At 47.7% G+C, this 230686-nt stretch carries 205 protein-coding genes, 3 tRNA genes, 1 other RNA gene, 4 pseudogenes, 2 riboswitches and 1 other annotated feature (2 of these 216 running past the window's edge); of the genes and pseudogenes, 174 read left to right on the plus strand and 39 right to left on the minus strand.

Features of this window, described 5'->3' with window-relative positions:
* The 6 genes from AC0THY_RS12065 to AC0THY_RS12090 all read left to right on the plus strand — a co-directional run.
* Positions 1–1095, plus strand: the 3' end of a protein-coding gene (locus AC0THY_RS12065) for an HAD-IC family P-type ATPase (protein WP_489990849.1). 1332 nt of this gene lie to the left of the window's left edge; 1095 of the gene's 2427 nt are visible here — the last part of the coding sequence; its start codon lies off the left edge, out of view; the stop codon is at positions 1093–1095.
* A gap of 69 nt (positions 1096–1164) precedes the next feature.
* The gene (locus AC0THY_RS12070; RefSeq protein WP_489990850.1) at positions 1165–1947 is read left to right on the plus strand and encodes an N-acetylmuramoyl-L-alanine amidase; all 783 of its coding nucleotides are present in this window, start codon (positions 1165–1167) and stop codon (positions 1945–1947) included.
* A 286-nt stretch (positions 1948–2233) separates the two neighbouring features.
* Positions 2234–4333, plus strand: coding sequence for a peptidoglycan binding domain-containing protein (locus tag AC0THY_RS12075; protein ID WP_489990851.1), 2100 nt, complete (start codon positions 2234–2236; stop codon positions 4331–4333).
* A gap of 10 nt (positions 4334–4343) precedes the next feature.
* Entirely contained in the window at positions 4344–5027 is a 684-nt protein-coding gene (gene sfsA, locus AC0THY_RS12080; protein WP_489990852.1) for a DNA/RNA nuclease SfsA, read from the plus strand.
* A gap of 1 nt (position 5028) precedes the next feature.
* A complete protein-coding gene (gene mutY / locus AC0THY_RS12085; RefSeq protein ID WP_489990853.1) occupies positions 5029–6123 on the plus strand; it encodes an A/G-specific adenine glycosylase in 1095 nt (364 codons plus the stop codon).
* On the plus strand, positions 6120–7136 hold the full coding sequence (locus AC0THY_RS12090; protein WP_489990854.1) for a glycosyltransferase family 2 protein: 1017 nt from the start codon (positions 6120–6122) through the stop codon (positions 7134–7136). The genes mutY and AC0THY_RS12090 overlap by 4 nt, the downstream gene beginning before the upstream one ends.
* On the opposite strand, the gene AC0THY_RS12095 is transcribed toward AC0THY_RS12090, so the two are convergent.
* The gene (locus tag AC0THY_RS12095) at positions 7133–8047 is read right to left on the minus strand and encodes a diacylglycerol/lipid kinase family protein (protein WP_489990855.1); all 915 of its coding nucleotides are present in this window, start codon (positions 8045–8047) and stop codon (positions 7133–7135) included. The two genes, AC0THY_RS12090 and AC0THY_RS12095, sit on opposite strands and share 4 nt — an antisense overlap.
* A 317-nt stretch (positions 8048–8364) precedes the next feature.
* Here AC0THY_RS12095 and AC0THY_RS12100 point away from each other — a divergent pair, with 317 nt between their 5' ends.
* The 3 genes from AC0THY_RS12100 (at position 8365) to AC0THY_RS12110 (ending at position 12486) form a co-directional block, all read left to right on the plus strand.
* Entirely contained in the window at positions 8365–10026 is a 1662-nt protein-coding gene (locus AC0THY_RS12100) for a glutamine--tRNA ligase/YqeY domain fusion protein (RefSeq protein WP_489990856.1), read from the plus strand.
* Between the two features lie 7 nt (positions 10027–10033).
* Complete coding sequence (pdxR, locus tag AC0THY_RS12105; RefSeq protein ID WP_489990857.1) at positions 10034–11443, plus strand: MocR-like pyridoxine biosynthesis transcription factor PdxR; 1410 nt, start codon at positions 10034–10036, stop codon at positions 11441–11443.
* 149 nt (positions 11444–11592) lie between these two features.
* Entirely contained in the window at positions 11593–12486 is an 894-nt protein-coding gene (locus AC0THY_RS12110; protein WP_489990858.1) for a C-type lectin domain-containing protein, read from the plus strand.
* A 406-nt stretch (positions 12487–12892) separates the two neighbouring features.
* Here AC0THY_RS12110 and AC0THY_RS12115 read toward each other — a convergent pair whose 3' ends face one another.
* From AC0THY_RS12115 to AC0THY_RS12130, 4 genes are all read right to left on the minus strand, one after another.
* Positions 12893–13252 (minus strand): hypothetical protein, encoded by a 360-nt coding sequence (locus AC0THY_RS12115; RefSeq protein WP_489990859.1) that lies wholly within the window; start codon positions 13250–13252, stop codon positions 12893–12895.
* A gap of 69 nt (positions 13253–13321) precedes the next feature.
* A complete protein-coding gene (locus tag AC0THY_RS12120; RefSeq protein WP_489990860.1) occupies positions 13322–13657 on the minus strand; it encodes a branched-chain amino acid transporter permease in 336 nt (111 codons plus the stop codon).
* Positions 13644–14348 (minus strand): AzlC family ABC transporter permease, encoded by a 705-nt coding sequence (locus tag AC0THY_RS12125; RefSeq protein WP_489990861.1) that lies wholly within the window; start codon positions 14346–14348, stop codon positions 13644–13646. Before AC0THY_RS12125 ends, AC0THY_RS12120 begins: the two co-directional genes overlap by 14 nt.
* A gap of 14 nt (positions 14349–14362) precedes the next feature.
* Positions 14363–14956, minus strand: a complete 594-nt coding sequence (locus tag AC0THY_RS12130; RefSeq protein ID WP_489990862.1) for a YdcF family protein — start codon at positions 14954–14956, stop codon at positions 14363–14365.
* A gap of 150 nt (positions 14957–15106) precedes the next feature.
* On the opposite strand from AC0THY_RS12130, the gene AC0THY_RS12135 reads away from it, so the two are divergent.
* From AC0THY_RS12135 to AC0THY_RS12150, 4 genes are read left to right on the plus strand one after another with little or no spacing between them, the layout of a single operon-like run.
* Complete coding sequence (locus AC0THY_RS12135; protein ID WP_489990863.1) at positions 15107–15832, plus strand: HAD family hydrolase; 726 nt, start codon at positions 15107–15109, stop codon at positions 15830–15832.
* Positions 15825–16610 carry an HAD family hydrolase gene (locus tag AC0THY_RS12140; protein ID WP_489990864.1) on the plus strand — a complete coding sequence of 262 codons (786 nt, stop codon included), beginning with the start codon at positions 15825–15827 and terminating at the stop codon, positions 16608–16610. The genes AC0THY_RS12135 and AC0THY_RS12140 overlap by 8 nt, the downstream gene beginning before the upstream one ends.
* Positions 16603–17400, plus strand: coding sequence for a Cof-type HAD-IIB family hydrolase (locus AC0THY_RS12145; protein WP_489990865.1), 798 nt, complete (start codon positions 16603–16605; stop codon positions 17398–17400). The genes AC0THY_RS12140 and AC0THY_RS12145 overlap by 8 nt, the downstream gene beginning before the upstream one ends.
* Before the next feature lie 11 nt (positions 17401–17411).
* A complete protein-coding gene (locus AC0THY_RS12150; protein WP_489990866.1) occupies positions 17412–17669 on the plus strand; it encodes a glyoxalase in 258 nt (85 codons plus the stop codon).
* Here AC0THY_RS12150 and AC0THY_RS12155 read toward each other — a convergent pair.
* Positions 17666–18394 carry a TraX family protein gene (locus tag AC0THY_RS12155; RefSeq protein WP_489990867.1) on the minus strand — a complete coding sequence of 243 codons (729 nt, stop codon included), beginning with the start codon at positions 18392–18394 and terminating at the stop codon, positions 17666–17668. The two genes, AC0THY_RS12150 and AC0THY_RS12155, sit on opposite strands and share 4 nt — an antisense overlap.
* A 211-nt stretch (positions 18395–18605) precedes the next feature.
* Between AC0THY_RS12155 and htpG the strand changes: the two genes are divergently transcribed.
* Positions 18606–20690: a molecular chaperone HtpG gene (gene htpG / locus AC0THY_RS12160; protein ID WP_489990868.1), complete on the plus strand. Its 2085-nt coding sequence runs from the start codon at positions 18606–18608 to the stop codon at positions 20688–20690.
* A gap of 69 nt (positions 20691–20759) precedes the next feature.
* Here the strand turns inward: htpG and AC0THY_RS12165 are convergent, their stop codons facing one another.
* Positions 20760–21260: a DUF5721 family protein gene (locus AC0THY_RS12165; protein WP_489990869.1), complete on the minus strand. Its 501-nt coding sequence runs from the start codon at positions 21258–21260 to the stop codon at positions 20760–20762.
* Between the two features lie 248 nt (positions 21261–21508).
* Between AC0THY_RS12165 and AC0THY_RS12170 the strand changes: the two genes are divergently transcribed.
* Both AC0THY_RS12170 and AC0THY_RS12175 read left to right on the plus strand, forming a co-directional pair.
* Positions 21509–22348: a DegV family protein gene (locus AC0THY_RS12170; protein ID WP_489990870.1), complete on the plus strand. Its 840-nt coding sequence runs from the start codon at positions 21509–21511 to the stop codon at positions 22346–22348.
* A gap of 92 nt (positions 22349–22440) precedes the next feature.
* Positions 22441–22839, plus strand: coding sequence for a hypothetical protein (locus AC0THY_RS12175; RefSeq protein WP_489990871.1), 399 nt, complete (start codon positions 22441–22443; stop codon positions 22837–22839).
* A 98-nt stretch (positions 22840–22937) separates the two neighbouring features.
* Here the strand turns inward: AC0THY_RS12175 and AC0THY_RS12180 are convergent, their stop codons facing one another.
* Entirely contained in the window at positions 22938–24161 is a 1224-nt protein-coding gene (locus AC0THY_RS12180; protein WP_489990872.1) for an argininosuccinate synthase, read from the minus strand.
* Positions 24162–24461: 300 nt separating this feature from the next.
* On the opposite strand from AC0THY_RS12180, the gene argC reads away from it, so the two are divergent.
* From argC to rnpB, 17 genes are all read left to right on the plus strand, one after another.
* On the plus strand, positions 24462–25502 hold the full coding sequence (gene argC / locus AC0THY_RS12185) for an N-acetyl-gamma-glutamyl-phosphate reductase (RefSeq protein WP_489990873.1): 1041 nt from the start codon (positions 24462–24464) through the stop codon (positions 25500–25502).
* A gap of 17 nt (positions 25503–25519) precedes the next feature.
* Positions 25520–26740, plus strand: coding sequence for a bifunctional glutamate N-acetyltransferase/amino-acid acetyltransferase ArgJ (gene argJ, locus AC0THY_RS12190; protein WP_489990874.1), 1221 nt, complete (start codon positions 25520–25522; stop codon positions 26738–26740).
* A 14-nt stretch (positions 26741–26754) separates the two neighbouring features.
* Positions 26755–27654 (plus strand): acetylglutamate kinase, encoded by a 900-nt coding sequence (gene argB / locus AC0THY_RS12195; RefSeq protein WP_489990875.1) that lies wholly within the window; start codon positions 26755–26757, stop codon positions 27652–27654.
* Positions 27647–28828, plus strand: coding sequence for an aspartate aminotransferase family protein (locus AC0THY_RS12200; RefSeq protein WP_489994191.1), 1182 nt, complete (start codon positions 27647–27649; stop codon positions 28826–28828). Before argB ends, AC0THY_RS12200 begins: the two co-directional genes overlap by 8 nt.
* A gap of 70 nt (positions 28829–28898) precedes the next feature.
* Complete coding sequence (locus tag AC0THY_RS12205; protein WP_489990876.1) at positions 28899–29327, plus strand: DMT family transporter; 429 nt, start codon at positions 28899–28901, stop codon at positions 29325–29327.
* Between the two features lie 106 nt (positions 29328–29433).
* Positions 29434–30063: a helix-hairpin-helix domain-containing protein gene (locus AC0THY_RS12210; protein ID WP_489990877.1), complete on the plus strand. Its 630-nt coding sequence runs from the start codon at positions 29434–29436 to the stop codon at positions 30061–30063.
* Positions 30064–30078: 15 nt separating this feature from the next.
* Positions 30079–30768: a response regulator transcription factor gene (locus tag AC0THY_RS12215; RefSeq protein ID WP_489990878.1), complete on the plus strand. Its 690-nt coding sequence runs from the start codon at positions 30079–30081 to the stop codon at positions 30766–30768.
* 9 nt (positions 30769–30777) lie between these two features.
* Positions 30778–32217: a sensor histidine kinase gene (locus tag AC0THY_RS12220; protein WP_489990879.1), complete on the plus strand. Its 1440-nt coding sequence runs from the start codon at positions 30778–30780 to the stop codon at positions 32215–32217.
* Between the two features lie 14 nt (positions 32218–32231).
* Positions 32232–33209, plus strand: coding sequence for a GerMN domain-containing protein (locus AC0THY_RS12225; RefSeq protein WP_489990880.1), 978 nt, complete (start codon positions 32232–32234; stop codon positions 33207–33209).
* 29 nt (positions 33210–33238) lie between these two features.
* Entirely contained in the window at positions 33239–35410 is a 2172-nt protein-coding gene (locus AC0THY_RS12230; protein WP_489990881.1) for a DNA internalization-related competence protein ComEC/Rec2, read from the plus strand.
* 85 nt (positions 35411–35495) lie between these two features.
* Complete coding sequence (locus AC0THY_RS12235) at positions 35496–36503, plus strand: deoxyguanosinetriphosphate triphosphohydrolase (protein WP_489990882.1); 1008 nt, start codon at positions 35496–35498, stop codon at positions 36501–36503.
* Positions 36504–36522: 19 nt separating this feature from the next.
* Complete coding sequence (gene dnaG, locus AC0THY_RS12240) at positions 36523–38289, plus strand: DNA primase (protein ID WP_489990883.1); 1767 nt, start codon at positions 36523–36525, stop codon at positions 38287–38289.
* 72 nt (positions 38290–38361) lie between these two features.
* Positions 38362–39486: an RNA polymerase sigma factor RpoD gene (gene rpoD / locus AC0THY_RS12245; protein WP_489990884.1), complete on the plus strand. Its 1125-nt coding sequence runs from the start codon at positions 38362–38364 to the stop codon at positions 39484–39486.
* Positions 39487–39501: 15 nt separating this feature from the next.
* Entirely contained in the window at positions 39502–40194 is a 693-nt protein-coding gene (locus AC0THY_RS12250) for a tRNA (adenine(22)-N(1))-methyltransferase (protein ID WP_489990885.1), read from the plus strand.
* The gene (locus AC0THY_RS12255) at positions 40191–40973 is read left to right on the plus strand and encodes a Nif3-like dinuclear metal center hexameric protein (RefSeq protein WP_489990886.1); all 783 of its coding nucleotides are present in this window, start codon (positions 40191–40193) and stop codon (positions 40971–40973) included. Before AC0THY_RS12250 ends, AC0THY_RS12255 begins: the two co-directional genes overlap by 4 nt.
* Before the next feature lie 97 nt (positions 40974–41070).
* Complete coding sequence (locus AC0THY_RS12260) at positions 41071–42726, plus strand: uridine kinase family protein (protein WP_489990887.1); 1656 nt, start codon at positions 41071–41073, stop codon at positions 42724–42726.
* Between the two features lie 59 nt (positions 42727–42785).
* An RNA gene (gene rnpB, locus AC0THY_RS12265) (RNase P RNA component class A) lies at positions 42786–43132 on the plus strand.
* A 109-nt stretch (positions 43133–43241) separates the two neighbouring features.
* On the opposite strand, the gene AC0THY_RS12270 is transcribed toward rnpB, so the two are convergent.
* Positions 43242–43454 (minus strand): CopG family transcriptional regulator, encoded by a 213-nt coding sequence (locus AC0THY_RS12270; protein WP_489990888.1) that lies wholly within the window; start codon positions 43452–43454, stop codon positions 43242–43244.
* A gap of 134 nt (positions 43455–43588) precedes the next feature.
* On the opposite strand from AC0THY_RS12270, the gene AC0THY_RS12275 reads away from it, so the two are divergent.
* Positions 43589–43864, plus strand: coding sequence for a DUF6809 family protein (locus AC0THY_RS12275; protein WP_489990889.1), 276 nt, complete (start codon positions 43589–43591; stop codon positions 43862–43864).
* Positions 43865–43905: 41 nt separating this feature from the next.
* Here AC0THY_RS12275 and AC0THY_RS12280 read toward each other — a convergent pair whose 3' ends face one another.
* On the minus strand, positions 43906–44340 hold the full coding sequence (locus AC0THY_RS12280; protein WP_489990890.1) for an aspartate carbamoyltransferase regulatory subunit: 435 nt from the start codon (positions 44338–44340) through the stop codon (positions 43906–43908).
* Positions 44334–45254 (minus strand): aspartate carbamoyltransferase, encoded by a 921-nt coding sequence (gene pyrB / locus AC0THY_RS12285; RefSeq protein ID WP_489990891.1) that lies wholly within the window; start codon positions 45252–45254, stop codon positions 44334–44336. Before pyrB ends, AC0THY_RS12280 begins: the two co-directional genes overlap by 7 nt.
* A 253-nt stretch (positions 45255–45507) precedes the next feature.
* Here pyrB and AC0THY_RS12290 point away from each other — a divergent pair, with 253 nt between their 5' ends.
* Complete coding sequence (locus AC0THY_RS12290) at positions 45508–45918, plus strand: PH domain-containing protein (RefSeq protein ID WP_489990892.1); 411 nt, start codon at positions 45508–45510, stop codon at positions 45916–45918.
* A gap of 86 nt (positions 45919–46004) precedes the next feature.
* Here the strand turns inward: AC0THY_RS12290 and AC0THY_RS12295 are convergent, their stop codons facing one another.
* On the minus strand, positions 46005–46394 hold the full coding sequence (locus tag AC0THY_RS12295; protein ID WP_489990893.1) for a putative ABC transporter permease: 390 nt from the start codon (positions 46392–46394) through the stop codon (positions 46005–46007).
* A gap of 62 nt (positions 46395–46456) precedes the next feature.
* Between AC0THY_RS12295 and AC0THY_RS12300 the strand changes: the two genes are divergently transcribed.
* The 17 genes from AC0THY_RS12300 to AC0THY_RS12380 all read left to right on the plus strand — a co-directional run bounded on the left by AC0THY_RS12300 (position 46457) and on the right by AC0THY_RS12380 (position 63753).
* Positions 46457–47269, plus strand: coding sequence for an HAD-IIA family hydrolase (locus tag AC0THY_RS12300; protein WP_489990894.1), 813 nt, complete (start codon positions 46457–46459; stop codon positions 47267–47269).
* Between the two features lie 66 nt (positions 47270–47335).
* Complete coding sequence (locus AC0THY_RS12305) at positions 47336–48070, plus strand: GntR family transcriptional regulator (RefSeq protein WP_489990895.1); 735 nt, start codon at positions 47336–47338, stop codon at positions 48068–48070.
* Between the two features lie 256 nt (positions 48071–48326).
* The gene (locus AC0THY_RS12310; protein ID WP_489990896.1) at positions 48327–48977 is read left to right on the plus strand and encodes a cobalamin-dependent protein; all 651 of its coding nucleotides are present in this window, start codon (positions 48327–48329) and stop codon (positions 48975–48977) included.
* A 46-nt stretch (positions 48978–49023) separates the two neighbouring features.
* On the plus strand, positions 49024–50160 hold the full coding sequence (locus AC0THY_RS12315; RefSeq protein WP_489990897.1) for a uroporphyrinogen decarboxylase family protein: 1137 nt from the start codon (positions 49024–49026) through the stop codon (positions 50158–50160).
* Positions 50161–50204: 44 nt separating this feature from the next.
* Positions 50205–51140, plus strand: a complete 936-nt coding sequence (locus tag AC0THY_RS12320) for a hypothetical protein (protein ID WP_489990898.1) — start codon at positions 50205–50207, stop codon at positions 51138–51140.
* Positions 51141–51159: 19 nt separating this feature from the next.
* The gene (locus AC0THY_RS12325; RefSeq protein WP_489990899.1) at positions 51160–51906 is read left to right on the plus strand and encodes a sulfite exporter TauE/SafE family protein; all 747 of its coding nucleotides are present in this window, start codon (positions 51160–51162) and stop codon (positions 51904–51906) included.
* A 41-nt stretch (positions 51907–51947) separates the two neighbouring features.
* Positions 51948–52685: a sulfite exporter TauE/SafE family protein gene (locus tag AC0THY_RS12330; protein ID WP_489990900.1), complete on the plus strand. Its 738-nt coding sequence runs from the start codon at positions 51948–51950 to the stop codon at positions 52683–52685.
* Between the two features lie 76 nt (positions 52686–52761).
* Positions 52762–53400, plus strand: coding sequence for a hypothetical protein (locus tag AC0THY_RS12335; RefSeq protein ID WP_489990901.1), 639 nt, complete (start codon positions 52762–52764; stop codon positions 53398–53400).
* A gap of 230 nt (positions 53401–53630) precedes the next feature.
* Complete coding sequence (locus AC0THY_RS12340; RefSeq protein WP_489990902.1) at positions 53631–54929, plus strand: bifunctional folylpolyglutamate synthase/dihydrofolate synthase; 1299 nt, start codon at positions 53631–53633, stop codon at positions 54927–54929.
* On the plus strand, positions 54929–55480 hold the full coding sequence (folE, locus tag AC0THY_RS12345) for a GTP cyclohydrolase I FolE (RefSeq protein ID WP_489994192.1): 552 nt from the start codon (positions 54929–54931) through the stop codon (positions 55478–55480). Before AC0THY_RS12340 ends, folE begins: the two co-directional genes overlap by 1 nt.
* Before the next feature lie 5 nt (positions 55481–55485).
* A complete protein-coding gene (locus AC0THY_RS12350; RefSeq protein WP_489990903.1) occupies positions 55486–55968 on the plus strand; it encodes an HD domain-containing protein in 483 nt (160 codons plus the stop codon).
* A gap of 17 nt (positions 55969–55985) precedes the next feature.
* Positions 55986–56798, plus strand: coding sequence for a dihydropteroate synthase (gene folP / locus AC0THY_RS12355; protein ID WP_489990904.1), 813 nt, complete (start codon positions 55986–55988; stop codon positions 56796–56798).
* A 3-nt stretch (positions 56799–56801) separates the two neighbouring features.
* Positions 56802–57617 (plus strand): 2-amino-4-hydroxy-6-hydroxymethyldihydropteridine diphosphokinase, encoded by an 816-nt coding sequence (folK, locus tag AC0THY_RS12360; protein WP_489990905.1) that lies wholly within the window; start codon positions 56802–56804, stop codon positions 57615–57617.
* Positions 57610–58740, plus strand: coding sequence for a prephenate dehydratase (gene pheA, locus AC0THY_RS12365; RefSeq protein WP_489990906.1), 1131 nt, complete (start codon positions 57610–57612; stop codon positions 58738–58740). The genes folK and pheA overlap by 8 nt, the downstream gene beginning before the upstream one ends.
* Before the next feature lie 12 nt (positions 58741–58752).
* Entirely contained in the window at positions 58753–60048 is a 1296-nt protein-coding gene (locus AC0THY_RS12370) for an ATP-binding protein (RefSeq protein WP_489990907.1), read from the plus strand.
* 33 nt (positions 60049–60081) lie between these two features.
* Positions 60082–61602: a Ppx/GppA phosphatase family protein gene (locus AC0THY_RS12375; RefSeq protein ID WP_489990908.1), complete on the plus strand. Its 1521-nt coding sequence runs from the start codon at positions 60082–60084 to the stop codon at positions 61600–61602.
* A gap of 12 nt (positions 61603–61614) precedes the next feature.
* Positions 61615–63753, plus strand: coding sequence for an RNA degradosome polyphosphate kinase (locus AC0THY_RS12380; protein WP_489990909.1), 2139 nt, complete (start codon positions 61615–61617; stop codon positions 63751–63753).
* Between the two features lie 213 nt (positions 63754–63966).
* On the opposite strand, the gene AC0THY_RS12385 is transcribed toward AC0THY_RS12380, so the two are convergent.
* From AC0THY_RS12385 to AC0THY_RS12400, 4 genes are all read right to left on the minus strand, one after another.
* Complete coding sequence (locus tag AC0THY_RS12385) at positions 63967–64434, minus strand: CPBP family glutamic-type intramembrane protease (RefSeq protein WP_489990910.1); 468 nt, start codon at positions 64432–64434, stop codon at positions 63967–63969.
* A gap of 1 nt (position 64435) precedes the next feature.
* Complete coding sequence (locus AC0THY_RS12390; protein WP_489990911.1) at positions 64436–64828, minus strand: hypothetical protein; 393 nt, start codon at positions 64826–64828, stop codon at positions 64436–64438.
* A 75-nt stretch (positions 64829–64903) separates the two neighbouring features.
* Entirely contained in the window at positions 64904–65902 is a 999-nt protein-coding gene (locus AC0THY_RS12395; RefSeq protein ID WP_489990912.1) for a Cof-type HAD-IIB family hydrolase, read from the minus strand.
* A gap of 9 nt (positions 65903–65911) precedes the next feature.
* Positions 65912–66751, minus strand: a complete 840-nt coding sequence (locus tag AC0THY_RS12400) for a PHP domain-containing protein (RefSeq protein WP_489990913.1) — start codon at positions 66749–66751, stop codon at positions 65912–65914.
* A gap of 375 nt (positions 66752–67126) precedes the next feature.
* Between AC0THY_RS12400 and AC0THY_RS12405 the strand changes: the two genes are divergently transcribed.
* From AC0THY_RS12405 to AC0THY_RS12560, 32 genes are all read left to right on the plus strand, one after another.
* On the plus strand, positions 67127–68047 hold the full coding sequence (locus AC0THY_RS12405; protein ID WP_489990914.1) for an AAA family ATPase: 921 nt from the start codon (positions 67127–67129) through the stop codon (positions 68045–68047).
* 11 nt (positions 68048–68058) lie between these two features.
* Positions 68059–69801, plus strand: coding sequence for a cobaltochelatase CobT-related protein (locus tag AC0THY_RS12410; protein ID WP_489990915.1), 1743 nt, complete (start codon positions 68059–68061; stop codon positions 69799–69801).
* Positions 69802–70240: 439 nt separating this feature from the next.
* Entirely contained in the window at positions 70241–72469 is a 2229-nt protein-coding gene (locus AC0THY_RS12415) for a heavy metal translocating P-type ATPase (RefSeq protein WP_489990916.1), read from the plus strand.
* A gap of 42 nt (positions 72470–72511) precedes the next feature.
* Positions 72512–72808: a metal-sensing transcriptional repressor gene (locus AC0THY_RS12420; RefSeq protein WP_489990917.1), complete on the plus strand. Its 297-nt coding sequence runs from the start codon at positions 72512–72514 to the stop codon at positions 72806–72808.
* Between the two features lie 12 nt (positions 72809–72820).
* The gene (locus AC0THY_RS12425) at positions 72821–73000 is read left to right on the plus strand and encodes a heavy-metal-associated domain-containing protein (protein WP_489990918.1); all 180 of its coding nucleotides are present in this window, start codon (positions 72821–72823) and stop codon (positions 72998–73000) included.
* Between the two features lie 177 nt (positions 73001–73177).
* Positions 73178–78229, plus strand: a complete 5052-nt coding sequence (locus tag AC0THY_RS12430; protein ID WP_489990919.1) for a leucine-rich repeat protein — start codon at positions 73178–73180, stop codon at positions 78227–78229.
* A gap of 151 nt (positions 78230–78380) precedes the next feature.
* A riboswitch (cyclic di-GMP riboswitch) is annotated at positions 78381–78465 on the plus strand.
* Between the two features lie 144 nt (positions 78466–78609).
* The gene (locus AC0THY_RS12435; RefSeq protein WP_489990920.1) at positions 78610–82818 is read left to right on the plus strand and encodes an NPCBM/NEW2 domain-containing protein; all 4209 of its coding nucleotides are present in this window, start codon (positions 78610–78612) and stop codon (positions 82816–82818) included.
* Between the two features lie 157 nt (positions 82819–82975).
* Positions 82976–83047 (plus strand) — tRNA-Glu (locus AC0THY_RS12440).
* Between the two features lie 172 nt (positions 83048–83219).
* Positions 83220–83291, plus strand: a tRNA-Glu gene (locus AC0THY_RS12445).
* Between the two features lie 150 nt (positions 83292–83441).
* Positions 83442–85364 carry a DNA gyrase/topoisomerase IV subunit B gene (locus AC0THY_RS12450; protein WP_489990921.1) on the plus strand — a complete coding sequence of 641 codons (1923 nt, stop codon included), beginning with the start codon at positions 83442–83444 and terminating at the stop codon, positions 85362–85364.
* A gap of 11 nt (positions 85365–85375) precedes the next feature.
* Positions 85376–87622: a DNA gyrase/topoisomerase IV subunit A gene (locus AC0THY_RS12455; RefSeq protein ID WP_489990922.1), complete on the plus strand. Its 2247-nt coding sequence runs from the start codon at positions 85376–85378 to the stop codon at positions 87620–87622.
* 535 nt (positions 87623–88157) lie between these two features.
* Entirely contained in the window at positions 88158–88625 is a 468-nt protein-coding gene (gene rimP / locus AC0THY_RS12460) for a ribosome maturation factor RimP (RefSeq protein WP_489990923.1), read from the plus strand.
* A 17-nt stretch (positions 88626–88642) separates the two neighbouring features.
* The gene (gene nusA, locus AC0THY_RS12465; protein ID WP_489990924.1) at positions 88643–89860 is read left to right on the plus strand and encodes a transcription termination factor NusA; all 1218 of its coding nucleotides are present in this window, start codon (positions 88643–88645) and stop codon (positions 89858–89860) included.
* Between the two features lie 4 nt (positions 89861–89864).
* Positions 89865–90143, plus strand: coding sequence for an RNase P modulator RnpM (rnpM, locus tag AC0THY_RS12470; protein ID WP_489990925.1), 279 nt, complete (start codon positions 89865–89867; stop codon positions 90141–90143).
* Positions 90130–90450: a L7Ae/L30e/S12e/Gadd45 family ribosomal protein gene (locus AC0THY_RS12475; RefSeq protein ID WP_489990926.1), complete on the plus strand. Its 321-nt coding sequence runs from the start codon at positions 90130–90132 to the stop codon at positions 90448–90450. The genes rnpM and AC0THY_RS12475 overlap by 14 nt, the downstream gene beginning before the upstream one ends.
* A 5-nt stretch (positions 90451–90455) precedes the next feature.
* On the plus strand, positions 90456–93575 hold the full coding sequence (gene infB, locus AC0THY_RS12480) for a translation initiation factor IF-2 (protein ID WP_489990927.1): 3120 nt from the start codon (positions 90456–90458) through the stop codon (positions 93573–93575).
* A gap of 17 nt (positions 93576–93592) precedes the next feature.
* Positions 93593–93967 (plus strand): 30S ribosome-binding factor RbfA, encoded by a 375-nt coding sequence (gene rbfA, locus AC0THY_RS12485; protein ID WP_489990928.1) that lies wholly within the window; start codon positions 93593–93595, stop codon positions 93965–93967.
* Complete coding sequence (locus AC0THY_RS12490) at positions 93960–94928, plus strand: DHH family phosphoesterase (RefSeq protein ID WP_489990929.1); 969 nt, start codon at positions 93960–93962, stop codon at positions 94926–94928. Before rbfA ends, AC0THY_RS12490 begins: the two co-directional genes overlap by 8 nt.
* 29 nt (positions 94929–94957) lie before the next feature.
* Positions 94958–95863 (plus strand): tRNA pseudouridine(55) synthase TruB, encoded by a 906-nt coding sequence (truB, locus tag AC0THY_RS12495; RefSeq protein WP_489990930.1) that lies wholly within the window; start codon positions 94958–94960, stop codon positions 95861–95863.
* Between the two features lie 20 nt (positions 95864–95883).
* Positions 95884–96777 carry a riboflavin biosynthesis protein RibF gene (gene ribF / locus AC0THY_RS12500; protein ID WP_489990931.1) on the plus strand — a complete coding sequence of 298 codons (894 nt, stop codon included), beginning with the start codon at positions 95884–95886 and terminating at the stop codon, positions 96775–96777.
* Positions 96770–97225: a DUF3592 domain-containing protein gene (locus AC0THY_RS12505; protein ID WP_489990932.1), complete on the plus strand. Its 456-nt coding sequence runs from the start codon at positions 96770–96772 to the stop codon at positions 97223–97225. The genes ribF and AC0THY_RS12505 overlap by 8 nt, the downstream gene beginning before the upstream one ends.
* Before the next feature lie 118 nt (positions 97226–97343).
* Positions 97344–97610, plus strand: a complete 267-nt coding sequence (gene rpsO, locus AC0THY_RS12510; RefSeq protein ID WP_489990933.1) for a 30S ribosomal protein S15 — start codon at positions 97344–97346, stop codon at positions 97608–97610.
* 207 nt (positions 97611–97817) lie between these two features.
* On the plus strand, positions 97818–99920 hold the full coding sequence (locus AC0THY_RS12515) for a polyribonucleotide nucleotidyltransferase (RefSeq protein WP_489990934.1): 2103 nt from the start codon (positions 97818–97820) through the stop codon (positions 99918–99920).
* A gap of 263 nt (positions 99921–100183) precedes the next feature.
* Complete coding sequence (locus tag AC0THY_RS12520; RefSeq protein WP_489990935.1) at positions 100184–100618, plus strand: hypothetical protein; 435 nt, start codon at positions 100184–100186, stop codon at positions 100616–100618.
* 887 nt (positions 100619–101505) lie between these two features.
* Positions 101506–102048, plus strand: a complete 543-nt coding sequence (locus AC0THY_RS12525; RefSeq protein WP_489990936.1) for an Ig-like domain-containing protein — start codon at positions 101506–101508, stop codon at positions 102046–102048.
* A 15-nt stretch (positions 102049–102063) separates the two neighbouring features.
* Positions 102064–102657, plus strand: coding sequence for a hypothetical protein (locus AC0THY_RS12530; protein WP_489990937.1), 594 nt, complete (start codon positions 102064–102066; stop codon positions 102655–102657).
* A 46-nt stretch (positions 102658–102703) separates the two neighbouring features.
* Positions 102704–102946, plus strand: a binding site (T-box leader).
* Positions 102947–103225: 279 nt separating this feature from the next.
* Positions 103226–104317, plus strand: a complete 1092-nt coding sequence (locus AC0THY_RS12535) for an ABC transporter substrate-binding protein (RefSeq protein ID WP_489990938.1) — start codon at positions 103226–103228, stop codon at positions 104315–104317.
* A gap of 12 nt (positions 104318–104329) precedes the next feature.
* Complete coding sequence (locus AC0THY_RS12540) at positions 104330–105214, plus strand: ABC transporter permease (RefSeq protein ID WP_489990939.1); 885 nt, start codon at positions 104330–104332, stop codon at positions 105212–105214.
* The gene (locus tag AC0THY_RS12545; protein WP_489990940.1) at positions 105207–105980 is read left to right on the plus strand and encodes an ABC transporter ATP-binding protein; all 774 of its coding nucleotides are present in this window, start codon (positions 105207–105209) and stop codon (positions 105978–105980) included. Before AC0THY_RS12540 ends, AC0THY_RS12545 begins: the two co-directional genes overlap by 8 nt.
* Before the next feature lie 234 nt (positions 105981–106214).
* On the plus strand, positions 106215–106706 hold the full coding sequence (gene nrdG, locus AC0THY_RS12550; RefSeq protein ID WP_489990941.1) for an anaerobic ribonucleoside-triphosphate reductase activating protein: 492 nt from the start codon (positions 106215–106217) through the stop codon (positions 106704–106706).
* A gap of 12 nt (positions 106707–106718) precedes the next feature.
* Positions 106719–107234 carry a dCTP deaminase/dUTPase family protein gene (locus tag AC0THY_RS12555; RefSeq protein WP_489990942.1) on the plus strand — a complete coding sequence of 172 codons (516 nt, stop codon included), beginning with the start codon at positions 106719–106721 and terminating at the stop codon, positions 107232–107234.
* 17 nt (positions 107235–107251) lie between these two features.
* Positions 107252–108382, plus strand: coding sequence for a hypothetical protein (locus AC0THY_RS12560; RefSeq protein ID WP_489990943.1), 1131 nt, complete (start codon positions 107252–107254; stop codon positions 108380–108382).
* Between the two features lie 82 nt (positions 108383–108464).
* Here AC0THY_RS12560 and AC0THY_RS12565 read toward each other — a convergent pair whose 3' ends face one another.
* The 7 genes and pseudogenes from AC0THY_RS12565 to AC0THY_RS12595 all read right to left on the minus strand — a co-directional run bounded on the left by AC0THY_RS12565 (position 108465) and on the right by AC0THY_RS12595 (position 116586).
* Positions 108465–110105, minus strand: coding sequence for a Na+/H+ antiporter NhaC family protein (locus AC0THY_RS12565; protein WP_489990944.1), 1641 nt, complete (start codon positions 110103–110105; stop codon positions 108465–108467).
* Positions 110106–110275: 170 nt separating this feature from the next.
* Positions 110276–110443: riboswitch (Lysine riboswitch) on the minus strand.
* Positions 110444–110531: 88 nt separating this feature from the next.
* Entirely contained in the window at positions 110532–111032 is a 501-nt protein-coding gene (locus AC0THY_RS12570; RefSeq protein ID WP_489990945.1) for a superoxide dismutase family protein, read from the minus strand.
* Positions 111033–111037: 5 nt separating this feature from the next.
* Positions 111038–111484: pseudogene (locus tag AC0THY_RS12575) on the minus strand (manganese catalase family protein); the annotation flags it as partial.
* A 164-nt stretch (positions 111485–111648) separates the two neighbouring features.
* Entirely contained in the window at positions 111649–113280 is a 1632-nt protein-coding gene (locus tag AC0THY_RS12580) for a recombinase family protein (RefSeq protein ID WP_489990946.1), read from the minus strand.
* 348 nt (positions 113281–113628) lie between these two features.
* Positions 113629–114489 (minus strand): M48 family metalloprotease, encoded by an 861-nt coding sequence (locus AC0THY_RS12585; protein WP_489990947.1) that lies wholly within the window; start codon positions 114487–114489, stop codon positions 113629–113631.
* Between the two features lie 46 nt (positions 114490–114535).
* Entirely contained in the window at positions 114536–115951 is a 1416-nt protein-coding gene (locus AC0THY_RS12590) for a type IV secretory system conjugative DNA transfer family protein (protein ID WP_489990948.1), read from the minus strand.
* On the minus strand, positions 115948–116586 hold the full coding sequence (locus tag AC0THY_RS12595) for a replication-relaxation family protein (protein WP_489990949.1): 639 nt from the start codon (positions 116584–116586) through the stop codon (positions 115948–115950). The genes AC0THY_RS12590 and AC0THY_RS12595 overlap by 4 nt, the downstream gene beginning before the upstream one ends.
* Positions 116587–116995: 409 nt before the next feature.
* On the opposite strand from AC0THY_RS12595, the gene AC0THY_RS12600 reads away from it, so the two are divergent.
* Positions 116996–117166 (plus strand): DUF5348 domain-containing protein, encoded by a 171-nt coding sequence (locus AC0THY_RS12600; RefSeq protein ID WP_489994193.1) that lies wholly within the window; start codon positions 116996–116998, stop codon positions 117164–117166.
* A gap of 366 nt (positions 117167–117532) precedes the next feature.
* Here the strand turns inward: AC0THY_RS12600 and AC0THY_RS12605 are convergent, their stop codons facing one another.
* Positions 117533–118594, minus strand: coding sequence for a tyrosine-type recombinase/integrase (locus AC0THY_RS12605; RefSeq protein ID WP_489990950.1), 1062 nt, complete (start codon positions 118592–118594; stop codon positions 117533–117535).
* A 309-nt stretch (positions 118595–118903) separates the two neighbouring features.
* On the opposite strand from AC0THY_RS12605, the gene AC0THY_RS12610 reads away from it, so the two are divergent.
* Positions 118904–119074, plus strand: a complete 171-nt coding sequence (locus tag AC0THY_RS12610; RefSeq protein ID WP_489990951.1) for a hypothetical protein — start codon at positions 118904–118906, stop codon at positions 119072–119074.
* Between the two features lie 254 nt (positions 119075–119328).
* On the opposite strand, the gene AC0THY_RS12615 is transcribed toward AC0THY_RS12610, so the two are convergent.
* The 3 genes from AC0THY_RS12615 to AC0THY_RS12625 are packed head-to-tail and all read right to left on the minus strand — an operon-like array spanning position 119329 to position 120388.
* Positions 119329–119577 carry a manganese catalase family protein gene (locus AC0THY_RS12615; RefSeq protein ID WP_489990952.1) on the minus strand — a complete coding sequence of 83 codons (249 nt, stop codon included), beginning with the start codon at positions 119575–119577 and terminating at the stop codon, positions 119329–119331.
* 2 nt (positions 119578–119579) lie between these two features.
* On the minus strand, positions 119580–120197 hold the full coding sequence (locus AC0THY_RS12620) for a spore coat protein CotJB (RefSeq protein WP_489990953.1): 618 nt from the start codon (positions 120195–120197) through the stop codon (positions 119580–119582).
* Complete coding sequence (locus tag AC0THY_RS12625; protein ID WP_489990954.1) at positions 120197–120388, minus strand: spore coat associated protein CotJA; 192 nt, start codon at positions 120386–120388, stop codon at positions 120197–120199. The genes AC0THY_RS12620 and AC0THY_RS12625 overlap by 1 nt, the downstream gene beginning before the upstream one ends.
* Before the next feature lie 325 nt (positions 120389–120713).
* Between AC0THY_RS12625 and AC0THY_RS12630 the strand changes: the two genes are divergently transcribed.
* The 20 genes from AC0THY_RS12630 to AC0THY_RS12725 all read left to right on the plus strand — a co-directional run bounded on the left by AC0THY_RS12630 (position 120714) and on the right by AC0THY_RS12725 (position 143221).
* Complete coding sequence (locus AC0THY_RS12630) at positions 120714–121304, plus strand: hypothetical protein (protein ID WP_489990955.1); 591 nt, start codon at positions 120714–120716, stop codon at positions 121302–121304.
* Positions 121301–122950 (plus strand): GH3 family acyl-acid amido synthetase, encoded by a 1650-nt coding sequence (locus tag AC0THY_RS12635; protein WP_489990956.1) that lies wholly within the window; start codon positions 121301–121303, stop codon positions 122948–122950. The genes AC0THY_RS12630 and AC0THY_RS12635 overlap by 4 nt, the downstream gene beginning before the upstream one ends.
* Complete coding sequence (locus tag AC0THY_RS12640) at positions 122943–125483, plus strand: histidine kinase N-terminal 7TM domain-containing diguanylate cyclase/phosphohydrolase (protein WP_489990957.1); 2541 nt, start codon at positions 122943–122945, stop codon at positions 125481–125483. The genes AC0THY_RS12635 and AC0THY_RS12640 overlap by 8 nt, the downstream gene beginning before the upstream one ends.
* 132 nt (positions 125484–125615) lie before the next feature.
* Positions 125616–126848 (plus strand): FtsW/RodA/SpoVE family cell cycle protein, encoded by a 1233-nt coding sequence (locus tag AC0THY_RS12645; RefSeq protein ID WP_489990958.1) that lies wholly within the window; start codon positions 125616–125618, stop codon positions 126846–126848.
* Positions 126845–127084, plus strand: a complete 240-nt coding sequence (locus tag AC0THY_RS12650; protein ID WP_489990959.1) for a FeoA family protein — start codon at positions 126845–126847, stop codon at positions 127082–127084. Before AC0THY_RS12645 ends, AC0THY_RS12650 begins: the two co-directional genes overlap by 4 nt.
* Positions 127068–129056 carry a ferrous iron transport protein B gene (gene feoB, locus AC0THY_RS12655; RefSeq protein ID WP_489990960.1) on the plus strand — a complete coding sequence of 663 codons (1989 nt, stop codon included), beginning with the start codon at positions 127068–127070 and terminating at the stop codon, positions 129054–129056. The genes AC0THY_RS12650 and feoB overlap by 17 nt, the downstream gene beginning before the upstream one ends.
* Positions 129057–129108: 52 nt before the next feature.
* Complete coding sequence (locus AC0THY_RS12660; protein WP_489994194.1) at positions 129109–129243, plus strand: FeoB-associated Cys-rich membrane protein; 135 nt, start codon at positions 129109–129111, stop codon at positions 129241–129243.
* 205 nt (positions 129244–129448) lie between these two features.
* The gene (gene acpP, locus AC0THY_RS12665) at positions 129449–129682 is read left to right on the plus strand and encodes an acyl carrier protein (protein ID WP_489990961.1); all 234 of its coding nucleotides are present in this window, start codon (positions 129449–129451) and stop codon (positions 129680–129682) included.
* A 67-nt stretch (positions 129683–129749) separates the two neighbouring features.
* Positions 129750–130676, plus strand: a complete 927-nt coding sequence (gene fabK, locus AC0THY_RS12670) for an enoyl-[acyl-carrier-protein] reductase FabK (protein ID WP_489990962.1) — start codon at positions 129750–129752, stop codon at positions 130674–130676.
* A 10-nt stretch (positions 130677–130686) separates the two neighbouring features.
* Entirely contained in the window at positions 130687–131616 is a 930-nt protein-coding gene (fabD, locus tag AC0THY_RS12675) for an ACP S-malonyltransferase (RefSeq protein WP_489990963.1), read from the plus strand.
* Between the two features lie 4 nt (positions 131617–131620).
* On the plus strand, positions 131621–132361 hold the full coding sequence (fabG, locus tag AC0THY_RS12680; RefSeq protein ID WP_489990964.1) for a 3-oxoacyl-[acyl-carrier-protein] reductase: 741 nt from the start codon (positions 131621–131623) through the stop codon (positions 132359–132361).
* An 11-nt stretch (positions 132362–132372) separates the two neighbouring features.
* Positions 132373–133614, plus strand: coding sequence for a beta-ketoacyl-ACP synthase II (gene fabF, locus AC0THY_RS12685; RefSeq protein WP_489990965.1), 1242 nt, complete (start codon positions 132373–132375; stop codon positions 133612–133614).
* Entirely contained in the window at positions 133611–134054 is a 444-nt protein-coding gene (accB, locus tag AC0THY_RS12690) for an acetyl-CoA carboxylase biotin carboxyl carrier protein (protein WP_489990966.1), read from the plus strand. Before fabF ends, accB begins: the two co-directional genes overlap by 4 nt.
* 10 nt (positions 134055–134064) lie before the next feature.
* Complete coding sequence (gene fabZ / locus AC0THY_RS12695) at positions 134065–134493, plus strand: 3-hydroxyacyl-ACP dehydratase FabZ (protein WP_489990967.1); 429 nt, start codon at positions 134065–134067, stop codon at positions 134491–134493.
* A gap of 12 nt (positions 134494–134505) precedes the next feature.
* The gene (locus AC0THY_RS12700; protein ID WP_489990968.1) at positions 134506–135843 is read left to right on the plus strand and encodes an acetyl-CoA carboxylase biotin carboxylase subunit; all 1338 of its coding nucleotides are present in this window, start codon (positions 134506–134508) and stop codon (positions 135841–135843) included.
* A 15-nt stretch (positions 135844–135858) separates the two neighbouring features.
* Positions 135859–137595: an acetyl-CoA carboxylase carboxyltransferase subunit alpha gene (locus tag AC0THY_RS12705; RefSeq protein WP_489990969.1), complete on the plus strand. Its 1737-nt coding sequence runs from the start codon at positions 135859–135861 to the stop codon at positions 137593–137595.
* Positions 137596–137605: 10 nt separating this feature from the next.
* The gene (locus AC0THY_RS12710; protein WP_489990970.1) at positions 137606–138655 is read left to right on the plus strand and encodes an NAD(P)H-dependent flavin oxidoreductase; all 1050 of its coding nucleotides are present in this window, start codon (positions 137606–137608) and stop codon (positions 138653–138655) included.
* 314 nt (positions 138656–138969) lie between these two features.
* The gene (locus tag AC0THY_RS12715; RefSeq protein ID WP_489990971.1) at positions 138970–139617 is read left to right on the plus strand and encodes a glucosaminidase domain-containing protein; all 648 of its coding nucleotides are present in this window, start codon (positions 138970–138972) and stop codon (positions 139615–139617) included.
* A 259-nt stretch (positions 139618–139876) separates the two neighbouring features.
* Positions 139877–141334, plus strand: a complete 1458-nt coding sequence (gene gltX / locus AC0THY_RS12720) for a glutamate--tRNA ligase (RefSeq protein ID WP_489990972.1) — start codon at positions 139877–139879, stop codon at positions 141332–141334.
* Positions 141335–141346: 12 nt separating this feature from the next.
* Positions 141347–143221, plus strand: a complete 1875-nt coding sequence (locus AC0THY_RS12725) for an ATP-dependent helicase (protein WP_489990973.1) — start codon at positions 141347–141349, stop codon at positions 143219–143221.
* Positions 143222–143313: 92 nt separating this feature from the next.
* Here AC0THY_RS12725 and AC0THY_RS12730 read toward each other — a convergent pair whose 3' ends face one another.
* Positions 143314–143676 (minus strand): DUF1292 domain-containing protein, encoded by a 363-nt coding sequence (locus tag AC0THY_RS12730; protein ID WP_489990974.1) that lies wholly within the window; start codon positions 143674–143676, stop codon positions 143314–143316.
* A 201-nt stretch (positions 143677–143877) separates the two neighbouring features.
* On the opposite strand from AC0THY_RS12730, the gene AC0THY_RS12735 reads away from it, so the two are divergent.
* Genes AC0THY_RS12735 through AC0THY_RS12750 form a run of 4 tightly spaced genes read left to right on the plus strand, consistent with a single transcriptional unit; the run spans position 143878 to position 148908 of the window.
* Complete coding sequence (locus AC0THY_RS12735) at positions 143878–144639, plus strand: exodeoxyribonuclease III (RefSeq protein ID WP_489990975.1); 762 nt, start codon at positions 143878–143880, stop codon at positions 144637–144639.
* A 38-nt stretch (positions 144640–144677) separates the two neighbouring features.
* Positions 144678–146486 carry an ABC-F family ATP-binding cassette domain-containing protein gene (locus AC0THY_RS12740; RefSeq protein WP_489990976.1) on the plus strand — a complete coding sequence of 603 codons (1809 nt, stop codon included), beginning with the start codon at positions 144678–144680 and terminating at the stop codon, positions 146484–146486.
* Between the two features lies 1 nt (position 146487).
* Positions 146488–148347, plus strand: coding sequence for an alpha-amylase (locus AC0THY_RS12745; protein ID WP_489990977.1), 1860 nt, complete (start codon positions 146488–146490; stop codon positions 148345–148347).
* Between the two features lie 9 nt (positions 148348–148356).
* Positions 148357–148908, plus strand: a complete 552-nt coding sequence (locus AC0THY_RS12750) for a DUF5662 family protein (RefSeq protein ID WP_489990978.1) — start codon at positions 148357–148359, stop codon at positions 148906–148908.
* Between the two features lie 6 nt (positions 148909–148914).
* Here AC0THY_RS12750 and AC0THY_RS12755 read toward each other — a convergent pair whose 3' ends face one another.
* Positions 148915–149394: an S-ribosylhomocysteine lyase gene (locus tag AC0THY_RS12755; protein ID WP_489990979.1), complete on the minus strand. Its 480-nt coding sequence runs from the start codon at positions 149392–149394 to the stop codon at positions 148915–148917.
* A 296-nt stretch (positions 149395–149690) separates the two neighbouring features.
* On the opposite strand from AC0THY_RS12755, the gene trpS reads away from it, so the two are divergent.
* The 19 genes from trpS (at position 149691) to AC0THY_RS12850 (ending at position 176299) form a co-directional block, all read left to right on the plus strand.
* Complete coding sequence (gene trpS / locus AC0THY_RS12760; RefSeq protein WP_489990980.1) at positions 149691–150695, plus strand: tryptophan--tRNA ligase; 1005 nt, start codon at positions 149691–149693, stop codon at positions 150693–150695.
* A gap of 95 nt (positions 150696–150790) precedes the next feature.
* The gene (locus AC0THY_RS12765; protein WP_489990981.1) at positions 150791–152080 is read left to right on the plus strand and encodes a Na+/H+ antiporter NhaC family protein; all 1290 of its coding nucleotides are present in this window, start codon (positions 150791–150793) and stop codon (positions 152078–152080) included.
* Positions 152081–152295: 215 nt separating this feature from the next.
* Positions 152296–153963 (plus strand): two-component system response regulator, encoded by a 1668-nt coding sequence (locus tag AC0THY_RS12770; protein ID WP_489990982.1) that lies wholly within the window; start codon positions 152296–152298, stop codon positions 153961–153963.
* Between the two features lie 3 nt (positions 153964–153966).
* A complete protein-coding gene (locus AC0THY_RS12775; protein WP_489990983.1) occupies positions 153967–157557 on the plus strand; it encodes a response regulator in 3591 nt (1196 codons plus the stop codon).
* 211 nt (positions 157558–157768) lie between these two features.
* A complete protein-coding gene (locus tag AC0THY_RS12780) occupies positions 157769–158263 on the plus strand; it encodes a hypothetical protein (RefSeq protein WP_489990984.1) in 495 nt (164 codons plus the stop codon).
* Positions 158241–159587 (plus strand): TrkH family potassium uptake protein, encoded by a 1347-nt coding sequence (locus AC0THY_RS12785; RefSeq protein ID WP_489990985.1) that lies wholly within the window; start codon positions 158241–158243, stop codon positions 159585–159587. The genes AC0THY_RS12780 and AC0THY_RS12785 overlap by 23 nt, the downstream gene beginning before the upstream one ends.
* Positions 159588–159632: 45 nt before the next feature.
* Entirely contained in the window at positions 159633–160283 is a 651-nt protein-coding gene (locus tag AC0THY_RS12790) for a potassium channel family protein (RefSeq protein ID WP_489990986.1), read from the plus strand.
* A 10-nt stretch (positions 160284–160293) separates the two neighbouring features.
* Positions 160294–161412, plus strand: a complete 1119-nt coding sequence (locus tag AC0THY_RS12795) for a sensor histidine kinase (RefSeq protein ID WP_489990987.1) — start codon at positions 160294–160296, stop codon at positions 161410–161412.
* A gap of 24 nt (positions 161413–161436) precedes the next feature.
* Complete coding sequence (locus tag AC0THY_RS12800) at positions 161437–162129, plus strand: response regulator (protein ID WP_489990988.1); 693 nt, start codon at positions 161437–161439, stop codon at positions 162127–162129.
* Between the two features lie 289 nt (positions 162130–162418).
* Positions 162419–164236 (plus strand): potassium-transporting ATPase subunit KdpA, encoded by a 1818-nt coding sequence (gene kdpA, locus AC0THY_RS12805; RefSeq protein WP_489990989.1) that lies wholly within the window; start codon positions 162419–162421, stop codon positions 164234–164236.
* A 13-nt stretch (positions 164237–164249) separates the two neighbouring features.
* Positions 164250–166325: a potassium-transporting ATPase subunit KdpB gene (kdpB, locus tag AC0THY_RS12810; protein WP_489990990.1), complete on the plus strand. Its 2076-nt coding sequence runs from the start codon at positions 164250–164252 to the stop codon at positions 166323–166325.
* Between the two features lie 19 nt (positions 166326–166344).
* Positions 166345–166953, plus strand: coding sequence for a potassium-transporting ATPase subunit KdpC (gene kdpC / locus AC0THY_RS12815; RefSeq protein WP_489990991.1), 609 nt, complete (start codon positions 166345–166347; stop codon positions 166951–166953).
* Between the two features lie 14 nt (positions 166954–166967).
* Complete coding sequence (locus AC0THY_RS12820) at positions 166968–169685, plus strand: ATP-binding protein (RefSeq protein ID WP_489990992.1); 2718 nt, start codon at positions 166968–166970, stop codon at positions 169683–169685.
* The gene (locus AC0THY_RS12825; RefSeq protein ID WP_489990993.1) at positions 169669–170391 is read left to right on the plus strand and encodes a response regulator; all 723 of its coding nucleotides are present in this window, start codon (positions 169669–169671) and stop codon (positions 170389–170391) included. The genes AC0THY_RS12820 and AC0THY_RS12825 overlap by 17 nt, the downstream gene beginning before the upstream one ends.
* Positions 170381–171928: a DUF4118 domain-containing protein gene (locus AC0THY_RS12830; protein ID WP_489990994.1), complete on the plus strand. Its 1548-nt coding sequence runs from the start codon at positions 170381–170383 to the stop codon at positions 171926–171928. Before AC0THY_RS12825 ends, AC0THY_RS12830 begins: the two co-directional genes overlap by 11 nt.
* Entirely contained in the window at positions 171903–172610 is a 708-nt protein-coding gene (locus tag AC0THY_RS12835; protein WP_489990995.1) for a response regulator, read from the plus strand. The genes AC0THY_RS12830 and AC0THY_RS12835 overlap by 26 nt, the downstream gene beginning before the upstream one ends.
* A gap of 127 nt (positions 172611–172737) precedes the next feature.
* A complete protein-coding gene (locus AC0THY_RS12840) occupies positions 172738–173082 on the plus strand; it encodes a hypothetical protein (RefSeq protein WP_489990996.1) in 345 nt (114 codons plus the stop codon).
* A 72-nt stretch (positions 173083–173154) separates the two neighbouring features.
* Positions 173155–173652, plus strand: coding sequence for a heme-degrading domain-containing protein (locus AC0THY_RS12845; protein WP_489990997.1), 498 nt, complete (start codon positions 173155–173157; stop codon positions 173650–173652).
* A gap of 241 nt (positions 173653–173893) precedes the next feature.
* The gene (locus tag AC0THY_RS12850) at positions 173894–176299 is read left to right on the plus strand and encodes a COG1361 family protein (protein WP_489990998.1); all 2406 of its coding nucleotides are present in this window, start codon (positions 173894–173896) and stop codon (positions 176297–176299) included.
* Here the strand turns inward: AC0THY_RS12850 and AC0THY_RS12855 are convergent, their stop codons facing one another.
* The gene (locus AC0THY_RS12855) at positions 176300–177181 is read right to left on the minus strand and encodes an RluA family pseudouridine synthase (protein ID WP_489990999.1); all 882 of its coding nucleotides are present in this window, start codon (positions 177179–177181) and stop codon (positions 176300–176302) included.
* A gap of 307 nt (positions 177182–177488) precedes the next feature.
* On the opposite strand from AC0THY_RS12855, the gene AC0THY_RS12860 reads away from it, so the two are divergent.
* Complete coding sequence (locus AC0THY_RS12860) at positions 177489–178856, plus strand: sodium-dependent transporter (protein WP_489991000.1); 1368 nt, start codon at positions 177489–177491, stop codon at positions 178854–178856.
* An 80-nt stretch (positions 178857–178936) separates the two neighbouring features.
* Here AC0THY_RS12860 and AC0THY_RS12865 read toward each other — a convergent pair whose 3' ends face one another.
* The 5 genes from AC0THY_RS12865 to AC0THY_RS12885 all read right to left on the minus strand — a co-directional run bounded on the left by AC0THY_RS12865 (position 178937) and on the right by AC0THY_RS12885 (position 183901).
* Positions 178937–179443 carry a flavin reductase family protein gene (locus AC0THY_RS12865; protein WP_489991001.1) on the minus strand — a complete coding sequence of 169 codons (507 nt, stop codon included), beginning with the start codon at positions 179441–179443 and terminating at the stop codon, positions 178937–178939.
* Between the two features lie 87 nt (positions 179444–179530).
* Positions 179531–181414: an extracellular solute-binding protein gene (locus AC0THY_RS12870; RefSeq protein WP_489991002.1), complete on the minus strand. Its 1884-nt coding sequence runs from the start codon at positions 181412–181414 to the stop codon at positions 179531–179533.
* The gene (locus AC0THY_RS12875; protein ID WP_489991003.1) at positions 181411–182226 is read right to left on the minus strand and encodes an ABC transporter permease; all 816 of its coding nucleotides are present in this window, start codon (positions 182224–182226) and stop codon (positions 181411–181413) included. Before AC0THY_RS12875 ends, AC0THY_RS12870 begins: the two co-directional genes overlap by 4 nt.
* A complete protein-coding gene (gene potA / locus AC0THY_RS12880; RefSeq protein WP_489991004.1) occupies positions 182216–183289 on the minus strand; it encodes a spermidine/putrescine ABC transporter ATP-binding protein in 1074 nt (357 codons plus the stop codon). Before potA ends, AC0THY_RS12875 begins: the two co-directional genes overlap by 11 nt.
* A 72-nt stretch (positions 183290–183361) precedes the next feature.
* Positions 183362–183901, minus strand: coding sequence for a helix-turn-helix domain-containing protein (locus tag AC0THY_RS12885; RefSeq protein ID WP_489991005.1), 540 nt, complete (start codon positions 183899–183901; stop codon positions 183362–183364).
* Between the two features lie 294 nt (positions 183902–184195).
* Here AC0THY_RS12885 and AC0THY_RS12890 point away from each other — a divergent pair, with 294 nt between their 5' ends.
* Positions 184196–185257 carry a lactonase family protein gene (locus AC0THY_RS12890; protein WP_489991006.1) on the plus strand — a complete coding sequence of 354 codons (1062 nt, stop codon included), beginning with the start codon at positions 184196–184198 and terminating at the stop codon, positions 185255–185257.
* 197 nt (positions 185258–185454) lie between these two features.
* Here AC0THY_RS12890 and aroC read toward each other — a convergent pair whose 3' ends face one another.
* Positions 185455–186555 carry a chorismate synthase gene (gene aroC / locus AC0THY_RS12895; RefSeq protein ID WP_489991007.1) on the minus strand — a complete coding sequence of 367 codons (1101 nt, stop codon included), beginning with the start codon at positions 186553–186555 and terminating at the stop codon, positions 185455–185457.
* Between the two features lie 170 nt (positions 186556–186725).
* Between aroC and AC0THY_RS12900 the strand changes: the two genes are divergently transcribed.
* The 13 genes from AC0THY_RS12900 to AC0THY_RS12960 all read left to right on the plus strand — a co-directional run bounded on the left by AC0THY_RS12900 (position 186726) and on the right by AC0THY_RS12960 (position 200934).
* Positions 186726–186935, plus strand: coding sequence for a LysM peptidoglycan-binding domain-containing protein (locus tag AC0THY_RS12900; protein ID WP_489991008.1), 210 nt, complete (start codon positions 186726–186728; stop codon positions 186933–186935).
* A gap of 255 nt (positions 186936–187190) precedes the next feature.
* On the plus strand, positions 187191–188132 hold the full coding sequence (locus AC0THY_RS12905) for a magnesium transporter CorA family protein (protein ID WP_489991009.1): 942 nt from the start codon (positions 187191–187193) through the stop codon (positions 188130–188132).
* A 13-nt stretch (positions 188133–188145) separates the two neighbouring features.
* Positions 188146–188970 carry a rhomboid family intramembrane serine protease gene (locus tag AC0THY_RS12910; RefSeq protein ID WP_489991010.1) on the plus strand — a complete coding sequence of 275 codons (825 nt, stop codon included), beginning with the start codon at positions 188146–188148 and terminating at the stop codon, positions 188968–188970.
* A 31-nt stretch (positions 188971–189001) separates the two neighbouring features.
* Positions 189002–191020, plus strand: a complete 2019-nt coding sequence (locus tag AC0THY_RS12915; protein ID WP_489991011.1) for a sulfatase-like hydrolase/transferase — start codon at positions 189002–189004, stop codon at positions 191018–191020.
* Between the two features lie 67 nt (positions 191021–191087).
* Positions 191088–192410 carry a diaminopimelate decarboxylase gene (locus AC0THY_RS12920; protein WP_489991012.1) on the plus strand — a complete coding sequence of 441 codons (1323 nt, stop codon included), beginning with the start codon at positions 191088–191090 and terminating at the stop codon, positions 192408–192410.
* Between the two features lie 20 nt (positions 192411–192430).
* Positions 192431–192512 (plus strand) — tRNA-Leu (locus tag AC0THY_RS12925).
* Positions 192513–192842: 330 nt separating this feature from the next.
* Positions 192843–193694: a helix-turn-helix domain-containing protein gene (locus tag AC0THY_RS12930; protein WP_489991013.1), complete on the plus strand. Its 852-nt coding sequence runs from the start codon at positions 192843–192845 to the stop codon at positions 193692–193694.
* Entirely contained in the window at positions 193684–195753 is a 2070-nt protein-coding gene (locus tag AC0THY_RS12935) for a HelD family protein (protein WP_489991014.1), read from the plus strand. Before AC0THY_RS12930 ends, AC0THY_RS12935 begins: the two co-directional genes overlap by 11 nt.
* Positions 195754–195918: 165 nt before the next feature.
* Positions 195919–196371: a hypothetical protein gene (locus AC0THY_RS12940; RefSeq protein WP_489991015.1), complete on the plus strand. Its 453-nt coding sequence runs from the start codon at positions 195919–195921 to the stop codon at positions 196369–196371.
* 8 nt (positions 196372–196379) lie between these two features.
* Positions 196380–197099, plus strand: coding sequence for an ABC transporter ATP-binding protein (locus AC0THY_RS12945; protein WP_489991016.1), 720 nt, complete (start codon positions 196380–196382; stop codon positions 197097–197099).
* The gene (locus AC0THY_RS12950; protein WP_489991017.1) at positions 197096–198859 is read left to right on the plus strand and encodes an efflux RND transporter periplasmic adaptor subunit; all 1764 of its coding nucleotides are present in this window, start codon (positions 197096–197098) and stop codon (positions 198857–198859) included. Before AC0THY_RS12945 ends, AC0THY_RS12950 begins: the two co-directional genes overlap by 4 nt.
* A gap of 26 nt (positions 198860–198885) precedes the next feature.
* Positions 198886–200121: an ABC transporter permease gene (locus AC0THY_RS12955; protein ID WP_489991018.1), complete on the plus strand. Its 1236-nt coding sequence runs from the start codon at positions 198886–198888 to the stop codon at positions 200119–200121.
* Positions 200122–200493: 372 nt separating this feature from the next.
* The gene (locus tag AC0THY_RS12960; protein WP_489991019.1) at positions 200494–200934 is read left to right on the plus strand and encodes a hypothetical protein; all 441 of its coding nucleotides are present in this window, start codon (positions 200494–200496) and stop codon (positions 200932–200934) included.
* A gap of 65 nt (positions 200935–200999) precedes the next feature.
* Here AC0THY_RS12960 and AC0THY_RS12965 read toward each other — a convergent pair.
* Both AC0THY_RS12965 and AC0THY_RS12970 read right to left on the minus strand, forming a co-directional pair.
* Positions 201000–201347 (minus strand): annotated as a pseudogene (locus tag AC0THY_RS12965) (recombinase family protein); the annotation flags it as partial.
* 8 nt (positions 201348–201355) lie between these two features.
* Positions 201356–201607 (minus strand): annotated as a pseudogene (locus tag AC0THY_RS12970) (MobV family relaxase); the annotation flags it as partial.
* Position 201608: 1 nt separating this feature from the next.
* Here AC0THY_RS12970 and AC0THY_RS12975 point away from each other — a divergent pair.
* The 13 genes and pseudogenes from AC0THY_RS12975 to AC0THY_RS13035 all read left to right on the plus strand — a co-directional run bounded on the left by AC0THY_RS12975 (position 201609) and on the right by AC0THY_RS13035 (position 213305).
* A complete protein-coding gene (locus AC0THY_RS12975; RefSeq protein WP_489991020.1) occupies positions 201609–201836 on the plus strand; it encodes a transposase in 228 nt (75 codons plus the stop codon).
* Positions 201837–201845: 9 nt separating this feature from the next.
* Complete coding sequence (locus tag AC0THY_RS12980; protein ID WP_489991021.1) at positions 201846–202100, plus strand: hypothetical protein; 255 nt, start codon at positions 201846–201848, stop codon at positions 202098–202100.
* 100 nt (positions 202101–202200) lie between these two features.
* Positions 202201–202370: pseudogene (locus tag AC0THY_RS12985) on the plus strand (helix-turn-helix domain-containing protein); the annotation flags it as partial.
* Between the two features lie 306 nt (positions 202371–202676).
* Entirely contained in the window at positions 202677–203288 is a 612-nt protein-coding gene (locus AC0THY_RS12990; RefSeq protein WP_489991022.1) for a GNAT family N-acetyltransferase, read from the plus strand.
* A 788-nt stretch (positions 203289–204076) separates the two neighbouring features.
* Positions 204077–204490 (plus strand): DUF3788 domain-containing protein, encoded by a 414-nt coding sequence (locus AC0THY_RS12995; protein ID WP_489991023.1) that lies wholly within the window; start codon positions 204077–204079, stop codon positions 204488–204490.
* 192 nt (positions 204491–204682) lie between these two features.
* On the plus strand, positions 204683–204958 hold the full coding sequence (locus AC0THY_RS13000) for a GNAT family N-acetyltransferase (RefSeq protein ID WP_489991024.1): 276 nt from the start codon (positions 204683–204685) through the stop codon (positions 204956–204958).
* Between the two features lie 705 nt (positions 204959–205663).
* Positions 205664–206242: a zf-HC2 domain-containing protein gene (locus tag AC0THY_RS13005; RefSeq protein WP_489991025.1), complete on the plus strand. Its 579-nt coding sequence runs from the start codon at positions 205664–205666 to the stop codon at positions 206240–206242.
* A 21-nt stretch (positions 206243–206263) separates the two neighbouring features.
* The gene (polA, locus tag AC0THY_RS13010; protein WP_489991026.1) at positions 206264–208891 is read left to right on the plus strand and encodes a DNA polymerase I; all 2628 of its coding nucleotides are present in this window, start codon (positions 206264–206266) and stop codon (positions 208889–208891) included.
* A 1-nt stretch (position 208892) separates the two neighbouring features.
* Positions 208893–209498 (plus strand): dephospho-CoA kinase, encoded by a 606-nt coding sequence (coaE, locus tag AC0THY_RS13015; protein WP_489991027.1) that lies wholly within the window; start codon positions 208893–208895, stop codon positions 209496–209498.
* Positions 209485–210282, plus strand: coding sequence for an MBL fold metallo-hydrolase (locus AC0THY_RS13020; RefSeq protein WP_489994195.1), 798 nt, complete (start codon positions 209485–209487; stop codon positions 210280–210282). The genes coaE and AC0THY_RS13020 overlap by 14 nt, the downstream gene beginning before the upstream one ends.
* Before the next feature lie 15 nt (positions 210283–210297).
* Positions 210298–210570 carry an ACT domain-containing protein gene (locus AC0THY_RS13025; protein ID WP_489991028.1) on the plus strand — a complete coding sequence of 91 codons (273 nt, stop codon included), beginning with the start codon at positions 210298–210300 and terminating at the stop codon, positions 210568–210570.
* A gap of 22 nt (positions 210571–210592) precedes the next feature.
* Positions 210593–211957 carry a PFL family protein gene (locus AC0THY_RS13030; RefSeq protein ID WP_489991029.1) on the plus strand — a complete coding sequence of 455 codons (1365 nt, stop codon included), beginning with the start codon at positions 210593–210595 and terminating at the stop codon, positions 211955–211957.
* Between the two features lie 10 nt (positions 211958–211967).
* Complete coding sequence (locus tag AC0THY_RS13035; protein WP_489991030.1) at positions 211968–213305, plus strand: MATE family efflux transporter; 1338 nt, start codon at positions 211968–211970, stop codon at positions 213303–213305.
* A 14-nt stretch (positions 213306–213319) separates the two neighbouring features.
* On the opposite strand, the gene AC0THY_RS13040 is transcribed toward AC0THY_RS13035, so the two are convergent.
* On the minus strand, positions 213320–214612 hold the full coding sequence (locus tag AC0THY_RS13040) for a nucleotidyltransferase (protein ID WP_489991031.1): 1293 nt from the start codon (positions 214610–214612) through the stop codon (positions 213320–213322).
* Between the two features lie 451 nt (positions 214613–215063).
* Here AC0THY_RS13040 and pta point away from each other — a divergent pair, with 451 nt between their 5' ends.
* The 17 genes from pta to ffh form a co-directional block, all read left to right on the plus strand.
* Positions 215064–216059 carry a phosphate acetyltransferase gene (pta, locus tag AC0THY_RS13045; protein ID WP_489991032.1) on the plus strand — a complete coding sequence of 332 codons (996 nt, stop codon included), beginning with the start codon at positions 215064–215066 and terminating at the stop codon, positions 216057–216059.
* 38 nt (positions 216060–216097) lie between these two features.
* Positions 216098–217288 carry an acetate kinase gene (locus AC0THY_RS13050; protein ID WP_489991033.1) on the plus strand — a complete coding sequence of 397 codons (1191 nt, stop codon included), beginning with the start codon at positions 216098–216100 and terminating at the stop codon, positions 217286–217288.
* Between the two features lie 615 nt (positions 217289–217903).
* Entirely contained in the window at positions 217904–218431 is a 528-nt protein-coding gene (locus tag AC0THY_RS13055) for a YceD family protein (RefSeq protein ID WP_489991034.1), read from the plus strand.
* 3 nt (positions 218432–218434) lie between these two features.
* Positions 218435–218614: a 50S ribosomal protein L32 gene (rpmF, locus tag AC0THY_RS13060; RefSeq protein ID WP_489991035.1), complete on the plus strand. Its 180-nt coding sequence runs from the start codon at positions 218435–218437 to the stop codon at positions 218612–218614.
* A 159-nt stretch (positions 218615–218773) separates the two neighbouring features.
* The gene (gene plsX / locus AC0THY_RS13065) at positions 218774–219784 is read left to right on the plus strand and encodes a phosphate acyltransferase PlsX (protein WP_489991036.1); all 1011 of its coding nucleotides are present in this window, start codon (positions 218774–218776) and stop codon (positions 219782–219784) included.
* A 148-nt stretch (positions 219785–219932) separates the two neighbouring features.
* The gene (gene acpP, locus AC0THY_RS13070) at positions 219933–220163 is read left to right on the plus strand and encodes an acyl carrier protein (RefSeq protein WP_489991037.1); all 231 of its coding nucleotides are present in this window, start codon (positions 219933–219935) and stop codon (positions 220161–220163) included.
* Positions 220164–220262: 99 nt separating this feature from the next.
* Positions 220263–220976 (plus strand): ribonuclease III, encoded by a 714-nt coding sequence (rnc, locus tag AC0THY_RS13075; RefSeq protein ID WP_489991038.1) that lies wholly within the window; start codon positions 220263–220265, stop codon positions 220974–220976.
* The gene (gene smc, locus AC0THY_RS13080; RefSeq protein ID WP_489991039.1) at positions 220967–224524 is read left to right on the plus strand and encodes a chromosome segregation protein SMC; all 3558 of its coding nucleotides are present in this window, start codon (positions 220967–220969) and stop codon (positions 224522–224524) included. Before rnc ends, smc begins: the two co-directional genes overlap by 10 nt.
* A 12-nt stretch (positions 224525–224536) precedes the next feature.
* A complete protein-coding gene (gene ftsY / locus AC0THY_RS13085; protein WP_489991040.1) occupies positions 224537–225475 on the plus strand; it encodes a signal recognition particle-docking protein FtsY in 939 nt (312 codons plus the stop codon).
* A 15-nt stretch (positions 225476–225490) separates the two neighbouring features.
* The gene (gene ilvA / locus AC0THY_RS13090; RefSeq protein WP_489991041.1) at positions 225491–226702 is read left to right on the plus strand and encodes a threonine ammonia-lyase; all 1212 of its coding nucleotides are present in this window, start codon (positions 225491–225493) and stop codon (positions 226700–226702) included.
* Between the two features lie 10 nt (positions 226703–226712).
* On the plus strand, positions 226713–227411 hold the full coding sequence (locus AC0THY_RS13095; protein ID WP_489991042.1) for a phosphatase PAP2 family protein: 699 nt from the start codon (positions 226713–226715) through the stop codon (positions 227409–227411).
* A 54-nt stretch (positions 227412–227465) separates the two neighbouring features.
* Entirely contained in the window at positions 227466–228548 is a 1083-nt protein-coding gene (locus AC0THY_RS13100) for a lysylphosphatidylglycerol synthase transmembrane domain-containing protein (protein ID WP_489991043.1), read from the plus strand.
* Positions 228542–229162, plus strand: coding sequence for a CDP-alcohol phosphatidyltransferase family protein (locus AC0THY_RS13105; protein WP_489991044.1), 621 nt, complete (start codon positions 228542–228544; stop codon positions 229160–229162). Before AC0THY_RS13100 ends, AC0THY_RS13105 begins: the two co-directional genes overlap by 7 nt.
* Positions 229163–229171: 9 nt before the next feature.
* On the plus strand, positions 229172–230035 hold the full coding sequence (locus AC0THY_RS13110) for a phosphatidylserine decarboxylase (protein WP_489991045.1): 864 nt from the start codon (positions 229172–229174) through the stop codon (positions 230033–230035).
* Complete coding sequence (locus AC0THY_RS13115; protein WP_489991046.1) at positions 230019–230165, plus strand: hypothetical protein; 147 nt, start codon at positions 230019–230021, stop codon at positions 230163–230165. Before AC0THY_RS13110 ends, AC0THY_RS13115 begins: the two co-directional genes overlap by 17 nt.
* Positions 230166–230245: 80 nt before the next feature.
* Positions 230246–230563 carry a YlxM family DNA-binding protein gene (ylxM, locus tag AC0THY_RS13120; RefSeq protein ID WP_489991047.1) on the plus strand — a complete coding sequence of 106 codons (318 nt, stop codon included), beginning with the start codon at positions 230246–230248 and terminating at the stop codon, positions 230561–230563.
* A 3-nt stretch (positions 230564–230566) separates the two neighbouring features.
* Positions 230567–230686: the beginning of a signal recognition particle protein gene (ffh, locus tag AC0THY_RS13125; protein WP_489991048.1), read on the plus strand. 1227 nt of this gene lie beyond the right edge of the window; 120 of the gene's 1347 nt are visible here — the first part of the coding sequence; it begins with the start codon at positions 230567–230569; its stop codon lies beyond the right edge, outside the window.

The following is a 230686-nucleotide window of genomic DNA, read 5'->3' on the forward strand; positions in this document are numbered from 1 at the left end:
GGTTTGATCGTAATTTCAGACTGTATCCGTCCGGAGGCCATGCCCACTTTTGCCTATTTCAGAGAGCAGAATGTGGACATCAAGGTGATCTCAGGGGATAATCCTGTGACGGTCTCCAAGATTGCCGTAAAGGCCGGCCTGGAGGGAGGGGAGCATTATGTGGATGCCAATACCCTGCCCGAGGACTTCGGGGAGCTTTGCAAGGCAGTGGAGAATTATTCTGTTTACGGCCGCGTGAAACCGGAGCAAAAGCAGAGAATTGTACAGGCATACCAAGCCAACAAAAAGGTGGTCGGAATGGTTGGAGACGGTGTCAATGACGTGCTTGCCCTAAAGGACTCAGACTGTGGAATCGCCATGGCAGCCGGCAGCGATGCAGCCAAGCAGGTGGCCCACATTGTTTTGCTGGACTCTAACTTTGCCTGCCTGAAAAATATTGTCAGTGAGGGGCGTACCATTATCACTAACATTGAGAGGGTGAGCTCCCTGTATCTGACGAAAACCATATACTCAGCGCTGCTCTGTGTGATATTTATTTTTTTGGAGAGGTCCTATCCCTTTATTCCTATTCAGCTCTCCTGGATCAGCGCTACGGCCATAGGTATCCCAAGCTTTGTGCTGGCACTGGAGCACACCGAGTCTGTAAACAGCAGCGGATTTTTGCGCCATGTGCTGAGGACTGCGCTGCCGTCGGCGATTACTATGGTCCTGAGTCTTCTGGTGATTCAGGGGTTGGCACCTTTCTGGGGAGTGGATGACACCATGACATATACCTTTGACCTCCTGGTTGGAGGCATGGTGGGGATGATGGTTGTAGTCAAGGTATGTATGCCTATGAACTGGCTGAGGAGGACCTTGAGCATCAGTCTGATTGCCATATTCAGCGCTGGAATCGTGTTAGTGCCGGGACTTCTGGGAATTTATGAAATCTTCCGCTGGGAGATGCTGCTGATGATTCCCATGGTGTGTATGGTAATGGTATTCTTTAAAATCTTTACAGATTTTGCAGAGCTTTGCTTTAAAGTCAGGCCATGGCTGAGGAAAAAGATTGCAAAATGGAAAGGCGAGGAGGAGACAGCGGAACTTAGGGCCTGAACATGCAGAAGGAACATATGGGGTGCTCTTTGCATATCCTGATATAGAAAGGATATATGAGGAGACTTTATGGCTAGAATCGTAGTAGATGCCGGACACGGGGGCAGCGATCCCGGAGCTGTGTTCGAGGGGCGTCAGGAAAAGGACGATACCCTGAGACTGGCGCTGGCAGTTGGGGAAATTCTCCAGAATCGTGGACAGGATGTTATTTTTACAAGAACGGAAGATATCTATCAGACTCCGTTTCAGAAGGCTACAATCGCAAATGAGGAAGACGCGGACTTTTTTATATCCATACACCGCAATTCCAGTCCGGTTCCGAACCAGTACAATGGGGTGGAGACACTGGTTTATGATGACAGCGGGCTTAAATCTGAGGTTGCGCAGAACATAAACAGTGAGCTGGAGCAGGTGGGATTTCGCAATATCGGTGTGAAGGAAAGACCGGGCCTGGTGGTATTGCGCAGGACAAATATGCCGGCAGTGCTGGTGGAGGCGGGATTCATCAACAGCGATGTGGACAACAGACTCTTTGACGATGAGTTTGATGCAATTGCAGAGGGGATTGCAAACGGTCTGCTACAGGCTCTTGAGGAGAACAACAGTGCCCAGGAAGTCACATATATGGAGGAAGAAGAGATCGTTTATAAGGTCCAGACCGGTGCCTTCCGGGAGCCGGAGAATGCGGAGGGGCTTCTCTATCAGTTGCAGCAGCAGGGGTTTCCTGCCTATACAGTGGAAGAGGAGGGACTTTATAAAGTTCTTGTGGGAGCATTCGGAAGGCTGGACAATGCAGCACGGATGGAGACAGTACTCAGAAGGTATGGATACAACACTTATATTACAACTTAGTAAACAGCAGCGTGAAGGCTTTGGCATCACGCTGCTGTTTGTGACAGTTCAGCCAAGCTGCCCTGTTACTGCATAAATCCATTAAAATCGCCTGGGGCAATGGGATTTATGCACTTTTGCATCATGTTCTTACGGTATGCGCAGTAAATGCGCACACCTGCTAGAACTGCTGCTGCTGTTTCTTAAAAATTTTTAAGAATCCCAAAAAATACTTTCTCATTTATTCATATAATGTTATTATAAAGGGTAAAAATAGCATTAAGAAGATGAAGCTGAGAGGGAAAAAATGGGCAGCAGAAAAAAGAAAAAAATGACAGCCAGGTATTCGAAAGAGAGGATTGAAAATACAAAAGAGGCAAAAAGTCATCCGAAAAAGCCAGAGGCACCTGTGCATCCGGAGCCAGAGGATACCGGCATTGAAATACAGTCAAAGATAAATGGGAAAGAAGAGATAGCAAAGGGTTCGGAGCCGGTTAAAATAGAGATGGACACAGAGGCCCGGGCTGATGTTTCAGACCAGGCAAGGCCTGAGAATGAGTTAGATACAGCTGAAGTTGAGCTTTTGACACAGGGATCGGCAGAACAGGAAGAACAGGACAAACAGCCAGCTAAAGAACAGGAAGAGCAGGACAAACAGCCAGCTAAAGAACAGGAAGAGCAGGACAAACAGCCAGCTAAAGAACAGGAAGAGCAGGACAAACAGCCAGCTAAAGAACAGGAAGAGCAGGACAAACAGCCTGTCACAGAACAGGAAGTACAGAATCAACAGCCATCCGCGGATCAGGAAGTACAGGGCGAACAGCCAGCCACGGATCAGGAAGTACAGGGGGAACAGCCGTCCAGGGATCAGGAAGTACAGGGGGAACAGCCGTCCGCGGATCAGGAAGTACAGGGCGAACAGCCAGCCACAGATCATGAAAAGAAAGAGGAATTCCAGAACCAGGAAGCATTTTCTCAGAAGTCAGAAGATAGTATGGAGACACAAAAAAAGTTCCCATGGAAAAAGGCTGGCCTGATCGCAGGGGGCAGTATTGTGGGAATTGCTGCAGTAGTCTATATAAGCGGGATGATTTATCTGAGGGATAAATTTTTTGTGAATACCACCATCAATGGCATCGATGCTTCCTATAGTACGGTTGAGGAGATTGAGCAGAAGATTGCGGATATGGTAAAGAAATATTCTATCACACTAAGTGAGCGAGGAAATGCCAGGGAGACTATTTCGGCGGATCAGATCGGTTACCACTATGTGACGAAAGGTGAGGTGGAAGGATTTAAGAGTCAGCAGAAGATGTATGCTTGGCCGGCCTCTTTCTTTCAGCAGGCGGATTATTATTTTGAGTCCAGCACTGCCTTTGACCAGGACATGCTTTATGAAGCCATTGACGCACTGAAGTGCTTCAGCAAAGGGGTGGAGGTGGCGCCCAAAAACGCCTACATGAAGTTTAACGGCACTACCTATGAAGTGGCTGAGGAAAAGCAGGGGAAAAAGGTCAGCAAGAAAAAACTTCGCAAAACACTTAGCCAGGCCATTGAAAAGAGTGAGCCATCCTTTTCACTTGAGGAGGAGGGCTGTTATGTAAAACCCAAAGTGACAACAAAAGACAGAGACTTAAATCAGCTTGTGGAGAATATGAATAGGTTTGCCGAGGTGAAAATTTCCTACAATTTCGGAGACCAGGAGGAGGTCTTGGACGGCAGCATAATCAGCAAATGGCTCAGCTATGACAAAGATGGAAATGTCTCCCTGGATGATAACAGGATCGCGCTATATGTGGATTATCTGGCTGAGAGGTATGACACATACGGAAAACCCAGGGAATTCCGCACTCACGATGGATCTTATGTGACTGTGGAGGGTGGTAAATATGGCTGGCTCATAGACCGGGAGGCCGAAACAGCGGAGCTGACTTCTCTGATTTACGATGGGGCTCAGGTGCCAGGAAGGGACCCGGTATACGCCCAGACGGCAGTAAGCCGCCACAACAGTGACTTGGGGGATGACTACGTGGAGGTGGATCTCACACGGCAGCATCTGTGGATGTACATTGGAGGGAGGATGGTAGTGTCCTCGGATTTTGTGTCCGGAACATACACCAATTACGGTAGGAGAACACCACCGGGTACCTTTACACTTTACTACAAGAAATCTCCGGCTGTTTTAAAGAGTAACACACCTGGTGATAGCTATGAGAATCCGGTTACCTACTGGATGCCCTTTAACGGAGGAATTGGTCTGCACGATGCTAATTGGAGAGGCAGCTTCGGAGGAGAGATATACCGCTACAGCGGCTCTCACGGATGTATCAATCTGCCCACCGGGGCTGCAGGGGAGATTTATGAGCAGATCTATGCGGGCATGCCCGTTATCTGTTTCTATCGGTAGGAGCAGGAAGATGAGATACCACAATATAGAGAAGGCAGTATTTCTGGAGCGGCCCAACCGCTTTGTAGCGGTAGTTGACAGGAGCGGTCAGCGGGAAACCTGCCATGTAAAGAATACAGGGCGATGCAGGGAACTGCTGGTGCCCGGAGCCAGGGTTTATTTGGAGAAGTCTAACAATCCGGCCAGAAAAACAAAATATGACCTGGTGTGTGTGAAAAAGGGGAATACTATGGTAAACATGGATTCCCAGATCCCCAATGCTGCAGTCAGAGAGTGGATCGAAAACGGTGGCCTTTTTCGGAAATTGACCCTGGTTAAGCCTGAGACAAAGTATGGCAGCTCCAGATTTGATCTCTACCTGGAGGCAGATGGGAAAAAGATTTTTATGGAGGTCAAAGGTGTGACACTGGAGGAGGGCGGCATTGCCAGGTTTCCCGATGCCCCCACTATGAGGGGGATCAAGCATATTCAGGAGTTGGTGAAGTGTGTGGAGGAGGGCTACGAAGCCTATATTCTCTTTGTTATACAGATGAAAGGTGTGACTGCTTTTGAACCGAATGACAGGACGCACAGGGAGTTCGGAGAAGCCCTGCGTTTTGCCGCGGAAAGAGGGGTTCATATTATGGCCTATGATTGTACTGTGACGGAGGATTCCATAACCATTGATTCTGAAATAGAAGTGAGGTTACAGTAGGATGCTGGAAGAAATCGCAGAGCCACTTCTCAGGTGGTACAATAAAAATGCCAGGGTGTTGCCCTGGAGAGAGGATGCCTCTCCTTACCGGGTCTGGGTGTCAGAGATTATGTTGCAGCAGACCAGGGTGGAGGCAGTGAAGCCTTTTTTCGAGCGTTTTACACAAGCACTGCCCGGGATTGAGGAGCTGGCCAGTTGTCCGGAGGACAGATTGCTGAAGCTCTGGGAGGGGCTGGGATATTACAACCGTGTAAAAAATATGCAGAAAGCAGCCAGGCTGGTGCTAGACCAGTATGACGGATGTATGCCAGGAGATTATGAAAGCCTTTTGAAACTGCCTGGAATCGGTCCCTACACAGCAGGGGCAGTGGCCTCCATTGCCTTTGGAATACCGGTTCCGGCTGTGGACGGCAATGTGCTCAGAGTGATAACCAGACTCACAGCCAGTGAGGCGGATATTGCGAGCACGGCTGTGCGCAGGGAGATGGAGGGACAGATCAGAAAGGTTATGCCAGCGGACCGGTCCGGGGACTTTAATCAGGCTTTGATGGAGCTGGGGGCTGTGGTCTGCGTTCCAAACGGGGAGGCAAAATGCTCATGCTGTCCTCTGCGCCACCTGTGCAGGGCAAGGGCTGAGGGACGGGTGGAGGATTTACCCAGAAAAACCCCCAAAAAACCCAGACGCATGGAGGAGAGGACAGTTCTGGTGATTCGGGACGGCAGCCGCTCTGCAATTCGAAAGAGGCCGAAAAAAGGTCTTCTCGCCGGCTTGTATGAATTGCCTAATCTGGCAGGGCACTTGGGGGAAGAGGCTGTTCTTGAGGAAATAAAAAAGAAGGGCCTGGCTCCTCTGCACATCACCCGTCTTCCGGAGGCCAAGCATATATTCAGCCACATTGAATGGAGGATGATTGGGTATGCTGTCAGAGTAGCCCAGTTGGAGGAGGAAATGGCAGGCGACCTGATATTTGTGGAACCGGAAAAGACAGAGAGAGAATACCCGATTCCGGCGGCATTTGCCGCATATACGGATTATTTACAGATACGGCTGGGGCAGGAAAAGTACCAGCGTTCAGAACAGGAGGAGAAACAGTGAAAATATTATCCATAGCAATCCCATGCTACAATTCTGAGGCCTATATGGCAAAATGTATTGAATCCCTGCTGCCCGGGGGAGATGACGTGGAGATTTTAGTGGTCAATGATGGGTCCAGTGATGAGACAGGGGTGATTGCGGATGAGTATGCCCGCAGATATCCGGGAATTGTCAGGGCTATCCACCAGGAGAACGGCGGACACGGGGAGGCAGTCAATGCAGGACTTAAAAATGCCACAGGGCTTTATTATAAAGTGGTGGACAGTGATGACTGGGTGGACAGGGAGGCTTACCTGAAGATTTTAAACACCTTGAAGGAGCTGTTGGGAGGGCCACAGACGGTAGATATGTTTATCAGCAACTTTATCTATGACAAAGTGGGTGTGAGAAGAAAGAAGATCATGCAGTACCGCTCAGCATTTCCACAGGAGGAGATCTTTGGCTGGGAGCAGGTAAAGCGCCTGAGAAAGGGGCATTATATCCTGATGCACTCTGTGATCTACAGGACAAAGCTGCTTAGGGAATGTGGCCTGGAGCTGCCAAAGCATACCTTTTACGTAGACAACCTGTTCGTTTTCCAGCCTCTGCCTTATGTAAAGAATATGTACTACCTGGATGTAAACTTTTACCACTACTTTATCGGCCGTGAAGACCAGTCCGTAAACGAAGAAGTCATGATCCGCAGAATTGACCAGCAGCTCAGGGTAAACAAGATTATGATTGATACCATGGCGGGGCGGAGGCTGTCAGATAAGAAGTTAAAAACCTATATGGTAAATTATCTGGATATTATCATGACGGTTTCATCCATTATGCTGATCCGTTCCGGTACGGAGGAGAATTTTCAGAAGAAACAGGAGCTATGGCAGTACCTGAAAAAAGCAGACCGAAAGCTGTACTACAAGATCAGGACGGGAATCCTGGGCCGCACAGTCAACCTGCCGGGCAAGGGCGGAAGGCAGGTTTCCGTGGCAGCGTACAAAGTAACCCAGAAGTTTTTCGGATTTAATTAGTTGAGAAAAAGCAGTGATTCCCGGTAAAGCGAAACCGTGATATCTGTTTGGAAGTTAAAGGACTCTCCATCCGCATGGACAGGCAGCGGGTGGGGAGTTTTTAGCTGGGCTTTTTTGCAGCGGTAGATATGTACTCCACGGTAGTTCACGTGCTTTCCGCGAAAGGCTGTGGGGAGGAGCATCAGCACCTTGAGTTTGGGCATCTGTTCAATGACGCAGACATCCAGCCAGCCGTCCCCACACTTTGCCTCAGGGCAGAACATGAATCCTCCTCCCTCATATTTCTGATTCATCACTGTTGCGAAAAAAACGCGGTCAAAGCGCAGTTCCTTTTCGTTATCCAGGGTGAGCAGAAGAGGCGAAGGTTTTAACAGCAACAGCTGCCTCAGGGCAATGCCCATATACGTCAGCTTTCCAAGATGAAACCGGTTGAGGATTCTTTTTATGCCGGAGTGCAGGGCCTCATGGCAGACAGCGGCATCATAGCCGATACCTGTACTGACCGCAAAGCTCCGGCTCTGTGTTCCATTTGTAATGTACCCCACATCCATGGGTATGGAGGATTTGGGATACAGGATTCTATCCAGCGCTTTTAGGGGATCGGAGGGGATGCCCAAAGAGCGTGCCAGATCATTGCTGGAGCCTGTGGGAATATAGCCGAAGGATACATCAGACAGGCAGGGGATTCCGGAGATTACCTCGTTTGCAGTGCCGTCACCGCCTACGGCAACCAGTGTGGGATTTTGGTGTTTCCGGCAGATGGTATCTGCAAGCGCAGTAGCATGCCCCCCGTGCTTTGTGAAAAAGACCTGGTGTTGGATAGATTCTCGGTTAAGCTGGGCTTCTATAAGCTGCCATCTGCGGATACCTCTGTTGGAGCTGGATTTGGGATTGACGATAAAATAGTACATAGTGGTTCCCTCGAGATTGGATTTATAGTAATGTAACAGTTCTGACGGAGGAAGCTGTTTCCCAAAGGCGGATGATGGTGCTGTCCAGACGATTTCCTAACAAGCTTTGGGGTAACTCCGAGTGGTAACGCAGTAACATACCTGACCCGTCTGAAATGTTACATAGTAACTTCATTTTAGCAGTTTTTAGAAGGAGAATCAATTCTCAATTGTCATTTGGAATATTTTATGCTAAGATGTTAACTATCCATATATGGGAGATTTGGAAGCTCCTGTATAATAAAGAAAAGAAGAACAAATGAGGCAGGAGGCAGGTTATGGAAAATGAAGTAGTTTCCAAAAATTTTATTGAACAGATCATTGAGAAGGATCTGGCGGAGGGACACTGTAAGCAGGTGTGTACCCGGTTTCCGCCGGAACCCAACGGTTATCTTCATATAGGGCATGCAAAAGCGATTCTGTTAAACTATGGCTTGGCAAAGAAGTATAACGGCAAGTTCAATATGCGCTTTGACGATACCAACCCCACAAAGGAGAAATCTGAGTTTGTAGAGTCCATCAAGGCGGATATCCAGTGGCTGGGGGCAGACTGGGAGGACAGACTGTACTTTGCGTCTGACTACTTTGAGCAGATGTATGAGGCTGCGGTCAAGCTGATTAAAAAGGGAAAGGCCTATGTGTGTGATCTGACGCCGGAGGAGATCCGGGAGTACAGGGGAACCCTGACAGAGCCGGGAAAGAACAGTCCGTACCGGGACAGAAGCGTTGAGGAAAACTTGGAACTGTTTGAGGCCATGAAGAATGGTAAATATGCGGACGGGGAGAAGGTGCTGAGAGCGAAGATTGATATGGCTTCCCCCAACATTAATATGAGAGATCCGATTATTTACCGTGTAGCCCGTATGCATCACCACAGGACTGGGGATGCGTGGTGTATTTATCCCATGTACGATTTTGCGCATCCCATTGAGGATGCCATTGAGGGGGTAACCCACTCTATCTGTACTCTGGAGTTTGAGGATCACAGGCCTCTCTACGACTGGGTAGTGAAAGAAGTGGAGTACGAAAATCCGCCAAAGCAGATTGAGTTTGCTAAGCTGTATCTGACTAATGTGGTCACCGGAAAGAGATATATCAAAAAGCTGGTGGAGGAGGGCATTGTGGACGGCTGGGATGATCCCAGGCTGGTATCCATAGCAGCCCTAAAGCGCAGGGGATTTACCCCGGAGTCCATCAAAATGTTCGTGGATCTCTGCGGAGTCAGCAAGAGCCAGAGCTCTGTGGATTATGCGATGCTGGAATACTGTATCCGGGAGGACCTGAAGCTGAAAAAGCCCAGGGTGATGGCAGTGCTGGACCCTGTAAAGCTGGTAATCGACAATTATCCGGAGGATCAGATCGAGTATCTGGAGGTGGACAACAATCTGGAAAATGAGTCCCTGGGAAAGCGCCAGGTTCCATTTTGCAGGGAGCTGTACATTGACCGTGAGGACTTTATGGAGAATCCTCCTAAAAAGTATTTCCGCCTCTTCCCGGGAAATGAAGTGCGCCTGATGGGGGCTTATTTCGTGAAATGCAATAGCTTTAAGAAAGACGAGCAGGGAAATGTGACGGAAATCCACTGTACCTATGATCCTGAGACAAAGTGTGGAAGCGGTTTTACAGGCCGTAAGGTAAAGGGAACGATCCACTGGGTAGCGGTTCCCACAGCGCTGAAGGCTGAGGTGCGGCTGTATGAGAACATCATTGATGAAGAAAAAGGCGTCTACAATGAGGATGGGAGCCTGAACCTGAACCCAAATTCGCTGACTGTTCGCACCTGCTATGTGGAGCCAAGCCTTGCACAGGCAGAGGCATATGACAGCTTTCAATTCGTGCGGCAGGGATATTTCTGCGTGGATTCCAAGGATTCCAGGCCTGAAGCTCTGGTGTTTAATCGTATTGTATCCTTAAAGAGCTCCTTCCGATTACCAAAATAGGAGAATTATGAATGAATTGACCATCAGCCTGGAGACGCATTCCTCCAGGCCCCTGTATGAACAGATCTATGATTATATAAAAAAAGAAATCCAAAGTGGAGGGCTGCCTTTTGAAGAGAGGCTGCCCTCTACTAGAAAGCTGGCAAAGCACCTCCAGGTGAGCCGCAGCACCGTTGAGCTGGCCTATGAACAGCTGCTCTCCGAGGGGTACATTCAGGCGGAGCCCTGCAGGGGCTATTTTGTCAGTGAGCTGGACGGGCTGTTTCACCTCAAGCCGGAAAAGGTTTCCGGACAGGCGGGGGATGCTCAGGAGGAAGAACCGTACGAGTATGATTTTTCACCCAGCGGAATTGACTTAAACAGTTTTCCGCACAGCGCATGGAGAAAGATTTCCAGAAACATTCTGAATGAAGAAAATAAAGAGTTTTTCCAGTTGGGAGAGCCGCAGGGGGAGGAAGCCCTCAGAATTACCATTGCCTCCTATCTTCATCAGGCCAGGGGAGTAAACTGTACCCCGGACCAGGTGGTTGTGGGGGCCGGAAATGACTATCTTCTTATGCTGCTATGCACTTTGCTGGGGAGAGGATACACGGCGGCCATGGAAAATCCCACCTACAAGAAGGCGTACCGGGTACTGGAAACTCTCTGCGCTGAAATAGTGGCGGTACATTCCGACTCATATGGGATGGATGTGGAGGAACTCAGGAAGTCCGGTGCCCAGCTCGCCTATGTGATGCCCTCCCATCAGTATCCCATGGGAACCGTCATGCCCATAAAGCGCCGGATGCAGCTGCTGGAATGGGCCGGGGAGGATGCATCGCACTATATTATTGAGGATGACTATGACAGTGAGTTCAGGTATAAGGGAAAGCCCATACCAGCCCTTCAGGGATTCGATGCCGGGGGGAAAGTCATATACCTGGGTACCTTTTCCAGGTCCATTGCACCCTCTATCCGCATCAGTTATATGGTGCTGCCGGGCCGGCTGATGGGCGTTTACCGGGAAAAAGGACGGATATTTTCCTCCACTGTGTCCAGGGTGGATCAGCTGATCATCTCCAGATTTCTGAGTGAAGGCTATTACGAACGCCATTTGAACAGGATGAGGGCGATCTATAAGAGCAGGCATGACGTCCTGCTTGCATATCTTCAAAGTCTGGAGGGCATCTGCCGGATTTCCGGGGAGCATGCGGGAGTACATCTGCTGATTCATTTTCAAAACGGCATGACAGAGTTGAGGGCAGTGGAGCTGGCAAAGCGAGAGGGAATCAAAGTTTACGGGCTTTCCGGCTGCGCCATAGGGCCGCTGCGGCAGGTGGAGACCGGGACCGTGATTTTGGGGTATGCCACCCTGGGGGAGGAGGAGATTGCACGGGCGGCAGAGCGGTTATGCCGCGCTTGGCTAAAGGAAAGTTGACATACAAGATGACCAGAAACAGAAAAAATTGTCAGATATTTCTGCCTTTGGCCATCTTTTTGTATTTACTATTTACTTTTTATAAGTATCCGGGCTATAATTACAAATGTAAACAGTGGTGAAAGAGAGCTTTAGAGGGAGGAGTTAGATTGAGTAAAAAAAGTAATATTTTAGCACTTTGTGGATCTTTCTGTATTTTTGCAGGGGTCCTATTGTTTTCAGAAACAGTGTACGCGGATACGGTTACATTTAATGGGAGCACGTATGAAGTATTTGAAGAAGGAATAACATGGACGGAGGCAGAAGAATATTGCGAGAATCTGGGAGGACATTTGGTTGTGATATCTTCCGAGGAGGAGCAGAAGTTTGTGAGTGGGCTGCTTTCAAGCAGACTGGAATATTATTGGATAGGCGGGCAATATTATCGCAATATAGATGAATGGCTATGGGTAACAGGAGAAGACTTTCAGTACACCAACTGGGCGCCAGGGCAGCCGGATGATGGATTTTCCGGGGGAGAGGGATATCTGGGAATCACTGCCCGTAATACGAGCTATGCAGGTCAATATAAATGGAATGATTATTCAAATACAGGAAGCGCTTCAAGTCTTTCGGACTGTGGTTTCATTTGTGAGTGGGATGAACTGCAGGTAAGCGTATATAATACTCCTACGAAAGCAACAACGCTGGCAATCTATGAAAATAAAGGGAATCCAAAAGAGTATACCTCTGACTATAAGTTGGCGGAAGGTGTTCAGGTATCTGATGGGACAAATATGACCATTACCGGAGTGGACGGACTTGCAGAAATAATTGGGGATGAATGGAAGGAAATCACAGTTTTCAAGAATGGATTTTCCAGCAGGAAGATTTCCAAGGAGAGAGCAAAGGCTTGTAAAAGAATATATCTGCAGCCTGTCTCTGATACGCCGGTGATCAATGGTGTCTGGATCGGTAATTTGGATGCATTGAATGAAGACTATGCAGTTGATCTTACGGATACTGCTGCTGTAACATTAGAAGCGGAAATTCAAAAAAAATAACGGTTAAAACGATAAAGAAGAGCAAAATAAAGATTTCATTAAGTAAAAAGCTTTTAAAAAAGGGGAAAAAGAGAGTAAAAAGCATTACTGTTTTGGCAGCCTTGAATAAAAAAGGAAAGAAGGTATTTAAGCTGGCCGCGAGACTTCCAAAAAGAACGATCATAAAGGTAAGAGTACAGAAAAAGGGATATCTTCCACGGAAAGTAAAACTTAAAGTAAAATAATTTTTAAGGCCTTTGAAGCACTGACAATACGTATAGGTTATACCGAAAGAGTGAGTAATACAGAATGTACGCTCACTCTTTTTATGAAATAAAAGGGATAGCTTTAAAGTACAGAAACGGAGCCATTGCTCCCATAGAAAAAATATTCTTGTTTGCAACAGCCCCTCATTCATTTACCATGTTTAGTTCTCTTCCATATTCTCTGCCACCCGCTGTGCGGTCTCGGAAACAGCATCCGCCACATTCTCTGCCACAGACTTGGCAGCGTCTTTGACATCCTCGGCGGTGTCCTTCACAGTCTGTGCAGACTCCTTGGCGGCTTCCTTCACCGGCTCGGTGGGGATAGTCACGTATTCTCTTGAGGAAGGCTTTTCCTCATCCTCATCCAGATCCTCGTCAAAGTCATCATGGAATTCGTCAAAATCGTCATCCCAGGATTCCTCTTCTTTTTTATATTTATTATTGAAATAAGCGATTCCTCCTGCCACTGCCGCACCGACGAGTGCAGTGCCCACTAAGAATTTCCCAAACTTCTTTGCCATATTTTTGCTCCTTTCATATGGTGGTTAGACCTATTGTAATACTTTTTCTGAAAAAAGAAAAGGGGTAAATTACCGAAAGATTGCCTGCACCAGGAACATATAGAGCAGTGTTCCACTGCCGATGCTGATCAGGGTATTGCGTTTCCACACATGTAAAACTACGACAGCAACCCCAGCGATCAGTTCCGGAAGTCCAAAGGGCGCCCGGATCAGGGATACCGCTTTGAAACAGTAAACCACCAGCATGCCGATAATGGCGTAAGGCAGCACTTTGCCTAAATAGAGTATGTAGGACGGCGTTTTTTTATTACCCGGAAAGAGAAGAAATGGCAGCGCGCGGATAAAAAATGTGATGCCTGCCATAATTAAAACCATAATTAACGCGCGGCTGTCAGGAATTCTCATGGATTTCACCTCCCTTTTCCAGTTTATTCCGGAATATGGTCAGAATCACAAGGATTGAGATCATAGCTGGAAGAATAAAATTGTCTGCACCAAACAGGATCAGGCAGATTACTGAGCACACCACACCGATCATGGCGGCGGCATGGTCTTTGGTACTCAGCCATTGGTCTGTAAATATGACAAGAAAGAGAGCGGTCATTACAAAGTCCACGCCCTTAGTGTTGAAGGATACCACGGAACCGAATATACCGCCCAGAGTACAGCCTGTGATCCAATACAGGTGGTCTAAGACAGAGATAAAAAAATAAAACCAGCCTTCATCTACATCGCTGGGAGGAGTGGAGGATGCCACCAGAGAATACGTCTCATCTGTCAGCTCAAAAATCATTAGCGGTTTCTTGTGCCCCATATCTCTGTACCTGTCTATCAGTGACAGGCCGTAAAAGAGGTGGCGGATCTGAAGCATAACTGTCATTACAGCGGTTGCTATGAGTGTTGCACCTCCGGAGAGGAGGTCGATGGCAACGTACTGCATGGAACCGGCGTAGACAATCACAGCCATAAAGAAAGCCCAGAGAAATGAGAATCCCTTGCTCTCAAGCAGAATGCCAAACCCAAGTCCCAAAAAGAGATAACCGGCCATAACGGGAATGGTTACCGGAAGGGCGGCTCTCAGTGCTTTGCGTTTCATATGGTATCTCCCTTCTAAAGTGTATTTTTTAAGATTTGATGGAACTGACTTCCACAGCGCTCTACCTCACCGAGCACAAGATCAATGTATTCGGGATTTTTATACCAATTGCTCCGTGTAATACCCCTGGTGACAGCCGGACAAACGAAAAAACGGGTATCCGGATAGAGGAGCTGGTAGTAAAGCAGGCAGCGCCTGGCATGGTAGGCCTGACAGGATAGGATGGCAGTTTGCACATCAATGCACATCTGGTCCGTAAGCCTTCTGGAGTAAATGGCATTTTCATAGGTATAGGAAGCCTGTCGTTCTTGTAAAATAGCCTCCAAGGGTACCTGGTGATCTGTTAAAACCCGGGTTAAGAAGGCACATTCATCCGAAAAAGAGGAGCCAATGTATTCTTTCGGTGAGGCAGGGCCGTCAAAGTGTCCGGTGAGGATGCTGTATTTACCGGATACCAGTATCCGGGGGGCGAGTCCTCTGTGATACAGGACAGCAGCGTTTTCGGCAATCTCCCCACAGGAACCTCCGGGGATAAAGATGATATCTGAGTGCTTTGGTATATCCTCTACAAAAATAAAATCTGTGAGAGCCTGATGAAACAGCGGCATATCAGAGACCTCCTGACATAAAAGTTGTGTGTTCTGATTATATCATCTTTATGCGGCCGGGGCAAATTCAAAATGGCTCCCTTGTCTTTCACGGAAAATCATGGTATTCTAGTCCCGTATCAATTAGAGTGACAGGAAATGAGGTATTGTATGTACAGACTTTGTATTTTTGACCTGGATGGAACTCTTGCGGACACGGTGGAATCCATGGCTTACAGTGCTAATCTGGCATTGAAAGAGCTGGGACTGCCCAAACAGCCCGCAGAAGCTTTCCGCTATTTCGCCGGGGATGGAGCCAGGGAACTGGTGAGGCGGTGCCTTGAGGCCGCCGGGGATGACCAGTGTCATTATTTTGAGCGGATGTACGCTCTGTACCGAACGTATTTTGGGGAACACTGCATGTACCATGTGGAGCCTTATCCGGGAATACGCACTCTTCTGGAAAAACTAAAGGGGGCAGGGGTGAGAACCGCTGTGCTCTCCAACAAGCCGCATGCTCAGGCAGTGAATGTGGTGGAGCGCATATTTGGAGATGGCTGCTTTGACTATATACAGGGGCAGAAGGAAGGTATTCCGAGAAAGCCGGACCCCGCCGGGGCCATGAGCGTGGCCGCAAGGTTTGGGGTAAGCCCCAGTGAATGTCTCTATATCGGGGATACCAATACGGATATGCAGACTGGAAGGGCAGCAGGGATGTTTACCGTGGGGGTGCTGTGGGGGTTCCGTGACCGAAAAGAACTGGAAGATAATCAGGCCAGCGTAATTGTCCATTCCCCACAGGAGATTTGGAGATTTATCCTGGAATCGGATGAACTAAAATCAGAGTGGACTTTGGACTCTGAGGAGGAGGAAATGGAGGCATTGTCGGATGATTAAGCTGATTGCGTGCGATTTAGATGGGACGCTTCTTCTGAATGGGGCCCAGGAACTGCGCCCTGAGACGTCAGATCTGATCCTGAAATTGAGGAAACAGGGAAGGCTCTTTGTGGCAGCCAGCGGCAGGCAGTATCCAAATCTTCGAAGGCTCTTTGAGCCTGTGGAGGATGAGATTGCTTACATCTGTGAGAATGGCGCGCTGGTAAAATACCAGGAAAAAACCCTTTTTCGCCACGAAATCCCCAGGAGGCTGGGACAGCAGATTTTGCGGGCGATCATGGAGAAGGAGGGCGCTGAGGCTCTTCTGTCCGGAACAGACACCTGCTATATCCAGCCAAAGGACAGCTCCTATGCAGATCACATGATAAATGTAGTGAAAAATAATGTGACAGTGGTGCAGGATATCTTTGCCACCCCGGAACCCTACCTTAAAATTGCTATCTATGAAAAGGAGGGGGTGGAGCGAGCACTTTCCTACTGGCAGGAGCGGTTTCAGGGAGCGGCCAATGTGGTTACCTCCGGAAACGCCTGGATCGATGTGGTGCCTGAGGGAGTACATAAGGGAAGCGCCATCCGGGTACTGGGACTGGAACTGGGGATAGGCAGGGAGGAAATGCTGGCTGTTGGGGACAATTACAATGACCGGGAGATGCTGGAAAGCGTGGGCAGCAGTGTGGCCATGAAGTCGGGCAAGGAAGGCATCCGGAAAATGTGCAGATATGAGACAGATCTGGTGGAGGATTTGCTTAAAGAGATACTGGAGGGAAAATATGATTAAACTGATAGCTTCTGATATTGACGGAACTCTTCTGGTGGAGGGCAGCGATGCCTTAAACCCGGAGATATTCCAGGTGATCCGGGGACTGAAAGAAAAAGACGTAATCTTTGCGGCAGCCAGCGGCAGACAGTATGCCAGTATCCGACATCTGTTTGACCCAGTAGCAAATGATATGATTTTTATTGCAGACAATGGATCAAATATTATCTGTCGTGGATATGAGATGCATGCTTCCCTGATGGAGAGAGAGGTTCTCTGTGAACTGGTGGAGGAAGTGCGGGGAATGGCGGATTGCTACCTGGTGTTGTCCTCCAGACAGGGGGAATCTTACCTGGAGAGCTATACAGAGGAACTTATGGAGCTTTTAGTAAACGGGTACCACAACAAGGTCAATCTGGTGGAGGACCTATTAAAGGAGCCGGTGGAATATATCAAATGTTCCATTTACAAAAAAGAGAACATCAGGCAGCTGGCCCACGGACTGATTGAAAAGTACCGGGACCGTCTAAATGTGGCAGTGGCTGGGGAAATATGGCTGGATTTTATGGACCGGGACGCGGATAAGGGAAATGCCATACGTACCATCCAGAAATCTCTTCGCATACGTCCGGAAGAAACCATGGTTTTTGGGGACAATATGAATGATATCGGAATGATGCGGGCAGCTGGAGAGAGCTATGCGGTGGCAAATGCCCAGCAGGCAGTAAAGGAAGCGGCAAAGCATATTGCCCAGGCCAACATCCATGACGGTGTATTAAAAGTGATGAAAAAAGTATTGGATGAACAGTAGGAGGAACAGGGATGTACAAAAGGGAATATTTAGAAGTATTTTTAAACGACCAGCTGCAGTTGTTTGACGAAAAGGTGGCGGATACGCCCAAGGAGGCAGAGGAGTTTCTGGAGGACTGTATGGCAGTGGTTGTGGAGTCTCTGGAGGAAGTGAGAGAGTATTTCGAGGAGAGCGGTATGGACGCATCTGAGCTGTCGGATGACGAACTGGCAGATGCGTCTGAGGTGTTTGCGCTGCCGGATGGCAGATTTCTGGTGGTGGAGGCTTAAAAGAGCTGCATGAAGAAAGGCCTGAGTGCGCAGAGAATCAGCAGGTGCACGGGATAAAACCAGTAGAAAAAGTAGCGCATCGAAAGCCCGCGTTTTCCGTTGTAGGCCAGGATGGGCAGAAAAGCCAGGGGCGCCGTCAACTCCCAGGAGATGGTGAGCGCTCCTGCCAGCGCCTGTGTCTTGCGCTCATAGCGGAAAATATACAGTATAATGATCAGCAGAACCCCCTTGTAGCCGTAGTCCGTTTGAAGCAGAAGACCTGCGGCCATGCCGGCTGCATAGATTACTACCTGGACCCAGACTTTTTCCCGGAAGCGGTCAGCAGCAATCATGACCAAAAGACCGATCAGAAGGGTGAAAAATACATTCTGGTGTTTAGGGTCAAAGAGTGTCCCAAAGACAGCCAGGTCAAAGGGAACCTCAGAGACCAGCGCAAAGAGGGCAAGACGCAGCGCATACTTTTTGACATTGCTGGTGTGAAGAAAGCCTTCCACCAGAAGAAAGCAAAAGATGGGAAAGGCCAGGCGTCCGATCTGGCGAATGATCTGGTCAGCCAGATAGACCTGGTCCCACAATCCGGGGTTGGCGTTTAGGGGCTGGGAATTTCGCAGGGCATATTCCAGGACAGCTGCCCCGATATGGTCAATGAACATTGTGACAATTGCAATTATTTTTAGGGTACTGCCGGTTATGCCGGCATATTTTTTTTGCTCTACAGCTTCCATGTTTTTCTCCTGTTAGATAGATTCTTACGATTACATCTTATTCACGGTACCAGTATAAAAGAAAAAGGAGCTCAGGGGAAGGGGAAAATGTAAAAATACAGATTGTTAGCACTCGACTGAAACGAGTGCTAATTTTCTCTTGACATTTTGCACCAGGCGTATTAAACTACATTTTAGATATCAAGAAAAAAATACAAAGGAGTGTTTGCAAATGAGCAGTAAGACAGGAAGCTTATCCATTAACAGTGAGAATATTTTCCCGATTATAAAAAAATGGTTGTATTCCGACCATGACATCTTTGCCAGGGAGTTGGTGTCCAACGGATGTGACGCGATCACTAAGCTGAAGAAACTGGATGTGATGGGAGAGTATACCCTTCCGGAGAAGTATAAGGCAAAGGTAGAGGTGGTGGTCAGCCCCAAGGAAAAGACCCTGAAGTTTATTGATTCCGGCCTTGGAATGGATGCGGATGAGGTGGAGGAGTACATTACCCAGATTGCCTTTTCCGGAGCCACCGATTTTCTGGAGAAATACAAGGACAAGACTAATGACGATGAGATGATCGGACATTTTGGTCTGGGATTCTACTCTGCTTTTATGGTTGCAGATGAAGTGCACATTGACACCCTTGCCTACAAAGAAGGGGCAAAACCAGTACACTGGGAGTGTGACGGAGGCACAGAGTACACCTTGGCAGAGGGCGGCAGGACAGAAGTGGGAACAGAAATCACCCTCTTTCTGAATGAGGAGAGCGTGGAATTTGCCAATGAGTACCGCATGCGCGAAGTGCTGGAAAAATACTGCTCCTTTATGCCCATTGAGATCTTCCTCTCCAACGCGGATGCAGAACAGCAGTATGAGACCATTGAGGAGAACGAGCTGACAGAGGATGACGTGGTGGTTGAGCGCATCCATGAGGAGGCGAAGACAGAGGAGCAGGAGAACGAAAATGGTGAGAAAGAGATGGTAGAGGTCTCTCCCGCCAGAGATATGGTAAAAATAAATAAGCGCCCTGCATCCATCAGCGATATTGCTCCCCTGTGGACAAAGCATCCCAATGAGTGCACGGATGAGGAGTACCGGGCCTTTTACCGCAAGGTATTTATGGATTACAAGGAGCCTCTGTTCTGGATTCACCTGAATATGGATTACCCGTTTAACTTAAAAGGAATCCTGTATTTCCCGAAAATCAATACAGAGTACGATTCCATTGAGGGAACCATCAAGCTGTACAATAACCAGGTGTTTATCGCGGACAATATCAAAGAAGTGATTCCGGAGTTTCTAATGCTCTTAAAAGGGGTAATCGACTGTCCGGACCTGCCTCTGAATGTGTCCAGAAGTGCACTCCAGAACGACGGATTTGTAAAGAAAATCTCTGACTATATAAGCAAAAAGGTGGCTGACAAGCTGTCCGGAATGTGCAAGACAGACAGGGAAAACTATGAGAAATACTGGGACGACATCAGCCCGTTTATCAAGTTCGGCTGTCTGAAGGATTCCAAATTCAGCGACAAGATGATGGACTATATCCTCTACAAAAACCTGGACGGCAAGTACTTGACTTTCACGGACTTTGTGGCTGAGAATAAGAAAGAGGATGCCAATGAAACAGAGGCCGTAAAAGAAGAGAATGCAAAAGAGGATACGGCAAAGGAAGAGACAGACCAGTCTTCAGACGCTGAAGAGAAAGAGAAAACAACACTCTTTTATGTGACCGATGAAGTTCAGCAGAGCCAGTACATCAATATGTTTAAGGAACACGGAATGGATGCGGTCATCCTGAAGCACAATATCGACTCTGCTTTTATCAGCCATGTGGAGCAGAAGCATGAGGACGTAAAATTTATGCGCATTGATGCGGATGTGACCGATAGCTTAAAAGAGGACGTTTCCGAGGAGGATTTGAAGGAAACAAAAGAGACTTTGACAGAGGTGTTCCGCAAAGCCCTTGGAAAAGAGAAGCTGGAAGTGAAGGTAGAGAAGCTGAAGAATGAGAATATCTCCTCCGTGATGATCCTCTCTGAGGAGAGCAGGCGTATGCAGGATATGATGAAGATGTACGGTATGCCAGGAATGGACCCCACTATGTTCGGCGGAGATCAGACTCTGGTGCTCAACGCCAACAACCAGCTGGTACAGTACATCTGTCAGAACAAGGAGTCAGAGAATGTTCCTGTGATCTGCGAGCAGCTCTATGATCTGGCCATGCTGAGCCACAAGCAGCTCTCACCGGATGAGATGACCAAATTTATCACCAGAAGCAATGAGATCCTGGCAATGATTGCAAAATAGTAACTATTCAGCAGGTTTGTGCATGTACTGAACAGTTACGCAAGATAAAAATGAAATTCCCTCTGAACATTAGTGTTCAAAGGGAATTTCTATTTTCTTAAAGAATTTTTCCACCATCTCATCCCAGGTGCGCTCCAGGGATTTATCAAGGGTAAAGAGGTTTAAAGAGGTCCCGGTGATACAGGAAAGACGCTGCCCGTCGTACCTTAAGTTTAGGAAGAGGCCTTCCACGTCACTTAGATTCAGGGAGGCCGCAGACTGGCTGAGGAGCTTTTCTGTATTGGACGGGGACAGGGCAAAGACGATCTTAAATCCCAGAGGGGTGCGCTTTCCCTTGATCAGGTCCAGGCAAAATGGGCGGACCTGGCTCCAAAAGGCAAATGGCGCCTGAGGCCCGCCGGACGCCTCCAGCTCCTCTTGGGTAAAATAATCCTTTTTCAAACGGCCGTCAATGGAAAAGGAGGCAAATGTGGTGATGTCCGCCTCCACTGTGAGAAAATGGTCAAAGGTGTCTTTTAACAGTAACCGGGACATAAATCCCTTGATATCTAAGATTTGAAATGATGTCATAATTTCCTCCCCGATGCGGTAAGTTTAATATATTTATAATATAACTTATTTTACCCCCTTTGCAAAGTAAAATATATGTGTTATTATTTTATGTAGTATTTGAAACTACATATAGGAGTTTGAAAAATCGGAAGATAAAGCTGCTAAATTGCGGGTATAATCGGTGAAGAGGCAGATATATGAAATTGAAGGTAACTGTGAAGGTACTGAACAGTTACAATTAAAGTGAGAAAACGGAGGAATGTTTCATGAGTTTTAAGGTTGTAATTGATAGTTGCGGAGAATTGACGGAGGAGATGAGGGCTAGCGGTCATTTTGAGACGGCATCACTTACAATGCAGATAGACGAATATACGATCGTAGATGATGAAACATTTGACCAGGCAGATTTTTTGGCTAAGGTAGCGGCCAGCCCCAACTGCCCCAAGTCATCCTGCCCTTCCCCTGAGGCCTATATGAAGTCCTTTGACTGCGGTGCAGACCATGTCTACGCGGTAACTCTGTCCGCAGAGCTGAGTGGTTCCTACAACAGCGCTATGCTGGGGCGCAATCTGTTTATGGAAAAGCATCCAGATGCCAAAGTGTATGTGTTTAACTCCCGTTCCGCATCTGTGGGAGAGACACTGATCGGGATGAAAATTCAGGAGTGCGAGGAGGCAGGTCTGGAATTTGAGGAGACTGTGGAGGCTGTGGAGGCCTACATAGCGGAACAGACCACTTGGTTTGTGCTGGAAAATCTGGACACCCTGCGCAAAAACGGGCGTCTGAGCAAGGTGAAGGCGTTCGTGGCCACAGCACTGAAGATCAAGCCGGTTATGAGTGCTACCAACGAGGGGGTCATTGTACAGCTGGATCAGGCCAGGGGTATGAACAAGGCAATGGTCAAGATGGCAGACTATATTGTAGAGAAGGTGGACCACCCGGAGGAGCGGATTTTAGCTATCTCTCACTGCAATTGCCTGGAGCGAGCCCAGATGCTGAAGGAGGCATTGCTAAAGCGGCTGAATTTGAAGAACGTAATTATACTGGATACAGCAGGAATCAGCAGTATGTACGCCAACGACGGCGGAATTATTGTAGTTGCCTGAGAAAAAATGTAGAAATTGTAAAAAAATCATGCAAAGTTCACGTTTATGTTGTATAATAACAAAAGAAATTAAAACAAGGAGTGAATAGAGTCATGAGTCAGGAAAAAGTTGACCGCTATAAAGAGGAAAAACGCAACAGAGAAAAGATCCTGAAAAAGGAGAAACGTCAGACACTGCTGATGAAAATCGGAGGAGCTGTCGTAGGCATCGCCCTGGTGGGGTGGATTGGATTTTCCGTTTACCATCAGGCCGCAAATACCGCAAATGCATCAGGAAAGACCTACAGCGTGGACACTGCGGCTCTGGACAATTATATGAACAATATGTCCGCAGCGGAATCAGAGGATGGTTCAACGGCTGAGACGGAGGCTGTTACAGAAGGCGGCACAGAAGCTGCCACGGAGAGCAGTTCAGAGACGGAAGCTGCCACAGAAGCCCCCACCGAAGCTGTTACGGAGGCTGCCACAGAGGGCGGTACAGCGGCGGAGTAACGAATGTTACTGTTCATTCCGTGAACAGGTTGTTTTGGAATTAAAGTGAAATAAAGACCGGCCGGAGAGAATCTCCCGGCCGGTCTTTTTCTTAAATACTACTGATTTTTTTCAACTTCAGCCATCTTCATGGCGCGGACTTTTAAGGGAAGTCCGAACAGGGTGATGAATCCGCTTGCATCGTGGTGGTCATACAGATCACCGGTGGTGAAACTTGCCAGGGACTCGCTGTACAGGCTGTAAGGAGAAGTAGTTCCGGCTTTGATAATATTGCCTTTGTAGAGCTTGAACTTCACCTCTCCGGTTACATACTCCTGGGTCACATCCATGAAAGCCTGGATGGACTCCCTAAGCGGAGTAAACCATTTGCCCTCGTATACAATCTGTGCAAATCTATTGCCAAGGTCTTTCTTCACTTCCATGGTAGCGCGGTCCAGTACCAGCTCCTCAAGCTGCGCATGAGCTTCCATCAAAATGGTTCCGCCCGGAGTCTCATACACACCGCGGGATTTCATGCCTACCACACGGTTTTCTACGATATCTACAATGCCCACACCGTGTTTTCCGCCCAGCTCATTGAGTTTAGTGATAATGTCGGAAACTTTCATCTTTTCTCCGTTGATACTTGTGGGAACACCTTTTTCAAAGGTCATGGTCACATACTCGCCTTCCTCCGGAGCTTTCTCGGGGGAGACGCCCAGAACCAGAAGGTGGTCATAGCTGGGCTCATTGGCAGGGTCCTCAAGTTCCAGTCCCTCATGACTGATATGCCACAGATTGCGGTCACGGCTGTAGCTGGAGTCAGCGGAAAAAGGCAGGTCAATGCCATGCTGGCGGCAGTACTCGATCTCATCCTCTCTGGACTGCATGGTCCACACATCTGTCATTCTCCATGGAGCAATGATTTTTAAATCCGGTGCAAGGGCTTTGATGCCCAGCTCAAAGCGGATCTGGTCATTTCCTTTTCCGGTTGCGCCGTGGCAGATGGCGGTTGCACCTTCCTTGCGGGCAATTTCAACCAGTCTCTTGGCGATGACGGGGCGGGCCATGGAGGTTCCCAGCAGGTATTTGTTCTCATATACAGCACCTGCCTTTACGCAGGGCATGATATAGTCATCGCAGAACTCATCGATGATATTTTCAATATATAATTTAGAAGCGCCTGAGAGTTGTGCTCTCTCCTCAAGACCGTCCAGTTCATTTCCCTGTCCGCAGTCAATGCAGCAGCAGATGACTTCATAATCAAAATTTTCTTTTAACCAGGGTATGATGGCAGTGGTATCCAGGCCGCCTGAATATGCCAGAATTACTTTTTCTTTCATGGTTCGTTCCTCCTAAAAATAGATATGTATTTACGCTATTCATTACTATACATCATTGATCATAAATATGCAAGCACTATTTTAAAAACATTCTTGAATACACACATATAATGAAGAAAAGCGGGGGAATAAGTGCATTGATAAAAAATAGGGCTTGCATATTATACATATTAGATGTATAATTATGCAATCTAAATGAATAGAAAAAATAGGGAAAGCACTTTACTTTGAAAGATTCTTATTATATATTAGAAACAATAGTGTTTTTACCTATGAAAAACCGGAAGGAGTTGTATATTCATGATAAAAGTTGGTATTATCGGAGCCACCGGCTATGCCGGGGGGGAACTGGTGAGATTGCTGATGGGACATCCGGAGGCAGAGATCGTCTGGTATGGCTCCAGAAGCTACATAGACAAAAAGTATTATGAGGTCTTTCAGAATATGTTTCAGATCGTGGACGCGCGGTGTCTGGACGATGATATGGAGAAGCTGGCAAAGCAGGCGGACGTGATTTTTACCGCCACACCCCAGGGACTCTGTGCTTCCTTAGTCAGTGAAGAGATCCTCTCCCAGACAAAGATCGTAGATCTGAGTGCTGATTTTCGAATCAAGGATGTAAAGATTTATGAGGAGTGGTACAAAATCGAACACAAATCCTCCCAGTTTATCGGGGAAGCGGTTTATGGTCTCTGTGAGATAAACAGGGAGCTCGTAAAAAAAGCGAGACTTGTGGCCAATCCCGGCTGCTATCCCACCTGCAGTACCCTGGCGGTCTATCCTTTGCTGAAGGAGGGGATTATTGATCCGTCCACTCTTATCATAGATGCCAAATCCGGAACCTCCGGAGCTGGAAGGGGAGCCAAGGTGGATAATCTTTACTGTGAGGTTAACGAGAACATCAAAGCTTACGGCGTGGCAAGCCACAGGCACACCCCGGAGATTGAAGAACAGTTAAGCTACGCGGCCGGGGAGAAGGTAGTTCTCAACTTTACCCCCCATCTGGTTCCCATGAACAGGGGAATCCTTGTAACGGCCTATGCGTCTCTGCGCAGGGAGGTTTCCTGTGAGGAGGTGAGGGCAGCTTATGAAAAGTACTATCAGAGCGAAAAATTTGTCCGCGTGCTGGAGGGGGATGCATGTCCCCAGACAAAATGGGTGGAAGGCAGCAATTACGTGGATGTCAACTTTAAGATTGATCCCAGAACCAACCGTGTGATCATGATGGGGGCTATGGATAATCTGGTCAAGGGGGCAGCAGGGCAGGCTGTCCAGAATATGAACCTGATGTTTGGGCTTGAGGAGAGCATGGGACTTTGCCTGGTGCCCATGTTTCCGTAAATGAGGAGGAGCAGAGAGTGAAAATCATTGAGGGCGGCGTAGCCGCGGCGCTGGGATTTCAGGCGATTGGAATTCAGGCTGGAATTAAAAAAGACAAAAAGGATATGGCTATGGTGTACAGTGAGACACCCTGTGTGGCAGCAGGGACCTTTACCACAAATGTGGTCAAAGCAGCTCCCGTTAAGTGGGATCAGAATGTAGTTTACAACTATTCCACAGCCAGAGGCATTGTGGTAAACAGCGGGGTGGCAAATGCCTGTACCGGTGAGGAGGGCTATAGCTACTGTGTGCAGACTGCTGAGACAGCGGCTAAGTTGTTAGGTATTCCGATGACGGAGGTCCTGGTGGCCTCCACAGGGGTCATTGGACAGCAGATTCCTATTGAAAAAATTAAGGAGGGGGTTAAGGCCATGGTTCCCATCCTGGAGCACAGCTCACAAGCCGGGGGGCTGGCGGCTGAGGCCATCATGACTACGGATACGGTAAAGAAGGAAGTGGCAGCGACCGTGGAGCTGGGCGGGAAAACCGTGACCATTGGCGGCATGTGTAAGGGCTCGGGAATGATTCATCCCAACATGTGTACCATGCTCAGTTTTGTGACCACAGACGCCGCCATCTCTAAGGAGATGCTTCAGAAAGCACTGAGCCAGGATGTGATGGACACCTACAACATGGTTTCCGTGGATGGCGACACCTCCACAAACGATACGGTACTGCTCCTGGCAAACGGACAGGCGGGAAATCCTGTGATTGAACAGGAGGGGGAGGACTATGAAACCTTCTGCAGAGCCCTCAATTATGTTAACACGGAGCTGGCAAAAAAGATTGCCGGGGACGGAGAGGGGGCTACAGCGCTCTTTGAGGTAAAAGTTGTGGGCGCTCTGTCCAAGGAACAGGCTGTTGTTTTGAGCAAGTCCATTGTCACCTCAAGCCTGACCAAAGCAGCCATCTATGGGCATGATGCCAACTGGGGAAGGATTTTGTGTGCAATGGGGTACTCCGGAGTACAGTTTGACCCTGAGCAGGTAGATCTCTATTTTGAGAGTGCTGCCGGAAAACTGAAAATTATAGAAAACGGGGTGTCCACAGGTTACAGCGAGGAGGAAGCCACGAAAATCCTCTCAGAGCCAGCTGTGACTGCCATTGCAGATATTAAGATGGGGAAATCCTCAGCGACTGCCTGGGGATGCGATCTGACTTACGACTATGTAAAAATAAACGCGGATTACCGCTCATAAGGAGAACAGGAAACATGGAAACAATGGAAAATTGGCTTCAAAAAGCCAGTGTCTTAAATGAAGCATTACCCTATATTCAGAGATTTCACGGAAAGACGATTGTGGTTAAATACGGCGGAAGCGCTATGGTGGATCATGAGTTGAAGAAAAATGTGATCCGTGATGTGGCCCTCTTAAAGCTGGTGGGCTTTCGTCCCATCATCGTTCACGGTGGCGGCAAGGAAATTACAAAGTGGACGAAAAAGCTGGGGATTGAGACAAATTTTGTCAATGGACTGCGGGTGACGGATAAAGCTACCATGGAAGTGGCGGAGATGGTTCTGAATAAGGTGAACAAAGGCCTGGCGTCCATGATGGAAAAAGTGGGTGTCAGGGCTGTTGGAATCAGCGGAAAGGATGGTTCCATCCTCAGAGTGGATAAAAAGCTTTCAAATGGGGAGGATATCGGGTTTGTCGGGGAAGTAAAATCTGTGAACACTCAGCTCTTAAACACCCTGCTGGACAATGATTTTATCCCCGTGATTTGTCCCATAGGATCTGATGATAATTACCACTCCTACAATATCAATGCGGATGACGCTGCCTGTGCCATCGCCACTGCTGTGGGGGCTGCAAAGCTGGCCTTTTTGACAGATATCGAGGGCGTGTACAGAGACCCCCTGGACAAGGGCAGCCTGATTTCAGAGCTGACAGTGCCTGAGGCGGAGGAACTGCTGGGAAGCGGAAATGTGGGAGGCGGTATGCTGCCCAAGATCCGCAACTGTGTGGATGCCATCAAGTCAGGTGTCTCCAGAGTACATATCCTGGACGGCAGGATCGAGCATTGCCTGCTTCTGGAGTTTTTTACCAATAGAGGTGTGGGAACAGCAATCATTGGTGATGAGGAGGAGCGTTATTTTGAAGAGCATGAGTAGTTGTATGGAACTTGCAGAAGAATATGTACTGCACACCTACAATCGCTTTCCGGTAGTGCTGGAGAGAGGAGAGGATGTGTATCTTTACGACATGGAGGGGAAGCAGTATCTGGATTTTGGGGCCGGTATTGCTGTATTTGGACTGGGTTACCACTACCCGGGTTACGATGAGGCCCTCAAAACACAGATCGACAAGCTAATCCACACCTCAAACCTTTACTACAATGCGCCTATGGCTGAAGCAGCTGAGAAGCTGGTAAAGGCCAGCGGCCTGGATAAAGTGTTTTTTACCAACAGTGGTACTGAGGCTGTGGAGGGCGCCATTAAAGCGGCCAGAAAATATGCCTACACAAAGGACGGCTGCACAGACCATGAGATCATTGCCATGAACCACTCGTTTCATGGGAGAAGCGTGGGTGCTCTTTCGGTAACGGGAAATCCTCATTACCAGGAAGCCTTCAAGCCATTGATGGGCGGTGTGAGGTTTGCTGAATTTAATAATCTGGACAGTGTAAAGGAGCAGGTGACAGATAAGACCTGTGCCATAATCATGGAGACAGTACAGGGGGAAGGGGGCATTTACCCTGCCAAACAATCCTTTCTGGAGGGAGTCAAGGCCATTTGTGAGGAGCGTGATATCCTGCTGGTGCTGGACGAAATTCAGTGTGGAATGGGCAGGACGGGATCTATGTTTGCCTGGCAGGCATACGGGGTGGAGCCGGATATCATGACCTGCGCCAAAGCGTTGGGCTGCGGTGTGCCTGTGGGGGCCTTTGTGCTCAACAAAAAGACGGCAAAGGCATCCCTGGTGCCTGGGGACCACGGGACAACCTATGGCGGAAACCCGTTTGCCTGCGCAGCGGTGAGCAAGGTGTTGGATATTTTTGAACAGGACCATATCACAGAACATGTAAAGGAGACAGCGCCCTATCTGGAGCAGAAACTGGATGCACTGGTGGAAAAGTATGATTTTCTGACAGCCCGCCGAGGCAGAGGGCTGATGCAGGGACTGGTGGTTTCGGGAAGGCCTGTGGGGGAGATTGTCGCAAAATGCCTGGAAAACGGACTGATCCTGATTTCCGCCGGAAGTGATGTGCTGCGCCTTGTACCGCCTTTGATTATCACAAAAGAGCATATTGATGAAATGATCGAAAAGCTAACGGCCAGTTTTTGATTGATATGGCTGTAGCATAAAAAAACTTCCTTTGCACATAATAAACCAAAAAGCAAAGGGAGTTTTTTCTATGTTTGGTATATTAATTGCATTGTTGTCAGGAGCCCTAATGAGTGTGCAGGGTGTGTTTAACACGGAAGTGACGAAGAATACCAGCCTTTGGGTGTCCACATGCTTTGTTCAGTTCTCGGCTCTGGCGGTCTGTCTGGTGGCCTGGTTTTTTGCGGACAGGCAGAGCTTTTCCACCCTGCTTGAGGTGCCGAACAAGTACGCGCTTCTGGGGGGCGTAATCGGAGCCTTCATTACGATTACAGTGATCAAGAGCATGGGCAGCTTAGGACCTGCCAGAGCAGCCATGCTCATTGTCATTGCCCAGCTGATTGTGGCCTATGTCATTGAGCTGCTCGGAATTTTCGGGGTGGACAAGCAGCCTCTGGAGTGGAGAAAGGTGATAGGTATGCTGGTGGCAATTGGAGGTATCGTTATTTTTAAGTGGTGAAAAAGGGTTAAATTTTAAAAAGCTATTGTAATAAAAAGGAATTTCCGATAGAATAGATATGACTGTATCGGGGGCCTTTCTCTTAAAATAGGGAAAGGAGCGTTACATGATGAAAAAAATTTATTTGTATCTGAGCGCCTGTTTACTGGCAGGCTTATTTTTCGTAGGCGGTTGCCGAAAGGGGGAAACGGTTTCCCTCTATACGGAAGAAGATTGGCAGTCAGAGAGTAGCGGCATGTCCGCTTCGGAGCCTCAGACAGGGGATCGAATGGTCCAGTCTGAGGGGCAGACTTCAGGGGAAATCTGTGTGTACGTCTGCGGCGCAGTGCAAAAGCCCGGAGTTTTCCGGCTTCCGGCTGGTTCCAGAGTGTTTGAGGCCATAGAGCAGGCAGGGGGACTTAGGGAAGATGCCGCCTTCTCAGCGGTAAATCAGGCAGCAGTTCTGGAGGATGGAACGCAGGTGACGGTTCCCACCCAGGAGGAAGTAAAGGCAGGCGCGGCAGATGGTGCCTGGAACCCGTCTGAGAATGGGGAAACCAAGGAGCAGAAGGTGAATATCAACACAGCGACGGCGGAAGAGCTGAAGACACTTCCTGGAATCGGGGATGCAAAGGCGGCGGATATCATTGAATATCGCCAGAGTTCAGGAGGCTTTCAGACCATTGAGGAGATCAAGAACATCAGCGGAATCAAAGATGCCGTGTTTGAGAAGATAAAGGACAAAATAGTGGTATAGTGAGGAGAATAGATTATGGCAAAGAAAGTTTTAGTGGTGGATGACGAAAAATTGATCGTGAAGGGAATACGTTTCAGCCTGGAGCAGGATGGCATGGAGGTGGACTGTGCCTATGACGGAGAGGATGCCCTCCGTATGGCCAAGGAAAAGGAATACGATATTATACTTTTGGATGTGATGCTTCCAAAGCTGACCGGATTTGAAGTCTGCCAACAGATCCGCGACTTTTCTAATGTGCCGGTGGTGATGCTGACGGCTAAGGGAGATGACATGGACAAAATTCTGGGACTGGAATACGGGGCGGATGATTATATCACGAAACCTTTTAATATCCTGGAGGTTAAGGCCAGAATTAAAGCAATCATGAGAAGGACCACCAGAAAGGCACAGGCTGAGACAAAGAGCAAGGTGATTGAGGCCGGTGATCTGGTTCTGGACTGCGAGGGAAGACGGGTAAGCATTGGCGGAAAGGAAATCAACCTGACGGCCAAGGAGTTCGATGTGCTGGAGCTCTTGGTGCTGAATCCCAACAAGGTTTACAGCAGGGAGAATCTGCTGAACATTGTCTGGGGATATGAGTATCTGGGAGATGTGCGCACCGTGGATGTACATATCAGAAGACTGAGGGAGAAGATAGAGGCAAACCCCAGTGAACCGAAATATGTGCACACAAAATGGGGCGTTGGATACTATTTTCAGCATTAGGGGACAGAAGTGAAAAGAATTATTAAGAATGACCATATCAAAAAATATGCAAAGAGCCTGCAGTTCCGCATTTTTCTGGTGTTCATTCTGGTGGGGATCATACCGATTATGCTGGTCAAGCAGGGGATACTGGTCAGCTATGAGGAACAGGCCATCAGCCAGAGAGGCACTATGGTGCAGAATCAGTGCAGGCTTATTGCCGGGCAGCTTGGAAGCGCATCTTACATAGGGGAAAATGATGCGGAAACTGTGAACACAGAGCTGTCCCAGCTGGCTAATTTGTACAATGGCAGGATTGTGATTGTGAACAGCCAGTTTCGCGTGGTAAAGGATACGTATGATCTGGATGAGGGAAAGTTTATCATTTCGGAGGATGTACTCAAGTGTTTTCGGGGAGAAGACACTCTGAACTATGACAAAAAGGGCGGATTTATTGAGATGACCCTTCCGGTGGTGTCCTCGGTCAGCCAGGAGAAGATTGGCATGATGATTGTCAGTACGCCTACTGAGGATATTTTGGCAAGCAGAGATACCTTGAGCCGTAAGGTGTTCATTTTGCAGGTGGGAATGGCTCTGGCTATCCTGGCCATCGCCTTTTACGTGTCCAGAATGCTGGTAAAGCCCTTTGGAAAGGTAACACGTTCCCTGGAGGAGATGACAGGGGGAATCTTGGAGGAGGACCTTTCGATTCTGGACTATACGGAGACACAGTTACTCTCAGAGGCCTACAACCGGATGCTTAAGCGCATGAAGACCCTGGATGATTCCAGGCAGGAATTTGTCTCAAATGTGTCCCATGAGCTTAAAACCCCAATCACTTCAATGAAGGTGCTGGCGGACTCCCTGCTGATGCAGGAGGATGTGCCTGTGGAACTGTACAAGGAATTTATGGGAGACATCGCTGAGGAGATTGACCGTGAAGATAAGATTATAAATGATCTGCTCTCACTGGTGAAGATGGACCGCAAGGCTGCAGATGTGAATATTCAGGAGACTAACATCAATGAACTGCTGGAGTTGATTGTAAAGAGGTTAAAGCCTATTGCAGGTAAACAAAACATTGATTTGGTACTGGAGAGCTTTAAGCCTGTGATGGCTGAGATAGACGAGACCAAGCTCACCCTCGCCATCTCCAACCTGGTGGAGAATGCCATCAAGTACAATAAAGAGGACGGCTGGGTGCATCTGTCCCTGAACTCGGATCACAAGTATTTTTATGTAAAGGTGGAGGACTCCGGGATCGGTATTCCTGAGGATGCCCAGGAGCATATCTTTGAGCGCTTCTACCGGGTAGACAAATCCCACTCCAGAGAGATTGGGGGAACAGGACTTGGCCTTGCGATAACCAGAAGCGCGGTGCTGATGCACAGGGGCGCTATCAAGGTCTACAGTAAAGAAGGGGAGGGGACAACCTTTACGGTGCGGATTCCCCTGACTTATATGGCATAAGGAGGCAGAAGTAGGTGAAAAAAGGAATTTTGGGTCTCTTGCTTTTGCTGGCAGTGTATTGCCTGGCCGGATGTGAGGAGGTCAAGCAGGAGACTTCAGAATATGTGGTTTACCGGATCAATGGGGAGGGAACCAAGCTGGTGCAGGACCCCTATAAGCCCCAGTCGGAAAAAAGCGGAGAAATGATACAGGAGTTGATCGGGAAGCTTATGGAAACGCCCGAGAGGGTGGAGGAAAAGTCTGCAATCCCCAAGAGTGTTCAGATTACAGGGGCCGTGGTGCAGGACAAAAACCTTCAGGTGGAGTTTAGCGCATCCTACGCCGCCATGGGAAATATAGAAGAGATTCTCTGCCGCTGTGCAGTAGTGAAGACCTTGGTTCAGGTTCCGGATGTGGATACAGTCACTTTCTCGGTTGGAGGGGATGAACTCAAAGATGCACAGGGCACTGTCGTGGGGCCAATGGGAGCAGACTCTTTTATTGACGCCGGGGGAGAGGGGATCAACTCGTACCAGTATGCTGCCCTGACGCTCTACTTTGCAGACGAGAGCGGTAAAAAGCTGGTGAAGGAGATGCGCAATGTGCACTATTCCAGCAACAACACCCTTGAGAAGGTGGTGGTGGAACAAATCCTGGAGGGGCCGGCCAACACAAAGCTTTTGCCTGTTGTCAATGCAGGGGCAAAGATTCTAAGTGTCATAAAAGAACAGGGGCTGTGTACGATTAACTTTGATTCCACCTTTAACCAGGCAGTATCCCAAAGCCCGGTGGACCCCACTGCGGCGGTTTATTCCATTGTGGATGCCGTCTGCGACACCACAGGGGTAAAGCAGGTGCAGATACAGATTGACGGGAAAACAGATGTAAAGTATCTGGATACTGTGGACATCAGCCAGCCTTTTGAGCCCAGCCGGGAGATGCTTTCCAAAACGGACAGAGAGACGGAAAAGCTTGCGCCCTCTGTAGGGGTTGACCAGATGCTTCCCAAATAGGGTGTGTGGATTCAGTATGAGGAGGTTTTATGGGAAGAAGGCCGCTTTGCCTGGCGGCCCTGCTTCTGGTATTATGGACTGCCGTTTCAGGGCAGACTGGGGCCAGGAAAGAGCCCTTACCTCTGCAGGAACTGCAGGGATGCACGGTGGCTGTACAGGGGCAGGTCTACAGGCTGGAAAAGAAAAAGGAAAAGAATCTGATTTATCTCAAAAACATTTCTGTTTCACATTATAAAAAATCAAAAGCATTATCTGAGTATTATTCCAAAACAATTGTTTACACAACAGAAGAAAACACCTTCCAAATCGGAAATGTTGTTCAGGCGCAGGGCAAATGTACGATTCCGGAAGCACCCACAAATCCGGGCCAATTTGACATGCCGGCCTATTACAGGGCACAGGGAATCGGCTTTACCCTTCAGAGGGCCACAGCCTTACTGACAGATGACCACGTTCATCTACTTTTGCAGACCCTCCATGAGATCAGAGGGAGGCTGGCTGAAAGTATCCGTTCGATTGCGAATGAGCAGGATGCGGCCCTGATGTGCGCAGTGCTGCTGGGGGACCGGACTGGGCTGGATGAGGAGACGCTTAGCCTGTATCGGGATGGGGGCATATCACATATTTTTAGTATATCGGGGTTGCATATTTCCATGTTGGGAATGCTGCTGTTTGGTCTGTTCCGGAAAGCGGGAATGAAGTATGGAGTATCTGCCCTGGCAAGCATGTCTGTCATGCTAAGCTACTGTTTGATGACCGGAGCCTCATCTTCCGCTGTGCGGGCCTTTCTCATGTACCTGGTTTACCTGGGGGCTCAGGCGGCGGGGCGGACCTATGACATGAAGAATGGTCTGGCTCTGGCTGTGCTCTGCCTGCTTATGGGCAACGGGGAATTGCTCTCTCAGGGGGGATTCCAGCTCTCTGTTCTGGCGGTCTTCGGCATTGCCTGGATCTCTCCCTTGCTCCAAAGGGTATGTGGGGGAGGCAGGAAGAGGAGGGAAGCATTTCTGGTGAGTCTTGGCGTTCAACTGGCCATTCTTCCCTGTCTGCTCTACCATTTCTTTGAATTTCCTCCCTTTGGGATTGTTCTCAATCTGCTGGTTCTGCCCTTCATGTCTCTGGCAGTTATGATGGGCCTTGCAGCGTGCCTGGGGGGACTCCTGTTTGCGCCAGCCGGCGTGCTGCTGTTTGCGCCGTGCCACTATATCCTGGCCTGGTATGAAGTTCTGTGCGCAAGAAGCAGGGAGATTCCCGGATGGATGCAGACCTGGGGAAGGCCTCAGACGGCTTCCATACTGCTGTATGTGGTGTGCCTTGCAGGGTTTTGCTGGCTGTTGGGAAGGAAGCGGCGAGCGGCTCTTGCGGGACCGGGCGCTGTTTTGCTGCTGGCAGCGGGGGTGTGGATGCTGAGCTTTCACTACAGGGAAGCGTTTGAAATCACCTTTTTGGACGTGGGGCAGGGGGATGGGATTTTCTGGGAGACAGACGGTGGGACTGCGTTTCTATGCGACGGTGGAAGCAGCAGTGTAACGGAGGTGGGGAAATACCGGATCATCCCCTTTCTGAAGTACAGGGGGAGAAATGTGTTGGACTATGTTTTTATAACGCATATGGACGAGGACCATGTCAATGGGATAGAGGAGTTGCTGGGTCAAGAGATTGGGGGAATTGACATCGGGCATCTGGTTCTGCCGGATTTGGAAACACGGGATGAGCGGTTCGGGAAGATCGAAAAAATGGCCCAAAGGAGAGGAATCCCTTTGATTTATCTCAGACGGGGGATGGTGATTCAGGCAGGGGATCTGTCGGTTAAGTGCCTGTACCCTGAGAAGGGGAATGCGGGAGAGGAAAAAAACGAGAGCTCTGTGGTGCTGAGACTGGAATATCAAAAGTTTTCTGCTCTGCTCACTGGTGATCTGGAAGGCAGAGGGGAGGAGACTGTAATGAAGACGGGGGGAGACTCTGTAACACTTCTGAAGGTGGCCCATCACGGCTCCTCAAACTCTTCAGGGGAGGAATTTCTGAGAACATTCCGGCCCGGCATATCTGTGATATCCTGCGGAAGGGGAAATACTTACGGCCATCCCCACGCAGAGGTTTTGGAGAGGCTGGCGGGGAGCATGATACTGCGCACAGACCAGGATGGGGCGGTTACAGTGTCCACAGACGGAGAAAATTATTTTGTGGAGAAATTTGAATAAAATAAAAGGAAATTGAAGGTTTGCGCAGAATATACCTATTAGAGAAGTTATGTACATGGTAAAACAGGCAAAAGGAGGGACTGCCATGACAATACGTGAAAAAGCAGAGCTGCGTGAGGAACAGTTTTTTAGTCCTTACGCCTCTTTTAGCACAAAAACCAGGGGGCGCCAGAGTGAGGAGGCCCAGTGTGACATTCGAACCGTATATCAGCGGGACCGTGACCGGATTCTTCATTCCAAGTCCTTTCGGAGACTGAAACATAAGACTCAGGTGTTTCTGCGGCCCCAGGGGGATCACTACAGAACCAGGCTGACACATACCCTGGAGGTGGCTCAGATTGCCAGGACCGTAGCCAGGGCACTGTGCCTGAATGAGGATTTGACAGAGGCAATTGCCCTGGGGCATGATCTGGGTCACACTCCCTTTGGACATGCCGGTGAGCGGGCGCTGAATGAGATATGTCCTCTGGGATTTGCGCATTATAAACAGAGCGTGCGTGTGGTGGAACTGTTGGAGAAGAAGGGGAAAGGGTTGAATCTGACCTGGGAAGTGCGTGATGGAATCCAGAATCACCGCACATCGGGAAATCCCTGCACTCTGGAGGGGAAAATTGTGCGCCTCTCGGATAAGATTGCCTATATCAACCACGATATCGACGATGCGGAGAGGGCGGGAATTCTGCTTGAGTCGGAGATACCGCTTCAATACAGAGAAGCTTTGGGATTTACCACCAGGGAACGGCTGAATTCCCTGATCCACGATATTGTAAAGCACAGTGAGGGAAAGCCTGATATCATCATGTCCCCCCATATGGAACAGGCCATGAAGGAACTGCGCGTATTTATGTTTGAGCATGTCTACCGCAACCCAAGGGCCAAGGGGGAAGAGCGCAAGGCCAGAAATATGATTCAGGCCCTCTACACATACTACAGTAAGCATCCGGATGAAATGCCTATGGAATATCTGGCCCTGATCGACAGAGGAGAACAGAAGGAGCGGGTGATCTGTGACTATATTTCCGGAATGACAGACCAGTATTCTATGGACAAGTTTTCAGAGCTTTATATTCCAAAATCATGGCAGGTGCAGTGACAGGCGAGGAGACAGTGAGATGTATTATCCAGAGGAATTAGTAGAAGAGATCAGAGAGAGAAATGATATAGTGGATGTGATTTCAGGATATGTGAAATTGCAGAGAAAGGGGAGCTCCTATTTTGGCCTCTGCCCTTTTCACAACGAGAAGTCCCCCTCCTTTTCCGTAAGTCCGGGAAAACAGATGTATTACTGCTTCGGCTGCGGGGCAGGGGGAAATGTGTTTACCTTTGTTATGGAATATGAGAATTATACCTTTCCGGAGGCGCTGAAGGTGCTGGCAGACCGGGCGGGAGTGTCCCTGCCGGAGCAGGAGTACTCGGAGGAGGCCAGAAAGCAGCAGGACCTCAGATCCAGAATCCTGGAGTTGAATAAGATGGCTGCAAAATATTTTTATTACCAGCTGCGCACTGAGAGCGGAAAGCAGGCCATGGCTTACCTGAAAGGAAGAGAGCTGACGGACGATACCATCAAGAGTTTCGGACTGGGCTATGCTAATAAATACAGCGATGATTTATACCGTTATATGAAAGGCAAGGGGGTTCCGGATGGACTCTTGAAAGAATCAGGGCTGATGAGTGTGGATGAGAAGCGGGGGATGAACGACAAGTTCTGGAACCGTGTGATTTTTCCAATCATGGATGTGAACAACCGGGTAATTGGCTTTGGGGGAAGGGTGATGGGGGATGGAAAGCCCAAATATCTGAACTCACCGGAGACGAAGGTGTTTGACAAGAGCCGGAACCTGTATGGATTAAACGTGGCCAGGACGTCCAGAAAGAAAAATCTTCTGGTCTGCGAGGGGTATATGGACGTGATCTCCTTGCATCAGGCAGGCTTTACCAATGCGGTGGCCTCGCTTGGAACCGCGCTCACTACCCAGCACGCCAGCCTTTTGAAACGGTATACAGGGGAAGTTATCCTCACTTACGACAGCGACGAGGCCGGAACCAGAGCGGCGCTGCGGGCAATTCCGATCTTGAAGGATGCTGGGATCACTGCGAAAGTGCTGCATATGGACCCCTATAAAGATCCGGATGAGTTTATCAAAGCACTGGGACCCGAGGCTTTTCAGGAGCGCATTGACCAGGCGGAGAATAGCTTTTTGTTTGAGCTTATGGCCCTGGAGAAAGAGTATGATTTAAAAGATCCGGAGAGCAAGACCGCGTTTTTTAACAGAACAGCAGCCAAGCTTGTGGAGTTTGAAGAGGAGCTGGAGCGGGAAAACTATATAGAGGCAGTGGCCGCAAAGTATCGTATTGGATTTGATAGTCTGCGCAGACTGGTAAACCGGACTGCACTAAAGGGAGTTTCAAGGGCGGAGGCAAAGCCTGTGAGGGAGAGAAAGACTCCCGAAAAAGAGGATGGAATGAAAAAGTCCCAGAAGCTGCTTTTGACCTGGCTGATAGAGTGCAGAGGATTGTATGACAAGATCAAAGACTATATCGGTCCGGAGGACTTTACAACAGATCTCTACCGCCAGGTGGCCGGACTTCTCTTTGAACAGCTAAAGCAGGGACAGGTGATGCCCGCAAAGATCATAAATCACTTTATGGATCAGGAACAGCAGAGAGAGGCAGCCTCCCTATTTAACACTACAATTCCGGTAAAGACTAAGGAGGAGATGGAGAAGGCAGTCCACGAAACCATATGCCGCGTCATGGAGAACAGTATTGAATACAAAACAACCAACTTAGATCCCACGGATATAGCAGGGCTGCAGCAGGTGGTAACCGGGAAAAGACAGCTGGAGGCGCTTAGGAGACTGCATATTTCCCTGGATTAGGGATAGAATACTAACAACTTCGACAGAGTGCGTAAGCATCTAAGACAGCAGTTATGAAAGGACGGTATGCGGATGGAAGGACAGGCAGTGAGCTTTGAACAGAGAATAAAAGAGCTTAAGGAATATGCAAAGAAGAAAAAGAATGTTCTGGAATATCAGGAACTGATGGATTTCTTTCATGACATTTCGTTGACAGAAGAACAGTGCGACACCATTTTTGAGGAGATGGAGAATGCTGGGGTGGATATCCTGAAGATCTCGGAAAAGGAAGAGGATGTACTTCTGCCAGGCGAAGAGGAAGAGCCCCTGATGCTGGAGGAAGAGGAAATTGATCTGAGCAAGGAGGATCTCACAGTCCCCGAAGGAATTGGGACAGATGACCCCGTGCGCATGTATCTCAAGGAAATCGGAAAAATCCCCCTTCTCTCCCCAGAGGAGGAGATTGAACTATCCAAAAGGATGGAGGAGGGGGATGAACAAGCCAAACAGAAGCTGGCGGAGGCAAATCTGCGTCTGGTGGTAAGTATCGCAAAGCGCTATGTGGGCAGAGGCATGGTGCTGCTGGATCTGATACAGGAGGGGAACCTGGGACTGATCAAAGCAGTGGACAAGTTTGATTACCAGAAGGGTTTTAAGTTCAGCACCTACGCAACCTGGTGGATTCGTCAGGCGATCACCAGATCCATAGCGGACCAGGCTCGCACGATCCGGATACCGGTACACATGGTGGAGACCATCAATCGGACTATCCGCGTATCCCGTCAGCTCACACAGGAAATGGGGAGGGAACCTCAGCCTGAAGAAATCGCCAAGGTCATGGGGATTCCCACGGAGAGAGTAAGAGAGATTCTAAAGGTTTCCCAGGAACCGGTTTCCCTGGAAACACCCATCGGTGAGGAGGATGACAGCCATCTCGGGGATTTTATCCAGGATGACAATATTCCAGTACCTGCGGAGGAGGCTGCCTACACACTGCTGCGGGAGCAGTTGGGGGAGGTCATGGAGACTCTGACTGACCGGGAACAGAAAGTGCTGAGGCTGCGTTTCGGACTGGATGACGGCAGGGCCAGGACCCTGGAGGAAGTGGGACAGCAGTTCAATGTTACCAGGGAGCGAATCCGCCAGATTGAGGCCAAGGCCCTCAGAAAACTGCGCCATCCCAGCCGCAGCCGGAAGCTGAAAGACTATTTGGATTAAGTGAGGAGTATAAGGATGCAGTTATCAGAGAGATTACAAGCAGTTTCCCAGATGGTAACTTCCGGCAGCCGTCTGGCGGATGTCGGAACAGACCATGGGTACATACCGCTTTCACTGGTGATGGAAGGGCGGGTTCCTGGGGCGATAGCGATGGATATCAATCAGGGGCCTCTTCTTAGGGCCAAGGAGAACATCGCGCGCTATGGCCTGGAGGACAGGATACAGACAAGGATTTCGGACGGCGTGAAATCCCTGGGTGATGGAGAAGCGGACAGCGTGGTGGTGGCCGGCATGGGCGGCTGGCTGGTGATACATATATTGACAGAGGGAAGGAAGGCGCTTAAGACAGTACAGGAGCTGATTCTTCAGCCCCAGTCGGATCTGGAACAGGTGCGCCGGTTTCTGCAGAGGGAGGGATATCAGATCCAGGAGGAAGACATGGTGCTGGAGGATGGCAAATTTTATCCCATGATGCGTGTGGTTCATGGATATATGGAAGAACTCACAGACATAGAATATAAGTATGGCCCCCATCTGCTGGCCATGCGACATCCCTGCCTCAAAAAATATCTGGAGCGGGAGGAGACAGCCTATGAAAATATACGCAGAACCCTCCAAAAAAGCGGCAGTGAGCATTCAGGGCGAAGGCTTTTGGAGATAGAGAAAGAGCTGGAACAGGTCAGACGTGCAAAGGAGGAATTTAGATGAAATGCAGAGACATTATTGAGCGATTGGAAGAGACATATCCCAGATATCTGGCGGCACCCTGGGACAATCCGGGACTTTTGGCAGGCAGGAGGGACAAAGAAATTGAAAACGTATACATTGCACTGGACGCCACAAAGAAAGTGATCAGGGATGCCATAGCTGTGGGAACAGACCTGCTTTTAACCCATCATCCCATGCTGATGGGCCCAGTGAAGTCGGTCAATACAGATGATTTCACAGGGCAGCGTCTGGTGGAGCTGATTCAAAAAGACATCTCCTATTATGCCATGCACACCAACCACGATGTGGTTACCATGGCTCCCCTGGCAGCCGGGATGCTGAAGCTTCAGGATACGGCGGTGCTGGAGGTGACCTATCGGGAAGAAGGCCGGGAGGAAGGATTTGGAAGAGTCGGGAAACTTCCACGGGCCATGACTCTGAGGGAATGCGGGGAGTATGTAAAAGAGATCTTTGGGTTGGAGACAGTAAAGATCTTTGGAAATCTGGAGGATCGGGTGAGCCTTGCGGCAGTCTCGCCGGGATCAGGCAAGAGCATGGTGGAATCATCCGTAAAGGCGGGCGTGGATGTTCTGATCAGCGGTGACTTTGGACATCACGACGGGATAGACGCAGTGATGCAGGGGGTGTCTGTGATTGACGCGGGGCATTATGGCCTGGAGCATATTTTTATTGGACAGATGTCAGAATTCATAAGGGCAGAGTTTCCCCAGCTTCAGGTATATTGTGAGGAGACAGAGAACCCTTTTAAAGTGATTTAGAGGTAACTATTCTTGAGCAAAAAGTGCGGAGAAATCCGTAGGCATCAGGGGTCAAATACTTTTAACCCCAACATCTTATAAAAGGAGGCAGAAGGATATGGCTCAGGTGAGAATTGGCAGTGAAGTGAGGGAGTATCCCATAGGCACGCGGTTTGAGGAGATTGCCAAGGAATATCAGCATACAATGGAGAATGACATCGTACTGGTGTGGGAGAACAATAGGCTTCGGGAGCTTCACAAATGTGTGACAGAGGACTGCAGCCTAGCCTTTCTAACCACAGGCGACAAGATGGGATTTAACGCATACCGCAGAAGTATGAGCATGTTGATGGTAAAAGCAGTGTATCACGAGGGCGGTCACGACCACATTGAAAAGGTGGGCGTGCATTTTGCGGTGAGTGGGGGCCTTTACTGTACCATACAGGGAGATATCTGTCTGGATCAGACCTTTCTGGATAAAGTAAAGGCATACATGATGAGGATTGTCAGAGAAGGGTTGCCCATAGACAAGAAGAGCGTCAACACAGATGAGGCGATCAGTCTGTTTCAAAAATATGGGATGAGGGATAAAGAAAAGCTTTTCCACTATCGCAGAGTGTCTAAAGTAAACATCTACAGCATTGACGATTTTGAGGATTACAATTACGGATTTATGGTTCCGAATACCTGCTATCTGAAATACTTTGACCTGAAGCTCTATGGCGGAGGATTTGTGCTTTTACTGCCCACCATAAAAGCCCCCAAGATCGTTCCGGCTTTTAAGCCTCAGCGTAAGATTTTTCAGGTTCAAAAGGAATCTCTGGAATGGGGGGAGAAGCTGGAAGTTCCCACAGTGGGTGCGCTCAATGACTATATTGTACACAAGAATATCCATGAACTGATTCTGATTCAGGAAGCACTCCAGGAGCGGAAAATCTCAGACATTGCAGTGAAAATTGCACAGGACCCTGGCAGGAAGCTGGTGCTCATCGCAGGTCCCTCCTCCTCGGGAAAGACTACCTTTTCCCACAGACTCTCAATTCAGCTGGCAGCACATGGGCTGACGCCCCATCCCATTGCGGTGGATGATTATTTTGTGGACCGGGACAGAACCCCCCTGGATGAGGATGGAAAGCATAACTTCGAATGCCTGGAGGCCATTGATGTGGAGCTGTTTAACCGGGACATGAACGCCCTGCTGGCAGGGGAGGAGGTGGAACTGCCCACCTACAATTTCAAGACCGGAAAGCAGGAGTACAGGGGGCGCAGAAAAAAACTGGGCGGTGGAGATATCCTGGTAATTGAGGGGATACATGGCCTGAATGAGCGTCTCACCTACAGTCTGCCGGCGAAAAATAAGTTTAAGATCTACATCAGCGCCCTGACCCAGCTCAACATCGATGAGCATAACCGCATCCCCACCACGGACGGACGTCTGCTGCGCAGAATTGTGAGGGATGCCAGGACCAGGGGAACCATAGCAAAGGATACCATAGCCATGTGGTACTCTGTGCGCAGGGGTGAGGAGTCCTACATCTTCCCCTACCAGGAGGAGGCGGATGTGATGTTTAACTCTGCTCTGATTTATGAGCTGGCTGCCCTGAAGATCTATGCAGAGCCTCTTCTTTTTAGCATCGGAAAGAATGAACCCGAGTATCAGGAGGCCAAGAGGCTGCTAAAATTCTTGGATTATTTTGTGGGAATTCCGGATGACAGCATACCAACCAATTCGATTTTAAGGGAATTTGTAGGGGGAGGGTGCTTTCAATTATAAATTATAAATTATAAATTGACAGGCTTCCCGGGAAGTGATAGAGTTATACTGGTACAGCGTTAGTAGAACAGATGAGCGCGGCTGGCAGGCCGAAAGGTGCCAGGCGAGGAAAGTCCGGGCTTCACAGGGCAGGATGCCGGATAACGTCCGGTGGAGGCGACTCCAAGGAAAGTGCAACAGAAATGAACCGCCGCATAGAAACGCGGTAAGGGTGGAAGGGCAGTGTAAGAGACTACCGCCTTCCTGGTAACAGGAGGGGCATATGTAAACCCCATCCGAAGCAAGACCGAATAAAAGCATATGGCGGCCCGTCAGCTTTAGGTAGGTTGCTTGAGCCTGCTGGCAACAGCAGGCCTAGATAGATGCTCATCCACGACATAACCCGGCTTACCGTTCTGCTTACATTCATGGTGGTGTCCGCGTTAGCGGGCACGGCCGTTTACGATACAGGGGGTATGGCAAAAATAGCTTATATTTAACTATTTTGCCATACCCCCTGTATCTATAAAATATCCCTATTGGGAACTCTCTTTACCCGGAACAAACTCCAGATTGTCCAGCGCATACTGAAGTGCCATATTTATCAATTCATTGCGTGAACGGCCGCTGTCGCTGGCTAATACATCGTATTGTGCCTGCAAGCTTTCACTGATACGAATGGTCATAGTAACCGATGAACTATCCTTTGCCTCCCGGTTTTTTGGACGGACAATAAACTTCTCTCCCATTTTGCACCTCCTGTACTACAAAGTATAATGGCTTTTTGTTGACATTCCTATACCACAAGTTTATAATTCATTAACGAATACATTTAAAACACATAGTAGAATACAAATATGTAACACAAAATGGAGGAGATGTTATGAAGAGTATTATTGAAGAATTGTACAACGGTGACCTGTATCCAGGAGAACGGTATAAATCCATTCATCGGCGTTACTACCAGAATAAGGAGGAGGCGTTCCGGGGTTATGAGGCCTTTTCAAAAAAATTGGATGAGGAGAGGGCAGAAGAGTTTAAGGCTATTATGGACAGGCATTTGGAAGTGCTGACGCTGGAGATGGAAAAGAACTTTTCAGATGGTTTCCGGCTGGGGGTCAGGCTAATGTGTGAAGTATTTATGCAGGAGGGCAGATAACTATGTTTTCATAACTTACCGGGGCTTTTGGCCCCGGCTTTTTATACCCCTCTTTTACCGTATCTCTCTTCACAGTATTTACAGCGATAGACCTCTTTGTCAGGGTCTGTCAACACAAATACATGGTCCAACTCCTGTTCAATGGAAGTGATACAGCGTGGGTTTTTGCATTTGATAATATTTGTGAGCTTCTCAGGAAGCTTCAGCACCTTTTTATCCACAATTTTGGCATCCTTAATAATATTTACCGTAATGTTGTGATCGATAAAGCCCAAAACATCCAGATCCAGCATATCGATAGGGCATTCTACCTTGATAATATCTTTCTTTCCCATCTTGTTGCTGCGGGCATTTTTGATGATGGCTACACAACAGTCCAGCTTGTCCAGCTTTAAGTAGTGATAGATGGACATGCTCTTTCCAGCCTCAATATGATCCAGCACCACACCTTCATTTAACTGACCGACGTTTAACATACTTTCACCTCCAGCAATGTGAGAATCAGCGCCATACGCACATAGACGCCGTACTGTACCTGTTTAAAGTAAGCGGCTCTGGGATCTTCATCCACCTCCACAGAGATTTCATTGACACGGGGAAGGGGGTGGAGAACCAGCATGTCGGGACGGGCCAGGTTCATCTTTTCTTTGTCCAGTATATAGAAATCCTTCATGCGGACGTAGTCCTCCTCATTGAAGAAGCGTTCCTTCTGTACTCTGGTCATGTAGAGCAGATCCAGTTCAGGCATGACTTCCTCCAGTCGCTCCACCTCCTTGTAAGCATTGCCATTTTTCTCAAGAACATCCTCGCGGATATAGTCAGGTACCTTAAGCTCCTCAGGGGAGATTAGGACAAATCTTACATTTTCGTAGCGGACCAGGGCGTGGATGAGAGAGTGTACCGTGCGGCCGAACTTCAGGTCTCCGCATAGGCCAATGGTGATGTTTCCAAGGCGTCCCTTCAGGGAACGGATGGTAAGCAGGTCCGTCAGAGTCTGGGTAGGATGCTGATGTCCGCCATCTCCCGCGTTTATCACAGGAATGGAGGATTTCATGGAAGCTACCATGGGGGCCCCCTCTTTTGGATGTCGCATTGCGCAGATATCTGAGTAGCAGGATACCATGCGGATGGTATCGGAGACGCTCTCGCCCTTTGCGGCGGAGCTGGAAGCGGCAGAAGAAAAACCAAGTACATTGCCGCCCAGATTCATCATAGCAGCTTCAAAGCTGAGTCTGGTGCGTGTGCTTGGTTCATAAAATAAAGTGGCCAGTTTTTTTCCGGCACATGCATGAGCATATTTTTCGGGATTTGCCTCAATGTCATTGGCGAGATCCAAAATCTTATCCAATTCTCCCACACTGAGATCCAGGGGACTCATTAAATGTCTCATAGTCTTCTCCTTCTGTTGTTGATTCATAACTGTACAGTATCTTAACAGTTACGTTGACTCCATACTATTTATGGCTTTTTCCTATCATATACCAAATGGAAGAGAAATTCAAGATGACTTTTGCGTATTCATATTTCTTTTGCAATTGTGAAGGGAATCGTATATAATGATGCCAGGAGCACAAAGTGCGGAGAAATCTGTAGGCATCAGGGAAGACTCCCACCAATCGCAACTGATTTAGGGGAAAGACAGTATGAAACAGGGCGTAACTGCCCCAAATGGAGGAATGGACATGAAATACGTGGAGAAAAAAAGATGGGCCTTTCTGGGGCTTCCTCTCACCTTTACCACCTACACCATATCCGAGGAGTATGTGACCGTGGACTCGGGTTTTTTAAACAAAAAACAGAACGACTGCTATATGTATAAGATCGTGGATACCAGGCTGTGCCGGAGTTTTCTGGAGCGCATTTTCGGACTTGGAACAGTACACTGCTATGGAGGGGACGTGACAGATCCCACACTGACACTGACTCACATAAAAAATGCACAGGAGATCAAGAACTATATTCTGGAGGCTTCCGAGGAGGCAAGGCTGCGCAGAAGAACCATGAACACCCAGGATATTGCGGGACACGAGTATATTGATGATATGGAGCTGTAGAGATTTGCACAGAGAAGGGACGCTGCGATTCGCAACGTTCTTTTTCCTTGCAGAAAAATACTGCACAGGAAAGCTATTAAACTGACCTATGCAGCATCTCTTTTCAGCAGTTTTTCAAAAAAGAGTCCCACGGAGAACCACAGTGGGGCATAATCCAAACGAATCAGCCCTTTGTAATTAAATTTGCAGTCTGAGTAATTCCAGGGACAACGGTTTTTTTTCTTTAAGTAGCTGCCTGTTAAAAATTCTACCGCAAAAATGCAGAGGGCATAGATGGTGCCGCGCAGCACAAGGCCCTTGTCCTTTATGCGGCGGTAGAGAGGACCGATAAAAGCCGCCATTCCATAGATAGGAAACATCCAGAGGGAGGAGCGGCCAAATAGTTTCATTTCCCGTCTGCGGAAGGCCAGAAACCCGGTCCAGAGCAGTTCCATACACCATCCGCAGATGCCGCATTTTATAAAATTCCATTTCATAGGAAGAGTATGTGCCTTCCGACATGAAAATATACCTAAAAAGAGCAGGAGGAGAAATCAAAATGTTTGGTCTTGAAAATAAGAGACTTTTTCTGTTTGATATAGACGGCACATTGGCCGTCGGGGAGGATTTGTTTGAGGGAACAAGAAGGCTTTTGGAGTATATAGACCACATTGGCGGAAAAGCCTTTTATATTACAAATAACTCTACAAAAAGCGGGAAGGACTATGTAAAAAAATTTGAAAAATGGGGAATCAGGACAGAGGAGGAACAGTTTGTCACCTCAGGATACATGGCGAAAGATTATTTAAAAAAGCATTGTGCTGACAGGCAGATTTTTGTGCTGGGAACCGCCTCCTTTGTCCAGGAACTGAGGTCATGCGGACTGGACATCACGGAGGAGGTGACTCCGTGCGTCTCCTGTGTGCTCGCGGCCTATGACAGTGAATTGACCTACCGTAAGCTGGAACGAGCCTGTGAACTATTGGTGCGTCCCGATGTAGAGTACCTGGCCACCAATCCGGATCTCTGCTGTCCGGCGCCCTTTGGCTTTATACCTGACTGCGGTGCCATCTGCAATATGCTGGAGGCGTCCACAGGCCGCGTACCCCGTTATCTTGGAAAACCGAGTGCACAAGTGGTAGAACTCTGTCTGGAGCGCAGTGGAATTTCTAAGGAGGAGACCCTGGTGGTGGGAGACCGTTTATACACAGACATAGCATGCGGAATTGCAGCGGGGGTGGAGACATGTGTGGTGTTTACCGGGGAAGCGGACCGGAAGGACATTGTGCACACGCCCTATTTTCCGGATTACTGCGTAGAAAATGTGGGAGAACTTCTGGATAAATGTATTGACGTCTATACAATTGTATGATATGATAAAAATATATTGAAAAATGATAATAAACTATGCAAAATATACAAAAAGGAGGCGCTTGAATTGGACATTATTTTAGACAGAAAGAGTGTCGTGCCTTTATACTACCAACTAAAAGAACAACTTTATGATAAAATAAAATCAGGGGAGTTGCCCTCAGGCAGTCTGCTTCCCTCGGAGACGGAGTTATGTGATACCTATGGATTGAGCCGGGGAACCGTGCGTCAGGCCATCAATATGCTGGCTGAAAAGGGATATGTGACCAGAGAGCGTGGAAAAGGAACCTGTGTGCGCAGGCCGACTTTAAATCATGACCTTCTGGGAGATTACAGCTTTGGATTAGGCATTCGGAAGTTGGGCCTGAAATTGAAAAACATACCGCTGGTAGTTGAGGTAGTGCCGGGAAAAAGAAGAATTGCCGACCGGCTGGAGATTCCTCAGAAGGCTGACATTTTACATATTGCCAGAATCAGGGGAGCTGGAGATGAACCGTGGATTTATGAGGAGACTTATCTGGAATCAGCGGCTTTTCCGGGATTGGAGGAGAGCGATTTTGCAAATGAGCTGCTCACAGAGATTTTAGTTGAGAGATATCATGCCAGTATGGGCAGGATCGCAGCCTATGTGGAGCCCACGCTGATAAACGAAAAGTATGCCAAACTTCTCAATATGGAGGAAAAGCAGGCAGCACTGGTGATGGACCGGGTGATTTTTGGAGACAACAATAAGCCTTTGTTTTACAGTTATGCTGTGATTCGGGGGGACAGGTGCAGGTATTACTTTAATGTTACTAGATAGAATAAGGACAGATAAAGTTAGAATACTTTCTGTCCTGATTTAAAACATTTAAATGTATATACATTTAAAGGAAATTCGAAAGTTTTAGACAAGATTAGGGGAGAAATACACCACGTTGTAAGAGTTATGTTTATAGAGTTATTTATTTAGGAAGTAAATGTATAAACATTTAGATAAAGCAATACTGAGGCGGGAAATAAATATAGCAATATATTTATGATAGAAAACGCAAAAACAAGGAGAAGGAGGTAGTAGTATGGAGAATTATGATTTTCAGGAAATCATCGATGTAATCGTGGACGGGGAAAGCGATGACGCGGTGGAGCTGGTGGAAAAGGCATTGGATGCGGGGGTGCCTGCCACGGACATCATTGAGAGGGGCCTGGTAGTGGGAATGGGAATCGTATCCCGAAAGTACGATGAGAAGGAGTACTTTGTTCCAGATCTTGCAGCATCAGCAGATGCCATGTCCGAGGCATTGGAGATTTTAAAACCGCTGCTTGACCAATCGGCGGAAAAAGACAAGGGAACCATTGTGATCGGAGTTATCAAAGAGTGCAGCCAGGAGATTGGAAAGAATATCGTATCCGCTATGCTGAGCGGAGCGGGTTTCAAGGTGTATGACTTGGGGACAAATGTGGCTCCGGAAACATTTGTGGCTAAGGCAAAAGAGGTCAATGCAGACATCATTGCCATGTCCAATCCAATGCTTCAGACTACCAAATATCTAAAGGATACGGCGGATCTTCTGGTGAAGGAAGGACTTCGTGACAAGATTAAGATTACTGTGGGAGGAGCTTCCACCAATCCGGGCACAAAAGATCAGGTATGTGCGGATGCCTGGTCCAAGGACGGCAACGGATGTATCAAAGAGTGTGAGAGACTTATGGCAGAGTTGAGAGCGTAACCAGAGCGTCAGGCGTTCGATTATGCGAGTGAAGGGGGAAATTTACATGAAATCAAATGAGAGAATAGACCAGCTGGCTGAGCAGCTGCATGAAAACGTCAAGAATTCAGGGGACCAGATGACGCCTCTGGAGAGGTTTAACTGTGTGAATGTATGTCATGCAAAGCCAGACAGGCTGATGACTTGGGCGTTTTACAGAGAATATCCCAGATATCTGGTAAACTATACAGTGCGTGATTTGGAAACAGACTATCTGAAAGAATGTGAGTCCATGCTGTCAGGCTTGGTGGAGTTTGGATACGATACCATTTGGACAAACGTGGATGTATACTCTGTGATTCCGGAGATTCTGGGTGTTCAGATCGATATGATTGAGGATGCGGTATCTGTGCCCCAGGTGCCTGTGATAAAGAAACCGGAGGACTTGGAGAAGCTGAAGATGGTCGACCCGGAAAAGGATGGACGCCTTCCAGTGGTAATGAATACAGTAGCTCTGCTTAGAGAAAAAATCGGTGATATCTATCCCATTATAGGTCATCTGAGCGGACCAATATCCCTGGCATCTACTTTAAGAGGAGCCAGCAAATTTGTCATTGATATGAAGAGGCGCCCGGATTTTGTAAAAGATCTGCTGGATTACTGCGCGGATGTTATTATTGTAGTGGGAAAGGCTTTGCTGGACCGCGGTGCGATCGGCATCTCCATGGCGGATGCGACAGGTTCACCTTCCCTGTGCAGCCCGCAGCAGTACAATGATCTCTTTATGCCCGCATATGAAAAGATTCAGAAGGCATTGGCACACATGACACCTCCGGGAGTCCGCTGGCATTCACAGTCGGGTATCGACGAAGTAGCGGATATTGAGAACTTTGTAAAAGAGTCCTGCCAGGCGGGAAATACTGTGTTCCATGTGGCTACTCCCTGGTCCTTGAACTGCGATATCAAAGGAATCCTGGAAATTTTGAAGGAGTATGGAGCCTGCCTATGGTTTGGCATTGCTCCTGCAGCATTTGCAACTCTGACACCGGAAGAGATGGATAGTCTTGTGAAAGAATATATTGAGAAATATGCAAGAGGATATGAAGGCTATTTCCTGATGGGACCCAACATGCTCAATGACACTTCCAAGCCAGAGCTGGTTAAGGCGTGGATGGAGGCTATGAGAAAATACGGAAAGTGCTAGTGTTTCTCAGTGTCTGAAAAATGCAAAAGGAGGGTAGTAGATATATGGAAGCGCACAAAGACTATGATTGCTTTGAGAAAAAGTTTACCATCGGTAATGTATCGGTAGGAGGAAACTTTGGAGAGATTCCAACTGTTTTGATCGGCAGTATTTTTTATATGCACCACAGGCTGGTGAAGGATGCTGAGGAGGGAATCTTTGACGAAGAGAAAGTGACTTCGATTGTAAAAAACTGTGAGGAGCTGAGTGAAAAACTGGGCAACCGCTTTATGCTGGACGTAATCGGAAATACTCCAAAGGCGTTGGTGAGGTACATAACTTTTCTAAGAAGCATCACAAAAGCACCGCTTCTGGTCAATGCAACTCTGCCTGAGGTGCGGATACAGGCATTGCAGGAACTGAATCGCATGGGGCAGCTGGATGGTATTATATACAACTCCATCAATGCCTTCAGTACGGAGGAGGAGCTGCAGGCATTGGCCAAACTGCCCATTGATGCAACTATTATTCAGGCATACAATACGGGCAGTAAAAAACCGGATGGGCCGTTAAAAACACTCACGGGGACATCCAAAAAAGAAGGATTCCTGGAAAAGGCAAAGAGAGCAGGGATGACAAAAGTCATGGTGGATATTCCCACATTGGATATGTCCAGTATCGGAATGATACCGCATGCAGGTGTGTGCATAAAAGAGGAACTGGGGCTTCCAGTGGGAACAGCTCCATCCAACGCTACCTATGCCAGCCCCTGGTTTCGGAATAAAGAAAATATCAGCACAGAGCAGTTTCGAGCAGTAGATGCGACGGTCAGTTCGTATCTCGCGGCGATGGGATGTAACTTTTTGTTTATCGGACCTGTTGAGGGCTATCGGTGGATTCTGCCTGCTACAGCGGCAGTGAATGCATTTCATGTATACGGTATGCGGTCGCAGGGCGTGAAGCCGGAGACGGAGGACCATCCGATGTTCAGGGTGCTGTAGAGCGCAGGAGGTGTAGACAGTGTCGACAGTATTGGTAGTTATTTTTGTTTTTATTATTGCATTTGCGGGGGCTTTTGTACAGGGGATTACAGGCTTTGGTTCGGCTATGGTATGGATGTCATTCCTTCCCCTGGTAATTGATTTAGGAGATGCATCGGCCATTGTACCGATCATGCTGACTATTATTGGTATTCAGATGACCATTCAGCTTCACAAACACATTAACTGGAAAATGAGTGTGGTTCCTTTGATTGTTTCCATGATCAGTACAGGTATCGGTGCCTGGATCATGAGCTTTACAACAACAAAAACCATGCAGATTATTTTGGGCATCTTCCTGATCATTGTGGGCATCTACTTTTTTGCCACGAGAAAGAAAAAAATTGTGATCAAGCCGACTCCGGTAAACGGAGGGATCGCAGGACTTGTTGCCGGAGTTTTTACCGGCCTGCTGAACATCGGTGGTCCTCCTCTGGCGATCTATTACAATGCTGCTGCGGAGTCACCGCTTCAGTATAAGGCATGTATTGAATTTAACTTTTTCATCATGTACGGTTGGGCGGCCATCTTAAAAGCTACCCAGGGTGCATACACCGCTCAGACTTTGGAGTACTGCATACCTGGAATCATTGCAGTTCTGCTGAGCAGTTTCCTGGGGCTGAAACTGTTCTCCAAGTTTGACAAGAAAAAAGTATCTTATCTGGTATGGGGAATGCTTATTATTATGGGGGCTTTCCAGCTGTGTAAGGCATTCCAGCTTTTCTAAAGTAAAGACCGGAAAGAAGTTTGGAGGGAAGTGGGTACACTATGATATATTTACTGTTAGCCATAGCTGCCACTACCATCGGAACGCTTGTAGGAGTGGGCGGCGGATTTATCATCCGCCCACTCCTTAATCTGTTAGATGTTTCAAAGGGACTGGCATCCTTTACCTCATCCATCACAGTGTTCAGCATGGCGGTGACCAATTTGATACTATACAAAAAGCAGGGGAATAAGCTTCAGCTGAACAACATTGTCTATATGGGAATCGGAGGTATTATTGGAGGACTGGTGGGAGGCTCCCTGATGGCCTATGTGCCGGAACAAATCATCAATTCCCTTTACCTGGCAGCCATACTGGTAATGCTGGGATCTGTGATTGCAAGAGAACACATGGACCTAAAGCCCGTAACCAATCCGGCGGTCAAGGTGATCTTGGGAGCCTGCTGTGGTATGCTCTCCAGCTTCTTTGGAATCGGAGGCGGCCCGTTTTTGATGACGGTGCTTTTGGTGTTCCTGGCTCTGGACCCCAAGGAGGCTGCGATTCAGAGTATTTTGATTACCCTGCTGACAACCTCCAGCTCCATGGTCAGGTATACAATCAGCGGTTATATGGATTTCAGTTTGGCTATTTACTGTATCCCCGGAGGAATACTGGGAGGATTTTTGGGCAGAGCCGTTACAAAGCGCGTGAGCAGCAAAACGGTGCGGGCAATGTTTTACATTGTGTTGGTAGCGATTATGGCGGTGCAGATCTACACCGTATTTACAGGAGGGAAATAATAGTTACTGCTCAGACCGTGAGAAAATGATTCATGTGTGAACAGTAACCAATAATATCCGGAGAGGAAACGAGAGCATGGATCTTATCAAATCAACAGAATTTATACCTGATTTTGATCAGAGGAGGATATTGGAGGGAATCCAATGTGCCAGTGGCTCACCTTCCTATAGAAAAGCATCTGAAATGTACCATGTGGTTTTATCCGAACTGCTGGAGCGGGCGAATCCGCAAATCTGGATTAAGTATTGCGAGGACTGGACCATGCCTATTCTAAAGGAGAATGCGCAGCCTCATTCATCGGTCGCTTTATGCCTCATGACAATGGGCTGTAAAGTGGAGGAGTACCTCAACGAGTGTTTTATGGCGAGGAAGAGTCTGAAAGGTATCCTTGCAGACTTTATGGCATCCACCTATATGTTTCAATTAGACAGCCGGTGTCTGGAACTGGTGAGGGCTGAGTGCGCCATGAGAAAACAGGGCGTCAGGGAACGTCTGGAAGCTCCGGATCAGCTTCCCTGGGAAGCAGCGGGCAGGATTCTGGAAGAAATCGAGATGGAAGAGACAACGGGAATCACGGTCTCCCCCAGCGGTATTTTCACCCCACCCAGAACCCAGGCCTACATGCTGCTTCTGTCGGAAGATTCCGGGTGCTTTCACGCAGAGCACGACTGCACCAGATGCAGAGCCAGAGATTGCAGGTGGAGAAACCAGTAGTATATTTTGGATTTTTGCTTTTATAAATAAAAGTCCCGGTTTTTATTGAGAAATCAATAGAAACCGGGGATTTTCTTTGTGTCATAAAAGGTAACAGTTCAGACAGAAATTTACTGTTGATTCGATTTTTCTAATACTTGAAAAAATCAGGGGATTATACTATAATTAATTGTTAATCGAGATGGTATAATATATTTGAAAAATCAGCCATCAACTTAGATTGGAGTAACATGGATTACAGAAAGGCAAGAGTCTATTTAGATGAAATGGCTAAATACGGAAGTGTGCTTGGTCTTGACAATATGAAAGAGATGCTCAGGAGGCTGGGAAATCCCCAGGATGAGCTGAGATTTATCCATATTTCCGGTACAAACGGTAAGGGATCTGTCCTGGCCTACTTATCTACGATTCTGAAAGAGGCAGGATACCTGGTGGGAAGATACATTTCCCCAACCCTGTTCGCGTACAGGGAACGTATCCAGGTGAATGAGGAGTACATAGAAAAAGAACCTCTGGCCAGGCTGACAGGCCGGATTGCAGAGGCGGTGGAGAGCATGGTCTTGGAGGGATTGCCCCACCCTACCGCGTTTGAGATAGAGACAGCCCTGGGGTTTCTCTATTTTAGAGAGAGCCAGTGTGATGTGGTAGTTTTGGAGACAGGGCTTGGAGGCCTTGAGGACGCCACCAATGTGGTGCAAACCACGATTTTGGAGGTGATTACCTCCATCAGTATGGATCACATGGGGTTTTTAGGCAGCACATTGTCTGAGATCGCCGCAAATAAGGCAGGGATCATCAAGCCCCACACCACAGTCGTATCAGTAAAACAAAAGACTGAGGCAATGCGTGTCATTGAACGGACATGCAAGGAAAAGAACTGTACACTGCGCACAGCAAGCGCGGATGAGGCAACGGATATTGTCTTTGGATATGAGAGTCAGCGTTTCTCCTACAAGGGAGACAGCGGATTTGAAATTTCCCTGGCAGGTTCCTGCCAGATAGAAAATGCAGTGCTGGCCGTTGAGGCGGTTAAGGGATTGCGCAGCCTGGGATACGAGATAAGCGATGCCCAACTGAGAAACGGATTGAAAAAGACGAAATGGAAAGGGCGGTTCAGTGTGATCGCAAAGGAGCCGCTGTTTATCATTGATGGGGCTCACAACAGGGAAGCTGCGGAAGTTTTGGTGAAGTCCATAGAAATGTATTTTACAAACCGGAGAATATTCTATATAATGGGGGTATTCAGGGATAAAGAGTATGAGGAGATTGTAAAAAAAACAGTGCCGCTGGCTTCTCATATTATAACAATACAGACACCGGGAAATGACAGGGCGCTACCGGCAGAAGAACTAACCCGTGTGGTGAAAAAGTACAACCGTTCAGTGGAGACAGCGGAGAACATTGAAGATGCAGTACAAAAAAGCCTGTATAGGGCAAATAAGGAGGATGTGATCATTGCGTTCGGTTCCCTCTCCTTTTTAGGTGAGATCACGAGGGCAGTGACCATGGTGAGGAGCACAGAATTATGATAGATCAGGAAAAAATAAAAGAGGGTGTCAGACTAATCCTGGAAGGTATCGGGGAGGACACAGGCAGGGAGGGACTGGTGGAGACTCCGGACCGCATTGCCAGGATGTACACAGAACTGATGGGCGGCATGGAAGAGGATGCCGGAGTGCATTTGAATAAGAGATTTCATGTGGACAAGAATGAGATTGTAGTGGAAAAAGATATCGTCTTTTATTCCATGTGCGAGCACCATATGCTGCCTTTCTATGGGAAGGCTCATGTGGCCTATGTGCCAAACGGCACGGTTGTGGGTCTCAGCAAGATAGCCAGAACAGTGGAGGTTTTTGCAAGAAGGCTGCAGCTTCAGGAACAGCTGACGGCACAGATAGCAGATGCCTTTATGGATCATTTAAAGCCACAGGGCGTTATGGTTATGATTGAAGCCGAACATCTGTGCATGACCATGCGAGGTGTCAAAAAGCCCGGTTCCCAGACTGTGACAATGACCACAAGAGGTATTTTTGAGGGCAATACAGCTCTGCAGAATACTTTTTACCAAATGGTCAGGTGACAGCTATGGAGAGAGTGGAGCGTATTTTGGAGCACCCTACATATAGAGCCTGCCTTCAGAGGATTGAGGAGCTGGAGGCAGAGCGTATTTTTTGCGGCCATGACATGGCACATTTTCTGGATGTGGCACGTTTGGCCTATATTTTTAACCTGGAAGAGCACCTGGGAATTGATAGAGAGCGGATCTATGCGGCCGCTCTTCTTCATGATATAGGCAGGCACGTGCAGTATCTGGATGGCACACCCCACCAGGAGGCGGGGCTTCCCATCGCGGGAGAGATCCTTAGGGATTGCGGCTTTAGCGAAGGGGAAGAGGAGGAGATACTGGAAGCAATTGCCAGGCACAGGGACGGCTCGGTAGAGGGGGAGGCCTCCCTGGCCGGGATTCTCTACCGGGGTGACAAGATGTCCAGAAGCTGTTTTGGCTGCAGAGCCAGGGAGCAGTGCAATTGGAGCCAGGAGAAGAAAAATCTGAGAATAAGGTATTAGAAGGACGGCGAGCGAGTATGAAGATTGGAAACAGAATATTTGAAACAGACAAACACACCTACATTATGGGTATCCTGAATGTGACACCGGATTCCTTTTCCGATGGGGGAAGGTGGAATGATATGGAGGCAGCCAGGAGGCATACGGAGGAGATGCTCCGGGACGGAGCGGATATCATTGATATAGGCGGGGAATCCACGAGACCGGGATACCAGCTGCTCTCAGATGAGGAGGAGATTGCCAGGGTTTTGCCTGCCATTCAGATGGTAAAGGAAAACTTTGATGTACCCATATCTGTGGACACGTATAAAAGCAGAGTGGCGGCCGCAGCTCTGGCGGCTGGGGCTGACATGGTCAATGATATCTGGGGTCTGAAGTACGATCCGGCTTTGGCGGGCGTTATCGCCAAAGCCAAGGCGCCCTGCTGCCTGATGCACAACCGGGACAATACGGACTATGAGGATTTCATTCCGGATATGCTGGAAGATTTGAGGGATACAGTGCGAATTGCCGATGAGGCGGGAATCAGCAGGGACAGAGTGATTCTGGACCCCGGTGTGGGATTTGGGAAGGCTTATGCGAATAATCTGGAGGCCATCAACCGTCTGGAGGAGATGCACAGCTTAGGCTTTCCTATTTTGCTGGGGACATCCAGAAAGTCGGTGGTGGGCCTCACTTTGAACCTTCCGGCTGATCAGCGGGTGGAGGGCACCCTTGCCACCACGGTGATGGGCGTGATCAAAGGAGCAGCCTTTGTGCGTGTCCATGATGTGAAGGAAAATTACAGAGTGATCCGGATGACAGAGGCCATTCTGGGAAGGGGAGTCTGAACAATGGATAAAATTAAGATAAAAGATTTAGAGGTATACGGACATCATGGAGTGTATCCGGAGGAAACGGCTCTTGGACAGAAGTTTTTACTGTCCGCGGTTCTGCATGTGAGTGTCAGGGAAGCCGGCCAGACAGACGATTTGGCAAAATCCATCAATTATGGGGAGGTCAGCCATTTTGCAAAAGAGTTTATGGAGAACCACACCTATAGACTGCTGGAGGCTGTGGTGGAACGGCTGGCAAGGGCGATTCTTCTAAAATGGCCGCAGATCATTAGGGCAGACCTTGAGCTGAAGAAGCCATGGGCCCCTATAGGGCTTCCTCTGGATACGGTCTCTGTGGAAATCGAGCGGGAATGGCATACGGCCTATCTGGCGCTGGGATCAAATATGGGCGATCGGAGGGCGCATCTGGAACATGCGGTCAGGGCACTGGAAGCATGTGAAGACTGCCGGGTTTTGAAGGTTTCAGATTTTATAGAGACTGAGCCCTATGGCGTCACGGAACAGGATGCATTTCTAAACGGAGCATTGGCGCTGCGCACCCTTAAAACTCCCTGGGAATTGCTTGAGGAGATCCATCGGATCGAAGCAGAGGAGGGAAGAGTGCGCACCCTGCGCTGGGGTCCCAGGACACTGGATTTGGATATCCTGCTGTACGATGGCTTGGTGTTGGATTCGGAGGACTTACATATTCCCCATATAGAAATGCACAAGCGGGACTTTGTGTTGGCCCCCCTGGCCCAGATTGCACCTTATCTGCGCCACCCAATTTTACACAAGACCGTAGAGGAGCTAAGAGGAGAGAGAAATGGTTGATTTAAAGGAATTGCGAGAGCAGATTGACGGGATTGATTCACAAATTGTAGAGCTTTTTGAGAAGCGGATGGATGTCAGCCGCCAGGTGGCTGAGTATAAGATCGGAGCGGGGAAAAAAGTCTTTGACAGGGAGAGAGAGAAAGCCAAAATCAGCGCAGTGAAGGGGAAGGCACACAATGAATTTAACCAGCACGGCGTGGAGGAGCTGTTTTTGCAGATCATGGCTATGAGCCGTAAACTTCAGTACCAGCTATTGGAGGAAAATGGGGTGGTGGGGCGCCTCCCCTTCATAGCGGTGGACCGCATTGAGAGGGAGAATGTGCGTGTGGTTTACCAGGGCGTGGAGGGAGCGTACAGCCAGGCGGCCATGAAACAGTTTTTTGGAGAAAAGATTTCTTCCTTCCATGTGGAGCAGTGGCGGGATGCCATGGAAGCGATTGCGGAGGGCTCGGCGGACTATGCGGTTCTCCCCATTGAAAACTCCACAGCGGGAAGTGTTAACGATATGTACGATCTGCTGGTGGAGTTTGAGAACTACATTGTGGGAGAGCAGATTATCCGGTGTCAGCACAGACTTTTGGGACTTCCGGGGACAGAGCTTTCGGATATCAGGAGAGTGTACTCCCATCCCCAGGGACTGATGCAGTGCAAGCCCTTTTTGGAGGAGCACAGGGATTGGAAGCAGATTCCCCTGGAGAATACCGCAGTGGCAGCAAAAAAGGTGGCGCAGGATCAGGACTGCGCACAGGCAGCCATAGCCAGCGCATTTGCGGGAGATCTCTTTGGACTTGAGGTGCTGGCTGAGAATATTTTCAGCAATGAGGCCAATTCCACCCGGTTTATCATTGTGACAAACCAGAGAATTTTTCGCCGGGATGCGGGGAAGATCAGTATTTGTTTTGAGCTGCCCCACACCAGCGGTTCGCTGTACAATATGCTGTCCCACTTCATTTACAATAATATCAATATGAGCAATATTGAGTCCCGCCCTATCCCCCGCAGAAACTGGGAATACCGATTCTTTGTGGACTTTGAGGGAAACTTAAATGACAGCGCTGTGAAGAATGCGCTGAGGGGTATCCGGGAGGAAGCCATCAATCTGAAAATATTGGGAAATTACTAGAGAGGCATAGCTATGACGAGAATCAGTGAGTTAATTGTTTATAGAGAGTTTGAACAGGGACAGCTGCTGGAGGACATGACCTGGATCATGGATCACTACGATAGCGAGTATTATAATTTGGAGGATGTGAGGGCACTCTATTATGAGTGTGTTCATGGTTTGGTGGATTTGGCGGGCACCTACGGGTTTGACCGGAATCTGTGGCACGCGTACCTCACATACCTGCTGGTGAATAACGAGAATGTTTTCAGTACCGCCTGTGAGATCCACGGACCAGTGGAGGGCAGTATCAATGAGCTGGCCCGCCATGATTTTGAGATATTTAAAGAACTGTATGACTGTGACTTTGGGCCCATTGAGGAACATTTGGGTGCCTGCTGCTATGAATTGATATCCAGCTACCGGAATGTGAATGAACATAGTAAGATGTTCAACAAGCGCATCCGGGATCGGATCTGCGATCTGAGCGTAAAACTGGGACAGGCTGGATCTATTGAGGAGTTCACAGAGGATATGGTTGCCTTCTACAAGGATTTCGGGGTGGGGAAGCTGGGGCTTCACAAAGCTTTCCGCGTGGTTCACGACGAGGAGGGAGTCCATATTGTTCCCATTACCAATATTGCCCATGTGCATCTGGATGATCTGGTGGGTTATGAGATTGCCAAAAAGAAGCTGGTGGACAATACAGAGGCGTTTGTGGAGGGCAGAAAGGCAAACAACTGTCTGCTCTTTGGGGATGCGGGAACCGGAAAATCCTCCAGTGTGAAGGCGATTTTAAATCAATATTATGACAAGGGGCTGCGCATTATTGAGATCTACAAGCATCAGTTCCAGGATTTAAATGATGTGATTGCCCAGATTAAGAACAGAAATTATCGGTTTATTATCTACATGGATGACCTTTCCTTTGAAGATTTTGAGATTGAGTATAAATATCTGAAAGCGGTTATTGAGGGTGGACTGGAGAAAAAGCCGGAGAATATCCTGATCTATGCCACTTCCAACAGGCGCCATCTGGTCCGTGAGAAATTCAGCGACAAGGAGGAGCGCAGGGATGACCTGCACGCATCTGACACGGTACAGGAGAAACTGTCTCTGGTCTACCGGTTTGGGGTAAAGATCTTTTTCTGCGCGCCAGGCAAAAAGGAGTTTCAAAATATTGTCAGGGTACTGGCAGAGCGTTACGGTGTGACTATGCCTGAGGAGGAGCTGCTCCTTGAGGCAAACAGATGGGAACTGCAGCACGGAGGTCTGTCGGGCCGAACTGCGCAGCAATTTATAGATTATCTGTTGGGGCAGGTGGATTAGCCGTACCTGTTCAGCGGGAAAGGAGATGGTGAAATGGCCTATACTACATTTGCAGCAATTGACGTGGGGTCCTATGAGATCGGTATGAAAATTTTCGAGCTTTCCAAAAACAGGGGAATGCGGGAGATTGACAGCATCCGGCACAGGCTGGAACTGGGGAGGGAGGCATACACCACAGGCAAAATCAGCATGGAGAAGGTGGAGAATCTCTGCCAGCTGCTCATGTCTTACAAAACAATTATGGAGGGGTACCAGGTGGATGACTACAGGGCCTGCGCCACCAGTGCTGTGAGAGAGGCAAAGAACAGCCTGATCCTCCTGGATTACATTGAAAAGCGAACGGGAGTCCATATTGAGGTGCTCAGCAATTCGGAGCAGCGTTTTCTGGACTACAAGTCCATTGCATCCAGGGAAAATGAGTTCAATAAGATTATTCAAAAGGGAACCGCTATCATTGATGTGGGGGGAGGGAGTGTGCAGTTCTCCCTGTTCGACAAGGACAGTCTGGTAACCACCCAGAATATCCGGATCGGTAATCTGAGAATCAGGGAAAAGCTGGCTGGGGTGGAGAAAAACGCCGCCCATGTTGAGAACCTCATCGAGGAGCTGGTAAACAATGATCTGGTAAGCTTTAAAAAGATGTACTTAAAGGAGCGGGAGATCACAAATCTGGTCATTGTGGGGGATAATATCCGGGAGGTAGCCAGGGCTGCTTCTATTACCAGGGAGGAGTTCCTGCAGTTGTACGAACAGATTGTGCACTATACCATTGATGAGGTGACGGACCGGTTTGAGGTCTCAGCGGATCATATCTATATGCTGATCCCCTCACTGATTATTCACAGACGTTTTATCGAGGAATTTGGCATTGAGACCATCTGGATGCCGGGACTGGATCTGAGCGATGGGATGGCATATGAGTATGCCCAGAAAAATAAAATTATCCGGGCAGGACACAACTTTGACGAGGATATCATTGCAGCCGCCAGAAATATCGCGAAGCGCTATATGTGCAGCAAGTCCCATATCCGGGCACTGGAGGAGCTGGCATTGGTGATCTTTGACAAGACGAAAAAGCTGCACGGACTGGACAGGCGCAAGCGTCTGCTTTTGCAGATTGCGGTGATCCTGCACGGGTGCGGCAAGTACATCAGCCTTTCAAACGTGGCGGAGTGCTCCTACCGGATCATCATGGCCACGGAGATCATTGGCCTTTCCCATTCGGAGCGGGAGGTGATTGCCAATGTGGTACGTTTTAATACCCAGGAGTTTGACTACTACGAAAGCCTGAGCACCCACACGGCAGTGACCGAGGAGGAGTACCTGATCACAGCTAAGCTGACGGCCATTCTGAGAGTCGCCAATGCCCTGGACCGCAGCCACAAGCAGAAGTTCAAGAGCGCAAAGGTTCTCCTGAAGGAGGAGGAACTTTTGATCACAGTGGATACTCAGGAAGATATCACGCTGGAAAAGAGCCTGTTTCCGGAAAAGGCCGAGTTTTTTGAAGAGGTATTCGGCATCCGTCCGGTAATCCGGCAGAAGAAGCACCTGTAAAGGAGGGAGTTCATGGAAGTAAAGGATTTTACAAAGGCAGAGTATTATACTAACCGGGAGATCAGCTGGCTTGGATTTGACAAGAGAGTGCTCAGTGAGGCCAGGGATAAATCCCTTCCTCTGTTCGAGCGGCTGAAGTTTTTGAGTATTACCTCATCGAACCTGGATGAGTTCTTTATGGTGCGCGTGGCTTCTTTAAAGGACATGGTCCATGCCAAATATACCAAGAAGGATATTGCGGGCCTGACAGCATCCCAGCAGCTGGAGCTGATACTGAAGGAGGCGCACGACCTGGTGAGCCTGCAGTATTCCACCTACAACCGGTCCCTGCTGCCCGCATTAAAGCAGAGAGGACTTAAACTGGTCACAGAACACGAGAAGCTCACCAAGGAGCAGAAGGCATATGTGGATCAGTATTTTGAGGACAATATCTATCCGGTGCTGACCCCCATGGCAGTGGACTCCTCCCGTCCATTTCCGCTGATCCGCAACAAGTCTCTGAACATAGGGGCTCTGATCTCGGAGAAAGGGGAGGAACAGGAGTTTGACTTTGCAACCGTACAGGTTCCCTCCGTGCTTCCGAGAGTCGTGCCGCTTCCGGAAGGCAGGGATGGTGAGCGCAGGGCAATCCTTTTGGAGGAGGTCATTGAACGGAATATCGGTAAGCTGTTCCTGAATTATGATGTAATTTGTGCACATCCCTACCGAATTATGCGTAACGCGGATCTGACCATTGATGAGGATGAGGCGGAAGATCTGTTAAAGGAGATCCAGAAGCAGCTGAAAAAGCGCCAGTGGGGGGAGGTCATCCGGCTGGAGATTCAGGATACCATGGACGAGCGGCTTTTGAAGATTCTGAAAAAGGAATTTTCCATCAAAGATACTGACATTTTTAAGATCAATGGGCCCCTGGATCTGACCTTTCTGATGAAGATGTACGGAATGGAGGGATTTGAGGACTGCAAATACCAGCCTTACCAGCCGCAGCCGGTTCCCGCCATGAACACAGAGGAGGATCTCTTCACCCAGATACGAAGGGGAGATATTCTGCTCCACCACCCGTATATGACCTTTGATCCTGTAGTCAACTTTGTCAAACAGGCTGCAAAAGACCCCAATGTGCTTGCCATCAAGCAGACACTTTACCGGGTAAGCGGCAATTCCCCGATTATCGCAGCCCTGGCCCAGGCCGCAGAGAACGGAAAGCAGGTCTCTGTGCTGGTGGAGCTAAAAGCACGTTTTGATGAGGAGAACAATATTATATGGGCAAAAATGCTTGAGAAAGCGGGATGCCATGTGATCTATGGTCTGGTGGGCCTTAAGACCCACAGCAAGATCACGCTGGTGGTGCGCAGGGAGGAGGACGGAATCCGGCGTTATGTGCATCTGGGCACCGGAAACTACAATGACTCCACTGCAAAGCTGTACACTGACTGTGGGCTTTTGACCTGCTCAGAACCCATTGGCGAGGATGCAACGGCTGTGTTCAATATGCTTTCCGGGTACTCAGAGCCAAAGAACTGGAATAAACTGGTGGTGGCGCCCATCTGGCTGAGAAACCGTTTCCTGCGTCTGATTGGGAGGGAGACGAAAAATGCGCTGGAGGGCAAGGAAGCCCGCATTATCGCGAAGATGAACTCCCTGTGCGATAAGGATATCATAGCTGCGCTGTATGAAGCCTCGGCGGCCGGTGTGAAGATAGAGCTCATTGTAAGGGGAATCTGCTGCCTGAAAGTAGGGATTCCGGGAGTGAGCGACAATATATTCGTGCGCTCAATAGTGGGAAACTTCCTGGAGCATGCCAGGATCTTCTACTTCTGCAACGGAGGCCAGGAGGAGATTTACATGGGAAGCGCGGACTGGATGCCCAGAAACCTGGACCGCAGGGTGGAGATTCTTTTCCCGGTGGAGAGCGAGGAGTTAAAGAGAGAGGTGTGCCATATTTTAGATATCCAGCTGGAGGACAACGTAAAAGCACATATTCTGCAGCCGGACGGAAACTATGAGAAGATTGATAAACGTGGAAAAGTACTCATTAACTCTCAGGAGTATTTCTGTCAGGAGGCGTTAGAGCGGGGGAAGCAGATATCTGATCCGGTGGCTGACCGGGTGTTTATACCAGCAGAGCCTTTGGAGGATATCGAAAAGTAGTAAGGTGATATTGAACTGTGAAAAAAGGGGCGGTTAAACGTGAACCGCCCCCATTTCATAAGCCCCTCCGCGTTCAGAGCGCAGACCTCCTTTCTGATTTTTCAGCTTTTTTCAATATCCATAACGCATATCCGAGAGAAATAATGCATAATACAATGGAGGAGATGATACTGATTATTTGCGTTCTTTGAACAGAAAAGATAGCTAGTGAATTTATAATGCCATGTGTAATGATACACGGCAAAAGGTAATACTTGAAACAAAAATGGCCAACTTTATATTGTCCCTGCACATCGCTTTGAAAAGAAAACCTCGGAAGATAACTTCCTCAATAAATCCTACACAAAGCATATTCAGAATAAATAGAACGGTTTCCAAAGCAGAGACATTTATTGTTACGCCATTCCACAAATTAACGCTCATAATCAAAACAAGCGGAATAAAGTATAGATAATTTTTGGGGCTGCCCATGAGAGAACATAATCCGTATTGTTCTGATAAGTCATGCTTTTTAATAAAACCGAAAATAAGCAGAGCAAATACTATACTCACAGGTGCGGTGATTATCTTTTCAAAGCCAAGCGAAGAGGAAAAGCTGTCAGCAGCACTAAGTAAAACAACATAGGCAATTATCCACATCAAAGAAAAGTTCAATTTATTTTTCTTATATAAACCATACACTTTATAGTCCTCCTTTTAACGAATATAGCGTACCATCAAATATCAAATCTAAATCCGATAAAATGGATTCTTCATCGTATTCCATATTGTTGTTTGCGAACATACTGGCATATCCATGAGCAAACAAAAATAAGGATTTGAAGACAACTCGCGCTTGCTCAATGGGGATATTTCTTGTTTTTGCTATGACAGCAAAAATGGGTTCGGCTTCTTCGGCACTTGTCAAATCAGAAACACTTTTTCCCGAAAATTCATTAGTTTGAAACAGAAACCGAAATAGGTGCTTTTCTTTTGCTCCAAATCGGATATACTGCAGCCCGATACTTTTCCCTCTATTGTTTTGAAATGATACATAACAGGTTGAGTGGAGCAATTTCCATGTCTCGCCTTGCACGAAAAAACACCGTCCATTATCTCCAATGGCGGCGTTTTGTTGTAGGTTTGCCCTAGACAAGAACCTTTAAGGAATCTAAAGCATAAATTTTTCTATAATCTCTGCCACTCCGTCGTGATTATTATCGTTTTTGGTTACATAGTCGGCAATATCTTTCACACAATTTTCTGCATTTGCCATGGCAGCGGAAACGGCAGCGGCACGGAGCATGGAAATGTCATTTTCAGCGTCCCCGGCGGCAATTGTGTTGCTGTGGGGGATACCCAGATAGCTGCAGAGAAAGTCCATAGCAGCTCCTTTGGAGATTCCGGGCGCAATGTGTTCCAGATAATCCACACTTGAAAAGACACGATCCAGCTTTCCGTGGGCCCACTGGTCAGTTGCCTCCGAAAAGCGTACCAGTTTCTCATGGTCATCCAGGTCAATGACAATCATCTTTACGGGTTCCTCGCGAAGATGGTCGAGGAGGTCTGGGTCCACAAGGTATGGCATTTTTGTGCGGGCCACATAAGTCTTCAATTCCCTGTTCTCAGACAAAGCCAGAAGTTGTCGGCTGTCGTAGGTCTGGCAGTGAAGTCCCCACTCTGAAGCGCACTCGAAGATATGGCGCACATATGGAAGGGGTATGGTTTTTCGGTATAAGGACTTTTGGCGGTAAAGATCATAGATTTCACCGCCGTTATAGGCTATGGCGAAACAGCCCTCCTGGGTAAGGCCCAGCTCTTTCGCGATTGCTGCAGCACTGGTTAAGGGGCGTCCGGTGGAGATGACCACCTTGTGTCCACACATGAGAGCCCTGTGGATTGCCTGTTGATTTTCAGGGGTAAATTCTTTATCGTCGTTTAAAAGGGTTCCGTCCAGATCCAAAAAAAGTACTTTTGTCTTGCGTTCCCGTTCCATCAGCTCCTCCAGGGCTTCATCGCTCTCACAGACCCACACATCCTCTTCCTTGGGAGTAAGACCCAGAAATTCCCTCAGTGTACAGGTCTCGTCACTGAAACTCCACCTGTCTGTCTCATCAAAGATCTCGTCAAAGTCAATTTCCCCGTTCATAAAACGTTCTCTGAATGTCATATAATCCTCCTATTTTGCAGAACGAAGCTCTTCCAATATTTCGTAGGGGATCTTTAAGTTTCCCTTTCCGCATCCCAGATCAATGTCCGGCTTGTTGCTGCCGTGAAAGTCGGAACCGCCTGATATGAGCAGTCCGTTTGCGGCTGCCAGGCGGCGGACCAAGTCTTCCTCCTCCTGTGTATAGGTGGAGTAGAGGGCTTCGATGCCGATCAGCCCTGCCTGCTTGAGTTCTGTGATAAGAATCTGCAGCTCTTCCCCGGAGAGGTGATACAGCATGGGGTGGGCCAGAACAGGGATTCCATTGAAGCGGTGTATCAAGCGTACAGCCTGTACGGGAGTCACCTTTTCCCTGGGTACAAAACAGGGGGCATCGTCTGCTAAATAGAGCGAAAAGGCATCCTTCATTTCCGGAACATACCCCTGGTCTGTGAGATAACGGGCGAAATGGGCCCTGGTCCACACCGCGGCGCCGAAGCGCTCCTCCATGGCTTCCCAGGTTATGTCGATCCCCTCCTCCTGCATGCGCTTGATCATTTTTCGGTTCCTAATGTTTCTGGAATCCTGAAAGCGGAACAGCTCTGTCTGAAACTCCTGATCCTTAAAGTCAAAATCCAGCCCTACGATATGCACGTCCCTTCCCAGATATTCGGTAGAAAATTCAATTCCGGAGATGAGTTCCACATCTGCTCTGCGCGCTGCGTCAGCGGCTTCGGGAAGTCCGGCTATGGTATCGTGGTCAGTTAGGGCAAAGGCAGCCAGGCCCTTTTGACGGGCATGGTCAACCAGCTGAGAGGGGGTATAAGTTCCGTCGGAACAGTTGGAATGTACGTGTAAATCAATGTATTTCATCTTTTTGCCTTTCTTGTTTCAATCCACGCTCGGTAATTTAACAAAGTACGACCACATCTTTCGATGCGTTGATTGACTTCATGTCAGTGTGGGATACCTCACGTATTCTTGTTGAAGCACCTGTGCCCGAAAGCACAGATGAGAATAATTGTTTTGTCGTAAAAGCGCAAACTTGTTAATTGGTTACGTTTTGTCAAATATAGTATACTAATATCTGCGGATAGTTTCAAGTGGTATCTTTTTCAGCGGGGCTGCTGATTTCTCTGAGCAGTAAATGCTCAGATCTGAGTGAACAGTAACCTCTGACCACCGGGGGTGGCAAAACGGAAACGCCTGTGATAGAATAAGAGAAGCAATTGTAAGGAGAAGAAGACAATGCAGATATACAGTGATGAATTTTTGATAGAGCAGGGCATCAGTCCGAAGCTGGCAGGGGAGGTCAGAAAATTCAGGGAGTCCTATCAGGTGGAAGAGAAGGTGAAAAACAGGCTGGCTTGCCCTGAGATGCCGTTTTTTGGCAAAGAGATTCTGGAGATGGGGATTGTATCCATTTTACAGGGGGAAAATCTTCTGCTCTGCGGCTCCAAAGCCACAGGGAAGAATATTCTGGCGGAAAACCTGGCCTGTATTTTTGGAAGGCCCCTGTACAATATATCTTTTCATGTAAATACGGACAGCAGCACCCTGATCGGGACAGATACCTTTCAGGACAATGAGGTGAAACTGCGCAAAGGACCTGTTTACCAGTGCGCATACTACGGCGGATTTGGTGTTCTCGATGAGATCAACATGGCAAAGAATGACGCAGTATCCGTGCTGCACGCCACCTTAGATTACCGGAAGGTGATTGATGTACCGGGATATGACAGGATCGAGCTGCACCCCGCATGCCGTTTTATTGGAACCATGAACTACGGGTATGCCGGCACGAAGGAGCTAAATGAAGCATTGGTGTCCAGGTTTCTGGTTATCAATATGCCGCCTTTGACGGAGGAGCTGCTGGTTCAGATTCTCCAGGCCTCCTTCCCCGACGCAAAAGCTGGGGCAATGGAGCAGTTTGCGGGCTTGTTTCTGGATATGCAGACAAAAGCCCTGAATGGTGAGATTTCCACAAAGGCCATGGACCTGCGGGGAATGCTGGCAGCTCTGAAGGTCATGCGGGGAGGCCTTGCGCCCCTGCCCGCTGTGACTATGGGGATAACGAATAAGAGCTTTGATCTGTTTGAGCGGGAGATGATAGAGGATATTGTGGCAACCCGAATCCCCTCCTCCTGGACAAGTCAAGATGTTTTTTAGAGGTGATTAATGTGGAAGAATACGAGCAGGCGGAGATGGAAAACAGGGTCCGGAATCTGATGTGGACCGTGAGCGGAGATTACAATCTGGATACAAAGCTGGACACAGGGGCTTTTACCAAGTCCAAATACATTTCCATATATGATGCCATTAAGCAGGGGGCGTTTGCCAGGTTTTTTGATAAGGATCTGTTTGGGATGTATCTGATGAAAAAAGTCTTTCTGGGAGCGGAGGAGTCATCCCTTTCAGCCATAGGACAGCTCTGTGTGGACAGTGCGGTTTTTCGGAAAGTGTCAAGAGAGCGTCCAGGTGTGCCGGAAATAAGGAGAAAGGCCTTTGAGGATATTTTGGACTTTGACTTTGGGAAGATGACGGCGTCTCTGCCGGGGCAGGTAAAACTTATGCTGCTGCGCGGTTATCTGACAGGCCGTCTGGAGGGAGAGAGGCGTCTTTTGGATGTTGCCCTCAGGATCAGGAGTCTGGAGGAGTCTGGTGATACCATGGATCTGATCCGCACAGTGGATGAGATCTACAATGCAGTTCTGGACAAAACCTTCGAAAAAAAGAAGGGCACTCTGGATCAGGTGATGTCAGTCTCTGCACAGCAGCTCAAACAATTTGACTGGCAGGACTATTTGAACGAGGAGATGCAGCAGGATCAAATGGAAAGGTATATGAACCAGCTGCTAAGTACCATGTCGAATCTCTCCGAGGAGGAGGAAAAGCCAAAGGGCAGCGGAGGGGCAGTCTATCTCACCCAGGAGGCGGTGGATAAGATGTACTCCTACATTGAGCTAAATTACGGCACGTCTTATCTTAGCCCTCTGGAGCAAAAAAGGCTGAATCATAAAGTGTGCAGGGGAGCCCATGCGGACTGCAGCCTTTATTTTACGGATGGGATTCTTGCGGGAATGGTTAAGGTAAACTCACAGTCTGAGTACGCCCGAAAGACAAAGGAGATCAATCAGCGCGTATTCAGGCAGAACCAGAGGATGACCAGAAGAAATATTGAAATGCTCTCAGATATCCTGAAGCGGGCTTTGATGCTGCGCTCCCAGCAGGAGTCCTGCGCTGCAGAGAATGGACAGGTGGTGCCTGCAAAACTTTGGAATGTGGGTAGAACCGGAAACAAAATGCTCTTTGAAAAAGTGATTAAAAGAGACAGTTCCGATTTTGTGGTGGACGTGCTTATAGACGCCAGCGGCTCCCAGCGCTTAAGGCAGAGCCAGGTGGCGCTCCAGGCGTATATTATCAGCGAGGCTCTGAGCAATGTGGGTATTCCCCACAGGGTGATGGGATTTTGTACTTTTTGGGATTATACGGTGATGCGCCGGTTTAGGGAATACGATGAAGGGCGTGAGGCGAATGACAGGATTTTTGAATTTTACGGCTCATCCAACAACCGGGACGGGCTGGCTGTGCGCGCTGCTGCCCTGTCTTTGCAGGAGAGAGGCGAGGAGCACAAGATTCTCATAGTGCTAAGCGACGGGAGGCCAAATGACATCATTGTCAACAGGCCGAATAGCAAAAATCCCGCTCCTTATTTTGGGGATTATGCGGTGCGGGATACGGCCTATGAAGTGCGAAAGCTGAGAAATGCCGGTATAGCGGTGCTGGGTGTATTCGCGGGGGAGGAACAGGACCTGTACGCAGAGCGCAGGATATTTGGAAAGGACTTCGCCTATATCAGGGATATCGCCAATTTTTCGCATGTGGTTGGGCGATATCTAAAAAAACAGGTGTCGGATGAGTAAATTTCCCCGGCTTGGATAAACGCTGAAGAATAGATCATAATATATAATAAGAGCCATTAGTTTTATTCTTTCATGAAATAAAGCTAATGGCTCTTATTAAAATCATTTTCCATTGGAGTTTACCTTTCTGGTGGTCCATACCTTCCTTTCTGTAATATTATGAGGTAAATCTTTAAGTCTTCGGTGGTCCGTCCTCCTTTTGATTTCTTTTTATTTGATGTGTTAAGTATACTAAAAAGTGTGCAATATGTCAAGATATAAATTGATAAAATAAGTTAAAAATATATATAAACAAATTATAAAGATGAAATTATTGAAATAGACAGAAAACAATTTTACTGGCTGAAAGGTTGACAGGGAGAATGGAATAGAGTAATATATACATATACCCCCTATGGGTATATAGATTGCGCAAAATAGGGGAAAGGAGAACAGTCTTATGACAAAAGAAATTTATTTGATCAATGGAATGACCTGCGCTTCCTGCAGCAGTGCAGTGGAGCGTGTTACCAGGAAAATGGATGGAGTGATCCGCAGCGAGGTCAATCTGGCAACCAATAAGATGACCATAGAGTACGATGAGACAAAGGTCACGCCGGAGTCTATCATAGAGAGAGTGGACCGGGCGGGATTTGAGGCAAAACCGTTTGTGGAGGCAAAGCCCCAGGACAAAGAGGAGAAGGAGGAGGCGCTCCACGTGATGAGGAGGCGACTCATTGTGAGTATCTGCTTTGCGGTTCCTCTTTTGTATATTTCTATGGGGCATATGCTGCCCTTTCACCTTCCGCTTCCTGCTTTTTTGGGAATGCATACCAGCCCAATGAACCATGCGCTGGCACAGATGATTTTAACCATTGTGGTGTTAATCTGCGGAAGAAAATTTTACATTGTAGGGTTTAAAACACTGTTCAAAGGGCATCCGAATATGGATTCTCTGGTGGCAATTGGTACGGGCAGCGCTTTCCTCTACAGCCTTGTGAATACGTTCCTGATTTTATCAGACCACATGTATGTGGAGAATCTCTACTATGAGTCTGCGGCAGTGGTAGTCACGCTTGTGATGCTGGGGAAGTACATGGAGGCGAGAAGCAAGGGAAAAACTTCAGAGGCAATACAGAAGCTGATGGAACTGGCTCCGGATACAGCTTTGCTGGTGGAGAACGGACAGGAGAGGGAAGTGAGAGCTTCGGATGTGAAAAAAGGGGATGTGCTTCTCATCAGGCCTGGCAGCCGGATTCCACTGGATGGCACTGTAGTGAAGGGAAACAGCAGTGTGGATGAGTCCATGCTCACCGGGGAGAGTATTCCCGTGGAAAAAGAAGCAGGGGACGAAGTGATTGGGGGAAGCATGAACTATAACGGCGCAATGCAGATCCAGGTAACCCATACGGGAAGTGACACCACACTGGCTAAGATTATTCAGTTAATGGAGGAGGCCCAAGGGAAAAAAGCTCCGATCTCCAAACTGGCGGACACGGTGGCAGGGTATTTTGTCCCTGCTGTGATTGCCATTGCGGTGGTGGCTGCCCTGATCTGGGCCCTGACGGGGCATGACCTGGCGTTTGTGCTCACTGTATTTGTGTCTGTACTTGTGATTGCGTGTCCCTGCGCCCTGGGCTTGGCTACGCCCACGGCAATCATGGTGGGAACGGGACTGGGAGCCGGGAACGGTATCTTGATCAAGAGCGGCGAGGCGCTGGAGACGACACACCTGATCGATGCTGTGGTGCTGGATAAGACGGGGACGGTCACAGAGGGCAGGCCCAGGGTGGTCCAGATTGTGAGCAGGGGTATGAAGGAGGAGGAACTGCTGGCTTTGGCCGCCTCCTGTGAGGTATCCTCAGAGCATCCTTTGGCTGCCGCTATAGTGGAGGAGGCCAGGGAGAGGGGACTTTCCTTACAGGAAACGGAGGAATTTGAGAGTATCACCGGAAAGGGAATCCGGGCCCGGCTGAGGGGACAGGAGATCTTTATCGGAAATGAGCGGATGGTTCAGGAGATGGATACAGATCTGGGGGATCTGAAAGAGTACGCGGATGAAATAGCGGACAAAGGGCAGACGCCTATGTTCATCTTGACGGACAGGAAACCAGAAGGTATCATAAGTGTAGCGGACACGGTTAAGCCAACTAGTAAAAAGGCGATCGAGGCTATCCGAAAGCAAGGTATCAAGGTCTATATGCTGACCGGAGACAACAGGCGCACTGCTGAGTATATCGGAAAGCAGGTGCAAGTGGATGAAGTGATTGCGGAAGTGCTGCCCGGGGACAAAGCCCAGGTGGTGAAATCCTTGCAGGAAGATGGGAACAAGGTGATGATGGTGGGAGACGGCATCAACGATGCACCTGCTTTGGCGCAGGCTGACATCGGCACAGCCATCGGAAGCGGCAGTGACATTGCCATGGAATCCAGTGACATTGTGCTTATGAAATCTGATTTGCAGGACGTTTCTAAGGCCATTCATCTGAGCCGTGCTACGATACGAAACATTAAGGAAAACCTTTTCTGGGCATTTATATTCAACAGTCTGGGAATCCCTGTGGCTGCAGGCGTACTCTATGCCTTTGGTGGACCGCTGTTAAACCCCATGATTGCCGGTCTGGCGATGTCCTTTAGCTCTGTCTTTGTGGTGAGCAATGCCCTGCGCCTGAAGAGGCTGAAACTGTAGGGACATTTTAGAAAGTGGGAAATGTATGCGAGGAGGATGAATATGAGTGATAACTGCTGTGAGAAACACAAACACAGGGAGAGTGAAGAATATAAGAGTCTAATGAGCCGGTTAAACCGCATTGAGGGACAGATACGGGGGATTAAAGGCATGGTGGAGGAGGAACGCTACTGCGTGGATATCTTAAACCAGGTGGCTGCCGTTCAGTCTGCCCTCAATGGATTTAATAAAGTGCTTCTGGCAAACCATATCCACACCTGCGTGGTGGAGGATATCCGTGCCGGGAGAGAGGAAGCAGTGGATGAACTGTGTGAAACAATCAAAAAAATCATGAAATAGGAGGAAAAGAAGATGACTGTACTGAAAGTGGAAGAGATGCACTGTGAGAAGTGTGTGGAGCGTATCAGCAAAGCTTTTGATAAGGCTGGCCTTACCTATGAGGTGAGTCTGGCGGACAAAACCGTGTCCGTGGATGGATGCGACAGCTGTGTGTCAAAGGCGAAAGAGATTCTGGAAGATTTGGGGTTTTAAAAAGGAACCAAAAGTACCCAGCGAAAGCGAGTTAACAATATCCAAAAATTTTATACATTTTCCATAAAATATCGGTAGTTCCCTCCTTCCTTTCCCGATAAAATACTGATTAAATGGGAGAGTTTGCGAAAAGCCTGTCGCTCCCAATTTAGTATAAAAAAGAAAGGATGGAAAAGAATGAAGAAGAAAAAACAATTAGGAAAACGTCTCTTGTCGGCATTCTTGAGTACAGGTATGGTCCTCTCCATGATGCCCACTACCCTGAGCTTTGCTGCAGATACCGGAATTACGATTTACGCAGCTGCTTATCAATATGCTGACACTCTCCAGGAAACCAGCCTCCCTGAAACCATTTCGGTGGGTGACAGAGAACAGACGGTATCCTGGGCCTTGCGAAGCTCCAAGTTTGCGGTTCCCTACGAGACCGTAGAGATCACCGGAACAATAGCAAACGGAGACACGGTAACTGCCAAAGTGGAGGTCCTTCCGGATGCCGCCAATCCCCTGGTCTATTTCGTAGACGCAGGACGGGACGGCGAAGAATCCAAAGCCTACGAAGCGGTAAAGACGCTCAGCAGCGATACCCTCAAAAACGCTGTGGCCGATCAGGTTTATGACACAGGCAGCGGCTGGGGGAAAAGCTCCTCGAATTTCAGTTTAAAAAGCGTCGGCAGCCTGGACGCCACGGACAAATATCAGACGGGCTATTACAGCGACAGCAAGACGTCCAGCCTGGAATACACCTTTTATCTGGACTCCGGAACCTATACGCTGGACGCCGGTTTTTATGAATGGTGGAACAATCGCAGCATGAAGATCAACGTTTCCGGTGAACAGACTGAGTCTGTCACGTCCGAGGCAGCCGCCGTTTCCGGCATCGGTAGCAGGGACAAGGAGCGGCTTACCTTCACGGTCAGGGAGGGCAGCAATGTAACCATGAAGATCCAGAATGCCACCGGTGGAGAGGCTCCTGTGATCAGCTGGTTTGCTGTGGCCAAGGGCACCATAACCTCTCCGGAATACGAGGCGGAGAAGGAGATTGTGATCAAGGGAGCGGATGTGGATACCGCCGCCCAGAATAAAAATGGACTGACCTGGAAAGGCTACGGCGTACTCAGCGGAAACAGCACCAGCGACCTGCTGATGGATTACAAGACCGAATCCCCGAAAGCTTATCAGGAATTACTTGAGACGCTCTTTGGCGGGGAGTATCCGCTGATGACCCACGTAAAAATCGAGATGGGGAATGACGGCAACAACTCCACCGGAGCTGACTCCTGCACCATGCGCTTTGAGGATGAAGAGGCGGACGCCTCCAGAAGTCCCGGATTCCAACTTGCAGCCGATGCAAAAACCATTAACCCGGATGTGAAGGTCAGCTTCCTGCGCTGGGAGATGCCTGTCTGGGTTCAGAGCAAATGGAACAGTGACAGGACCGGAGCCGGATACGAGGCCGTGTACAAATGGTACAAGGAAACTATTTTTGATGCTTATGAAAAATACGGCTATGTGGTGGACTATGTAAGCCCTGACAAGAATGAGACGACCTCTCCGGATTCCGGTTTTATCAAATGGTTCCGCCAGCGGGTTTCCAATGAGACCGACTTCCCCTCCTATATGGGGGCAGACTCTCAGGAGGCTTACCACAATATCAAGATTATCGCCTCTGATGAGAATACTTCTCTGGAAATTGTTCCTGCCATGAAAGGCGATATTGATCTCTACAACGCCGTGGACGCCATTGGATTTCATTATTCCACCGGAACCGCCGGCACCACCGGCGATTACCGCAACATGGCGGACAAGGATGATAAAGAAGTATGGTACAGCGAAGGCTGCGCCACCTTCAGCTACACCGAGTATCAGGAAAATAAAAACTTTGAGGAATACGGAGCCGGGTCCATCGGCGGATACCAGAGTCCTCTGGCTCTGGCTGACAATGTGATCGCCAGCTTTATCTATTCCCGCAAGAGCCATTATATCTTCCAGCCTGCCATCGGTTCCTTCTATGAGGGCGCGCAGTATGACCACAAAGAGCTGGTCAGCGCCAGAGATCCCTGGTCTGGTTACATACATTATGATCCGGCTATCTATATGATGGAGCATTTTACGAAGTTTGCAAAGACCGGCTGGGAAAATGAGGACAATACCGCCGGCATCTGGCGCATGATCGCAAACGCCAGCGGAAATACCTCCGGAAACCGGGGTGATCTGGGCCACATTACCAATGAAAACGGAAATCCAAGCTACCTGACTCTGGCTGCGCCGGATAAATCCGCTTTCTCCGTTGTGATCGTTAACAACAGCGCAAAGACTTTGCCCTTCGCCATCAAAGCGGAGGATATGAATCTCAAAGCAGGCACTCCCGCAGAGGTATGGGAAACCAAGACTGACAGCTATCTGCAGTATGCAGGGGAGGCTGACTACAAAGACGGCTACTACACCGTAGTTGTGGAGCCTTACTCCATGGTGACGGTAACCACACTGGACTGCAATGGCAAGGAAGAGTACATTCGCCGTCTGCCGGAGTCCGGTGAGAAGACCGTGCTGGACACCAACGCAGACGGTTCCGCATTGGATTCCTCAGACAACACCCTTTATGCCGATGACTTCGCGTATGCAGACTATGACGAAGACTATCTGGCAAGCCGTGGAAACGAACCGCGCTACGCCGTTGATTTCACAGGCGCTTTCACTGTGGTGGACGGAGCCTTAAAACAAGTGCTGAGCACATCCGTAGGTCAGTGGAACAATAATGAGCCAAACACAGTAATCGGTGATTTCCGCTGGATGAACTACAAGGCCGGTGTGGATGCGGTGCCAGCCGCAGACAGCTACGCGGGACTGGCCATCCGCCAGCAGACCGGCATGGGCTTTGAGGGCAGCGGTTACAACCTGCGTATCACAGCAAACGGAAACTGGACCTTGAAGAAACGCAGCTCCACCGTTGCCACCGGAAAGGTGGGCGCAAGCGGCGACGGATCCTACCGTCTGGAGCTGGAAGGCCGCGGATGCTTTATCACCGCCTGGGTGAACGGCAAGACCGTAGCCACCTACTGTGACTCCACACCGGAGTATTTCGGACGAATTCGTCTGGGCTGCGGATGGGCCGAGACTTCCTTTGACAACGTGAAAGTAGAAAAGATCAAGGAATATGAGCCTTACGCTCTCTCCCTCACCGACAATGCAGACGATGTCCTCTCTTATGAAGGCTCCTGGAAAATTATTGCCGGGGCAGGCGGCGGAAACAACGATTGGTACCGCTCCACCAGCACCAGCTCTACAGCCGGAGATTCGGTTGCTTTCCCGGTGACGGGAGGCGGATTTGCCCTGGTGGGCGTCAATGACGGCTCTGCTATCCTGGATATTACCGTGGACGGCGAACCGGTTGCCACAGGTGTAAAGACCATATCAAGCAGCAACCACTGCGCCACCTATCTGCAGTATGGCCTGGAGGATGGCACCCATGAAGTGACCGTTACCCTCAAGTCCGGAACTCTGGTACTGGATGCCGTGATGGCGCTTCCTTACAGCACACTCAGCAGCCAGGATCGAATCATCGGCGTAGAAAGCCTCTACGGGGCAATCTCTGAGGACGGGGAAGCAAGCCTTCCGGAGACGGCTACATTGATTAAGGCAGACGGCTCCACTTCTGACGAAAATGTCATCTGGGATATCAGCGCATTTACCGGAACGGCTTACGCCACTTCCTTAGCAGCCGGGGTAACCGAGACCACAAAGACTCCTGTCAGTGCAACCGTGGAAGTCATTCCTTCTTCTGAGAAAGAGCTAATTTACTTTATCGATGCCAGCCGGGATGTGGGAAAGGCTTCTCTGGCTTATGACCTGATCTCAGCTCTGTCCGGCGATACCTTGAGAAATGCCGTGGCTGACCAGGAGTACGATGCGGCAACCGGATGGGGACGCTCCTCGGCAAACGGCGTCTTCTGTGAGAAGAGTACCGATAAGGTGGACGTAAATGACAAATATCAGACTGGATGGTACAGCAATGCCAAGACCACGCCTCTGGAATACCAGCTTTATCTGGAGCCAGGCACTTATGAATTGACTGCCGGATTCTGCGAGTGGTGGAGCAACCGCAGCATGAAGATTGCAGTCAGCGGAAGCAGTCTGGAGTCTTCCGTGGCTTCCTCCCCCATCGCAGTCAGCGGCAAGGGCGACAACAAATCAGGAACAGTAACCTTTACGGTGAATACAGCCGGTACGGTAACTATGCAGATCCAGAATGCCACCGGAGGCGAAGCCCCTGTCATCAGCTGGTTTGCCGTGGCAAAGATGCACGACAATAAGGTAGACAAAACCGCCCTGTCTGAGCTGATTACCACCATTGAATCCATGATGGCGCACATAGACAAGGGGCAATACACTGCTGCCAGCTATCAGACTTTGGAGAAAGCCCTGGCTTACGCCAAGCTTGTCCTGGACGATGAGACCGCGGTGCAAACTGCCGTGAATGACGCATCTACCGAACTGGGCGCTGCCTGGAATGGTTTGGTCGAGAAGCCGGACACGGACAAGACAGCTCTTAAAACAGCCATTGCAAATTACAGAAATATTACGGCTGCCGGCTATACCGCAGAAAGCTACAAGGCCTTTGCAGCCGCCCTCAAAGCCGCCCAGGATCTTCTGGAAGATGAGAACGCTACTCAGGAACGGATTAACGCTGCTTTGGATACCCTGAATAAGGCATACGATGCTCTGAAGAAAGCAGACGGAACCACACCAAAGCCAGCGCCGAACCCGGACCCAGGCGATACCAAACCAGAACCAAGGCCGATTACGCAGGCCACTTACAAGGGTGTCGTCTATAAGATCCTGAATGCCTCCAAAAAGACGGCAGCAGTGGTGAAGGGAACCAATGCGAAAGCCACATCCATAACCATCCCTTCAACCGTGAAGATAGGCGGTGTAAGTTACAAAGTGGTACAGATCGGAAACAAGGCATTCCGAAATAATACGAAACTGAAAAAAGTCATCATTGGAAAGAATGTTACTACCATTGGAAAACAGAGTTTCTATAACTGTAAGAAGTTGTCTAGGATCATTGTGAAGGGCAAAACAATCAAGAGTATCAAAACCGGTGCATTCAAGAAGACAGCCGGCAAGATCACCGTAACCGTGCCCAAGAAGATGACCCCCAAGAAACGCAGCAGCCTAAAGAAACAGCTGCGCAAAGCAGGCATCAGTAAGAACGTAAAAATCAAATAGAAGTCATAAAAGGAACGCTTTCAGGAATAAGATCTGAGAGCGTTCTTCTTTTCGTTCGTGTTAAAATACACCTTTTTGGTATGAATTTGAAAAAAAGGCTTGCTTTTTGCGTTCAATTGCGATAAAATAAAACCAATAAGATCAGTAGGAATTGAATATTGGGCAAACCTATCGAAAGATAGGGACGCAAAGCCAAAGGGTCTAAACCAATGAGGGTATGACAGCCGGTTGCACTTAAATGGATAATGTAATTCCATTTTCGTTTTACTTTGATACTCTCACTTTGTCTATTTTTAGGCGGGCGGGAGTTTTTTAATCCCTCTTTCACTGATCTTCTTACGGAAGGGAAAATCCCTTTTTAAAATGAAAGGAGGAGAAAAATGAGTTATTTAAAACACTTCAAAAGATTATGGGCACCGCTTGCCCTCTGCCTGGCTTTCCAGTTTGCAACACCGGTTCTGGCAGCAGATGAAGCGGAAATCAAAACCACAGATAGAGCAGCGGAGGAGACAGAGCTTCCGGATGATATCATTCCCCCGGAGACGGAATCTGAAGCAGAGGCCCCATCAGATGAGGGCAAACACAGCCGTGTCAGCCCATTTCAGGTGCCGGCTGCTTATCAGGAGGCCTACGATGCAGTTTATAAGATTTCAGCTGAGCATCTGAAAGGTGTGACCAACAATGGAGGAAAGTACGGAAACAGTGTACTGGCTAATCTGACAGACGGAAACGTAAATACCCATTGGGAGACAGGGCGTGCGAACAGCGCCAGTTTTAAAAACAGTGTAACCTTTACTTTTGATGAAGCGGTGGAACTTGGCAGCATGGTATACTATCCGAGAGTCAAGGGCGCTGCAAATAAAGGATTTCCAAAAGCCTTTTCGATCTATGCATCTTCATCAGAAAGCGGTGAGGACTTTACCCGTGTACTTTCTGAAGAGGCTTCTGTAGCGGCAGGAGGCACACAGATTACCTTTGATAAACCAACCGAGTTTCGACGTCTGAGGTTTGTGTTTGAGGAAGCAAACCAGAACTGGGCTGCGGCGGGAGAAATGGCATTTTATCTTCCGGATCCGCTGGTTGAGGAGGTTGATCAGTTGTTTGCAGATGGTACCATGTCCTCTCTGAAACCGAAATACCAGGATGAGGAATTACTTCGGGAGATGCTAAAGAGGGCTGAAGCCCATCCAAACCAGCTGCTGGCTCAAAAAGTAAAAACAGCTTTAGATATTCAGACAGGAGCAGTGGACTATGCATCCAGGGTCCAGGTGATAGAACAGCGGGGAAACGGTGTAAACCATGCCCGAAATATACTGAAAACCAGCAGCTATGCCAGCAATTTGCTTCCTACGGGCTGGGCCGCACGACCAGGGGATGTCATCAAAGTTTATGTACAGGCCGATGAAAATGGACCAATGCCTACGTTAGTATTTACGCAGCAGATGGGGCATTATGGAAACTGGCAGAGAAAATATAAGCTGCATAACGGAGAAAATATTATTACTGCGCCTACGATCTACAGTGAGAAATGGGCTGTCAAGTCTGCCAAGGGGGGCGCCATCTATGTAGAAAATCCATATACATCAGAGGAACAGGGAGAAGCTCCAAAGATTCGTGTGGAAGGTGCAATCGACTATCCGCTGTTTTGCGATGGGGATGATGAAGAGGCATTTCTGGAGGAGCTTAGAGCTTACCGTGAGGAGAAGGATGCTCACCCTGATACAACCGTAGATATTGTAGAACTTTACAGCGACTGGTTTATATTAAATGGAAACCTTCGTTCCGCAAAGCCGTTTCTGGATTCCGGACGCAGTCCCCAGGCTACGGTTGACCTGCATAATAGCCGCGTAGGAGAGATGCTGGCTTTTGCAGGTATTGATGAGAGCAGTTTTTTGAATTCCCGTAACGGCGCAAGGCTGAATATGCGTCTTATGCAGCCGTTTGGCGCAGGCTATGCGGCAAGCGACCATGTAGGCATCCAGCAGGGTAGTGCAAATACCTTTTTTAATGGGGCTCTAGTGGGCTGGATTTATACGCATGAGATAGGCCACCAGTTAGATATGAAGGGCGGTAAGGTTCCGGAGGTCACGAATAACGTGTGGGCGAACCATATTGCGGTGGATATTCAAAACGAGTACGACAGGGTGAATTACAAAAATATTTTTCTTAAGGTTGGTCGTTATGATAATGCAAACCTGGAGATTAAGGATGTCCATACCTTGGGTATGTGGTGGCAGCTTCAGCTTTTAGATGAAAACTACTGGCCGAATTATCAGAAGGCATATCGTCTTGGGATCGGTGAAAATTTGGGGCTGACAGATCGTCAGCGCATGGCGGTTGTATCTTCTTATGTATTAGGGATGGATGTGACGGAACACTTTGAGCGTTATCACTTCATTACACAGGATGAAAAGGTAGAGGCTGCACTCAAAGTCCTGGACATCCCGGCAGCACCGGAAAATATCAAACCTTGGTATCTATGGACGAAAGCTACGAAGGACCGTACAAGTGCTTTCACAAAAGATTATACACCGGAAATTCTCTCTGTAAACCGTAAAGAAGATCAGTTAACGGTAACTCTGTCTATTGATCAGGAAGCTCAAAATGCTTTGCTGGGCTATGAAGTGATGCAGGATGGAAAGGTGATTGGATTTACGAAGGACGCATCCTTTAGTACTTCTCTGTTTACAGATGATCAGGCGGAACATACTTACACAGCGAGGGCTTATGACCTTCGGATGAACCAGAGTGAAATCAGTGATCCCTATGTGATCAATCTGGATGCGCCGGTGATAAAAGTAACCGGAGGTACCCTGGCAGCACTCTACGAAGAGTTTGATCCGGCACAGGCCGTATCCGCTTATGACAGGGATGGCAAGGATATCTCCTCTGATGTACAGGTGATCACAAATGATGTAAATACATCTGTAAGAGGCACTTATTCCGTAACCTACCGTGTGACGGATGCATATGGGCTAATGAGCAGTATTACGGTACCGGTGAATGTAATCAGCCGGTTTGATTACCTCTCAGATCTCCAGGAGGAAAGCGCCAAGGTTGGGTACAGTACTCTTAAAAAAGATCGGTCTGTAAATGGGGGCGCCATTACGCTTTTGAGCCATCAGACACCGGTGGTATTTGAAAAAGGCTTAGGGGCACACGCCAGTTCCTCTGTTGTTTATCAAGTTGAAGGAAAAGGCTACCACTATTTCGAGGCTTACATTGGAATCGATCAGGCTATGAAAAAAGCCAATCCAAATGCGATTTTCCGTGTATTTGTGGATGGGGAAAAACGTTATGACAGCGGTGTTGTAAAGGTCACGGATGATATGTTGTATGTCTTGATTGATATACAAGGCGCTAAACAGGTAGAGTTAGTGACGGACAGTAATGGATCGAATGGCTCCGATCACACGGAATGGGCGAATGCAAGATTTGCAGCCGATAGCAGCATACCAGTGATCCAGGCTGCGGATGTCAGCTTTACCAATCCGGCAGACGTAAATATAGAGGATATTGTTTCCGGTGTCACGGCCCAGGATATAGAGGACGGCGATCTGTCAGGTCAAGTGATTTACACTACAGATTATAAAGAAGGAAAAACAGGAAACTTCCAAATTACTTATCAGGTAACGGACAGTGATGGAAATACTGCAAGCCTGACGCAGAAATTGACTGTTGTCAACAGCTTTGTTTACGTCAGCGATACAGATTGGCAGAGCGCAAAGGTTGGTTGGGGAAGTATCCAAAAGGACCGGTCCTTAAACGGAAATCCTATTAAACTTCCAATGGAATCGGGAACACAGACTTATGAAAAAGGGTTAGGTGTTCACGCGCATTCAGAAGTAATCTACAATTTAACCGGAAAGGATTTTTATTACTTTGAAAGCGAAGTAGGAGTGGATGCAACAGCTGGGAACAACAATTCTTCTGTTGTATTTCAGGTATATGTAGATGGTGTACTGAAAGCAGAAACACCGCTTATGCGCCGCAATACGCCGGCACAGTACATTTTTGTACCCCTCACCGGAGCAAAGCAGCTGAAATTAGTGGTCACTGCAGGCGGCAACGGAAATGGCAATGACCATGCTAATTGGGCAGATGCCAAGTTCCTGACAGCTGTGAATGAAGCGAAAAAAGAGGAATTAAGTGCAGCGGTAGAAAATGCCTATTCCTTAAATGAAACAGACTATACGGAAGAAACCTGGGCAGAATTGTCCTCTGCTTTAGAGCAGGCAGAGGCGGTATTGGCGAATGCAGCCGCAAGCCAGGAGGAGAGTGATGCAGCACTGGAAAGACTGAATCAGGCTGCTGCAAACCTACAGTGGTTCGTAGACACTCAGGAGCTGGAAGAGATGTTGGAGTTCGCTAAAGCAGCGGCTGATATGCAATATGTAGATCCTGGGCTGAAACACGGAGACATCCGCCTGAAAAATCTTAAATATGCAATCAGTTTTGCAGAGAGCATCCTGGAAGAAGATAGTAAAACACAGGAAGATACAGACAATCATGTCAAATATCTTTTGTATTGTATAGAAGAGATTGGTCAGGTATATGAAACCGGACAATTACCGGTAAGCTTCCAGTAAAGGCCGGAGCTGCCGCTTTAACGATTCATAAATCGTGAAGCGGCAGCTTTTCACACGCTCACAGTAACTTGGTAGAAACTTAGAGAACAAAAAAATAAAAAAAGTACTTGCATTTTGTAATAAAATGAGTTATTATATTGAAGTCGGTTCGACACGAGGTTCGTTGGTCAAGGGGTTAAGACGCCGCCCTCTCACGGCGGAAACAGGGGTTCGATTCCCCTACGAACTGCTTTTTACCAGTTTTATATTTGACACATCTTCACACTCTTTGGACACTGGAAAGAGTTGTGAAGAATTTTTTTGTCCCAAAAACGCAGTTGCGAAAAAAATTGAAAAAAATAAAAAAAGTACTTGCATTTTTGGTAAAGATAGGTTATTATATCGAAGTCGGTTCGACATGAGGTTCGTTGGTCAAGGGGTTAAGACGCCGCCCTCTCACGGCGGAAACAGGGGTTCGATTCCCCTACGAACTGTTAAATGGCAGGAAACAGCTGGTGAAGTTGGTTTCCTGCTTTTTTGTTGTGCAGGCAATACAGATTGGTATTGCATTTTTTCAGCAGATGTTGTTATAATAGCCGTTAGGCATACAGAATATTAGTTCGAAAAGTGAGGAAGATGAAAAGATGGCGAAGAGTACCACATATGATGCCAGCAGTATATCCGTCTTAGAGGGACTGGAGGCAGTCCGTAAAAGACCCGGAATGTATATTGGCAGCGTTTCAAGAAAGGGATTAAATCATTTAATTTATGAGATCGTGGACAATGCAGTGGATGAACATCTGGCAGGGTTCTGCGACCTGATAGAGGTTACCCTGGAAAGGGATGGATCGGCCACCATCAGTGACAATGGAAGGGGAATACCTGTGGGTATGCACGAAAAGGGTATGTCCGCGGAGCGCCTGGTGTTTACTACTCTGCATGCGGGAGGCAAGTTTGACGACTCTGTCTACAAGACCAGCGGAGGCCTGCATGGAGTGGGATCTTCTGTGGTAAATGCTCTTTCCACATATCTGGATATCAAGGTGAGCCGTGAAGGGGCCATTCACCATGACCGCTACGAGAGAGGTATTCCGGTGATTGAGCTTAAGAATGGACTGCTGCCGGTGATCGGGAAGACCAGAAAGACAGGTACCTGGATCAATTTTATGCCCGATCCGGAAATTTTTGAAAAGACCAGATTCTCCTCCACAGAGGTGAAGAGCCGCCTGCATGAAACCGCGTACTTAAACCCTAAGCTTCGAATCGTTTTTGAGGATAAACGAGGCGAGGAGACCGTGCATGTGGAATTTCATGAGCCGGACGGGATTATTGGTTTTGTCAAAGACCTGAATAAGAAAAAGGAGGCAGTCTGCGAACCAATCTATTTTCAGGGAGAGACAGAGGGGATCACAGTAGAGTGCGCTTTCCAATACGTGAATGAGTTCCATGAGAATGTGCTGGGCTTCTGCAACAACATCTACAACGCGGAGGGGGGGACCCATCTGACCGGATTTAAGGCCACCTTTACCACAGTGATGAATGCCTACGCTCGGGAACTGGGAATTTTAAAGGAAAAGGATTCCAATTTTACCGGAGCGGATATTCGAAACGGGCTTACAGCAGTGATTTCCATCAAACATCCCTCCCCCAGATTCGAGGGGCAGACAAAGACAAAGCTGGACAACCAGGATGCGGCCAAAGCAGCCGGGAAGGTTACCGGTGAGGAAGTGGTGCGCTACTTTGACCGAAATCTGGAGACCCTGAAAAATGTGCTGGGCTGCGCGGAGAAAGCGGCAAAGATCCGGCGGACGGAGGAGAAGGCCAAAACCAATATGCTTACACGCCAGAAATACTCCTTTGACTCCAATGGAAAACTGGCCAACTGTGAGAGCAGAGATCCCTCGGTGTGTGAGATCTTTATTGTGGAGGGAGACTCAGCGGGAGGTTCAGCCAAGACCGCCAGGAACAGACATTTCCAGGCCATTCTGCCTATCCGGGGAAAGATCCTGAATGTGGAGAAGGCCAGTATTGACAAAGTGCTGGCCAACGCGGAGATCAAAACTATGATTAATGCCTTCGGCTGTGGATTTTCGGAAGGGTATGGAAATGATTTTGATATCGCTAAGCTGCGATATGACAAGATCATTATCATGGCAGATGCGGATGTGGACGGCGCACATATCTGTACCCTTCTGCTGACGCTTTTTTACCGGTTTATGCCGGACTTAATTTATGAGGGACATGTTTATATTGCAATGCCGCCCCTCTACAAGGCTATGCCCTCAAAGGGGGAGGAGGAATACCTCTATGATGACAAAGCCCTGGAAAGATACAGGAGAAAGCATAAGGGGCCTTTTACCCTGCAGAGGTATAAAGGGCTCGGTGAGATGGACGCACAGCAGTTGTGGGAGACCACTCTTGACCCGGAGACCAGAATGTTAAAGAGGGTGGAGATCGAGGATGCCAGGATGGCATCGGATGTGACAGAGATGCTCATGGGGACAGAGGTACCGCCCCGAAAAGCCTTTATCTACGAACATGCCCATGATGCGGAATTGGATGTATAAGGAGCTAAACGATGGAAAATATACAGGAAAATATCATTCGGACAGAGTATTCCGATGTCATGCAGAAATCTTACATTGACTATGCCATGAGCGTAATCATTTCCAGGGCACTGCCGGATGTGAGGGATGGATTAAAGCCGGTACAGAGGCGCACACTCTATGACATGTACGAGCTGGGCATCCGCTATGACAGGCCTTATCGGAAGTGCGCCCGTATCGTGGGTGATACCATGGGTAAATACCACCCCCATGGGGACAGCTCCATCTACGAGGCGCTGGTCGTTATGGCACAGGACTTTAAAAAGGGAATGCCTTTGGTGGATGGACACGGAAATTTTGGCTCCATCGAGGGAGACGGCGCGGCGGCAATGCGTTACACGGAGGCTAGGCTGCACAAAATTACCCAGGAGGCATATCTCGGTGACCTGGACAAAAATGTAGTGGATTTTATCCCCAACTTTGATGAGACAGAGAAGGAGCCGGAGGTGCTTCCGGTGCGCGTCCCAAATCTTCTGGTGAACGGGGCCGAGGGAATTGCTGTTGGTATGGTGACCAGTATTCCTCCCCACAATCTGGGGGAAGTGGTGGACGCTGTCACAGCGCTGATCAAGAATAATAAGCTTACCAATGAGGAGCTGATGGAGTTCATTCAGGGGCCGGATTTTCCGACAGGGGGGATTGTGGTCAACAAAGATGAGCTGCCCCAGATTTACTGCACAGGGAGCGGAAAGATCAAGGTTCGCGGTAAGGTAGAGGTAGAGCAGGTCAAAGGGGGCAAGGAGAGGATCGTGATCACTGAGATCCCCTATACTATGATGGGCGCCAACATCGGTAAGTTCTTAAATGATGTGGCCGGTCTGGTGGAAACCAAAAAGGCTGCTGACATTGTGGATATCTCAAACCAGTCCTCCAAGGATGGCATCCGTATTGTGCTGGAACTGAAAAAGAATGCGGACGCCCAGAATATCATAAATATGCTTTACAAAAAGACGAGGCTGGAGGACACCTTCAGCGTCAATATGCTGGCAGTGACCAACGGACGTCCTGAGACACTGGGTCTGCGCTCCATACTGGAGCACCACATAGATTTTCAGTTTGAGCTGAATACCAGGAAGTACAAAACGCTCCTGGCGAAGGAACTTCAGAAAAAGGAGATCCAGGAGGGGCTGATTAAGGCATGCGATGTGATTGACCTGATTATTGAGATTTTGCGGGGCAGCAAGAATCAGAAGCAGGTAAAGGAGTGCCTGGTAAACGGAGTCACCGAGGGGATTCAGTTTAAATCACAGGTCTCCAGAAAAAATGCCGCACAGCTCTGTTTCACGGAGGCCCAGGCAACGGCTATTCTGGAGATGCGTCTTTACCGGCTCATAGGGCTGGAGATTGAGGCGCTGCAGAAGGAACATGAGGCGACTTTGAAAAACATTGCCAGGTATGAGGATATTCTGAATAATTACCGCTCTATGGCCAAGGTGATTATCAAAGAGCTGGCCGCCATCAAAAAAGAGTACGCCAGACCCCGAAGAACCGGAGTTGAGAACGCTCAGGCAGTCGTATTTGAGGAGAAGAAAGTGGAGGAGATGGAGGTGGTCTTCCTCATGGACCGCTTTGGCTACTCCAGGACAGTGGATATGTCGGTGTATGAGAGAAATAAAGAGGCAGCGGACGCGGAGAATAAGTATGTGATCACATGTATGAATACGGATAAAATTTGTATTTTCACAGATTCCGGAAAACAGCATCTGATTAAGGTGATGGATGTACCTTACGGAAAATTTCGGGACAAAGGGACACCTGTGGATAACCTGTGTAATTATGACAGTACCCAGGAGGAGCTTATTTTGGCGGAAAGCCTGCAGAAGGTGAAGTTTGCCACCCTGTTATTCGGTACCGCCCAGGGAATGCTCAAGCAGGTGGATGGCGGTGAGTTTGATGTGGCAAAGCGCACCATTGCAGCCACCAAGCTGCAGGAGGGGGACAAGGTGGTTACGGTAGCCTGCCTGGGGCAGACCCAGCAGATTGTGCTACAGACAAAGCAGGGATACTTTCTGCGCTTTGCTCTTGAGGAGGTGCCTCAGAAGAAAAAGGGCGCTGTGGGCGTGCGGGGAATCCGCCTCTCCCCGGGAGATCAGGTGGAAGACGTCTACTGTCTGGATGCCCAGTCAGATGTCACAGCGGCATATGGGGAAAAGGAAGTGCATTTGAACCGTCTGCGGATTGGAAAGCGGGATACCAAGGGCGCCAAGACAAGAGCTTAAAATAACTATTTATTCAGGTCTGTTACTTGCGTTACCACCCGGACGTCACCCGGGCGACTGCTCTCCGGAACATAGAGGAACCTAGAATTTTACCTCAAAGTTTGTTAGAAAATCGCTTGGGCAGCACCATCTTCCGGCTACGGGAAACAGCTTCCTCCGGCGCAGGGCTATGCTTCGTGGACAATTGGCGTGCGTTTTTAATGTAGATGAAATCCTCTGCCTACGGAAACTTAGGAACGAAGGTTCTCCTGAGTTCCTTAGTTGTAGTTGGCAGATAGTTCATCGAAATGTTGCACGCGTCCACGAAGCATAGCCCTGCGCCGGAGGAAGCGTCTCCCTCAGCCTATAACGAACCTAACACGTCTGAACTATTACTGCTGCGCAGACCGTGAACAGTAAGAGGAGAAAAAAAGCTTGCATTTCCAAAAGGAGAGTGCTATACTTGTTTAGATGATAATATGTTACTAGAGTATGAGTGGGCGAAAGTCCACTCATATTTTTCGTAATAGCAGGAACAAAGAGAAAGGTGGTAAGGATGTCAAAAAGAGAGACGTATGAGCAGAGGACGGAACAGCTGCTGCTCCCTCTGGTGGATGCGCAAGGCTTTGAACTGGTAGATGTGGAGTATGTCAAGGAAGGCGGGAACTGGTATTTGAGAGCCTATATTGACAAACCGGGAGGAATCGCAGTGGATGACTGCGAAGTGATCAGCAGAGCTTTAAGTGAACGGCTGGATGAGGAGGACTTCATTGAGGAGGCCTACATTCTGGAGGTAAGCTCCCCCGGGCTTGGAAGGCCATTGAAGAAGGAGAAGGATTTTGCGCGAAGCATTGGACAGGAGGTGGAGGTGCGGACTTACCGCGCCATTGACCGGCAGAAAGAGTTTACCGGTATTCTGTGCGCTTATGATAAGGACAGCATTACCATCGAGACAGAGAACGAAGAGAGAATGGAGTTTGCCAGAGGAGATATTGCGCTTGTCAGACTGGCATTTGATTTTTAAGGAGGAAAAGTAAGGTCATGAACAATGAGTTGTTAGAAGCGTTAACTATTCTGGAGAAAGAGAAAGATATCAGTAAGGATACCCTTCTGGAAGCAATTGAACAGTCTCTGATCCAGGCGTGCAAAAATCACTTCGGAAAAGCAGACAACGTAAAGGTATATATCAACCCTCAGACCTGTGAGTTCAATGTACATGCGGAGAAAACCGTAGTGGAGAAGGTGGAGGATGAGGTGACGGAGATCAGTCTCACCAACGCAAAGCTGATGGATTCCAAGTACGAGCTGGGCGATATTGTGAATGTGGAGATCAAGTCCAAGGAGTTTGGAAGGATTGCCACACAGAATGCCAAGAATGTGATACTCCAGAAAATTCGCGAGGAAGAGAGAAAAGTCCTGTATAATCAGTATTACAGCAAGGAAAAAGACGTAGTTACCGGTATTGTGCAGAGATATCTTGGAAAGAATGTAAGTATTAACCTGGGCAAGGTAGATGCCATTTTAAATGAAAACGAGATGGTTAAAGGCGAAATTTTCCGTCCCACAGAGCGTATCAAGGTATATGTGGTGGAGGTAAAGGATACACCCAAGGGACCAAAGGTACTTGTATCCAGGACACACCCGGAGCTGGTGAAGCGTCTGTTTGAATCCGAGGTGACGGAGGTTCGCGACGGAACAGTGGAGATCAAAAGTATTGCCAGGGAGGCGGGCAGCAGGACTAAGATCGCAGTCTGGTCTAACAATCCGGACGTGGACCCTGTGGGTGCCTGCGTTGGATTGAACGGTGCCAGGGTCAATACCATTGTGGAGGAACTGCGCGGCGAGAAGATTGATATTATCAATTGGAGCGAAAATCCGGCCATCCTCATTGAGAATGCTTTAAGTCCTGCAAAGGTGATCTCTGTCATCGCGGATGATGATGAGAAGACGGCAAAGGTTGTGGTTCCGGACTATCAGCTTTCACTGGCCATCGGCAAGGAAGGACAAAATGCCAGACTGGCTGCAAGGCTGACAGGATTTAAGATTGACATTAAGAGTGAAACCCAGGCAAGGGAATCCGGAGAGTTTGATGACTTCTTTATGGTAGAAGACTATGAGGATGACTATGAGGAGGACTACGGTGAAGAGTATGGCGAGACAGTAGACGCCGTGGAGTACGCACCGGAGGACATGAATCAGGTGGAGGCTTATCCGGAAGAGGAAATTTTTGATATTTCGGATGACGGCAGTCAGGAGTGATTTCATGAGTCAGATCAGAAAGGCGCCCATGCGCAAATGCACTGGGTGTCAGGAAATGAAGAATAAAAAAGAGATGATCCGCGTACTGAGAACCACAGAGGGCGGGATTGTCCTGGATACAACGGGAAAGAAAAACGGCAGAGGTGCATACATTTGCCTCTCCGGAGAATGTCTGGAGAAGGCGATCAAAAACAAAGGCTTGGAGCGCTCACTGAAGGTAAGCATTCCACAGACTGTATATGACAGCTTGAAAAGGGAGATAGATGGGATTGAATCAAAATAAAGCTTTATCCCTGATTGGGATCGCTACCAAGGCGGGGAAAACCGTCAGCGGTGAATTCTCCACAGAAAAGGCAGTGAGATCCGGTCAGGCGGCAGTAGTGGTAGTTTCAGAGGAAGCCTCCGACAACACCAAAAAAAAGTTTCAGAATATGTGTACGTACTATAAAGTGCCTGTATATTTTTACGGGACAAAAGTCCAGTTGGGAGCAGCCATGGGAAAAGAGTTCCGGGCTTCTCTGGCTGTCGTAGACAGCGGGCTGGGATCTGCCCTGGAAAAGCAACTGAGCAACGGGATAGAACGGAGGTAGGCAGTATGTCAAAAGTTAGAGTGCATGAATTAGCAAAAGAGTTGGGAAGGCAGAACAAAGAACTTCTGAATTTTTTAGCAGAGAAGGGAATAGAGGTAAAAAGTCATATGAGCTCCATCGAAAATGAGCAGATAGAAATGGTAAAGAAAGCGTTTGGCAAAGGCAGTGAGGCGCCGTCAGCAGAGGGAACACCCAAGGCTGAAAAAGAGTCAGAGGAGCAAAAGGCTCCTGTTAAAAAGAAAAACATATCACAGGTATTTCATCCCCAGAACAGCCGCACAGGGATGGCAAGACCGAAACAGAGGGCAGGCGCCAGACCGCAGGGACAGGGCACCAAAGTGCAGCAGGGCGTAAAACCCCAGGAAGGCAGATCGCAGCAGAGTGTGAAGCCGCAGGAGAGCAGACCGCAGCAGACGGTGAGTGCTCAGGAAGTAACTGCAGGCGCAAGGCCCCAGAGTCAGCAGGAAACCATACAAACCGCTCCTCAGGGTCAGACAGCCCTTTCGGGCCAGGCCGGGGTGCAGAGCCAGGTGCAGGCAGGGCAAAGCAGACCGCAGAGTGAAAGTCAGCAGGGTAATACCCAGAACAGACCCTACACCCAGAGTCAGCAGAATGGTTCACAAAACCGTCAGCAGGGCGGAAGGCCACAGTCAGGTCAGGGAAACCGCTACCAGGGCCAGCAGGGAAACCGCAGCCAGCAGGGCAGCCGCTACCAGGGCCAGCAGGGCGACCGGAGTCAGCAGGGGAACCGCTATCAGGGCCAGCAGGGCGACCGGAACCAGCAGGGGAACCGCTATCAGGGCCAGCAGGGCGACCGGAACCAGCAGGGGAACCGCTACCAGGGCCAGCAGGGCGACCGGAACCAGCAGGGGAACCGCTACCAGGGCCAGCAGGGTGACCGGAACCAGCAGGGGAACCGCTATCAGGGCCAGCAGGGCGACCGGAACCAGCAGGGGAACCGCTACCAGGGCCAGCAGGGCGACCGGAACCAGCAGGGGAACCGTTATCAGGGTCAGCAGGGCAGCAGACCCCAGGGCCAGGGGGGCAGATACCAGGGCCAGCAGGGCGGAAGGCCTCAGGGACAGGGCGGAAGATATCAGGGCCAGCAGGGTAACAGACCCCAGGGCCAGAGAACGCCCGCAATTCCGCAGGCTCCTATTGAGTCTAAGCCGCTGACAAAAGAGTCACGGACCAGAAATGACAGAGGCAGGAACGAAAAAACCGGTGGAGATAAGTTTGACAAATTTGAGAAGAACACAAACCGTCCGAACCAGGGCAGACGTCCCAACCAGAAGAATAATAATACAAGGAACGGAAAGAATAATGTAAAGCCCCCGGTAAAACAGGCTCCTGTGGAGAAGAAGGAAGATGAGATCAAGACCATCATTCTGCCGGAGACTATGACAATCCGGGAACTGGCGGAAAAGATGAAGATTCAGGCAGCTGCTATCGTAAAGAAGCTGTTCCTTCAGGGCATAATGGTAACAGTGAACCATGAGATAGACTACGAAAAGGCTGAGGAGATTGCTCTGGAGTTTAACTGCATTGCAGAGCCGGAAGTGAAAGTGGATGTGATTGAGGAGCTGCTCAAGGAAGAAGAGGAAGATACCTCCAGGATGGTTCCAAGACCCCCGGTTGTTTGCGTCATGGGTCATGTCGACCACGGTAAGACATCGCTTCTGGATGCAATACGAAACACACACGTAATTGCCAAAGAGGCAGGAGGAATCACACAGCACATCGGCGCTTATGTGGTGGAAATTGATGGCCAGAAGATTACCTTCCTGGACACTCCGGGACATGAGGCCTTTACCGCAATGCGTATGCGCGGTGCTAATGCAACAGATATCGCCATTCTGGTAGTTGCAGCGGATGACGGCGTGATGCCTCAGACGGTGGAGGCGATCAACCATGCCAAAGCGGCAGGAACAGAGATCATTGTTGCAATCAACAAGGTGGATAAACCCAGCGCCAATATTGAGAGAGTAAAACAGGAACTCTCCGAGTATGAGCTGATCCCGGAGGACTGGGGCGGAAGCACCATCTTCGTACCGGTTTCCGCACACACCCATGAGGGAATTGACCAGCTTCTGGAAATGATTCTCCTCACTGCTGAGGTGGGTGAGCTGAAGGCGAATCCGGAAAGAAACGCCAGAGGTCTTGTGATCGAGGCAGAGTTGGATCGAGGTAAGGGAGCAGTTGCCACCGTGCTGGTACAGAAAGGTACCCTGCATGTGGGTGACTCCATTGCAGCCGGCGCCTGCTACGGCAAGGTGCGCGCCATGATGGATGACAAGGGCAGACGCGTAAAAGAGGCAGGTCCTTCTACTCCTGTGGAGATTCTGGGACTCTCAGATGTTCCCAATGCAGGAGAGATCTTTGTGATGACAGACAATGACAAAGAGGCGAGAAGCTTTGCTGAGACCTTTATCAGCCAGGGCAGAGAGAAGCTTCTGGAGGAGACAAAGGCGAAGATGTCTCTGGATGACCTGTTTACACAGATTCAGGCAGGTAATCTGAAAGAGCTGGGCATTATTGTCAAAGCAGATGTTCAGGGATCTGTGGAGGCAGTTAAGCAGAGCCTGATAAAACTTTCCAACGAGGAAGTGGTTGTAAAGATTATCCACGGAGGTGTTGGTGCTATCAATGAGTCGGACGTAAGTTTGGCAAGCGCTTCCAACGCGATTATCATTGGCTTCAACGTGCGTCCGGATGCCACAGCTAAGGCAACGGCAGAGCGGGAAGGGGTAGATCTGCGCCTGTACAGGGTGATCTACGATGCCATCGCGGATGTGGAAGCTGCCATGAAGGGTATGCTTGACCCTGTTTATGAGGAGAAAGTCATCGGCCATGCAGAAGTGCGCCAGACCTTTAAGGCTTCCGGTGTGGGTACTATTGCCGGATCTTATGTATTGGACGGAATCTTCCAGAGAAACTGTTCTGTCCGCATCACCAGAGAGGGAACCCAGATCTTCGAGGGCGCCTTGGCATCCTTAAAGCGTTTCAAAGACGATGTGAAAGAAGTAAAATCAGGCTATGAATGCGGTCTGGTATTTGAAAAATTCAATGATGTGCAGGAACTGGACCAGGTGGAGGCATATATCATGGTGGAGGTTCCTCGCTAGAGAGTAGGTTGGCTAAAATGAGAAAGAACAGCATTAAAAATACACGTGTTAACGGTGAGGTGCAGAGGGAACTGAGCAATATTATCCGCTCAGAGATTAAAGATCCGCGTATCAATCCCATGACCTCTGTGGTTGCGGTGGAAGTGGCGCCGGATCTGAAGTCCTGCAAAGCGTATATCAGCGTTTTAGGGGATGAGAAATCCCAGCAGGATACCCTGGCGGGACTTCGTAGCGCGGAGGGATATATCCGCAGACAGCTGGCACACACCATTAACCTCAGAAACACCCCGGAGGTCCGTTTTGTACTGGATCAGTCCATTGAGTACGGTGTCAATATGTCAAAATTAATCGATGATGTAAATCGCAATGTAAAGGATGATGAGAATGATTAATTTAACATCAGAACTGAGCAGTGTAAAAAGCGTGGCAATCGCCGGCCATATCAGACCGGACGGCGATTGCGTGGGCTCCTGCATGGGGCTCTATCTTTACATAAAAGAAAACTTTCCCCAATTGGAAACAGCAGTGTATCTGGAAGAGTTTCCACAGAGCTTTTGTTTTATCCAGAGAACGGATGAGGTGAAACACAGCTTTGAGGAGGATAAGAAGTACGATTTGTTCATTGCCCTGGACTCAGGTGACAGGGGAAGACTGGGGAGAGCAGTTAAATATTTGGATACGGCGAGAAGGAGTATCTGCGTTGACCACCATGTGAGCAATGTGGGATATGCCCAGGAGAACTATATTGTGCCCACAGCAAGCTCTACTTCAGAGCTGGTTTACGGCATTCTGCCCCCAGAGAAGGTGACAATGGAGATTGCGGAGGCACTGTACATGGGGATTGCCCATGATACGGGAGTCTTCCAGTACTCCTGTACTTCACCGGAGACCATGCGGATTGCAGGGGAACTGATGAAGACAGGTATCCATTTTTCAGAGATTGTGGACAGCACCTTTTACCAGAAGACCTATGTACAGAATCAGATTCTGGGCAGAGCACTTTTGGAGAGCCTTATGGTTTTGGATGGCAAATGTATCATCAGTGCCGTTAAACAGAAGGAGATGGATTTTTACGGTGTGGGTCCCATGGATCTGGAGGGGATTGTCAGCCAGCTGCGGAACACAAAGGGAGTCGAGGTTGCTATTTTCATGTACGAGTCTAAGGTTCAGGAGTTTAAGGTCAGTATGCGCTCCAATGCCGGGGTGGATGTGAGCAAAATTGCCTCCTACTTTGGCGGAGGCGGCCATACAAGGGCGGCCGGATGTACTATGCAGGGCTCCTTTTACGATGTTGTAAATAACCTGACCCGCCATATAGAGAAACAGATAATACAGCTGGATGAGAGAGCGTAATATCTGGTGAATTGCAAGGAGAATGTACAGTGATTCACGGAATTTTAAATGTATACAAGGAAAAGGGCTACACCTCTCACGATGTGGTAGCCAGGCTCCGCAGAATTACGGGGCAGAAGAAAATTGGCCATACAGGCACCCTGGACCCGGATGCGGAGGGGGTGCTTCCGGTATGTCTGGGAAAGGCCACAAAGGTCTGCGATCTTCTGGCAGATAAGGATAAGACCTATCAGGCTATCCTGCTGCTCGGAAGAACCACTGACACACAGGACACTTCAGGAGAGACGCTTACGGAATCCCCGGTAGAGTGCTCCATCAAGGAAATTTATGAAGCAATCCAGTCTTTCAGAGGTCCATACGACCAGGTGCCTCCCATGTACTCAGCGCTGAAAGTGAATGGAAAAAAGCTGTATGAGCTGGCCAGAGAGGGGAAGACCGTGGAGAGAAAGGCCAGGAGGGTGGAGATAGAGGAGATCAAGATTCATCAGATCCTTCTGCCCCGGGTTTCCATGACCGTAACCTGCTCAAAGGGGACTTATATCCGCACCCTCTGTCACGATGTCGGACAGAAGCTGGGCTGCGGAGGCTGTATGGAGGAGTTGCTGCGCACAAGAGTCGGAAGATTTCCTCTGGAGGACAGCCTGAAATTGGCTGAGATAGAGATTCTGATGGGTTTGGGACAGCTGCAGGAGCATCTCATTGCAGTAGACAGCCTTTTTTCAGAATACCCGGCAGTGACCGTAAAGGAGGAGTTTCAGAAACTTCTGGATAACGGGAACTCTTTCTATACCCGTCAGACTGCAAAAAAGAAGGAGCTGCCGGAAAGTGGTTATGTGAGAGTGTATGATTCCCATGGAAATTTTTACGCTGTTTATGATTACGCTAAAAAAGAGAATAGGTTTAAACCCGTTAAGATTTTTTATGCAAAAGAGTAGAACACAGGCAGGAGGCAGGTATGGAGTACATGCAGGGACCAGGTGGGTTCTATGTGGAAGAAGACACAGCCGTTACTCTGGGTAAATTTAATGGTCTGCACAGGGGACATCAGAAGCTGGTGAAGCGTATATTGGAATTGGAGAGGAGAGATTTGAGAAGTGTGATCTTTACTCTGAACAGTATGGAGCGGGGGCAGCTGCTGACCGATGAGGAGCGCAGGAAAATGGCGGAATGCATGGGAGTGTCTTATCTGATCGACTGTCCTCTGACACCCGAGATCACAGGGATGGAGCCGGAGGAGTTTGTTGCGGATGTGCTGGCCAGACGACTGCACGCCAGATACCTTGTGGTGGGGACAGACTTCCGGTTTGGACACAACAGAAAAGGCGATTACCGTCTGCTTGGGGAACTCCAGCAAAAGTACGGATTCCGAGTGGAAGTGGTCTCCAAGGAACAGTACCAGGGACGTGATGTAAGCAGTACCTATATCAGGGAAGAGCTGGCTGCAGGCCATATGGAGAAGGTGAATGAGCTTCTGGGCTATCCTTTTTTGGTATCCGGGGAGGTGCTTCACGGTAGGGTGCCCGGACGTCGGCTGGGATTGCCGACAATCAATCTGACGGCCACTACCCGTAAACTTCTGCCCCCAGATGGGCTCTATGCATCAAGAACAATGGTGGGCAGAGAGTGTTTTTGCGGCATCACGAATATAAAGACAGGATGGGGAAAAGAAAAAAGCTTCCGGGGAGTGGAAACCTACCTGTTTGACTTTGAGAGAGAGTTGTACGGGGAAAACATTGAGGTACAGTTTTGTACCTTTATGCGTCCGGAGATAGAGTTTGATTCCCCGGAGGCACAGAGGATGCAGATGTACCGGGATATTGCTTACGGAAAGGAGTATTTTCGTGAATAGTTTTCTTTGGACATTCAGCTGGTTGTTTATGATTGCAGGTGTTCTTCTGATCATCGCGGGATTGGTCAGCCAGGCTTACCAGCAGGATAAGGAACGGTATAAGGGAAGGGCTACCGCTACTGTAGTGGAGATTGTTGCAGATATGCCGGATGATGAAGGTTTGGCTATGGGCATCCATGACTACTATTATCCTGTGTTTGCATACTATGCGGGAGGACGCCTTTTCAAAGTGCGTTACCCGGGAGGCGGGAATCCATGTCCCTTCTCCATGAATCAGGAGATTGATATACAGTACAATACAGAAAATCCATCCCTGTTTAAGATACAGGAGAAGACGCAGTTCAATAAACTGTCGAATTTTCTCTATCGGCTGGGGCTTCTGTGCTGTATTGGAGGAGGCGTTTTATTTGTACTGTTTGCCATGAGAATATTCTCAAACAGAGGTTGACGGAACAAGTATCCTATGCTATACTGAACGAGTGTGAAAACAGCCGGTATTCAGAGCTTCGGAGTCTCCGACCAGGTTCTTAGTATTTGGCGTTTACCAGAAAAAAGGAGGAAGTAAAATGATTTCCAAAGAGAAGAAAACAGCAATTATTGAAGAGTATGGAAGAACAGCTGGCGACACAGGTTCACCTGAGGTTCAGATCGCAATTCTGACAGCAAGAATCCAGGAGCTGACAGATCACTTAAAAGAGCATCCGAAGGATCATCATTCAAGAAGAGGTCTTCTGAAAATGGTAGGTCAGAGACGTGGTCTTTTGGCATACTTAAAGAAAACAGATCTGGAAGGTTACCGTGCTTTAATTGCAAAATTAGGAATCAGAAAATAATTCGACGATTCAGAGATGAGAGTAAAGGGACGGAGAGTATCCGTCCCTTTAAAAATGTATGTTCAGGTACATGCATGTAACCCGTAAACCAAGATGCAGCTGAGATAAGCCGAGACCACTGAAAAGGGGACATGAGCCCAGTCAGGTCTGTTTTTCAGTTGTTTCGGAAATCACTGCATACCAAAACAAATTTAAAGGAGAATTGCCATGTATAAAAGTTTTTCTATGGAATTAGCCGGGAGAACTCTGACCGTGGATGTGGGAAGAGTTGCCGCCCAGGCAAACGGTGCAGTTTTAATGCACTATGGAGACACTACTGTTCTGTGTACAGCCACAGCTTCAGAGAAGCCCAGGGAGGGAATTGATTTCTTCCCACTGAGTGTTGAATACAATGAGAGACTGTACTCTGTCGGAAAGATCCCGGGAGGATTTAACAAGCGTGAGGGCAAGGCATCTGAAAATGCTATCCTGACTTGCCGTGTGATTGACCGTCCCATGAGACCGCTGTTTCCCAAGGATTACAGAAATGATGTGACACTGGAGAATCTGGTTCTCTCAGTGGACCAGGACTGCAGCCCAGAGCTGGCAGCCATGCTGGGTGCAGCCATTGCTACCACTATCTCCGATATTCCCTTTGACGGCCCCTGTGCAACCACTCAGGTGGGAATGGTAGACGGAGAGTTAGTATTTAACCCCACTGCTGCCCAGAAGGAAGCTTCTGACCTGCAGCTGACCGTAGCTTCCACAAGGGACAAGGTCATCATGATCGAGGCTGGCGCCAACGAGGTGCCTGAGGCAAAGATGATCGAAGCTATCTTTGCAGCCCATGAGGTGAATCAGGAGCTGATCAAATTTATTGACACGATTGTGGCAGAGTGCGGCAAAGAAAAACACACATACACCAGCTGTGCGGTACCGGAAGAGCTGTTTGCGGCAATCAAAGAGATCATTACGCCGGAGATGATGGAAGAAGCTGTATTTACGGATGATAAGCAGACCAGAGAGGGAAATATCCGTGAGATTACAGACAAACTGACAGAGGCTTTTGCTGAGAAGGAAGAGTGGCTGGAAGTTCTGGATGAGGCCATCTACCAGTATCAGAAGAAAACAGTCCGCAAGATGATCTTGAAAGACCACAAACGTCCGGACGGACGCGCCATAACTCAGATCAGACCTCTGGCAGCAGAGATAGACCTGATTCCGCGTGTACACGGCTCCGCTATGTTTACAAGAGGACAGACACAGATCTGTACCATCACCACCCTGGCTCCGCTCTCAGACGCGCAGAGACTGGACGGGCTGGATGAGGCAGAGACTTCCAAGAGATATATGCACCACTACAATTTCCCCAGTTACTCGGTAGGAGAGACAAGACCCTCCAGAGGACCGGGACGCCGGGAGATCGGCCACGGGGCATTGGCTGAGAGGGCGCTGGTTCCGGTACTCCCCACAGAGGAAGAGTTCCCGTATGCGATCCGTACTGTGTCCGAGACCTTTGAATCCAACGGCTCCACCTCACAGGCCAGCATCTGTGCGTCCACCATGTCCCTGATGGCAGCAGGTGTGCCCATCAAGCGTCCGGTCGCAGGTATCTCCTGCGGTCTGGTAACTGGCGAGACAGACGATGACTACCTGGTACTCACGGACATCCAGGGCCTGGAAGACTTTTTCGGTGATATGGACTTTAAGGTTGCTGGTACGGATAAGGGTATCACAGCCATTCAGATGGACATCAAGATCCACGGTCTGACCAGACCGATCATTGAGGAGGCCATTGCCAAGACAAAAGAGGCCAGAACATTTATCCTGCATGAGACAATGGAAAAAGCCATTGCCGAGCCCAGACCTGAGGTTGGGCAGTATGCACCGAAGATCATTCAGATCCAGATCGATCCCCAGAAGATCGGCGACGTGGTGGGTCAGAGAGGTAAGACCATCAACACAATCATTGAGCAGACCGGCGTGAAGATCGACATCACAGACGACGGCGCTGTATCCATCTGTGGAACCGACAAAGAGGCCATGGACAAGGCATCTGAGATGATCCGCATCATTGTCACAGATTTTGAGGCTGGACAGATCTTTGTAGGAAAGGTGATCAGCATCAAAGAGTTCGGCGCTTTCCTGGAGTTCGCACCAGGGAAAGAAGGCATGGTGCACATCTCAAAGATTGCGAAAGAGCGCATCAACCACGTGGAGGATGTACTGACACTTGGCGATATGGTCAAGGTAGTATGCCTGGGCAAGGACAAGATGGGAAGGATCAGCTTCAGCATCAAGGATGTGCCGAAGGCAGAAGGAAAGGCGTAACAGTAACTGGGGCAGCTCGGCTAAATTGTTGCGGAAAGACAAACTAAATTTAAATGTAATGTTAGCAACCCATCTTGACTTTTCGAGGTGGGTTGTTTTTTCGGAATTTTTAACTTATAGAACAAAGGATCTTTTGACATGACATCACAGCATAAATACATGTAAAATAGGGATACTTATCTTATGGTAACTATTTCTGCCTTTGCGATAAAAAAGCATGCAGAGGCGTTTTCAAAGTAATTAAAAAGGAGCTGAATAAAGCAATGATAGAAGAGGATACAATCAAATTGCTGCGCGAGTGTGATGCTGGTATCAAAATGGGAATCTCGTCCATTGATGACGTTTTGGACTATGTCTCAGACAATACGTTTAAACAATATCTCATTGACTGCAGAGAGAAAAATGAAAAAATGCAGAAGGAGATACAATCCCTGCTGATGGATTATCATGATGAGGGAAAGGACCCGAATCCAATGGCGAAGAGTATGTCATGGATGAAAACAAATGTGAAACTGGTCATCAATGAGTCGGATAAGACCATCGCGGACTTGATAACCGATGGTTGTAATATGGGAGTAAAGTCCCTGAATCGGTATTTGAACCAGTATAGGGCAGCGGACGAGAAGTCCAAGGATATTGCGAAAAGATTGATAAAGCTGGAAGAGGATCTAGTTAAGAATATCTGTCAGTTTTTGTAACAAGTCCAGCAGATTACAGAGCGGCTCAGATGAATAGCATCAGCAAAGATGAAGAGCCGCTCACAGAAATCTGAGAAAATAACAGCGTGCTGATAACATGGAAATTTAGCATCGATAATCAAATCTACTTATGAAACTCGTAAAGTCCGTCTAAATTACGTTCAAATTGATAGTTGTATAATCCATAATTAACGAAAAGGCTATAATAACCATTTTCAATTTGGGCAAATTATTTTCACGTTTTCACGTTTAAATATTATATATCCACAAGAGATAGATAAGATAAAAATAAAAGCTAATATGAATGGTTTTTTACTGATTATTATTTGTTTTTTCGTTAATAGTTTTTTTAAAACTGATAGTATCATTATAGTTGTTATTGATGAGATAAGTATCATTAGTATAATAAATAGTAGCCATACAAATACAATAAATATATCCATTTCTAATTCCATATCTCATGTTTAACGGTCAGTTTCTCCTATGTTATATAAAAATACCAATCGGCTGTATTGTGAGGGGAGTGGTTATTACATTGATCAAAAATGCTTTCTGTGTGCCAGTTTTTTTCTTCGGGTAGCGCAAACTTTAAAGTAACTTCATGTTATGAGTGCATACACTCTATCACATGCTTCTATATGGATAATTGTATCAATTTGCAAGCGCAGCGTCTAGCCCTAATTAAGTGAATCCACCATTTTTTTGGATTTGAGTAAAGTTCATGGCTCTAAAATCAGCAGTACATAAAATTATAAATGGTATAATCAAAAAAAATATGGTAACATAAATATATAAAGCCTGTCACAGACAAGGATTGTAATAAGGCAGGGAACAGAAATATGTTGCTAAAAAACAACAGAAAAAATGATAAAAGGAGAATGGTGAGTATGAAGATTAAAAACAAATTACTGAAACAGATTGCAATTGGCATCATGTCGTCTGCGCTTGTGTTCTCAGCAGTTCCGCAGATGCCGGTACAAAACAATGTATCTGCTGTGGAGGCCGCAGCAAAAGTAAAGCTCAATACTAAAAAAGTGTATTTGCGCGTAGGTTCCAGCAAGAGGCTTGTTCTCAAAAATGCCAAGGGAAAGATAACATGGAAATCAAATAAAAAATCGGTAGCTACGGTATCCAAAAAAGGGTTAGTCAGAGCTAAGAAAAAAGGCAGAGCGGTAATTTCAGCAGTCTATAATGGGCGCAAGTATAAGTGTGATATTGTGGTGCGAAATAAAAAGGGCAGCGACTCCAGTTCAACAGGCAGCGGCACTGGTAACGGGGGCGGATCAGGAAGCGGTGTTGTATACTGGACCCCAGGAGGCAGTGTCTATCATGTGTCCAGGAGTTGTCCTACGCTGTCCAGGTCAAGTGTAGTATTCAGCGGGAGCATTGCAAGCAGTGGAAAAGGTAGAGCGTGTAAGGTTTGTTCATGATGGGGAGGAATTGTGATGAAAAAAATGTTTAAAATATTTTGGATAATAATAAGTGCGGTGATTATATTTAGTTTACCAGTCCAGTCTCAGGCTATGAGTAAAACAAATAAAAAAGCTCATGCCGCTTTTCAAAAGCAACTGAAAAAAGATAAGCGTACTTTTTGTGATAATATTAAGACGAAACTTAAATACGCTTACAGGGATGTTGATGGAGACAAGGTTGATGAATTAATTATTTATCCTGGATATGGATATTGCTCCCAGGTTATTTATGATTACCGGAGAGGTAAAGTGAAAAATGTATGCGGAGTAGGGCATGGTACGTTTACAAAATACTATCCCAAAAAGAAAGTTATTTCTGTAAAAAATTCTGGCCATATGGGAGTTTTAAGAGATTGCTATTATAAGTGGAAAAATGGAACCTACAAACTTGCAGCATTAGCACTGAAAGATTATGGCACCAGAAGTTACAGTGAGAAACCGGTCTCTACGATCTACTATATTAACGATAAAGAGACAACAAAATTAAGATACAATACTTATATTAAACGCTTAATTAAGAAAGATAGCGGCAAAAAGTTTTCCGGTATTAAATGGAAATATTATTAAAAGATATTGACAACCAAAAGAAATAGAGTTAAACTAAAAGTCAGTAAGAAAACCGTTGAGAAAGAGTAGTAGGTAAATCAGCGAAGGAACAGAGAGCTGCAGAGGGTGGAACTGCGGCACGGAGCGATTTTCTGAATGGACTTTTGAGGGCAGTCTGAAATTTGTTAAAAGTAGGCGCTGTCGGGAACCGAACCCGTTATCAATCAGGAGTGTATGATAGTACATGCAGAGTGGACATTATGTCAATTTGAGTGGTACCGCGATAATAGATTCTATTACCGTCTCAAGCGAAATGCTTGAGGCGGTTTTTTGATATCATAGGAAAGTCCTCTGCACTTTCCTATGATACAAAAAAACGCTCCGCTGGGATCGCACAGCGGCGGAAAGGAATTATGTCGCTAAAGCGACCCGCCGCAGGCGGTGAATCCCGCGAGCGGGATTCTTTTTTGATGTCTTGGTATGCATTTTTTGGCAACAGGAATTTAAAAGCCTGAGTATACGAAAGGCCTCTCTTATCCTTAACGGCAAAACTATAAAAAGTATAACCAGAATGCAGGAGGAATGGATTATGAAAAAGAAATTATTTGCAGCAGTATTAAGCCTTACCTTGACGGCAGCTATGCTCGCAGGTTGCAAAAGCACAGGAACAGGCAGCACAGTAACGGGTGGGAATGAGACGGCATCCAATACGGCAAAAAGCGATACTACGGACCAGGTGGATACCCAGGAAGCAAAAGCTTCCGGAAGTTTTCGCATTGGCATCTCCCAGTTCGCAGAGCATGGCTCTCTGGAGAACTGCAAGGAGGGATTTATTGAGGGATTGGCCCAGGAGGGCATCAGGGAAGGGGAAAACCTGGAGATCCTATTTGAAAATGCCCAGGCAGACACAGGGACGGCCAGCACCATTGCGGACAGCTTTGTGTCCAAGAAAGTGGATTTGATCTGTGCCATCGCAACCCCCAGTGCTATGAGCGCCTACAACAGCTGTCTGAATACGGACATTCCGGTGGTCTACACTGCAGTGTCAGATCCTGTGGGAGCAGGCCTTGCCTCCGGGGATGGGGCCAGTGTAGGCAATATTACCGGGACAGCGGATCAGCTTCCGGTGAAAGAGCAGTTGGAGATGATTCGGGCGATGATGCCTGAGGCAGAGAAGATCGGTATTCTCTACACCACCAGCGAAGCCAATTCTGTCAGCACGATTGAAACCTACAAGGAGCTGGCCGGTGACTATGGATTTGAAATCGTGGACACGGGCATCAATACCATATCGGATGTGGAGATGGCAGCAAAAGATATGGCGGCTAAGGTGGACTGCATTACCAATTTAACGGACAACACGGTGGTTTCGGCCCTTCAGACCGTACTTGCTGCAGCGAATGACAAAAAGATTCCGGTCTTTGGCTCCGAGATTGAACAGGTCAAGAACGGCTGCCTGGCTGCTATGGGAATTGATTATATTGCCCTGGGTAAACAGACAGGAGTTATGGCAGCTAAGGTGCTAAAAGGGGAGGCGAAAGCGGAGGAACTGAGCTACGAGACCTGCCAGGGGGCCAGCCTGTATGTGAATACAGCTCAGGCAGCGCAGTTGGGATTTGAACTGGATGATTCTTATGTATCGGGAGCAGAACAAGTCTTTGACGAGATAGTGGTGGAATAACGGGAGGGTATCATGGTATTACTGCTGAGCGTCCTGGAACAGGGCATGATCTATGCCATAATGGCATTGGGAGTTTATATAACTTATAAGATTCTGGATTTTCCGGATTTAACGGTAGATGGAAGTTTTCCCATGGGTGCTGCGATTACGGCTGTCTTGATCAGCAGGGATGTAAATCCCCTGCTGACGCTGCCGGTCTGTTTCGCGGCTGGGGCAGGAGTGGGCGTTCTCACGGGACTTATCCATGTAAAACTGAAGGTGAGGGATCTGCTGTCGGGTATCATTATGATGACAGCCCTCTACACGGTAAATCTGAGGATTGCGGGAAAGGCAAATTTACCGATTTATAATAAAACCACAATCTTTGACAATTCTTTGGTAAACAGAATTTTTGCCGGGGAGTTGGCAGTTTTTAAGACTGTGATTGTGGTTCTGATCATCACTCTGGTGAGCAAATATCTATTGGACTGGTATTTGAGTACTAAATCCGGAATGCTGCTTCGGGCAGTGGGGGACAATGACCGGATCATCACTTCACTGGGGGTGGATAAAGGACTTGTTAAAATTGTGGGGCTGGCCATTGCAAACGGGCTGGTAGCTCTGGGGGGATGTATCTTTGCACAGCAGCAGAGATATTTCGACATCTCCATGGGAACAGGCACAGTGGTGATTGGGCTGGCAAGCGTAATCATCGGGACCAGCCTGTTTAAGAAGTTAACGCTTCTTAGAGTAACCTCCAGCGTGGTGATCGGTTCTGTATTATATAAGGGCTGCGTGGCGCTGGCGATCAGCCTGGGATTTGAATCCTCTGATCTGAAGATGATTACAGCAGTTCTGTTCCTGGCAATTTTGGTGATTGGAATGGAACGGAAAAGGAAGGTGAAAGTCAATGCTTGAGCTCAAACACATCCATAAGTATTACAATCCGGGCACAGTCAATGAAATGTGTCTCTTTAGAGATTTCAACCTCCAGGTGGAGGCGGGGGAGTTTGTCTCCGTAGTGGGCAGCAACGGCTCAGGAAAAACTTCCATGCTGAATATTATCTGTGGAAGTATTGATGTGGACTCGGGGACTATCCTGATGGAGGGAAAGGACATTACCAATCTAAGTGAATACAAAAGACTTTCCAGGATCGGCAGGGTCTTTCAAAATCCGGCCAAAGGAACTTGTCCTTCCATGACCATTATGGAAAACATGGCATTGGCGGACAATAAAGGAAAACCCTATAATCTGGGAAGGTGTGTCAACAGGAAACGCCGGGAAGCGTACCGGGAACTGCTGCGCCCTCTGAATCTGGGACTGGAGGATAAGCTGGATGTAAAGGTGGGAGCCCTCTCAGGGGGGCAGCGGCAGGCCATGGCCCTGCTCATGTCCACTATGACACCCATAGAATTTTTGATACTGGATGAGCACACAGCGGCTCTGGACCCCAAGACTGCAGAGATTAATATGCAGTTGACAGAACAGATAGTGAGTGGAAAGCAGCTAACCTCTATTATGGTAACTCACAACCTGCGCTATGCCCTTGAATATGGAAACCGTATCATCATGATGCACCAGGGTGAGATTATTTTGGATAAGAAAGGAAGGGAAAAAGAGGAGCTGGAAGTGGAGGAGGTACTGGAGCTCTTTAATGAGATCAGTATTGAGTGCGGAAATTAATTTTCACAGACGGAGAACCCGGCAGGCCAAAATGAGCAGGCCGGGTTTTTCGTTTCTGTCCACTAAAACCTGCCTTCGGAGGAGGTTTTTCAACGCTGAAGAAACACATTCACTTCAGGTCTTGACGGGGCGGGCCAGAAGTGATAAGATAATTTCTGGCGCTACCATATCATGTATAAAAAGGAACTTTGTTCACTAAATGTTGTGAGTATGGGGCAGGAAAGGAACATGCAAATGAGATACCATAATATCACAAAGGACGATATGTTAAACGGAGACGGACTAAGAGCAGTCCTTTGGATTGCAGGCTGCAGCCACTGCTGCAAGGAATGCCACAATCCCATAACCTGGGACCCCGATGGGGGTATCCTGTTTGATGAGGATGCAAAAAAAGAATTGTTTGACGAACTTAAAAAGGATTATATTTCAGGAATCACTTTAAGCGGAGGTGATCCCCTCTATTCGGGTAACCTGTTGGAGGTGGAGGAACTGGTGAAGGAGATACGACAGACCTTTCCGAAAAAAACGATTTGGCTTTATACAGGCGGGTTGTGGGAGGATGTCAAAAAGTATAGTCTGGTCAAATATCTGGATGTACTGGTGGATGGTGAGTATGAGTGTGAGAAAAAGGACAGCATGCTGCACTGGAGGGGAAGCTCTAATCAGCGTGTAATTGATGTGCAGGAATCCCTGAAACAAGGGAAGGCAGTTCTGCACTGTGAATAGGAGGAAATGCTAATGAAGAGAATCGCAAAGTTCCACAAAGTGAGTTTTGAACAGTTTAAGGAGGGTTGGATGGAAGAGTTTCCAAAGACAACTCCTGAGGAGCTGGAAAAGATCTATGAGGGAATCAAGCTTCCCAAAAGAGCAACGGCAGGCTCTGCAGGGTACGATTTTTTTGCTCCTGCAAACTTTACCCTCGCACCAGGCAAGACAATCAAAATTCCCACAGGTATCCGGGTGGAGATGGATGAGAGCTGGGTATTGAAATGCTATCCGCGCAGCGGACTTGGATTTAAGTTCCGGCTTCAACTCAACAATACAGTGGGAATCATTGACAGTGACTATTTTTATTCTGACAATGAGGGACATATATTCTGCAAACTTACAAATGATTCCAATGAGAGCAAGATGCTGTGCGTACAGGGAGGCACAGGGTTTATGCAGGGAATTTTTGTAGAGTATGGCATTACTGTGGACGATGATGCAACGGAGGTCCGAAACGGGGGATTTGGAAGCACATCAAATAGTTAACAAAGAGGGAATATAAATTGAGAGGAAAGACGCGGGCGAGAGCGGGCTTATATCTGATGGTCTTATTGGCAGTATTTTTATGTCTTGGTCAGAATGTCCAGGCAAAGAAAAAAGTCACAGTGAGAACGCCATCAGGATTTAAGACAGCGGATTATGATAAGAATTACATCAGGCTGACCTGGAGAGGAGTACCCAAGGCAAAAGGTTATATCCTTTATCGGTACAATCCACTGAGCAGACGGTACGAGCGCTTTAAAAAGACATCCCGCCTTTATTACAATATGTATGGTATCCAGAGCGGCACCGTATACCATTTTAAGATAAAGGCGTACACAAAAGTAAAGAAAAAGGTATACTACAGTAAAATAAGCAGATCCATTCGGGTGAAAACCAAAAAGGAGCCATTAGGAAGGGTATCAACCATTAAAACCTTTCTGAAAACAGCGCTCCAGCCCATCGGAAAGGCAGTTTACGTATGGGGTGGAGGATGGAGTACAGATTCACTGGGCGGTACCACAGAGGCCAGGAGTATGGGAGTCAGCTCCAGATGGATGGACTTTTTTAACGCACAGACGCAGGATTATAATTTTTATAATACCATGTACCAGAGACATGACGGGCTGGATTGCTCCGGTTATGTGGGGTGGTGTATCTACAATATCCTGAATAAGAAATCAGGAAACAATGGCTATGTGATGAAGGCTGAGACAATGGCCAAGAACTATGCCTCACGGGGCTGGGGGACCTTTAAGAAGAGGGGGAAGGTGAAGAGGTACCGGCCAGGGGATATTATGAGCTCTTCCTGCAGTGATTGCGGACATGTCTGGATTGTGATCGGACAGTGCGAGGATGGTAGCGTAGTGGCGCTTCACTCATCCAGTAATGCCGGGGTACAGTTATCCGGAACCGTGACTTCGGATGGAAATTCCAAGAGTCAGGCGGCAGCACTGGTTAAGAAGTATATGAAGCAATATTATCCAGGGTGGTGTGATAAGTTTAAGACAAAGCTCAGGGATATAAAATATTTGACGCATTTTTGCCAGATGAGCTGGGATGTGAGTGGGAATACCATAATGACTGATCCGGAGGGATACCAGAATCTAAATGCGGCACAGGTTCTGGAGGATTTACTGGGACCAGTGATCTAAAGACTACATATTTCCTTGTGAAAACAGGACCCGTCCAAAAGTGGATGAGTCCTGTTTTTTACTGTAACTATTATACAATATCTCAGGATATTTTTAGTTTCTGGTTGTGAAGAACCTTTAAAACGATTAAAAAGATCAGTACCAGCAAAATGCCAAAAGGCAGTCCCAGCCATGTCATAGAGGTAAAATTAGCCAGCAGGCCGGCAAACAAGTATGACAGGAAGGATATGACAGCAACGCTGATTGCATAGGGTAGCTGAGTGGAAACATGGTTTACATGGTTACATTGGGCGCCTGCGGAAGCCATGATAGTGGTGTCGGAGATGGGTGAGCAATGGTCGCCGCATACAGCACCTGCCATACAGGCAGAAATGGACATTACCATAAGGTTGTAGTCTCTGCCGCTGAATACGGAGACTACAATGGGAATCAGGATACCAAAGGTTCCCCAGGAGGTTCCTGTGGCAAATGCAAGACCGCAGCCAACCAGGAAAATAATGGCAGGAAGCATGGTCATCAGCCCCTCTGCACATTCTTTCATGGAAGTTTCCACGAAAGCGGCAGCTCCCAGACTGTCGGTCATAGCTTTTAAGGTCCAGGCAAAGGTAAGAATCAGGATGGCTGGAACCATGGACTTAAAGCCCTCCGGCAGACAGGACATGCATTCCTGGAATTTCAAAACCCTGCGAACCATATAAAAGATTACGGTGAAAACAAAGCCGAAAAAGCTACCCAACACCAGACCGAGGGAGGAGTTACAGTTTGAAAAAGCGGTTACAAAATCCGTTCCGCTGAAGAAACCGCCTGTGTATACCATACCTGCAATACAGAAAAGGATCAGACAAAAAATGGGAACAACCAGGTCTATAACCTTTCCGCGGCCTTTGATAGAGCCACTGTCCGACACATTGGCATAAGGGCGGTCAGGAGTTGTATAAAGGTCTCCCTTCATGGCATTGTCTTCATGGAGCTTCATGGAGCCGAAATCTACCTTCAGGAGAATCAAGCCAATCATCATAACAATGGTAAGCAGGGCATAAAAGTTGTAAGGAATGGCACGGATGAAAAGCGCCAATCCATCTTCCCCTTCCACAAATCCGGTGACAGCTGCAGCCCACGAAGAGATAGGGGCAATGATACAGACTGGAGCGGCTGTGGCATCGATCAGGTAGGAGAGCTTGGCTCTGGATACATTGTGCTTGTCCGTTACTGGACGCATCACACTTCCCACAGTAAGGCAGTTAAAATAGTCATCAATAAAAATGAGCACACCCAGAACAACGGTTGCCAACTGAGCGCCGATGCGTGTCTTAATATGGCTGCTGGCCCACTGTCCAAAGGCAGCGGAACCGCCTGCCTTGTTCATCAGGGAAACCATGGCTCCCAAGATAACCAGGAAGATCAGGATACCCACATTTCCGGCCTGTGAGAGCACGCTGATAAATCCGTCCTCAAACATATGGGTGACAGTCTTCTCAAACCCAAAGCCTGAGTAGAACAGAGCCCCCACCAGGATTCCCACAAAGAGTGAGCTGTAGACTTCCTTGGTTATGAGGGCAAGGGCAATGGCCACCAAAGGAGGAACCAGAGCCCAGAATGTGGCGTACATGGCAGGCTGAGGAGCTTCATCGGCAGCGGCCAGCACAGGGAAGGCCCAGGCGGCAAGCAGCACCAGAAGGACAAAGGCGGACGCTGCCAGTCTGCGTTTCGTTGTTTTTTGCATAAATCATACCTCTCTTTCCGTATTTTGCAAAAATCAGATGCGCAGGCTTCATATATAGAACACAGAAAGTGCGCCACTGCGCCCTGCTTTGGATACTCTGGGATGTAAAAAGCCGTACATATGTCTGCGGAAACAGGCACATGTACGGCAGTAACATTTGCAATGTCCTCACCGATGATAGCGCTCCACAAACGTGACAGTATATTGCATATTTTACAATATCCCAGGGATGGTGAATGGGCGTCACGCTTACCCTTCGGCAGTATCCCCTTTCCCTCACAGCAGCTGCCCTGCCGTAGCTGTTCGGTACTTATGAATCCTGCGCCTCTATCATTTTGCTTTGGTTCTCCAGAATATTTGAAAAACCGACTTTTTGATACCTTATTCTATCATGGATGGTTAGGGATGGCAAGATAAAACAGGTGTTTAACGGTGCTCATTAGCCTTTATTTCTCCGCAGGCAATCTTTGCTCCCGAGTCCCCGGAGGGCTGCGTCCGGAAGTCATCAGGCATATCATGAATGACAGCTGTGCGGCCTATTACTTCCTCAGGAAAAAAGCGGTTTGTATAAAACATTGTCAGTGCGTAGCCTTCATTTCCAAACAGGGGCGGAAAGTCTCCGGCGTGTTCCGGATGGGGGCACTGTCTGGGGTTAAAATGGGCTCCGGTATTGGAAAATGGATCCTCCTCATTGCCTGTGCAGCTGATACCCTCATGGATATGAAAGCCAAAAATCCGTTCAGAACACTCTTCATTCATATCAGGAAGTCCTGAAATATCTGCGATAACTAAAGTCCCGTCCCAGAGGGGATAGAAGTAGAGTGTACCAGTGATATCAGGGTATGCTTCACTGCCGTAGACAAAAGCGTATGCTTCGGGCGGCATCTGTACGATAACATTCAGGGCATCATTCAATTCTTTTCTCATAGGCATTATTTCCGGCAGGAAGACTCACAGCTGCAGGATGTGGGGGCATCGAAGCTGGGATTGTAAGCATAGAAATTCTTACTGTCAAGTTCTTCCTGAACTGTGCGCAGAGCTTCCCCAAATCTCTGGAAATGAACAACCTCGCGTGCGCGAAGGAAGCGGATCGGATCTGCTACCTCCGGAATATTTCTTACAACCCTGAGAATGTTATCGTAGGTGCTTCTGGCTTTCTGTTCTGCCGCCAGGTCTTCAAAGAGATCTGTAACTGGATCGCCTTTGGACTGAAATTCACAGGCATTAAAGGGGATACCGGCAGCTGCCTGGGGCCAAATTCCAACGGTATGGTCAATATAGTAAGGGCCTAAACCGGACTGTTCGATCTCTTCCATAGATAGGTTTTTGGTAAGCTGATGGACAATGGTAGAGACGATTTCCAAGTGGGCCAGTTCTTCTGCACGTTGTTCATGTCAATGGTTCGGAAAGCCTTGATTTTAAAGGGTTTCACGATTTTGATTTTCTTTAGAATTGTATAAGAATTATTTATAATAGAGTTGTTTTGTAATTGGTCATTAAAAAGGTACTTTGCAATTTTGCAACTATTTAAAAAACGCAATACTTATTTTTCAGGTAGCTTTAAGTATATTTTAATTGTAAAATCGTAAGGGTCAGAATTTTTTTTGATTGCTGGCGTTGTTTTTAAATATGTAATTTTTTCGATTAGTTCGGATAGCATTTTGTTTTTTTGTGTAATTGTTGTAGTATCTACGGTATATAAATCTAATGCATTTTTTAACTTTGGCAAAAATTCCAAGTATTCTGTTGATTTTTCTTCAATTGCATTTAGCTGTGATTTAAGATTGTTTAAAACCTTATTCATTTCCCTTAACTCTTTATCTATACTATTATTTCGTTTGATAAACATTTCTTTAGTATAAGTTCCGTCCTCATATGCTTCAAAAATTATGTCTTGCTTATTCTGGACTTTTGTTATTTCAATTTCTTTCATATCGATTAAGGTTTTCAAATGTGAGGCTTCATTCTTGAAAAACTTAGAATTATTTGAATTTTCTAAAGGGTAACTTTCAAGAACGTCTTTTATGCCAATTAAAATTTTTTCTTCAACATACTTGAATTTTGAGTAGATATTATTACAATCCTTTGTTGTGCATATTAAACCTGTTTCCATTTTAGGATTAGTATAAGGTCTTCTAGTCAAAGGCTTACCACATTTTTCACAAAACAGAAGTCCAGCAAAGGGATTTTTCAAGCTATAATCAATCTTTACATTTTTTTGCAATCTTTTACGCTTTTCTTGTGCTTTTAAGTATAATTCATCTGTTATAAGATGTTCATGAATACCATTTGAATAAATCACATCATCGCCATTGTTTCTTGGTCTTGTTGTAATGATTTCACCGTCTAGGCATTTTTTAACAGCTTTTCTATTATTCCAACGTAAAATACCAACATATACTGGATTGCACAATAGGTCTTTTACAGTGCTTAAACTCCATTCTTTTCCTTTTCTTGATTTAACGTTCATTTCATTTAACAATCTAGCCAACCCAGATATAGAAATATCAGTATTTGCATATTTCTCAAAAATTAATTGTACAATTTTGGCTTCTTCGTCATTAGGTTTCAAAGTGAAACCTTTGGCATTCTCTATTTTAACTCTATCATACCCATATGGCGGTATATTACCAACAAATTTACCTTCATTAATGCTTGAAATCCTACCAGCATTTAGACGTCTATTAATGGTTTTATATTCTCGCCTTGACATAAATAAACCAAATTCAAAATATTCCTCATCGTTTGGGTCAGAAGGGTTATAGGTTTTCATAGGTGTTACAATTTTTGTATTACTGTATTTGAAAGTTTCTGCTACTAGTCCTTGGTCTCTTGTATCACCACGCGCCAAACGTTCTACTTCAACGACAAAAACATTATCCCAATAACCAGTTTCTACATCTGACAGTAGTTTTTGCATTTCTTCTCTATCGCTGATACTTTCACCACTAACAACTTCAGGGTAAACTTTATCAATCTTTTTACCCATTTGTTTAGCCAGATTATCCAATATTTCATGGTGTCTTTTTAAAACATCTTCCCCCCTTAATTCTGCTTCACGGTCTTTTCTGGACTTTCTCAAATAAGCACAATTATGTTCGGTTTCATTAATAAAATTTACAACTTCTTTTGTCCTGTCTTTTGCCAAATAATGCAATACGTCATTTTCTTTCATAATCATTACCACCTTTCTAAATTATATGCATTTTTATAAAGTTATATTTGTAAGCCCCCTGGCTTATGGCAAGGCTTACAATTGCTTGATTAACATTGAATATATGCCAGAAACAATGTCAAGGGTGAGCGTAGCGAATTTACTTGCCCTTGACATTGTTTCTGGCATATATTATCTTTCGGAAAGCAATAGAAAGCACAATTTTCAGGTAAGAAACTTTGCTTTTATGTCCATAACCCTTTCACGCATTATATGCTTAATAAAAGAATGTGATCGACTATGCAATAGTAGATCACATTCTTTTATTTAAGCAATTTTCGTTACTAAGGGGTTATGGACTTATTATGGCTACACAAGTATTTCTTGTTCCTGAAAGCCCTCCAGCCTTTCAATTCTAGCTGCTATATGAGGGTGCGAAGCTGTCATTTTTTCTCTGACTGTCATTTTTTGAGAGCCACTTAACTTTTGTAACAAATAAAGAGAGGATAATAATTCTTGGCCATAAGAAACTTTATTGGCGAAACTGTCGGCTTCAAACTCGTTCATTCTACTATTTAAAGATAATATGACTTGCCCGGCATACAGAAATACAAATATGGATACCTCTAACAACATTTTAAATAGGATACTCAAAACATTGATGATAAGAACAACAATTGAGGTATGAGCAAAAATAGCAGATAGGAGAGAACAAACCCACACAAACACTCTTACAATGAGTACCAGGATTGAAAAAATCGCATTGCCTACCACAGAAAGAAGCAATGCTTTTGTGTGTCCATAGGAAATGTGTCCAAATTCATGAGCAAGTATGCCTTTTAACTCATCAGGTGAAAAAGTCTGCATTGCACCAGTTGTTACAGCAATCGTATTTCTTCCCATGGCAAAAGCATTAACAAAATTTGCATCAATGATAAACAACTTAATATTCTTTGAAAGTTTTGGATTTTCTTCTAATGCGTTTTGATACACTTCTTCAAAGATTGGTAACAAGTATTGCTTTTCTTCATTTGTCCGTAATTCTCTGGCACCCTCAAAAACACGTAAAATCCATTCACCTGCGGGTGATAATGCGATAGAGATAGAAATAGCATACACAACGAATGAATAAGCAAATGAAGTTGAATTTGCCCCTAAGAATACCCATAAAATACTGAAATACAAAATAAACCATATCAAATAAATATAATTGCTTTTTACAAACTTCATATAATTAGCCCCCTTTAACTATTTCATAGAAAAACAGTATTAAACTTTAAAATGGCTTATGTATATTTAATTTAGTATGCACGTTCGTATCTTTCGACATATAGATTGCTTCACCTGTTTTTAAACTTTTTATAGTATCAGGATGATACAGGTATTCTCTAACCCTCCTTGCAGAGCTATAACCTGTTTCATTTGTATTTCTTCCTTTTTGTTCTAATTGAAAAGTCATATCAAGCGTTTGACGTGTTCCTAGTATATTTGCCCAGTTTTCCGCATTTGTGGAACTATTTTGCCTTTGTACAATGTAATTATTACAATTCTCAATTACTTGCCACTTAAATGTTTCATTTACGGCAAAATCAAGGTCAGACAGGGATTGACACGCACAAAAGCAAGTAACATTTGCGGAACGGCTTTTGTTCAACAAATCTAATAGAGCAGTTGACGCATACACGTTAATTTCATCAAAAAGAAAAAAACACCTATTCATTCTTTCACGATATAACCTGCTAACTGCCTTTTTGCTGTCTATCAAGATTAATCGCCCCAGCTTTGGACTTAATTCAGGATAGGAGAGAGGGTCAAGAATAAACAAAATGATAGCATTTTGTTTTAAAGCGGTATAAATATCAATCCCTTGATTGGCAAATATCTGCCCTATGTGGCTTTCCGCCATAACGGAGAAACGGGCAATCGAATTACTGGCAATTTTCCCGGATGTTTCGGCTATTTCATTATTTTCTATGTGCTGTTCTTTTGTGATAATGTCTTTTCGATACAGTTCGGCACTAAACTTGATAAATTTTTCAATAGGCATATACTTGATAATTTCTTTCAGTGTAATTGTTAAGTTTGCTTTTATCATCAGAGAGATAACACATTGCAGATAGCGTTCTGTATTGATTTTATAGTGTTCTTCTGTCCAGTCTGTCATATTGACTAACATGTCTTTCACAATTGTTGCATTTGTACCTTTAAAGGGGTTATAACAATCAGAGTTTTCCGGGTCGTTCATATCAACAACATAAACTGTTTTCTTGTTGCCGTATTTTTCATTTAGCTGTTTAACAATTTCAAGAACAGAGCCTTTGGAAATATCCCCTTTGCCGTCAACAAAAAGTGCTGGGTATCCTTTTTCAAAAACAGTATTTAGGAAATTTGATAAAGTTACCGTTTTTCCACAACCAGTTGTGCCACAAATAAGAAAATGCTTGCCGTCATCTTTAGTATATACTTTTCTGTGTCCTGTGGCTGTTCCAATTAGCGTTTTATCTGCTAGGTTTATCTCTTTTCTAATAGTTTGCTGTTCTTTGCGGATTTGCTTCAACTCCTTTCGCAAATTATAAAAACGAAAAAACTTGTTAATTTGAATTTGCTTACTTAATTCATAGATTATGATAGCAAGTGCCAAAACAATACAAACAGGAAGAAAAAAGGAACTGTATTTTTGTATTCCGTTCAATCAAGTTCATTATGTACATGCTTTATAACCTCCTCTAATGGAACTGTATAGATGTTAGGATAGAGGTCCTTGCATTCTCGAAGAATTTCAAGAATTTTTCCTTGATGATTAGGCACAACCCACAATTGATAGTCATAGTCCAAATAATTATCTTTTAGATTGGCTTTCATGCGTGATTTAGCTTTCAAAGTCAATTCCACTTCAACGCAATAGACTTTATCAGAATGAAAAAAAATAAAGTCTGGTCTATGCCTGCGTTTACCAAAACCGTCGGCTTTATGCAATGTCTTTTCTGTTGTCATACTTTCATAAGAAATTTTATATTTATCTAAAATATAAATAGCCGTATCAATGACATTTATATTGTGATTGATTAAATCAATGCGTATTTTAGTATCGTGCTTCACATCTGCACCTATCAGCTTTTTGCCTGTGTTCGTAACCGTATATAAAGACGGAACACCGTACAAAACACGCTTACGGTCAATTAGCTGTTCATCTCTCAATTTCTTTAGCCTGCGGTCTGTTGCCCTTTGTCCAGAAAAGCCAGCTAACTCTCTTATTTGTCTGCCTAGACAAAATTCCCAATCATAGAGTAAACGTAAAATTTTAAAATCTCTCTCAACTAGTACCATAAAAAACACCACACCCAACATATAAATATTAAAATAAAACTTACAAACTAATCTTATTATATCTTCTTATCTTATTACTACTTACACTTACTAACTTAACTACTACTTACTACCGTACTACACAACAACAACTTACTACATACATACACACACAACTACAAAACTACCGCCGGGATACCATACAACAATATAGATAATAATATTAATATTATTATTTTTTTCCCATGATGATCTTGTGTGGTCTTGGGTGAAAGCCAAGACCACACAAGATCATCATGGGAAAAAATATAGCAGTTGTATGGCATTCCGGCGGTGGTTTTGCTTTTTACACTATTATGCATGTAGTAAGTAATTTAGAACACCCTTTGGAACAGGTATAAGAACATAGGAAACAAGCCAGCAAAATGGAATAAAAAACTCAACTTATTGGATAATTGAGGGGTTACATTGTGGCGAAGTATTTGAGGTATATATAAACCACAATTGGTCTAAAGATAGAATTGAATACTACAACGATTGGTATCTTGTTTACAGCAAACTCAAGGGTGATGAGTTAAACCACCTAATAGTAAGATATTAAATCTTATTGAAAAAAAGAAATAAGGTTGTTAAGTAACAACTTTATTTCTTGCAACAAAAAATGGAGATGGGACTAAAATTTTTTAATTTTAGTCCCTTAACAAAAGATTTAAAATAAAAAATTCACAGTCAATAAGTAAAACCAAATGGTTTTGGGATTGTAATACTTTGGATTTACTTATTGATTTCGGATAATATATAAAATTTGGGGCATAATAAAATTAATAGGTATTGTAAATATTTACACGTTTTAAAATTATTAGGATTGTTTGCCTTGTATGTTCGTGAAGTTGTTTACTCTGAGAATTTTGTTATAGAAACCGCATAGTTGCGGCATCTCTGTTTTTTTTACATCTTTTTTTACCCTTTATAAAATTTGCGTTAGCTTTTCAAGCTGGCTTTTTTTGTGTTCAAAACTAGAATGAACGTATTGGCTCATGGTGAATTTTACGTCATAGTGTCCTAAGATTTCGCTTAATGACTTGATATCCATATTACATTCCATACTTTTGGTTGCAAAAGTATGTCGCAAAGCATGAAAGTTGATATATTCTATATGACAATTCTTCAATATTTCTTCATACTTTTTTTGGTAGGCTCTAGGCTCCATATAATGGGGAGTAGAAGTTAAAAAATACATATCAGTTTTTTGCTGTAAAGGTTCTAGCTTCTCAATTAAGAGTTGTTGAAGTGGAATAGTACGCAATGATTTAACACTCTTAGGAGTATCTATAACAATCTTGGTTTTCCTATCTGTTTTCATATCTGTATTTTTAATTCGTTGCAAAGTTTTTGTAATGTGTAACACTCCATTTTTTAAATCAATATCCTGCCATTTCAAAGCACATAATTCCCCAATGCGTAAACCACACATCAATGCAAGTAATACACCAGCTTTTTCTGGTGTTGTGCCAATCAGCAAATAATGAACAAGGCTTTTATATTCGTTTTCTGGTAAAAGCTTAATTTCTTTTTTCGTTGTTTTAGGCAACTTATAGATGAATGACATGTTATGGGGCTTTATTCCTTGCTTGAAAACGCAGATAATATCCTGAATAGTTTTGCTGGACAAACCGTCTTTTACTTTCTGCCTAATGAAATAATTAATATCTTCTTGTTTCAGGTTATTCAGCTTGATTGCCCCCAAATGGTTAATGATATGATTGTGGGCGATATCATAGTATTTAGCAAAGGTAGATTGCTTCACAAGGGGTTTTATATCATTCAACCATGATAAGAAACACGTTTCTATTGTTTCTGGAGAAGTAACCAAAGGCTGTTCTTTGCTTTTGATATACTCATTTTTTCGTTCTTTTACTTCTTGGTACGTCTTTGCATAGATAGAATGGTATTTCTTTGTATGGATATCGTAAATACGGGCTTCCCAACGTCCGTTTTTTCGCTTTCTGATGTTTTCGCCTGTTCTCAATTCCTTACCCCTTTCTATACCATTTAAAGCATATGAAAATCATGTTTTCGCATAAAATCCAAAAAAATTTCCGTAAAAAGATTGACAAATATTGCCAATTATTGTAGAATAACTTTGATAATATATAAAAAAGTTATGTCGTGAAGTAAACAACTTCACGAATTAATAAGGGGTTTTACACCTCTTATTTTTTTATATGTTTATACGGTTTGTACTTATAACCAACAAAACAAATTTACAATTTCTTTTATAAAAATAAAACATAATGGACAAATACCTGTGAATAAAAGTTATTTAGGGGTGATGTTCTTGAAAATAAAAGAGTATTTGAGTGGTGCAACAAAAATAGAATTATATGACGATTTTATACCAACTCAAAAAGAAGTATTAGAAAAAAAGCAAGAAGCATTTAAAGATTTATGCAATTATATACTGATAGCAAGTGAAAAGAATAAAACAGAGGAAAAGCCCTATTTATAGGGCTTTTTTTAATTATTAGAATGATTTATATTACATTTATATCATGAGTGTGCAGACAGAAAAAAGTAAAAAAATAAAAATCCACCAAACCAGCATGAATAGGGGATTTTTTGATACATTTAAAGAAATAACCAGAATGTGCGTTTGTGTTAAAAAGAAGAATTTTTATAAAAAACAGTCAAATTTATGGATTTTATAAGGTTACATAACATTTTTTAAGGCAAAATGCGCAAATTAAAAATGCTGAAAAAGCCCTAAAAATAGGGGTTTTCGACCTTGTAAAATGATTGACATGAACAACGTGCAAGTTCTTCGGTGCCGACATCATTCAGTACTCCCATAGCTTTGCGGTTTGGCATAGTAAAGCGCTGTGACAGGTAGCGCAGGGATGCAGATATTTCACCATCCGGACCACCATACTGACTCATAATAAACTGTGCCAGCTTTGCATTGGGGGTAGTAATATTTACAGGATACTGCAGACGTTTTTCATAATTCCACATAACTAACAGGCACCTCCTTCCCAAGGCCAAGGCTGGTTCACCCATTCCCAGGAGTCACTGTCTGAGTCAACAGCGGTATCGATAGTCAGGGGACCATAATATTTTGCATATTCTTTCAGTGCTTCGTTGCGTTTTTTTGCATTTTCCCGATAGAAAGCCAGAGCCTCCTGATCACAAGGGTGGGTATCCAGATACAGCAGGATGTCATCTACAGCAAAGCTCACTTCATTTATATGGTTCAGCATCTGTGCTTTTGAAGGAGGGCGTTTGGTGTTGCAATTGCAGTTGCAGTTGCAATCCGGTTCTGGTCTCATTTGACAGTGATCCGGTTTTGTTTTACACGGTTCAGGGCGCACCTGACAGTTATCTGGTCTCGTTTTACATGGTTCCGGGCGCGCCTGGCAGTTATCTGGTCTCATTTTACATGGTTCCGGGCGCATCTGACAGTTATTAGGTCTCATTTGACGTGGTTCCGGGCGCATTTGACAATTATCCGGTCTCATTTGATGCAGTTCCTGGTGCATCTGGCAGTTATCTGGTCTCATATGGCGCGGTTCCGGCCGGTTCATCTGACAGTTACAGTTACCGTTTGCCTGGTAGGGTCTCTGACAATTATTCATCAGCGGACGCACCTCCTTCCGCAGAACGGCTGACAAAGTTCAGGAAAAACAGTGCCTACCTGAAGTGCTTTTTCAAGCTCAAAAGTATGATGAAACGACTGCATAGGTACATATCCCATAGCTATGGGCAGTCTATCCAAGCACTCATATATTGACGGTTCCTGGCAGCTGCAGGGTTTACAATTTTGCATAGATTTATGATCCTTTCATAATTTATCTTTCATAATATTCTATGAAAAGTACAGGGAAAGGTGAAACGATCGTGTAAAAACAGAGCAGACCAAAGAAGACCCGGGAGCGGTACGAAATCTGAGTTGGCAAGAGTGAAAAAAATCACCAAAGAAATTTTATGGTAATATTTGGAAAATTTGTCATAAATGTCAAAAAGAATAGGGGTAATAGTAACAAAACTGTCATAGTTTAACAGTTTGTCAAAATATTCCTTGCAAATACTCACCAATCTTAGTAAAATAATGAAAGCAGAGAAGTTTCGACAGAATAGGAGTTTTCATGGGGATGATGAGAGTAGTTTGTTTTGGAGGTATATTAGGTTTTGTTTTATTTTTTTTATATGATATCAATTCAGTAGTCTGGAAGAAAAAGGCTCTGTATGGTTCTTTTGCCGCTGGCTGTATCTGTGTGGCGGTCTCTACTTGTCTGCTTGCATGGAAGTCATTGCTGAAGGGCGGGCTTGTCTATGGCGGAATTTTGTTGCTGGCGGCAGCGTTTTTATTTTTCTGCCTCTTAGTTTATACACTGTTTTTTGCACTTCCTTTTCATGATACATATCAGGAATTCAAAGAAAAATCAGGGGTTTGTGATACAGGAGTATACGGTCTGTGCCGTCATCCCGGGGTCCTGTGGTTTTTCTTTTTTTATCTCTTTGCCGGCCTGGCGTTGGAGAATAGATGGCTTCTCGCAGGCGGGATGATTTTTAGCTTTTGTAATCTGTGCTATGTGCTTTTTCAAGATCATTGGTCTTTTCCAAAGCAGTTTGAGAACTATGACGAATATAAGCAGCAGGTACCTTTTCTAGTACCTAACCGGAGCAGCATCAAAAAATGTCTTGGTGGGAAGAAGGATGAGAGAGGGGGAACGGCGCGTTGAGATTTGAGGAGAAGTTGAAAGAGGGAGACAATCAGGCACTTTGGGATGAGTATTGTGGTTTTTTGGACCTGAGCGTGGAGGAGTTTATGAGCATCCAGAGGAGGCTTTTGTTGGAGCAGATTGAGATTTGGTCCGATAGCCCTCTTGGACAGACGTTTTTAAGGGGAAAAAAGCCTGAGGGTGTGGAAGATTTCCGGCAGATAGTTCCCCTCACTACCTACGAGGATTATGCACAGATACTGCTGCAGAAAGAGAGCAGTATGCTTCCCGCAGAGGCGGTTCTCTGGATTCAGACAACCTGGGAGGGCGGGATGAATCCGGTAAAGGTTGCGCCATATACAAAAAGTATGCTGGATACCTATCGGAATAATGTAATGTCATGTCTCATGCTGGCTTCCAGCCGGGAAAAGGGACATTTTGATATAAATCCCAAATACCACATTTTATATGCGCTGGCTCCTCTGCCCTTCGCGACCGGAATCCTGCCCCTTCTCTTTAAAGATGAGATCGGGATCAATTTTCTGCCGCCGGTTGAGGAGGCTGTTCACATGTCCTTTAGTGAGAGGAATAAAAAAGGTTTTAAGATGGGTATGAGACGGGGAATCGAGTACTTTTTCGGACTGGGGAGCGTAACATATTTTGTGAGCCTCAGTCTTGGCGCTATGCAGGGAAAGAGCGCCTCCGGAGATAAGAGCCTCAAAGACAAACTATCAGGTATTTCTCCGGCAATGATTTTGCGTTTGATCTCTGCAAGAAAAAAATGCAAAGAGGAAAATAGGGAATTGATGCCAAAAGATTTGTTTAACTTAAAAGGTTTTATGTGTGCAGGGACGGATAATAATTGTTACAAAGATGACTTAGAGGAGTTGTGGGGAGTACGCCCTATGGAAATCTTTGCGGGTACAGAGCCCACCTGTATTGGAACAGAGACCTGGACCAGGGACGGGATGTATTTCTTTCCGGATGCCTGCTTTTATGAATTTATACCTGAAAATGAGATGGAGCGGAATTTAGCAAATCCGTCTTATGTTCCTAGGACTATTCTCATGGATCAGGTGGTGCCGGGAGAAAAATATGAGCTGGTGATTACAGTTTTTAAAGGAGGGGCTTTTGCCAGATACAGGGTGGGCGATATGTACCGCTGTGTTGGCCTAACCAATAAGGAAGATCAGACGAGGATTCCCAGATTTCACTATGTGGACCGGATTCCGACCATTATAGATATTGCAGGCTTTACGCGCATCACTGAAAATTCCATAAATTCTGCGGTAAAGCTCTCAGGACTTGCGGTGGAAAACTGGATTGCCCTTAAAGAGTACGGGGAAAAAGGGCGTCCTATGCTGCACATGTATATGGAGATGAAAAAGGAGGCTTTGATAACCGGGGGCGTAAGCTGTCGAATTATCAAAGAACACTTGAGTGTTTACTTTAAATATCTGGATCAGGATTACAAAGACTTAAAAAAGATTTTGGGGATGGACCCACTGAAGGTGACACTTGTCCGGTGCAAAACCTTTGCTGTGTATGAGGAGAAATACGGTGTGCTGCCCAGAAGAGTCAATCCCCCCTCTATGGAAGTGTCACAACTGCTAAAGGCAGTGGAGGAGGAGTACCGTCCGGGAAAGGGAGGTGCGTCCTATGTATAATTATGGATGGATTTCCGTTATGGCATTGTTTTGCTATACGTTTTTACTGATGGCCTTCGTGGCGGCGAAAAAGAGTAGACTGATCTACTCTTTTATGGGATTGCTGTTTACCATGATACTTTGGACAGGAGGCTCCTATTTCATGCGCCTGCAGCTGTGGCCATCCATGGAATTTTGGTTTCATATATCTATTTTTGGGTTGGCCTTCCTGCTCTTTACCTTCCTTAACTTTATTTTAGAATTTATCGGGCGAAAGCGCAATAAGAGCCGGATGATCTGGTTTGCTGTTCTGCTCATACTGTTTCTTGTGAATCTAAAAACAGAAATCTTTCTGGCTCCCCCTGAGGCGGTAAAGATACCGGGGACAACCCGAATGGCATTTGTCTATGACTTTCAGTGGACAGTGGTAATTCTGTTTGCCATATTTGTGCTGATGATTGCACAGATTTTAGCTGTGATCTGGAGAGCGGCACAGAATGACAGGTTGGTAGCCAGACAGCTGACTCCTGTTATTATTGGGATTTTTATACTGTTTGTGGGCCATCTTCTCCTGACTGTACCCTTTTTTAGAGGATTCCCCACGGATATTCTGGCAGGAGTGATCAATGCGTACTACCTGTTCTACGCCCTGTACAGAAAGCATCTGTTTAAGCTGACTCTTCTGGTTTCCAAGGCCAATTGCTATATTATAGGCGCGGTGATGGTGCTGCTCATTGCCTACAACAGCATTCAGCCCATGGAGGAGTTTTTTGTAGAGAAATTTTCCCTGAGCAGTTCAAAAGTCATAATGGTGATTTCAACCATAGTGTTGGTGATGACCATCCTGTTTTACTGGCTGCTGCGCAAGTTTTTCAGTCAGTTGTTTATCAGGGAAGAGATCATTCAGTCGGAAAACCTAAAGGAATTCAGCCATGCAGTTTCGAAGAGTCTGCATGTTCGGGAAATTCTTCAGGAACTGGTGGATGTAATACAAAAGACAGTGGATGTGAATAAAATCTATATCTGTATAGAGAATGAGCAGGGGAACTACGAGATGATACACAGCGCCAGCCCGCTGGATAAAAAGTCCTTTTCCATGAAGCGGGACCATCCCATTGTGGAGTATCTCAAAAAGTCAGAGGGCTGCCTGCTGATGAAGGATTTTCGTCGGACTGTGGCGTACAAATCCATGTGGGAGGAGGAAAAGCAGCAGCTTTCAGCCTGGAAGATTGAGTGTCTGGTAGCATTAAAGGATGAGGAAGATTTGGTGGGAATCGTCATGCTCTCAGAGAAGCAGAAGAGAGCTCCCTATACCTATGATGATATCAATTTTCTCATCTCTGTGGACTCCGTTAGCTCCATTGCGGTAAAAAATTCAAAGCTATATGAAAAGGCATATGAGGAGGCCAGGAGAGATGAACTGACAGGTCTGCTGAACCGCAAATGCTTTGTAGAAACTTTAATGGAACAGACCGCGAAGCTGGGCGAAAAATCTCTTGCTCTGGTTATTTTAAATGTTGATGACTTTAAACTGTACAATCAGCTCTACGGCAATCAAAAGGGGGATGCAGCTCTGCAGCGGATTGCTCAGATTATTAGAGCAAGTGTGGGAGAGAACGGCTTTGTAGCCAGGTACAGCGGGAAGGAGTTTGCTATCATTCTGCCGGAGTACGATATCTATTCTGCCAAGAATCTGACGGAAAATATCTGCAGGCAGGTCAAAAACATAAATGCAAAGACCGATAATTATGCACTGAAAATGCTGACACTGAGCTGTGGAATCTGTGCGATCCCATACACGGCTTCCACCATGGATGAGCTTATCTACAATGCGGATATGGCTGTGTATCATGTTAAGCATACCGGTAAAAACGCCATTATGATTTACTCAGCCGGTGAGGTAGAGAACCAGAACAGCGGTGGGGAAGCGGGAAGGAGCGGTTACAAGGACAGCGCTTACTCCGAGTATGCGTCTACGATCTATGCCCTGACTGCAGCCATAGACACAAAGGACCATTATACCTTCAGCCATTCTAAGAATGTGGCATATTATGCAGGGGAGCTGGCCCGTGCTTACGGCCTGAACAGTGAGTGTATTGAAATCGTAAAGGAGGCCGGACTTCTGCATGACATTGGCAAGATAGGAATTCCCGAGAATATCCTTAATAAGCCCGGCATACTCACTGAGGAGGAGTACGAGATCATGAAAGGCCATGTGGAAAATTCCATTGGCATCATCCGGCACCTGCCCTCTCTGGACTATGTAATTCCTGCGGTAATCGGCCACCATGAACGCTATGACGGTAAAGGCTACCCCAGGAGAATCGCTGGGGAAAATATACCCATCATGGCCAGAATCCTCTGTATTGTAGACAGCTTTGACGCCATGGTGTCAAAAAGAAGCTATAAAAGGTCTATGCCTGTGGAGCAGGCATTGTGCATCTTAAAGGAAGAGGCGGGCCGTCAGTTTGATCCGAATCTGGTTCCGATCTTTGTAAATTTGGTGTTAGAAAATAAGATCAAAGTTGCCTTGAACCAAATGCCCTCGGAGTGATAAGGACTTCCTTACAGTAACCCTGAACAGACTTTTGCCAGACTATGTATAAAAGGTCCGGTAGACCTTTTTAAAAAGATGTGGTATGATACTTCACAGAGAATAGGCAAAGCCTGAGATAGGAGTAATGGAATGGTTCAACAGAGCAGAAAAGTCAGGACAGCAAGGAAGAGGAGGAAGCCGGCGGTTCAGAGGTATTATGACTACAATTTGCTGGCAATCGTGATCCTGCTCACCTGTTTTGGACTGATCATGTTATACAGCACCAGTGCCTATGAAGCACAGGTTAATTTCAATGATGATATGTATTATTTTGCAAAGCAGGCATGGATCAGCGCGGCCTGCATTGTTATGGTATTGGTATTCTCACAGATTGATTATCATTTTTTTGTTAAGTTTGCCAGCTTTACATATATTGTGGCAAATATACTGCTTTTTATGACAAAGTTTGTGGGAAGAACAATCAATGGGGCAAAGAGATGGATTTACATTGGCCCGCTGTCCTTCCAGCCGGCCGAGCTGGCAAAACTGGCGATTATCCTATTTCTGCCGGTACTGATTATCAAACTCGGAAAAAATATGAAAGGGTGGAAGGCTCCTGCCATTGTGTTGGGATTCGGGGCCGTCACCTCCTTTTTGACGTATAAGTTTACAGACAATCTGAGCACTGCGATTATTATAGCGGGCATTACAGTGATTCTCCTTGTTGTGACGCATCCCAGATCAAAGCCGCTGGTGCTTGGAGGAACGGCCTTTATAGCTGTAGCCGTTGTGGGAGTGCGGTATCTGGTATCCAACATGGGAGCTGGAGGAAATTTCCGCTTTAACCGTATCCTGGTATGGATAGATCCTGAGGCATATGCCAGCAAGGGCGGTTATCAAATTATGCAGGCGCTCTATGCCATCGGCTCCGGAGGCTTTTTTGGAAAAGGGCTTGGGAACAGCACGCAGAAGCTGGGAGCTGTTCCGGAGGCACAGAATGATATGATCTTCGCCATCGTGTGCGAGGAATTGGGAGTATTTGGCGCGGCCATGCTGACGCTGATGTTTATCTTTCTGCTGTACAGACTGATGTTTATTGCTCAGAATGCGCCGGATCTGCTGGGCTCCCTGATTGCCACAGGAATTTTTTCACACATTGCACTTCAGGTGGTGCTGAATATTGCGGTGGTAATCAACCTGATTCCAACGACGGGAATTACCCTTCCCTTTGTTAGTTACGGTGGAACCTCCATTTTGTTTCTCATGGCCGAGATGGCTCTGGCCCTCAGTGTGTCCAGGCAGATACGGTTCCGTGAGGAGGAAGATGTTGCAAAGCTGCAGGAACAGTATAAAAGGACAAGGAAGGCTGGGGGATACAGATGACACTATTAGAGGGAAAGATCGGACAGGAGTATCAGGTGACAGGCCTGGATCTGGAAGAAAATATAATGCGCAGGCTGGAATCTCTGGGGATATTTGAGGGAACCAGGATACGGATTCTCAATAAAAAAAAGCAGGGAGCTATCATTATTAAAGTGAGAGGAACCCGTTGGGCTCTCGGCAGGGAGATGGCGGGTGGGATATCTGCAAAGGAGCGGCTTGATGAAAAAGACAATTAATGTGGCGTTTGTGGGAAATCCAAACTGCGGAAAGACCACCCTGTTCAATGCCTACACAGGGGCGAATCTGAAGGTGGCCAACTGGCCTGGGGTGACGGTAGAGCGAAAGGAAGGACAGACGGAATACAAAGGGACTCCTATAAAGCTGGTGGATACCCCGGGTATCTACAGCCTCACCTCGTATTCGATTGAGGAGAAGGTTACCAGGAAATGCATCATGGAGGAGGATATTGACGTGATTGTCAATATTGTGGATGCTTCCGCCATGGAGCGGAACCTCTTTCTGACGATGCAGCTGCTTGAGTTGGGCAAACCGGTGATCCTGGCATTGAACATGATGGATATTGTGGAAGAACGGGGAATGGAGCTGGATTTGCACCGTATGCCCGAGCTGCTGGGGGAGATCCCTGTGGTGCCGGTGTCCGCGAGGAAGCGCACTGGCTTGGATGTACTGCTGCACGCGGTAGTGCACCACTATGAAGAGGGGCCGAAAGGTCATGTGGTTGATTACAGCGAAGAGCTGGAAAAGAAAATATGGGATCTGGAAATCCAACTGAAAAAGAAGGGGGATGTCACCTTCAATACCAGGTGGACGGCCATTAAACTTCTGGAGCACGATGAGGAAGTCCTAGAACGCTATGAAAAGAAGGTTCAGATGCCCGGGCACAGCTATGCAAAGGAGATCAGCAACCAGAAGTATGACTACATAGAAGAAATGATGGACGAATGTCTTTTCTACAAAAGCGAGAAGGCGGCTGTCACAGACCGGGTGGATGAGGTGCTCACGCACAGCATTTGGGGAGTCCCTATCTTTTTGGGAATCATGGCGCTTGTATTTTTCCTGACCTTTTTTGTGGGTGATGCTCTGAAAGGGGTGTTTGAGGTAGGTCTATCCGCTTTTTCAGATGCAGTCTACACACTGCTGCTCCGGCTGCACACAGCCGATTGGCTCATCTCTTTGATTGTGGATGGAATCATAGCGGGTGTGGGCGGAATCCTCACCTTTCTTCCAAATATCTTCATTCTATTTCTGGCTCTGGCTGTTTTGGAGGATAGCGGCTATATGGCAAGAGTTGCCTATGTTATGGATGGAATTATGGGAAAGGTGGGTCTTTCCGGAAAGGCATTTCTGCCGATGATTCTGGGCTTTGGATGCACAGTTCCGGCTGTTATGGCCAGCAGGGCCTTAGAGAGGGAGGAGGACAGGAAAAAGACAATCCTGATTACCCCTTTTATGTCGTGTTCAGCAAGGCTTCCGATCTATGTGTTGTTTGCGGATATGTTCTTCGGCAGATATGCTATGGTGGCAGCGTTTTCCATGTATGTAATCGGAATGGCAACTGCGATCGTCATTGCTCTGATTGCAAACCGGCTTGGAAAAAATATGTCCACCCAGTCACTGCTGATTGAACTTCCGGAGTACAAGTCACCCAATGCCCGCACCATCTTCATATATGTGTGGGAGAAGGTGAAGGATTATCTGACAAAGGCGGGGACCACGATCTTTGTGGCCTCCATCATCATCTGGTTTATTCTGAACTTCAATCAGAACGGCATGGTGACCGATGTGTCGGAGAGCTTTGGTGCTGTGATCGGACGCTATCTGGTGCCGTTGCTGGTACCGGCCGGGCTGGGAATGTGGCAGATTGCGGTGGCCTTGATTTCGGGGTTATCTGCAAAAGAGGTGGTTGTCTCCAGCTTTGCGGTTCTCTACGGAGTGGGGAATGCCAACTCAGCGGCAGGGATGGCCCAGATCAGCCAAAATATGGCGGCAGCAGGATTTGGCCCGGTCAATGCCTATGCACTTATGATTTTCTGTCTGATGTATGTGCCATGTGCGGCCACCATCGGGACTATTCAAAAGGAGACGAATTCCTGGAAGTTCACACTGGGGATGATCATATTTCAATTGCTGCTGGCATGGCTGATGGCTGTGATTGTGTTCCAGGCAGGGAGCATAATTTTTGGATGAGGATGCTTGTGAAATGCATTTATTTGGCTTAGAAAGGATGGTCAGAAGGAAAATGGGCGCAACCATTGTAATTGGCGTGGTGATCTTTGCCTACGCAGGTTTTATTGTATATAAGAAGGTGAAAGACAGAAAAAGGGGGAATTGCGGATGCGGATGTTCCTCCTGCAGTAGAAAGTGCGGAAAGTAAGAGAACATGGGGCCGCTGCAGAGTGAAATGCTTGAACTGGCATACACTGCAGCGGCCTTGTTAGGTAAAAGCTCATCTTAGCTGAACTGTTACCTTGTAATCGTTTTATTTAGATTCTATATTGACAAGAATGAAATATTGTTTTATACTTTGATAATCAAAATATTTGATATATAAAAGAAATGCAGAATAAAGGAGAAAAACCATGTTGGAAAAAATGAAAGACATTATTGCAGAACAGTTGAATTGTGGAACCGAAGAGATCACGGACGCTACTTCCTTTAAAGATGATCTGGGAGCAGACTCGTTAGATTTATTTGAACTGGTTATGGCATTGGAAGAAGAGTACAATGTGGAGATCCCTGCTGAGGATCTGGAGAGTCTCACTACAGTGGGCCAGGTTATGGATTACTTAAAGACGAAAGGTGTGGAGGCTTAATACCACACCTCTTACTATGTCTGCCGGCGGGGCAGGGTATCACAGCGAAGGAAACAGGAGGATATGTATGAAGACGAGAGTGACAGAGCTTTTGGGAATAGAGCAACCGATTATTCAGGGCGGAATGGCATGGGTAGCGGAACACAGTCTGGCGGCAGCGGTGTCCGAGGCCGGAGGTTTTGGCTTGATTGGGGCAGCAAATGCTCCCGCTGAGGTGGTGAGAGAGGAAATACGCAGGGCCAAAGAAATGACGGACAGACCTTTTGGAGTGAATGTAATGCTGTTGAGTCCTTATGCGCCGGAGGTTGCCCAGGTGGTAGCTGAGGAAGGCGTGAAGGCGGTCACCACCGGGGCAGGGAATCCGGAAAAGTACATGGAACTCTGGAAAAATGCAGGAATCAAGGTGATTCCGGTTGTGGCCTCCGTTGCGCTTGCCAGGAGAATGGAAAAGTATGGGGCGGACGCTGTGGTGGCCGAGGGAATGGAGTCCGGCGGACATATAGGTGCACAGACAACCATGACTCTGGTTCCGCAGGTGGTGGACGCAGTGGAGATCCCTGTGATAGCGGCCGGGGGAATCGGAGACGGCCGGGGATTTGCGGCGGCGATGATGCTGGGAGCAGAGGCAGTCCAGATGGGAACCCGTTTTGTAGTGGCAAATGAGTCTATTGTACACCAGAATTACAAAGACAGACTGATCAAAGCCAGGGATATCGATTCAGAGGTGACTGGCATGAGTACAGGCCATCCGGTGCGCTCTCTGAGAAACCAGACCACCAGAAAATACCTGCAGATGGAGAAAGAGGGCGCTTCTTTTGAGGAACTGGAGTATCTGACACTGGGCGCATTGAGAAAAGCGGTAGTGGAGGGGGACGTGGTAAACGGAACCGTCATGGCCGGACAGATTGCAGGACTGGTTAAAAAGGAGCAGAGCTGCCGGGAGATCATTCAGGAGATCATGGCGGAAGCCAAAGTGCTTCTGAACAGAGAGTGAGGTACATGAAATGAGGAAGATAGCGTTTGTATTTCCGGGGCAGGGTGCCCAGTACATCGGAATGGGGCAAGACTTCTACGAGCAGTCAGCGGCATCCAGAGAGGTTTTTGACCTGGCTGCCCAGGTAACTGGGATCGATATTCCAGCTCTCTGCTTTGAGGAGAACGAAAATCTGAATATCACAGAGTACACACAGATTGCCATGCTGGCCACAGAGGCTGCAATCCTGGCGGCAGTGAGAGAGCGTGGCATTCGTTCCCAGGTCAACGCCGGGCTAAGCCTTGGAGAGTACGGGGCATTGGTGGCCTCAGAAGTGCTGTCCCCTGAGGACGCTTTCCGGGTGGTGCGCCGGAGAGGGATTCTGATGCAGGAGGCAGTTCCCACAGGGGGCGCTATGGCTGCAGTGATTGGCATGGACGGAGAGAGGATTGCAGAGATCTGCAGCCGGACGGAGGGGATCGTTTCCGTTGCCAACTACAACTGTCCGGGGCAGATCGTGATCACCGGAGAGGAGGGAGCAGTGGCCCTGGCCAGCGAAGCCATGAAAGAGGCTGGAGCCAGGAGAATCGTTTCCCTTAACGTGAGCGGTCCATTTCATTCCCAGATGCTTCAGGGAGCAGGAGAAGAGCTTGCAAAGGTGCTTGCAGACATTCCTGTCCAGGAGATCCAAACACCCTATATCACCAATGTGACCGCAGACTATGTGAAGGACAAAAAAGAGGTAAAAGGGCTTTTGGCAAGACAGGTCAGCTCTTCCGTAAAATGGCAGCAGAGCGTGGAGCGCATGCTGGCGGATGGGGTGGATACCTTTGTGGAAATCGGGCCTGGGAGAACGTTGAGTGGATTTTTAAGAAAAATAGACCGGAGCGCCGCGGGTGTTCAAATAGAGAAATTTGCAGACTTGGATAAGGCGGCCTCCATGCTGCTGGAAGAGGAGTGAGGATATGCTGGAAGGAAAGGTAGCTTTAGTGACGGGTGCCTCCAGGGGCATTGGGAGAGAGATTGCGAAGACACTTGCCAGGGAGCATGCCATGGTAATTATCAATTACAACGGCTCCGCCAAGAGGGCCGTGGAGGTGCAGAAAGAGATCGAAAGTCAGGGTGGCAGGGCAGTGACCTGTCAGTGCAATGTGGCTGATTACAATGCTGTGGAGAAGATGATAAGGGATCTGGTGAGGGAATATGGACACATCGATATTCTGGTAAACAATGCCGGAATAACCAGGGATAATCTGATTATGAAGATGAGCGAGGAAGATTTCGACCGGGTAATTGATACGAATCTAAAAGGGACCTTTAATACCATCCGTCATCTTGCCCGCCAGATGCTGAAGCAAAAGAGTGGAAAGATCATTAACATCTCGTCTGTTTCCGGTGTGCTTGGCAATGCAGGCCAGGCGAACTATGCTGCGTCCAAGGCAGGAGTTATAGGGCTGACCAAGACCATGGCCAGAGAACTGGCAGCCAGGGGAATCAATGTCAACGCCATTGCTCCCGGATTCATTGATACGGAGATGACGGAAGTGCTTTCGGATGCTGTGAAGGAGAGTGTGACTGCACAGATTCCCTTTAAGCGGTTTGGGCAGGCCAAGGATATCGCTGAGGCAGCAGTATTTCTGGCTTCGGACAGGGCGGAATATATTACAGGACAGATCATTCATATAGACGGCGGGATGGCCATGTAAGGAGGAACAGGATGAGACGAGTAGTAGTGACAGGAATGGGAGCCATCACTCCAGTGGGACTGAGTGTGGATAGTTTCTGGGAGAGTGTGAAGGAAAAGAAGACGGGATTTGAGGTGATCACCAGATTCGATGCCTCTGAGTATAAAGCAACTCTTGCAGCGGAGGTGAAAGGGTTTGATCCTAAGGAGTATATGGACTTTAAGTCAGCCAAGCGCATGGAGCTGTTCAGCCAGTTTGCAGTGGCGGCGGCCAGGGAGGCAATGGACCAGTCCGGTCTGGATATGAGCCGGGAGGACCCATATCTGGTGGGCTGCTGTGTGGGTTCCGGAATCGGAAGCCTTCAGGCCATGGAGAGAGAACATACGAAACTGGAAAACAGAGGTCCGGGCAGGATCAATCCGCTTCTGGTCCCCCTTATGATCTCCAACATGGCCTGCGGAAACGTATCCATCCACTTTGGGCTGAAGGGAAAGAGTCTGAACGTGGTCACCGCATGTGCCACCGGAACCCATTCCATTGGAGAGGCGTTTCGCAGTATCCAGACAGGGGAGGCGGACGTGATGGTGGCCGGAGGGGCAGAGGCCTCTGTTTGTCCCATCGGTGTGGGAGGATTTGCAGCCCTCACGGCACTCTCCTCATCCACAGATCCAGAGCGGTGCTCCATCCCCTTTGACAAGGAGCGGAGTGGCTTTGTCATGGGAGAGGGTGCGGCAATTGTAATTTTGGAAGAGCTGGAGCATGCGAAAAGACGAGGTGCCAGGATTCTGGCTGAGCTGGCCGGATATGGTACCACCAGCGATGCCTACCATATTACTTCCCCAGCAGAGGACGGTGAGGGAGCAGCCAGAGCCATGTCTAATGCAGTCCGGGAGGCAGGACTTGCGCCGGAGGATATCACCTACATCAATGCCCACGGCACCAGCACACACCACAATGACCTGTTTGAGACAAGAGCCATCAAAAAAGCGTTTGGAGAGCACGCAAAAAACCTGCGCATCAATTCCACCAAATCCATTGTGGGCCATATGCTGGGAGCAGCCGGAGCCATTGAGTTTATTACCTGTGTAAAAGAGATACAGGAGGGCTATATTCATCCCACCGTGGGTTATCAGGTACCGGATGAGGAGCTGGATCTCAACTATGTACCAGGCGATGCCATACAGGAGCCGGTGGAGTACGCCCTGAGCAACTCTCTGGGCTTTGGCGGACACAATGCAAGTATTCTGGTGAAAAGATACAGGGAGGAAGCATGATGGAATTGGAAAATCTGTTAAAATTAATTGACAAAGTGTCTTCCTCCAGGCTGGACAGTTTCCTTATGGAGGAGGAGGGATTTAAGCTCTCCATGAAAAAGAAAAAAGGCCGGGAAGCAGCCGTGTCTCTTGCAGGTGCGGCAGTGATGCCTGTACAGGTGAATGCCGAATCTTCGGATAAGGGTGAATATACAGAGCTGCCCGCAGGGAAACAGGTGAAAGCGCCTCTTGTGGGTACCTTTTACAATGCCTCCTCACCCGAAGAAGACCCCTTTGTACAGGTGGGTGATACGGTAAAGAAGGGCCAGGTTCTGGGAATCATTGAGGCTATGAAGTTGATGAATGAGATTGAATGTGAGTACGATGGCGTGGTGGAGGCTGTTCTTGTTGAGAATGAGCAGATGGTAGAATATGGCCAGCCGTTGTTTATCATCAGATAGGAGGGCAGCTATGCCGGTTTTAACAACAAAGGAAATTATGGAGATTATCCCCCACAGACAGCCCATGCTGCTGATCGACACCATCGAGGAGTTGGAGCCTGGTAAAAGAGGGGTTGGAAAAAAATGCGTCAGCTACAATGAGCCGTATTTTGCAGGTCATTTTCCAATGGAACCGGTGATGCCCGGCGTGCTGATCGTGGAGGCCCTGGCCCAGGTAGGGGCAGTGGTAATGCTGAGCTGTGAAGAATTTAAAGGTAAGACCGCTTATTTTGGGGCCATAAATTCCGCTAAATTTAAACAAAAGGTGCTTCCGGGGGATGTATTGATCCTGGAGGTGGAGATGATTAAGCAGAAAGGCCCAATCGGAATCGGTAAGGCTACGGCATCTGTGAATGGAAAGGCAGCGGTTTTGGCGGAGCTGACCTTTGCCATCGGATAGGAGCGAGAGTGTATGTTTCAGAAAATATTGATTGCCAATCGGGGAGAGATTGCGGTACGCATTATCCGGGCCTGCAGGGAGCTGGGTATCAAGACAGTTGCCGTGTACTCGGAGGCTGACAGGGAGGCGCTGCACACACAGCTGGCAGATGAGGCGGTATGCATCGGCCCGGCGCCGTCTTTGGACAGTTATCTGGATATGGAGCGGATTTTGAGCGCCACCATTGCCACTAAAGCGGAGGCAATTCACCCAGGTTTTGGATTTCTCTCAGAGAACAGCAAATTTGTGGAAATGTGCGAGAAGTGCAATATCACCTTTATTGGGCCCTCCGCTGAGGTCATCAGCCGTATGGGAAATAAGTCCGCAGCCAGAGATACCATGCGTCGTGCGGGAGTATCGGTGGTTCCGGGCACAAAGGAGCCGGTGTATCATGCAGAAGAAGCTCTGGAAATTGCAAAAAAAATCGGATTTCCAGTGATGATCAAAGCTTCCTCCGGGGGAGGCGGCAAGGGGATGCGCATCTCCTGGTCAGAAACTGATTTTCAGGAAAACTTTCAGACAGCACAGATGGAGTCTGAGAGGGCCTTTCGTGACAATACCATGTATATAGAAAAGTATATCCGGGAACCAAAGCACATAGAGTTTCAGATTTTAGCCGACAAGTTCGGCAATGTGATCCAGCTGGGGGAGCGGGATTGCTCTATTCAGAGAAACCACCAGAAGGTGATCGAGGAATCCCCCTGTGCAGTTCTAACCGCAGAGCTTCGGAAAAAGATGGGGGATGAAGCCGTGCGTGCAGCCAGAGCAGCCGGCTATGAGAATGCGGGGACCATTGAGTTTTTGCTGGATGCGGATAAAAATTTTTATTTTATTGAGATGAACACCAGGATTCAGGTGGAGCATCCTGTGACAGAGATGGTCTCCGGCGTGGATTTGATTAAAGAGCAGATTTTCATTGCCGCCGGTCTGCCATTGAGCATCAAGCAGGAGGATGTGGCGCTGCAGGGCCATGCCATTGAGTGCAGGATCAATGCGGAAGATCCCAGAAGGAACTTCATGCCCTGTCCCGGGGTGATCGATGAGGTGCACCTGCCGGGGGGATTTGGAGTGCGCATTGACTCCGCTGTGTACAGCGGATATGAGATTCCCCCATACTATGATTCCATGATTGCAAAGGTGATCGTCCATGACAAATCCAGGGAGAGGGCAATTGATAAAATGCGCAGTACCCTTGGGGAACTGATCCTGGACGGAGTGACCACAAATGTGGATTTTCAGTACGAGATATTAAACAATGAGGATTTCCAGAAGGGAAATTTCACAACTGCTTTTATAGAAGAACATTTCTAGCAAGGAGAGTAGAAGATGCCGAAACTAAAGGATATGTTTAAAAAGACCACCTATATTCCCATTGGACGCACAGAGGAAGTGCCCAGGGAGAGACAGACGCAGCGGGAGGCAGAACCCTCCGTGCCGGAAGGACTTTGGGTGAAATGTCCGGGGTGCGGCAGAATGCTCTACAAGGAAGATGTGGCGGAGCACTACTATGTTTGTCCCAAATGCGGCGGCTATTTCCGTATTAAGACAAAGACCAGAATGCGGATGATCGTGGATAAGGGAACCTTTGAGGAGTGGGGAAGAGAGATAGAGGACCGCAATCCACTTGATTTTCCAGGGTACCAGGAAAAATTGGCCAGGACAAGGGAGAAGACACATTTAAGGGAAGCGGTCACCATTGGAAAGGCAAAGATCGGCGGGCAGGATGCGGTGATTGGCGTCTGTGACGCCCGGTTTCTCATGAGCAGTATGGGGTATGTGGTGGGAGAGAAGATCACCTTGGCCATAGAGAGAGCCACTGAAATGAGGCTTCCCGTAATTCTTTTCTGCTGCTCCGGGGGAGCCAGGATGCAGGAGGGAATTGTCTCCCTGATGCAGATGGCTAAGACCTCTGCAGCCATCAAACGCCACTCAGACGCCGGATTGCTGTATATACCAGTGCTCACAGACCCCACCACAGGGGGAGTGACCGCCAGTTTTGCCATGCTGGGGGACATTATTCTGGCAGAGCCGGGAGCCCTGATCGGCTTTGCGGGACCCAGGGTAATTCAGCAGACCATCGGTGAGAAGCTTCCGGAGGGATTCCAGAGGGCAGAGTTTCTGGTGGAAAAGGGAATCATTGACGGAATTGTGGAGCGCAGCAGACAGAAGGAAATACTCTCGTATTTGATTGCTGTCCACGGAAAAAAGGGATATACAAATTTTACACCGGAAGCATGTGAGGAGGAAGAGTCAGAGGATATAGGGAGGATCAAAGCCGGTCCGGCCACCGCCTGGGAAAGAGTGGAGATCTCGCGTATGGCCAGGCGCCCCTCCAGCCTGGATTACATCCAGGGGATCTTTACAGACTTTGTGGAGCTTCACGGGGACAGAAGCTTTCGGGATGACGGTTCTGTGGTGGGAGGAATTGCCCTGCTGGACGGCCAGCCGGTCACTGTGATCGGCCAGCAGAAGGGAAGGACCACGAAGGAAAATATCAGCCGGAATTTTGGGATGGTTTCCCCGGAAGGATACCGCAAAGCGCTGCGCCTGATGAAGCAGGCGGACAAATTCGGAAGGCCTGTCATCAATTTTGTGGACACACCTGGAGCTGCCTGCGGCATCGGGGCTGAAGAGAGGGGACAGGGGGAAGCCATTGCCAGAAATCTAATGGAGATGGCTGGGCTTAAGGTACCTGTTCTGAGTATTGTCATTGGCGAGGGCGGCAGCGGCGGCGCCCTGGGGCTGGCTGTGGCCAATGAAGTGTGGATGTTGGAAAATGCCACCTACTCCATCCTCTCCCCGGAAGGGTTTGCCACGATCCTGTGGAAGGATGGTAAGAGGGCCCAGGAGGCATCAGAGGTGATGAAGATCACTGCTGCGGATTTAAAAGAATTGGGAATCATTGAGCGGATCATTCCGGAACGGGAGCCGGCCTGCCAGGATACGGTGCCGGAACTTGTAAAAGTCATGAAAACCCATATGAAGGACTTCCTGGTGAGGGAGAGCGCGTATTCTCCCCGGGAATTGGCAGAACAGAGATATGACCGGTTCCGCAGGATGTAAGGAGGTGCGTATGGATATAAAATCATTGAAAATAGGAGAGCTGACGGCCAGGCTGCCTGTTATTCAGGGCGGTATGGGCGTTGGAATTAGTCTTTCAGGGCTGGCAGGCGCAGTGGCAGCAGGAGGAGGAGTGGGCGTGATCTCAACAGCTCAAATCGGTTACCGGGAGCCTGAGTTTGAGACATCTCCCATGGAGGCTAATCTAAAGGCCATTGGAAAAGAGATCGAAAGGGCCAGGAAGCTGGCCAAAGGCGGCGTGCTTGGAGTCAATATTATGGTGGCTACCAGGCAGTATGCGGAGTATGTGAAGGCAGCGGTCAAGGCAGGAATTGACCTGATTATCTCAGGAGCGGGCCTTCCTACAATGCTGCCTGAGCTGGTTAAGGGGAGCAGTACTAAGATTGCTCCTATTGTCTCCACAATTAAGTCTGCTCAAGTGATCTGTAAGTTTTGGGATCGAAAGCACAAAAGGGTTCCGGATCTGGTAGTGATCGAGGGCCCCAGAGCGGGTGGGCATCTTGGATTTTCCAGGGAACAGCTGGAGCAGTTTACCACAGAGACCTATGAAGAGGAGATTGTGGGAATCCTGGAGGTTGTGGACACTTACGCCCAGAAGTACGAAAGGCATATTCCTGTGGTAGTGGCAGGTGGAATCTATGACCGGAGTGATCTGGAGCATGTGCTGGCACTGGGAGCGGATGGGGTTCAGATGGGGACACGGTTTGTGACCACCTATGAGTGTGATGCAAGTGAGGCTTATAAACAGACTTATCTGGACTGCAGACAAGAGGATATCCGGATAGTAGACAGCCCTGTGGGGCTTCCCGGAAGGGCCATTTCCAATCCATTCCTGAGTGAGGCCAAAGGGTGCGGTGTCACTGGAAAGTGCTACAAGTGTCTGGAGAGATGCAATCCCTCCAAGATCCCCTATTGTATCACCAGGGCTCTGGTCAATGCAGTGAAAGGGAATACAGACCAAGGGCTGCTCTTTTGCGGAGACAATGCGTGGAGGGCACACAGGCTGGAGCATGTAGCAGATATATTAAAAGAGATGGAGTAATACTGGCGCAACTGCCAATGAGTAAAACAGGGAAATTATCTGCCATTTAAGGTAAGGATTCCCTGTTTTTTTATAAAGTTATGAACTGTTCCGTTACCTCACAGTTACGCTGCAAAATCCGTTGTATATCACCTTCGCTGCTGGGGAAATGTATCAAAAGTATTACAGAAATATAAAATAATGATTCCATTTAATCGAAAATATGGTATAATACACCCAATGGAAACACCAAATATAGTATATTACTTTGACAACAGGACATATCCTTTATGGAACAGTCTTTTCGATAAACATTAAATGGAGGAAAACAAAATATGAGCGCAGCATTACCAATCTTTTTTCTGAGTCTGGGACTTGCCATTAATCCGGCCCAGAAGACTCAAATAAATGCGGTAAACATTGTAAAGCAGGAGGTGCAGGCACAGCAGAATCTCTATGCCCTTATGGGAAAGTCCAAAGTGAATGCAGCACAGCTGGAGGAATTTTTTAATAACAATGGTCAGGAGTATCCGGCTAAGGAACTGTCAGAGGGCGGTGCACCGGATCTGGAGACGTTCTGCAGGATTTTTGTGGAGGAAGCAAAGCTGGAGGGCATCAAGCCGGAGGTGGCGTTTGCACAGACCATGCTGGAGACAGGGTGGCTGCAGTTTGGCGGAGATGTACAGATCGGACAGTTTAATTTTGCGGGCCTTGGGAGTACAGGAGGCGGTGTGCCGGGAAGCAGTTTTAGTGACGTGCGAACAGGAGTGCGGGCGCAGATTCAGCATCTCAAGGCCTATGCCACAGACAAGTCCTTGTCCGAAAAATGTGTGGATGAGCGCTATGATCTCGTAGTGAAGGGCAGCGCCCCCTATGTGGAGTGGCTGGGGCAAAAAGAGAATCCCAGAGGATTTGGCTGGGCAGCCGCGGAGGATTATGGAGAGAATATCCTGACAATGGTAAAGAAGATACAGGCAGAATAAGTGTTACTGTTCACACGTCAATATCTAAAGTTGATGACATTGGTTCACACGTTCACAGTAACATGCATAAATCCATGCAAAATCGCCTGCGGCGATGGGATTTAAGCACCCTTGAACCTTTTTCTCACGGTCTGAGCAGTAAATGCTCAGACCTGAGTGAACAGTAATGAATAAGTCTGTACAACCGTCATATTTCGGTATATAATTAGATCCGAATTGGTTTCAAGAAATAAAGAGATACCGGTAGAAGGAGAACAACATGAGTAAGGTTAGAACAAGATTTGCTCCAAGTCCCACAGGAAGAATGCACGTGGGCAATTTGAGAACAGCTTTGTATGCCTATTTGATTGCAAAGCATGAGGGCGGAGACTTTATGCTCCGCATTGAAGATACAGACCAGGAGCGCTTTATGGAAGGGGCTTTGGAGATTATTTACCACACCCTGGAGGAGACCGGTCTGGTTCACGATGAAGGACCGGATAAAGACGGCGGGGTGGGACCGTACGTACAGAGTGAACGCCAGGCGCAGGGCATCTATCTGAAATACGCTAGAGAGTTGATTGAAAAGGGGGAAGCATACTACTGTTTCTGTGACAAAGAGCGGCTGGATTCCCTGAAGCAGGAGATAGCCGGGAAAGAGATTGTGATCTATGACAAGCACTGCCTGCATCTGTCCAAGGAAGAGATTGAGGCCAACCTGGCAGCGGGCAAACCCTACGTCATCCGCCAGAACATGCCCCAAGAGGGAACTACCCGGTTTGAGGACGAGATCTACGGCGTGATTGAGGTTCCCAACGCAGAGCTGGATGATATGATTCTGATTAAATCTGATGGTTATCCCACCTACAATTTTGCCAATGTGGTGGATGACCACCTGATGGGAATCACTCACGTAGTGAGGGGAAATGAGTACCTCTCATCCGCACCCAAGTACAACCGCCTGTACCAGGCTTTTGGATGGGAGGTTCCGATCTATGTGCACTGTCCACTGATTACCAATGAGGAGCACAAAAAGCTGAGTAAGCGCAGCGGCCATTCCTCCTACGAGGATCTGGTGGACCAGGGATTTTTGACAGAGGCTATTGTAAACTACGTGGCTCTGCTGGGCTGGTGTCCGGAGGACAACCGTGAGATGTTTACCTTAAAGGAACTGGTAGAAGCCTTTGACTACCGTCATATGAGCAAATCCCCTGCGGTATTTGATATGACAAAGCTGCGGTGGATGAATGGGGAGTACATTAAGGCAATGGATTTTGAATCCTTCTATGAGAAAGCGCTGCCCTATATCCGAAATACGATTCACAGGGATCTGGATTTTCGAAAAATTGCTGAGATGGTGAAGACGCGCATCGAAGTATTTCCGGATATTCCGGACCTGATAGACTTTTTCCAGGAGGTACCGGAGTACGAGACCACTATGTATACCCACAAGAAGATGAAGACCAGCGAAGCCTCCTCCCTGGAGGTGCTAAGAGAGCTGCTTCCCAGGCTGGAGGCCCAGGAGGACTACAGCAACGACGCCCTGTATGAGATGCTCACTGCCTACGTGGCGGAGAAGGGGTGCAAAAACGGCTATGTGATGTGGCCCGTGCGCACCGCAGCATCTGGAAAGCAGATGACTCCTGCCGGTGCAACTGAGATCCTGGAGGTGCTGGGCAGGGAAGAGTCTCTGAAACGTATCCGGGCAGCCATCGAGAAGCTGAGCCAGGCTGTTTAGAGAGAGGAATCTATGGAGTTAAGTGAAACTCAGTCAAGGGCTGTCGCCCATGCCGAGGGACCCTGCATCTGTCTTGCAGGGCCCGGTTCCGGCAAAACCACCGTGATTACAGAGAGAATCAAATATCTGGTACAGAAGCGAAAGGTCAATCCAATGGAAATTTTGGTGATTACCTTTACAAAGGCTGCGGCTTCCCAGATGAAGGAGCGTTTTCAGAGGGCAATGGGCGATCAGAAATGTCCGGTTACCTTTGGTACATTTCACGCTGTTTTCTTTGGAATCCTGAAGCATGCCTACCACTTTGCCTCAACTAATATCCTGAGAGAGGAGCAGAAGTACCAGTATATAAAAGAGATCATAGAAAAAATGGATCTGGAGATTGAAGATGAGTCAGAGTTTATCTCCGGTATTATCACAGAGATCAGTCTGGTGAAAAACGACCGTATTCCTCTGGAACACTACTACTCCACAAACTGTCCGGAGGAGGTCTTTCGTGAAATCTACGGAAGTTATCAGAAAAAGCTGGAGCGGGCCAGACTGTTGGATTTTGATGATATGCTGGTCTATACCTGGGAACTGTTTAAAGAGAGGCCTGACATCCGAAGCGGTTGGCAGAAACGTTTCCGCTATATTCTGATTGATGAATTTCAAGATATTAACCAGATTCAGTATGAGGTGGTCCGCATGCTGGCCCAGCCAGAGGATAACCTGTTTATTGTAGGGGATGATGATCAGTCCATCTACCGCTTTCGGGGGGCACGACCGGAAATTATGCTGAACTTTGGAAAAGACTACCCACAGGCTGCTGTTGTAAAGCTGGAGGAAAATTACCGCTCTGTGGAGAATATTATTGCAGGGGCAGGCAGGGTGATTCGAAACAATACCACCCGCTATCCAAAGGAGATTCACGGCGTGAAGGAAGCAGGGGAAAAAATCGAACTGCATGGATTTAAAGATCAGTACAGTGAAAATACATATCTGGTAAAAAAAGTGCAGGAATACCTGGAGGGAGGGCGTTCCCACGAGGACATTGCGGTCTTATTCCGGACGAATACAGGCGCCAGGCTACTGGTGGAAAAATTTATGGAATACAACATACCCTTCTGCATACGGGATACCATGCCCAACATCTATGAGCACTGGATCACGAAGAATATCATCTCTTATATACGGATTGCCCAGGGAAGCAGGGAGAGAAAGGAATTTATGCAGATTATAAACAGGCCTAAGCGTTATATTGGCAGAGAGTGTCTGGATGAGATGCAGATTTCCTTTGAAAATCTGCGAAAGTATTATGAGGAAAAAGACTGGATGGTGGAACGGATAGACAAGCTGGAGTATGATCTGAAGCTCTTAAAAAAGATGACTCCTTATGCTGCCATCAACTTTATCCGCCACGGTATCGGCTATGAGGAGTATTTGACAGAGTATGCCCAGTACCGGAGAATCAAGCCCGAGGAGTTGTATGAGGTCTTAAACGAGCTTCAGGAGACAGCCAGGAACTTTCCAAGCTATGACAGTTGGTTTGCCCACATGGAGGAATATGCGGCCACTCTGCGCCAGCAGGCGGGAAAGCTAAGAGAGGAGCATGCAGTGACCTTTACCACGCTGCACAGCGCGAAAGGTCTGGAGTTCCCGGTGGTATTTATTGCGGATGCCAATGAGGGGAACATGCCCCACCGCAAGGCGGTATTGGATTGTGATCTGCAGGAGGAGCGCAGGATGTTCTATGTGGGAATGACAAGGGCTAAGGAGCGCCTGCATATCTATTATGCAAAAGAGCGGTATGGAAAAACCCTGATACCCTCCCGGTTTATCGAGGAGCTTCGCAGGAAGCCCTCCGGGCGGGATACCCATGCCGGTGAGAGGAAGAGGCCGCTGGAGTGAAGCAGATTTGTAACTGTTCAGTACCTTCACAGGTATCAAAAAAGGCTGTACCAAATAAATGGTCAGCCTTTTTTGATACCCTGCAGAGCAGATTAATTCAATTCGTTATCGTCATCATCATCCATCAGTTCTTCGAATTCCTGTGAGTCCAGAAATTCATCAAAGGCGTCCGCAGCAGTCTCGTACTCCTCGTCGTCCTCAATATTCTCCAGGGACGGTTCTCCGTTTTCCTCGCTGAAGCGGTAGAGGAATACTTCTCCATCCTCGTTTTCACCGTCTTCATTCAGAGGGAGCAGTGCAATATATTCTCTATCGCCTGCAGGGAAGATTGTGAGTACCGCGCATTCCACAACCGTACCGTCATCCAGGGTAAGGGTTACCCTTGCCTCCCCTTCACCGCAGTCACTGCCGCAGCATCCGCAGTCTCCGCCGCAATCGTAATCGTGTTCGCTCATAATCTGTACCTCTCATTTCATAAATTTTTGTTAAACGATTACTTTCACTTTATCAGAAGGAGCGTACAATTGCAAGTCCTAAATTGTTTTGCCAAATATCCATTTCCTATGTTATAATGCCTTTATCCTGAAAATAATAATAGGGTAACATCCTATCGGTGAAGCCGATTTAAATAAAAAGGACAGGGAGGTACGGACAGAATGAAACTGATATCCTGGAATGTAAATGGATTGAGAGCCTGTGTGCAGAAGGGCTTTCTGGATTTTTTTCATGAGGCGGATGCAGATATTTTCTGTGTTCAGGAGACAAAGCTGCAGGAGGGCCAGATTGATCTAAAGCTTCCCGGCTATTATCAATACTGGAATTACGCGGTGAAAAAGGGGTATTCCGGAACCGCGGTCTTCACAAAAACGGAACCTATTCAAGTAACCTATGGAATCGGAATGGAGGAACATGATCAGGAGGGGCGTGTGATAACTCTGAAGTATGATTCCTGCTATGTGGTCACAGTTTACACTCCAAACTCCCAGAGCGAGTTGGCCAGGCTGGATTACCGGATGCAGTGGGAAACAGACTTCCTGGCATATTTAAAAAGGCTGGAGGCAGATAAACCGGTCATCTTCTGCGGGGACCTGAACGTGGCACACGCAGAGATTGATCTAAAGAACCCAAAGACCAACCGGAAAAACGCCGGATTTACAGATGAAGAGCGGCAGAAATTTACGGAAGTTACACAGGCGGGCTTTATCGATACTTTCCGCTATTTTTATCCGGATCAGGAGGGGATCTATTCCTGGTGGTCTTACCGGTTTAAGGCCAGGGAGAAGAATGCGGGGTGGCGCATTGACTATTTCTGTGTTTCAGAGAGCTTAAAAGAAAAGCTGAAGGATGCGAAGATCCACACAGAGGTACTGGGTTCAGATCACTGTCCGGTGGAGCTTGACATCTCAATGGAAGCGTAGGCGTCGGCCAAGATACCAAAAACAGAGGAAGGCAGAAAATGAATCTTTTAACAATCGAAAATCTGACGAAGGTATACACGGAGAGAAAAATCTTTGATCAGGCAGACTTCAGTATCAGCACTGGAGATAAGGTAGGCGTGATTGGAATCAATGGAACCGGAAAGTCCACTTTGCTGAAAATTGCGGCAGGTCTGGAGAGCCCGGATGAAGGAACCGTGACGAAAGGAAGCCAGGTGGTTGTCAGGATGCTGATGCAGAACCCCACCTTTCAACCACAGGATACTGTTCTGGAGGCAGTGCTCTCGGGAAACCGAACAAAGATGAATGAGTGGACAGTGGAGAGCGAAGCAAAGGCAATGCTGAACCAGCTGAAGATTACGGGCTTTGACCAGAGAATAGAGCACCTCTCAGGCGGGCAGAAAAAGAGGGCTGCGCTGGTTTCTGTACTTCTGCTGCCTGCGGACATTTTGATCCTGGACGAGCCCACCAACCATCTGGACAATGAGATGGCATCATGGCTGGAGGGGTTTCTGGAAGCCTACCGGGGCGCTGTACTCATGGTAACCCATGACCGCTATTTCCTGGACCGGGTGTCCAACCGGATTGTGGAGATTGACAAGGGGAAAATTTACAATTATCCGGGTAATTACTCAGAATTTGTCAGGCTAAAAGAGGCCAGACAGAATATAGAGGTTTCCTCAGAGCGCAAACGCCAAAGCCTGCTGCGCACGGAACTGCAGTGGCTGGCCAGGGGGGCCAGAGCCAGGTCCACCAAGCAGAAGGCACATATTGCCAGGATTGAAAATCTGATGGAACAGACCGGACCGGTAAAGGATGCAGCAGTAGAGATGAGCTCCGTCTCCACCAGAATGGGCAGGAAAACCATAGAAGTGAGAGAACTGGCCAAGTCCTACGCAGATAAGCTGCTGTTTCGGGATTACTCCTATATCTTTCTGAGAGGGGAGAGGATCGGCATAGTGGGGGAAAACGGTTGCGGCAAAAGCACACTTTTGAAGATTATTACTGGCAGAGTCCAACCGGATTTCGGGTGGGTAGAGATCGGTCAGACTGTCAAGATAGGCTATTTTTCCCAGGAGAGTGAGGAGTTAGACAATAAGGTCCGCGTCATCGATTATATCAGGGATGCCGGTGAGTATGTGGTTACCAAAGAGGGTACCGTGACCGCATCCCAGATGCTGGAGCGCTTTTTGTTTGACGGTACTATGCAGTACAGTCCAATAGGGAAGCTTTCCGGAGGGGAAAAGCGCAGGTTACATCTGCTCAGAGTCTTGATGGAAGCTCCGAATGTACTGATACTGGACGAGCCTACAAACGATCTAGATATCCAGACACTCACGATCCTGGAGGATTATCTGGATGGATTTGACGGCATAGTGATTACCGTATCCCATGACCGCTACTTTCTGGACCGGATTGTTAGCCGGATTTTTGCCTTTGAGCCAGGGGGTGTGATACGCCAATATGAGGGCGGGTACTCAGATTACCTGGCTGCTGTAAAAGACTGTGAGCCAAAGGCAGAGAAAAAGTCTGAGGAAAAGAGCGGGACTTCAAATGAGAGGGGAAACCGTGTAAGGGAAAGGAAGCTGAGATTCAGCTACAAAGAGGAACGTGAATTTGCCACTATAGATGATGACATAGAGGCACTGGAAGAACGCCTGAGAGCTCTGGACGAGGAGATTGAGGCTTCCGCCAGCAGTTATGACAAGCTTACCCGGCTGATGGAGGAAAGGGAAGAGACAAAACAGCAGCTGGAGGATAAAATGGAGCGGTGGGAGTATTTAAATAACTTGGCAGAGCAGATAGAGCGGGAAAGGGCAGGAGAATGAATTGGAGAAAAAAGAGAGCAGGACAGAGCACAAGGTAGAAAAAGGAAATGTGGAGAGACTGGGTGCAGTGAGGGAGGGCGACGGGATTAATTTTACGGTTGCTGTTAAAACAAAGGAACCGGTCAGCCTACTTCTATATAAAAAGGGAACCTGTGAGGTGGAGGAGGAGATTACTTTTTCACAGGCAGCGAAAGCAGGGGATGTGCGGGCCCTGAAGGTATTGGGTCTGAAGGCGGAGAAGTATGAATATAATTACCGCATAGGCGAAAAGGTGGTTCAGGACCCCTGCGCAAGACTGCTGGTGGGTCAGGGGGCATTCGGAGAGAAAAAGCCGGAACAGGAACATGAGATCCGGTGTGGATTTGACACAGGGGATTATGACTGGGAAGGAGATGCCTCACCGGGGATAGCGTATCAGGATGCAGTGATGTACACCTTGCATGTGCGGGGCTTTTCCATACAGCCCGGTTCAGGAGTGCGCCACAGAGGGACCTTCAAAGGCGTTCAGGAGAAGGCGGAGTATTTAAAAGAGCTTGGTATAAATCAGGTAAAACTGATGCCAGCCTATGAGTTTGAGGAGATAATCAGACCATCGCGGGGAGTAAATTCCAGATTTGCCAGAGAGGGAGAGCAGGTAGAAAATACGAAGGTCAATTACTGGGGATACGGTCCGGGGTATTATTTTGCTCCAAAGGCTGCCTATGCAGCGACCGCCCATCCTGCGAAGGAGTTCAGGGATATGGTGCTCACCCTGCACCGTCTTGGGATCGAAGTGCTGATGGACATCTATTTTACTGCAGAGACGGACTATAGGGTAGCTGCGGGCTGCCTGATGAGCTGGATTACGAACTATCATGTGGACGGTTTTCATCTGGTTGGAAACCAAAGGCTGGCGAATATTTTGGCCAGAGATCCGCTCTTTACCGGGACAAAGCTGTTGGGCGAGTATTTCCCCCCGGAGGAGACTTATCCGGATGGGCAGCTGCCGTTTGTCCGCAACTTAGGTGAATATAATGATGGATTTCAGATGGATATGCGAAGGCTTCTAAAAGGCGATGAAAATCAACTGGACTCCTTTGTTTACAGGCTGCGCAGAAATCCGGATTACTGCGGGGTAATCAATTATGTCTCAGACCATAATGGCTTTACACTCATGGATGCGGTGTCCTATGAGGAAAAGCACAATGAGGCCAATGGAGAGAAAAACCAGGACGGTCCGGACTGGAATTTGAGCTGGAACTGTGGGATTGAGGGTCCCAGCAGAAAAAAGAAGGTTGTTGAGTTGCGTCTGCGCCAGATAAAAAACGCACTGGTGATGCTGCTGCTGAGTGCGGGAACCCCCATGCTGCAGGCGGGAGATGAATTCGGCAATTCACAGAACGGGAATAACAATCCCTATTGTCAGGACAATGAGATTGGCTGGGTGGACTGGAAGTGCAGCAGAAAGTATGCGTCTGTCAGAGAGTTTACAAAAGGTCTCATTGCTTTTCGGATGCGTCACAGGATCTTGCACATGGAGAGGGAACTGCGCATCATGGATACGCTCTCCTGCGGGTATCCGGACCTCTCCTACCACGGAAACAGAGCCTGGTTTGGCGGATTTGAGAACGGAAACCGTCAGGTTGGAGTGATGTACTGCGGGGAGTACGCAGGGGAGGACTGTTTTATCTATGCCGCATATAATCTGCACTGGATCGAGCACGAGTTTGCGCTGCCCCATCTGCCGGAGGGGATGGTCTGGTACACGGCTATAGACACCTCAAAGGGAATATACCCGGTAGGGGAGGAGCCTGCTCTGGGGGGACAGAAGATGTTTAAAGTCCCGGAGAGGACCATCATTGTATTGATTGGAAGGAAGTAGAGAAGATTCATGATAGGAAAGGCAATCGGGCATTTTAAGACCATCACCAGTCATAAGCTGCTGGTGATGAAAGGGTGTTTTCAGGTGGGACTTTACCGCCAGGGACTTTTGCACGATCTGTCCAAGTATTCTCCCATCGAATTTTGGGTGGGGTGCAGGTATTATCAGGGGAACCGAAGCCCCAATAACGCAGAGCGGGAGGAGCGGGGCTATTCTTCTGCCTGGCTGCACCACAAGGGGCGCAACCGCCACCACTTTGAATACTGGATTGACTACAGTATTGAGCAGAATGCATTGCCCATGGCAGGAGTAAAGATGCCCAGGAAGTATGTGGCAGAGATGGTTATGGACCGTATCGCTGCCTCCAAAATTTATAATGGGGAAAACTATACGGTCCATGATCCGCTGAAGTATTATCTGAGGGGAAAGCACCACTATATGATGCATCCTAAGACAGCAAAGGAACTGGAGCATTTGCTGCGAATCCTTGACCGCAAGGGGGAAAAAGCCCTCTTCGCGTATATTCGAATGCGATATTTAAAAGAAAGCAGCAAAGCGTAAGACATTTTATTGAGGATACACCAGACGGTCCTCAGTTATGTTTTCCAGAACCTGTGTCAGAAACTTATCTGCCAGATACCTGGCCATGGGAAGATTCATGTCCAGATAGTTACCGCAGTCCTTTGGGGATGCCCCGGGGACATCGCCCTGAAAGTCACGGATAAAGGCAAACATTTCTGTGAGCAGAGGGAGGATCTCCCGGGATGAGTAATCCCCGGCCAACAGCAGGTAAAAACCCGTCCGGCATCCCATTGGGCCAAAGTAGACGATTTTGCTGCCAAACTCCGGGTGATTGCGCAGAAAGGTGGCTGCTAGGTGTTCAATGGCGTGCATCTCAGCAGTATTCATGACAGGTTCCTCATTGGGGGAAGTCATTCGAATATCAAAGGTGGTTACAGTCTCCTGACCGATATGATCCTTTCTGGATACATAGATGCCTGGCTGAAGTTTAATGTGGTCTATGGTAAAGCTAGCTATTTTTTCCATGGTAACACTCCTTTTTTACAACCATTATAATCACAATGATACGTAAATTCAATAGGAAGATGTATGTTACTGTGAACAGTAGCGGCTATTGCTCGATCCGTGACCCGTAACAAAAGGCGGACTAGACTTTAGATTAGGTGAGTGATACAATAGACGTGCTATTAGGCGTACTTGAGTCAACAAGAATAAGTGAGGATTTTACCACCTCAATAGGTGGGGGGAGTACTCTGTTAAACTACCTAGCTTGAATTGAAACAACAACGAATCAAACAGCATACATGGAGGGAAAGATAGAAATGATTAATGATAAAAAAGTACTGTTTAGCGGAATGCAGGCAACGGGAAACCTGACCCTGGGCAATTATCTTGGCGCACTGAAGAACTGGGTGGCTCTCAGCGATGAATACGAATGCTTTTACAGTGTCGTAGATCTGCATTCCATCACAGTCCGCCAGGACCCTGCAGTACTCAGAAAGAGAGCGAGAGCGCTTTTGACGCTCTATATTGCGGCCGGACTGGACCCTGAGAAAAACTGTATTTATTACCAGTCGCACGTCTCCGGTCATGCGGAGCTGGCATGGATACTGAACTGCTTTACCTACATGGGTGAGCTCAATCGAATGACGCAGTTTAAAGACAAGTCTGCAAAGCATGCGGACAATATCAATGCCGGTCTCTTTACCTACCCGGTGCTGATGGCAGCGGATATTCTCCTGTTCCAGGCAGATATGGTTCCGGTAGGTGTTGACCAGATGCAGCATTTGGAGATCACAAGGGACATAGCAGAGCGGTTTAACAATATTTACGGGGATGTGTTTACGATACCTGAGGCTTACATCGGAAAGACAGGGGCAAAGATCATGAGCTTGCAGGACCCTGTAAAGAAGATGTCCAAGTCCGATGAGAATCCCAACGGCAGCATCTATCTCATGGATGATCCGGACACGATTATGAGAAAGTGTAAACGGGCGGTGACAGACTCAGAAGCCCGGATCGCATACAGGGAGGTGCAGCCCGGCGTGAAAAATCTGATAGACATCTACAGCACCTGCACCGGAAAAACTCCGGATGAGACTGTGAAGGAGTTTGAAGGACGGGGATACGGGGAACTGAAGATGGCTGTGGGTGAGTCTGTGGTTTCCGTGCTAAAGCCCATCCAGGAAAAAGTGGCACAGCTTGAGAAAGACAAAGCTTACATTGACAGTGTTATTAAGAACAATGGGGAGAAGGCAAACTATTATGCACTGAAAACGCTGCGCAAGGTGCAGCGCAAGGTGGGATTCCCTGACAGGATTAGATAAATGAAAATGCTGATTTATCCCCCGCTTACATGAAGTAAATTAATGCATCGAAAGATGTGGTCGTACTCAGTTAAGCTGTTTTCATAGGAGGCAAAATGAAGGATGAGAGAAAAAAGGGAAATGCATGGGCGCTTCTTCCCATTGGAGTTTTCCTGATTATATTTATCGGTATGGCTCTGGTAACAGGGAGCTTTGAAAGTATGCCAGCAATTGTCGGTTTTTTGATTGCTCTTGCAGTGGCATTTCTTCAGAACAAAAAACTAAATTTTCAGGCAAAGGTAACCGTGATTTCAAATGGTATGGGGGATGAAAATATTGTTACCATGTGCTTGATTTTCCTGGCAGCGGGGGCCTTTTCCGGTGCGGTGAAGGCAGCGGGCGGAGTGGACAGTACAGTGAACTTAGGGCTCTCCATCATGCCGTCCAGCGTGGCGGTCACAGGCCTTTTTTTGATTGGGTGCTTCATCTCCCTTTCCATGGGTACCTCCATGGGTACCATAGCTGCTATGGCCCCTATAGGTGTGGGTATCAGCAGCAAGACGGGGGTGGCACTTCCCATCTGCATCGGGGCTGTGGTGTGCGGAGCTATGTTCGGAGATAACCTGTCCATGATCTCAGACACCACCATTGCGGCTGTCCGTACCCAGGGATGTGAGATGAAGGACAAGTTTAAGGAAAATTTCTTTATTGTGCTGCCTGCAGCCATTATCACGGGAATTATCTTCTTTGTACTCTCCGGAACAGGAGCAAAGCAGAGCTTTGGAGATTTGGACTACGAGCTGTTAAAGGTGGCTCCGTATCTGGTAGTATTGGTGGGCGCCCTGATCGGTTTAAATGTTTTTGTTGTGCTGATCGCCGGGACCATTCTCTCACTGATTGTGGGGGTTGGAACAGGCGCGATTCTTCCAGCACAAATATTCTCCGTTGTGGGGGACGGGGTGACCGGTATGTATGACATTACCGTGATCTCATTTATCGTGGCCTGTATTGTCTCCCTGGTGAAGGAACATGGGGGGATTGACTTTATCCTCCGGGTAATCCGCAGGGCAGTAAAGGGAGAAAAGGGAGGAGAAGTGGGAATCGCCATGCTGGCTTTGGCAGTGGATGCCTGTACGGCAAACAATACGGTGGCGATCGTCATGTCAGGTCCCATTGCGAAAGAGATTAGTGATGAGTTTGGCGTATCTCCTAAGAGGAGCGCTTCGCTGTTGGATATCTTTGCGTCTGTGGGGCAGGGAATTATACCATATGGCGCTCAGCTGCTCTCTGCAGCCACGCTCTCCGCACTCTCGCCTTTTCAGATCATGCCATACCTTTTCTATCCGTTTTTGATGTGTATCAGCGCCCTGGCGTTTATCGCTTTTCGGAGGAGAAAAAAGATGTAACAGTTCACTCAGGTCTGAGCATTTACTGTTCAGACCGTGAGAAAATACTGTGAACGCGTGAACAGTAACCAAAAGACGGAATAACCAGGAGACGGAAGGCACTGCAAGATTGCACAGGCAGTAAATGTGTGTTAAGATAAAGTATCTATGGACATTCAGCAGGGGTAAAGCGGATTGTCTAAATTTATATATATACAGAATGAGAAGGAAAAAATATGACAACGCAGAAAAGAATCTTGATTGTAGAAGATAATGAGATTAATCGTGCCTTGCTGCGTGAAATTTTAGCACAGAAGTATACGGTATTGGAAGCAGAAAATGGGCAGGAAGCCTTAAATGTCATGAAGGAGTACAAGGGAAAGATTTCCCTGATTCTATTGGATATCATTATGCCTGTTATGGATGGGTATACCTTCCTCTCAATCGTGAAGGCGGACCCGATCTTTTCAGCAGTTCCAATTATCGTTACAACACAGAGTGACAGCGAATCGGACGAGGTTGCTGCACTGGCACACGGGGCTGCCGATTTTGTGGCAAAACCATATAAGCCCCAGATTATATTGCACAGGGTGGCCAGCATTATCCACCTCAGGGAGACGGCTGCCATGATTAATCAGTTTGAGTATGACCGCCTCACCGGACTCTACAGTAAGGAGTTCTTTTACCAGAGAGTAAACGAAACCATACTGCAGCATTCGGACAAAGAGTACGATATTGTCTGCTCTGACATAGAAAATTTTAAACTTATCAATGATGTCTTTGGTATCCCCACAGGTGACCGCCTTCTCTGCGGAGTGGCGGATATGTATGTGAAACTGGTGGGGGAGAACGGTATTTGCGGCCGTTTTAATGCCGACCAGTTTGTGTGTCTGTTAGAGCGCCCAAAATCCTACACGGATGAGCTGTTTGTCAGTGCGGAGAAACAGCTCAATGAGCTTTCCAACACAAAGAGCGTGGTGCTAAAGTGGGGGATTTACTCGGTAATAGACAGGACCATATCTGTGGAACAGATGTGCGACCGGGCTTTTTTGGCAGCCCACAGCATCAAAGGACAGTACGGAAAGCACTTTGCCGTCTACGGTGAAAATTTGAGAAACAAGCTGCTGCGTGAACAGGCCATCACAGACAGCATGGAGACAGCACTCAAGGAGGGGCAGTTTGCCATATATCTTCAGCCGAAATATTTGATCAAAAACGATGAACTGGCTGGTGCGGAGGCATTGGTGAGGTGGAATCATCCACAGTGGGGATTTTTATCACCCGGTGAGTTTATTCCGCTGTTTGAAAAAAATGGATTTATAACGCAGTTGGACCAATTTGTCTGGGAAAAGACCTGCGGAGTGCTCCATGAGTGGCAAAAAAAAGGTCTTCCCCAAGTACCCGTCTCGGTGAATGTCTCCCGGGCGGATGTCTATCAGGCAGATTTGGTTGAAAACCTGATAAGGCTTCTGGAAAAATATGAATTATCCCCTGAATTCCTGCACTTGGAAATCACGGAGAGTGCCTATACGGAGAATCCGGAACAGATCATTGATACCGTAAGCTGTCTGCGCGAAAAGGGGTTTGTGATTGAGATGGATGATTTTGGAACAGGATACTCTTCCCTGAATATGCTCAATCAGATGCCTTTGGATATTCTGAAGCTGGACATGAAATTTATCCAGAGTGAGACGGCAAAGCCCTCGGACCAGGGGATACTGAAATTTATTATGGGTCTTGCAAGGTGGATGAAGCTGGATGTGGTTGCCGAAGGCGTGGAGACCCAGGAGCAGTTGGACCGTTTGAGAGAAATCGGATGTGACTACGTGCAGGGATACTTCTTCGCAAAGCCAATGCCGTGTAAAGATTTTGAGCGTTTATTGGCCGGGAAACAGAGAGGATAAAGGATGGAGAATCAGAGAACAGCCTTACAGACAGTGGAGGCATTTTGCCGGAATTGGTTTGAGCTGCGCAAAACAGAGAAAGCTGCCGCGTTTCTGGCAGAGGACATAAGTTTTGTAGGGACTGGAAAGAAAGAAGTGGCACAGGGAAAAGCGGAGATGACAGCGTATATCCGGCAGGATATCCGGGAGCTGCAGGAGCCATTTGCCTGTAGTTTTGAGATGATCCACCAACAGATGCTGGGGAAAGACATCTGCAGCATTTCCATGGAGATGGAACTGAAGAACACGGTGTATACCTGGTGCCTGCGCGTATTTTTTGTTTTAAAGCAGGATGAAAAACAGGGATGGATGATTAAAAACTTTCACGCTGCAGAGCCTGGAAGAAGCCAAAAGGGAAGCGAGCATTATCCCCAGACCGTTGTTGTGGAAGCCATAGCAAAGCAGCGACAGGAAATGCTGAACGAATCCTATCCCGGCGGCATGATGGGCGGGTACATAGCGGATGGATTTCCTTTTTATTTTATAAATCAGAAGATGCTGGATTATCTGGGATATGAGAATGAGACTGAGTTTGTGGAAGATATCCAGGGACGGATATCAAACTGTATATATCCGGATGATCTGGAGATGGTGAACAGGAGTGTGTCTGAACAGCTGGCAGAGAGGAAAGAATATGTAGTGGAATACCGGATGCGGAAAAAGGATGGGTCCTATATCTGGGTGCATGTTTTCGGCAGGGAGACTACAGATGAGAACGGCAGGCCGGTGGTTTCTTCTGTGTGTCTGGACATCAATGTACAGAAACAGGCACAGGAGGAAGTTCTGCATCTATACAACAATATTCCGGGTGCGGTTTTTCGTTGCAGATATGATGAGAGACTTTCCATCATTGACGCCAATGACGGACTATTTGAATTTATCGGATATACTAGGGATGAGTTTGCCGCTATGGGTAACCAGATGGCAAATATCTTTTACCCCGAGGACTATGAGGAGATATTCTGCAAGCTAAGGGAACAGTTAAAAGGCGGGAAAAGCATCCGGATCGAGCATCGGCTGCGCTGCAAAGACGGCACGGAGAAGTGGGTATCTGTGAAAGCGCAGTTGTTCACAGAGGAGGATGGAGAGCAGTATTTTTACAGCGTGTTTGTAGACATCACAGAGGAAAAACAGCTTCAGGTACATGTCAGAGAGCTCTATGAGCAGGAGTTAGCTTATTTCGCAGATGTGGCGTCCGAGGAGGGGAGTCTTCAGGGGACAATCAACGTTACGCAGGACAGGCTGGAGAGTTATTTATCCACCTCCAATGTATCGGTTGCGGATATTGGAGCTTCTTACAGGGAAACGATTGAGAGTTTGGCGGCCTCAGCGTTAAATCCGGAGGATCGGGAAACCATATCCAATACTCTGGACAGAGAGAAAGTAATGGATGATTTTTCCGTGGGAAAAGCGGATTATCAGTTCGAATTTCTGCGCAGACGCAATGATGGAAGTCTGTTTTGGAGCAGTACACGGCTTCGGTCCTGTCTGAATCCGGAAACGGGAGATATCATTGTATTCTTCTACACCCTGGACATTACCGAAAAGCTGATGCAGGAAAGACTGCTCAATCAAATGACAAATCTGGACTATGACAATATTGTGGATGTCAATATTTTAAATGATACTTATCGCATTATCTCTAATTCTGGAAACAGCGTGGAAAGCCTGCCCCAGAAGGGAGAATTCCAAAAAGAGATAAGAAAGCTTGCCTGCGATAGGATGGATGAAGAGCACCAGAGTGAGTACCTGAGAAATCTGGACTATGGATATATGCAGCGAAAGCTGGGACAACAGGACTCCTACAGCTTTATCACAGAAATAAGCACTGAGGAGAGAATAAACAAGGTCAAAAAATACCAGGTTTTCTACATCAGCAGGGAATTGGGGCGCGTCTGTGTGACGCGTACGGATGTGACGGATATTGTGCAGCAGGAGCAACGCCAAAAAGAGGAGCTGGCAGCAGCTTTGGTGGCGGCAGAGCAGGCAAATGCGGCAAAGACAGATTTTCTGTCGCGGATGAGCCATGAGATTCGTACACCTATGAATGCAATCATCGGAATGAGCACAATCGCGGCGAAAGCCATAGGGGATGATGAGCAGGTGGAAGAGTGTATCTCTAAAATAGGAATCTCTTCCCGCTTTTTGCTGTCCCTAATCAATGATATTTTGGATATGAGCCGCATCGAGAGCGGCAAAATGCTGCTGAAAAGCGAGAGGATTCCCACAGAAGAGTTTTTGTACGGAATCAATTCCATCTGCTATTCCCAGGCTAACGGAAGGGGAGTGGACTATGAGTGCATTCTGGACCCTGTGATGGATGACTATTACATAGGGGATGCCATGAAATTGCAGCAGGTGCTGATCAATATACTGAGCAATGCGATTAAGTTTACACCAGAGGGAGGCAAGGTTACCTTCTCCGCTAACCAGCGCAGGCGTACGAAGAATGACGCGGAGCTGCGCTTTATTGTAAATGACACCGGGGTGGGAATGAGCGAGGATTTTCTTCCCCATATTTTTGAACCATTTTCTCAGGAGTCAACCGGCACGACCTCCCTGTACGGCGGCACCGGACTGGGCCTGGCCATTTGTAAGAATATCGTGGATATGATGGATGGTAAAATCACCGTGCGTTCCATAAAAGGAGTGGGAACGGAGTTTACCATTGATGTAAAGCTGGGCATCACTGAGGAGGAAAAGCTCAGGCATAATCAGAAAAAGCACACCTACAATTTCTCCCACTTGAAGACACTGGTGGTGGATGACGATGTGGCGGTCTGTGAAAGCGCTGTGGTCACACTGCTGGAGATGGGGGTGAAGGCTGAGTGGGTGGACAGCGGGCGTAAGGCTATCCAGAGGATTGAAACTCTTTGGAGCAGCGGGAAGTACTATGATCTGATTCTAATTGACTGGAAAATGCCTGAGATGGATGGGATAGAGACAGCACGCCGAATACGTCGGATCGTGGGGCCGGAGGTGACCATCATAATCATGACCGCCTATGACTGGGCATCCATTGAGCACGAGGCCAAGCTGGCAGGTGTGAATTTGTTGATGAGCAAGCCAATGTTCAAGTCTTCTCTCGTATCCGCATTTTCACAGGTGATAGGGGAGAAAGAAGAAGAAAAACAAAGCATTCAAGTGATTGATTATGATTTTAGCGGCAGGCGAATTCTGCTGGCGGAGGATAATGCCATCAATACGGAAGTAGCGGTTCTGCTGCTTCAGAGTAAAGGCTTTGAGGTGGAAACGGCTGAAAACGGACTCCGGGCAATGGAAATGTTCAGTAAGTCAGAACCCGGCTACTACAGCGCGATTTTGATGGATATCCGCATGCCTCTGATGGACGGACTGACGGCTGCCACGAATATCCGGCATCTCAGTAATCCGGATGCCAGGAGCATTCCCATAATTGCTATGACAGCGAATGCCTTTGATGACGATATAGAGAAAAGCAAAGCAGCCGGAATGGTCGCACACTTGGCCAAGCCCATAGATGCGGAAAAACTCTATCAGACACTTTATGATTTTATATTTGGGAAAGAGGAGTAGGAAAATTCTTACTTTCTAAAATTTTGCTGGTGGTTTCTGTACAAAGCAGAGCCACCATTTTTTTGGCTAAAATAACCAAAACTCAGCTTTATACCAAATTAATGCGAACCATTTATTCTTAATACCGTTTTAATACGCAGAATGATATGCTGAAGTTAAGAAAATAGATGTGAAATTCTGTTTTTACACCGTTGGACGGAGGTGATCCAGTATGATGAGTATCTTGATGAAAATAGCGATTGTATTTGTGCTGGCCTGCTATCTCTTTTTTGTGGGATATTTTTTCACCAGAAAGATAGGAAATCTTCTGGAAGATTACCATGACACACCCCAGAAAAGGGAAGGGAAAGAGTGCGATGTGATGATTTTTGGAGACACGGAACTGGCTTGTGGGTGCGAATCTTACCTGAATGCCATGGGTGTCAACTGCAGCCGTATGGCAGTGGTGGAGGAAAATGTCCGCAGAACTGCTGGGAATGGCTGCTGTGTGTTCGCATTGGATGATTCGGATTACGAGAATCTGGTGGCCTGTGGGATGCTGCATGGTAAAGAAAAAAGGGGAAGACTGTATGCAGTCTGCAATGACTGGAAGAACAGGAACCTCTATCTGGAAAATGAGATCATGGTTCTGGACCGTGTGGGCATTTCCGCTGAGAATTTATATGAGATTGTGAGGAAGAGAAATGTTACAGAATATTCGCAGTAAAATGACCAGACCGCAGTTGATTGCACTGGGGTACTTTCTGGTAATATCGCTTGGAACAATTTTGTTGATGCTGCCAGTTGCCACAGAGCCGGGGGAAACTACAAGCTTTGTGACAGCGCTGTTTACAGCCACCAGTTCCACCTGTGTAACAGGGCTTGTGGTGGCGGATACCAGTGTGCATTGGAGCATATTCGGGCAATGTGTCATTCTGATGATGATACAGATCGGGGGCTTAGGGTTTGTAACCATTGGAGTGCTGTTCGCCATGTTTCTGAATAAAAAGATTAATCTGCGTACCAGAGGGCTTGTGCAGGAGAGTATGAATACCAACCAGGTGGGCGGCATGGTACGCCTGGTGAGGAAGGTAATTAAAGGAACGATTCTCATTGAACTGACCGGGGCCGCGCTTTTATCCATCCGCTTTGTACCGGAGTTTGGATTGGCAAAAGGGTTGTGCTTCGGTCTCTTTCACTCTGTATCTGCTTTCTGCAATGCGGGCTTTGACTTGATGGGGGGAAGCAGAGGGGAATACAGCTCTTTTACCACTTTTTCTGACGATATCCTGGTGAATGTGGTCATCATGTCACTGATTGTAGTGGGAGGTATTGGATTCCTGGTTTGGGACGATGTGACGAAACACAGGTTCCAGGTGAAAAAGTATATGCTGCACACAAAGATCGTGCTGTTTACCACATTTGTCCTGATTTTCGGAGGGGCTCTGTTTTTTTACATCTTTGAGAAACAGAATCTAATGACAGGCATGCCGGTCGGGGAGACGGTATTGACCTCCCTATTCAGCTCCGTGACAGCCAGGACAGCTGGATTTAACACGATTGATACCGCTGGACTTACTACCAGCTCCAAACTGCTGACCATTCTGCTGATGTTTATAGGGGGAAGTCCGGGCTCCACCGCAGGAGGGATTAAGACCACCACCATTATTGTGCTATTGATCTATGTATGGTCAAACTTAAGAAACTCCAAAGGCTGCAATATTTTTGGACGCAGGCTGGAGGATGATGCCATCCGCAAGGCCAGCAATGTGATTATTATCAGCCTGATTATGGCAATCACAGCATCGATTGCCATCTGTTATCTGCAGCCGCTGCCCATGGAGGATGTGATGTTTGAGGTGTTCTCAGCAATTGGAACAGTGGGAATGTCCACAGGAATTACCAGGGAGCTGGGGACTGCTTCCAGGATTATTATTGTTCTGCTGATGTACTGTGGGAGGATCGGCAGCATGGCTTTTGCTCTGTCCTTTACGGAGAGGCGGAAAGTGGCTCCGGTACAGTGTCCTGTGGAAAAAGTGATGATAGGATAGTAGAGAGTTACTGTGAACAGTAACAGTAGAGAAGGAGACGTTCATATGAAAACGGTATTGATAATTGGTTTAGGAAGATTCGGGCATCATCTCTGCCGTAAAATGGTGGAGCTGAAAAATGAGGTCATGATCGTGGACATAAAGGAGGAGGCTGTGGAGGATTTACTGCCCACAGTCACCAGCGCCAAGATCGGGGACTGCACCAATGAGGAGGTGCTTCACAGCCTGGGGGTGGGTAACTTTGATCTGTGTTTTGTGTGCATTGGAACCAACTTTCAAAGCAGCCTGGAAATTACCAATCTCTTAAAGGAGATGGGGGCTAAGTATGTGATCAGCAAGGCAAACCGCGACATTCAGGCCAAGTTTCTGCTGAAGAACGGGGCGGACGAGGTGGTATATCCGAATCGGGATATTGCGGAGAAGCTGGCTGTGCGCTGCAGCATCAACAATGTATTTGACTATATTGAGCTGAACGAGGGATTCACCATCTGTGAAATCCCGCCGCTTAGAGAGTGGATCGGAAGAAGCATCCGGGAGGTGGATTTTAGGAGCAAGTATCACATCAGTATTCTGGGTACCAAAAACGGGGGCAGAGTAAGCCTCCTTCCCCTGGCAGATCATGTGTTCCGAAAGGATGAACACCTTATGGTGATTGGCAAAAAAATAGATATTGATAAAATACTCAAAAGCCTTTAGAATAAGAGCTATGAAAAATAAACATGTAAAATATGTGTGCAGAATGCTGGCAGTGATGCTGGTCACATCCCTGTTCTCCATTCTGCTGAACAAAATGGGAATCGGAAAAGAAAATATACTGATGTTGTTTATCGTGGGGGTGCTCCTGGTGGCATACTGTACCAATGGCTACCAATATGGGATAATAGCATCCCTTTTGAGCGTAATGGCGTTCAATTTTTTGTTTACAGAACCGCTGCGTACCTTTTCCATATCCAACCAAAATGATGTTATTCTGCTCTTTTTCTTCTTGATAGCCTCCCTGATCTCCTCAAATCTAACGGTTCGTTTCCAGAGGCAGGTGCAGGTGGCAAGGGAGAACGAACAGCTGGCCAAGCAACTCTCCCTGGAGCAGGAGAGGATTCGCTTTGCCATGGAGAAGGAGCAGATGAGAAGCGGTCTGCTGCGCAGCATCTCCCATGATCTGCGCACGCCTCTGACCGGGATTGCGGGGGCCAGCAGCCTGCTTGTGGAGTCGGGAGCATGTCTGGACAGGGAGAGTATCCAAAGTCTGGCCAGAGATATCAATGATCAGGCGGACTGGCTGATCCAGCTGGTAGAAAACATCCTGAATATGACCAAGATTGACAGCGGCAACCTGGTGCTGGAAAAGAAACCTGAGGCAGTGGAGGATGTGATCAGCAACGCGGTGGCCCATGTGAAAAGCCGGAGAAAAGGCAGAAGTATCGAAATATCTGTGCCGGATACGGTACTTGTGGTGCCTATGGACGGTAAGATGATTGTCCAGGTGCTGACGAATCTACTGGATAATGCCATCAAACACACAGAGGAAAAGGGACGTATCGTGATCCGGGTGTGCGAGGATGCAGAGATGGTATGGTTTCAGGTGGAGGACAACGGAAATGGCATTGAGGAGACCATAAAAGATAAGCTTTTTGAGGAATTTGTGACTTTCCGCCCGGGCAGCAAGGACACTGGCAAGGGGATCGGCCTTGGCCTAGCCATCTGCAAAGCGATTGTGGCGGCCCACGAAGGCAGAATAGAGGGCTTTAACAGAGAGACAGGGGGAGCTTGTTTCCGTTTCAGTCTGCCCAAAGAGGTTTCCTTAGCTGGCAGTAAAAATGAGTAATCACTCTAGGAGAGGTAGCAGAGTATGGACAGAGAGATATTGGTACTGATTGTTGAGGATGACAAGTACATATCCAATTTTATATGCATGAGCTTAAAGCAGGAGGGCTACCGGTATATAAAGACAGCTACCGGAAGAGAGGCTATCAGTCTTTGCTATGCCAACAATCCTGATATAGTAATACTTGATCTGGGGCTTCCGGACATAGATGGCATTGAGGTGATTGAACATATCCGCAGTTACTCTGACAGGCCGATCATTGTCGTTTCCGCCAGACAGGAGGAGGGGGAGAAGATCAAGGCTCTGGATCTGGGAGCAGACGACTATGTGGTAAAACCCTTTTACATGGGGGAACTGCTGGCCCGAATCCGGGTTGCAGTTAGAAAGGCTGAGAAGAGCACAGGGCCGGAACCGTCGGCTGTGTTTGAGAGGGCTTATTTGAAAATTGACTTTGAAAAACGGCAGGTCTATATTGACGGACAGGAAATCCATCTGACCCCTATTGAATATAAGCTGCTGAATCTTTTGGTCACAAACAGGGGAAAGGTGCTGACCCACAACCAGATTCAGAGTCAGATCTGGGGTTACGGGGAGGGCGGCGACCCAAACAGCCTGAGGGTGTTTATGGCAACGCTCAGACGAAAAATTGAAAAGGATACAGCCAATCCCAGGTTTATTATCACGGAAGTGGGGGTTGGCTATCGGTTTACCGAATAGCGCGTGATGTGCGTAAAAAAACCTGGAAGACAGGGTCATGTCTTTCAGGTTTTTGTTGTATCTGGAGAGCATTTTCAAAAGTGTACAGGCTTTGAGACGATTTTAACACAATTTTAACACGGTACGGATTTCTCTAACCCCTATTTTATGCGGGCTTTGCTATACTGCAAATGCAAAAGCAATAGGAAAGGAGAAATATTATGGAAATCTTAATTTGGCTCATTGGGGCAGCTGGTATCGGAATGTTAGTTTATTACACAGCGATCTTACTGAAAGGAGATGACAGGTAATGGAAACAGTGATTCAGTATGCAGTTTATCTGATTATACTTGTGGCACTGGGCATTCCTCTGGGCGCCTACATGGGTAAAGTAATGAATGGGGAAAAGGTCTTCTTAAGCAGAATTCTGGGGCCCTGCGAACGGCTGTTCTACCGTGTGATGCATGTAAAGAGCGACGAGCAGATGACTGCAAAAAAATATGCTTTGAGTGCCATATTTTTTAATGTGATCGGTTTTGCAATATTATTCCTGATGCTGATGCTTCAGGGAATCCTACCTTTCAATCCTGAGAGGATCGAAGGCAACTCATGGCATCTTGCCTTTAATACAGCGGCCAGTTTTATGACCAATACAAACTGGCAGGCCTACAGCGGTGAGTCCGGTCTCAGTTATTTTTCACAGATGATGGGGCTTACGGTACAGAACTTTGTATCAGCCGCCACAGGAATCGCTGTACTCTTTGCTGTGATCCGCGGTTTTGTAAAAGTAAAGGAAAAAGGAATCGGAAGTTTCTGGGTGGATTTGACCAGGTCGGTATTGTACATACTCTTGCCGCTGGCAATCATTGTGGCTATTGCCCTGGCGTCACAGGGAGTTGTGCAGAATTTCTCCCCGTATGATAAGGTGCAGCTGGTGGAGCCAATTGCAGTTGACGCAGAGGGTGGGATCATAGAAGAGGCGGTTATTGACAGAGAAACCCAGACAGTTATGGTGGATGGTCAGGTCGTTCCGGATGCCTCTATTGTGACGGAGGAGGTTGTGCCCCTTGGGCCTGCGGCCAGTCAGATTGCGATTAAGCAGCTGGGAACCAACGGCGGCGGATTCTTTGGGGTGAACTCTGCACATCCATTTGAGAATCCTACTATTTTCACAAACTTGCTTGAAATGCTGTCATTGCTTTTGATACCAGTGGGCTTATGCTTTACCTTTGGTAGAAATGTAAAAGATAAAAAGCAGGGTGTCGCCATATTTGCAGCCATGTTTATCATGCTGACAGGTGCATTGGCCGTCTGCGCGTACAATGAACAGGCAGGAACGCCTCAGCTTGCACAGAATGGTGCGGTTGCTGTGGCCAGCACAGATGGGACAGCGGGTGGAAATATGGAAGGCAAGGAGACCAGGTTCGGCATTGCAACATCAGTCACCTGGGCCACATTTACAACAGCAGCCTCAAATGGTTCTGTAAACTCCATGCACGACTCTTATACCCCAATCGGAGGACTTGTGCCAATGCTTTTGATGCAGCTGGGAGAGGTCGTATTTGGAGGCGTCGGCTGCGGACTTTACGGAATGCTGGCCTTTGCCATACTGGCAGTGTTTATAGCAGGGCTGATGGTGGGGCGTACCCCTGAATACTTGGGCAAGAAAATCGAGCCTTTTGAGATGAAGATGGCAGTGCTCTGCTGTCTGGCCACTCCCATTGCGATCTTAATCGGAAGCGGTATCGCAGCTCTGCTGCCTGCAACAGCGGACAGTTTAAATAACCCCGGAGCTCACGGCTTGTCTGAGGTGCTCTACACTTATTCATCCGCGGGAGGCAACAACGGGTCTGCATTTGCTGGATTCAACGCCGATACACCGTTTCTGAATGTTTCCATCGGGCTGGTAATGCTTGTCGTCCGTTTTATACCAATGGTTACCATGCTTGCAATTGCAGGCCACATGGCAGCTAAGAAAAAGGTTGCCGTAACAGCCGGCACGCTCTCCACTGCAAACGGCTTGTTTATATTCCTTCTGATCTTTGTGGTACTGCTGGTGGGAGCCTTAAGTTTCTTCCCGGCCCTGTCCCTTGGACCAATCGCGGAATTTTTTCAGATGATAGCTTAAGGAGGTAGAAGAAATGAGCAATCATACAGAGACACAGAGTGCACTGCACAACAAAAAAATGGTTATGCGCGCCATTAAGGATGCATTTATGAAGCTGGCGCCAAAGACGCAGATCAAAAATCCCGTTATGTTTCTGGTATTTGTTTCCGCAGTCATGACAACCGTACTGTTTATAGCGGCTCTTTTCGGAATCAAAGATGCGGCTTGGGGATATATTTTAGGGATTGCGGTGATTCTCTGGTTCACGGTGCTCTTTGCAAACTTCGCAGAAGCCATCGCAGAGGGCAGGGGCAAGGCACAGGCCGACTCTCTGCGCGCTGCCAAGAGGGATGTGGAGGCTCACAAGATCCCTTCTTTGAACCAGAAGGAGCAGATCACCAGGGTTGCGTCCGCAAATTTGGTGAAGGGGGATATTGTGATTGTAAAGGCTGGGGAATCGATTCCAGGTGACGGAGAGGTTATAGAAGGGGCGGCCTCTGTGGACGAGAGCGCCATCACAGGCGAGTCTGCTCCGGTAGTCCGTGAGGCAGGCGGGGACCGCAGTGCTGTGACAGGAGGTACCATGGTGCTCTCCGACTGGATTGCAGTGCGTATCACAAGTGAACCGGGGGCCAGTTTTCTGGACAAGATGATAGCCATGGTGGAAGGCGCTGCCAGAAAGAAGACGCCGAATGAAATTGCATTGGAGATATTTTTGGTGGCATTGTCCATAATCTTTATACTGGTGACCATGTCACTGTATGCATACTCCCTGTTTTCAGCAAATCAGGCGGAAATCAGCAATCCTACCTCCGTAACCTCTCTGGTAGCGCTGCTGGTCTGCCTGGCACCCACCACCATCGGGGCCTTGCTCTCCGCCATCGGTATTGCTGGTATGAGCAGACTGAACCAGGCAAATGTACTGGCCATGAGCGGCCGCGCGATTGAGGCGGCGGGAGATGTGGATACCCTGCTGCTGGATAAGACAGGAACCATTACCCTTGGCAACAGACAGGCGGCAGCTTTTATCCCTGTGGACGGACATTCTGAGAGGGAGCTTGCGGATGCGGCCCAGCTCTCATCCCTCCCGGATGAAACGCCGGAGGGAAGAAGCGTTGTGGTACTGGCAAAGGAAAAGTTTGGTATAAGGGAGCGAAATCTTACAGACGCAAACATGAAATTTATTCCATTTACCGCGAAAACCAGAATGAGCGGTGTGGATACAAAGGATGCCCGCATAAGAAAAGGAGCGGCAGATGCCATGAGGGAATACGTGGAAGCCTCGGGTGGTATCTACAGCGGGGAATGCGATGAGGTAGTAAAGAAAATATCCAACCAGGGAGGTACTCCCCTTGTGGTAGCAAAGGACCATATGATTCTGGGTGTGATTCATCTGAAGGATATCATTAAATCAGGAGTAAAGGAAAAGTTTGCAGATTTACGCAAAATGGGTATCCGTACAGTTATGATCACGGGAGATAATCCCCTCACCGCGGCAGCCATCGCAGCGGAGGCAGGCGTGGATGATTTTCTGGCAGAGGCCACGCCTGAGGGAAAGCTCTCAATGATCCGCGAGCTTCAGGCCAAGGGGCACATGGTGGCAATGACCGGAGACGGAACCAACGATGCTCCCGCACTGGCACAGGCCGATGTGGCGGTTGCTATGAACACCGGTACCCAGGCCGCAAAAGAGGCCGGAAACATGGTGGACCTGGATTCCTCACCCACAAAGCTAATCGATATTGTGAGGATTGGAAAACAGCTGCTCATGACAAGAGGAAGCCTGACTACCTTCAGTATTGCAAATGATGTGGCAAAATATTTCGCTATTATTCCGGCTCTGTTTATGGGTCTTTATCCCGGGCTTGCGAAGCTGAATATTATGGGGCTTCACAGTGCCGAGAGTGCGATCTTCTCAGCCATTATCTACAATGCCCTGATCATCATCGCATTGATACCGCTGGCATTGAAGGGAGTCAAATACCGCGAAGTCTCCGCCGGGAAGTTGCTGTCCAGAAACCTGCTGGTCTATGGCGTGGGCGGCATTATTGCCCCGTTTATCTGCATAAAGCTGATCGACATGCTTCTGGTATTGACAGGACTGTTCTAAAAGAGAGGATGGAAGAATTATGAAGAAAGAAAAAGGAGTTTTTTCCAGGGCTTTGATTCTATTTTTGATTATGATGGTGGTTTGCGGGCTGATCTATACCTTGGCAATCACCGGAATAGCACAGGTCTTTTTTGGAAAAAAAGCGAATGGAAGTATTATTGAAGTGAATGGCGTGAAATATGGCAGCCAGCTCTTGGCTCAGCAGTTTAATGACGAGGAACATATGTGGGGCAGGATCATGAATATTGATGTGGACACCTACAAGGATGACGAGGGAAATATCCTGATGTATTCCTCCGCCTCAAACAAATCTCCGGCAGGGGAGGAGTTTGAGGAGGCAGTGGCACAGAGGGTCAGCATGATCAAAGAGGCGAATCCGGATGCAAAGGAGGAGGCCATCCCGGTAGAATTGGTTACAGTGTCCGGAAGCGGGCTGGACCCTCACATCTCCCCGGCGGCGGCAGAGTACCAGGTACCGCGTCTGGCAAAGGCCAACGATATGACTGAGGACCAGGTCAGGGAGGTCATCAAAAAGTATACAAACGGCAAACTATTTGGTATACTTGGAGAAAATACGGTAAATGTTTTGGAAGTAAACCTGGCTCTGGATGGTATCCTCGCCGAATAGAGAGGAATGGACTTATGAGTGAAAATCGACCTGATCCAAATAAACTTTTGAAAGAGATTAATGAAGAGGAGCAGAGGAAGAACAGGGGAAAACTGAAGATCTTCTTTGGATATGCAGCAGGCGTGGGCAAAACCTACGCCATGCTGCAGTCTGCACATACAGCTATGGAGGAGGGGATGGATGTGGTTGCCGGATATATCGAGCCCCACGCCAGACCGGAGACCATGGCTCTTTTGAATGGTCTGGAGGTACTGCCTGTCCGGGAGATATCATACAGAAATATTGTTCTGAGGGAGTTTGACCTGGACCGTGCCGTCAGCAGGAAACCACAGCTTATCCTGGTGGATGAACTGGCGCACACAAATGCCCAGGGATGCCGGCACAGGAAACGGTATCAGGACATACAGGAGCTGTTGAAACATGGAATCAATGTTTACACTACCGTAAATGTACAGCACCTGGAGAGCCTGGCTGATATAGTTGCCTCCATAACAGGGGTGATGGTAAAGGAGCGCATCCCAGACTTTATTTTTGACAATGCCAATCAGGTGGAACTGGTGGATATTGAGCCGGAGGAACTACAGGAACGACTGAAGGAGGGGAAGATCTACCGGAAAAATCAGGCAGGAAGTGCTATGGATCATTTCTTTCAGGCAGACAATCTGACTGCGCTCAGAGAGATTGCGCTGCGGCGTACCGCGGACCATGTAAATCAGACAACGGAAAAGAGCAGAGAGCGGAATCCGGACAGCGAGTATTATACGGATGAACACATCATGGTCTGTCTTTCCCCCTCCCCCTCAAGTGCAAAGGTGATCCGCGCGGCAGCCAGAATGGCCAAGGCATTCAAGGCGAGATTTACGGCGGCACATGTGGAGGAACCGGGAGCGGAACGGCTTGGGGATGAGGACGCCATGAGGCTTCGTATGAATCAGAGACTGGCGGAACAGCTGGGGGCTAAGACAGTGGTGCTCTACGGAGGTGATATTACACGGCAGATTGCAGAGTACGCCCGTGTTTCCGGGGTATCTAAGATCGTACTGGGCAGAAGCTACAACAAAAGGAGTCCCTTTACGCGCCAGGTAAGTTTTTCGGACCAGCTGTCCCGATTGCTGCCCAAGACAGAGATTTATCTGATACCGGATACCTATGAGAACCGATACGCCAAGAAGTATGTCCGCAGGCGGGAGCGGGAAGACAGGAAAAAAACAATGCTGCGGGATGTGGGGGCGACTGCCGTGATCCTGATAGGAGTTACTGCCATATCCCTGCTGTTCGGTTACTGGAAATTTGACGAGGCAAATATTATTACCCTTTATATTCTGGGCATTCTGATGAATGCACTAGTGACTGAGAGCCAGGTCTTCAATATTTTGGCCTCTGTGCTCAGTGTAGCCTGTTTTAATTTCTTTTTTACCAATCCCAGATGGACCCTGCTGGTGGATAAGCCCGGCTATATTGTTACCTTTGGCATTATGTTCCTGGCAGGTTTCATCACAGCATTTCTGGCAAAAAAGGTCAAGATTTTCGGCCGCCAGGCTGCCAAGCGGGCATGGAGGATGGAGACCCTGCTGGAAACGAGCCAGAAGCTTCAGATAGCAAAGGATAGTGTACAGATAGCGGAAGTGATGGGCAGACAGCTGGTCAAACTTTTGGACAGAGATATTATCTACTATGGGGGTGATCCGGAGATAGAGACGGAGGTACTCAGATTCCCCAAAGAAGAGGACAGCCAAATTGAGCTGCTGCTGTCCCAGGATGAAGTGGCGGTGGCAGTGTGGTGCTGCCGAAACAACAAACATGCCGGGGCAATGACCAATACCCTTCCGGGTGCAAAGGGGCTTTACTTAGCTGTGCGAAGCGGTGAGCGTGTGTTTGGCGTGGTTGGAATATGCATGGGAGAGAAATATATGTCCGCCTTTGACGAGAGCCTGATGAATGCCATCCTGAACGAGGCGGCTATGGCTTTGGAGAGAGACTATGTCAGCAAAGAAAAGCTGCAGGCCGATATGAAGATGAAGCAGGAGCAGCTCAGGGCCAATCTTCTGCGAAGCATTTCCCATGATCTGCGCACTCCCCTGACAAGTATTTCCGGAAACTCGGGAATACTCTTGGAGCAGGAGCTAAATTTATCCGGTGAACAGAAGCATAAACTGTATGAAGGCATTTACGATGATTCTGTCTGGCTGTACAATCTGGTGGAAAATCTGCTGTCTGTCACCAGAATTGAAAATGGAAATATGCAGCTGAATTTGCAGCCTGAGCTTTTGGAGGATGTGATCCAGGAGGCGTTGACCCACATTAAGAGAAGAACGCAGGGACATGTGATACGGATAGACCTGCAGGATGAGTTTCTTATGGCCTGGATGGATGCCAAGCTGATTATGCAGGTAATCCTGAATATTGTGGACAATGCTCTGAAATATACGTCTGAGGGAACAAGCATTGTCATCTCTGCGAAAAAAAGACTGGGGAGAATACTGGTGGAAATTGCGGACAATGGGGAAGGGATTTTGGATGCCAGCAAAGAGAGGATATTTGACATGTTCTATGCGGAAAATAAGACGTTGGCGGACAGCAGAAGAAGCATGGGGGTGGGCCTGGCACTGTGCAGGTCTATTGTGGCGGCCCACGGCGGAAAGCTGACTGTGAGAGACAATATACCAAAAGGCAGTATTTTTGCTTTTGACCTGAGAGAAGAGGAGGTAGAGGGGATTGGCAGCGAAGCATAACCTTTTGATTGTAGAGGATGAGAAGGCCATCAGCAACCTGATTGCCACCACACTGGAAACACAGGGATACCACTATACAAAGGCCAAAAACGGCAATCAGGCGATGATAGAGATCGTGTCCCGCCGCCCGGAGATCATTCTTTTGGACCTGGGGCTTCCGGATATGGATGGAATGGATATCATTAAGAAGGTCCGGACCTTCTCTTCGGTTCCGATTATCGTGATCAGCGCCAGGAATGAGGACAGGGACAAGATTGAGGCATTGGACGCCGGGGCGGATGATTATTTGACCAAGCCCTTCAGCGTGGAGGAACTCTTGGCCAGACTCCGATCTACTTTCCGGAGGATCAGCTATATGCAGGGGAGTTCAGGAGCAGAAAGTACTATATTTGAGAATGGGGATCTGAGAATCGACTTTGCGGCGGCCGCCGTGTATATGAAGGGAGCGGAAGTCCACCTCTCGCCCATTGAATACCGGCTCTTGTGCCTGCTGGCGAGAAATGTGGGCAAGGTCCTCACCCACCAGTACATGATGCATGAGGTCTGGGAAAATGTCCAGGGCAGTGATATTCCCTCTCTTCGTGTGTTCATGGCAACACTCAGAAAGAAGATAGAGCCGGACAGGGAAAATCCCGCCTATATCCACACAAGAGTGGGTATCGGATATAAGATGAACCGGATAGGAGCAGGGCCGGATGAAAAATGAATTTGCCATTCTCAAAAGTAAGCCGCTTAAGTATACTGTCACGGCACTCTGCCTGCTGGCAGCAGCAACGGGGCTGGGCTGGTTCTTTGAAAAGGCCGGCTTTTCAGATACCAATGTTGTGCTGCTGTATATCCTGGCAGTCCTGGTCACCTCCAGGCTGACAGAGGGGTATGCGGCAGGGCTTTTGACTTCTGTTGCGGCTACCCTGGCCTTTAATTACTTTTTTACGGAGCCGTATTACACGCTTAACGTCAATGATCCGGCTTATCTGATTACCTTTGGGATCATGACCGGAGCGGCAGTGGTCACCAGCGCATTGACCTCCAAGGCAAAGGAGAGCGAGATAAACGCCCTGGAGCGGGAGCGGGAGACACAGGCCCTATACCAGTTTACCAGCCATCTGGCTGAGGCGTCAGATACGTCGGAGATTGCCCGGGCCGCCGTGAAGGCTGCCGGAAACCGGCTAGACTGCAGAGCAGTTTTTCTCTGCTTTAGCGAGGAGGGAAAGGCGGAAGCTAATTTTATCCAGGTAGAGGAGGACGGTGCGACCGTCAGGAGAACGCAGGCGGATGAGGAGCTGACACATAGAATACAATTTCTGAAAAAGGATTATGATGAAAACGGAGCGTTTTTTGATTATCCGGTATACAGTAAAGGTCAGATACTCGGAATTGTGCGGATACCCAGGGAACGGGCCGTACGTTTTTCCGATGGGGACAACCGGTATTTGCACTCACTTCTGGAGTGTACTGCACTGGCTCTTGGTAGAGAGTACTCCGTAAAGCAGCAGGTCAGATCCCGCCAGGAGACCATACAGGAGCGCTACAGGAGTAACCTGCTGCGGGCTATATCCCATGATTTGAGAACGCCTCTTTCCGGTATTATGGGCACCTCTGAGATGATTATGGATATGTCGGATAAAAAAGATCCCAGGTACGGGCTGGCCAAAGGAATATGCAAGGATGCCCACTGGCTCCATGCCCTTGTGGAGAATATTTTGAGCCTGACGAAGCTTCAGGAGGGCCGGCTGATTCTTGCCAGGCAGCCGGAGGCCGCGGAGGAGATCATCGGTGAGGCGATCCGCCGCCTTGCGTCCAGGGCCCCGGAGTATGAGATATCCGTGAAGGTGCCGGATGAAGTGCTGATGGTTCCCATGGACGGTAAACTGATTATGCAGGTGCTGATTAATCTTTTGGACAATGCGGTGAAACACTCTGAGCCAGGCCGGGAAATCAGTATCTGTGTTCAAAAAGATACCTCAAGAGAGGAAGCGGTTTTCACTGTGTCAGATAGAGGCGAAGGAATTGCACAGAAGGATATTCCAAATATATTCCAAACCTTTTACACCTCCCAGATCAAACCCGCGGATGCCAAAAAGGGGATTGGACTGGGACTGCCCATCTGCGAGGCTATCATAAAAGCCCATGGGGGAAGGATTACCGGAAGAAACAGGACAGACGGACATGGGGCGGAGTTTTTATTTACGCTGCCGCTCACAGTAAAAAAGGAGGATGAGAAGATTGAGCCAATATCATGAGGTGATTTTGGTTGTGGAGGATGATGTGCAGATCCGCAATTTTATCTGCTATGCGCTCAGAGCAGAAGGATTTCAGTGTATCACCGCAGGAAATGCCAGGGATGCGCTGCACAAACTGGTTATGGAACCGGCGGAAATGATGCTGCTGGATTTGGGACTGCCGGACCTGGACGGAATGGAAGTGGTACGCAAAGTCCGGGAATGGTCAGAGCTGCCGATTATCATTGTGTCAGCAAGGGACCAGGACCGGGAGAAGGCGGCTGCCCTGGATGCTGGCGCGGATGATTATCTGACAAAACCCTTTTCCGCTACAGAGCTGCTTGCGCGCATACGGGTGGCGCTGCGCCACCTGTACCGTCAGGGTCTCCCAAAAACCCAGTCCGTCTATCTGGTGGGAGAACTGGAGCTGGATGTGGAGAGGCATCAGGCGGTACTGGAAGGCATGCCTCTCCATCTGACGCCCATGGAGTTCAGCCTTATGACCCTTTTTATGAAAAATGCGGGCAAAGTGCTCACCAGCGGCTATATATTGAAGGAGGTCTGGGGAGCTCCGGCAGACTCGGACACACAGGCTCTGCGCGCACTGATGGCGGGCTTAAGAAGAAAAATTGAAAAGAATCCTGCAACGCCCAGGTATCTTCTGACCGAAGTTGGGATCGGATACCGGATGGCAGGGGAATAGGGAGGGACAGAGTATTTTGTCCCTCTCTATTTTTCTCACAGGATTTTCACAGGAAAAGAAAAACTATCACACCGTTCTCACACAGCCCCGGCTATAATCTAATTGTAAAGAAAAGGAGGTAAGTATTATGAGAGATTTGAGAGAGAGGGAACAATTATTTGAACTGTGTGAGACAGTCCGGGGGCTTTGTACCTGGGAAAATATAGAGCAGTGCAGAAAAATGGTCCGTGAGGTCATGGGAAAATACCCGGATGCAGCGGAGCCCCACAATCTGTACGGGATACTGTTGGAAAAGAAGGGAGACCACACAGGAGCCATGCGCCATTTCAGAGCGGCGTGGGCTTTGGACCCTGGTTATGCTCCTGCCAGAAAGAACCTGGATCGATATGGAAGTTTTTTCGCTGTGAAAAGTCCTGCATATGACGAGAAGGACTGCCAGGAGGTTCTTTCTTTAAAGAGAAAAAGACTTTAAAAAATGAGAGGGGTGCGCTATAATACAAATATAAAATGGTGGTTTTAAGAATATAACTGGAGGAGTGGTAATATGACAATCGATGAAGCAATCACTGTACTGGAAATGCAGGAGGAAATTTTACAGTTTTCACATTTCACCAATGAGGACGCATGGGAATTGGGCTGTATCATTGCAGCGGAGGCCAAGCGCAAACATTTTCCCGTGGCGGTGAGTATTCGGCTGAACAATGGTTTTACGGTGTTCCAATACGCTTCAGACGGAACCAACCTGAACAATGAGAACTGGATGGCAAGAAAAGTCAATACAGTGAAAACACTGGAGCACAGCAGCCTCCACACTTATATGATGCTTCAGAAAAGCGAAGAGAATCTGGGGGACTGGTTCCTGGATTCCAAAAAGTTCGCTGCCTGTGGAGGCGGTTTTCCCGTTCGCGTTGAGGAAGTGGGAGTGATTGGCACCATTGTAGTTTCCGGCCTGGATCATGTGTCAGACCACGAGCTGATCGTAAAATGTGTCAGCAGGTATCTGCATATTGATGAGGTACCCAGGATTCCAAGAGAGCTGTGAAGAGATCTGACGTACAGGCAAATAGTATTTGAAAAACAGTAAAAATATAGTGCCGGAGCGGCCTTGAAGGCAGTGGAATGTCTGTCTATATGGGAGCTTCGGCGTTTTGTTTTTATACGGCCTTTTATTTTATTAAGAATTATTAATTTACAAGTATTTTACTTGTGGTTCTAATGGGAAAAGAGTAAAATAAAGGTAGAAAGAAAGGGCAAACTACAAGAAAAAGAAAGAAGGTGTTTTTATGAAAAAGCGTTTATTTTCAGTACTTTTGACCCTCTGTCTGGTGCTTGGCATGCTGCCTTTACAGGCTTTTGCCGACAGTGAGGGTAAGGACGCTAAATCAGCGGAACCTACGGTCTCCGTTTCAGGAACAACGGAGGCCGGAAAGCAGTTGAGTGCGGACCTCTCCAAGCTCTCCGATAAAGATAAGGCAGTCGTTCAATGGCAGAAAAAGGCCAAAGGAGATTCGGACAGCAAGGCGAAAAATGTGGGAGACGGAAAGACAACCTATACTCTGAAACAGGAGGATGCAGGAAGTGTGTTCCGTGTTTCTGTTAAGGAGAACAAGGACTCGGACAAAAGCCTTGTGTCTGGCTGGACAAAAGAGGTAACAGGATCTAAGGACAGCGAAAAGGACAAGAAGAGCGAGAAAGAAACCGAGAAGAGCACGGAGGAAACAAAGTCATCCGAGAACTCTAAGGAAACCGGCAGCACAAAAGAGACGGCAGAGACAAAAGAAACTCAGACAGAAAAAGCATCGGAAGGGTCTAAGGAGACCGAAAAAGCCAAAGAAACTGAGAAGGCAAAGGAGCCTGACAAGGGTAAAGAGACAGAACCCTCCAAGGAAGCAGAGACTCAGAAAGAGACCCAGGATACTCAAAACCCCAAAGACACATCCAAGGAGACGGATAATAAACAGGCCAAGGATACAGGCAGCGTGACCTTAACACCGCAGATCCTGGAACTGAACTATGTGTCAGGATACGCAGGAAAATCTGAGGAAATTACTCTCAAAAATGAGACAGCAGCGGAGATTGAGATTGCAGAGATTACCCCTTCTGATATTTTAACCGGGTGTGCCAACCTGAAGGTGGGTGACAAGATTGCCGCCGGCGGTTCCGTTGTTTTTAAGGTAAATGTGACTGACGGGAAAGCAGTCGGTGATTATGCCGGTACGCTGGTAATCAAGGACACTAAGGGAACAACTTATACTTTGACAGTAAAGCTTCATGTGGCGGAAGCTGCCTACACCGTTGCGGTGACTCCTGCATCCAAGGATTTCGGAATTTTGACAACAGGGTACGCTGCACCGGAGGCGCAGAAATTTGAAGTGAAAAATACTGGAAATTCCAGCGTCAGTCTCACGAATCCTACGGCAAAGAATTTTGTGGTTAGTGGATTGAGCAAGGCGAAGCTGGAGGCTGGTGAGACAGCAGAGTTTACGGTTCAGCCAAAGGTAGGGTTGACAGCGGGAACGTATCAGGAGAAGATCACCGTAGCAACAGACCACAATACTTCTGCTGAAATCACTGCGAATTTCGCGGTGAAGGATGCTGCGAACTATGCAATCGGCGTATCTCCTGCCCAGTATGACTTTGGCGCTTTGACCATTGGATATAAGCAGCCGGAGGCAAAGACAGTTGAAATTGTGAACTTAGGAAACGCGGCTTTGAAACTCACCCAGCCCACAGCAGTAAATTTCAATGTGGGCACACTCTCCGCGGCAGAGTTGGCTCCGGGAGCAAAAGCAACCTTTACAGTACAGCCGAAAGCAGGATTGGAAAAGGGGATTTATGAGGATACAATTAAAGTAACGACCGATCAGGCAAGTGCATCCGGTGAGGTGAAAGTATTGTTCACAGTGGCAGGCAACAAGCTTATCAGCATTGTAAAGCCCTCGGAGGTAACCGCCAAAAACGGCCGGGCAAAACTCGCCAGTTCTTTGGGACTGCCTGAGAAGGTAAGGATCAAGACCGCAGATGGTGAGAAGAAGGCTAAGGTTACCTGGGATGTGGGAAGCACAGACTACAGCAAGTATACGCTTACAAAGCAGCGTTTTACCGTAAAGGGAAAAGTGACTCTGCCTGACGGAGTCAGCAATCCAGATGGTGTTTCTCTGGAGACTTCCATCAAGGTAACCGTAAAGGCACATGACCCGGAAGTTCCAAGTAAATCTGAGAATAAGATTTCTGGAATAGAGGAAGGAAAGTATTACAATGCTAACACCAACCTGACCTTTAAGGCAGTCGGCGGCGGCATGGACAACAGCAGCCCCAAGAAAGGGGATGTGAGATACGAACCAACCAGTTGGATTATTGACCGTACCACCAGCTTTACCGGCGGATCTTATGAGGGAACCTTCAAGATTCTCAACAACGGAACCTACACGTTGAAAGTTACCTTCAATAGACAGGTGTACAATGGAAGCAAATGGGAGTCAGATCAGACGACAGACACCAAGTCAGTGAACTTCCATATCGTGAACGGAACTGTGCAGAAGACGAACAATGGAAACACAAAAACAGCGGTAAAGACAGGGGATGAATCTCCCATTGCTATGCTGATCATTATCTGTGCGGTCTGCGTAATCTGCATCGGAGGAGTTCTGATCTCCAAGAACAGAAAGCGCAGAAGCCAAAAAGAATAGTCAGAGTATCCAAGCCATATCAGATGGAAGAGGGGCTGTGAAACACAGTGAGCTTCCGGTGATTGGGTGAGAGAACTCTAAACAATGAGAGTGCAGCGCTTGGCGCTGCATTCTTTCTGTGTGTGGATAATACAGGTAATCTCCCAGAATGGGATAACCCAGGTATTTCATGTGCACGCGAATCTGATGGGTACGTCCTGTCTCCAGTTGCAGGGATACGAGGGAGCAGTTATCTTTGCATGCAATTCTGCGGTAGTGGGTCACTGCAGGAGCGCCATTTTCAAAGTCTACACAGCGCTCGAGTAGAGAGCCCTCTTTTCTGGCAATGGGAGCGTCTATGGTACCTTCCAAAGGAGAAATCCCGGAAACAATGGCCTGGTATTCTCTGTGTATTTCCCGGCTTGCTACCATCTGTGATAAGATGGCAGCACTCAGCATATGCTTTGCTACAATTAAAAGTCCGGTGGTGTCTCTATCCAGTCGGTTGATACAGCGGTATACAAAGGGGATGCCCTGGCTTGAAAAGTGCCAAACAATACCATTTGCAAGGGTATTTTCATGATTGTTGAAAGAGGGATGGATCGGGGTATCGGCGGGCTTATTGACAATCAAAAGATCCTCATCCTCATACAGAATTGAAAGGGGCATAGGAATCGGACGGATGGTGGTGGAGGTGTTTTCTTCCGCAAGCAGGATTGTGACGCGATCTCCTGGGGAGAGTATCTGATTTGTAAATGCCGGACTTCCGTTGAGGCATATGCTGCTTGGGGTTTCCCTAAGACTAGTTAGTATATGTCTGGAAAAGCCCTTTGCCCTGAGAAAGCAGCCGATACTTTTTCCGGTATCTATGTCAGTTATATGATATTCTAAAGTTCTTTTCATGAGAGAGCTCCTTGGCTTTTTATAAACGAAACAAAGGTATTTTAACAGAACTGCACATTTACTGCACTGTTACGACTATACAACAGAGTGTAAAGCGTGTCAATATTTTGGAAAATAAGGAGAGTATCAGAACTTTAAAGCGGCACTAATTAGACGCTTTAAAGTGTGACCAAAATTAGCCAAATTCCTATCTTTTCCTTTTCAACTAAGTGGAAATCTTGTACAATATGAGTTAGCTTCAGGTACAAAGATTGTATCTGAATTGCGCTTTTGCGCGACAAACTGATAAAGAAAAGGAGAGGAACAAATGGAGAGAGAGAAGTTTGGCTCAAGGCTTGGATTCATCCTTATTTCAGCGGGATGTGCCATTGGTCTGGGCAATGTATGGAGATTTCCATACATAACGGGAGTTTATGGAGGAGCGGCATTTGTGCTTATTTATCTGTTCTTCCTGCTGATTCTGGGGCTTCCCATTATGGTCATGGAGTTTGCCGTGGGGAGGGGGAGCCAGAAAAGTGCTGCCTTGTCCTTTGATGTGCTGGAGCCGAAGGGGACTAAATGGCATTGGTACAAATGGGGAGCTATGGCGGGAAATTATCTGCTTATGATGTTTTACACAACCATCGGTGGCTGGATGATTCTGTACTTTATAAAGATGGCTACAGGTCAGTTTGAGGGTATGAACACAGAACAAGTGCAGGGGGCTTTCGGTGAGCTGATGGGTCAGCCGTGGCTTATGACCGGGTTTATGGTGCTTGTGGTTGTGATAGGTTTTGCCATCTGTGCAAAAGGACTAAAAAATGGTGTTGAGAAGATTACCAAAGTAATGATGGTCAGTCTTCTGGTGCTAATGATTGTGTTGGCAGTGCGCTCTGTTCTTCTGCCAGGAGGGCAGGCCGGGCTGAAATTTTATCTGTATCCTGACTTTGGAAAGCTTATGGATGCAGGGCTGGGAGAAGTGATTTATGCGGCCATGGGCCAGGCATTTTTTACTCTTAGTCTGGGAATCGGGGCACTGGCGATTTTTGGAAGTTACATTGGAAAAGAGCGCTCTCTGATGGGAGAGGCAGTCAGCGTCACAGTGCTGGACACCTTTGTGGCATTGATGGCAGGATTGATTATATTTCCAGCGTGTTTTGCTTACAACGTAGAACCCAACAGCGGGCCCGGACTAATTTTTATCACCCTGCCGAATGTGTTTAATGAGATGGCGGGAGGCAGACTGTGGGGAAGCTTATTCTTCCTATTTATGTCATTTGCGGCCCTGTCCACCATAATCGCGGTATTTGAAAATATTATTTCCTTTGCAATGGATTTAACAGGGTGCAGCAGAAAGAAAGCTGTAGTCTGCAATTTGATAGGCATCATAGTACTCTCCATGCCCTGTGTGCTTGGATTTAACGTACTCAGTGGGTTTACGCCCTTTGGGGAGGGGAGTAATGTGTTAGATCTCGAGGACTTTATAGTCAGCAATAATCTGCTTCCGTTTGGAAGTCTAATCTATCTTTTGTTTTGTACTTACAAGATTGGATGGGGATTTGACAACTTCCTTGCAGAGGCCAATACGGGAAAAGGGATGAAATTTCCAAGGTGGATGAAGGGATATGTGAAGTATATTCTGCCACTCATAGTCATTGTGATTTTTGTTATGGGATATATTACAAAATTTATCTAAATTTCAGAACCGACCGGGTCATTTTTCAAAACTGACCTGGTCGGTTTTGAAAAATGACCCGGTCGAAATTTAAATTTTTGTTAGTTTTGCACAAGTACTTTTTGAATTTCCACGATGTACATGGTGTGATAGTCTTTATCCGGATACCATTTTTGTTCAGGCTCAGGATCAATAAAGCATTCCGGTTTATACTCCTGGGCATAGAGCTTGCGGCAGATCAGCACGGTGTTGGCCTCTGAGAAGTAAGGTGTCTCTCCATCGTGGGAGATGGTGAGACCGGACTTCTGGATTTTATCTTCGTCTCTGCCAGATACGCTTCCCATATAACTTAGCGTTTTGCGGTGGGAATGATCCAGGACAGAGAGTGAAAAGGTATCTGAGCCGTCAATGAATTCTTTGGTGTAGCGCTGGGGACGGATCACCACAAAGGCTACATTTTTGCCCCACATCACTCCCACACCGCCCCAGGAGGCGGTCATACTGTTGGCTTTGCCTTCTTTTTCTGCTGTAACCAGCAGCCATTCTTTTCCTATCATAGTAAATGCGTTTTTCGGAAGCTCTTCCGGTTTGATTTCTTTGAAATTCATAGTTAATTCTCCTTTGGTGATGGGAGTTTTCCACTCCTGAATTATTTCTTACAGTCAGCGCATTATATGCGCTGACCTGTTGAATTGTTACTTTGATTTTACTTTATTCCACAGTTCATTGTAAACCACCTCAGCGTCTTCGCCCAGATAATGGAAGGTTTCGCAGCGCTCCAGCTCGGAATCATCGGGAAATGCGATGGCACTGTTTCGGATTTCTTCATCCTCTATCAATTTGCGCGCTTCCACATTGGGGGTTGAGTATGTGATGTAGTCAAAGTTCATAAGTGCAATGTCCGGACGGCAGAGGAAATTGATGAATGCCTCTGCATTTTCTTTGTGCTCCGCATTTTTGGGTATGACCCAGGAATCAATCCAGATATTAGATCCCTCCTTGGGAATGACATATTCCAGATCCGGATTCTCTGACTGTGTGTAGATGGCTTCCCCGGAATAAATCACACCGATTGCCGCCTCGTTTCCAATCATTTTGTCCCTTACCTGGTCAATCACATATGCCTGCACCAGGGGCTTTTGCTGTATCAGCATATTGGTTGCCTCTGTAAGTTCATCCAAATCCGTTGAATTTAAAGAATAGCCCAGATACTTTAGCGTTACACCAAAGGCATCCCGGACGCTGTCCTGCATCAGGATATTGTCTTTGTATTTTTCATCCCAGAGTACACTCCAGCTGTCAATGGGCTCTTTCACCATTGTCTTGTTGTAGAGAATTCCTACAGTACCCCAGCAGTAGGGGACCGAGTATTTGTTCTGAGGATCAAACTCCCTGGACTTATCCATGTAAGCTGTTCCGATATTTTTAAGATTTGGAACATTCTCATAATTGATTTCCGCCAGCAGGTTATTGTCAACCATCTTTTGAATCATATAGTCAGAGGGACAGACTACATCATAGGCGATGGCTCCGGACTGTATTTTGGGATACATGATCTCATTTGTTTCATATTCCTCATAAATCACATCTATTCCCGTTTCTTCCTCAAAGAGTGTGATCACCTCCGGGTCCATGTACTCCCCCCAATTGTAAACAATGACTTTGTTGTCCGTAGACATGGTTCCCCTGGAAGCGTAGTAAAAGCCGCCGCAGACAATCAACAGAACCATAGCCACGGGCAGTGCCCTGCGCAGCAGGAAAAAGACAGCTCGGCTGCGTCTGGTGATCACCTTCTGGACCGGCTTTGCCTTCCCTTCAGATTTGGGAGACACATTGATGAGGATCAGCAGGATCAGAACAGTCAAAAAGAGAATGGTGGAGAGGGCATACATCTCAGGCTTTATCCCCTTTCTCACCTCAGAGTAGATCTTGGTGGACAGGGTGTCAATGCCAGGTCCCTTTGTAAAATGGGTGATCACAAAGTCATCCAGGGACATGGTAAAGGCCAGCATAAACCCTGAGAGCACCCCGGGCATAATGTCAGGGAATACCACCTTGAAAAATGCCCTGACCGGGGAAGCACCCAGGTCCAGAGCTGCCTCGTACGTATGCCGGCTGGTCTGTTTGAGCTTGGGCATAACACTCAGGATCACGTAGGGAATATTGAAGGTAATATGCGCGATCAGTATGGTTCCAAACCCCAGTGTAATCCGAAACGCGATAAAAAGCAGCATCAGGGAGATACCCATGACAATCTCAGCGTTCAGCATAGGGATATTGGTAAGTCCCATGTAGAGAGTGCGGAATTTCTTTTTCATTCCCTGAATACCGATAGCAGCTGCGGTCCCTATGACAGTGGCAGCGAGAGCGGAAATCAGTGCGATCAGGAGAGTGCTGTAGAGTGCGTTCATTATGGCGTTGTTCTGAAAGAGTTCATAGTACCATTTCAGGGTAGCGCCGCCCCACTTTGCTCTTGTCTTGGAGGCGTTGAAGGAGAGCACCATCAGAGTGACAATGGGGGCATACAGCAGTATAAATATCAAAGCCAAATAGATCTTTTCCAGTGATTTCTTGATCAAAACGCTGTTCCCTCCCCATCCTTGTCATATTTGGCCACAACAGCCATACTGGCAATAATAAATACCATCAAAACCAGGGAGAGACCGCTGCCCACATTCCAGTTGCTGCTCTGCTTAAAGGCCTGCTCTATGACATTGCCGATCAGCAGAATCTTTCCGCCTCCCAAAAGGTCAGAGATCACAAAGGTAGTGAGCGCCGGAACAAACACCATGGTAATGCCGCTTATGATACCGGGTGTGCTGAGCGGCAGAGTAATCTTAAAAAAGGTCTGTATATTGTTGGCGCCTAAATCCCGCGCTGCATTGATCACATTTGGATCAATCTTTATGAGCACATTATAAATGGGAAGCACCATGAAAGGCAGAAAGTTGTATACCATACCCAGTACAATGGCGTAGGGCGTGTTGATGATATCTAAAGAGGGCAGGTTAAGTGCCCCCAGGATATTATTGATCACTCCGGTTTTTTCCAAAAGAGTCTGCCAGGCCAGAGTCCTCAACAAAAAGTTCATCCACATGGGCAGGATAAAGATCAGGACAATAAAGCTGGACTGGTTTACATTTTTCCCTGCCAAAATCATTGCGAGAGGATAGGCCAGCAAAAGACAGATAACCGTACTGATGAAGGCCAGCAGCAGAGCCATACCCAGGGCCTTTAAGTTCTCCGCAGTGGTGATCTTGGCAATATTTGACAAGGTAAAGGCAGCGTCTGCATCTGTGAGTCCATAGTAGAAGATCATAAGCAGAGGAATCACCACAAAGCTGATTGACCAAAACAGATAAGGCCCTGCCAGGAGCCGTTTATTCTTCAATGTTTACCGCCTCCTCGTCCTCAGATACCGGTTTGTTCATGATCTGGATGTCAAAAGGATCAACCCGGATTCCCACCTCTGTGCCAACGGGAAACATATCTGTGCTGTGCACCAGCCATTCGTGGTTGTTGGCCATCACTTCCATCTCATAATGTACACCCTTGAAGATCAGATGGCTGACTACGCCCTGGATCAGGCCTTCCTCAGGCTTCACCAGGTCTATATCCTCCGGGCGGATAACCACATCCACCGGACGGTTTTTGCCAAACCCCACATCCACACAGGGGAAGGGAACGCCCAGAATCTTCACCAGTTTGTCCTGAATCATAGTTGCTGCGATGATGTTGCTCTCACCGATAAAATCCGCCACAAAGGCGTTCTCAGGTTCATTGTAGATGTCCTCCGGAGTTCCGATCTGCTGGATGTATCCCTGGTTCATGACTACAATGGTATCCGACATGGTCAGGGCTTCCTCCTGGTCGTGGGTCACATAGATAAAGGTAATCCCCAGCTCATTTTTCAGGCGGATCAGCTCATACTGCATATCCTGGCGAAGCTTTAAATCCAGAGCTCCCAGGGGTTCATCCAGGAGCAGAACCTTGGGTTCATTGACAATGGCCCTGGCTATTGCAATGCGCTGCTGCTGGCCTCCGCTCAGAGATTCCGGGGAGCGGTTTTCGTAGCCGTCTAAGTTCACAAGTTTCAGGGCATACTTAATTTTATCATCAATATACTCCTTGCTCTTCCCCTTGATCTTCAGGCCAAAGGCAATGTTCTCCGCAATACTCATATGGGTGAACAGGGCGTATTTCTGAAAAACGGTGTTCAGCTGGCGCTTATTTGGCGGGAGATTAGTGATATCCTGGCCGTCAAAGATCACCTTTCCCGAGTCAGGACTTTCAAATCCGCCCATGATGCGCAGGGTAGTGGTTTTTCCGCATCCACTAGGGCCTAGAAGCGTAAGAAACTCATTTTCTCGGATATAGAGATTCAGTTCATCCAGTACGGTCTGATTGCCATAGGATTTGGTAATGTTGATCAGATCAATTAATTTGTTGCTCATAAGAGTCCTCCTGGTAACGTTTATTCCCGCGGGCAACGGGCAAAGCAGCCGTGCTTGCAGCGGGGGTGTTGACTAAAAGCTGGGAGGTGAGCTGACCCAGATCAGGACAGCGGGCACCTTGCCTCTGTTTTCGATATAGTGGCGCTTCGACGGGACAAAATAAAAAGATTCCCCCTTTTTGGCCCTAAATGTCTGGTTTCCTATGTGAAGAATCACAGAACCGCTCAGAATATACCCGAATTCCTCCCCCTCATGGGGCAGATCCGGGTAAGTGGAACCATCCGGCTCCAGAGTGAGACGGATAGGCTCCATAATATTCTTCTGCGCATTTGGTATAATCCATTCAACCTTGTTGGACAATTCCGTGTCAACTTTTTCAAAATAGTCATCTGGGTGGAACACAATCTGCTCCTGGTCCGTGTCGCAGAAAAATTCGTTGAGGTTTGTACCCAGACATTGAAGAATATCCATAAGTGTGGCAATGGATGGGGATGTGAGATCCCTCTCCAACTGGGAGATGAAGCCCTTGGAGAGCTCTGCACGGTCGGCCAATTCCTCCTGAGTCAGGGATTTTGCGACCCGCAGTTCCTTGATTTTTGCGCCTATATTCATAGAGACCTCCTTGATTTACGGTCCTTTTAGAGAGTGACAGTAAAAATAAACTCAAAGTTTAGTAAAAATAAACTTGACACTAAAACTGATTATACAGATTCGTATCCCAATGTCAATACATTTTTGATAGGATTTTTACACTCCTGAATCATTTTCTTACGGTCAGTGCAGTAAATGTACAGACCTGTTGAATAGTTATGGAAAAACAAGTAATTGCTATTAACAAAAGAAAGAGTTTATGGTAAGATAAAAACAAGCCAAGTTGACAGACAGAAAACAAGGAGGAAAATAGAGATGAGCAAAGATAAATACATCGCGTATGTGGGGACCTACACCCATGGAAGCAGTATCGGTATACATGTATATGATCTGGATGTGGAAAACGGATATATGACAGAGAGGAATGTGATCCCAGTTAACAATGCCTCCCATATCGCAAAGTCCAATAATGGAAAGTATCTGTATTCCATTGCGGATGAGGGCGTGGAAGTGTTGAAGATTGACGAGAACGGGGATCTGTCGGAGATCAATAAGGTGGGCATAGACGGCATGCGCGGATGCTTTCTCTCCACAGACATTGACGGTAAGTTCCTTTTTGTGGCAGGTTATCACGATGGAAAGATTACGGTGGTGCGTATTCACCAGGACGGCCGCCTGGGCAGTGTGATGGATGGAATCTTTCACCAGGGACTGGGAAGTGTGGCAGAGAGAAATTTCAGACCTCATGTCAGCTGTGCAATGCCCACGCCGGACGGTAAATATCTCTGCGTGGTGGACAATGGAATTGACCAAATCAAGCTGTACACAGTAGATCCGGTAACCGGTAAGCTAAAGCTCTACGACATCCTACGCTGTAAACTGGAGTCCGGTCCACGGTGGATTCGTTTCAGCCGTGACGGAAAATATGCCTATGTGATCTGCGAATTGAGCAATGAGATTCTGGTATACACCTATGACGGCAACGGAAAATCTCCCCAGTTTGAGCTGATACAGACCGTGAGCACTGTAATGGACGCTGCGGAAGGCGCGTGTGCGGCATCCGGACTTCGCATTTCTCCAAGCGGGAAGTACCTTTACTGCTCCACAGCAGGGGACAACAGCGCCGGAGTTTTTCGCATTAATCCGGACACGGGGATGCTGGATCAGCTCTTTATTCTTCCGATCAGCGGCAAATATCCCAAGGATGTGGCCGTGTTTCCGGATGAGAGGACACTGGTGGTACTCAACCACGAGTCGAACGATATCACATTCTTCCGCATTGACTATGAAAAGAAGATTATGACCATGCATGGAAAGCCGATTAAAATTGAGACGCCCAACTGTATTTTGATCTCAAAAGTGGGGGACCAGGAGTAAGAAATGAGGAGAAGAACTTGACAGAAAAAGTCGGTTCATGTAAAATAAAGTCATGCGGCATTAACCCCTTTAATGGCGTAAATAAAAATTTACATTACACCCCTTTAATTGGAGTAGATATGTAATTTTGCTAAGAAAACAGCCACCGGTCACCTCGGTGGCTGTTTTTGTTTAAGAAAAAAAGTCCCTTTTTGCTGTCAGCGGAAAAACCGGATTAGATTTTCCATCTTTGAGTTTACAGAACAGAACATCATATCCAGTAGTGTTATTGCCACCATAGCTTCCACTACCACCACGGCCCTGGGGACTATGACGGGATCATGACGCCCCTTAATATTTACCTGTATACTTTTGCCGTCCCGGGTAATTGTAGACTGTGCGGCAGCTATGGAGGGAGTGGGTTTCACCGCGGCCCTCAGTACAATGTCGCTCCCATCACTGATACCCCCCAGAATGCCGCCCGAGTGGTTGGTGAGCTTTATCCTGTTTTTGTCTGGGGAGAGGGTGTACTGGTCATTGTTGGCGCTTCCGGTGGCCTCGGCCGCCGCCATCCCGTCTCCTATTTCAAAGCCTTTGACAGCGCCAATGGAGAGTATTGCCTTTCCCAGATTGGCGCTCAACTTCTCAAAAGCCGGGTCGCCCACACCGGGTTTCATATTTTTGACAATACACTCAATCATTCCACCGGAGGAATCCTGCGCTTTTATGCACTGATCCAGGTATTCGGCCGCCCTTGCGGCAGCTTCAGCATCCGGCATATAGAGGGGATTGTCAAACACAGTCATGGGGTCAAACCTTGCAGGGTCCGCCGTCACAGGACCTATGGACTTTGTGTAAGTCAGGATACGCACCCCCAGCTGGTCCAAAATCTTACATGCGATGGCACCTGCCGCTACGCGCCCGATGGTTTCCCGGCCGGAAGAGCGGCCGCCCCCACGGTAGTCCCGAAAGCCATACTTTATATCGTAGGTAAGGTCCGCGTGACCGGGGCGGTAATAGTTGGCGATCTCACTGTAATCCTTAGAGCGCTGGGTTTTGTTGTAGACCACCATGGAGATGGGTGTACCCGTAGTTTTTCCCTCAAAAAGTCCCGAGAGAATCTCCACACAGTCCTCCTCCTTGCGGGGAGTGGAGTAACGGCTCTGTCCCGGTTTTCTGCGGTCCAGATATTTCTGTATATCCTCCTCAGACAGAGAAAGACCTGCGGGACATCCGTCCACCACCACACCGATACCTTTTCCATGGGATTCTCCCCAGGTTGTAATTTTAAATATATTTCCAAATGTAGAGCCTGCCATCTTTTCACCTCATCAACTGTTTTTTCCCATTATACAGAATAAAGATGAGGTTTTCAATGCCTCAATTTGAAGAAAAGTATATAGTAACCGGGAGTTTTTGCATAAATTTTGACATAAGCCTTGTACGCTGCATATTATTTAATGAGAGTATTTTATAAAGGAGCAGGCTCGTGGCAGAAAATTTCAGACGCTGCATTGGTTTCATACATGTCATTGAAAAGGGCGATACGCTGTACAAACTGGGAAAAAAATACGGGGTTACGGTATCTGCGCTGATGTTCGCAAATCCCTATGTGAATGTATACAATCTTCAAATTGGAGATGAACTGTGTATACCCAAAATCCGTCCCATTGTTATTCCAATACCGATTGACAAATAGAATATTAATATTTATAATGGCAATAGTATACAAAAACCAGAATATTTTACCCAAAGAGCAGCACTCTTTGGGTAAAGCTTTCGTACATACGAAATTTCTCACGCGAAAAGCAGAAAGGAAGTGTGATTCCATGGAAGGTGGGCCTAGTCCTAGGGAACAGAAAAAAAGAAACAGAATAAAACGCAATTAATCCGCAGGACAGGCTTCGGGGACGATTATCCTGTCCTGGGGATAATCGAAAGGAGTTATGGAGTCATGATAAAAATTTTCAGGACAATCGATGGAGTGATCCATCAGGTAAATGAGGCACAGGAGGGCTGCTGGATTGCACTGATTAATCCCACGGCCACTGAAATACTGGAGATTGCGGAGGAGTACAGCATTGAGCAGGATGATTTAAGGGCCCCTTTGGATGAGGAGGAACGCTCCCGTATCGAAGTGGAGGACGACTATACAATGATCCTGGTGGATATTCCAGTGATTGAGGAGAGAAATGAGAAAGACTGGTATGGCACCATACCTATGTCAATCATTGTGACGGATGAGATTATATTTACTGTCTGCCTCGAAGATACTCCCATCCTCTCCGCATTCATGGACGGAAGGGTGCGCAATTTTTACACATACAAAAAGACACGCTTTATACTTCAGATACTTTACAAAAACGCGACCATGTATCTGCACTACCTGCGCATTATTGACAAGAAGAGTGAAGTGGTGGAGAAGAAGCTCCACGGTTCCACTAAAAACAGGGAGCTGATCGAGCTGCTGGAGCTGGAAAAGAGCCTTGTGTATTTTACCACCTCCCTGCGGTCCAATGAGGTGGTTTTGGAAAAGCTCTTAAAGACAGAGAGCATCAAACATTATCCGGAGGACACTGAGCTTCTGGAGGATGTCATTATAGAAAACAAACAGGCGATCGAGATGGCCAATATCTACAGCGGAATCTTGAGCGGAACCATGGACGCATTTGCATCTGTAATCTCCAACAACTTAAATATTGTCATGAAGTTTTTGGCCACGGTGACCATTGTAATGTCCATTCCCACAATGATCTTCAGCGCCTACGGCATGAATGTCAGCTCTGCGGGAATGCCTTTTGCGGGAAGCCCATGGGGATTTTTGATTGTGATATTGTTCTCCGTAGTGCTGAGCCTTCTGGTGGCCCTGATCTTCTCTAAGAAAAACTTGTTTTAAGAAAGGGTTAGCAATGAATTTTTTGAATAAACTGGAACGAAAGTTTGGCAGATATGCGATCCGCAATCTGACTACTTATATCATCGGCATCTATGTAATTAGCTATATTCTGGTGTTGGTTGCCCCCGGGGCGATGAGCTGGCTGACTTTAGAGCCAGCCCTGATTCTGCAGGGACAAGTCTGGAGAATTGTGACATGGGTTCTCATGCCACCGGAGACGCTGAGTATCTTTACCATCATCATGCTATTTTTGTACTATTCCCTGGGCAACACTCTGGAGCGCACCTGGGGGGCGTTCCGGTTCAATGTGTATATATTTACGGGAATGATTGCCACGGTAATAGGCGCTTTTATTCTGTATTTTCTGGGTGTGAGATGGATGGGAGCTGCTTTCAGCACATATTACATTAATATGTCAATTTTTCTGGCTTTTGCAGCCAGCTATCCCAATGAGCAGCTGTTACTGTACTTTTTGATACCGATTAAGATAAAATGGCTGGGCATCTTTTACGGAGTACTGCTGATCTATGATATGATTAACAGCAACTGGGCTGAGAGAGTGGTGATCATTGCATCACTGGCAAACTTTATTATTTTCTTCCTGATGACCAGAAATTACAAAAGGGTATCCCCAAAGGAGATCCACAGAAAGCAGTCTTTTAAGAGGGAAGTGAATCAGGCAAGACCTAAAGGTGTGACTAAACACAAATGTGCCATCTGCGGGCGTACGGAGTTGGACGGAGACGATCTGGAATTTCGGTTCTGCTCCAAATGTGAGGGCAATTACGAATATTGTCAGGATCACCTGTTTACACATGAACACGTGCGCAGACATTAAAAAATAAGAAATAGAAATGGAATAAGTTGACATGAAGAATATATTTACAAAATCTAAGATAAGGATTGCCATTGCAGCAGCAGTGGCAGTCCTCTTATCAGGAATGAGCATTGGCGCAGTGTGGGGCGATGGTTTACAGGGAGGTAAACTGGCACTCGCACTGCTTTTGTCTGTCATGGCCGGAGTGGCGGTGGCGGTGAAGGGAAGTTTCCCCAAAAAACTGGGATACATACTCGCGGCACTCCTTCCCTTCGGAGCGCTGTGCTGTATGGAATTTTATACGCATGTTCCGTGGGACTTGACGGTTTTGATTACTGTGTTGAACTATCTTTTTTATTTGATCCTGTATTTGATTTTTACCTTCCTGTTCGGCAATGCCAGGTGGGGATATGTGGCAGGGCCTGTGCTGCCCATGCTGTTCGGGGCTGTGAACTATTTTGTGGTGAGCTTTCGCTCCTCACCGGTGGTTCCATGGGATGTATTTTCCCTGGGGACGGCGGTGACGATCACAGATAATTACACCTTCAGCCTCAGCTACCGGTTCGTGTTTGTCATCCTGGGATTTGTCTGGCTCATGATTTTGGGTGAAAAGCTGCGTCTTACGGTAAGGAAGACCAGGATCAGGCTGATTGCTCTGGCGGTCAGTGTTGTGCTCATGTTTGGCTATGTCAGCCTGATACAGGTTGAGGAAGTGGAGGATGCGTTTGGAATGGATGATATTCTCTTTACTCCCAATGTGCTTTACCGCAACAACGGATTTATGGCCGCCTTTCTGGCAAATCTGCGCTACCTGGATGTGGAAAAGCCCCAGGGATATTCTGCGGATGCAGCAGAACACATCCAGAGTATGTATGAGAAAGAGGAGGGGGAGGTTGAGACAGGCAGTGAGGACCTGTCGGAAAAGCCCAATATTATAGTGATAATGAATGAGGCATTTGCAGACCTCTCCGTGTACGGAGATTTTGAGACCAGCAGCGAGTATATGCCGTTTATCCGGTCCCTCCAGAAAAATACGGTGAAGGGAAATCTTTACGTTTCCGTAAAAGGAGGAAATACGGCTAACACAGAGTTTGAGTTTTTGACAGGAAACAGCATGGCATTTATGCCTGCCGGGAGTGTTCCGTACCAGCAGTTTGTAAAGAGTGAGATGCCAAGCCTTGCCTCCCAGCTGGGGAGTCTGGGTTACACGACAGCCGCGCTTCACCCCTACTACGCCAGCGGCTGGAACAGGGATCAGGTATATCCGGATCTGGGATTTGAGGACACGTACTTCCGTGATGATTTTACCAATGCGAGCACTCTGAGGGGATATGTGGATGACAGATCTGCCTTTGAAAAGCTCATTGAGCTCTATGAGGATAAGGAAGAAAATGAGAGGCTGTTTGCTTTTGAAGTAACCATGCAGAATCACGGGGGTTACAGCAAGGAGTATCCGGACCTGGAACCGGAGATCCTGCTCTCCGATATTCCGGAGGAACAGAAGGGAACCCAGATCCACGCCACAGAGAAGTATCTGACACTGATAAAGAAGACGGATGAAGCGTTTGAAGAATTGCTACAGTATTTTTCCAACCAGAATGAAAAGACGATCATTCTGATGTTTGGCGATCATCAGCCCTCTGACTATATCTGTAACCCCATATTGAGGATGCTTGGCCTGGATGAGAATGCCAGGGACAGTTCCCTGGAAGAGTTTTCAAAGGGCTATATTGTCCCGTTCGTGATGTGGGCCAACTACGATATGGAGGCGGAGGAGGTAGATGCCATCAGCGCCAACTATTTAAGTACGCTGCTGATGGAAAAGGCCGGACTTCCAAAGACTGGGTATCAGGAATACCTGACACAGTTACAGAAAGACTTTCCGGTGGTCACCGCCAACTTTTTCATGAGCGGAGAGGAACAGGCTTTCCACGAGCTGTCAGAAAACGGTGCAGATGATTCAGACCGAAATTCACTTAACAGCTATGCGATTTTGCAATACAACAATATTGTGGACAGTAAGAGGAGGCTGGAAGGATTTTTCGGGGACAGCCTATTGACAAATAATTAGACACATATTATAGTTTTTGCGTGAACACAATGACAAGAGATATAGATTGTACAAAAGGAGAACAATTATGAAGAAAGAACCCTTTGTAACAAAGCAACAACTGGAGAAAATTGTACAACAGTACCCAACTCCCTTCCATATCTACGATGAGAGAGGGATACGCAAAAATGCAAAGGCTTTGAGGGAGGCCTTTTCCTGGAACAAAGGGTATAAAGAGTACTTTGCTGTGAAGGCCACGCCAAATCCTTTTCTGATTGAGATTTTGAAGGAATATGACTGTGGCTGTGACTGTTCTTCTATGACAGAGCTGATGTTGTCCAAGGCAATCGGAATTGTTGGGGAGGATATCATGTTTTCCTCCAACGATACGCCTGCGGAAGAGTTTCAGTATGCCAGTGAGCTGGGGGCTACTATAAATTTGGATGACATCACGCATATAGAATTTCTGGAGAAGGCAGTGGGAAAACTGCCCAGGCGCATCAGCTGCCGCTACAATCCTGGTGGCCTGTTTAAAATCAGCAATGATATCATGGACAATCCTGGGGATTCTAAGTATGGTATGACTACAGAGCAGTTGTTTGAAGCCTTCCGCATTCTGAAAGAAAAAGGGGTGGAGGAGTTTGGAATCCATGCATTTCTGGCCAGCAATACAGTTACAAATGAGTATTATCCAATGTTAGCCAAGGTACTCTTTGAGGTAGCTGTAAAACTGGAAAGGGAGACAGGGGCCCACATTACATTTATCAACCTTTCCGGCGGAATCGGCATTCCCTATCAGCCGGACCAGGAACCAAATGATATCCTTGCCATTGGGGAGGGTGTCCGAAAAGTCTATGAGGAAGTTCTGACACCGGCCGGAATGGGGGAGGTTGCCATTTATACGGAGCTGGGCAGATTCATGATGGGTCCTTACGGCGCACTGGTGACCACAGCGATTCATGAGAAGCACACGCACAAAGAGTACATCGGTGTGGATGCCTGTGCGGTGAACCTGATGCGCCCGGCCATGTACGGGGCATATCATCACATTACCGTTATGGGAAAAGAGGACGCACCCTGTGAATACATGTATGATGTGGCGGGCTCCCTGTGTGAGAACAATGACAAATTTGCCATTGACCGCATGCTTCCAAAGATAGAGAAAGGAGACCTGCTCTTTATCCATGACACAGGAGCTCACGGTTTTTCCATGGGGTACAATTACAACGGTAAATTGAGGTCGGCGGAGATCCTTCTAAAGGAGGACGGCAGTGCACAGCTCATCCGCAGGGCAGAGACGCCAGAGGATTATTTTTCAACCTTTGACTGCTTTGACTTTTACAGCAAGGTACTAGAAAACAGGAAATATGTAAAAAGTACTTGCATAATGGAAAACCTTGTGATAGAATAAATCTCGGTTGTAAAACCGATGCCGCTGTGGCGGAATTGGCAGACGCACTTGACTCAAAATCAAGCGGGTAACACCGTGCCGGTTCGAGTCCGGCCAGCGGCATTAAATCAGAGAAGAGACTTTGATAGAAGGATAGCTTCCCATTTGGGGAGGCTATTTTTTTATATCATAGGAAAGTCCTTCGGAATTCCCTATGATATAAAAAGCCCTACGGGCGGGATCACACTGCGGCGGAGTGGAAGATGGCTGCCGGGGCAGCCCCGCCGCAGGCGGAGAATCCCGCGAGCGGGATTCTTTTTTTGTGAAAGAAGATGAAGTCCGCGGTGCGGGGAGCAAAGAGTTTAATGCTTAAAAAGAAAGCTAACACAGCAAGATAAATGAAAAACCTGTTGGCAGATTTGGATATAATAATCATTCGAAGGAGGAAAGGATATGACAAACGAAAATATAGAAAATATTGTTTCCGTTATTGCGCACATCGAAGCGCATCTCACGGAAAAAATGGATCTGAATTGCGTTGCCAAAGCCGTACACTACTCGAAATATCATCTGCACCGGATGTTTACAGGAACGGTCGGGTTGACGCTGCACGACTATCTTCAAAGGCGGCGCCTCACAGAGGCGGCGAAACTGCTGGTATTTTCAGATAAATCCATCCTGGAAATTGCCTTGCTTGCTGGGTATGAGAGCCAGCAGGCTTTTACAAATGTGTTTACGGCCATGTATAAGATACCGCCAAACAAGTATCGGGACAATGAGCGATACTATCCGTTGCAGTGCAGATTTCATTTAGAAGGGAGCTTTCCCATGTTGAGTTTAAAGAATCAGGTTCAGTGGAACATTGAATATGCGACAGATCAAGATATAGCGTGCTGGATGAATTTGGTGCGTCTTGTAGTGGATGGATTTCCCTGCTTGAACGAGGAGGAGTATATTCTCGTGCTGAAAGAGAAAATCCGCACCCGGCAGGCCCTCATTCTGAAAGACGGAGAGATCGCTGTGGGTATCATGCTGTTCTCATACGATACAGGAAGCATAGACTTTATGGGATGCCACCCGCTCTACAGAAAAAAGGGGATTCCCAAAGCTTTCCTGGATAAGGTGATGTGCGAACTACTTGGGGGTAAGGAAATCAGTATCACAACCTTTCGGGAAGGAGATAAAGCGGATACTGGCCAGCGCAGGGAAATCAAAGGCTTGGGATTTGCAGAAGCGGAGCTGCTCACGGAGTTTGGATATCCCACACAGCGTTTTGTATTGAAGGAGGGCAATCATGAAAAATGACTTAAGAGACAGCAAAATTCCATTCCCGGAGGAAATTAACCATCTCTGCGAAATCACCCAAAAGCTGGAAGAGGCGCTACAGGACGCAAAGGCTGATGTGAGCCGGATTGACAGGGAATACCGGGATGCAAAGCGCTACATGGCAGAATGCAGAGGTGAGATTGATCCCAATGAAATGTTTCAGAACGAACTGCTTTTAAAGCAGACAGATGAAACGGGTGGTTTTGCTGTGAGTATACAGGACAAAATTTCCAAGCTGAAAGAATCCCCCTATTTTGCCCGGATTGATTTTCAGGGACAGGGCTATGAAGAACCCGAAGAGTACTATATCGGGCGGTTTACTTTTCGTCATGACTACAAACTGCTGATCTATGACTGGAGAGCTCCAATTGCCAGTATGTTCTATGACTACGAAGTCGGTCCGGCGGGTTACGAAGCGCCTATGGGAAGAATTGACGGGGAGATGACCAGAAAGCGCCAATTTAAAATTACAAATGGGGTGATGGAATACGCACTGGAAACTTCATCCCACGTGCAGGACGATATTCTGCAAAAAGAGCTTTCCCACACTTCCGATGAAAAGATGAAGTCCATCATAGCTACCATTCAAAAAGAACAAAACCAGATTATCCGCAGTGAGAAGCTCGGAACACGGATCATTCAGGGAGCAGCTGGCTCTGGTAAGACCTCCATCGCTTTGCACCGGATTGCTTTCCTGCTCTATCGGTTCAGGGATCGACTGAATGCACGGAACGTGGCAATTCTTTCACCTAACAAGGTTTTTGGAGATTACATCTCAAATGTTATACCCGAACTTGGGGAGGAACCGATCTACGAGCTGAGCCTAATGGATATCGCCAAGATCCAGTTGGAATGCGTAATAAAATTTGAACCGGACAAAGACCCCCTCGAGGCGGAGGATGAGAGATGGATGGAACGTGTTCGATTTAAGTCTACAATGGAATTTTTGGGGCTTTTGGAAGATTACATAATGAGTATGACCGACTGGATTTTTTCACCGGCAGACTATACCTATGAATCCTTTACGGCGAAGGGGGAATGGATAAGGGGGCGTTTCCTCTCCTATGTGAAATATCCGGTTAAGAAAAGACTCTCAATGGTGGCGGATGATATTTACCATCGGTTTCAGGGGGATAATATCCGGCACAATGAGCTGCCAGAAATCAGGACAATTCTCAAAAGCCTGACCTCAATGCTTCGGTTTAAGAGCACCCTGGCGCTTTATAAGGAGTTTTACAGGGCCATGGGAAAACCGCAGATGTTTGTCATGCCAGAGAAGAATGTGCTGGAATGGGAGGATGTGTATCCTTTTCTCTATATGCAGGCCGCCTTTGTCGGGCTAAAAGAAAGCGGTATTACGCGGCATCTGGTGATTGACGAGATGCAGGACTACACACCCATTCAGTATGCGGTCCTTAATAAGCTTTTTCCTTGCCAGAAAACTATATTGGGTGACTTTGGGCAATCGCTGAATCCCTATCATTCACATACGCTCATGGAGATACGGCGCCTCTATGAAGGCGCTGAATTTGTGCAGCTGACCAGGAGCTACCGGTCCACCTACGAAATCATGACCTTTGCCAAACGCATTCAAAATATCACTTCTTTGGATGCGGTGAAAAGGCACGGTGAGGAACCAGTCCTGGTTGCCTGCAAAAGCGAGCAGGACGAAATCCGGCAAGTGAAAGATACGATTCGAAATTTTGAGGCAGGGGAAAACAAGTCGCTGGGCATTGTGATGAAAACGAACCAGTCGGCAAAGATGATGTATGATTTGCTGTCAGAGGAAGTGGATATAAGCCTGATTTCACCCTACAGCTCCCGATTTTCGTGTGGGGTGTCCATTACCTCGGTCAGAATGGCAAAGGGGCTGGAATTTGACGAGGTCCTTGTGCCGCAGGCGAATGACCAAATGTATGCATCAGAATATGACAGAAGCCTGCTCTATATAGCCTGTACAAGAGCTATGCACAGGTTGACGCTTGTCTATGTGGGGAATCCATCGGCATTTCTTCCGTTAGATAGGGCATCTGTTTAAGAAACTTTTTGGAATGTTTTGTCGGGCATAATCAGGCTTTTTGTGAATAAATAGGAATGTTCCTTAAATTTCCATTAAAGCCTGTAAAATTGTTTGACAAACAGGAAAAGGAAATCTAAAATTAGAAGGGTACTTATTTTGATTTTATAGAGGGAGGAAATAAAAATGGAAAATCAGGCAAGAGGAAAAAACTTTTTACTGGTAACGGGAATCATCTTTATTGTTCTGAGTGTGTTTTCGATATTTGGGGTGGCGATCAGTCTGTTTACTATAAATGCAATACAGGGGGCGGATACTCAGACAGCCCAGCTTATGCAGCAGCAGTTGGTGGCGCAGAATGTGACCTTGGATATGATGAAGATCAGTGTGGTTCTCTCTTGTATTTACGTAGTATTCTATATGGCTGCCGGCATCCTGGGTATCAAAAACCGAAAGAGGACGGACAAGGCGCAGAGCTGCTTTGTCATGGGTATTATACTGGTTGTACTGGTGATGGGAAATGCAGTTTACGCTGTGACCCAGGGGAAATTTGCAGTCTGGAGTGTGGCGATATCTCTGGTTCTGCCTCTCCTCTATCTGTGGGGGGCACTGAAAAACAGGCAGACGGTTCAGGAATAGAGGAAGGTATGATGGAAGCACTGATTCGAGTATTAGACTTATGTAAGATTTATAACCCCGGTGAGAATGAAGTGCGGGCTCTGGACCATGTAAATCTGGAGATTCATAAAGGAGAGTTTGTGGCAATCATCGGACAGTCAGGAAGTGGGAAGTCCACATTTATGAATATGCTGGGATGTCTGGACGTACCCACCTCTGGCAAATACTTACTGAATGGAACGGATGTCTCCACCATGGAGGATAATGACCTGGCATACATAAGAAACAAGGAGATAGGCTTTATCTTCCAGGGGTTCAACCTGATCGCCAACCTCACAGCCCTGGAGAATGTGGAGCTGCCGCTGATTTACAGGGGAGTGGATAAAAAGACAAGAAGGGAGTGGGCTGTGGATTCCCTGAAGATGGTAGGGCTTGAGAAGCGGATGCACCATAAACCGGCTGAGATATCGGGAGGGCAGCAGCAGAGGGTAGCCATTGCCAGGGCCATTGCAGCCAGGCCACCTGTGATTTTGGCTGATGAGCCCACCGGAAATTTGGACTCTGCGTCCAGCAAAGAGATTCTGGGGATACTTAAAGATCTGCACCGGGAAGGGCGCACTGTGATTCTCATTACCCATGATAATGGGATTGCAGAACAAGCTAAAAGAGTGGTTCGGATCATGGATGGTAAGATCGAATCGGATGTGGTCAACAGTCATTTTGAGGAAGTGCAGGAGGAGACGGAATGAAAAAGGGAAAGAGTAATAAAAAGTTCATGGCCATATTGGTGGCAGCCATTGCTGTGGCCCTGGTGGGTATGACCATTGTGAGCAACTCCATGGGCAAGAAGGAGATCATTCCCACTGTAACCACTGTGAAGGCCCAAAAGGGTGACCTGGAGGAGAGGCTGGATACCAGCGGAACGGTAGTAAGCCAGAATAAAAAGACATTTTTTTCCCCCGTAAACGGGACCATCAAAGTGCTGGAAATGGAACAGGGGGACAGTGTAAAATCGGGAAAAAAACTGATCACCTTTGATATTGAGGAGCTGGAAAAAGAAAACCAGAAAGCGGAGCTGAATATACGCTCCGGCAATCTGGACATCCAGGATGCAGTAAACTCTGCAAACACGGCAGCGGGAAAGCAGGCGGCCGCGGCCGCAAAGGTGGGACCTCTGAAACAGCAGGTGGAGGCCAAGCAGGAGTATATCACGGACTTAAAGGCCAAGATTACCAAGAGGACCTCAGAGGCCCAGAAGAAGGCGGTGAAGCAGGCAGAGGACGCGGCTAAGAAGGCCGCAGCGGAGGCCAAAAAGCAGCAGGAGGCTGCGCTGAAGCAGTATCAGAAGGAGATGGATACATACAATAATAAGACCCTGCCGGAGTACAATAAGAAGCTGGCCCAAAAGCTGACGGATGTCAATACAGCCACAGCCAATTACAATACAGCGGACTCCCAGTACCAGCAGGCCTTTCAAAAGTGGAGCGCAAATCAGGATGATTCGGCGCTGAAGGGGGAGCTGGACAAGATGGACAGCGCGCGCAGCAAGGCGCAAGCGGACGTGAGAGCGACAGAGGAGGCTTATCAGGCTATGCTGAATAGTCCTCCATCCCCGCCCCAGGAGCCTGGAAACAGCGGATTTACTGCCGATACGGGGGGAAACACCCAGGAGGCGGGAAATGCATCTCAGGCTACGGCGGACACCTCGGATTTGGAGGCAGAGTTGGAAAAAGCTTCCTCTGATCTTGCAGAGCTTCAGGCAGATCTGAGCCAGCAGAAAGCCATCGCAGAGTCCGATGTGACCGGGTTGTCGGCGGAAGCTCTGGAAAAGATGAATATCAGCACCAACCTGGCGGAACTGGAAGCAAAATCTCTGGAGGAGCTGATTGCGGAGGGAAAAAAGGGAGTCAGCGCGGAGTTCACCGGCGTGGTATCAGACTGCCGGGTGACAGAGGGAGCCACCGTGACTCAGGGAATGGAGCTGTTTACGCTGCAGAGCACGGAGGATGTGAGTGTTGAGATTTCTGTCTCTAAAAATGATTATGGCAAAGTCAAGGAGGGGCAGAAGGCAGAGATCACAATGGGCAGCAGCAAGTATTCCGGCACTGTGACAAAGGTGGATAAGATTGCCATACCCAATGAAAAGGGAACCCCTGTGATAGGAGCAAAGGTTCACATTGACAATCCGGATGAGAATATCTTTTTGGGCGTGGAGGCAAAGGTTTCCATTTTGGCGGCCCAGACCAGAGATACCCTCAGAGTTCCCATAGATGCGGTCAATATTGGAAATGACGGCTCGTTCTGCTATGTGGTGGAAGATGGTGTGATTGCCAAGAAGATTGTGGAGACAGGAATTTCCTCCCAGGACTATACGGAGATCAAGAGCGGACTGGAGGAAGGGGCAGAGCTTCTGACAGATATCGGAACGTATGGGGAGGGGGATAAAGTAACCGCAGTTCCCCAGTCAGAGGATGCGCAGGCGGAAAGCGCGGCTGCGGTGCAGGAGTAGGGATGGACAGAAAGGAGCATGCATAGATGGGCAACATGTATGAATATGTGAAAATGGCTGTCCAGAACATCCTGGCCAACAAGGGGCGCTCTCTTTTGACTATGCTGGGTATCATCATAGGTATTGCCTCCGTGATCATGATTGTCTCCATTGGTGACGGTACCACTGCTGAGATGAACAAAACCATGGACAATGTGGGAGGCGGACAGATTGCCATAATGTGCAGCAGCGATGCCTCGGTTGCGGGCGAGTGGATTACCGGAGAGGACTTGGATGCTGTCAGGAACACTGTGGAGGGCGTCATTGGAGTGGAGGCAGGAAACAGTTCCAGCGGAGAAACGACCACGGCCAAAGGGACCTTCAATGTGTCCCTGTCCGGCGGAACCCAGGATGGTCTTCTGATGAACAATATGAAAATGAAGCGCGGCAGTTATCTCAGGACAGAGGACGTGCAGGAGGGGAGAAACGTGTGCGTAATCTCCGATACGGATGCAAAACGTCTCTTCGGTTCAGACGACGTGGTTGGTATGGATGTGGATGTGATGGCGGAGGGGATGGCTTTGAGTCTTCGCATTCAGGGAGTAACAGCTTACAAGGATGATTCGGCGACGGTGAGCTACATGTACGGAGACAGCCCCGTGAGCCTGAGTATTCCATACACAGCACTTTCCGGTATGATGGAGGGGTATGATCAGTTTTATTCCATAATGGTGCAGGCTGACAAGACTCTGGATTCTACCCACATTGCGGACGAGGTGGTAAAGCTTTTGGAGAAACGCCACCAGAGCGCAGGCCTTGAGTACTTCCAGGTACAGACCTTCCAGGATGTGCTGAAACAGTTAAATGATATTATGGGAATTATGACAGCCTTTATTTCCTTTGTGGCAGGAATCTCCCTGCTGGTGGGCGGTATCGGCGTGATGAATATTATGCTGGTGTCCGTGACCGAGCGGACCAGGGAGATTGGTATACGAAAATCCCTGGGCGCCAGGACATCTTCCATCATGATGCAGTTTCTGGCAGAGTCGGCCATCATAACGGCGCTGGGCGGTGTGATTGGCATTATATTGGGCCTGGCGGGTGCCTTTGGCATCTGCAACATGATGGGCAGTGCACAGGGGATGGAAATTGCTCCGGCCATTAAACTTTCAACAATATTGACCGCCACTGTATTTTCCTGCGCGGTGGGAATTTTCTTTGGAATATATCCGGCCAGGAAGGCGGCAAAACTGAGTCCTATAGAGGCGCTTCGGCGCAATTAAGTCAAATTCGTACAGATAGTAGTATATAGTGGGCAGGACCTTTCCGGGAAGATTACAGAAGGGACCTGCTCACTTTGTTTGCGGAGATGCGGCTTTTTACAAAGAGCTATCATGTAGTTAGTAAAACTACTCCTGATATTCAATATACGAAAGCATACAGCAGTAAGAATGTACTGATTTGACAAAGAATAAACCTAAAATGGCTTAATAAAAAGATTTTTGCATATCTAGAAAGTAGTAAATGCGGAAAATCTATCTGCGTTACATTATATATATTTAATTAATATAAGTATTTACAGATGTAAAAATATGGTATATTATATAAAATAGTCAAATTAATTATAATTAAATCAAATAAAGCAGGAAAGGAGTGTGTTTTGTCAAAAAAAGACGGACTATGAAATTGATGATCCCAATATAATAAATATACAGAAAGTTAAAGATAGTATTGTTGTAGGATACTTATTTAATGATGGTGAAAGCATGGGATATATAGTATTTACACAAAAAAGAAATAATATTTACAGCTTACTCGAATGTAGACAAGATGAATATATAGAACCTTTTTCTAATGCTATTAAAACATACGTTGTAGGAATACAAGATAAAAATATATGTGATGCTTATATGATTATAATAAGTAACAATCCTCGTTTAAAGAAAATAGAATTACGTAAACAAATAGGTCAAATAGATAATGACACTAAGAATATATTAATAGAAAATAATCCATCTATGACTATTTTTAGGTTTTCCAATAAATTAGAGTATAATTTTTTTGATAAAAGTGATAATATTATTCATTATTTTTAGGGAGGAAAAGTACAGTTTACAAGGGACTACACAGGGTAACGGTCTAACGGGAGGTGTGCCGCCCGTCAGATTTTCCATGTAATGTTTAGGGCTTCGCTTGTGGCGGCTATGGTGGTAATCATCAAATCCACCACCCGCCGCTTGTCGTTATAGGATACGCTGTCCCTAGAGTCGAGGCAGCCGGAAATCTGGCCGACCTGTTCCGGGCTGATGGCTTCCACAGTCAAGTCCGCTATTCGCTTCACAAGTTCCTGCTTGCGCCCGTCCAGTTCCGCTATCTTCACATTCACATAGGAGAGTAGGACGTTGTTCGCCCCCGCCAGGCTGTCCACCAGCTTTTCAATCTCACCGTCCACATGGGCAAGTTCCACTTGCAGGGCGGCGATTTTCGGATTGGCCTTTGCCGCCTTCTTGCCGAAAACCCGGAGAAGTTCGCCATCTGAGGGAACCACTTTTTCGGCTTGGAAAGGGCTTCCTCTTTCTTCTTCCCGGCGTTTAGCGGGCCGATACCGTCTAACGCCTTTTCAATGGCCTTTGCCTGTTTGAAAAGCCGGGTGGGGATATGCTTGCGGCCCGTCTTGGTGGCGGTTTCGCCACGCTCCAAGTTCGGTTATTTCTCCACCATGTAGGCGTGAAAATCGTCCTGTCACTTTGTAAGGCTTGCCCGGTTGCCCTTGTGCTTTGCAAATCGTTGGTTTCTTGGTCTAGATATTACGGATAAAGTTCCGGATCATTCTACTATTTCGCAGAATAGACGCCGTCGATTCAACGGCAGTGACCTTTTTCGTAATATATTTCAGAAAACCGTTACCGATTGTATAGAAAAAGGCCTTGCGGATGGGAAACTGGTTTATACAGACTCGACACACAATAAGGGAAACGCATCCCGTAAGACGGAGTAGATTAAGCGGGTGGATGAGATATCCAACAAATATCTTAAGGAACTGGACCAGTATGAAGAAGCTGTATGGAACCAACTGGAATCAGAAGGGAAAATCAAGCCGGTCACGTGCAGGAAACGTAAGGAAAAAATGGAAACAGTGAATCGCCGTGAAAGTAAAACAGATTCAGAATCAGGATTTTATAAACGGAAAGGGAAAGCGGAAGGAATGCATTACCTATCGCATGAAACCGTTGATTATAAAAACGGAGTTATACTTGCTTAAAACGGCAGCACGAACGAAACATAATAAAAATACGGTCTTTTATTGATAAGGCACACTTCCAATTTCTTAATCATTATTGAGTTAGCTAGGAGGGGATAGCATGGCTTTGACAATACAGGAGCGCTTGAAAGTCCTGCGCGTGAAGCGCGGCTGACGCTGGAACAGCTAGCGGAGCAGACCCACCTTTCCAAGTCTGCGCCAGGCAGCTATGAAGCGGACGACTTCAGGGACATCAGCCACTATGCCCTTATCAAGCAGGCGCAGTTTTACGGCGCACCCGGATTTCGTGAAGCTGCTGGCGGACATACAGATTTATGTGGAGGGTATCGCCCCATGCAGATACAGAACTTGAACGCATAAATAGACGTGGCGAGGGCTGAAATCGTGTAGAAGTACCAGCCGGGGGAGTATGACTAGACCGCTTGTTGACAGAGGAAGAAAAACAATGGCTGACCCGGATTGTACAAAAATCCGAATTGGCTAAAAGTTATATGTCGCAGAGGGGAAAGAGAAAATAACAAGTACGCCTTTGGCGAAAAAGACGTAGCACACCAAATTCAAATTTGCGAGGCAAATATGGTTGAAATTAGAGAAATACAAAAACAGGATTATAAAAAGGCGCAGAAGTTTGCAATTCAAGGAATGCACTTGAATTGGTATATGGATAACGAAACCATTCTTTCTCTGTATAGCAAATATTTCTGGCACATGGAGTTAAATCGGGCAACGAAAGCCTACGGTGCGTATGTGAACGATTGTTTTGTTGGCGTGTTGCTTGCTGATATGAAGGGGGAGAAAAAACGATACCATAGCTTTTGGCGAACATTCTTTGTGAAAGTATTTGATATTATGCAAAACATCGTTGCAGGGGAAGGCGTTGGCGCATATGACACAGCGAATAAAGAGATGTTTGCGTCTTTCCGCAAAAAGCAGGAACCTGATGGGGAAATAGTTTTCCTTGCTGCCGACCCGGGATGTAAAGTCAAGGGGGTCGGCACAGCCCTGCTTTCTGCATTTGAAGCGGAAGAAACGGGGAAACTGGTTTATCTCTACACCGACAATGCCTGCACCTATCAGTTTTATGAACACCGAGGATTTACAAAATCGGAAGTAAAAGATGTAGTTATTGACTTGAACGGTAAAAAAGTACCGCTACAATGTTTGTTGTATAGCAAAACAATTCATTAAAGTTTGTAGGGCTGATTTGAGTGCGCCCTATTGGTTTAATCTGCACTCACATAACTGGGGAAATAGCAAAGCCAGTCGAGCCAGTCTTTGCTGATGGGCAATCAAGACGGGAAAGCCCCAAAATAGCTTTCCCGCCCATTCCAATTTTGAGAGGACGAGGGTCTGAGCTTCATATACGCCCCGTCTGCTGACGAAACCAGCCCTGCGCTTGCTTCCTCCGCGTAGTCTCTTGGAAACTGACCTAATAACTAAGATAACAAGAAATGCCATTTAATTATTCATATGTTAATCTTTGCGTTTTATATGCTTTTTAGTATTCCTGTTTTTGCAAAGGGATTTCTATTCTTATTCGAACGTTCTCTGTGGATCTGAAGCCAGACAGGAATTGAGGACCCAGATAGACGGAATGGTGTAGAATTGCAGATAGTAAATGCAGGTTCTTTAGCAGAGTTTCCTAAATCGCATTACATTACTGCTAGTGTATCTATAACTTAACCAGTTGTAAGTAGAAAAATAAAAAATAGAATATATTCGGCGGTGGTAAAATCCTTTTTCCAGACGGAAAAGCCCATGAAATCAGCATTTTTGCTATGTAGAATACGATCCTGCAATGAGCAAAATGGTGCCCAAGTGTACAAACAGGGTTATGAGTAGTAGAATAAAGTAATGAAACGAAATGAGTTGTTTGACATTTTCACACGCTAATATTAGAATGGAACAAGCTAGTGTTGCATTTGTTCGCCAATGGCGGAAAAAACGTAAATTTTAACATAAATTAGGAGAGTTGTATGTACGAGAGAATGCTAAATAAGCAAGTCGCACCGTCCATAGAGGATTTGACAGCCTACTGCGGAGAAAACGCGGAACTGTTTGCCCTCATGAATGAATGGCTGTCCCAAACATACGGTACTGTGCAAACAATAGTATTTCCCTACGGAAATAAATATGGCTGGGGTGTTGCTCACAGAAAAAAGAAAAAGCTCATATGCAATGTATTCGCCGAGAACAATGCCTTTACAGTGATGGTGAGATTATCCGACAAGCAGTTTGAAGCTGTTTATAGCCAAGTGGGAAGAGATACCCAAGACTGTATTGCCAACCGGTATCTCTGTGGCGACGGGGGCTGGATACATTACCGCGTCACGGACAGGAAACACTTTCGCGATATTCAAAAGCTGCTGACTGTGAAATGTATAGCATAATCCTCACAGTTCTAAGAGCCATTCATACTCTTTATTGGTATAGAACGGCCTTGGCGGAAAAGGCGTACAAAGATAAAACTAACGAGGTAGCAAAATGATATTGAAAACGGAGCGTCTTGAATTAGTGCCATTACTTCCCTATCAATTAAAATTGTGGGTAGAGAACATACCAAAGCTGGAGAAAGACTTAAATTGTTCTTATCAAGCAGAGCCTATGGAGGGACTTTTCTCGAAATTGTTAAAGGGCAATTAGAAAAAACAGAAAAGTATTCTAACGATTACTTATGGCATAGCTTCTGGTTTCTGGTTCGCAAAAGTGACCGGGTCGTCGTTGGTTCCGCTGATTTCAAGGATATTCCGAATACGGATCAAGAGGTCGAAATTGGCTATGGTTTGGGAAAAGAGTTTGAGCACAACGGATACATGACAGAAGCAGTGCAGGCCATGTGCAAGTGGGCTTTGAAATAAGAAAACGTGTCCCATATTATCGCGGAAACGGACATTGACGGTTTTGCCTCACAACGCATTTTGCAACTCTGTGGTTTCGTTGAGAAAAGACGGGAAGAAACAATATGGTGGAAACTATAAATATTTTGCTGGGTGCGCCTTATTGGTATAAGATGTACTTCCTCTTTAGCCGTTCTTAATAGTGGCAAGCAGTGTTTGGTGGTACACACGAAACGATAGAAGCCCCTTTTTGGGGGTTCAGGTGAAATGATACAGACCCCCTCGGTTCCGCGTCCGCAGAGGCCCGTGCTGTCAGGGGGTGGGAGGTGATTTTGCGGTGCCCAAATGGTGCCCAACTTTACAAAACCACGTTGTCACAGCTTATGCCGCTTTATTCGCGGGACTTGAGAAAACGGCCATTTCATGCAGGTTTGCGCCGTCTGCCCATGAAACGATTTGACGCCTTATAACGGCTAATTTGACTATACAGGCAATAAAACATATAATTTTTTGCCAGCTGGTTTTATTCCATTTGGCGCAATGAAGTCAAATTCGTACAGATAGTAGTATATAGTGGGCAGGACCTTTCCTTAAATATTACAGAAGGGACCTGCTCACTTTGTTTGTGGAGATGTGGCTTTTCACTAAAAGTTGTGATATAATGTACGGGAGATTTACGGAAACCGCGGCCTGATCCGCAGATTTACAGAAAAGGATAAGGAAAGAATGGACTGTAAAACAGCACAGAGTATGGTGACCCCATACATTCGAAGAGAGCTGGATGACAGGGAACTGGAAGAGTTCCTGGAGCACATCGAAGAGTGCCGGGAATGTCATGAGGAATTGGAAATATATTTTACCATTCATTTTGCACTGCAAAAGCTGGATGAAGATAAGAATATTTCTTATAATATACAGCAGATGCTGAAAGATGATCTGGAGGCATCCAGCTGGCGCATACGCCGCAGAAAACTTCTGAGGTTTTGGAGTTACGGAATCATGCTGGTTGCGGAGGTGCTGCTGACCGTGGTGCTATTGACACAGATCGAGCTGTGGGACAGAGGGGCGATTGAGGAGACTCTTGTTTACCAGTTGATGTACGGTGAGGAGATACAGGAGGAAACAATGCCTCAAACGACTCTGACAACGGAGAGTCAGACCACTGCTCCAGAGTCGGGCAAGAAAGAGGAGCCTGTTTCCGAACTGCCGGAGGAACCACGGACCGGGCCTTTGATGCCCAGAGACAAGGTGGAAAAGGGGCAGTTTGAGATTCCGGATGAAAAGATCAAGGACAGAATAGAATAGTAGAATAGGACGGAGAACGGAATGAACGAAAAAATTGTATTGATAGATGGACACAGTATACTGAACAGAGCCTTTTACGGGGTGCCTGATCTGACCAATTCTGAGGGTCTGCACACCAATGCGGTGTATGGCTTTTTAAATATAATGTTTAAGATACTGGATGAGGAGCAGGCGCAGTACCTGGCAGTGGCTTTTGACTTAAAAGCGCCCACTTTCCGCCATAAAATGTATGACCAATACAAGGGCACCAGAAAACCAATGCCCCAGGAGCTGCACCAGCAGGTTCCTGTGATGAAAGAGCTCCTCACAGCGATGGAGATTCCTCTGCTGGAACTGGAGGGTTATGAGGCGGATGATCTTCTGGGAACAGTGGCAAAGAGGATGGAGCGGGAGGGACTGGAGGTTTCGGTGGTCTCCGGTGACAGGGACCTGCTCCAATTGGCGTCAGACCACATTAAAATCCGCATTCCGAAGACTAAGAGAACCGGCACGGAGATAGAGGATTACAACACAAAAGACGTTCTGGAAAAGTATCAGGTGACACCCCTGCAGATCATTGAGCTGAAAGCCCTTATGGGGGATGCGTCAGACAATATTCCGGGTATCCCGGGCGTGGGGGAAAAGACGGCGGCAAAGATCATTGGAGCCTACGGTTCCATAGAAAATGCCTATGCCCATGTGGATGAGATCAAACCGAACAAAGCCAAAGAGTCCCTGCAGCAAAACTATGACAAGGCGCAGCTCAGCAAAGAGCTTGCCACCATAGATGTGGACAGTCCCGTGGCTTTTGAGCTGGAAAATGCCAGGATCGGCAGCCTGTATACAGAAAAGGCGTTTGAGATCTGCAAGCGACTGGAGTTTAAAAACCTTCTCTCCAGATTCTCCTGTGAGGCACCGGCTAACCAGGTGACAGAGGCATTTTGCAGGGTTGTACAGCTTCAGGATGCGGAGCAGGTATTTGAGAGAGCAAAACAGGCAGAGCGGGCAGGGATTGCTTTTCTGATACAGGATAAAAGATTTTACGGTGCAGCCGTTGCCTTTGGGGAGAAGGATATCTACTACCTGCCGGCAGAGGGGTTTTTGACCCAGGAATATCTTTGCGCCAGGACACAGGAACTGCTGGAGGCGGTTCCACAGGCAGGAACCCTGAACCTAAAGGAACAGCTCCCCTGGATGCATGTTGACCGCAGGGAGCGGATGGTCGACCTGGCCATTGGAGCCTATCTGGTGAATCCACTAAAGGATACCTATTTATATGATGATGTGGCAAAAGAGTATCTCGGTATGGTCATTCCCTCCAAGACAGAGCTTTTAGGTAAGACCGGGTTTGCCTCCCCGGAGGAGGAAGCGCTCACTACCTGTGCCTGCTATCTGGGATATACAGCCTGGGCGGCTGTCCCAGCTGTGATGAACAGGCTGGCAAAGCTTGGCATGGAACAGCTTTTTTGGAAGATTGAGATGCCTCTGGTGTATACGCTTTACGATATGGAGCAGGCTGGAATCCAGGTGGAGGCCCAGGCCCTGAAGATTTACGGAGAGCAGCTACAGGGCAGAATCGTGGAGCTGGAGCAGGAAATCTGCAGACAGGCAGGGGAGACCTTTAACATCAACTCTCCCAAACAGCTGGGAGTGATTTTGTTTGAGAAGATGAAGCTGCCCGGAGGGAAAAAAACCAAGACCGGATATTCCACCGCAGCGGATGTGCTGGAGAAGCTGGCCGGGGAATATCCGATTGTGACATTGATACTGGAGTACCGCCAGCTGACAAAATTAAAGTCCACTTATGCAGACGGGTTGGCGGTGTATATCGGGGAGGATGGCAGAATCCACAGCACCTTCAACCAGACCATAACAGCAACCGGACGCATCAGCAGCACGGAGCCAAACCTTCAGAATATTCCTATCCGCATGGAGCTGGGAAGGCTCATCAGAAAAGTGTTTATCCCAAAGGAGGGCTGCGTGTTTGTGGACGCAGACTATTCTCAGATTGAGCTTCGTGTGCTGGCCCATATCTCCGGTGATGAGACTCTGATACAGGCTTACCGGGAAGCGAAGGATATCCACCGCATCACTGCGTCCCAGGTGTTCCATATACCATTTGACCAGGTAACGGATTTGCAGAGAAGAAATGCCAAGGCGGTAAATTTTGGTATTGTATACGGAATCAGTTCCTTTGGACTGAGCCAGGATTTAAGTATTACCAGAAAAGAAGCTTCCGAGTATATTGCGCAGTATTTTGTCACCTATCCTAAGATAAAGGAATTTTTGGACAGAACTGTGGAGGAGGCAAAGAGAGAGGGCTATGTATCCACTATGTTTGGCAGACGCAGGCCGGTTCCGGAGCTTCGGTCCAGCAATTTTATGCAGAGATCTTTTGGAGAGAGGGTGGCCATGAATGCCCCTATTCAGGGGACAGCTGCGGACATTATCAAGATTGCTATGGTGAGGGTGAATGAGAGACTCAAGGCTGAGAAGCTGAAGTCCAGACTGATTCTTCAGATACACGATGAACTTCTCATTGAGGCAGCCATAGATGAGCTGGACGAGGTGAAGCGGATTCTCTCCCAGGAGATGCAGGGAGCGGCCGAGCTCTCAGTTAACCTGGAGATAGATATGCACACAGGAAATAATTGGTATGAGGCGAAATAGGATGAAAATATTGGGATTGACCGGCGGTGTGGGCGCTGGCAAAAGTACGGTGCTGGAATACCTCTCCAAGAGATATCACGCCAGAGTCATACAGGCAGACCAGGCAGCCCATCTTTTGATGGAGCCTGGGCAGGTGTGTTATTACAAAGTGGTGGAGGCGTTTGGAAGCGGTATATTAAACGGGGACCAGACCATCTGCAGGAGCAAGCTCTCTGCAGTGGTTTTCCGGGACCTGGAAAACTTGAGCAGGCTAAACAGTATGGTTCACCCTGCTGTAAAGACGTATATCATACAGGAGATCGAAAAAGAACGGGCTGCGGGAAATGTCCCTTTTCTGGTGATCGAGGCAGCGCTTCTAATTGAGGACCACTATGATGTGATCTGTGATGAACTGTGGTATCTACATGCAGACAGAGAAGTGCGCAAAAAGAGGCTGATGGCCTCCAGGGGATACTCGGAAGAAAAGGTGGCGGATATCATGAAAAACCAGCTTTCAGAGGAAAAGTTTCTGGAGCATTGTCAATTTGTGGTTGACAACAGCAGCGATTTTATAGAAAATACATATGAGCAAATTGACAGAGGGCTGGTGGAACATGGATTTTTGTAGTATAACAAGCGGAAGCAGTGGAAACTGCATTTATGTGGGCTCAGATCAGGCCTCGATCCTGATTGACGCAGGTATCAGCGGTAAGCGGATTGAGATGGGACTAAATTCCATTGAGCGGACCACTTCGGATGTGGATGGTATTTTCATTACCCATGAACATTCGGATCATATCAAAGGTCTGGGAGTGCTTGCCAGAAAGCATAACATCCCCATCTACGCAACGGGGGGGACCATAGAGGCGATTAAGCGGTGCAGCTCCCTTGGAAAGATTGATGAAGGGCTTTTCCGGGAGATCAGAGCGGACGAGGCATTTCATATAGAAGACTTAGAGATCGCTCCCTTTGCAATCTCCCATGACGCGGCGGAGCCGGTGGCTTACCGGGTAAACCATGGGGAACAGTCTGTGGGGGTGATCACAGACCTGGGGGTATATACAGACTACACGGTGGAACATTTACAGGGGCTGGATGCGGTATTGATGGAGGCGAATCATGATATCAATATGCTGCAGGTGGGAAGCTATCCTTATTATCTAAAGCAGAGGATTTTGGGAAACAGGGGACACCTCTCCAATGAAAATGCCGGGAGATTGCTGTGCGAGATTTTGCATGACGGGATGAAGGCAGTGATGCTGGGGCATCTGAGCAAAGAGAATAATTATGAGGCCCTGGCTTTTGAAACCGTGTGTTCGGAGGTTACCCTTGGGGATAATCCCTATAAGGCCAAGGATTTTTTTATCAGTGTGGCGAAGCGGGATGAGGTTTCCGCGTTAGTAAGTATATAGAAGGAGAATAAAAAGATGAAGAGAACTATTATCACAGTAGTGGGAAAAGACACCGTTGGAATTATCGCAAAGGTATGTACCTACCTGGCGGACAATAATGTAAATATTTTGGATATCTCTCAGACGATTGTACAGGGATTTTTTAACATGATGATGGTTACGGATGCCAATCAGGCGGCCAAAGGGTTCGGAGAACTGGCAAAAGAGCTGGAGCAGCTGGGAGATGAGATTGGTGTGAGTATCCGCTGCCAGCACGAGGACATCTTTAACAAGATGCACCGCATCTAAGGAATAGAGAGGAACCATAGCTATGATAAACATGTTTGAGGTTAATGAGACAAATAAAATGATCACCCAAGAGAATCTGGATGTGAGAACCATCACACTGGGAATCAGCCTGTTGGACTGCGTGGATGCAGATCTGGAGACAGTCAACCGGAATATCTACGAGAAAATAACAGGAATGGCAAAGGATCTGGTCTCCACAGGGGATAAGATTGAGCGGGAATTCGGCATTCCAATCGTAAACAAGCGTATCTCCGTAACGCCTATCGCGCTGGTGGGCGGCAGAGCCTGCAAATGCCCGGAGGACTATGTGACCATTGCAAAGACTCTGGACAGAGCGGCGCACCAGGTTGGGGTGAACTTCATCGGAGGCTACTCGGCTCTGGTGTCCAAGGGAATGACAAAGAGCGACGAATACTTGATCCGCTCCATTCCTCAGGCCCTGGCCCAGACGGAACGGGTGTGCAGCTCCGTGAATGTGGGTTCCACCAAGTGCGGCATCAACATGGATGCTGTACGTTTGATGGGAGATATGATTTATGAGACAGCACAGTGTACAAAGGAGAATGACTCCCTGGGATGTGCCAAGCTGGTAGTATTCTGCAACGCGCCGGACGACAACCCCTTTATGGCTGGTGCCTTTCACGGGGTGACGGAGGCGGATGCCATCATCAATGTGGGCGTGAGTGGGCCGGGGGTGGTCAAGACCGCACTGGAACAGGTGAGGGGAGAAAACTTTGAGGTGCTCTGCGAGACAATCAAAAAGACGGCTTTTAAGGTGACACGTGTGGGACAGCTGGTTGCACAGGAGGCATCCAGACATCTGAATGTTCCATTCGGTATCGTAGATCTGTCCCTGGCTCCCACTCCTGCGATTGGAGACAGTGTGGCGGATATTCTATGCGAGATCGGTCTGGAGTATGCGGGGGCGCCTGGAACGACCGCAGCCCTGGCGCTGCTCAATGACCAGGTGAAAAAGGGCGGTGTGATGGCATCCTCCTACGTGGGCGGACTCAGCGGCGCTTTTATTCCGGTCAGCGAGGATCAGGGAATGATCGACGCTGTTCAGGCGGGAGCGCTGTCTCTGGAGAAGCTGGAGGCAATGACCTGCGTCTGCTCCGTTGGCCTGGATATGATTGCAATTCCGGGGGACACCAAGACAACCACCATTGCCGGAATCATTGCAGATGAGATGGCAATTGGTATGATCAACCAAAAGACGACTGCGGTTCGTCTGATCCCGGTGATCGGTAAGGGAGTGGGTGAGATCGTTGAGTTCGGCGGCCTCCTGGGGTATGCGCCGATTATGCCGGTGAATAAGTTTGGATGTGATGCCTTTGTAAACAGGGGTGGACGCATACCGGCGCCTATACACAGTTTTAAGAATTAGAGGTAACACAATGGCAAAGGATATGACCGTTGGAAAACCGGGCAGGACACTCTTCTTTTTTGCCGTGCCCATGGTTCTGGGGAATTTGTTCCAGCAGTTTTACAATATTATTGACTCGATCATTGTGGGGAATTTTGTGGGAGCGGACGCCCTGGCGGCAGTGGGGGCCTCCGCTTCCATTACCTTTCTCTTTGTGGCCATAGCCACAGGGCTAAGCATTGGTTCCTCCGTCATCATATCCCAGTATTTCGGGGCCAAGCGCTATGGGGAGATGAAGACTGGAATCTACACACTTCTGTTCACTGCCCTGGCGGTGAGCGCCCTGCTCACAGGAATCGGGATACTGGGCACTGACGGAATTCTCCGGTTTATGAACACTCCGGAGAATATATTTTCGGATGCATCCATGTACCTGAAGATTTATTTTGGAGGAATGATTTTTTTATTTCTCTACAATTCTCTGACAGCTGTGTTTAACGCCATGGGGGATTCTGTTTCTCCTCTTGTGTTTTTGGCGTTCTCATCCTGCTGTAACATAGTGCTGGACTTGTATTTTGTGAGAAGCCTTCACATGGGGGTGGCGGGGGTTGCCTGGGCAACGCTGATCTCCCAGGGGATATCCATGGTAATCTCTTTTCTGTGGATGAATGTGAGGATGCGCAAGCTGCACATCAAAGATGCCTTTCGTCTTTTTGACGTCAGAATTTTAAAGACCATCTGCAGGATTGCCATTCCGTCCATGCTGCAGCAGTCCATGGTTTCTGTGGGGATATTGCTGGTGCAGAGGTTGGTAAACGGGTATGGATCTGTGGTGATGGCGGGCTATGCCGCAGCTACAAAGATTGACAATATCGCCATACTGCCCATGGTAAATGTAGGGAGCGCTGTCTCCACTTTTACAGCTCAGAATATAGGCGCGGATAAGCCGGAGAGAGTGAAGAAAGGGTTGAACTCAGGGATGATCATGAGCGTGGGGATCGCCATAGTTGTCTCAGCAGTCCTGTTCCTTTTTGCGGATGTGTTTGTGGGAGCCTTTATGGATACCCAGAGCAACCGGGAGGCCATCGCGGTGGGAGTGGACTATCTTCAGGTGGTGGGAATGTGTTACATTCTCATGGGAATTATGAACTCCTACACAGGCATACTCAGAGGCGCGGGAGATGTGAAATGGTTTCTGGCCGTCACTCTGTTTAACCTGGGAGCCAGAGTGGCTCTGGCTTATTTGCTCTCGCCAGTCTTTGGTTACCGGGCAATCTGGTGGTCCATCCCCATCGGCTGGGTGATTGGTCTGGTGCTGGGAATCATACGCTATCGAAACGGCGGCTGGAAAGATGCAAAGCTGATTTAGAAAAACCAAATATGTCAAATGACAGGGAACTTTACCGTGAATTCGTTGTAAGGTTCCCTGTTATATTTTGCAGTGACAGCGCTGTGGTAAACCTGTGAGGCAAAGAGATCACTTTTCAGCAAAGCCTGCCCCTCACTGTCTAAAAGTGCACAGGCATCCGCCAGCTTAGTGATAAGAGGCAGTGAACAGCATGTTTTGATCTGCTTTAACAACGGTGAGCTCTCTTTTCGAATGCCCAAAACCCTCAGATAGCGGTGGCAGCCGGAAGACTTTAAGGAATTTACCAGATCCGTACGGATGCCGAGAAGCAGGTGCAAGAGGCAGCGCCGGATTCTCCCTTCTGTGTACTGTCTGGTTTTTATTATTGAGACAAAGCTGTCCAGATCCCTGAAATGGGGGATCTGCGCATAGATACGTTTCGCCAGATCCGCAGATATGTCAAGATACTGCGTAAGCTCTTCGCAAGAGGACACCATGAGCAGCCGATAGTGCAGCATGACAGAAAAATCGGATGCCGTAATCGGACATGAGCGGCCAAAGGCTTTCTCCAGCACAGGGAATGCATTGCCCGGGATTTCAGACTTCAGAGGCGTCAGAAGATCAGCGGGCCGCTGCATACTTTTCAGCAGCTGGGAAGGTGCGTAAAGTATTTTACGAATGGAGGTGGCAGAGCTGAACGTGCCGTCCAGGAAATCCTGATGGTAACTTCCCCCCTCTCTCTGAATGGTTATGGGCTGGATGCTGCTTCCCAGAGTGCGGAGGGCCTTGAGGTATTCGATGCCTAATATGTTGTTGGGGTCCTCCAGCAGGGGAGGCAGAATAGTGCTTTCGGACTGGTCAGGGCAGGTTCTCAAAAGATAGTTTTTAAGTGCCTTCTGCCTTGCAACAGGAAAGCCATCACCCTGGCTAAGATATTCTCTTAGCATACAGCGGTAATCTAGAGGTTCCTCAAAGAGGATATCGGCGGCCCTGGAGAGCAAACTGATATCCCCGCATTCGCTTCCGAAACAGAGTGTATTTACGATACCCAGTGAATGCAAAAGGGATACTGCACCCAGGGAAAAATACTCAGCACTTCCGCAGGCATAGACAGCTGGCAGTTCAAGCACCAGATCCGCACCGCAGCGCAGGGCCATTTCAGCGCGGGAAAATTTATCTATAATAGCAGGCGTTCCCCTCTGTACAAAATCACCACTCATCACCACTATACAGTAGTCTGCCCCGGATTGTTTCTTAGACTGCTCTATGTGGTAGGCATGGCCATTGTGGAAGGGATTGTATTCAGTAATTATACCAACGGTTCGCATAGTAATCTCCTTTTTAGCTGTATGATATCATACGGCTTATTATAATGCCTGTCTAAAGAATTGTATAGCCGAATCAAATGATATTATCTATTTTTACCAAGTGTGTCAGATTCACACATTGGTTATCCAACAAATTAAAAGCTTCCTCCACATCCTATAAGTAAACGAAAGGCACCGCGGCAAAGAGTAAGATCACACTTAGCTGGAAGATGGTTAAAGGTGCAAGTGGATACGTTATTTCAAAAAGGACCGGCAAATCTTATAAAAAAGTGGCGGAGGTAAAAGGAAACAGGAGCCGGATTCCACGTGAGGGATTCCGGCTCCTTAATTGCAGTATGAACAGTAACTTTTTAACAGTGTGTATACAAAAAGATACACAATTCCTGGTTGAAATTGACAAGCCCAGGGGATATAATGAAAATATTGATAAATACGAAAGGAGTCAGAAATCATGGGATTTATTGACGTTATTAAAGCGAGAGCAAAAGCAGACAAAAAGACAATCGTGCTGCCAGAGACAGAAGATCGTAGAACATACGAAGCCACCGCACAGATTTTAAAGGAAGGACTTGCCAACATTGTACTGGTGGGAAGCGAGGAAGAGATTAAAAAGGGCAGCGAGGGGCTGGATATTTCAGGGGCCAAGATCGTAGATCCCGCTACAAGTGAGAAGACAGCAGCATATATCGATAAACTGGTAGAGCTGAGACAGAAGAAGGGTATGACACCAGAGCAGGCAAAGGAGATTTTGCTGAATCAGTACCTGTACTATGGCGTTATGATGGTAAAGATGGGGGATGCGGACGGAATGGTGTCCGGAGCATGCCACTCTACTGCAGATACCTTAAGACCCTGCCTTCAGATCCTGAAGACAAAACCGGGAACAAAACTGGTTTCCGCCTTCTTCCTAATGGTGGTTCCGAACTGTGAGTACGGTGCTGACGGCACCTTTGTGTTTGCAGATTCCGGACTGAATCAGAACCCCACACCTGACGAACTGGCAGCCATCGCAAAGTCCAGCGCAGATTCCTTCCAGCTGCTGGTTGATAAGGAGCCGGTAGTTGCTATGCTTTCCCACTCCACCATGGGCAGCGCAAAACATGCGGATGTAGATAAAGTGGTGGAAGCTACTAAGATTGCAAAGGAAGCATATCCGGAACTGAAGCTGGACGGAGAGTTCCAGTTAGATGCAGCCATCGTGCCCAGCGTAGGTGCTTCCAAAGCACCGGACAGCCCGGTTGCAGGCAAAGCAAATGTACTGATATTCCCGGATCTGGATGCCGGAAATATTGGATACAAGCTGGTTCAGAGACTGGCTAAAGCAGAGGCATACGGTCCGGTAACCCAGGGAATCGCAAAACCGGTCAATGACCTCTCCAGGGGATGCTCTGCGGAGGATATCGTGGGTGTGGTTGCCATCACAGCGGTACAGTGCCAGGCTGAATAAGGAAGTATACATAAATGTTCGTTTAGGAGGAGAAAATAATGAACGTATTAGTTATCAACTGCGGAAGTTCATCGCTGAAATATCAGCTGATTAACTCCGATACAGAGGATGTGCTTGCAAAAGGACTCTGTGAGAGAATCGGAATCGACGGGAGACTGGTGTACCAGAAAGCAGGCTGTGACAAAGAGATCACGGAAGCTCCCATGCCCACCCACAAAGAGGCGATCCAGATGGTTCTGGACGCCCTGGTAAATGAGAAAACCGGTGCAATTAAGAGCTTGAAAGAGGTAAACGCAGTTGGGCACCGCGTAGTACATGGCGGAGAAAAGTTTGCCTGCTCTGCGGTTATCAATCAGGAGATGCTGGATGCAGTGGTTGAGTGCAATGATCTGGCACCGCTGCACAACCCCGCTAACCTCATCGGTATCCGTGCCTGTGAAGAGCTGATGCCGGGTGTGCCTATGGTAGGCGTATTTGATACAGCGTTCCATCAGACCATGCCCCCGAAAGCATATCTGTACGGGCTTCCCTATGAGTACTACGAGAAATATAAAGTGAGAAGATATGGTTTCCACGGTACCTCCCACAGCTTTGTTTCAAAGCATGCGGCTGAGTTTATGGGATTGGATATCAACAACTCTAAGATTATTGTATGCCATCTGGGCAATGGCGCTTCCATCAGTGCTGTGAAGGATGGAAAATGTATTGACACATCCATGGGTCTGACTCCTCTGGAAGGTCTGGTAATGGGTACACGTTCCGGAGATATTGATCCGGCAATTATGGAGTTCCTCGCAAAGAAAGAGAATCTGGATATAGCCGGGGTGATGAACGTGCTGAACAAGAAGTCCGGTGTATACGGTCTCTCCAAAGAGCTTTCCAGCGATTTTAGAGATCTGGAAGATGCTATGGATGCGGGAAATGAGTACGCAAAGAACGCTATGGAGGTATTCTGCTACCGCGTAGCGAAGTATGTGGGTTCCTATGTGGCAGCCTTAAACGGTGTGGATGCCATTGCATTTACAGCGGGTATCGGAGAGAATGGGGGAATCGTGCGTGAGAAGGTTTGCTCTTACTTCGGTTATCTGGGAATTGAGCTGGATGCTGAGGCCAACAAAAAGAGAGGCGAGGACACCTTGATCTCCACTCCGGAATCCAAGGTGAAAGTTGCCATTATCCCCACCAATGAGGAGCTGGCAATTTGCCGTGAGACAGTGGCTCTTATCTAAAAGGAGCGAGTAGAATAATTGTTACCTGCCCGGCATTCATATTGCCGGGCAGGTTGTACGGAACAGTTTAGGCGGGGGGACGCTTCCTTCGGCGCAGGGCTATGTTTCGGGGACGCGTGCAGTATTCCGATGAACTATCTGCTAACTACAACTAAGACGCTCAGGAAAGCCTTCGCGTCTAAGTTTTTGTAAGCAGAGGATTTCATCTACATTAAAAACGCACGCCAATTGTCCCCGAAACATAGCCCTGCGCCGAAGGAAGCTGTTTCCCATAGGCGGGAGACGCCAACGCCCGGGAGAGTCCGGTTGGAAACCTACGTACAGCCCTTCTCCATCTGAACGGCTAGGTTTGTGTGTTGTTACTATTCACAGCCCTGCAAAAAACGCAGTTCTGTGAACAGCAACACGCTCCGCGATGCACAGATATGGGGTATTGTGCCCCATATCGCGCTGGCTGCCTCGGGATTTTCATGCGCAAGCGCATAAAAACACCTCGCGGAACAGTGGCTGTGAATAGTAATGTGTGTTACTACTTTCTGTATAAATTCGAAAATAGATGTTGACAAAAACTTACAGCATATGTATAATAATTTAGGTGTGAATAGGAGATCCTTTATGCTTATTGACTTGACTCAGATTACAAAAAACGAGGGAAAGGTAATACAGACAGAAGTAGTGTACGAGCCAGAACAGTTTTGTTTGGATTCGGACAAATTTCCTATCATAAGCAAGTCTCCGGTTTCCCTGCGGATTAAGAACAAGGGAGATCAGGTGTTGCAGATAGCAGGGAAGATGGAACTGGTTGTTCTGATTCCGTGCAGCCGGTGCCTGGAGGATGTAAACACAGAGCTGTCCATCGAGTTTGAAAAAGAGGCGGACATGAAGCTCACGGCATCTGACAAGATTGAGGCATTGGATGAGCAAAACTATATAGATGGATATAACCTGGATGTGGATAAGCTTGTCTATGGTGAAATATTGCTGAATTGGCCGGTGAAGGTGCTGTGCAGGGAGGACTGTAAAGGACTCTGCAGTGTCTGTGGCGTCAATTTAAACCTACAGACTTGCGACTGTGATAGCACAGATTTAGATCCAAGAATGGCCAAAATCCGTGATATCTTTAGCAAATTTAAGGAGGTGTAAACCATGTCAATCTGTCCAAAAAATAAATCTTCCAAGGCAAGAAGAGATAAGAGAAGAGCAAACTGGAAGATGAGCGCTCCCAACTTAGTTAAGTGCAGCAAATGCGGAGAGCTGATGATGTCCCACAGAGTGTGCAAGAACTGTGGCACATACAATAAAAAAGAGATTGTATCTGTTGACTAACGGCAGATGTGAAATGTAGGACTTTCTGAATCAGAAGGTCCTATTTTTACATTCAGGGCCAATTTTGGACTTTTGTTTTTAGCAGATTTGACAGTAAAATAGATATTGATTTTTATAATGATGTCTAGTATATTATGTATAGGTATAGGAGGAAAGATTATGCAGGACTTAGTTAAGGTGGTAGTCGATGCCATGGGTGGAGACAACGCACCTGCAGAAATCGTGAAAGGCGCAGTCGAGGCAGTCAACTCCAGGGAGGATATCTTCGTATATCTTACCGGAAAAAAAGAGGCTGTAGAGAATGAGCTGCAAAAGTATACCTTTCCAAAAGACCGTATACAGGCAGTAAATGCTGAGGAAGTGATTGAGACAGCAGAGCCGCCGGTTATGGCCATTCGCAGAAAAAAGGATTCATCCATCGTAGTCGGGATGAATATGGTCAAGAAAAAGGAAGCAGATGCCTTTGTGTCCGCAGGAAGTACAGGCGCCATCCTGGTGGGTGGGCAGCTGATTGTGGGCCGTATTAAGGGGATTGAAAGGCCGCCATTGGCGCCGTTGATTCCCACAAAGGATGGGGTAGCGCTGCTAATTGACTGCGGGGCAAATGTAGACGCCAGACCTTCCCATCTGGTACAGTTTGCTCAACTGGGTTCCATCTACATGGAAAATGTGGTGGGAGTCAAAAACCCCCGTGTGGGTATTGTAAACATCGGTGCAGAAGAGGAAAAGGGAAATGCGCTGGTGAAGGAGACATTTCCGCTGCTGAAAGAGTGCACAGGCATCCGCTTCATCGGAAGCGTGGAGGCCAGGGATATTCCTCAGGGCGTCTGTGACGTGGTGGTCAGTGAGGCCTTTGTGGGAAATGTGATCCTGAAGCTCTATGAGGGAGTAGGGGCTACCCTCATCAGTAAAGTGAAGAGCGGGATGATGACGTCTCTTCGGAGCAAGATCGGTGCGCTTCTGGTGAAGCCCGCACTGAAAGAGACCTTAAAGTCCTTTGACGCCAGCCAGTACGGAGGCGCTCCTCTGCTGGGACTCAACGGCCTGGTGGTAAAATCACACGGCAGCTCCAATGCGGTGGAGATCAAAAACTCCATCATTCAGTGTGTCCAGTTTAAACAGCAGAAGATCAACGAAAAAATAAAAGAGAATATTATTCTAAAACAGTAACTATTCAGCAGGTCTGCGCAGACCGTGAGTAAATGATTCAGGAGTGCAAAATCCCATCACCGAAGGTGATTTTAAATGGATTTTTGCATGTAACTGTGAAGGTACTGAACAGTTACCTAAAAAATAACGATGGAGAGGATTGAACATTATGGAATTTGAGAAATTACAGAAAATTATCGCTGAGGTATTAAACGTAGACGAGGAAGAGATCACCATGGATACCACATTCATTGATGACCTGGGAGCGGACTCCCTGGATGTATTCCAGATTATCATGGGGATTGAGGAAGAGTTTGATATCGAAATTCCAAATGAAGAGGCTGAAAAAATTGTTTCCGTAGGGGACGCAGTGGAGCAGATTAAAAAAGCATTAAACTAGAAAGCATGAAACGAATACGAGATTAGACAATGTAGGGTGTTGCAGTGCAGCACCCTTTCTACAATCTATAAGGAAGACAATACGAAAAAGGAGGCACGGATGGACAAGAAATTTGACTTAAGGAAATTGGAAGATAAGATTGGATACTGTTTCCAGGACTTCTCCCTGTTTCGGCAGGCCATGACCCACAGTTCCTATGCCAATGAGCACAGGGGGGAAGGGTTTAAAGACAATGAGCGGCTGGAATTTTTGGGGGATGCGGTGCTGGAGATCATCAGCAGTGAGTTTTTGTTTCACGAATATCCGACCCTGCCGGAGGGAGATTTGACAAAGCTAAGGGCAAGCATCGTCTGTGAGCCCACGCTGGCTCTGTGTACAAGGGAACTAGAGCTGGGACAGTTTCTATACCTTGGACGAGGGGAAGAGCGCACAGGGGGCAGAGGAAGGGATTCCATCGTTTCCGACGCAATGGAAGCGCTGATCGGCGCCATCTATCTCGACGGTGGTTTTGCTAGTGCAAAAGAGTTTGTGCATAAGTTTATACTGACGGATATTGAGCACAAGAAGCTCTTTTATGATAGCAAGACTATTTTGCAGGAGATCGTACAGAGAGATTTCAAGGGTGAGGAGATTACCTACCAGCTGGTAGGCGAGGAGGGACCTGACCACGACAAAAAATTCCTGGTGGATGTGCTGGTGGGGGATAAGACAGAGGGCCATGGTATCGGCAGAACCAAAAAGTCTGCGGAGCAGGAAGCGGCCTACCGCGCCATCATAAAGCTGAAAGGGAAGACAGAAGAGACATGTATTTAAAGAGCATTGAAGTGCAGGGATTCAAATCCTTTGCCAATAAAATCGTTTTTCAGTTTCACAATGGCATCACCGGAATTGTGGGGCCAAATGGGAGTGGAAAGAGCAATGTGGCGGATGCGGTGCGCTGGGTTTTGGGAGAGCAGAGGGCCAAGCAGCTTAGAGGGGCCAACATGCAGGATGTCATTTTTTCCGGGACGGAAAACAGAAAGCCTCTGGGTTACGCCCACGTGGCCATTACCCTGGACAACTCCGACCATCAGCTTCCCATTGACTACGAGGAAGTGACTGTGGCCAGGAGAGTGTATCGCTCAGGGGAAAGTGAGTATCTGATCAATGGGACGGCCTGCCGGCTGAAGGATGTCAACGAACTGTTTTACGATACGGGAATCGGAAAAGAGGGATATTCGATCATTGGTCAGGGCCAAATTGACAAAATCTTAAGCGGCAAGCCGGAGGAACGCAGGGAGCTCTTTGACGAAGCGGTAGGAATCGTAAAATTCAAGCGCAGAAAATATGCGGCCCAGAAAAAGCTGGAGGATGAACGGCAGAACCTGGTGCGCGTCAATGATATCCTCAGCGAACTTACCAAGCAACTGGGGCCTTTAGAGCGCCAGGCAGAGACGGCCAGGGTTTACCTGAAGAAAAAGGAAGAGCTGAAGACCTGTGATGTGAATATGTTCCTGATGGAGATGGAGCGGATAAAATCACAGCTCTCGGAAGCGGAGGAAAAGCTCTCTGTGTCAGAAGAGGAGATCCGGGAGACGAAATCCGCCTATGAAAACACAAAGGCAGAGTATGAGAAGCTGGAGGAAGACATTGAGGCTTTGGATGCCCGGATTGCAGGAGAAAAGGAGCGGTCCACAAAGAACCAGCTTTTAAAACAGCAGTTGGAGGGTCAGGTCAATGTGTTGCGGGAGCAGATTAACACAGCCCGGTTAAATGACGAGCATCTGCAGAACCGTATCCAGGTCATTGAGCGCGATCTGGCTGGGAAAGAGGAGCAGGGAAAAAAGGAAGAAGCAGATCTGGCACTATTAAAGGAACAGCTGAGTCAGGTTCAGGAGGAGGAAGAGGACTCCAAGCTGGAGGCAGATGCGCTGACGGCAAGTCTTTCCCACCTGGAGACAGAGATTGAGGGCGGAAAAAATGAGATCATCCGCCTCCTAAACCAACGGGCTTCCACAAAAGCCAAACTGCAGCGCTACGATACCATGCTGGAACAGATCAACATTCGAAAAGCCCAGCTCAGCCAGAGGGTGCTGAAGCTGAAGAGCCAGGAATCGGAACAGGGAGATCACCTGACAGATAAGAAGGCGCGTTATGGGGAGATCTGTGGGGATATTGAGACGCTCTTGTCAGAGAGCAGAGGCTATGAGGAAAAAGTGGGACAGCTTCAGCAAATACTGATTGAGCAGAACAAAAAGGTGGAGACCGGGCAGGCGGCCTATCACAGGGAAGCATCGCGTCTGGAGTCTTTAAAGAATATCACTGAGAGGTATGATGGTTACGGAAACAGTATCCGCAGAGTCATGGAACAAAAGACAAGGGAGCCAGGGCTTTTAGGTGTGGTTGCAGATCTGATTAAGGTGGAGAAGACCTACGAGACGGCAGTGGAGACAGCCCTGGGAGGCAGTATACAGAATATTGTGACAGAAGATGAGAGTACTGCAAAGAGAATGATTGAATTTCTGAAGAAAAATAAATTTGGGCGGGCTACCTTCCTGCCCTTGACAAGTATAGGGAATAAAAACAGTTTTCATAATGACATGTCACTAAAGGAGGAAGGCGTGCTTGGACTTGCCAGCACCCTGGTAAAGGCAGAGCCCAAGTACGAGGGGCTGATTAAATATCTTCTGGGCAGAACGGTAGTGACGGACAATATTGATCACGCCATTGCATTGGCCAGGAAATACCAGCATTCCCTGCGTATAGTCACCCTGGAGGGAGAGTCTTTAAGTCCTGGTGGTTCCATGACAGGAGGTGCCTTTAAGAACAGCAGCAACCTGCTTGGAAGGAGGCGGGAGATGGAGGAACTCTCTGAGAGCGTGATCCTCCTGAAAAAAGATCTGGAAGAGCTTAGGCAGGCTATAGATGAAAATAGAGATAAGCGGAATAAACTGCGCGCCCGGATTGTAGAATTAAATGGGAAGCTGCAGGAGCAGTATCTGCTCCAAAACACTGCAAAGATGGAAATCAGCCAGTTGGAGAGCAGGCAGACAGAGACACAGAAGGGCTACGCACAGCTAAAGCGGGAGTCTGCGGACATCGAAGGCCAGGTAGTCCAAATCCGGGAGGAGCAGGGGGAGATCCAAAAAGAGCTGGAGGAATCCATGCTCCGGGAAAGAGAGCTGGAGGAGCAAATCGCAGACCTGCAGGGCAAACAGGAGGAGGAGCGCCGTATTCAGGAGGAGCACAGCGCACATTCCGAAAAGATTCACCTGAAGCTGGCCCAGGTAAAGCAGCAGGCAGATTTTGTGCGCCAAAATCTGGAGCGAATCCGGGGAGAACAGCGGATGCTCTCAGAGGAGAGGGGCAAGGTGCAGGCCGGTATCGGTGAGAGCACAGCAGATATAGAGAAAAAACAAAGAGATATTGCACAGATTCAGCAGACCATTGAGGCGGCGGCCCTGCAGGAGGAGCAGGCCAGAGATGAGATGGAGGGTTTGGCAGAGCAAAAGGAGGCATTAAACCTCTCCCACAAATCCTTTTTTGCAAAAAGGGAAGAGCTTTCCGAAAAGATCAGTATCCTGGACAAAGAGAATTTCAGGCTAAATGCCCAGAGAGAGAAGCTTGAGGAGGCAAAAGAGACTCAGATCAACTATATGTGGGAGGAGTATGAGCTAACCCCTGCAGCGGCAGCAGGGCTGAGGGATGCTTCCCTTGACAATGCGGCCCAACTGAAAAAGGCGATTCAGTCATTAAAGGGGGAGATCAGGTCATTGGGAAGCGTCAATGTAAACGCAATCGAGGACTTCAAGGAGCTCTCCCAGCGTCACAGCTTTTTGGCGGAGCAGCATGATGATCTCATCGCTGCGGAGGAGGCCCTGATGGAAGTGATCGAGGAACTGGACGCTGGCATGCGCGCACAGTTTCAGGAGCGGTTTGCACTGATTCAGACGGAGTTTGACAAGGCGTTTAAGCAGCTCTTCGGGGGCGGCAGGGGCAGCCTGGAGCTGGTGGAGGACGAGGATATCCTGGAGGCTGGCATCCGCATTATCTCCCAGCCCCCGGGGAAAAAGCTGCAGAATATGATGCAGTTGTCCGGTGGGGAAAAGGCTTTGACAGCCATAGCGCTTCTGTTTGCCATACAGAATCTGAAGCCTTCCCCCTTCTGCCTGCTGGATGAGATTGAGGCTGCGCTGGATGAATCCAATGTTTCCCGGTATGCCGGATACCTGAAAAAGTTGACAAAGAATACACAGTTTATTATTATTACTCATAGACGCGGCACAATGGCAGCGGCAGACAGGCTTTACGGCATTACCATGCAGGAGAAGGGAGTCTCCGCTCTGGTTTCCGTAAACCTGCTGGAGGATGATTTGGAGTGATGGAGGAGAAATATGGAAGAAAAAAAAGGGTTTTTTAAACGTCTGGTGGAAGGGCTTTCTAAGACGAGAGCCAACATCGTTTCCGGAATTGATTCGATTTTTAGCGGTTTTTCCAGTATAGATGAGGATTTTTATGAGGAGATCGAAGAGATTCTGGTCATGGGAGATTTGGGCATCAATGCCACAACGGCAATCATAGAGGATTTGAAGGGTAAGGTTAAGGAACAGAGAATCAAAGAGCCTGCCCGGTGCAAACAGCTTCTGATTGACAGCATTAAAGAGCAGATGAACGTTGGAGAGACGGCTTACGAGTTTGAGAAGAGGCAGTCTGTTGTGCTGGTAATAGGAGTGAACGGAGTGGGAAAGACCACAAGCGTGGGGAAATTGGCCGGCAAACTGAAAGACCAGGGAAAAAAGGTGGTGCTGGCCGCAGCGGATACCTTCCGCGCCGCAGCGGGGGAACAGCTTAGCGAGTGGGCAAACAGGGCAGGGGTAGATATCATCTCCGGACAGGAGGGATCAGACCCCGCGGCTGTGGTCTACGATGCCATTGCGGCTGCCAAAGCCCGCAGTGCGGATGTGCTGCTCTGTGACACAGCAGGCCGCCTGCACAATAAGAAGAATTTGATGTCAGAGCTGGGAAAGATTAACCGGGTGATTGAGAGAGAGTATCCTGAGGCTTATCGGGAGACATTGGTGGTCCTGGACGGCACCACGGGGCAGAATGCCCTGGCCCAGGCCAGAGAGTTCAGTGATGTGGCGGATATCACTGGTATCATTCTCACCAAGCTGGACGGTACGGCCAAGGGAGGAATCGCCGTGGCGATCCACTCAGAGCTGGGAATCCCGGTGAAGTATATCGGCGTGGGGGAGAGTATTGACGATCTGCAGAAATTTGACGCGGACCAGTTTGTAAACGCACTTTTTGACGTACAGCAGGATACGGAATAATTGGAGGAAGATAAGATGTTAACACTGGAAAAATTTGAGGAAGCTTCGGAGATAGTCAAGCAGGTCACACAGGAGACAAAACTGGTTTACAGCAAGTATTTTAGCGAGCAGACCGGGAACAAGGTCTTTCTGAAACCTGAAAATATGCAGTTGACTGGAGCCTACAAGGTCAGGGGAGCTTACTACAAGATCAGCACTCTGACGGATGAGGAGCGCGCCAAGGGGCTGATCACTGCTTCTGCCGGCAATCATGCCCAGGGTGTGGCCTACGCGGCCAAGGCTTTTGGGGCCAAGGCAGTGATCGTGATGCCTACGACCACTCCTCTGATCAAGGTAAACCGTACGAAGAGCTATGGCGCTGAGGTGGTGCTCTATGGGGATGTGTACGATGAAGCCTGTGACCATGCCTATGAGTTGGCAGAGAAGGAGGGGTATACCTTCATCCATCCCTTTGATGACCTGGCGGTAGCTACCGGTCAGGGAACGATTGCCATGGAGATTGTAAAAGAATTGCCATTGGTAGATTACATACTGGTTCCCGTGGGAGGGGGAGGACTGGCAACGGGCGTTTCCACCCTGGCCAAGCTTTTGAACCCCAATATTAAGGTGATCGGTGTGGAGCCGGCGGGAGCCAACTGTATGCAGGAGTCCATCAAGTCGGGGGAAGTGCTCACTCTGGATCATGTCAACACCATCGCGGATGGAACCGCAGTGAAGACCCCCGGGGAGAAGATATTCCCCTATCTGCAGCAGAACCTGGACGGCATTCTCACAGTGGATGACGATGAGCTGATTGTGGCTTTCCTGGATATGGTGGAGAACCATAAGATGATCGTAGAAAACTCCGGACTTTTGACTGTGGCTGCCCTTAAACATATGGATGTAAAGGGGAAGAAAATCGTATCAATCCTAAGCGGAGGAAACATGGATGTGATTACCATGTCATCGGTTGTGCAGCTGGGACTGATACAGAGGGACCGTATCTTCACCGTGTCCGTGCTTCTGCCTGATAAGGCCGGGGAGCTGGTGAGGGTAGCAACTGTGATTGCCAATGAGCAGGGGAATATCGTGAAGCTGGACCACAACCAGTTTGTAAGCACCAACCGGAGTGCGGCGGTAGAGCTGAAGATTACCCTGGAGGCGTTTGGAACGGAGCACAAAAACCGTATTGTGGATGCGCTGAAAGAGCACGGCTACAATCCCAAGCTGGTCCGTCCCAATCTCTAAGGTGATTGTAATGTACCAGTGGATAAAAAGACGCCTGGACCCCTGGGTGAAGTTCTACTCTATTATTCCGTTGATTACCATGTTTGCCTTCAACTCCATAATTTATTGGACCACCATGTACCTGTGCGGTAACCTGTATCACTATGATTTTACCCTGGAATTTGACCGGGCAGTTCCATTTGTCCCGCAGTGGGTTTACATTTATCTGGTGTGTTATCTGTTCTGGATTGTAAACTACATCATGTCAGCCAGGTTTGGAAAGGAGCGGTTCTACCGATTCGCAGCTGCGGACCTGTCCTCCAGGGTGGTGTGTCTGATCTTCTTTGTGCTGCTGCCAACCACCAACATCCGTCCGGAGGTGGTGGGAAGCGGAGCTGCACAGGACCTGGTGCGCTGGCTCTACACAGCGGACCAGCCGGTAAACTTATTTCCGTCCATTCACTGTCTGGTAAGCTGGTTTTGCTTTATAGCCATCCGGGGGCGCAGGGAGATACCCCGGTGGTACCGGATCTTCTCCTGCATTTTCGCTCTCGCTGTGATAGCTTCCACACAATTCACAAAGCAGCACTACATTGTGGATGCCATTGGAGGTGTATTTTTGGCAGAAATTGCCTGGTGGCTGAGCAATCGGTATTCGTATTATAAAATAATTAAGAAAGTTTTTGAAAATATTAATTGTAAGCTGGAGCGAATATTGATAAAATTGTGATGAAAATATGAGTATGCAGTGCCGAGGGGCACTGTAGGGCGGGAGAAAACGGATGTGGAGTTTATAAAGAAAAACAAAAAAAATATATTTCAGGTATTGTTTCTGGTGGTTCTGCTGGTGCTTACCTTTTACAATCTGCTGAAGGGGGAGGAACTGGAGGACATCTGGAACACAGTACTGATGGCCAAGAAGGGGTATCTTCTGTTGGGACTGGCACTGGTGATTGTGTTTGTTTGCAGTGAGTCTGTGATCATCTATTACATGATGCGCTCACTGAAAAAGAGGATACCCCTGCACAACTGTATCAAGTACAGCTTTATCGGGTTCTTTTTCAGCTGTATCACCCCGTCGGCAACCGGGGGACAGCCGGCACAGATTTACTATATGAAAAAGGATAAGGTCGAAATACCGGTCTCTACCTTAGTGCTGATGATTGTGACCATCACGTATAAATTTGTACTGGTTCTGGTCGGCCTTTTACTGATCTTTTTTTACCGGCCTCTGGTGCACCGGTATCTGCAGGATACAAGATTCTGGTTTTACCTGGGGATCGCTTTAAATGTAGGCTGTGTGCTGTTGATGTTTATTCTGATCTTTAAGCCGAAGCTGACCAAAAAGCTGATGCATGTGGGACTTGCCCTGCTGGAAAAATGCCATTTGATGAAGCACAGGGAGGAGCGCACGCAGAAGCTGTCCAGATCCATGGATAAGTATAAAGAGTCCGCCTACTATTTCAGAGATCACAAGCTTGTGGTATTCAATGTGCTGCTGATTTCTATTTTTCAGCGGTTCTGTCTGTTTTTTGCAACATACATTGTGTATCGGGCGTTTGGGCTTCACCAATTCTCGGCTTTTGAGATTGTAACCCTGCAGGCGACCATATCCATTGCGGTGGACATGCTGCCTCTGCCGGGCGGCATCGGAGCCAGCGAGGCGCTGTTTTTGTCAATCTTCAGGCCAATCTTCGGCCAGGGACTGGTATTGTCAGGAATGCTTTTGAGCCGCGGTATCAGTTACTATGCGTTGCTGATCATCAGCGCACTGGTAACGGTTTATGCCCATATCAGCATAACCCGCCGGGCGGCTAGGCGGGAGCAAAGGGCCAACGAAAACGAGGGAGAAAAAGAAGTATGCTAATAGGTTTTTATAATTATACGGTAGTCCTTACATACATGGGGCTGATCAGCTCCGTGTATGGCATGACAGAGGCACTGGACGGTCACTTTGCCACAGCCATCGCCTGTCTTGTGGTCTCCGGTATCTGTGATATGCTGGATGGAAAGATAGCAAGGACCATGGACCGCACAGAGGATGAGAAGAAATTTGGTATTCAGATAGACTCGCTTTGCGATCTGTTTTGCTTTGGAGCTTTTCCTGCATTCCTGGGTTATGGTCTGGGGCTTCGGGGATTCTTTGGTACTCTGGCCATGTGCCTGTATGTGCTGGCGGCGGTGATCCGCCTGGGATACTTCAATGTAATGGAGGAGAAGCGCCAGGAATCCACCACGGAGGTGCGAAAGTACTACCAGGGTCTGCCTGTGACCTCCATAGCGATTATCTTTCCGATTGTGTACCTGCTCAGACCGTTATTTGGCCAGATGATATATCTGAGAGTTCTCATTGGCGTGATGATTGGAGTGGCGATCCTGTTTGTGAGCAATATCAAAGTGTTCAAGCCGGGGAATAAGCTGATGACGGTGATTATTATTGCAGGTGTGATCATTTTGGGGAAACTGCTTCACCTGTATTAAGGAGGCCATATGAACTATAGAGATTTAAATGGAGAAATGTATATTGAAGAAAATGCGCAGGACAAGTTCCTGCGCAAATTGTATACCAGCGTATGGGGAAGGGCTATGCTGCGGCCTCTGGTGAACCCGGTATTTTCCAGGGCAGCCGGGGCTTTTTTGGATACCCGGCTTTCCAGGGGGCTGATTTCTCCTTTCATTAGGGTGAACCATCTGGACATGAGTCCTTATGTGTCCAGAAAGTATAGCTCATATAACGATTTTTTTACCAGAGAGATCAAGCCCGAGGCGAGAATGATTGACTATGATGAGTCCCATCTGGTCAGTCCTTCGGATGGAAAGGTGAGCGCCTATGATTTGAAAGAGGGCACCTCCTTTTGGATTAAGCATACACAGTATACGCTGGAATCTCTCACAAGGAGCAGGAAACTGGCGGAAAAGTACCGCGGAGGGTATGCGGTGGTCATACGCCTGACGGTGGACAATTACCACAGATACTGCTACCCGGCCTCCGGCAGAAAGGGAAGAAACCGTTTTATTCCCGGAGTTCTGCACACAGTAAACCCTGTGGCCTGCGCTGTGCTGCCTGTATATAAAGAGAACGCAAGAGAGTATACGATCCTGCGCACAGAGGCCTTCGGGGATGTACTGCAGATGGAGGTGGGCGCACTGATGGTGGGGCGTATCTGCAATTACCATCAGAGTGCAGAGGTGAGAAAAGGCCAGGAAAAGGGCAAATTTGAGTTCGGAGGTTCCACGATCGTGCTTCTGCTGGAGAAGGGGAGGGTAAATCTCAGGGAGGAGCTGCTTAACAATACCAGGGATGGCTGCGAGACCTTGATCTCCATGGGAGAATGGATTGCAACTGGAAGATGACAACTTAAAATTAAGCCATGGGGCAATGATGAGGTTTTACTGTGGTGAGAAGAGGGAAAAAAGGGAAGGAAAAAGCAGCAGGGGAGTAAATGCCTGCTGTAAGATGAAAAGAAGAACTGTAGCGACATAATAACATGAACTACAGTATGTCAAGAAAAAATACTTGACAAAGGAAAAAGTTTCGTATATGATAGCAGAGGTGAGTGAGAGATGGAAAAATTTGTGGAACAGACACTGCTGTTTGATTTTTACGGTGAGCTTTTGACAGAACACCAAAAGAAAGTCTATGAGGACGTAGTTTTTGGGGATCTGTCCTACACAGAGGCAGCTCAGGAGCACAGTATCAGCCGCCAGGGGATTCATGACCTGATCAAGCGCTGCAATAAGACGCTTGAGGGCTATGAGGAAAAGCTGCATCTGGTCCGGAAGTTTCTGGTAATCCGGGAACAGGTGACGGAGATACGGAAGAGGGCAGATGAGCCTGAGAAGATCAAGACAATTGCGGACAAGATATTGGAGGAGTTGTAAATCATGGCATTTGAAAGCTTATCGGATAAATTGCAGAACGTATTCAAAAGCCTGCGAAGCAAAGGACGCCTGACAGAGGCTGATGTAAAGACTGCGCTGAAAGAGGTCAAGATGGCTCTTTTG

Source organism: Ruminococcus sp. 8Y-12, assembly GCF_058119865.1.

Excerpts from the sequence above, each read along its gene's own strand:
- AC0THY_RS12070 (WP_489990850.1), top strand. The coding sequence starts at position 1,165 with ATGGCTAGAATCGTAGTAGATGCCGGACACGGGGGCAGCGATCCCGGA.
- AC0THY_RS12075 (WP_489990851.1), top strand. The coding sequence starts at position 2,234 with ATGGGCAGCAGAAAAAAGAAAAAAATGACAGCCAGGTATTCGAAAGAG.
- sfsA (WP_489990852.1), top strand. The coding sequence starts at position 4,344 with ATGAGATACCACAATATAGAGAAGGCAGTATTTCTGGAGCGGCCCAAC.
- mutY (WP_489990853.1), top strand. The coding sequence starts at position 5,029 with ATGCTGGAAGAAATCGCAGAGCCACTTCTCAGGTGGTACAATAAAAAT.
- AC0THY_RS12095 (WP_489990855.1), bottom strand. The coding sequence starts at position 8,047 with ATGTACTATTTTATCGTCAATCCCAAATCCAGCTCCAACAGAGGTATC.
- AC0THY_RS12100 (WP_489990856.1), top strand. The coding sequence starts at position 8,365 with ATGGAAAATGAAGTAGTTTCCAAAAATTTTATTGAACAGATCATTGAG.
- pdxR (WP_489990857.1), top strand. The coding sequence starts at position 10,034 with ATGAATGAATTGACCATCAGCCTGGAGACGCATTCCTCCAGGCCCCTG.
- AC0THY_RS12115 (WP_489990859.1), bottom strand. The coding sequence starts at position 13,252 with ATGGCAAAGAAGTTTGGGAAATTCTTAGTGGGCACTGCACTCGTCGGT.
- AC0THY_RS12120 (WP_489990860.1), bottom strand. The coding sequence starts at position 13,657 with ATGAGAATTCCTGACAGCCGCGCGTTAATTATGGTTTTAATTATGGCA.
- AC0THY_RS12125 (WP_489990861.1), bottom strand. The coding sequence starts at position 14,348 with ATGAAACGCAAAGCACTGAGAGCCGCCCTTCCGGTAACCATTCCCGTT.
- AC0THY_RS12130 (WP_489990862.1), bottom strand. The coding sequence starts at position 14,956 with ATGCCGCTGTTTCATCAGGCTCTCACAGATTTTATTTTTGTAGAGGAT.
- AC0THY_RS12135 (WP_489990863.1), top strand. The coding sequence starts at position 15,107 with ATGTACAGACTTTGTATTTTTGACCTGGATGGAACTCTTGCGGACACG.
- AC0THY_RS12140 (WP_489990864.1), top strand. The coding sequence starts at position 15,825 with ATGATTAAGCTGATTGCGTGCGATTTAGATGGGACGCTTCTTCTGAAT.
- AC0THY_RS12145 (WP_489990865.1), top strand. The coding sequence starts at position 16,603 with ATGATTAAACTGATAGCTTCTGATATTGACGGAACTCTTCTGGTGGAG.
- AC0THY_RS12150 (WP_489990866.1), top strand. The coding sequence starts at position 17,412 with ATGTACAAAAGGGAATATTTAGAAGTATTTTTAAACGACCAGCTGCAG.
- AC0THY_RS12155 (WP_489990867.1), bottom strand. The coding sequence starts at position 18,394 with ATGGAAGCTGTAGAGCAAAAAAAATATGCCGGCATAACCGGCAGTACC.
- htpG (WP_489990868.1), top strand. The coding sequence starts at position 18,606 with ATGAGCAGTAAGACAGGAAGCTTATCCATTAACAGTGAGAATATTTTC.
- AC0THY_RS12165 (WP_489990869.1), bottom strand. The coding sequence starts at position 21,260 with ATGACATCATTTCAAATCTTAGATATCAAGGGATTTATGTCCCGGTTA.
- AC0THY_RS12170 (WP_489990870.1), top strand. The coding sequence starts at position 21,509 with ATGAGTTTTAAGGTTGTAATTGATAGTTGCGGAGAATTGACGGAGGAG.
- AC0THY_RS12175 (WP_489990871.1), top strand. The coding sequence starts at position 22,441 with ATGAGTCAGGAAAAAGTTGACCGCTATAAAGAGGAAAAACGCAACAGA.
- AC0THY_RS12180 (WP_489990872.1), bottom strand. The coding sequence starts at position 24,161 with ATGAAAGAAAAAGTAATTCTGGCATATTCAGGCGGCCTGGATACCACT.
- argC (WP_489990873.1), top strand. The coding sequence starts at position 24,462 with ATGATAAAAGTTGGTATTATCGGAGCCACCGGCTATGCCGGGGGGGAA.
- argB (WP_489990875.1), top strand. The coding sequence starts at position 26,755 with ATGGAAACAATGGAAAATTGGCTTCAAAAAGCCAGTGTCTTAAATGAA.
- AC0THY_RS12200 (WP_489994191.1), top strand. The coding sequence starts at position 27,647 with ATGAGTAGTTGTATGGAACTTGCAGAAGAATATGTACTGCACACCTAC.
- AC0THY_RS12205 (WP_489990876.1), top strand. The coding sequence starts at position 28,899 with ATGTTTGGTATATTAATTGCATTGTTGTCAGGAGCCCTAATGAGTGTG.
- AC0THY_RS12210 (WP_489990877.1), top strand. The coding sequence starts at position 29,434 with ATGATGAAAAAAATTTATTTGTATCTGAGCGCCTGTTTACTGGCAGGC.
- AC0THY_RS12215 (WP_489990878.1), top strand. The coding sequence starts at position 30,079 with ATGGCAAAGAAAGTTTTAGTGGTGGATGACGAAAAATTGATCGTGAAG.
- AC0THY_RS12230 (WP_489990881.1), top strand. The coding sequence starts at position 33,239 with ATGGGAAGAAGGCCGCTTTGCCTGGCGGCCCTGCTTCTGGTATTATGG.
- AC0THY_RS12235 (WP_489990882.1), top strand. The coding sequence starts at position 35,496 with ATGACAATACGTGAAAAAGCAGAGCTGCGTGAGGAACAGTTTTTTAGT.
- dnaG (WP_489990883.1), top strand. The coding sequence starts at position 36,523 with ATGTATTATCCAGAGGAATTAGTAGAAGAGATCAGAGAGAGAAATGAT.
- rpoD (WP_489990884.1), top strand. The coding sequence starts at position 38,362 with ATGGAAGGACAGGCAGTGAGCTTTGAACAGAGAATAAAAGAGCTTAAG.
- AC0THY_RS12250 (WP_489990885.1), top strand. The coding sequence starts at position 39,502 with ATGCAGTTATCAGAGAGATTACAAGCAGTTTCCCAGATGGTAACTTCC.
- AC0THY_RS12255 (WP_489990886.1), top strand. The coding sequence starts at position 40,191 with ATGAAATGCAGAGACATTATTGAGCGATTGGAAGAGACATATCCCAGA.
- AC0THY_RS12260 (WP_489990887.1), top strand. The coding sequence starts at position 41,071 with ATGGCTCAGGTGAGAATTGGCAGTGAAGTGAGGGAGTATCCCATAGGC.
- AC0THY_RS12270 (WP_489990888.1), bottom strand. The coding sequence starts at position 43,454 with ATGGGAGAGAAGTTTATTGTCCGTCCAAAAAACCGGGAGGCAAAGGAT.
- AC0THY_RS12275 (WP_489990889.1), top strand. The coding sequence starts at position 43,589 with ATGAAGAGTATTATTGAAGAATTGTACAACGGTGACCTGTATCCAGGA.
- AC0THY_RS12280 (WP_489990890.1), bottom strand. The coding sequence starts at position 44,340 with ATGTTAAACGTCGGTCAGTTAAATGAAGGTGTGGTGCTGGATCATATT.
- pyrB (WP_489990891.1), bottom strand. The coding sequence starts at position 45,254 with ATGAGACATTTAATGAGTCCCCTGGATCTCAGTGTGGGAGAATTGGAT.
- AC0THY_RS12290 (WP_489990892.1), top strand. The coding sequence starts at position 45,508 with ATGAAACAGGGCGTAACTGCCCCAAATGGAGGAATGGACATGAAATAC.
- AC0THY_RS12295 (WP_489990893.1), bottom strand. The coding sequence starts at position 46,394 with ATGAAATGGAATTTTATAAAATGCGGCATCTGCGGATGGTGTATGGAA.
- AC0THY_RS12300 (WP_489990894.1), top strand. The coding sequence starts at position 46,457 with ATGTTTGGTCTTGAAAATAAGAGACTTTTTCTGTTTGATATAGACGGC.
- AC0THY_RS12310 (WP_489990896.1), top strand. The coding sequence starts at position 48,327 with ATGGAGAATTATGATTTTCAGGAAATCATCGATGTAATCGTGGACGGG.
- AC0THY_RS12315 (WP_489990897.1), top strand. The coding sequence starts at position 49,024 with ATGAAATCAAATGAGAGAATAGACCAGCTGGCTGAGCAGCTGCATGAA.
- AC0THY_RS12320 (WP_489990898.1), top strand. The coding sequence starts at position 50,205 with ATGGAAGCGCACAAAGACTATGATTGCTTTGAGAAAAAGTTTACCATC.
- AC0THY_RS12330 (WP_489990900.1), top strand. The coding sequence starts at position 51,948 with ATGATATATTTACTGTTAGCCATAGCTGCCACTACCATCGGAACGCTT.
- AC0THY_RS12335 (WP_489990901.1), top strand. The coding sequence starts at position 52,762 with ATGGATCTTATCAAATCAACAGAATTTATACCTGATTTTGATCAGAGG.
- AC0THY_RS12340 (WP_489990902.1), top strand. The coding sequence starts at position 53,631 with ATGGATTACAGAAAGGCAAGAGTCTATTTAGATGAAATGGCTAAATAC.
- AC0THY_RS12350 (WP_489990903.1), top strand. The coding sequence starts at position 55,486 with ATGGAGAGAGTGGAGCGTATTTTGGAGCACCCTACATATAGAGCCTGC.
- folP (WP_489990904.1), top strand. The coding sequence starts at position 55,986 with ATGAAGATTGGAAACAGAATATTTGAAACAGACAAACACACCTACATT.
- folK (WP_489990905.1), top strand. The coding sequence starts at position 56,802 with ATGGATAAAATTAAGATAAAAGATTTAGAGGTATACGGACATCATGGA.
- pheA (WP_489990906.1), top strand. The coding sequence starts at position 57,610 with ATGGTTGATTTAAAGGAATTGCGAGAGCAGATTGACGGGATTGATTCA.
- AC0THY_RS12370 (WP_489990907.1), top strand. The coding sequence starts at position 58,753 with ATGACGAGAATCAGTGAGTTAATTGTTTATAGAGAGTTTGAACAGGGA.
- AC0THY_RS12375 (WP_489990908.1), top strand. The coding sequence starts at position 60,082 with ATGGCCTATACTACATTTGCAGCAATTGACGTGGGGTCCTATGAGATC.
- AC0THY_RS12380 (WP_489990909.1), top strand. The coding sequence starts at position 61,615 with ATGGAAGTAAAGGATTTTACAAAGGCAGAGTATTATACTAACCGGGAG.
- AC0THY_RS12395 (WP_489990912.1), bottom strand. The coding sequence starts at position 65,902 with ATGACATTCAGAGAACGTTTTATGAACGGGGAAATTGACTTTGACGAG.
- AC0THY_RS12400 (WP_489990913.1), bottom strand. The coding sequence starts at position 66,751 with ATGAAATACATTGATTTACACGTACATTCCAACTGTTCCGACGGAACT.
- AC0THY_RS12405 (WP_489990914.1), top strand. The coding sequence starts at position 67,127 with ATGCAGATATACAGTGATGAATTTTTGATAGAGCAGGGCATCAGTCCG.
- AC0THY_RS12415 (WP_489990916.1), top strand. The coding sequence starts at position 70,241 with ATGACAAAAGAAATTTATTTGATCAATGGAATGACCTGCGCTTCCTGC.
- AC0THY_RS12420 (WP_489990917.1), top strand. The coding sequence starts at position 72,512 with ATGAGTGATAACTGCTGTGAGAAACACAAACACAGGGAGAGTGAAGAA.
- AC0THY_RS12425 (WP_489990918.1), top strand. The coding sequence starts at position 72,821 with ATGACTGTACTGAAAGTGGAAGAGATGCACTGTGAGAAGTGTGTGGAG.
- AC0THY_RS12430 (WP_489990919.1), top strand. The coding sequence starts at position 73,178 with ATGAAGAAGAAAAAACAATTAGGAAAACGTCTCTTGTCGGCATTCTTG.
- AC0THY_RS12435 (WP_489990920.1), top strand. The coding sequence starts at position 78,610 with ATGAGTTATTTAAAACACTTCAAAAGATTATGGGCACCGCTTGCCCTC.
- AC0THY_RS12450 (WP_489990921.1), top strand. The coding sequence starts at position 83,442 with ATGGCGAAGAGTACCACATATGATGCCAGCAGTATATCCGTCTTAGAG.
- AC0THY_RS12455 (WP_489990922.1), top strand. The coding sequence starts at position 85,376 with ATGGAAAATATACAGGAAAATATCATTCGGACAGAGTATTCCGATGTC.
- rimP (WP_489990923.1), top strand. The coding sequence starts at position 88,158 with ATGTCAAAAAGAGAGACGTATGAGCAGAGGACGGAACAGCTGCTGCTC.
- nusA (WP_489990924.1), top strand. The coding sequence starts at position 88,643 with ATGAACAATGAGTTGTTAGAAGCGTTAACTATTCTGGAGAAAGAGAAA.
- rnpM (WP_489990925.1), top strand. The coding sequence starts at position 89,865 with ATGAGTCAGATCAGAAAGGCGCCCATGCGCAAATGCACTGGGTGTCAG.
- infB (WP_489990927.1), top strand. The coding sequence starts at position 90,456 with ATGTCAAAAGTTAGAGTGCATGAATTAGCAAAAGAGTTGGGAAGGCAG.
- rbfA (WP_489990928.1), top strand. The coding sequence starts at position 93,593 with ATGAGAAAGAACAGCATTAAAAATACACGTGTTAACGGTGAGGTGCAG.
- AC0THY_RS12490 (WP_489990929.1), top strand. The coding sequence starts at position 93,960 with ATGATTAATTTAACATCAGAACTGAGCAGTGTAAAAAGCGTGGCAATC.
- ribF (WP_489990931.1), top strand. The coding sequence starts at position 95,884 with ATGGAGTACATGCAGGGACCAGGTGGGTTCTATGTGGAAGAAGACACA.
- rpsO (WP_489990933.1), top strand. The coding sequence starts at position 97,344 with ATGATTTCCAAAGAGAAGAAAACAGCAATTATTGAAGAGTATGGAAGA.
- AC0THY_RS12515 (WP_489990934.1), top strand. The coding sequence starts at position 97,818 with ATGTATAAAAGTTTTTCTATGGAATTAGCCGGGAGAACTCTGACCGTG.
- AC0THY_RS12520 (WP_489990935.1), top strand. The coding sequence starts at position 100,184 with ATGATAGAAGAGGATACAATCAAATTGCTGCGCGAGTGTGATGCTGGT.
- AC0THY_RS12525 (WP_489990936.1), top strand. The coding sequence starts at position 101,506 with ATGAAGATTAAAAACAAATTACTGAAACAGATTGCAATTGGCATCATG.
- AC0THY_RS12530 (WP_489990937.1), top strand. The coding sequence starts at position 102,064 with ATGAAAAAAATGTTTAAAATATTTTGGATAATAATAAGTGCGGTGATT.
- AC0THY_RS12535 (WP_489990938.1), top strand. The coding sequence starts at position 103,226 with ATGAAAAAGAAATTATTTGCAGCAGTATTAAGCCTTACCTTGACGGCA.
- AC0THY_RS12540 (WP_489990939.1), top strand. The coding sequence starts at position 104,330 with ATGGTATTACTGCTGAGCGTCCTGGAACAGGGCATGATCTATGCCATA.
- AC0THY_RS12545 (WP_489990940.1), top strand. The coding sequence starts at position 105,207 with ATGCTTGAGCTCAAACACATCCATAAGTATTACAATCCGGGCACAGTC.
- nrdG (WP_489990941.1), top strand. The coding sequence starts at position 106,215 with ATGAGATACCATAATATCACAAAGGACGATATGTTAAACGGAGACGGA.
- AC0THY_RS12555 (WP_489990942.1), top strand. The coding sequence starts at position 106,719 with ATGAAGAGAATCGCAAAGTTCCACAAAGTGAGTTTTGAACAGTTTAAG.
- AC0THY_RS12565 (WP_489990944.1), bottom strand. The coding sequence starts at position 110,105 with ATGCAAAAAACAACGAAACGCAGACTGGCAGCGTCCGCCTTTGTCCTT.
- AC0THY_RS12570 (WP_489990945.1), bottom strand. The coding sequence starts at position 111,032 with ATGAGAAAAGAATTGAATGATGCCCTGAATGTTATCGTACAGATGCCG.
- AC0THY_RS12580 (WP_489990946.1), bottom strand. The coding sequence starts at position 113,280 with ATGAAAGAAAATGACGTATTGCATTATTTGGCAAAAGACAGGACAAAA.
- AC0THY_RS12585 (WP_489990947.1), bottom strand. The coding sequence starts at position 114,489 with ATGAAGTTTGTAAAAAGCAATTATATTTATTTGATATGGTTTATTTTG.
- AC0THY_RS12595 (WP_489990949.1), bottom strand. The coding sequence starts at position 116,586 with ATGGTACTAGTTGAGAGAGATTTTAAAATTTTACGTTTACTCTATGAT.
- AC0THY_RS12615 (WP_489990952.1), bottom strand. The coding sequence starts at position 119,577 with ATGTGGAATTATGAAAAACGTCTGCAGTATCCTGTAAATATTACTACC.
- AC0THY_RS12620 (WP_489990953.1), bottom strand. The coding sequence starts at position 120,197 with ATGAATAATTGTCAGAGACCCTACCAGGCAAACGGTAACTGTAACTGT.
- AC0THY_RS12625 (WP_489990954.1), bottom strand. The coding sequence starts at position 120,388 with ATGCAAAATTGTAAACCCTGCAGCTGCCAGGAACCGTCAATATATGAG.
- AC0THY_RS12630 (WP_489990955.1), top strand. The coding sequence starts at position 120,714 with ATGATGAGAGTAGTTTGTTTTGGAGGTATATTAGGTTTTGTTTTATTT.
- AC0THY_RS12640 (WP_489990957.1), top strand. The coding sequence starts at position 122,943 with ATGTATAATTATGGATGGATTTCCGTTATGGCATTGTTTTGCTATACG.
- AC0THY_RS12645 (WP_489990958.1), top strand. The coding sequence starts at position 125,616 with ATGGTTCAACAGAGCAGAAAAGTCAGGACAGCAAGGAAGAGGAGGAAG.
- AC0THY_RS12650 (WP_489990959.1), top strand. The coding sequence starts at position 126,845 with ATGACACTATTAGAGGGAAAGATCGGACAGGAGTATCAGGTGACAGGC.
- feoB (WP_489990960.1), top strand. The coding sequence starts at position 127,068 with ATGAAAAAGACAATTAATGTGGCGTTTGTGGGAAATCCAAACTGCGGA.
- AC0THY_RS12660 (WP_489994194.1), top strand. The coding sequence starts at position 129,109 with ATGGGCGCAACCATTGTAATTGGCGTGGTGATCTTTGCCTACGCAGGT.
- acpP (WP_489990961.1), top strand. The coding sequence starts at position 129,449 with ATGTTGGAAAAAATGAAAGACATTATTGCAGAACAGTTGAATTGTGGA.
- fabK (WP_489990962.1), top strand. The coding sequence starts at position 129,750 with ATGAAGACGAGAGTGACAGAGCTTTTGGGAATAGAGCAACCGATTATT.
- fabD (WP_489990963.1), top strand. The coding sequence starts at position 130,687 with ATGAGGAAGATAGCGTTTGTATTTCCGGGGCAGGGTGCCCAGTACATC.
- fabG (WP_489990964.1), top strand. The coding sequence starts at position 131,621 with ATGCTGGAAGGAAAGGTAGCTTTAGTGACGGGTGCCTCCAGGGGCATT.
- fabF (WP_489990965.1), top strand. The coding sequence starts at position 132,373 with ATGAGACGAGTAGTAGTGACAGGAATGGGAGCCATCACTCCAGTGGGA.
- accB (WP_489990966.1), top strand. The coding sequence starts at position 133,611 with ATGATGGAATTGGAAAATCTGTTAAAATTAATTGACAAAGTGTCTTCC.
- fabZ (WP_489990967.1), top strand. The coding sequence starts at position 134,065 with ATGCCGGTTTTAACAACAAAGGAAATTATGGAGATTATCCCCCACAGA.
- AC0THY_RS12700 (WP_489990968.1), top strand. The coding sequence starts at position 134,506 with ATGTTTCAGAAAATATTGATTGCCAATCGGGGAGAGATTGCGGTACGC.
- AC0THY_RS12705 (WP_489990969.1), top strand. The coding sequence starts at position 135,859 with ATGCCGAAACTAAAGGATATGTTTAAAAAGACCACCTATATTCCCATT.
- AC0THY_RS12710 (WP_489990970.1), top strand. The coding sequence starts at position 137,606 with ATGGATATAAAATCATTGAAAATAGGAGAGCTGACGGCCAGGCTGCCT.
- AC0THY_RS12715 (WP_489990971.1), top strand. The coding sequence starts at position 138,970 with ATGAGCGCAGCATTACCAATCTTTTTTCTGAGTCTGGGACTTGCCATT.
- gltX (WP_489990972.1), top strand. The coding sequence starts at position 139,877 with ATGAGTAAGGTTAGAACAAGATTTGCTCCAAGTCCCACAGGAAGAATG.
- AC0THY_RS12725 (WP_489990973.1), top strand. The coding sequence starts at position 141,347 with ATGGAGTTAAGTGAAACTCAGTCAAGGGCTGTCGCCCATGCCGAGGGA.
- AC0THY_RS12730 (WP_489990974.1), bottom strand. The coding sequence starts at position 143,676 with ATGAGCGAACACGATTACGATTGCGGCGGAGACTGCGGATGCTGCGGC.
- AC0THY_RS12735 (WP_489990975.1), top strand. The coding sequence starts at position 143,878 with ATGAAACTGATATCCTGGAATGTAAATGGATTGAGAGCCTGTGTGCAG.
- AC0THY_RS12740 (WP_489990976.1), top strand. The coding sequence starts at position 144,678 with ATGAATCTTTTAACAATCGAAAATCTGACGAAGGTATACACGGAGAGA.
- AC0THY_RS12750 (WP_489990978.1), top strand. The coding sequence starts at position 148,357 with ATGATAGGAAAGGCAATCGGGCATTTTAAGACCATCACCAGTCATAAG.
- AC0THY_RS12755 (WP_489990979.1), bottom strand. The coding sequence starts at position 149,394 with ATGGAAAAAATAGCTAGCTTTACCATAGACCACATTAAACTTCAGCCA.
- trpS (WP_489990980.1), top strand. The coding sequence starts at position 149,691 with ATGATTAATGATAAAAAAGTACTGTTTAGCGGAATGCAGGCAACGGGA.
- AC0THY_RS12765 (WP_489990981.1), top strand. The coding sequence starts at position 150,791 with ATGAAGGATGAGAGAAAAAAGGGAAATGCATGGGCGCTTCTTCCCATT.
- AC0THY_RS12770 (WP_489990982.1), top strand. The coding sequence starts at position 152,296 with ATGACAACGCAGAAAAGAATCTTGATTGTAGAAGATAATGAGATTAAT.
- AC0THY_RS12775 (WP_489990983.1), top strand. The coding sequence starts at position 153,967 with ATGGAGAATCAGAGAACAGCCTTACAGACAGTGGAGGCATTTTGCCGG.
- AC0THY_RS12780 (WP_489990984.1), top strand. The coding sequence starts at position 157,769 with ATGATGAGTATCTTGATGAAAATAGCGATTGTATTTGTGCTGGCCTGC.
- AC0THY_RS12785 (WP_489990985.1), top strand. The coding sequence starts at position 158,241 with ATGTTACAGAATATTCGCAGTAAAATGACCAGACCGCAGTTGATTGCA.
- AC0THY_RS12790 (WP_489990986.1), top strand. The coding sequence starts at position 159,633 with ATGAAAACGGTATTGATAATTGGTTTAGGAAGATTCGGGCATCATCTC.
- AC0THY_RS12795 (WP_489990987.1), top strand. The coding sequence starts at position 160,294 with ATGAAAAATAAACATGTAAAATATGTGTGCAGAATGCTGGCAGTGATG.
- AC0THY_RS12800 (WP_489990988.1), top strand. The coding sequence starts at position 161,437 with ATGGACAGAGAGATATTGGTACTGATTGTTGAGGATGACAAGTACATA.
- kdpA (WP_489990989.1), top strand. The coding sequence starts at position 162,419 with ATGGAAACAGTGATTCAGTATGCAGTTTATCTGATTATACTTGTGGCA.
- kdpB (WP_489990990.1), top strand. The coding sequence starts at position 164,250 with ATGAGCAATCATACAGAGACACAGAGTGCACTGCACAACAAAAAAATG.
- kdpC (WP_489990991.1), top strand. The coding sequence starts at position 166,345 with ATGAAGAAAGAAAAAGGAGTTTTTTCCAGGGCTTTGATTCTATTTTTG.
- AC0THY_RS12820 (WP_489990992.1), top strand. The coding sequence starts at position 166,968 with ATGAGTGAAAATCGACCTGATCCAAATAAACTTTTGAAAGAGATTAAT.
- AC0THY_RS12830 (WP_489990994.1), top strand. The coding sequence starts at position 170,381 with ATGAAAAATGAATTTGCCATTCTCAAAAGTAAGCCGCTTAAGTATACT.
- AC0THY_RS12835 (WP_489990995.1), top strand. The coding sequence starts at position 171,903 with ATGAGAAGATTGAGCCAATATCATGAGGTGATTTTGGTTGTGGAGGAT.
- AC0THY_RS12840 (WP_489990996.1), top strand. The coding sequence starts at position 172,738 with ATGAGAGATTTGAGAGAGAGGGAACAATTATTTGAACTGTGTGAGACA.
- AC0THY_RS12845 (WP_489990997.1), top strand. The coding sequence starts at position 173,155 with ATGACAATCGATGAAGCAATCACTGTACTGGAAATGCAGGAGGAAATT.
- AC0THY_RS12850 (WP_489990998.1), top strand. The coding sequence starts at position 173,894 with ATGAAAAAGCGTTTATTTTCAGTACTTTTGACCCTCTGTCTGGTGCTT.
- AC0THY_RS12855 (WP_489990999.1), bottom strand. The coding sequence starts at position 177,181 with ATGAAAAGAACTTTAGAATATCATATAACTGACATAGATACCGGAAAA.
- AC0THY_RS12860 (WP_489991000.1), top strand. The coding sequence starts at position 177,489 with ATGGAGAGAGAGAAGTTTGGCTCAAGGCTTGGATTCATCCTTATTTCA.
- AC0THY_RS12865 (WP_489991001.1), bottom strand. The coding sequence starts at position 179,443 with ATGAATTTCAAAGAAATCAAACCGGAAGAGCTTCCGAAAAACGCATTT.
- potA (WP_489991004.1), bottom strand. The coding sequence starts at position 183,289 with ATGAGCAACAAATTAATTGATCTGATCAACATTACCAAATCCTATGGC.
- AC0THY_RS12885 (WP_489991005.1), bottom strand. The coding sequence starts at position 183,901 with ATGAATATAGGCGCAAAAATCAAGGAACTGCGGGTCGCAAAATCCCTG.
- AC0THY_RS12890 (WP_489991006.1), top strand. The coding sequence starts at position 184,196 with ATGAGCAAAGATAAATACATCGCGTATGTGGGGACCTACACCCATGGA.
- aroC (WP_489991007.1), bottom strand. The coding sequence starts at position 186,555 with ATGGCAGGCTCTACATTTGGAAATATATTTAAAATTACAACCTGGGGA.
- AC0THY_RS12905 (WP_489991009.1), top strand. The coding sequence starts at position 187,191 with ATGATAAAAATTTTCAGGACAATCGATGGAGTGATCCATCAGGTAAAT.
- AC0THY_RS12910 (WP_489991010.1), top strand. The coding sequence starts at position 188,146 with ATGAATTTTTTGAATAAACTGGAACGAAAGTTTGGCAGATATGCGATC.
- AC0THY_RS12915 (WP_489991011.1), top strand. The coding sequence starts at position 189,002 with ATGAAGAATATATTTACAAAATCTAAGATAAGGATTGCCATTGCAGCA.
- AC0THY_RS12920 (WP_489991012.1), top strand. The coding sequence starts at position 191,088 with ATGAAGAAAGAACCCTTTGTAACAAAGCAACAACTGGAGAAAATTGTA.
- AC0THY_RS12930 (WP_489991013.1), top strand. The coding sequence starts at position 192,843 with ATGACAAACGAAAATATAGAAAATATTGTTTCCGTTATTGCGCACATC.
- AC0THY_RS12935 (WP_489991014.1), top strand. The coding sequence starts at position 193,684 with ATGAAAAATGACTTAAGAGACAGCAAAATTCCATTCCCGGAGGAAATT.
- AC0THY_RS12940 (WP_489991015.1), top strand. The coding sequence starts at position 195,919 with ATGGAAAATCAGGCAAGAGGAAAAAACTTTTTACTGGTAACGGGAATC.
- AC0THY_RS12945 (WP_489991016.1), top strand. The coding sequence starts at position 196,380 with ATGATGGAAGCACTGATTCGAGTATTAGACTTATGTAAGATTTATAAC.
- AC0THY_RS12950 (WP_489991017.1), top strand. The coding sequence starts at position 197,096 with ATGAAAAAGGGAAAGAGTAATAAAAAGTTCATGGCCATATTGGTGGCA.
- AC0THY_RS12955 (WP_489991018.1), top strand. The coding sequence starts at position 198,886 with ATGGGCAACATGTATGAATATGTGAAAATGGCTGTCCAGAACATCCTG.
- AC0THY_RS12990 (WP_489991022.1), top strand. The coding sequence starts at position 202,677 with ATGGTTGAAATTAGAGAAATACAAAAACAGGATTATAAAAAGGCGCAG.
- AC0THY_RS12995 (WP_489991023.1), top strand. The coding sequence starts at position 204,077 with ATGTACGAGAGAATGCTAAATAAGCAAGTCGCACCGTCCATAGAGGAT.
- AC0THY_RS13005 (WP_489991025.1), top strand. The coding sequence starts at position 205,664 with ATGGACTGTAAAACAGCACAGAGTATGGTGACCCCATACATTCGAAGA.
- polA (WP_489991026.1), top strand. The coding sequence starts at position 206,264 with ATGAACGAAAAAATTGTATTGATAGATGGACACAGTATACTGAACAGA.
- coaE (WP_489991027.1), top strand. The coding sequence starts at position 208,893 with ATGAAAATATTGGGATTGACCGGCGGTGTGGGCGCTGGCAAAAGTACG.
- AC0THY_RS13020 (WP_489994195.1), top strand. The coding sequence starts at position 209,485 with ATGGATTTTTGTAGTATAACAAGCGGAAGCAGTGGAAACTGCATTTAT.
- AC0THY_RS13025 (WP_489991028.1), top strand. The coding sequence starts at position 210,298 with ATGAAGAGAACTATTATCACAGTAGTGGGAAAAGACACCGTTGGAATT.
- AC0THY_RS13030 (WP_489991029.1), top strand. The coding sequence starts at position 210,593 with ATGATAAACATGTTTGAGGTTAATGAGACAAATAAAATGATCACCCAA.
- AC0THY_RS13035 (WP_489991030.1), top strand. The coding sequence starts at position 211,968 with ATGGCAAAGGATATGACCGTTGGAAAACCGGGCAGGACACTCTTCTTT.
- AC0THY_RS13040 (WP_489991031.1), bottom strand. The coding sequence starts at position 214,612 with ATGCGAACCGTTGGTATAATTACTGAATACAATCCCTTCCACAATGGC.
- pta (WP_489991032.1), top strand. The coding sequence starts at position 215,064 with ATGGGATTTATTGACGTTATTAAAGCGAGAGCAAAAGCAGACAAAAAG.
- AC0THY_RS13050 (WP_489991033.1), top strand. The coding sequence starts at position 216,098 with ATGAACGTATTAGTTATCAACTGCGGAAGTTCATCGCTGAAATATCAG.
- AC0THY_RS13055 (WP_489991034.1), top strand. The coding sequence starts at position 217,904 with ATGCTTATTGACTTGACTCAGATTACAAAAAACGAGGGAAAGGTAATA.
- rpmF (WP_489991035.1), top strand. The coding sequence starts at position 218,435 with ATGTCAATCTGTCCAAAAAATAAATCTTCCAAGGCAAGAAGAGATAAG.
- plsX (WP_489991036.1), top strand. The coding sequence starts at position 218,774 with ATGCAGGACTTAGTTAAGGTGGTAGTCGATGCCATGGGTGGAGACAAC.
- acpP (WP_489991037.1), top strand. The coding sequence starts at position 219,933 with ATGGAATTTGAGAAATTACAGAAAATTATCGCTGAGGTATTAAACGTA.
- rnc (WP_489991038.1), top strand. The coding sequence starts at position 220,263 with ATGGACAAGAAATTTGACTTAAGGAAATTGGAAGATAAGATTGGATAC.
- smc (WP_489991039.1), top strand. The coding sequence starts at position 220,967 with ATGTATTTAAAGAGCATTGAAGTGCAGGGATTCAAATCCTTTGCCAAT.
- ftsY (WP_489991040.1), top strand. The coding sequence starts at position 224,537 with ATGGAAGAAAAAAAAGGGTTTTTTAAACGTCTGGTGGAAGGGCTTTCT.
- ilvA (WP_489991041.1), top strand. The coding sequence starts at position 225,491 with ATGTTAACACTGGAAAAATTTGAGGAAGCTTCGGAGATAGTCAAGCAG.
- AC0THY_RS13095 (WP_489991042.1), top strand. The coding sequence starts at position 226,713 with ATGTACCAGTGGATAAAAAGACGCCTGGACCCCTGGGTGAAGTTCTAC.
- AC0THY_RS13105 (WP_489991044.1), top strand. The coding sequence starts at position 228,542 with ATGCTAATAGGTTTTTATAATTATACGGTAGTCCTTACATACATGGGG.
- AC0THY_RS13110 (WP_489991045.1), top strand. The coding sequence starts at position 229,172 with ATGAACTATAGAGATTTAAATGGAGAAATGTATATTGAAGAAAATGCG.
- ylxM (WP_489991047.1), top strand. The coding sequence starts at position 230,246 with ATGGAAAAATTTGTGGAACAGACACTGCTGTTTGATTTTTACGGTGAG.